210 protein-coding genes and 3 tRNA genes (2 of these 213 cut by a window edge) are annotated in these 226,914 nt (G+C 67.5%); 65 read left to right on the top strand and 148 right to left on the bottom strand.

The features are described 5' to 3' along the window. The 6 genes from MKD50_RS08215 to MKD50_RS08190 all read left to right on the top strand — a co-directional run. Positions 1 to 794, top strand: the 3' portion of a protein-coding gene (locus tag MKD50_RS08215; RefSeq protein ID WP_252666825.1) for an enoyl-CoA hydratase/isomerase family protein. Its footprint begins 22 nt before the window's first position; only the last 794 of its 816 coding nucleotides appear in the window; its start codon lies beyond the left edge, outside the window; its stop codon occupies positions 792 to 794. Positions 795 to 919: 125 nt separating this feature from the next. Then, positions 920 to 2,281 carry an MFS transporter gene (locus MKD50_RS08210; protein WP_252666824.1) on the top strand — a complete coding sequence of 454 codons (1,362 nt, stop codon included), beginning with the start codon at positions 920 to 922 and terminating at the stop codon, positions 2,279 to 2,281. A gap of 348 nt (positions 2,282 to 2,629) precedes the next feature. After that, positions 2,630 to 3,091, top strand: coding sequence for a copper resistance protein CopQ (locus tag MKD50_RS08205; protein WP_252666823.1), 462 nt, complete (start codon positions 2,630 to 2,632; stop codon positions 3,089 to 3,091). Positions 3,092 to 3,318: 227 nt separating this feature from the next. Continuing rightward, on the top strand, positions 3,319 to 4,428 hold the full coding sequence (locus MKD50_RS08200) for an alkene reductase (protein WP_252666822.1): 1,110 nt from the start codon (positions 3,319 to 3,321) through the stop codon (positions 4,426 to 4,428). A 23-nt stretch (positions 4,429 to 4,451) separates the two neighbouring features. Then, positions 4,452 to 5,612, top strand: coding sequence for an MFS transporter (locus MKD50_RS08195; RefSeq protein ID WP_115703323.1), 1,161 nt, complete (start codon positions 4,452 to 4,454; stop codon positions 5,610 to 5,612). A 121-nt stretch (positions 5,613 to 5,733) separates the two neighbouring features. Beyond that, positions 5,734 to 6,672: a LysR family transcriptional regulator gene (locus MKD50_RS08190; protein ID WP_252666821.1), complete on the top strand. Its 939-nt coding sequence runs from the start codon at positions 5,734 to 5,736 to the stop codon at positions 6,670 to 6,672. On the opposite strand, the gene MKD50_RS08185 is transcribed toward MKD50_RS08190, so the two are convergent. Both MKD50_RS08185 and MKD50_RS08180 read right to left on the bottom strand, forming a co-directional pair. After that, positions 6,665 to 6,979 (bottom strand): NIPSNAP family protein, encoded by a 315-nt coding sequence (locus MKD50_RS08185; RefSeq protein ID WP_252666820.1) that lies wholly within the window; start codon positions 6,977 to 6,979, stop codon positions 6,665 to 6,667. The two genes, MKD50_RS08190 and MKD50_RS08185, sit on opposite strands and share 8 nt — an antisense overlap. Positions 6,980 to 7,034: 55 nt before the next feature. Then, complete coding sequence (locus MKD50_RS08180) at positions 7,035 to 8,198, bottom strand: iron-containing alcohol dehydrogenase (RefSeq protein ID WP_252666819.1); 1,164 nt, start codon at positions 8,196 to 8,198, stop codon at positions 7,035 to 7,037. 267 nt (positions 8,199 to 8,465) lie between these two features. On the opposite strand from MKD50_RS08180, the gene MKD50_RS08175 reads away from it, so the two are divergent. Both MKD50_RS08175 and MKD50_RS08170 read left to right on the top strand, forming a co-directional pair. Beyond that, positions 8,466 to 9,773, top strand: a complete 1,308-nt coding sequence (locus MKD50_RS08175) for an MFS transporter (RefSeq protein WP_252666818.1) — start codon at positions 8,466 to 8,468, stop codon at positions 9,771 to 9,773. A 57-nt stretch (positions 9,774 to 9,830) separates the two neighbouring features. Further along, complete coding sequence (locus MKD50_RS08170; protein WP_252666817.1) at positions 9,831 to 10,619, top strand: SDR family oxidoreductase; 789 nt, start codon at positions 9,831 to 9,833, stop codon at positions 10,617 to 10,619. 179 nt (positions 10,620 to 10,798) lie between these two features. Here the strand turns inward: MKD50_RS08170 and guaA are convergent, their stop codons facing one another. The 3 genes from guaA to guaB all read right to left on the bottom strand — a co-directional run bounded on the left by guaA (position 10,799) and on the right by guaB (position 14,646). Further along, positions 10,799 to 12,418: a glutamine-hydrolyzing GMP synthase gene (guaA, locus tag MKD50_RS08165; RefSeq protein WP_252666816.1), complete on the bottom strand. Its 1,620-nt coding sequence runs from the start codon at positions 12,416 to 12,418 to the stop codon at positions 10,799 to 10,801. Beyond that, positions 12,393 to 13,004, bottom strand: a complete 612-nt coding sequence (locus MKD50_RS08160) for a hypothetical protein (RefSeq protein WP_115703334.1) — start codon at positions 13,002 to 13,004, stop codon at positions 12,393 to 12,395. Before MKD50_RS08160 ends, guaA begins: the two co-directional genes overlap by 26 nt. A 178-nt stretch (positions 13,005 to 13,182) precedes the next feature. Beyond that, positions 13,183 to 14,646, bottom strand: a complete 1,464-nt coding sequence (gene guaB / locus MKD50_RS08155; RefSeq protein ID WP_115703336.1) for an IMP dehydrogenase — start codon at positions 14,644 to 14,646, stop codon at positions 13,183 to 13,185. A gap of 122 nt (positions 14,647 to 14,768) precedes the next feature. Between guaB and MKD50_RS08150 the strand changes: the two genes are divergently transcribed. Next, positions 14,769 to 15,728 (top strand): DMT family transporter, encoded by a 960-nt coding sequence (locus MKD50_RS08150; RefSeq protein WP_115703338.1) that lies wholly within the window; start codon positions 14,769 to 14,771, stop codon positions 15,726 to 15,728. A gap of 188 nt (positions 15,729 to 15,916) precedes the next feature. Beyond that, the gene (locus tag MKD50_RS08145) at positions 15,917 to 16,447 is read left to right on the top strand and encodes a DUF4124 domain-containing protein (RefSeq protein ID WP_252666815.1); all 531 of its coding nucleotides are present in this window, start codon (positions 15,917 to 15,919) and stop codon (positions 16,445 to 16,447) included. Between the two features lie 54 nt (positions 16,448 to 16,501). Here the strand turns inward: MKD50_RS08145 and MKD50_RS08140 are convergent, their stop codons facing one another. Both MKD50_RS08140 and MKD50_RS08135 read right to left on the bottom strand, forming a co-directional pair. Further along, positions 16,502 to 16,849, bottom strand: a complete 348-nt coding sequence (locus MKD50_RS08140) for an RnfH family protein (protein ID WP_115703342.1) — start codon at positions 16,847 to 16,849, stop codon at positions 16,502 to 16,504. After that, entirely contained in the window at positions 16,836 to 17,273 is a 438-nt protein-coding gene (locus MKD50_RS08135) for a type II toxin-antitoxin system RatA family toxin (RefSeq protein ID WP_012352934.1), read from the bottom strand. Before MKD50_RS08135 ends, MKD50_RS08140 begins: the two co-directional genes overlap by 14 nt. A 179-nt stretch (positions 17,274 to 17,452) precedes the next feature. On the opposite strand from MKD50_RS08135, the gene smpB reads away from it, so the two are divergent. Next, the gene (smpB, locus tag MKD50_RS08130; protein WP_062800102.1) at positions 17,453 to 17,905 is read left to right on the top strand and encodes an SsrA-binding protein SmpB; all 453 of its coding nucleotides are present in this window, start codon (positions 17,453 to 17,455) and stop codon (positions 17,903 to 17,905) included. A gap of 65 nt (positions 17,906 to 17,970) precedes the next feature. On the opposite strand, the gene MKD50_RS08125 is transcribed toward smpB, so the two are convergent. From MKD50_RS08125 to ppsA, 3 genes are all read right to left on the bottom strand, one after another. Further along, positions 17,971 to 18,903, bottom strand: coding sequence for an SPFH domain-containing protein (locus MKD50_RS08125; protein WP_018005678.1), 933 nt, complete (start codon positions 18,901 to 18,903; stop codon positions 17,971 to 17,973). Between the two features lie 108 nt (positions 18,904 to 19,011). Continuing rightward, a complete protein-coding gene (locus MKD50_RS08120) occupies positions 19,012 to 19,446 on the bottom strand; it encodes an NfeD family protein (RefSeq protein ID WP_115703346.1) in 435 nt (144 codons plus the stop codon). A gap of 152 nt (positions 19,447 to 19,598) precedes the next feature. Continuing rightward, on the bottom strand, positions 19,599 to 21,983 hold the full coding sequence (gene ppsA, locus MKD50_RS08115) for a phosphoenolpyruvate synthase (protein WP_252666814.1): 2,385 nt from the start codon (positions 21,981 to 21,983) through the stop codon (positions 19,599 to 19,601). Positions 21,984 to 22,389: 406 nt separating this feature from the next. Between ppsA and ppsR the strand changes: the two genes are divergently transcribed. Beyond that, a complete protein-coding gene (gene ppsR, locus MKD50_RS08110) occupies positions 22,390 to 23,193 on the top strand; it encodes a posphoenolpyruvate synthetase regulatory kinase/phosphorylase PpsR (protein ID WP_010809585.1) in 804 nt (267 codons plus the stop codon). A 32-nt stretch (positions 23,194 to 23,225) separates the two neighbouring features. Here ppsR and MKD50_RS08105 read toward each other — a convergent pair whose 3' ends face one another. From MKD50_RS08105 to rpsB, 16 genes are all read right to left on the bottom strand, one after another. After that, entirely contained in the window at positions 23,226 to 24,002 is a 777-nt protein-coding gene (locus MKD50_RS08105) for a TrmH family RNA methyltransferase (protein ID WP_115703349.1), read from the bottom strand. Beyond that, a complete protein-coding gene (gene rnhB / locus MKD50_RS08100; RefSeq protein ID WP_252666813.1) occupies positions 23,999 to 24,769 on the bottom strand; it encodes a ribonuclease HII in 771 nt (256 codons plus the stop codon). The genes MKD50_RS08105 and rnhB overlap by 4 nt, the downstream gene beginning before the upstream one ends. Further along, a complete protein-coding gene (gene lpxB, locus MKD50_RS08095; protein WP_252666812.1) occupies positions 24,769 to 25,986 on the bottom strand; it encodes a lipid-A-disaccharide synthase in 1,218 nt (405 codons plus the stop codon). The genes rnhB and lpxB overlap by 1 nt, the downstream gene beginning before the upstream one ends. 12 nt (positions 25,987 to 25,998) lie before the next feature. Continuing rightward, complete coding sequence (gene lpxA, locus MKD50_RS08090) at positions 25,999 to 26,802, bottom strand: acyl-ACP--UDP-N-acetylglucosamine O-acyltransferase (RefSeq protein WP_252666811.1); 804 nt, start codon at positions 26,800 to 26,802, stop codon at positions 25,999 to 26,001. 133 nt (positions 26,803 to 26,935) lie between these two features. Further along, positions 26,936 to 27,385: a 3-hydroxyacyl-ACP dehydratase FabZ gene (fabZ, locus tag MKD50_RS08085; protein WP_010809590.1), complete on the bottom strand. Its 450-nt coding sequence runs from the start codon at positions 27,383 to 27,385 to the stop codon at positions 26,936 to 26,938. Positions 27,386 to 27,397: 12 nt separating this feature from the next. After that, the gene (gene lpxD, locus MKD50_RS08080) at positions 27,398 to 28,489 is read right to left on the bottom strand and encodes a UDP-3-O-(3-hydroxymyristoyl)glucosamine N-acyltransferase (RefSeq protein ID WP_252666810.1); all 1,092 of its coding nucleotides are present in this window, start codon (positions 28,487 to 28,489) and stop codon (positions 27,398 to 27,400) included. Between the two features lie 58 nt (positions 28,490 to 28,547). Then, positions 28,548 to 29,075, bottom strand: a complete 528-nt coding sequence (locus tag MKD50_RS08075; protein ID WP_115703359.1) for an OmpH/Skp family outer membrane protein — start codon at positions 29,073 to 29,075, stop codon at positions 28,548 to 28,550. Positions 29,076 to 29,097: 22 nt separating this feature from the next. After that, complete coding sequence (gene bamA / locus MKD50_RS08070; RefSeq protein WP_172582515.1) at positions 29,098 to 31,431, bottom strand: outer membrane protein assembly factor BamA; 2,334 nt, start codon at positions 31,429 to 31,431, stop codon at positions 29,098 to 29,100. Between the two features lie 99 nt (positions 31,432 to 31,530). Next, positions 31,531 to 32,934, bottom strand: coding sequence for an RIP metalloprotease RseP (gene rseP / locus MKD50_RS08065; RefSeq protein ID WP_252666809.1), 1,404 nt, complete (start codon positions 32,932 to 32,934; stop codon positions 31,531 to 31,533). Between the two features lie 104 nt (positions 32,935 to 33,038). Then, the gene (ispC, locus tag MKD50_RS08060) at positions 33,039 to 34,220 is read right to left on the bottom strand and encodes a 1-deoxy-D-xylulose-5-phosphate reductoisomerase (RefSeq protein WP_115703364.1); all 1,182 of its coding nucleotides are present in this window, start codon (positions 34,218 to 34,220) and stop codon (positions 33,039 to 33,041) included. Positions 34,221 to 34,231: 11 nt separating this feature from the next. Further along, positions 34,232 to 35,053: a phosphatidate cytidylyltransferase gene (locus tag MKD50_RS08055; RefSeq protein WP_252666808.1), complete on the bottom strand. Its 822-nt coding sequence runs from the start codon at positions 35,051 to 35,053 to the stop codon at positions 34,232 to 34,234. A gap of 36 nt (positions 35,054 to 35,089) precedes the next feature. Next, positions 35,090 to 35,860: an undecaprenyl pyrophosphate synthase gene (gene uppS, locus MKD50_RS08050; RefSeq protein ID WP_092308646.1), complete on the bottom strand. Its 771-nt coding sequence runs from the start codon at positions 35,858 to 35,860 to the stop codon at positions 35,090 to 35,092. Positions 35,861 to 35,906: 46 nt separating this feature from the next. After that, the gene (gene frr, locus MKD50_RS08045) at positions 35,907 to 36,467 is read right to left on the bottom strand and encodes a ribosome recycling factor (RefSeq protein WP_115703368.1); all 561 of its coding nucleotides are present in this window, start codon (positions 36,465 to 36,467) and stop codon (positions 35,907 to 35,909) included. Positions 36,468 to 36,608: 141 nt separating this feature from the next. Further along, the gene (gene pyrH, locus MKD50_RS08040) at positions 36,609 to 37,319 is read right to left on the bottom strand and encodes a UMP kinase (protein ID WP_012352952.1); all 711 of its coding nucleotides are present in this window, start codon (positions 37,317 to 37,319) and stop codon (positions 36,609 to 36,611) included. A 299-nt stretch (positions 37,320 to 37,618) separates the two neighbouring features. Next, on the bottom strand, positions 37,619 to 38,497 hold the full coding sequence (tsf, locus tag MKD50_RS08035) for a translation elongation factor Ts (RefSeq protein ID WP_115703370.1): 879 nt from the start codon (positions 38,495 to 38,497) through the stop codon (positions 37,619 to 37,621). Positions 38,498 to 38,781: 284 nt separating this feature from the next. Continuing rightward, positions 38,782 to 39,525, bottom strand: a complete 744-nt coding sequence (gene rpsB / locus MKD50_RS08030) for a 30S ribosomal protein S2 (RefSeq protein WP_012352954.1) — start codon at positions 39,523 to 39,525, stop codon at positions 38,782 to 38,784. 335 nt (positions 39,526 to 39,860) lie between these two features. Here rpsB and map point away from each other — a divergent pair, with 335 nt between their 5' ends. The 3 genes from map to MKD50_RS08015 all read left to right on the top strand — a co-directional run bounded on the left by map (position 39,861) and on the right by MKD50_RS08015 (position 45,161). Further along, positions 39,861 to 40,679 carry a type I methionyl aminopeptidase gene (gene map / locus MKD50_RS08025; protein ID WP_115703372.1) on the top strand — a complete coding sequence of 273 codons (819 nt, stop codon included), beginning with the start codon at positions 39,861 to 39,863 and terminating at the stop codon, positions 40,677 to 40,679. 77 nt (positions 40,680 to 40,756) lie between these two features. Further along, positions 40,757 to 43,339, top strand: coding sequence for a [protein-PII] uridylyltransferase (locus tag MKD50_RS08020; RefSeq protein ID WP_115703373.1), 2,583 nt, complete (start codon positions 40,757 to 40,759; stop codon positions 43,337 to 43,339). A gap of 22 nt (positions 43,340 to 43,361) precedes the next feature. Beyond that, a complete protein-coding gene (locus MKD50_RS08015) occupies positions 43,362 to 45,161 on the top strand; it encodes a pseudouridine synthase (protein ID WP_252666807.1) in 1,800 nt (599 codons plus the stop codon). A 230-nt stretch (positions 45,162 to 45,391) separates the two neighbouring features. Here the strand turns inward: MKD50_RS08015 and def are convergent, their stop codons facing one another. From def to smc, 4 genes are read right to left on the bottom strand one after another with little or no spacing between them, the layout of a single operon-like run. Next, positions 45,392 to 45,925 carry a peptide deformylase gene (def, locus tag MKD50_RS08010; RefSeq protein WP_252666806.1) on the bottom strand — a complete coding sequence of 178 codons (534 nt, stop codon included), beginning with the start codon at positions 45,923 to 45,925 and terminating at the stop codon, positions 45,392 to 45,394. A 14-nt stretch (positions 45,926 to 45,939) separates the two neighbouring features. Then, positions 45,940 to 48,069, bottom strand: coding sequence for an NAD-dependent DNA ligase LigA (ligA, locus tag MKD50_RS08005; RefSeq protein WP_252666805.1), 2,130 nt, complete (start codon positions 48,067 to 48,069; stop codon positions 45,940 to 45,942). A gap of 12 nt (positions 48,070 to 48,081) precedes the next feature. Beyond that, positions 48,082 to 49,428 (bottom strand): cell division protein ZipA C-terminal FtsZ-binding domain-containing protein, encoded by a 1,347-nt coding sequence (locus tag MKD50_RS08000; protein WP_252666804.1) that lies wholly within the window; start codon positions 49,426 to 49,428, stop codon positions 48,082 to 48,084. Then, complete coding sequence (smc, locus tag MKD50_RS07995) at positions 49,425 to 52,940, bottom strand: chromosome segregation protein SMC (RefSeq protein ID WP_240072199.1); 3,516 nt, start codon at positions 52,938 to 52,940, stop codon at positions 49,425 to 49,427. Before smc ends, MKD50_RS08000 begins: the two co-directional genes overlap by 4 nt. Before the next feature lie 451 nt (positions 52,941 to 53,391). On the opposite strand from smc, the gene MKD50_RS07990 reads away from it, so the two are divergent. After that, complete coding sequence (locus tag MKD50_RS07990; RefSeq protein WP_252666803.1) at positions 53,392 to 54,219, top strand: ferritin family protein; 828 nt, start codon at positions 53,392 to 53,394, stop codon at positions 54,217 to 54,219. A 12-nt stretch (positions 54,220 to 54,231) separates the two neighbouring features. Here MKD50_RS07990 and MKD50_RS07985 read toward each other — a convergent pair whose 3' ends face one another. Continuing rightward, positions 54,232 to 55,200, bottom strand: a complete 969-nt coding sequence (locus MKD50_RS07985; RefSeq protein WP_240072200.1) for a DMT family transporter — start codon at positions 55,198 to 55,200, stop codon at positions 54,232 to 54,234. Between the two features lie 206 nt (positions 55,201 to 55,406). On the opposite strand from MKD50_RS07985, the gene dapC reads away from it, so the two are divergent. The 10 genes from dapC to MKD50_RS07935 all read left to right on the top strand — a co-directional run bounded on the left by dapC (position 55,407) and on the right by MKD50_RS07935 (position 65,046). Then, positions 55,407 to 56,621 carry a succinyldiaminopimelate transaminase gene (gene dapC / locus MKD50_RS07980; RefSeq protein WP_252666802.1) on the top strand — a complete coding sequence of 405 codons (1,215 nt, stop codon included), beginning with the start codon at positions 55,407 to 55,409 and terminating at the stop codon, positions 56,619 to 56,621. Between the two features lie 203 nt (positions 56,622 to 56,824). Beyond that, positions 56,825 to 57,652, top strand: a complete 828-nt coding sequence (gene dapD, locus MKD50_RS07975; protein WP_012352965.1) for a 2,3,4,5-tetrahydropyridine-2,6-dicarboxylate N-succinyltransferase — start codon at positions 56,825 to 56,827, stop codon at positions 57,650 to 57,652. Between the two features lie 89 nt (positions 57,653 to 57,741). Continuing rightward, positions 57,742 to 58,125, top strand: a complete 384-nt coding sequence (locus MKD50_RS07970) for a hypothetical protein (RefSeq protein ID WP_115703385.1) — start codon at positions 57,742 to 57,744, stop codon at positions 58,123 to 58,125. Positions 58,126 to 58,224: 99 nt separating this feature from the next. Next, positions 58,225 to 58,572, top strand: a complete 348-nt coding sequence (locus MKD50_RS07965) for an ArsC family reductase (protein WP_115703386.1) — start codon at positions 58,225 to 58,227, stop codon at positions 58,570 to 58,572. Positions 58,573 to 58,591: 19 nt separating this feature from the next. After that, positions 58,592 to 59,743, top strand: a complete 1,152-nt coding sequence (dapE, locus tag MKD50_RS07960) for a succinyl-diaminopimelate desuccinylase (protein WP_115703388.1) — start codon at positions 58,592 to 58,594, stop codon at positions 59,741 to 59,743. Positions 59,744 to 59,766: 23 nt separating this feature from the next. Next, positions 59,767 to 60,660 (top strand): 50S ribosomal protein L3 N(5)-glutamine methyltransferase, encoded by an 894-nt coding sequence (gene prmB, locus MKD50_RS07955; protein ID WP_252666801.1) that lies wholly within the window; start codon positions 59,767 to 59,769, stop codon positions 60,658 to 60,660. 169 nt (positions 60,661 to 60,829) lie between these two features. Further along, entirely contained in the window at positions 60,830 to 62,101 is a 1,272-nt protein-coding gene (locus tag MKD50_RS07950) for an MFS transporter (protein ID WP_252666800.1), read from the top strand. A 197-nt stretch (positions 62,102 to 62,298) separates the two neighbouring features. After that, positions 62,299 to 63,303: a tripartite tricarboxylate transporter substrate binding protein gene (locus tag MKD50_RS07945; RefSeq protein WP_252666799.1), complete on the top strand. Its 1,005-nt coding sequence runs from the start codon at positions 62,299 to 62,301 to the stop codon at positions 63,301 to 63,303. A 30-nt stretch (positions 63,304 to 63,333) separates the two neighbouring features. After that, on the top strand, positions 63,334 to 64,884 hold the full coding sequence (locus tag MKD50_RS07940; protein WP_252666798.1) for a class I adenylate-forming enzyme family protein: 1,551 nt from the start codon (positions 63,334 to 63,336) through the stop codon (positions 64,882 to 64,884). Between the two features lie 85 nt (positions 64,885 to 64,969). Beyond that, positions 64,970 to 65,046, top strand: a tRNA-Val gene (locus tag MKD50_RS07935). 63 nt (positions 65,047 to 65,109) lie between these two features. Here the strand turns inward: MKD50_RS07935 and MKD50_RS07930 are convergent. The 3 genes from MKD50_RS07930 to MKD50_RS07920 are packed head-to-tail and all read right to left on the bottom strand — an operon-like array spanning position 65,110 to position 68,306. Further along, entirely contained in the window at positions 65,110 to 66,261 is a 1,152-nt protein-coding gene (locus MKD50_RS07930; protein WP_252666797.1) for a CaiB/BaiF CoA transferase family protein, read from the bottom strand. 13 nt (positions 66,262 to 66,274) lie between these two features. Continuing rightward, the gene (locus tag MKD50_RS07925; RefSeq protein ID WP_252666796.1) at positions 66,275 to 67,288 is read right to left on the bottom strand and encodes an NADPH:quinone oxidoreductase family protein; all 1,014 of its coding nucleotides are present in this window, start codon (positions 67,286 to 67,288) and stop codon (positions 66,275 to 66,277) included. Between the two features lie 10 nt (positions 67,289 to 67,298). After that, positions 67,299 to 68,306, bottom strand: coding sequence for a tripartite tricarboxylate transporter substrate binding protein (locus MKD50_RS07920; protein WP_240072206.1), 1,008 nt, complete (start codon positions 68,304 to 68,306; stop codon positions 67,299 to 67,301). A 182-nt stretch (positions 68,307 to 68,488) separates the two neighbouring features. On the opposite strand from MKD50_RS07920, the gene MKD50_RS07915 reads away from it, so the two are divergent. Then, complete coding sequence (locus MKD50_RS07915; protein WP_115703577.1) at positions 68,489 to 69,388, top strand: LysR family transcriptional regulator; 900 nt, start codon at positions 68,489 to 68,491, stop codon at positions 69,386 to 69,388. 13 nt (positions 69,389 to 69,401) lie between these two features. On the opposite strand, the gene MKD50_RS07910 is transcribed toward MKD50_RS07915, so the two are convergent. The 16 genes from MKD50_RS07910 to MKD50_RS07835 form a co-directional block, all read right to left on the bottom strand. Further along, positions 69,402 to 70,364, bottom strand: coding sequence for a phosphatidate cytidylyltransferase (locus tag MKD50_RS07910; protein ID WP_252666795.1), 963 nt, complete (start codon positions 70,362 to 70,364; stop codon positions 69,402 to 69,404). Then, positions 70,361 to 70,987 carry a lysophospholipid acyltransferase family protein gene (locus MKD50_RS07905; protein WP_252666794.1) on the bottom strand — a complete coding sequence of 209 codons (627 nt, stop codon included), beginning with the start codon at positions 70,985 to 70,987 and terminating at the stop codon, positions 70,361 to 70,363. Before MKD50_RS07905 ends, MKD50_RS07910 begins: the two co-directional genes overlap by 4 nt. 6 nt (positions 70,988 to 70,993) lie before the next feature. Then, positions 70,994 to 71,437: a hypothetical protein gene (locus MKD50_RS07900; protein WP_252666793.1), complete on the bottom strand. Its 444-nt coding sequence runs from the start codon at positions 71,435 to 71,437 to the stop codon at positions 70,994 to 70,996. Then, a complete protein-coding gene (locus MKD50_RS07895; RefSeq protein WP_252666792.1) occupies positions 71,427 to 72,803 on the bottom strand; it encodes a phosphatase PAP2/dual specificity phosphatase family protein in 1,377 nt (458 codons plus the stop codon). The genes MKD50_RS07900 and MKD50_RS07895 overlap by 11 nt, the downstream gene beginning before the upstream one ends. Continuing rightward, positions 72,800 to 74,569 (bottom strand): bifunctional alpha/beta hydrolase/class I SAM-dependent methyltransferase, encoded by a 1,770-nt coding sequence (locus MKD50_RS07890; protein ID WP_252666791.1) that lies wholly within the window; start codon positions 74,567 to 74,569, stop codon positions 72,800 to 72,802. Before MKD50_RS07890 ends, MKD50_RS07895 begins: the two co-directional genes overlap by 4 nt. A gap of 4 nt (positions 74,570 to 74,573) precedes the next feature. After that, entirely contained in the window at positions 74,574 to 75,200 is a 627-nt protein-coding gene (locus MKD50_RS07885) for a CDP-alcohol phosphatidyltransferase family protein (RefSeq protein ID WP_115703404.1), read from the bottom strand. 196 nt (positions 75,201 to 75,396) lie between these two features. Continuing rightward, positions 75,397 to 76,467 (bottom strand): M14 family metallopeptidase, encoded by a 1,071-nt coding sequence (locus MKD50_RS07880; RefSeq protein WP_252666790.1) that lies wholly within the window; start codon positions 76,465 to 76,467, stop codon positions 75,397 to 75,399. A 63-nt stretch (positions 76,468 to 76,530) separates the two neighbouring features. Further along, positions 76,531 to 77,295, bottom strand: coding sequence for a hypothetical protein (locus MKD50_RS07875; protein WP_115703407.1), 765 nt, complete (start codon positions 77,293 to 77,295; stop codon positions 76,531 to 76,533). An 83-nt stretch (positions 77,296 to 77,378) separates the two neighbouring features. Further along, complete coding sequence (locus MKD50_RS07870; protein WP_115703408.1) at positions 77,379 to 78,197, bottom strand: M55 family metallopeptidase; 819 nt, start codon at positions 78,195 to 78,197, stop codon at positions 77,379 to 77,381. Next, positions 78,197 to 79,243, bottom strand: a complete 1,047-nt coding sequence (locus tag MKD50_RS07865) for a P1 family peptidase (RefSeq protein WP_252666789.1) — start codon at positions 79,241 to 79,243, stop codon at positions 78,197 to 78,199. The genes MKD50_RS07870 and MKD50_RS07865 overlap by 1 nt, the downstream gene beginning before the upstream one ends. Before the next feature lie 2 nt (positions 79,244 to 79,245). After that, a complete protein-coding gene (gene gsiD, locus MKD50_RS07860) occupies positions 79,246 to 80,160 on the bottom strand; it encodes a glutathione ABC transporter permease GsiD (RefSeq protein ID WP_115703412.1) in 915 nt (304 codons plus the stop codon). A gap of 7 nt (positions 80,161 to 80,167) precedes the next feature. Continuing rightward, positions 80,168 to 81,088, bottom strand: a complete 921-nt coding sequence (gene gsiC, locus MKD50_RS07855; protein WP_012352988.1) for a glutathione ABC transporter permease GsiC — start codon at positions 81,086 to 81,088, stop codon at positions 80,168 to 80,170. Between the two features lie 307 nt (positions 81,089 to 81,395). Next, positions 81,396 to 82,952, bottom strand: a complete 1,557-nt coding sequence (gene gsiB / locus MKD50_RS07850; RefSeq protein ID WP_115703414.1) for a glutathione ABC transporter substrate-binding protein GsiB — start codon at positions 82,950 to 82,952, stop codon at positions 81,396 to 81,398. Between the two features lie 28 nt (positions 82,953 to 82,980). Further along, a complete protein-coding gene (locus MKD50_RS07845; RefSeq protein ID WP_252666788.1) occupies positions 82,981 to 84,891 on the bottom strand; it encodes a dipeptide ABC transporter ATP-binding protein in 1,911 nt (636 codons plus the stop codon). A 42-nt stretch (positions 84,892 to 84,933) separates the two neighbouring features. Beyond that, a complete protein-coding gene (locus MKD50_RS07840) occupies positions 84,934 to 85,899 on the bottom strand; it encodes an isoaspartyl peptidase/L-asparaginase family protein (protein WP_252666787.1) in 966 nt (321 codons plus the stop codon). A gap of 16 nt (positions 85,900 to 85,915) precedes the next feature. After that, entirely contained in the window at positions 85,916 to 86,878 is a 963-nt protein-coding gene (locus tag MKD50_RS07835) for a MurR/RpiR family transcriptional regulator (protein WP_252666786.1), read from the bottom strand. Between the two features lie 301 nt (positions 86,879 to 87,179). Between MKD50_RS07835 and MKD50_RS07830 the strand changes: the two genes are divergently transcribed. After that, the gene (locus MKD50_RS07830) at positions 87,180 to 89,111 is read left to right on the top strand and encodes an ATP-binding cassette domain-containing protein (protein ID WP_252666785.1); all 1,932 of its coding nucleotides are present in this window, start codon (positions 87,180 to 87,182) and stop codon (positions 89,109 to 89,111) included. A gap of 96 nt (positions 89,112 to 89,207) precedes the next feature. Here MKD50_RS07830 and MKD50_RS07825 read toward each other — a convergent pair whose 3' ends face one another. The 4 genes from MKD50_RS07825 to alr form a co-directional block, all read right to left on the bottom strand. Beyond that, positions 89,208 to 89,693, bottom strand: a complete 486-nt coding sequence (locus MKD50_RS07825) for a disulfide bond formation protein B (RefSeq protein ID WP_252666886.1) — start codon at positions 89,691 to 89,693, stop codon at positions 89,208 to 89,210. Positions 89,694 to 89,837: 144 nt separating this feature from the next. After that, positions 89,838 to 90,401, bottom strand: coding sequence for a GNAT family N-acetyltransferase (locus tag MKD50_RS07820; protein ID WP_252666784.1), 564 nt, complete (start codon positions 90,399 to 90,401; stop codon positions 89,838 to 89,840). A 3-nt stretch (positions 90,402 to 90,404) separates the two neighbouring features. Next, positions 90,405 to 91,766, bottom strand: coding sequence for a DNA repair protein RadA (radA, locus tag MKD50_RS07815; RefSeq protein WP_240072218.1), 1,362 nt, complete (start codon positions 91,764 to 91,766; stop codon positions 90,405 to 90,407). Between the two features lie 145 nt (positions 91,767 to 91,911). Further along, on the bottom strand, positions 91,912 to 93,033 hold the full coding sequence (alr, locus tag MKD50_RS07810) for an alanine racemase (protein WP_240072219.1): 1,122 nt from the start codon (positions 93,031 to 93,033) through the stop codon (positions 91,912 to 91,914). Between the two features lie 563 nt (positions 93,034 to 93,596). Here alr and lplT point away from each other — a divergent pair. Continuing rightward, a complete protein-coding gene (gene lplT / locus MKD50_RS07805; protein WP_115703430.1) occupies positions 93,597 to 94,916 on the top strand; it encodes a lysophospholipid transporter LplT in 1,320 nt (439 codons plus the stop codon). Positions 94,917 to 94,958: 42 nt separating this feature from the next. Here the strand turns inward: lplT and MKD50_RS07800 are convergent, their stop codons facing one another. From MKD50_RS07800 to tsaB, 4 genes are read right to left on the bottom strand one after another with little or no spacing between them, the layout of a single operon-like run. Further along, positions 94,959 to 96,092: a DUF1853 family protein gene (locus MKD50_RS07800; RefSeq protein ID WP_115703431.1), complete on the bottom strand. Its 1,134-nt coding sequence runs from the start codon at positions 96,090 to 96,092 to the stop codon at positions 94,959 to 94,961. Continuing rightward, positions 96,067 to 96,915: a uracil-DNA glycosylase gene (locus MKD50_RS07795; protein WP_252666783.1), complete on the bottom strand. Its 849-nt coding sequence runs from the start codon at positions 96,913 to 96,915 to the stop codon at positions 96,067 to 96,069. Before MKD50_RS07795 ends, MKD50_RS07800 begins: the two co-directional genes overlap by 26 nt. After that, entirely contained in the window at positions 96,912 to 97,472 is a 561-nt protein-coding gene (rimI, locus tag MKD50_RS07790; RefSeq protein ID WP_115703433.1) for a ribosomal protein S18-alanine N-acetyltransferase, read from the bottom strand. Before rimI ends, MKD50_RS07795 begins: the two co-directional genes overlap by 4 nt. Then, complete coding sequence (gene tsaB, locus MKD50_RS07785; protein WP_252666782.1) at positions 97,469 to 98,224, bottom strand: tRNA (adenosine(37)-N6)-threonylcarbamoyltransferase complex dimerization subunit type 1 TsaB; 756 nt, start codon at positions 98,222 to 98,224, stop codon at positions 97,469 to 97,471. The genes rimI and tsaB overlap by 4 nt, the downstream gene beginning before the upstream one ends. 128 nt (positions 98,225 to 98,352) lie before the next feature. Between tsaB and MKD50_RS07780 the strand changes: the two genes are divergently transcribed. After that, positions 98,353 to 98,622 (top strand): acyl-CoA-binding protein, encoded by a 270-nt coding sequence (locus MKD50_RS07780; protein WP_012353003.1) that lies wholly within the window; start codon positions 98,353 to 98,355, stop codon positions 98,620 to 98,622. Positions 98,623 to 98,641: 19 nt separating this feature from the next. On the opposite strand, the gene MKD50_RS07775 is transcribed toward MKD50_RS07780, so the two are convergent. After that, on the bottom strand, positions 98,642 to 100,123 hold the full coding sequence (locus MKD50_RS07775) for a DHA2 family efflux MFS transporter permease subunit (protein ID WP_252666781.1): 1,482 nt from the start codon (positions 100,121 to 100,123) through the stop codon (positions 98,642 to 98,644). Beyond that, entirely contained in the window at positions 100,120 to 100,590 is a 471-nt protein-coding gene (locus MKD50_RS07770) for an SRPBCC family protein (RefSeq protein ID WP_172582517.1), read from the bottom strand. The genes MKD50_RS07775 and MKD50_RS07770 overlap by 4 nt, the downstream gene beginning before the upstream one ends. A gap of 241 nt (positions 100,591 to 100,831) precedes the next feature. On the opposite strand from MKD50_RS07770, the gene MKD50_RS07765 reads away from it, so the two are divergent. The 7 genes from MKD50_RS07765 to MKD50_RS07735 all read left to right on the top strand — a co-directional run bounded on the left by MKD50_RS07765 (position 100,832) and on the right by MKD50_RS07735 (position 106,002). Continuing rightward, positions 100,832 to 101,239, top strand: coding sequence for a VOC family protein (locus MKD50_RS07765; RefSeq protein ID WP_240072222.1), 408 nt, complete (start codon positions 100,832 to 100,834; stop codon positions 101,237 to 101,239). A gap of 166 nt (positions 101,240 to 101,405) precedes the next feature. Then, positions 101,406 to 101,654 carry an AbrB/MazE/SpoVT family DNA-binding domain-containing protein gene (locus MKD50_RS07760; protein ID WP_025584520.1) on the top strand — a complete coding sequence of 83 codons (249 nt, stop codon included), beginning with the start codon at positions 101,406 to 101,408 and terminating at the stop codon, positions 101,652 to 101,654. Then, positions 101,648 to 101,968, top strand: coding sequence for a type II toxin-antitoxin system PemK/MazF family toxin (locus MKD50_RS07755; RefSeq protein WP_115703438.1), 321 nt, complete (start codon positions 101,648 to 101,650; stop codon positions 101,966 to 101,968). Before MKD50_RS07760 ends, MKD50_RS07755 begins: the two co-directional genes overlap by 7 nt. 203 nt (positions 101,969 to 102,171) lie before the next feature. Then, a complete protein-coding gene (locus MKD50_RS07750) occupies positions 102,172 to 102,981 on the top strand; it encodes a MetQ/NlpA family ABC transporter substrate-binding protein (RefSeq protein ID WP_115703440.1) in 810 nt (269 codons plus the stop codon). A gap of 116 nt (positions 102,982 to 103,097) precedes the next feature. Continuing rightward, positions 103,098 to 103,184: transfer RNA gene (locus MKD50_RS07745), tRNA-Leu, on the top strand. Positions 103,185 to 103,493: 309 nt separating this feature from the next. Beyond that, entirely contained in the window at positions 103,494 to 105,050 is a 1,557-nt protein-coding gene (locus MKD50_RS07740) for a serine hydrolase (RefSeq protein WP_252666780.1), read from the top strand. Positions 105,051 to 105,123: 73 nt separating this feature from the next. Continuing rightward, entirely contained in the window at positions 105,124 to 106,002 is an 879-nt protein-coding gene (locus MKD50_RS07735) for a metal-dependent hydrolase (protein WP_371925300.1), read from the top strand. Between the two features lie 9 nt (positions 106,003 to 106,011). Here the strand turns inward: MKD50_RS07735 and MKD50_RS07730 are convergent, their stop codons facing one another. Beyond that, positions 106,012 to 107,115 carry a mandelate racemase/muconate lactonizing enzyme family protein gene (locus MKD50_RS07730; protein WP_115703445.1) on the bottom strand — a complete coding sequence of 368 codons (1,104 nt, stop codon included), beginning with the start codon at positions 107,113 to 107,115 and terminating at the stop codon, positions 106,012 to 106,014. A 381-nt stretch (positions 107,116 to 107,496) separates the two neighbouring features. Between MKD50_RS07730 and MKD50_RS07720 the strand changes: the two genes are divergently transcribed. Beyond that, entirely contained in the window at positions 107,497 to 107,916 is a 420-nt protein-coding gene (locus MKD50_RS07720) for a DUF1801 domain-containing protein (protein ID WP_240072226.1), read from the top strand. 12 nt (positions 107,917 to 107,928) lie between these two features. On the opposite strand, the gene MKD50_RS07715 is transcribed toward MKD50_RS07720, so the two are convergent. Both MKD50_RS07715 and MKD50_RS07710 read right to left on the bottom strand, forming a co-directional pair. Continuing rightward, positions 107,929 to 108,915 carry a Bug family tripartite tricarboxylate transporter substrate binding protein gene (locus MKD50_RS07715; RefSeq protein ID WP_252666779.1) on the bottom strand — a complete coding sequence of 329 codons (987 nt, stop codon included), beginning with the start codon at positions 108,913 to 108,915 and terminating at the stop codon, positions 107,929 to 107,931. A gap of 65 nt (positions 108,916 to 108,980) precedes the next feature. Next, complete coding sequence (locus tag MKD50_RS07710; RefSeq protein WP_115703451.1) at positions 108,981 to 109,937, bottom strand: LysR family transcriptional regulator; 957 nt, start codon at positions 109,935 to 109,937, stop codon at positions 108,981 to 108,983. Positions 109,938 to 110,172: 235 nt separating this feature from the next. Between MKD50_RS07710 and MKD50_RS07705 the strand changes: the two genes are divergently transcribed. Both MKD50_RS07705 and MKD50_RS07700 read left to right on the top strand, forming a co-directional pair. Further along, positions 110,173 to 111,936 carry an ABC transporter ATP-binding protein/permease gene (locus MKD50_RS07705; RefSeq protein ID WP_252666778.1) on the top strand — a complete coding sequence of 588 codons (1,764 nt, stop codon included), beginning with the start codon at positions 110,173 to 110,175 and terminating at the stop codon, positions 111,934 to 111,936. Positions 111,937 to 112,021: 85 nt separating this feature from the next. Continuing rightward, positions 112,022 to 112,540, top strand: coding sequence for a hypothetical protein (locus tag MKD50_RS07700; protein WP_115703455.1), 519 nt, complete (start codon positions 112,022 to 112,024; stop codon positions 112,538 to 112,540). 39 nt (positions 112,541 to 112,579) lie between these two features. Here MKD50_RS07700 and MKD50_RS07695 read toward each other — a convergent pair whose 3' ends face one another. From MKD50_RS07695 to MKD50_RS07670, 6 genes are all read right to left on the bottom strand, one after another. Next, positions 112,580 to 113,056, bottom strand: coding sequence for a ferritin-like domain-containing protein (locus MKD50_RS07695; protein WP_115703457.1), 477 nt, complete (start codon positions 113,054 to 113,056; stop codon positions 112,580 to 112,582). A gap of 82 nt (positions 113,057 to 113,138) precedes the next feature. After that, a complete protein-coding gene (locus MKD50_RS07690; RefSeq protein ID WP_252666777.1) occupies positions 113,139 to 113,570 on the bottom strand; it encodes a universal stress protein in 432 nt (143 codons plus the stop codon). Between the two features lie 179 nt (positions 113,571 to 113,749). After that, complete coding sequence (phbB, locus tag MKD50_RS07685) at positions 113,750 to 114,493, bottom strand: acetoacetyl-CoA reductase (RefSeq protein ID WP_115703461.1); 744 nt, start codon at positions 114,491 to 114,493, stop codon at positions 113,750 to 113,752. Between the two features lie 278 nt (positions 114,494 to 114,771). Continuing rightward, on the bottom strand, positions 114,772 to 115,329 hold the full coding sequence (gene phaP3 / locus MKD50_RS07680; RefSeq protein ID WP_115703463.1) for a TIGR01841 family phasin PhaP3: 558 nt from the start codon (positions 115,327 to 115,329) through the stop codon (positions 114,772 to 114,774). 345 nt (positions 115,330 to 115,674) lie between these two features. Next, complete coding sequence (gene aceB, locus MKD50_RS07675; RefSeq protein WP_115703464.1) at positions 115,675 to 117,261, bottom strand: malate synthase A; 1,587 nt, start codon at positions 117,259 to 117,261, stop codon at positions 115,675 to 115,677. Positions 117,262 to 117,312: 51 nt separating this feature from the next. Next, complete coding sequence (locus MKD50_RS07670; protein WP_115703466.1) at positions 117,313 to 118,014, bottom strand: haloacid dehalogenase type II; 702 nt, start codon at positions 118,012 to 118,014, stop codon at positions 117,313 to 117,315. A gap of 330 nt (positions 118,015 to 118,344) precedes the next feature. Here MKD50_RS07670 and MKD50_RS07665 point away from each other — a divergent pair, with 330 nt between their 5' ends. Both MKD50_RS07665 and MKD50_RS07660 read left to right on the top strand, forming a co-directional pair. Then, complete coding sequence (locus MKD50_RS07665) at positions 118,345 to 119,295, top strand: LysR family transcriptional regulator (protein WP_252666776.1); 951 nt, start codon at positions 118,345 to 118,347, stop codon at positions 119,293 to 119,295. A 155-nt stretch (positions 119,296 to 119,450) separates the two neighbouring features. Then, positions 119,451 to 119,885 carry a universal stress protein gene (locus MKD50_RS07660; protein ID WP_010810522.1) on the top strand — a complete coding sequence of 145 codons (435 nt, stop codon included), beginning with the start codon at positions 119,451 to 119,453 and terminating at the stop codon, positions 119,883 to 119,885. 79 nt (positions 119,886 to 119,964) lie between these two features. On the opposite strand, the gene loiP is transcribed toward MKD50_RS07660, so the two are convergent. The 32 genes from loiP to MKD50_RS07500 all read right to left on the bottom strand — a co-directional run bounded on the left by loiP (position 119,965) and on the right by MKD50_RS07500 (position 156,379). Further along, on the bottom strand, positions 119,965 to 120,726 hold the full coding sequence (gene loiP / locus MKD50_RS07655) for a metalloprotease LoiP (RefSeq protein ID WP_252666775.1): 762 nt from the start codon (positions 120,724 to 120,726) through the stop codon (positions 119,965 to 119,967). A gap of 652 nt (positions 120,727 to 121,378) precedes the next feature. Beyond that, the gene (gene aceA, locus MKD50_RS07650) at positions 121,379 to 122,674 is read right to left on the bottom strand and encodes an isocitrate lyase (protein WP_252666774.1); all 1,296 of its coding nucleotides are present in this window, start codon (positions 122,672 to 122,674) and stop codon (positions 121,379 to 121,381) included. A 546-nt stretch (positions 122,675 to 123,220) separates the two neighbouring features. Continuing rightward, positions 123,221 to 123,637 carry a gamma-glutamylcyclotransferase family protein gene (locus tag MKD50_RS07645; protein ID WP_115703473.1) on the bottom strand — a complete coding sequence of 139 codons (417 nt, stop codon included), beginning with the start codon at positions 123,635 to 123,637 and terminating at the stop codon, positions 123,221 to 123,223. 2 nt (positions 123,638 to 123,639) lie between these two features. After that, entirely contained in the window at positions 123,640 to 124,137 is a 498-nt protein-coding gene (gene rraA / locus MKD50_RS07640; RefSeq protein WP_240072228.1) for a ribonuclease E activity regulator RraA, read from the bottom strand. A gap of 48 nt (positions 124,138 to 124,185) precedes the next feature. Continuing rightward, complete coding sequence (locus tag MKD50_RS07635; RefSeq protein WP_371925299.1) at positions 124,186 to 125,925, bottom strand: thiamine pyrophosphate-binding protein; 1,740 nt, start codon at positions 125,923 to 125,925, stop codon at positions 124,186 to 124,188. Between the two features lie 47 nt (positions 125,926 to 125,972). Continuing rightward, positions 125,973 to 127,235 carry an MFS transporter gene (locus MKD50_RS07630; RefSeq protein WP_252666773.1) on the bottom strand — a complete coding sequence of 421 codons (1,263 nt, stop codon included), beginning with the start codon at positions 127,233 to 127,235 and terminating at the stop codon, positions 125,973 to 125,975. Positions 127,236 to 127,387: 152 nt separating this feature from the next. Beyond that, entirely contained in the window at positions 127,388 to 128,212 is an 825-nt protein-coding gene (locus tag MKD50_RS07625; RefSeq protein ID WP_252666772.1) for a LytR/AlgR family response regulator transcription factor, read from the bottom strand. Positions 128,213 to 128,322: 110 nt separating this feature from the next. Further along, entirely contained in the window at positions 128,323 to 129,498 is a 1,176-nt protein-coding gene (locus MKD50_RS07620; RefSeq protein ID WP_115703483.1) for a sensor histidine kinase, read from the bottom strand. Positions 129,499 to 129,558: 60 nt separating this feature from the next. Continuing rightward, positions 129,559 to 129,954 carry a DUF962 domain-containing protein gene (locus tag MKD50_RS07615; protein ID WP_252666771.1) on the bottom strand — a complete coding sequence of 132 codons (396 nt, stop codon included), beginning with the start codon at positions 129,952 to 129,954 and terminating at the stop codon, positions 129,559 to 129,561. Positions 129,955 to 130,202: 248 nt separating this feature from the next. Further along, complete coding sequence (locus MKD50_RS07610; RefSeq protein ID WP_111517800.1) at positions 130,203 to 131,147, bottom strand: CysB family HTH-type transcriptional regulator; 945 nt, start codon at positions 131,145 to 131,147, stop codon at positions 130,203 to 130,205. Beyond that, a complete protein-coding gene (locus MKD50_RS07605) occupies positions 131,144 to 132,256 on the bottom strand; it encodes a sulfate/molybdate ABC transporter ATP-binding protein (RefSeq protein WP_115703487.1) in 1,113 nt (370 codons plus the stop codon). Before MKD50_RS07605 ends, MKD50_RS07610 begins: the two co-directional genes overlap by 4 nt. Beyond that, a complete protein-coding gene (gene cysW, locus MKD50_RS07600) occupies positions 132,253 to 133,194 on the bottom strand; it encodes a sulfate ABC transporter permease subunit CysW (RefSeq protein ID WP_252666770.1) in 942 nt (313 codons plus the stop codon). Before cysW ends, MKD50_RS07605 begins: the two co-directional genes overlap by 4 nt. Position 133,195: 1 nt before the next feature. Next, positions 133,196 to 134,158 (bottom strand): sulfate ABC transporter permease subunit CysT, encoded by a 963-nt coding sequence (gene cysT, locus MKD50_RS07595; protein WP_115703491.1) that lies wholly within the window; start codon positions 134,156 to 134,158, stop codon positions 133,196 to 133,198. Positions 134,159 to 134,315: 157 nt separating this feature from the next. Then, on the bottom strand, positions 134,316 to 134,987 hold the full coding sequence (locus MKD50_RS07590) for an RBBP9/YdeN family alpha/beta hydrolase (RefSeq protein WP_252666769.1): 672 nt from the start codon (positions 134,985 to 134,987) through the stop codon (positions 134,316 to 134,318). Further along, a complete protein-coding gene (locus tag MKD50_RS07585; protein ID WP_252666768.1) occupies positions 134,984 to 135,856 on the bottom strand; it encodes an EAL domain-containing protein in 873 nt (290 codons plus the stop codon). Before MKD50_RS07585 ends, MKD50_RS07590 begins: the two co-directional genes overlap by 4 nt. A gap of 190 nt (positions 135,857 to 136,046) precedes the next feature. Then, positions 136,047 to 136,964 (bottom strand): ATP-binding cassette domain-containing protein, encoded by a 918-nt coding sequence (locus MKD50_RS07580; protein WP_252666767.1) that lies wholly within the window; start codon positions 136,962 to 136,964, stop codon positions 136,047 to 136,049. Between the two features lie 36 nt (positions 136,965 to 137,000). After that, positions 137,001 to 137,804 carry an aliphatic sulfonate ABC transporter permease SsuC gene (gene ssuC / locus MKD50_RS07575; RefSeq protein ID WP_252666766.1) on the bottom strand — a complete coding sequence of 268 codons (804 nt, stop codon included), beginning with the start codon at positions 137,802 to 137,804 and terminating at the stop codon, positions 137,001 to 137,003. Positions 137,805 to 137,817: 13 nt separating this feature from the next. After that, positions 137,818 to 138,990 carry an FMNH2-dependent alkanesulfonate monooxygenase gene (gene ssuD / locus MKD50_RS07570; protein WP_252666765.1) on the bottom strand — a complete coding sequence of 391 codons (1,173 nt, stop codon included), beginning with the start codon at positions 138,988 to 138,990 and terminating at the stop codon, positions 137,818 to 137,820. A gap of 28 nt (positions 138,991 to 139,018) precedes the next feature. Beyond that, a complete protein-coding gene (locus tag MKD50_RS07565; protein WP_252666764.1) occupies positions 139,019 to 140,047 on the bottom strand; it encodes a sulfonate ABC transporter substrate-binding protein in 1,029 nt (342 codons plus the stop codon). Between the two features lie 158 nt (positions 140,048 to 140,205). Continuing rightward, on the bottom strand, positions 140,206 to 140,829 hold the full coding sequence (gene ssuE / locus MKD50_RS07560; RefSeq protein WP_252666763.1) for an NADPH-dependent FMN reductase: 624 nt from the start codon (positions 140,827 to 140,829) through the stop codon (positions 140,206 to 140,208). Between the two features lie 75 nt (positions 140,830 to 140,904). Beyond that, the gene (locus tag MKD50_RS07555) at positions 140,905 to 141,909 is read right to left on the bottom strand and encodes a sulfate ABC transporter substrate-binding protein (RefSeq protein ID WP_115703506.1); all 1,005 of its coding nucleotides are present in this window, start codon (positions 141,907 to 141,909) and stop codon (positions 140,905 to 140,907) included. A gap of 399 nt (positions 141,910 to 142,308) precedes the next feature. Further along, complete coding sequence (locus MKD50_RS07550) at positions 142,309 to 142,851, bottom strand: ferritin-like domain-containing protein (protein ID WP_092308920.1); 543 nt, start codon at positions 142,849 to 142,851, stop codon at positions 142,309 to 142,311. A gap of 267 nt (positions 142,852 to 143,118) precedes the next feature. After that, positions 143,119 to 145,707 (bottom strand): ATP-dependent chaperone ClpB, encoded by a 2,589-nt coding sequence (gene clpB / locus MKD50_RS07545; protein ID WP_115703508.1) that lies wholly within the window; start codon positions 145,705 to 145,707, stop codon positions 143,119 to 143,121. 228 nt (positions 145,708 to 145,935) lie between these two features. Continuing rightward, positions 145,936 to 146,817, bottom strand: coding sequence for a MaoC/PaaZ C-terminal domain-containing protein (locus MKD50_RS07540; protein ID WP_252666762.1), 882 nt, complete (start codon positions 146,815 to 146,817; stop codon positions 145,936 to 145,938). Beyond that, positions 146,817 to 148,961, bottom strand: coding sequence for a D-(-)-3-hydroxybutyrate oligomer hydrolase (locus MKD50_RS07535; protein ID WP_252666761.1), 2,145 nt, complete (start codon positions 148,959 to 148,961; stop codon positions 146,817 to 146,819). The genes MKD50_RS07540 and MKD50_RS07535 overlap by 1 nt, the downstream gene beginning before the upstream one ends. Positions 148,962 to 149,094: 133 nt before the next feature. Next, complete coding sequence (locus MKD50_RS07530) at positions 149,095 to 150,648, bottom strand: acyl-CoA synthetase (protein ID WP_115703514.1); 1,554 nt, start codon at positions 150,646 to 150,648, stop codon at positions 149,095 to 149,097. 14 nt (positions 150,649 to 150,662) lie between these two features. Next, positions 150,663 to 151,739 (bottom strand): branched-chain amino acid ABC transporter permease, encoded by a 1,077-nt coding sequence (locus MKD50_RS07525; protein ID WP_115703516.1) that lies wholly within the window; start codon positions 151,737 to 151,739, stop codon positions 150,663 to 150,665. 10 nt (positions 151,740 to 151,749) lie between these two features. Beyond that, on the bottom strand, positions 151,750 to 152,778 hold the full coding sequence (locus MKD50_RS07520; protein WP_240072245.1) for a branched-chain amino acid ABC transporter permease: 1,029 nt from the start codon (positions 152,776 to 152,778) through the stop codon (positions 151,750 to 151,752). 49 nt (positions 152,779 to 152,827) lie between these two features. Then, a complete protein-coding gene (locus MKD50_RS07515) occupies positions 152,828 to 153,568 on the bottom strand; it encodes an ABC transporter ATP-binding protein (protein ID WP_116312706.1) in 741 nt (246 codons plus the stop codon). Then, positions 153,561 to 154,322 carry an ABC transporter ATP-binding protein gene (locus tag MKD50_RS07510; RefSeq protein WP_252666883.1) on the bottom strand — a complete coding sequence of 254 codons (762 nt, stop codon included), beginning with the start codon at positions 154,320 to 154,322 and terminating at the stop codon, positions 153,561 to 153,563. Before MKD50_RS07510 ends, MKD50_RS07515 begins: the two co-directional genes overlap by 8 nt. A gap of 92 nt (positions 154,323 to 154,414) precedes the next feature. Beyond that, on the bottom strand, positions 154,415 to 155,602 hold the full coding sequence (locus tag MKD50_RS07505) for a substrate-binding domain-containing protein (RefSeq protein WP_252666760.1): 1,188 nt from the start codon (positions 155,600 to 155,602) through the stop codon (positions 154,415 to 154,417). A 117-nt stretch (positions 155,603 to 155,719) separates the two neighbouring features. Further along, a complete protein-coding gene (locus MKD50_RS07500; protein ID WP_115680462.1) occupies positions 155,720 to 156,379 on the bottom strand; it encodes a TetR/AcrR family transcriptional regulator in 660 nt (219 codons plus the stop codon). A 262-nt stretch (positions 156,380 to 156,641) separates the two neighbouring features. Here MKD50_RS07500 and MKD50_RS07495 point away from each other — a divergent pair, with 262 nt between their 5' ends. Then, positions 156,642 to 157,517, top strand: coding sequence for an alpha/beta fold hydrolase (locus MKD50_RS07495; protein WP_252666759.1), 876 nt, complete (start codon positions 156,642 to 156,644; stop codon positions 157,515 to 157,517). Here the strand turns inward: MKD50_RS07495 and crcB are convergent. From crcB to MKD50_RS07460, 7 genes are all read right to left on the bottom strand, one after another. Then, positions 157,499 to 157,879 carry a fluoride efflux transporter CrcB gene (crcB, locus tag MKD50_RS07490; RefSeq protein ID WP_240072250.1) on the bottom strand — a complete coding sequence of 127 codons (381 nt, stop codon included), beginning with the start codon at positions 157,877 to 157,879 and terminating at the stop codon, positions 157,499 to 157,501. The genes MKD50_RS07495 and crcB overlap by 19 nt on opposite strands. Further along, positions 157,879 to 158,364, bottom strand: a complete 486-nt coding sequence (gene moaE / locus MKD50_RS07485) for a molybdopterin synthase catalytic subunit MoaE (protein WP_252666758.1) — start codon at positions 158,362 to 158,364, stop codon at positions 157,879 to 157,881. Before moaE ends, crcB begins: the two co-directional genes overlap by 1 nt. 1 nt (position 158,365) lies before the next feature. Next, positions 158,366 to 158,623, bottom strand: coding sequence for a molybdopterin converting factor subunit 1 (moaD, locus tag MKD50_RS07480; RefSeq protein ID WP_111517778.1), 258 nt, complete (start codon positions 158,621 to 158,623; stop codon positions 158,366 to 158,368). 31 nt (positions 158,624 to 158,654) lie between these two features. Further along, positions 158,655 to 159,893 (bottom strand): molybdopterin molybdotransferase MoeA, encoded by a 1,239-nt coding sequence (locus tag MKD50_RS07475; protein WP_252666757.1) that lies wholly within the window; start codon positions 159,891 to 159,893, stop codon positions 158,655 to 158,657. A gap of 170 nt (positions 159,894 to 160,063) precedes the next feature. Continuing rightward, positions 160,064 to 161,509: a threonine synthase gene (gene thrC, locus MKD50_RS07470; protein WP_115703531.1), complete on the bottom strand. Its 1,446-nt coding sequence runs from the start codon at positions 161,507 to 161,509 to the stop codon at positions 160,064 to 160,066. 32 nt (positions 161,510 to 161,541) lie between these two features. Continuing rightward, entirely contained in the window at positions 161,542 to 162,852 is a 1,311-nt protein-coding gene (locus tag MKD50_RS07465) for a homoserine dehydrogenase (protein ID WP_252666756.1), read from the bottom strand. A gap of 50 nt (positions 162,853 to 162,902) precedes the next feature. Then, entirely contained in the window at positions 162,903 to 164,138 is a 1,236-nt protein-coding gene (locus tag MKD50_RS07460) for a pyridoxal phosphate-dependent aminotransferase (protein ID WP_062802206.1), read from the bottom strand. Between the two features lie 314 nt (positions 164,139 to 164,452). Here MKD50_RS07460 and MKD50_RS07455 point away from each other — a divergent pair, with 314 nt between their 5' ends. The 5 genes from MKD50_RS07455 to MKD50_RS07435 all read left to right on the top strand — a co-directional run bounded on the left by MKD50_RS07455 (position 164,453) and on the right by MKD50_RS07435 (position 168,837). Continuing rightward, the gene (locus tag MKD50_RS07455; RefSeq protein ID WP_115703535.1) at positions 164,453 to 164,836 is read left to right on the top strand and encodes an Mth938-like domain-containing protein; all 384 of its coding nucleotides are present in this window, start codon (positions 164,453 to 164,455) and stop codon (positions 164,834 to 164,836) included. 145 nt (positions 164,837 to 164,981) lie between these two features. Then, the gene (locus tag MKD50_RS07450) at positions 164,982 to 165,446 is read left to right on the top strand and encodes a peroxiredoxin (protein WP_252666755.1); all 465 of its coding nucleotides are present in this window, start codon (positions 164,982 to 164,984) and stop codon (positions 165,444 to 165,446) included. A gap of 422 nt (positions 165,447 to 165,868) precedes the next feature. Further along, positions 165,869 to 167,572 carry a PhoH family protein gene (locus tag MKD50_RS07445; RefSeq protein ID WP_252666754.1) on the top strand — a complete coding sequence of 568 codons (1,704 nt, stop codon included), beginning with the start codon at positions 165,869 to 165,871 and terminating at the stop codon, positions 167,570 to 167,572. Between the two features lie 129 nt (positions 167,573 to 167,701). Continuing rightward, positions 167,702 to 168,109, top strand: coding sequence for a hypothetical protein (locus MKD50_RS07440; RefSeq protein WP_115703537.1), 408 nt, complete (start codon positions 167,702 to 167,704; stop codon positions 168,107 to 168,109). A gap of 47 nt (positions 168,110 to 168,156) precedes the next feature. Further along, positions 168,157 to 168,837 (top strand): C40 family peptidase, encoded by a 681-nt coding sequence (locus tag MKD50_RS07435; protein ID WP_252666753.1) that lies wholly within the window; start codon positions 168,157 to 168,159, stop codon positions 168,835 to 168,837. A gap of 69 nt (positions 168,838 to 168,906) precedes the next feature. Here the strand turns inward: MKD50_RS07435 and MKD50_RS07430 are convergent, their stop codons facing one another. The 8 genes from MKD50_RS07430 to MKD50_RS07395 all read right to left on the bottom strand — a co-directional run bounded on the left by MKD50_RS07430 (position 168,907) and on the right by MKD50_RS07395 (position 174,942). After that, entirely contained in the window at positions 168,907 to 169,914 is a 1,008-nt protein-coding gene (locus tag MKD50_RS07430) for an inorganic phosphate transporter (protein ID WP_012353079.1), read from the bottom strand. 13 nt (positions 169,915 to 169,927) lie between these two features. After that, positions 169,928 to 170,554 carry a DUF47 domain-containing protein gene (locus MKD50_RS07425; RefSeq protein WP_010809517.1) on the bottom strand — a complete coding sequence of 209 codons (627 nt, stop codon included), beginning with the start codon at positions 170,552 to 170,554 and terminating at the stop codon, positions 169,928 to 169,930. Between the two features lie 190 nt (positions 170,555 to 170,744). Further along, positions 170,745 to 172,136: a replicative DNA helicase gene (locus MKD50_RS07420; RefSeq protein WP_018007703.1), complete on the bottom strand. Its 1,392-nt coding sequence runs from the start codon at positions 172,134 to 172,136 to the stop codon at positions 170,745 to 170,747. A gap of 164 nt (positions 172,137 to 172,300) precedes the next feature. Next, a complete protein-coding gene (rplI, locus tag MKD50_RS07415) occupies positions 172,301 to 172,753 on the bottom strand; it encodes a 50S ribosomal protein L9 (protein ID WP_240072256.1) in 453 nt (150 codons plus the stop codon). A gap of 31 nt (positions 172,754 to 172,784) precedes the next feature. After that, positions 172,785 to 173,063, bottom strand: coding sequence for a 30S ribosomal protein S18 (rpsR, locus tag MKD50_RS07410; RefSeq protein ID WP_006163606.1), 279 nt, complete (start codon positions 173,061 to 173,063; stop codon positions 172,785 to 172,787). 3 nt (positions 173,064 to 173,066) lie between these two features. Then, positions 173,067 to 173,366, bottom strand: a complete 300-nt coding sequence (gene priB / locus MKD50_RS07405) for a primosomal replication protein N (RefSeq protein ID WP_012353082.1) — start codon at positions 173,364 to 173,366, stop codon at positions 173,067 to 173,069. A gap of 89 nt (positions 173,367 to 173,455) precedes the next feature. Then, on the bottom strand, positions 173,456 to 173,830 hold the full coding sequence (gene rpsF / locus MKD50_RS07400; RefSeq protein WP_010809513.1) for a 30S ribosomal protein S6: 375 nt from the start codon (positions 173,828 to 173,830) through the stop codon (positions 173,456 to 173,458). 119 nt (positions 173,831 to 173,949) lie between these two features. Beyond that, positions 173,950 to 174,942, bottom strand: a complete 993-nt coding sequence (locus MKD50_RS07395; RefSeq protein WP_252666752.1) for an asparaginase — start codon at positions 174,940 to 174,942, stop codon at positions 173,950 to 173,952. Here MKD50_RS07395 and MKD50_RS07390 point away from each other — a divergent pair. The 3 genes from MKD50_RS07390 (at position 174,941) to MKD50_RS07380 (ending at position 176,136) form a co-directional block, all read left to right on the top strand. Next, positions 174,941 to 175,210: a hypothetical protein gene (locus tag MKD50_RS07390; RefSeq protein ID WP_252666751.1), complete on the top strand. Its 270-nt coding sequence runs from the start codon at positions 174,941 to 174,943 to the stop codon at positions 175,208 to 175,210. The genes MKD50_RS07395 and MKD50_RS07390 overlap by 2 nt on opposite strands. Continuing rightward, positions 175,198 to 175,851, top strand: a complete 654-nt coding sequence (gene lexA / locus MKD50_RS07385; protein ID WP_115703541.1) for a transcriptional repressor LexA — start codon at positions 175,198 to 175,200, stop codon at positions 175,849 to 175,851. Before MKD50_RS07390 ends, lexA begins: the two co-directional genes overlap by 13 nt. Before the next feature lie 114 nt (positions 175,852 to 175,965). Further along, on the top strand, positions 175,966 to 176,136 hold the full coding sequence (locus MKD50_RS07380; RefSeq protein WP_012353085.1) for a hypothetical protein: 171 nt from the start codon (positions 175,966 to 175,968) through the stop codon (positions 176,134 to 176,136). Positions 176,137 to 176,181: 45 nt separating this feature from the next. On the opposite strand, the gene MKD50_RS07375 is transcribed toward MKD50_RS07380, so the two are convergent. Continuing rightward, positions 176,182 to 176,526: a hypothetical protein gene (locus tag MKD50_RS07375; protein ID WP_231942128.1), complete on the bottom strand. Its 345-nt coding sequence runs from the start codon at positions 176,524 to 176,526 to the stop codon at positions 176,182 to 176,184. A 650-nt stretch (positions 176,527 to 177,176) separates the two neighbouring features. On the opposite strand from MKD50_RS07375, the gene dusA reads away from it, so the two are divergent. Then, complete coding sequence (gene dusA, locus MKD50_RS07370; RefSeq protein ID WP_252666750.1) at positions 177,177 to 178,190, top strand: tRNA dihydrouridine(20/20a) synthase DusA; 1,014 nt, start codon at positions 177,177 to 177,179, stop codon at positions 178,188 to 178,190. A gap of 479 nt (positions 178,191 to 178,669) precedes the next feature. Here the strand turns inward: dusA and MKD50_RS07365 are convergent, their stop codons facing one another. After that, positions 178,670 to 178,825, bottom strand: a complete 156-nt coding sequence (locus MKD50_RS07365; RefSeq protein WP_252666749.1) for a hypothetical protein — start codon at positions 178,823 to 178,825, stop codon at positions 178,670 to 178,672. A 357-nt stretch (positions 178,826 to 179,182) separates the two neighbouring features. On the opposite strand from MKD50_RS07365, the gene MKD50_RS07360 reads away from it, so the two are divergent. Both MKD50_RS07360 and MKD50_RS07355 read left to right on the top strand, forming a co-directional pair. After that, a complete protein-coding gene (locus MKD50_RS07360; protein ID WP_252666748.1) occupies positions 179,183 to 179,461 on the top strand; it encodes a hypothetical protein in 279 nt (92 codons plus the stop codon). 102 nt (positions 179,462 to 179,563) lie between these two features. Further along, positions 179,564 to 179,639, top strand: a tRNA-His gene (locus MKD50_RS07355). Between the two features lie 80 nt (positions 179,640 to 179,719). Here the strand turns inward: MKD50_RS07355 and MKD50_RS07350 are convergent. From MKD50_RS07350 to MKD50_RS07340, 3 genes are all read right to left on the bottom strand, one after another. Continuing rightward, positions 179,720 to 180,280 carry an NADPH-dependent FMN reductase gene (locus MKD50_RS07350; protein WP_252666747.1) on the bottom strand — a complete coding sequence of 187 codons (561 nt, stop codon included), beginning with the start codon at positions 180,278 to 180,280 and terminating at the stop codon, positions 179,720 to 179,722. A 127-nt stretch (positions 180,281 to 180,407) separates the two neighbouring features. Next, entirely contained in the window at positions 180,408 to 181,496 is a 1,089-nt protein-coding gene (locus tag MKD50_RS07345; protein ID WP_252666746.1) for an enoyl-CoA hydratase/isomerase family protein, read from the bottom strand. A gap of 105 nt (positions 181,497 to 181,601) precedes the next feature. Continuing rightward, positions 181,602 to 183,182 (bottom strand): methyl-accepting chemotaxis protein, encoded by a 1,581-nt coding sequence (locus tag MKD50_RS07340; RefSeq protein ID WP_252666745.1) that lies wholly within the window; start codon positions 183,180 to 183,182, stop codon positions 181,602 to 181,604. A 242-nt stretch (positions 183,183 to 183,424) separates the two neighbouring features. Between MKD50_RS07340 and MKD50_RS07335 the strand changes: the two genes are divergently transcribed. Continuing rightward, positions 183,425 to 184,288: a sterol desaturase family protein gene (locus MKD50_RS07335; RefSeq protein ID WP_240074647.1), complete on the top strand. Its 864-nt coding sequence runs from the start codon at positions 183,425 to 183,427 to the stop codon at positions 184,286 to 184,288. Positions 184,289 to 184,341: 53 nt separating this feature from the next. Here MKD50_RS07335 and typA read toward each other — a convergent pair whose 3' ends face one another. Then, complete coding sequence (typA, locus tag MKD50_RS07330) at positions 184,342 to 186,162, bottom strand: translational GTPase TypA (RefSeq protein WP_115703553.1); 1,821 nt, start codon at positions 186,160 to 186,162, stop codon at positions 184,342 to 184,344. 213 nt (positions 186,163 to 186,375) lie between these two features. On the opposite strand from typA, the gene MKD50_RS07325 reads away from it, so the two are divergent. The 9 genes from MKD50_RS07325 (at position 186,376) to MKD50_RS07285 (ending at position 195,864) form a co-directional block, all read left to right on the top strand. Then, a complete protein-coding gene (locus MKD50_RS07325; protein WP_252666744.1) occupies positions 186,376 to 186,867 on the top strand; it encodes a MarR family winged helix-turn-helix transcriptional regulator in 492 nt (163 codons plus the stop codon). Positions 186,868 to 186,955: 88 nt separating this feature from the next. Next, positions 186,956 to 188,500: an efflux transporter outer membrane subunit gene (locus tag MKD50_RS07320; RefSeq protein WP_252666743.1), complete on the top strand. Its 1,545-nt coding sequence runs from the start codon at positions 186,956 to 186,958 to the stop codon at positions 188,498 to 188,500. Positions 188,501 to 188,544: 44 nt separating this feature from the next. Beyond that, the gene (locus tag MKD50_RS07315; protein ID WP_252666742.1) at positions 188,545 to 189,795 is read left to right on the top strand and encodes an HlyD family secretion protein; all 1,251 of its coding nucleotides are present in this window, start codon (positions 188,545 to 188,547) and stop codon (positions 189,793 to 189,795) included. Between the two features lie 2 nt (positions 189,796 to 189,797). Further along, complete coding sequence (locus MKD50_RS07310; RefSeq protein WP_371925297.1) at positions 189,798 to 191,411, top strand: DHA2 family efflux MFS transporter permease subunit; 1,614 nt, start codon at positions 189,798 to 189,800, stop codon at positions 191,409 to 191,411. A 181-nt stretch (positions 191,412 to 191,592) separates the two neighbouring features. Further along, positions 191,593 to 192,381 (top strand): IclR family transcriptional regulator, encoded by a 789-nt coding sequence (locus tag MKD50_RS07305; RefSeq protein ID WP_240072264.1) that lies wholly within the window; start codon positions 191,593 to 191,595, stop codon positions 192,379 to 192,381. 21 nt (positions 192,382 to 192,402) lie between these two features. After that, positions 192,403 to 193,185, top strand: a complete 783-nt coding sequence (gene pepE / locus MKD50_RS07300) for a dipeptidase PepE (RefSeq protein WP_252666741.1) — start codon at positions 192,403 to 192,405, stop codon at positions 193,183 to 193,185. Beyond that, complete coding sequence (locus MKD50_RS07295) at positions 193,163 to 194,086, top strand: DUF1177 domain-containing protein (protein WP_115703588.1); 924 nt, start codon at positions 193,163 to 193,165, stop codon at positions 194,084 to 194,086. The genes pepE and MKD50_RS07295 overlap by 23 nt, the downstream gene beginning before the upstream one ends. Then, the gene (locus MKD50_RS07290; protein ID WP_252666740.1) at positions 194,083 to 194,790 is read left to right on the top strand and encodes an AroM family protein; all 708 of its coding nucleotides are present in this window, start codon (positions 194,083 to 194,085) and stop codon (positions 194,788 to 194,790) included. The genes MKD50_RS07295 and MKD50_RS07290 overlap by 4 nt, the downstream gene beginning before the upstream one ends. A gap of 81 nt (positions 194,791 to 194,871) precedes the next feature. Beyond that, positions 194,872 to 195,864, top strand: coding sequence for a Bug family tripartite tricarboxylate transporter substrate binding protein (locus MKD50_RS07285; protein ID WP_252666881.1), 993 nt, complete (start codon positions 194,872 to 194,874; stop codon positions 195,862 to 195,864). 45 nt (positions 195,865 to 195,909) lie between these two features. On the opposite strand, the gene truB is transcribed toward MKD50_RS07285, so the two are convergent. The 8 genes from truB to MKD50_RS07245 all read right to left on the bottom strand — a co-directional run bounded on the left by truB (position 195,910) and on the right by MKD50_RS07245 (position 206,667). Further along, complete coding sequence (gene truB, locus MKD50_RS07280) at positions 195,910 to 196,857, bottom strand: tRNA pseudouridine(55) synthase TruB (RefSeq protein ID WP_252666739.1); 948 nt, start codon at positions 196,855 to 196,857, stop codon at positions 195,910 to 195,912. An 82-nt stretch (positions 196,858 to 196,939) separates the two neighbouring features. Next, positions 196,940 to 197,311 carry a 30S ribosome-binding factor RbfA gene (gene rbfA, locus MKD50_RS07275; RefSeq protein ID WP_116356737.1) on the bottom strand — a complete coding sequence of 124 codons (372 nt, stop codon included), beginning with the start codon at positions 197,309 to 197,311 and terminating at the stop codon, positions 196,940 to 196,942. Positions 197,312 to 197,371: 60 nt separating this feature from the next. Continuing rightward, entirely contained in the window at positions 197,372 to 200,263 is a 2,892-nt protein-coding gene (gene infB, locus MKD50_RS07270; RefSeq protein ID WP_252666738.1) for a translation initiation factor IF-2, read from the bottom strand. 89 nt (positions 200,264 to 200,352) lie between these two features. Then, on the bottom strand, positions 200,353 to 201,828 hold the full coding sequence (nusA, locus tag MKD50_RS07265; protein ID WP_115703598.1) for a transcription termination factor NusA: 1,476 nt from the start codon (positions 201,826 to 201,828) through the stop codon (positions 200,353 to 200,355). Beyond that, positions 201,825 to 202,313, bottom strand: coding sequence for a ribosome maturation factor RimP (rimP, locus tag MKD50_RS07260; RefSeq protein ID WP_252666737.1), 489 nt, complete (start codon positions 202,311 to 202,313; stop codon positions 201,825 to 201,827). Before rimP ends, nusA begins: the two co-directional genes overlap by 4 nt. Before the next feature lie 302 nt (positions 202,314 to 202,615). Next, complete coding sequence (gene rluB, locus MKD50_RS07255) at positions 202,616 to 204,469, bottom strand: 23S rRNA pseudouridine(2605) synthase RluB (protein ID WP_252666736.1); 1,854 nt, start codon at positions 204,467 to 204,469, stop codon at positions 202,616 to 202,618. Between the two features lie 5 nt (positions 204,470 to 204,474). Next, positions 204,475 to 205,323, bottom strand: a complete 849-nt coding sequence (gene scpB, locus MKD50_RS07250; RefSeq protein WP_252666735.1) for an SMC-Scp complex subunit ScpB — start codon at positions 205,321 to 205,323, stop codon at positions 204,475 to 204,477. Between the two features lie 585 nt (positions 205,324 to 205,908). Next, positions 205,909 to 206,667 carry a sulfite exporter TauE/SafE family protein gene (locus MKD50_RS07245; RefSeq protein WP_252666734.1) on the bottom strand — a complete coding sequence of 253 codons (759 nt, stop codon included), beginning with the start codon at positions 206,665 to 206,667 and terminating at the stop codon, positions 205,909 to 205,911. 77 nt (positions 206,668 to 206,744) lie between these two features. Here MKD50_RS07245 and fnr point away from each other — a divergent pair, with 77 nt between their 5' ends. Continuing rightward, on the top strand, positions 206,745 to 207,470 hold the full coding sequence (fnr, locus tag MKD50_RS07240) for a fumarate/nitrate reduction transcriptional regulator Fnr (protein WP_115703605.1): 726 nt from the start codon (positions 206,745 to 206,747) through the stop codon (positions 207,468 to 207,470). 56 nt (positions 207,471 to 207,526) lie between these two features. Here the strand turns inward: fnr and MKD50_RS07235 are convergent, their stop codons facing one another. The 18 genes from MKD50_RS07235 to ugpB form a co-directional block, all read right to left on the bottom strand. Next, complete coding sequence (locus MKD50_RS07235) at positions 207,527 to 207,772, bottom strand: hypothetical protein (protein ID WP_012353116.1); 246 nt, start codon at positions 207,770 to 207,772, stop codon at positions 207,527 to 207,529. Then, entirely contained in the window at positions 207,769 to 207,978 is a 210-nt protein-coding gene (locus MKD50_RS07230; RefSeq protein ID WP_115703607.1) for a hypothetical protein, read from the bottom strand. The genes MKD50_RS07235 and MKD50_RS07230 overlap by 4 nt, the downstream gene beginning before the upstream one ends. Positions 207,979 to 208,020: 42 nt before the next feature. Further along, a complete protein-coding gene (ccoG, locus tag MKD50_RS07225; RefSeq protein WP_252666733.1) occupies positions 208,021 to 209,493 on the bottom strand; it encodes a cytochrome c oxidase accessory protein CcoG in 1,473 nt (490 codons plus the stop codon). 49 nt (positions 209,494 to 209,542) lie between these two features. Then, the gene (gene ccoP, locus MKD50_RS07220; RefSeq protein WP_252666732.1) at positions 209,543 to 210,460 is read right to left on the bottom strand and encodes a cytochrome-c oxidase, cbb3-type subunit III; all 918 of its coding nucleotides are present in this window, start codon (positions 210,458 to 210,460) and stop codon (positions 209,543 to 209,545) included. 2 nt (positions 210,461 to 210,462) lie between these two features. Continuing rightward, entirely contained in the window at positions 210,463 to 210,627 is a 165-nt protein-coding gene (locus tag MKD50_RS07215; RefSeq protein ID WP_010809472.1) for a cbb3-type cytochrome oxidase subunit 3, read from the bottom strand. 3 nt (positions 210,628 to 210,630) lie between these two features. Next, positions 210,631 to 211,290 (bottom strand): cytochrome-c oxidase, cbb3-type subunit II, encoded by a 660-nt coding sequence (gene ccoO / locus MKD50_RS07210; protein ID WP_115703613.1) that lies wholly within the window; start codon positions 211,288 to 211,290, stop codon positions 210,631 to 210,633. Between the two features lie 18 nt (positions 211,291 to 211,308). Continuing rightward, a complete protein-coding gene (gene ccoN / locus MKD50_RS07205) occupies positions 211,309 to 212,757 on the bottom strand; it encodes a cytochrome-c oxidase, cbb3-type subunit I (protein WP_115703615.1) in 1,449 nt (482 codons plus the stop codon). 151 nt (positions 212,758 to 212,908) lie between these two features. After that, on the bottom strand, positions 212,909 to 213,055 hold the full coding sequence (gene ccoS / locus MKD50_RS07200; protein WP_010809469.1) for a cbb3-type cytochrome oxidase assembly protein CcoS: 147 nt from the start codon (positions 213,053 to 213,055) through the stop codon (positions 212,909 to 212,911). Between the two features lie 2 nt (positions 213,056 to 213,057). Continuing rightward, entirely contained in the window at positions 213,058 to 215,625 is a 2,568-nt protein-coding gene (locus tag MKD50_RS07195; RefSeq protein ID WP_252666731.1) for a heavy metal translocating P-type ATPase, read from the bottom strand. A gap of 104 nt (positions 215,626 to 215,729) precedes the next feature. After that, a complete protein-coding gene (gene zapE / locus MKD50_RS07190; RefSeq protein ID WP_115703619.1) occupies positions 215,730 to 216,827 on the bottom strand; it encodes a cell division protein ZapE in 1,098 nt (365 codons plus the stop codon). Positions 216,828 to 216,915: 88 nt separating this feature from the next. After that, a complete protein-coding gene (gene lpdA, locus MKD50_RS07185; protein ID WP_115703621.1) occupies positions 216,916 to 218,340 on the bottom strand; it encodes a dihydrolipoyl dehydrogenase in 1,425 nt (474 codons plus the stop codon). Positions 218,341 to 218,442: 102 nt separating this feature from the next. Continuing rightward, the gene (odhB, locus tag MKD50_RS07180; protein ID WP_116295514.1) at positions 218,443 to 219,693 is read right to left on the bottom strand and encodes a 2-oxoglutarate dehydrogenase complex dihydrolipoyllysine-residue succinyltransferase; all 1,251 of its coding nucleotides are present in this window, start codon (positions 219,691 to 219,693) and stop codon (positions 218,443 to 218,445) included. A gap of 88 nt (positions 219,694 to 219,781) precedes the next feature. Continuing rightward, positions 219,782 to 222,634, bottom strand: coding sequence for a 2-oxoglutarate dehydrogenase E1 component (locus MKD50_RS07175; RefSeq protein WP_115703625.1), 2,853 nt, complete (start codon positions 222,632 to 222,634; stop codon positions 219,782 to 219,784). A 327-nt stretch (positions 222,635 to 222,961) separates the two neighbouring features. Further along, a complete protein-coding gene (gene ugpQ, locus MKD50_RS07170) occupies positions 222,962 to 223,708 on the bottom strand; it encodes a glycerophosphodiester phosphodiesterase (RefSeq protein ID WP_252666730.1) in 747 nt (248 codons plus the stop codon). A 1-nt stretch (position 223,709) separates the two neighbouring features. Further along, positions 223,710 to 224,810: a sn-glycerol-3-phosphate import ATP-binding protein UgpC gene (locus tag MKD50_RS07165; protein ID WP_115703629.1), complete on the bottom strand. Its 1,101-nt coding sequence runs from the start codon at positions 224,808 to 224,810 to the stop codon at positions 223,710 to 223,712. 10 nt (positions 224,811 to 224,820) lie between these two features. Further along, positions 224,821 to 225,669, bottom strand: a complete 849-nt coding sequence (gene ugpE, locus MKD50_RS07160; RefSeq protein ID WP_092309164.1) for a sn-glycerol-3-phosphate ABC transporter permease UgpE — start codon at positions 225,667 to 225,669, stop codon at positions 224,821 to 224,823. A 12-nt stretch (positions 225,670 to 225,681) separates the two neighbouring features. Next, positions 225,682 to 226,563 carry a sn-glycerol-3-phosphate ABC transporter permease UgpA gene (gene ugpA, locus MKD50_RS07155; protein ID WP_062800547.1) on the bottom strand — a complete coding sequence of 294 codons (882 nt, stop codon included), beginning with the start codon at positions 226,561 to 226,563 and terminating at the stop codon, positions 225,682 to 225,684. A gap of 149 nt (positions 226,564 to 226,712) precedes the next feature. Beyond that, positions 226,713 to 226,914, bottom strand: partial view of a sn-glycerol-3-phosphate ABC transporter substrate-binding protein UgpB gene (gene ugpB, locus MKD50_RS07150; protein WP_115703631.1) — the end only. The gene runs 1,115 nt beyond the window's last position; 202 of the gene's 1,317 nt are visible here — the last part of the coding sequence; its start codon lies beyond the right edge, outside the window; it ends in the stop codon at positions 226,713 to 226,715.

Genomic DNA, 226,914 nt, shown 5'->3' with positions numbered 1-226,914 from the left:
CCCATCCCGACCAGCAGCGCCTGCAGGACCTCGATGGCTTTTCCGTGGAGATCGACCCGGCCCGCGAGCGCGCGGACATCATCCTGCACCGCCCGCCCTACAACGTGATCGCGATGGCGGCCCGCGACCAGTTGCGTGCCGTGTTCGAGGCGCTGGACGCCGATGAGCGCGTGCGTGTCATCGTGCTGCGTGCGCAGGGCAAGCATTTCTCCAGCGGTGGCGACATCCGCGGCTTCCTGGAAGCGTCGCCGGAACATGTGTCGAACCTGGCGTGGAACGTGGCGGCGCCGGCGCGCTGCAGCAAGCCGGTGATCGCGGCCAACCGGGGCTACTGCTTCGGCGTGGGCTTCGAACTGTCGCTGGCGTGCGACTTCCGCATCGCCACCGCCTCCACGGAATACGCGCTGCCCGAGCAGAAGCTCGGCCAGATTCCGGGATCCGGCGGCTCGGCGCGCTTGCAGAAGATGGTGGGCGTGGGCCGCACCAAGGACATCGTCATGCGCTCGCGCCGCATTCCCGGGCGCCAGGCCTACGAGTGGGGCATCGCCGTGGATTGCGTCGCTGACGCCGAGCTGGAAGCCGCCACCGATGCGCTGGTCGACGAGCTGCGCGCCTTCTCCCCGCTGGCCCAGCGCACCGCCAAGAAGCTGCTTAACGACACCGAGGATGCACCGCTGTCGATCGCCATCGAACTCGAAGGGCATTGCTACAGCCGCCTGCGCAGCTCGGACGACTTCCGCGAGGGCGTGGAAGCGTTCCACGCCAAGCGCAATCCCGATTTCCGCGGCAGCTGAGCGCAGGCGCGGGCGGGGCTGACCCGCCTGCCGAGCCCGAGAGACGGACGCATACGGACGCATCGACGATGCCCCCCGGTGGGCATCGCGGAAAGCCGTTCATTTAAAAATATATGGAGACAACGATGGAAGTGCTGGCAAATGACAAGGTGCCGACCAGCGGCGCACAGAGCGCGGCACCCGCGGCCGCGAACAACCGGCAGGTGCTGGGCGCGGTGACGGCTTCGTGCATGGGATGGGCGCTCGACCTGTTCGACCTGTTTATCCTGCTGTTCGTGGCGCCCGTGATCGGCAAGCTGTTCTTCCCGTCCGAGCACGCGATGCTGTCGCTGGCGGCGGTGTACGCGTCGTTCGCAGTGACGCTGCTGATGCGCCCGCTCGGCTCCGCCATCTTCGGGGCCTACGCGGACCGGCACGGGCGCAAGGGTGCCATGGTGGTGGCGGTGACCGGCGTCGGCCTGTCGACGGCGGCGTTCGGGCTGCTGCCGACGGTCGCCCAGATCGGCCTGTTCGCGCCGGCGCTGTTTATCCTGCTGCGGCTGGTGCAGGGCGTGTTCGTCGGCGGCGTGGTCGCTTCGACGCATACCATCGGCACGGAATCGGTGCCGCCGTCGTGGCGCGGCGCGGTGTCCGGACTGGTGGGCGGCGGCGGCGCGGGCATCGGCGCGCTGCTGGCGTCGATCACGTACCTGGCGATGACGGCGCTGTTCCCCGGCGACGCCTTCGAGGTCTGGGGATGGCGCTGCATGTTCTTCGCCGGCATCGTCAGCTCGGTGCTGGGGCTGGTCATCTTCAACTCGCTGGAAGAGTCGCCGCTGTGGAAGCAGCTGCAGGCGGCAAAGGCCGCCAGCGGCCACGCCAAGCCGCAGGCGCATCCGCTGCGCACGCTGTTCTCGCGCGAGTATCGTGGCATCCTGCTGGTCAACATCCTGCTGACCGTGGGCGCGGGCAGCGCCTACTACCTGACTTCGGGCTACCTTCCCACCTTCCTCAAGGTCGTGGTCAAGGCATCCCCCGGCGAATCCTCGGCCATCCTGATGCTGAGCAGCCTCGGGGTAATCGTGGCATCGGTGGCAGCAGGGCATTTCAGCACGCTGGTCGGGCGCAAGCGGGCCTTCCTGCTGATCGGGGCGCTCAGCCTGGTGCTGATGCCCCTGCTCTACCAGTGGATGCCGGCCGCGCCAACCGCCACTTTGCGCGGCGTCTACGCGGTAGCGCTCAGCATGCTTGGGTGCGCGGGCTTTGCGCCGATCCTCATTTTCCTGAACGAGCGATTTCCCACCAGCATCCGCGCCTCCGGCACGGGCTTGTCGTGGAATATCGGCTTCGCCATCGGCGGGATGATGCCGACGCTGGCATCGCTTGCCGCCGGCACGCCCGCCGACCTGCCGGTGATCCTTGGTGTATTCCTCGCGGCCGTCACGCTGGTCTATCTGGTGGGCGCTACGATCGTGCCGGAGACGCTGGGCCGTCTTGTCGAAAAGTAAGGGGCACTGCTGAGCTGCGGGGTGGCGGCCGGACTTCGTTTAGGCGCCGGCCCTCTCCCCCGGCCCCTCGCCCGCGGGCGGGAGAGGGGAGCAAAACCGGCCCGCAAGACCTGCAGGGTCTCAAGTCCGACCCATTCCGTCTTGGACAGACATACCGCCCCTACCTAGACTCCAGTCACCCCCGGGCAATGCCCGGATTCTTAACAGTAAAACCCGGCAATCTTTTTTTTGACCCGCTTATCTATCTACCAGTAGATAGCATCACTTAAAAGCTGCCATCCCGATGACAGACTGGCCCTGCGACCAAACCAAGGTTGCCCGGCCGATCGGACTAAACAGGAGCGCATCATGCAAGCAAAGACCATCCTCACGGCTATCACATTGGCCGCCGCCCTGACCGCCGGCGTGGCCCACGCAGCCGCCCAGCCGGAAACCCCCGGCAGCGCATTCCGCGTGAACACGCCTCGTGACGCCTACACCGACGGCGCCCGCATCAGCAACCGGGACGGCTACACCGATGGCGCCAGGATCACCAATCGGGATGGCTACATTGCCACCCGCAAGGTCGACCCCTATCTGGACGGTGCGCGCGGCAATGACCGTCGCAACCCGTTCTACGACGGCGCCAACGCAGCCGATTCTCATCCCGACCTGCAAGTGGTTGCCAGACTCGACCGTACCGGTGTCTCGGCCAGTCCTGAGCGCCAGGCAGACCCGTACCTGGATGGCGCACGCGGCAACAGCCCGCGCGATCCCTATTCAGAAGGCGCTCGCGGCGCCAATGGGTCCGGTGAGCACTTCTCGGCATAAGCACCGGGCCATCGCGGCACCTGGCCTGATCCGGGCGGCGGCCTCGGATGCCACCCTGCCTTGCCGGCACGACAGGTCCTTACATTTGATATGAAATCAAAAGTATTTGACCCATACACGGCTTAATCAACAAATATAAACCGCGCAAACTGCGGTCCATCGACGAACTTCCCGAGCCCGCGGCCACTACCCCGGTGGCCGCACCCCTCCCTGATCAAGGTCCAAAAATGAGTCTACTGTTCAAGCCCTTTACCATGGGCGAGCGCCAGCTCGCTAACCGGATCGCCATGGCGCCGCTGACCCGTTCCCGCAATCCGGACGGGGTGCCCAACGACCTCAACGCGGTCTACTACAGCCAACGCGCTGACGCCGGCCTGATCGTGACCGAGGGCACGGTGATATCGCCCAGCGCCCAGGGCTTCCTGTTCAACCCTGGCCTGTACACACCACAACAGGTCGAGGGCTGGCGCAAGGTCACTGACGCCGTCCACGCCAAGGGCGGCACGATCTTCACCCAACTCTGGCATGTCGGCCGCGTGAGCCATGTGTCGATCCAGCCCGGTGGCATTCAGCCGGTCAGTGCCACCGGCCAGACCGCAAAGAACACCAAGGCCTGGGGTTACACCGCCGACGGCACGCCGGGTGCGGTCGATGTGTCCGCGCCCCGCGCACTGGCGACCGGCGAGGTCTATGGCGTGATCGCCGATTTTGCCGAGGCTGCCGCCAACGCCATGGAGGCCGGCTTTGACGGCATCGAGCTGCACGGCGCCAATGGTTACCTGATCGAGCAGTTCCTGAACCCGACGGTAAACGATCGCACCGATGAATTCCGCGGCGACACCGTGGAAAGCCGCACGCGTTTCGCCCTGGCAGCCATCGATGCGGTCGCGGCGCGGATCGGCGCGCAACGCACGGCCATCCGTTTGTCGCCTTATGGCGGCCTCGGCGACATGGCCGCCTACCCTGAGCTCGAGGAAACGTATCTCCATCTCGCCGATGAACTCTCCAGGCGCAATATCGCTTACGTCCACCTGATGGATCAGAGCACGCGCGGCAGTTCGGCCACGCCTAGTGACTTCCTTGCAAAGTTCCGCAGCCAATTCACGGGGGTGCTGATCCTTGCCGGAGGCATGACGCGCGCACGCGCCGAGGACCTCATCGCCGATGGCCTGATCGACATTGCGGCATTCGGCGAGCCGTTCATCGCCAACCCCGACCTGGTCGCACGCCTCGCGAACGACTGGCCCCTGGCCATGTCCGATCGCGCGCTCCACTATGGCGGCGGCGCCGAAGGCTACACCGACTATCCCGCCTACGACGGCAAGGCCGCGGCGTAAGGCACCTGCCAGGATCTGCCACGATGAAATCCAATACCGCACTGCTTGCGCTCGCCATCGGCGCCTTCGGCATCGGCACCACCGAATTCGCCCCGATGGGATTGCTCCCCGTGATCGCCGAAGGCGTCGACGTCAGCATCCCCACCGCGGGGATGCTGATTACCGCGTACGCGGTTGGGGTGATGGTCGGCGCGCCGGTGATGACTCTGCTGTTCAGCCGCTTCGGCAAGCGCGCCGCACTGATGGCGCTGATGGCCATCTTCACCGTTGGCAACCTGCTGTCGGCGCTGGCGCCGGGATACGCCACGCTGCTGGCGTCGCGCCTGGTCACCAGCCTCAACCATGGCGCCTTCTTCGGCCTCGGCGCCGTGGTGGCCGCGAGCGTGGTGCCGAAAGAAAAGCAGGCCAGCGCCGTGGCAACGATGTTCATGGGACTGACCATCGCCAACATCGGCGGCGTGCCGGCGGCAACCTGGATCGGGCAGCAGGTCGGCTGGCGCCTGGCGTTCGCCGGGACCGCGGTGCTTGGGCTGGTTGCCATTGCCGCGCTGTGGCTGGCGCTGCCGCAGGGCGAGCGCGGCACCCCGCCCAATGTGCGCCGGGAACTGGCCGTGCTCACCCGCCCGCCGGTGTTGCTGGCGATGGCGACAACGGTGCTGGGCGCGGGCGCCATGTTCACGCTCTACACCTATATCGCGCCGGTGCTTGCCGATCTCACCGGCGCATCCGACGCCTTCGTCACCCTCTCGCTCGTGCTGATCGGCATTGGCTTCACGGTCGGCAATCACGTGGGGGGACGGCTCGCGGACTGGTCGCTCGATGGCGCGACGAAGATCGTCCTGTCGGCGCTCGCCGTCATCATGCTGGTGCTCCCCTTCGCCCTCTCCCACCACGTCACCGCGGCCCTTGGACTACTGGCATGGGGCGCTGCGACCTTCGCCGTCGTCCCGCCGGTGCAGATGCGGGTGATGGAAGCCGCGGCGGAAGCACCGGGACTCGCCTCGTCGATCAACGTCGGCGCGTTCAACCTCGGCAATGCCCTGGGCGCCGCACTCGGTGGCGGGGTCATCAGCCTGGACCTCGGCTACAGCGCAGTGCCAGTCGCCGGCGGCCTGCTGGCTGCGGCGGGATTCCTGGTGGTGTGGCTCAGCCGGGCAGACAGGCGCGCCCTGGTCACGTCGTGAGTGCTGTGTCGGCGCCCAGGCGGCGGCAGGAGAAGTGAGAAGTGAGAAGTGAGATGTCGCAGACGAGCGCCGTCCAACGCCGCAAAAAGCTAAAGTGTCGGCTTTCGGTCCTGTCGTTGCCATGAAGCCGCTGGCTGTTCCTTCCCTCGCCAACATTGCATCGCGCCTTCGCCTCAAGCAGTTGAGGCTGTTGATCGCGCTGGAGAACCATGGCTCGCTGCACAAGGCGGCCGAGGAAATCGCCATCTCGCAACCTGGCGCGACCAAGGTGCTGCGCGAGATCGAGGACATCCTCGGCATGCCGCTGTTCGAGCGGCAGCCGAAAGGACTGGTCGCCAATGATCTCGGGCGCTGCGTCACGCGCTATGCGCGCCTGATCTACAGCGACCTGGAACACCTGCATGCCGAGGTCACTGCCCTGACGCAGGGACACGGCGGCCACCTTGCGGTCGGCGTCATCATGGGCGCGGTGCCGCTGCTGACACGGGCGCTGACCGACCTGCGCCAACGTCAGCCGCATCTTTCGATCGAGATCGTGGAGGGGACCAGCACCAGCCTGCTGGCCCTGATCGACGAGGGGCGCGTCGATCTTGCCATCTGCCGCAGCGGCGGCAGCCGGCGTCCGGAGGCTTACGACTGCGTGCCGCTCGAATCCGAGCCGCTTGCGGTGGTGGCCGCGCGCGCGCATCCCCTCGCCCGCAGGAAGACGCTGAGCTTGCGCGACCTCGGGGAGGCGTCATGGGTAGCCTACCCTGTCAACACGCCGATGCGGTTCGCGCTCGAGCGCGCGCTCGCCGATGCCGGCATCGACGTGCCACGCTATCCGATCGAGACCGCATCGACGTTTGCGGCCCTCACCCTGTTGCAGGCGAACGCCGAGCTGGTCGCGGTGATCCCGCGCGAAGTGGCGGCGTTTGGCGAGCAGTTCGGACTGGTGGCGCGCCTGCCGGTCGCGATCCCGGTCATCGAGGAGCCCTACGGCGTGGTGACCCGCGCCGGCGCGCACCTGTCACCCGGTGCAAGGCTGCTTGCCGAGGCGCTGCAGCAACATCTCATCTGATCGGCGAGAACGCCGCCGGCATCAGCAGCTTCGACTCCATCTTCTCGAGCATCGGGAAGGCCTTGGGAATGAATTTCTCGAGCCAGTCGCGATCTTCATAGAGTGCCGCACGCCGCTTGATGCGATCGTCCAGGCTTTCGTAGGCCCAGATATGAACCACCTGGTTGAGTTCGCCGATCTCCGTGTACCACCAGCCGACGAGCGTGGCATAGCGGGAAATCACCGGCAGGCCTTCCTTTTCGAAGTGCTGCAGGTATTCCTTCATCTTGCCGATCTGGACCGTATAGGTCCGCATTTCATAAAACATGGAGACTCCTGTTTGCTGGGATGATGGATGGGATGACCCGGCCGCCGCGGGCCGCTCAAAGGTTGCCGGCATGCGCGGCGAGGATGATCCGCTCGATATCGCCCGCCGTGGTCAGGCGCGGGTTGACCAGGACGTTGCCGCTGCGCATCGAATCGGCGACCATCTGCGGCAGGTGGTCAAGGTCGACACCGAGCTCGCGGATGTTCGAAGGAATGCCGAGCGCGCGGTTGAGCTCGACGATCTGCGCCACCAGGCGGCGCGCCGCGGTTTCGGCATCGACGCCCGCCACCTCGGCACCGAGCGCGTCGGCAATGTCGCGATAGCGCTCCGGGCAGGCGGGCCCGTTGAACGCGATCACGTAGGGGAGCAGCGCCGCATTGGCGATGCCATGGGCGATGTTGAACACGCCGCCCATCGTGTGCGAGATCGCATGGACGTTGCCCAGTTTCGACTGCGAGAAGGCGACGCCGGCCAGGAACGACCCCAGTAGCATGTCTTCCCTGGCTGCGAGGTCCGAACCGACGTAGTAGGCCTTGCGCAGGCTGCGCCCGATCAAGCGCACCGCGCCCAGTGCCAGCGCCTGGCTGACCGGATTCGCCTGCTTCGATACATAGGATTCGATCGCATGGGTGAGCGCGTCCATGCCGGTCGCGGCGGTGATGGCCGGCGGCAGCTTCAGCGTCAGCTCGGCGTCCAGGATCGCCAGTTGCGGAAACAGCCGCGGACTGATGATCACGGTCTTGAACAGCGTCTCCTTGTTCGTGAAGACCGTCGACGCGGTGCACTCGCTGCCCGTGCCTGACGTCGTCGGAATCGCGAAGATCGGCAGCGGCACGTTGGGAATCCTGTCGTAGCCTTCGTAATCCAGGATGGTGCCCGCGTTGGTCGCCATCGCGGCGACACCCTTGGCGGTATCGATGCTGCTGCCGCCGCCGACGCCGATCACCGCGGTGCAATCGTGGTCCTTCAGGAAGGCCACGGCGCGCTCCAGCACGGTGGTGCTGGGATTTGCCTCGACGCCCGAGAAGACGTCATAGGCCACGTCAGCGGTGCTGAGGGAGGCAAAGAATCCTTCCAGCACACCACTCTTGATCAGGCCTTCGTCGGTCACCACCAGCAGCTTGCCGCGGAACAAGGGCTTGAGCAGCTCGCCGGCCCGGTTGGCCAGGCCGTTGCCGAACTTCAGCGTGGTCGGGAAAAAATATTGGAATGGAACCATGGGGCATTCTCCGTTCGATGTCTCCGAGCCCCGAACAGTACAAAGCCCCCCGCCAATCCCGGTAATGAAAAGAATGGATTGGCCGATAACGGTCCCTTATGCGGTTACCCGTGCGGTTACCCGTGCTGCCAGCCAGCGCTGGCCAGCGCCATCCTGCCGGTTATCACGCAATCACGAAGAGTCATTAGGCAAGGCCTGGCGGCGGCCCTACAGTGCCCGGCGGCAATGAAGCAACACGCCGCACCATCACAACGAAGCGAGACAACCATGCCGTCCTTACCCTCCCCTGCCCTGTCGTCGCCATCGGTCAGCGAGGCCGTGCGCCCCACCAGCGTGCGCTGGCGCATCTTCCTGATCATGCTGCTGCTGACAGCGATCAACTACATCGACCGGGCCTCGCTATCGGTCGCGCTGCCGTTGATCGCGCCGGAATTCAATTTGTCTCCGGCGCTCGAAGGCCTGATGCTGAGCGCGTTCTTCTGGTCGTACGCACTGATGCAGATCCCCGCCGGCGTGCTGCTGGACCGGTACCATACGCGCGGCATCATCGCCACGGCGACGGTTGCCTGGGGTGCCTTCCAGGCGCTCGGTGCCGCCTCCCACAACTGGATCGTGCTGCTGCTCACGCGCATGGGCCTCGGCGTGTCCGAGTCGCCGATCATGCCGGCCGGCGCCAAGCTGATCGGCACCTGGCTGACCCCGCACGAGCGCGGCCGCGGCGCCGTGCTCGTCGACGGCGGCGCCCCGCTTGGCAGCGCCCTGGGCGCGATCCTGATCTCCGGGTTGATCGCCTGGTTCGGCTCGTGGCGCATCGCTTTCGTGATCGCCGGCGTCGGTACGATGCTGGCGGGCGTGCTGGCATGGCGCTACATCCGCAACCATCCGTCGGACCACCCCGGCGTCAACGCTGCCGAGCTGGAGCACATCACGCGCGGCAACGCGCGCGCCAGCGCCGCCGCCGCGCGCGTGCCGCTGCGCGAACTGGTGCGGGACCGCTCGGTGCTGGCGATGTTCGCCGGCTACAGCTGCATCCTCGCGGTCTTCTATGGCTTGCTTACGTGGATGCCGAGCTACCTGCACAAGGCGCACGGCTTCAACATCGCCGCCATGGGCGGGGCCACCTTCATCATCTTCATGTCGGGCTTCGTCGGCGAGCTCATCGGCGGCTATATCGGCGACCGGTGGAAGGCGTCGGGCGCATCGCCCAATGTCGTCATGCGCACGATGTTCAGCGGCTCGTCACTGGTAGCTGCGGCCTGCATCCTCGCGGCGGCCTACATCTCCGACTCCGGCACGGTCGTCCTGCTGCTGTGCGTGGCGATGTTCTTCATCCGCTTCTGCGGCATGTACTGGAGCCTGCCGGCCATCGTCGGCGGCCCGGAACGCAGCGGCGTGCTGGGCGGCACCATGAACTTCTGCGGCAACATGGCCGGCGTGGTGGTGCCGATCCTGATCGGCGTGATCGTCCAGTGGTCGGGCTCTTACTTCCTGGCGCTGCTGTTCTTCGTCGTCATGGCGGTGCTGATCGCCGTGTTCTCGAGCCTGATCGACTACCGCCCGCGTGCGCACGGCTAGCCGGCACCGGCGCCTGGCAACGGATATTCGCCACCCCTGCAAAAGGAGAGCAACGAAATGGATCTGGGACTGCATGGCAAGCGCGCGCTGGTCTGCGGCGCAAGCAAGGGACTCGGTTTTGCCTGTGCCGACGCACTGGCCGCCGAGGGTGTGGATGTGGTGATCGTGGCGCGCAACGCCGATGCACTGGAGCAAGCCGCCAGCGACATCCGTGCGCGCCACGGCCACCGCGTGGTCGCGGTGGCCGCCGACATCACCAGGCCCGAGGGCCGCGCCGCCGCGCTGGACGCGGTGGCTGGGCTGGGCGATCTCGACATCCTGGTCAACAACGCCGGCGGCCCGCCGCCGGGCAACTTCCGCGACTGGGACCGCGACACATGGATGGCCGCGCTCAACGCCAATATGCTGACGCCGATCGACCTGATCAAGGCCACCGTCGACAGCATGATCGCGCGCAAGTGGGGCCGCATCATCAACATCACCAGCGGCGCGGTCAAGGCACCGATCGACGTGCTGGGCCTCTCCAACGGCGCGCGCTCCGGCCTGACGGGCTTTGTGGCGGGACTGGCGCGCGAGATCGCCCGGCACGGGGTCACGGTGAACAACATGCTGCCAGGGCCGTTCCGTACCGACCGCCTCGGCAAGACCATCGAAGGCGCGGCCCGGCAGGCCGGGCTGACCGCGCAGGCCATGGCAGAACGCCGCGCCGCCGAGAATCCCACCCGCCGTTTCGGCGATCCCGCCGAGTTCGGCGCCACCTGCGCTTTCCTGTGCAGCCGCCAGGCCGCCTACATCACCGCGCAGAATATCCTGCTCGATGGCGGCGCCTACCCTGGCACATTCTGAAACCCCGCGCGGGAATCGGCAGACGGCTGGCGGCCCGGCCTCCAGGTTCTACCGCCACTCACCGCCAACCTGTTCCGCTGGCCGGTGATGATCATCGATAGGTGCCGCAACGCATCGTTGACAATCAACACGTTACGGCAACCTTTCGATAGCTGGCGATAGCCCCGAAAGACGTCTTTTCACTCCCACTCGATCGTCGCCGGCGGCTTCCCCGACACGTCATACACGACCCGGTTCAAACCCCGGACTTCGTTGATGATGCGGTTGGAGCAACGGCCCAGCAGCGCATACGGCAGGTGCGCCCAGTGCGCGGTCATGAAGTCGGTGGTCTGCACCGCGCGCAGCGCGACCACGTAGTCGTAGGTGCGGCCGTCGCCCATCACGCCGACGGACTTGACCGGCAGGAACACGGCGAAGGCCTGGCTGGTGAGGTCGTACCAGCTCTTGCCGACCTGGTCGGGTCCGCACAGGCCGGCGGCGGCGTCGTGTTCGGTGGCGATGGTCTTGCGCAGTTCTTCGATGAAGATGGCATCGGCGCGGCGCAGCAGGTCGGCGTAGTCGCGCTTGACTTCGCCGAGGATGCGCACGCCCAGGCCCGGGCCCGGGAACGGGTGGCGGTAGACCATTTCGGGCGGCAGGCCGAGCGCCACGCCCAGTTCGCGCACTTCGTCCTTGAACAGGTCGCGCAGCGGCTCCAGCAGCTTCAGGCCCAGCGTCTCCGGCAGGCCGCCCACGTTGTGGTGGCTCTTGATGGTGGTGGCCTTCTTGGTCTTGGTGCCGCCCGACTCCACCACGTCCGGGTAGATGGTGCCCTGCGCCAGCCACTTGGCGTTGGTCAGCTTGCGCGCCTCGGCCTGGAACACCTCGACGAACTCGCGGCCGATGATCTTGCGCTTCTGCTCGGGGTCGGTGACGCCGGCCAGGTGGCCGAGGAACTGGTCGGAGGCGTCGACATGGACCACCTTGGCGTGCAGCCGGCCGACGAACATTTCCATCACCAGCTTGCCTTCGTCCTGGCGCAGCAGGCCGTGGTCGACGAACACGCAGGTCAGCTGGTCGCCAATGGCGCGATGGATCAGCGCCGCGGCCACCGACGAATCGACGCCGCCGGACAGGCCCAGGATGACCTCTTCATCGCCGACCTGCTCGCGGATCCTGGCGACTGCTTCCTCGATATGGTCGCGCATGACCCAGTCAGGCTTGCAGCCGGCGATCTGCAGCACGAAGCGCTCCAGCATCTGGCGGCCCTTGACCGTGTGCGTGACCTCGGGGTGGAACTGCACGGCGTAGTAGTGGCGCGCCTCGTCGGCCATGCCGGCGATCGGGCAGCTCGGCGTGGAGGCCATCAGCTTGAAGCCGGGCGGCAGGCCCGTGACCTTGTCGCCATGGCTCATCCACACCTTGAGCATGCCGTGGCCTTCCGGCGTGCGGAAGTCCTCGATGTCCTTGAGCAGCCCGGTATGGCCATGGGCGCGCATCTCGGCGTAGCCGAACTCACGATGATCGCTCCACTCGACCTTGCCGCCCAGCTGCACCGCCATGGTCTGCATGCCGTAGCAGATGCCCAGCACCGGCACGCCCAGGTCCCACACCGCCTGCGGCGCGCGCAGCTGGTGGTCTTCATAGGTGCTGGCGTGGCTGCCGGACAGGATGATCGCCTTGGGGGCGAATTCGCGCACGAACGCGTCGCTGACGTCGTTCGGGTGGATTTCGCAATAGACGTGCGCCTCGCGGACGCGGCGGGCGATCAGCTGCGTGACCTGCGAGCCGAAATCAAGAATGAGGATTTTGTCGTGCATGATGGGCCGATGGCGTGTCTTCCGGGATGGGCTCGGTCACGACTTCCGTGCCGGGGCCATAGCCCGGCGGCGGCGTGATGACCGGCTCGCGCCGGTATTCTGGGGTATTCGTGGGGCGCGCCGCGGGGGCAACGCCGGGTTCCTTCCTGCTTTCCTGTTCCTGCAGCGCGCGTTCCATCTTCCGTTGCTGTTCGCGCACGCGCACGCGCTTGGCCGCCGGGATCTGCACCACGGCAAAGACCAGCAGCACCACCGCCATGGTCGGCAGCCAGATCTTGCCGGCGCCTTCCAGCGGCAGCTCCAGGAACACCATCCAGCCGATGATGAGTACCGCGCTGGCGAGGTTCACGTAGCCTGCGGTGCGCGCCACCGGCACCGTCAGCTGGCCATTGAAGGCGGCCTGCCACAGCAGCACCGACAGCCCCACCAGCGCCACGCCCAGCAGCTGCCCGAACAGCGCCGGCTGCGGCTGCGGCAACTGCAGCGCCGCGTACAGCGTGGTGAACGGGGACATCAGCAGCAGGATGCCCAGCAGCAGGTCCACCAGGGCATCGAAAAACAGCACGGCTCGCAGCAACACCTTCATTGGCGCTCCTCGTCTTGGCCCCGGCCGGTGGTGCGGCGGGCATCAGGACAACGCCTGCGTGGCGCGCGGCCAGGTTCGGATGGGATGGCGGGTCGGGCGCGGGCACGCGCCGGCGCGCCCTCGCCCCGATGCCGGCGGCCGCGCACCGCCTGCAGGGACGGTGCGCGGCCGCGGGCCATCAGTCGATATGGTAGTTCGGCGCTTCCTTGGTGATCTGCACGTCGTGCACGTGCGATTCACGCATGCCGGCCGCCGTGATCTGGACGAACTGGGCGCTCTCGTGCCAGTCGGCAATCGACTTGCTGCCGCAATAGCCCATCGAGGCGCGAACCCCGCCGGTCAGCTGGTGGATGATGGCCATCACCGAACCCTTGTACGGCACGCGCCCTTCGATGCCTTCGGGCACCAGCTTGTCGACGTTGGCGGTGTTGTCTTCCTGGAAGTAGCGGTCGGCCGCGCCGTCCTTCATCGCGCCCACCGAACCCATGCCGCGGTAGCTCTTGAACGAGCGGCCCTGGAACAGGAAGGTCTCGCCCGGCGCTTCCTCGGTGCCCGAGAACATGCCGCCCATCATCACGGTGTGCGCGCCGGCCGCGAGGGCCTTGGCCACATCGCCGGAATAGCGCACGCCACCGTCGGCGATCAGCGGCACGCCGGTGCCCTTGAGCGCTTCGGCCACGTTGGAGACGGCGGTGATCTGGGGCACGCCCACGCCGGCAACGATACGCGTGGTGCAGATCGAGCCCGGGCCGATGCCGACCTTGACGCCGTCGGCGCCATGCTCGACCAGCGCGCGCGCGGCGTCGCCGGTGGCGATGTTGCCGCCAACCACCTGCACCTGCGGGAAGTTCTGCTTGACCCAGCGCACGCGGTCCAGCACGCCCTGGCTATGGCCGTGCGCCGTATCGACCACAATCACGTCGACACCGGCCTTGACCAGCAGTTCGACGCGCTCGTCGTTGTCCGGGCCCACGCCGACCGCGGCGCCGACGCGCAGCTGGCCATGGTCGTCCTTGCTGGCGAGCGGGTTGTCCACCGCCTTCTGGATGTCCTTCACCGTGATCAGGCCGCGCAGCTCGAAGGCCTGGTTCACCACCAACACGCGCTCGAGGCGGTGCCGGTTCATCAGCCGCTTGGCTTCTTCAAGCGGCGCGCCCTCGGCCACCGTCACCAGCTTGTCGCGCGGCGTCATCTTGGCGCGCACCGGCGCGTCGAGTTCTTCCTCGAAGCGCAGGTCGCGGTTGGTGATGATGCCGACCACGGCCTTGCCCTCGACCACCGGGAACCCGGAAATCCCATGCTGCTGCGACAGCGCGATCACATCGCGGATCTTCATGTCCGGCGAAATGGTGATCGGATCACGCAGCACGCCCGATTCGTAGCGCTTGACGCGCGCGACTTCGCGGGCCTGGTCGGCGGGCTTCAGGTTCTTGTGGATGATGCCGATGCCGCCGGCCTGCGCCATGGAAATCGCCAGGCGCGCTTCAGTCACGGTGTCCATCGCCGCGGACACCAGCGGGATGTTCAGTTCGATGGAGCGGGTCAGGCGGGTGCGGAGGGAAACATCCCGGGGAAGGACGGCCGAATAGGCCGGGACGAGCAGCACGTCATCGAATGTGAGTGCTTTCTGGACAAGACGCATAGCAATTCCTCTAGGCGCAAAACCGAATTATACAGGAATGCGCGATTTGCTGATGCCCGCCAGCGGCCCTTCCGAGGTGCCGTCTGCTATGCTCGTTGTCTTTTTATCCGGCACGGCGAAGTATGGGAATCGGCGTATTGTGCGGGCTGCTGGCTGGCGCGTTCTGGGGCATGGTCTTCATCGCCCCCAAGCTGCTGCCCGCGTTTTCGCCGTGGGAGCTGGCCATCGGCCGCTACCTGGCCTACGGACTGGTGGCCTGCGTGGCGGCGCTGCCGCTGCTGCGGCGCATCGCGCGCAAGCTGACCCGCGCCGACTGCGTGGCGCTGCTGCGCCAGGCGTTTACCGGCAACCTGCTCTACTACGTGCTGCTGGCCTTCGGCGTGCAGCTGGCCGGGGTCGGCCCGACCTCGCTGATCATCGGCATCCTGCCGATCTCGGTCACCATCATGGGCCGGCGCGACCACGGCGCGGTGCCGCTGGCGCGGCTGCTGTGGCCGCTGCTGGTGGTGGCCGCGGGCATAGCCTGCATCAATATCGACCTGTTCGGCGCAGGCCAGAGCGCCCATGCGGTGGCGGCCGGCGCGGTGGCGCGGCCGGTGTGGCAGAAGCTGGCCGGCGTCGGCTGCGCTGCCGGCGCGCTGGTCTGCTGGACCCTCTACGCGGTCGACAACGCGCGCTACCTGCAGCGCCACCCGCATTACAGCGGCAATGAATGGTCGGCGCTGTACGGGCTGTCGACCGGCGCGGTGTCCGCGGTGCTGGCGCTGGCCGGCTGGATTATCGCCGGCGACACCCTGAGCGCCGCCGACAGCGGCCGCGACTGGCAATGGTTCTGGATGGTCAACGCCGCGGTGGCGCTGGGCGCTTCGCTGATCGGCAACAACCTGTGGAATATTGCCAGCCGGCGCCTGCCGCTGACGCTGTCGGGCCAGATGATCGTGTTCGAAACGCTGTTCGCGCTGGCCTATGGCTTTGTCTTCGACCAGCGCTGGCCGCGCCCGCTGGAAATCGCCGCGATCGTGTTGCTGATGATCGGCGTGGCCTGGTCGGTGCGCTTGCACGCCACCGACAAGTCTGCGTAGACTAGCGAACCATGGCGCGGGGGTCACACGCGCCACCTAAAAATACAACGCACACCCAGGGTCAAACCGGCGCTACGCATTGCCTTTGCATGCAGGGCGCCAGGCTGTCGCCGCGGTGGTCCGCCGCGGCATCGCCACGCATGCAGCCGGCGGCCCATGCTTCCAGAGCCACTTTGAGACGTCCCGCCATGCAACGATCGTCCGCGCCGTGCCTGCTTGCCGCTGCCCTTGCCGCCGTTCTGGCCGCGCCCGCGCCGGCCCTCGCCTACTGGCAGTGGCGCGATGCCAACGGCCACATGGTCTACAGCGACGTGCCGCCGTCCACGGCCGCGGCGAGGGTCCTGCGCGCACCGGGCCGCCATGCCGGCGACTTGCAACCGGTCCAGGCAAGCCAGCCTGCCGACGCCGCCACACCTGCACCGGCTCCGGCTCCGGCCAAGGCATCGTCGGCCAAGCCCGCCGCGCCGACGCCCGAAGAAGCGTTCCAGAAGCGCCGCGAAGCCAGCCTGAAAGCCGCCGCCGAAGAAGCCCGCAGGGAAACCGAGGCGGCCGAGCGCGCCGCGCGCTGCGCGCAACTGCGCAACTACGCCACCGGACTGCAACAGGGCATGCGCGCCGCGGTCGCCGGCCCGGATGGTTCGCTGCAGCACCTGAACAGCGAGCAGCGCCAGGCTGAAATCCTCAAGACCAGCGCCAACCTGGAAAAGCACTGCAACTGAAGGCATGAAAAACGGGCCCGCCCGGGCCCGTTTGCATTGGCGGCAATGCGCGGCTCAGCTATTGCCGCGCAACCATTTCTGACCTTCGCGCGTGCCGCCGGCGCGCTGCTTCTGGACCCGCTTGCGGCGCGCCTGCTTCGGATCCGCGGTCAACGGCCGGTACACCTCGACGCGATCGCCGTCGCGCACCACCGTCTCCGGGGTCTTGAGCTTGCCGAAGATGCCCACGCGCATGGTGGCCGGATCGACTTCCGGGCACGCCTGCTGCAGCCCGGAGCCGACGATCGCCGCGGCAATCGTGGTGCCGGCGGGCACGTCGATGGCCTTCAGGAACACGCCATCCGGACGCGCGTAGCAGACCGCGATATGCACCGTGCCGGCGCTGCGTTCAGCTAGTGCCATAGACCACCTCGGCGCGCTTGACGAAGGCATCGACAAAGGTATTGGCGATCATGCTGAAGACCGGGCCGATGAGCTTCTCCAGCAGCAGGCTGGAAAACTCGTAGTGCAGGTGGAACTCGATCTTGCACGCGTCTTCGCGCAGCGGCGTGAAACGCCATGAGCCGTTGAAGGTCTTGAACGGCCCGTCGGCAAAGGTCATGTCGATACGCGTCGGGCGCTCCTGGGTATTGCGCGTATGGAAGAACTGCTGGATGCCCTTGAAGTGGATATGGATCTTGGCGTCGAGCCTGGTCTCGGTCTGCTCGAACACCTCCACGCCGCCGCACCATGGCAGGAACTTGGGATAGTCCTCCACGCGGGTGACCAGGTCGTACATTTGCGCGGCGGAGTAACCGAGCAGGACGGATTTATGGACGTCTGCCATGTAAGGGGAAATCTGGCTTGCGGCCCTGCCGCGCGCGCTGCGCGGCAGGCATGCGCCTGTGCCGGGGGCTGGTTTGCTAGAATCCCGATTTTAGCCGACCCGCGCGCCCCGCGGCATCCCGCCATGCGGCGCTGCAGCGAACCGGCCAGCATCCACCCTACCGCACCCTACCCGCACGCATGACCATTGCAGACAACAAGAAGGCCTTCTTCGACTATTTCATCGAGGAACGATACGAGGCCGGAATCGTGCTGGAAGGCTGGGAGGTCAAGGCGATCCGCGCCGGGCGGGTGCAGATCAAGGAAGGCTACGTAGTCGTGCGCGACGCCGAGATGTTCCTGATCGGCGCCCATATCAGCCCGCTGCAAAGCGCCTCCACCCACGTCAAGCCCGATCCGGTACGCACCCGCAAGCTGCTGCTCAAGGCCGACGAAATCAAGAAGCTGATCGGCAAGGTCGAGCAGCGCGGCTACACGCTGGTGCCGCTGAACCTGCATTACACGCGTGGCCGCGTGAAATGCGAGATCGGCCTGGCCAAGGGCAAGAAGCAGTTCGACAAGCGCGAGACCGAAAAGCAGCGCGACTGGCAGCGCGAGAAGGCCCGCATCATGAAGGGCGACAACAAGGACTGAACCGCCGCGCCGCACGCCCTTCGTTCAGCCGCCCTTCATTCAGCCGCCCTTCATTCAGCCCTGCCTCAAGCGGCCTTCTGCTGCCCCTTCACGATCTGCAAGGCCGTGGCGATCATGCTGCTCATGTCGCCCATATTGCCCGGCACGATCAGCGTATTGCCCTGCTTGGCCAGGTTGCCGAACGCGGCCACGTATTCCTCGGCCACCTTCAGGTTGACCGCGTCCATGCCACCCTCGGTGCGGATCGCATTGCCGATCTTCTGGATTGCCTGCGCATTGGCCTCGGCCACCGCCAGGATCGCGCTGGCCTCGCCCTGGGCCTTGTTGATCGCCGCCTGGCGCTCGCCCTCCGACTTCTGGATCGCCGCCTCGCGCGCGCCGGTGGCCAGGTTGATCTGCTCCTGGCGCTTGCCTTCGGAGGCCGCGATCAGCGCGCGCTTTTCGCGCTCGGCGGTGATCTGCGCCTGCATCGCATGCAGGATCTCCTTGGGCGGGGTCAGGTCCTTGATCTCGTAGCGCAGCACCTTCACGCCCCAGTTGGAGGCGGCCTCGTCCAGCGCATTGACCACGCTGTGGTTGATGAACTCGCGCTCCTCGAAAGTCTTGTCCAGCTCCAGCTTGCCGATCACCGAGCGCAGCGTGGTCTGCGACAGCTGCGTGATCGCGACCACGAAATTGCTCGAGCCATACGACGCCTTCATCGGGTCAGTGACCTGGAAGTACAGCACGCCGTCGACCTGCAACTGCGTGTTGTCCTTGGTGATGCAGACCTGGCTGGGCACGTCCAGCGGAATTTCCTTGAGCACATGCTTGTAGGCGACGCGGTCGACGAACGGCACCACGATCGACAGCCCCGGTGTCAGGGTCGCGTGATAGCGCCCCAGCCGCTCCAGCACCCAGGCATGCTGCTGCGGCACGATCTTGATGCCCTTGGCAATCAGCACGATAACGGCGATAAGGATGATCAGCGGCAGCAAACCAAGCTGAAAAGCAAGCATGTAACGACCCTCCAGGCAGAACACATCGGTACGGCGCCGCCGGTCGGCGGCAGGCGGAACACACCGCGGCCGCGGCCGCGATGCGCAAAGGATTCGGAAGACAAAGCTTCAGCGGGGCGACACCACCAGCGTGCTGCCGCGCACTGCGACGATGCGGTAGCGCCCCGGCGCGAGGGCGCGCTCGGGGGGACAATCGGGCGCCAGCTCGACGGTCCAGTCGGCGCCGCGATACGGCACGCGCGCGCGCCGGTTGGCATCCCACGCCGGCACGTCGAGCTCCTGGCCGATATCGAGGTTGACGTTGGGATCGGCCGCGGCATTGCCGCGCCTCAACTTGCCGAAGCGGGTGCGGCGCAAACCGGCGATCAGCACCGCCGCCACCAACGCCCCGACCAGGGCCTGCGCCGCCGGCGATGCGCCGAGCAAGGCGGCCACCCCGGCGGCAGCCAGGCCCACCGCCACCATCAGCAGATAAAAGGTGCCTGTGTTCAGCTCGACGATCACCAGCAGCACTGCCGCCACGAACCAGATGTAGTACGCCATCCAAGCTCCCGTTCGACAAGGATTTCCCGAAAAAGTAAAAAACCCCGCAGCGCCATACAGCGTCTGCGGGGCTTTGCAACACCTGACGCAGGGCCGGTGCCTCCGCCGGCTACCCGAAGGGGCCGGCAGTCGTTATTGTGACGTCAAATGCCTCAGGAAGCCAGCTGTTGCCAGGTCTCGACCACCGAGTCCGGGTTCAGCGAGATCGACTTGATGCCTTCCTTGGCCAGCCATGCGGCAAAGTCCGGATGGTCCGAAGGACCCTGGCCGCAGATGCCGACGTACTTGTCCAGGCGGATGCACGCCGAGATCGCGCGCGACAGCATGAAGCACACCGCCGGGTCGCGCTCGTCGAAGTCCTTGGCCAGCAGCTCCATGCCCGAGTCGCGGTCCAGGCCCAGCGTCAGCTGGGTCAGGTCGTTCGAGCCGATCGAGAAGCCGTCGAAGAATTGCAGGAATTCTTCGGCCAGGATCGCGTTGGACGGCACTTCGCACATCATGATGATGCGCAGGCCGTTCTCGCCGCGCCTCAGGCCATGCTTGGCCAGCAGCTCGATCACCTTCTCGGCCTGGCCGAGCGTGCGTACGAACGGCACCATGATCTCGACGTTGGTCAGGCCCATTTCGTCGCGCACGCGCTTCATGGCCTTGCATTCCATCTCGAAGGCTTCGGCGAAGTCTTCGGCGATGTAGCGCGAGGCGCCGCGGAAGCCCAGCATCGGGTTTTCTTCATCCGGCTCGTAGCGCGAGCCGCCGATCAGCTTCTTGTACTCGTTGGACTTGAAGTCCGACAGGCGCACGATCACGGGCTTCGGGTAGAAGGCCGCGCCGATGGTGGCGATGCCCTCGGCCAGCTTGTCGACATAGAACGCGCGCGGGCTGGCGTGGCCGCGGGCCACGCTCTCGACGGCCTTCTTCAGGTCGGCGTCGACCTGCGGGTAGTCGAGGATGGCCTTCGGGTGGACGCCGATATTGTTGTTGATGATGAATTCCAGGCGGGCCAGGCCGACGCCGTTGTTCGGGATCTGCGCGAAGTCGAACGCCAGCTGCGGGTTGCCGACGTTCATCATCAGCTTGACGTCGATTTCCGGCATCTCGCCGCGCTGGACCTCGGTCACTTCGGTTTCGAGCAGGCCGTCGTAGATGCGGCCTTCGTCGCCCTCGGCGCACGACACCGTCACCAGCGTGCCGTCCTTGAGCACGTCGGTGGCATCGCCGCAGCCGACCACCGCCGGCACGCCCAGTTCACGCGCGATGATGGCGGCGTGGCAGGTACGGCCGCCACGGTTGGTGACGATGGCCGAGGCGCGCTTCATCACCGGCTCCCAGTTCGGGTCGGTCATGTCGGCCACCAGCACGTCGCCGGGCTGCACGCGTTCCATCTCGGACGGGTCGTTGATCACGCGCACCGGGCCGGTGCCGATCTTCTGGCCGATGGCGCGGCCGCTGGTCAGCACCGGGGCGGTGCCCTTGAGCTTGAAGCGCTGCTCGGCCTTGCCGGCCGACTGGCTCTTCACCGTCTCCGGGCGGGCCTGCAGGATGTAGATCTTGCCGTCCTTGCCGTCCTTGCCCCACTCGATGTCCATCGGGCGGCCATAGTGCTTTTCGATGATCATCGCGTAGCGGGCCAGCTCGGTCACGTCTTCGTCGGTGATCGAGTAGCGGTTGCGCAGTTCGGCGGGCACGTCGACGGTCTTCACGCGGCCGGCTTCGCCCGGCTTGGTGAACTCCATCTTGATCAGCTTGGAGCCGATCGAGCGGCGGATGATCGGGTACTTGCCGGCCTGCAGCGTCGGCTTGAACACGTAGAACTCGTCCGGGTTGACCGCGCCCTGCACCACCGTTTCGCCCAGGCCGTAGCTGGAGGTGATGAAGACCACGTCGGGGAAGCCGGATTCGGTGTCGATGGTGAACATCACGCCGGAAGCGGCCAGGTCCGAACGGACCATGCGCTGGATGCCGGCGGACAGCGCCACCACGTCGTGGGCAAAGCCCTTGTGCACGCGATAGGAGATGGCGCGGTCGTTGTACAGCGAGGCGAACACGTGCTTGATCTTGTCGAGCACGTCGTCGATGCCGCTGACGTTCAGGTAGGACTCCTGCTGGCCGGCGAACGAGGCGTCGGGCAGGTCTTCGGCCGTGGCCGACGAACGCACCGCGAACGAGGCCTCGGCGCCTTCGCGCTCGGCCACGCGGGCATAGAACTCGCGGATTTCCTGCTCCAGGCGCGGCTGGAACGGCGCCGTGGCGACCCAGTCGCGGATCTCGGCGCCGGCCTCGGCCAGGGCCTTGACGTCGTCGACGTTCAGGGTCTTCAGGCGCTGCGAGATGCGCTCGGTCAGGTTGTTGTGGGCAAGGAAGTCGCGGAAGGCGAGCGCGGTGGTGGCAAAGCCGCCCGGAACCCGGACGCCGGCTTCCGCCAGCTGGGAGATCATCTCGCCCAGCGACGAATTCTTGCCGCCGACGATTTCCACGTCAGCCATGCGCAACTGCTCGAACGGCAGCACATAGGCGCCGTTATCTGCCTGGTTAGTCATGAGAGCCTCAAAACAAAGTAGAAAACTGGTTGCGCATGCCCGGTATGTTGTTGATGTTCTGTTCCCGGACGGATCGCTTGGCTAAGCAACCCCGAACTGGCGCTGCGGACCTGGCGCTACGGCTCTCATCGCGTAGCGCGCATTGTCGACAATTCCGGGCGCGGTTTGTGGCGTGCGCATGTTGCGCAGCCGGCCACCCTATGGAATTGCTTAGCGAAAAGATCGCCGCTATTCTACCGTGCTGCGCCGCACTTTTCTGCGGAAGATTCAATCTATTTATTCCACCCTCCCCATGTCCCAGCCAGAAGCGCCCGGAACGGCGACACCCGGGTCCCAGCCTGGAACGCAAGCCGCACCCCCTGCGGCGCCCACGCCTCAGGCGGCCGAGCGCCCCGCGGTGCGCACCGTGTTTATCGTCTCGGATGGCACCGGCATCACCGCCGAGACCTTCAGCCATTCCATCCTGGCCCAGTTCGAAATGCGCTTCCGCAAGGTGCGCATGCCCTTCGTCGATACCCCGGAAAAGGCACATATCGCCGTCGGCAAGATCAACGAGGCGTTCCACAACGAGGGCGTGCCGCCGATCGTCTTCACCACGCTGGTCAACCAGGAGGCGAACAAGGCGCTGCGCCGCGCCAAGGCGATGATCCTCGACATGTTCCAGACCTTTATCGAGCCGCTCGAAAAGGAACTGGGCCTGAAGTCGACCCATGCGATTGGCCGCTTCCACCAGAATGCGGACACCGAGGCCTACAAGAACCGGATCGAGGCGATCAACTTCTCGCTGGCGCATGATGACGGCCAGTCACACAAGAACCTCGAAGAAGCCGATGTGATCCTGGTGGGCGTGTCGCGCAGCGGCAAGACCCCGACCAGCCTCTACCTGGCGATGCAGTACGGGCTGAAGGCGGCCAACTATCCGCTGATTCCCGACGACTTCGAGCGCGGCCGGCTGCCGTCGGCGCTGTATGCGTTCAAGCCGAAGATCTTCGGCCTGTCGATCGACCCGCAGCGCCTGACCGAGATCCGCAACGAACGCCGCCCGGGCAGCAAGTACGCCGCGCTGGAAAACTGCCGCTACGAGGTCAACGAGGCCGAGGCGATGATGCGACGCGAAGGCATCAAGTGGCTGTCGTCGACGCACAAGTCGATCGAAGAGATCGCGACCACGATCCTGCAGGAGATCAAGGTCGATCGCGACAATTACTGAAGCAAGCAAAAAGCGGCCGCCCTGCCGCTTTTTTATCGCCGCTGCCGCACCGCCTCGAACAGGCAGATCGCGGTGGCGGCCGCCACGTTCAGCGATTCCAGTCCGCCCGGCTGGGGAATGCCGACCTTGCGCTTGACGTGCTGCATCCACGCGTCGCTGACGCCCGCGCCTTCATTGCCGACCACCCAGGCCACCGGCGCGCGCAGGTCGGTATCGAACACCGCGGCGTCGGCATGCGAGGACGTGGCCAGCAGCGGCAGCGCCAGCCGCGGCGCCAGCGACTCCACGGTGCAGTGCTCGACGATATTCAGGTGGAAGTTGGCGCCCATGCTGGCGCGCAGCGTCTTCACCGACCAGGCGAACGCGCATCCCGTCGCCAGGAATGCATGGCGGATCCCCGCCGCGGCAGCGCTGCGCAGAATCGAGCCGACATTGCCGGCATCCTGCACGCCGTCGAGGATGATGCAGTCTTCCTCGATCCGCGCCGGCAGGTGGCCGGCAGGCGTCTCGATCACCAGCATCAGGTCGATGCCGTTGACCACGCCGGAAATCTGCGTGAACAGCGTATCGGCCAGCACTACCAGCCGCTCCGCATCGACGCGCGCCAGCAATGGCGCGACCTCGGCATGGTCGTAGTGGCGCTCGGACACCACGCAGGTGACGGGCTGGCCCAGTGCGTCCACATAGGCCTGGGCCAGGTGCACGCCGTCGAGCAGCGACTGCCCGGCCTTGCGGCGCTGGTGGGTGGAGGTGGCCAGCGCCTTCAGGTGCTTGAACAGCGCGTTGTCGCGCGAGGTGACGTGCTTCACGGTGCGTCGGTCTGCAGGGTGCCCGGGGGCGCGGCCTGGATGGGGGTGGTGAACGCGCTGGCTTCGTCGCTGACCCCGATGCCTTCGATGACCTCGGCAACCGCAGTCACCGCGGTGGCAAACATCGGACGCAGTGCCAGCGCCTCGCGCACTGGCGCAAACGAGCGGCGGTGATACGGCGTGGCGCCAAATTCGGCCAGGGCGGCCAGGTGCTGCGGCGTGCCATAGCCGACATGCGAATCAAAGCCGTACTGCGGATAGCGCTGGTGCAGCGCCATCAGTTCGCGGTCGCGCGCCACCTTGGCCAGGATCGAAGCCGCCGAGATCGCCTTGACCAGCGCATCGCCCTTGACGATGGCTTCGACCGGGTACGCCACCTGCGGGCAGCGGTTGCCGTCGACCTGCACCAGGTCCGGCACCACGCCGCTGGCAGCCAGGCCCTGCACGGCACGCTGCATCGCCAGCATGCTGGCGTGCAGGATGTTGATGGTATCGATTTCCTCGACCGTGGCGAAGGCGATATGCCAGCCCAGCGCGCGTTCGCAGATCTTTTCGTACAGCGCTTCGCGCTTGGCCGCGGTCAGGATCTTGGAATCGGCCAGGCCGCGGATCGGGCGTTTCGGGTCGAGCACCACCGCGGCGGCATAGACCGGCCCCGCCAAGGGCCCGCGGCCCGCCTCGTCGACGCCGCACAGGCGCTGGATGGCGCCGGCGGCCGGCGCCAGGTCCAGTCCCAGCTGCGGTGATGCAGCATTGCGCCGTGCCATCAGACGGTCCCCCGGCTGCGCATCAGGTCGACCACGACATCGGCCGCCAGTTGCGCGGTGTTGCACTTGAGCGTCTCGTGCATGCGGGTGAAATGCTCGTACAGGAAGGCGGTATTGCCCTCGTCGTTGAGCTGCAGCAGGGTCTCGCGCGCCAGCGCCTCGGGCGTGGCGTCGTCCTGCAGCAACTCGGGCACGACAAAGCGCCCTGAAAGGATATTAGGCAATCCCACGTAGGGCAGATAACCCTGGCGCTTCATGATCTGCGCGGTCAGCCAGGGCACCTTGTACGAGATCACCATCGGCTTCTTGTACAGGGCGGCCTCGAGCGTGGCGGTGCCGCTCGCCAGCAGCACTACGTCCGCCGCTTCCATGGCCTGGTGCGACTTGCCGTCGACAATGGTAAGACACAGCTCCGGATGCTGGTGGTGCAGGTCTTCAACGATGGCGCGCAGCGGCGCGCTCGCCACCGGCAGCACGAACGCCAGCTTCGGGTCCATGCGCTGCATGCGAGCCATCGCCGCGAAAAAGGTGGCGCCGAGGTTGCGCACCTCGGACTGGCGGCTGCCCGGCAGCACCGCCACCACGCGGTGCCCGGGCGGCAGCTTCAGCGCCGCGCGCGCGCCGGCCACGTCAGGCACCATCGGGATCACGTCGGCGAGCGGATGGCCCACGTAGGTGGCCGGTATGCCGGCCCTGGCGTAGATCTCGGGCTCGAACGGGAACAGGCACAGGATGTGGTCGACCGCGCGCGCGATGGTGCGGATGCGCCCGCCGCGCCAGGCCCAGATCGACGGGCTGACGAAATGCACCACCGGGATGCCGGCGCGGCGCAGCGGCACTTCCAGGCCGAAATTGAAGTCCGGGGCATCGACCCCGATAAAGCACAGCGGCGGCTCCGCCAGCAGCCAGTCGCGCACCGCGCGCCGCGTCGCGAGAATCTCGCGCAGCGATCCCAGCACCTCGACATAGCCATTGACCGACAGCGTTTCCATCGGCCAGCGCGAGACGAAGCCCTGCGCCATCATGCGCTTGCCGCCGATGCCGGCGTAGTCGACCGCTGCGCCGGTCTCGGCCAGGCGGGCCTGCAGCCCGCCCATCATCAGCGAAGCCAGCAGGTCGCCCGAGGCCTCGCCGGCCACCATGGCGATGGTGCCGCGCTTGCCCGCGGCGCTACCGTTGCCCGCGGGCAGGTCCTTCCGAATCGCGGCGTCAGCCATGTGGGACCGGTCTCAGCGCACGATGCCGCGCTGGGTGGCGGCAAGGAAGTCGACAAAGGCCCGCAGCGGCGCCGCGGTGCCGGCATCCACCTGGGCCAGCAGTGCGGCAATCTCGTTGCGGGCCTCGTCGAAGCTGAGGTCGGACTTGTAAAGCAGCTTGTAGGCCTGCCGCAGCGCGGCGATCTGGCCGGCGTCGAAGCCGCGGCGGCGCAGCCCTTCGACATTGATGCCGTGCGGCGTGGCCTTGTTGCCGCTCTTGTCGCTGGCCGCGATCACGAACGGCGGCACGTCCTGCACCAGCGCCGAGGCGCCGCCCAGCATCGCATGGGCGCCGATGCGCACGAACTGATGCACGCCGCTCATGCCGCCCAGGATGGCCCAGTCACCAACCTCGACGTGGCCGGCGATCTGCGCGTTGCTGGAAAACACGGTGTGGTTGCCGACCATGCAGTCATGGGCGATATGGACATAGGCCATGATCCAGTTGTCGTTGCCGATGCTGGTCAGGCCGCGGTCCTGCACCGTGCCGGTGTGGATCGTGGTGAATTCGCGGATGGTGTTGCGGTCGCCGATCTCGAGCCGGGTCGGCTCGTTGCGGTACTTCATGTCCTGCGGCACGCCGCCGACCGAGGCATAGGGGCCGATGTTATTGCCCGCGCCGATCGTGGTATGGCCCTCGACCGTCGTATGCGAGCCGATCCGGGTGCCGCTGCCGATCCGCACGTTGGGACCGACGATGGAGAACGGGCCGACGCTCACGTCGGCGGCCAGCTCTGCCTTCGGGTCGACCAGTGCGGTGGGGTGGATTTGCGTCATGCGTACTGTCCTGTGATGGGTCTGGTGAAGGATGGGCCAATGCGCCTGGCAAAGGTTCCCGTCCGGGCCGTGCGCCCCGCGAAGCGGGAGCGCGGCAGTCAGCCCGCGGCGGCGCCGCGGGCCGCGGGCGGCCTCACTCGGCCTGCTTCACGGTGCACATCAGCTCCGCCTCGCAGGCCACCTTGTCGTCGACCGTGGCGAACGCCTTGAACTTCCAGATGCCGCGGATATAGCGCTCGACCGTCACGTTCATGTGCAGCTGGTCGCCCGGGTACACCACCTGCTTGAAGCGGGCGCCGTCGATGCCGACGAAGTAGTACAGCGCGCCTTCCTTGCGCTCCATGTCGGCGCCGAAGGTCAGCAGGCCGGCCGACTGCGCCAGCGCTTCCAGGATCATCACGCCCGGCATCACCGGCTGCTCGGGGAAATGGCCCTGGAAGTACGGCTCGTTGATGGTGACGTTCTTCAGGGTCTTGATCCGCTTCTGCGCCTCGAACTCCAGCACGCGGTCGACCAGCAGGAACGGGTACCGGTGCGGCAGCAGCTTGAGGATCTTGCGGATATCGATTTCGGCCGCGCTCATGATGATTTCTCTTTAGTCTTGTGAGGGTTGGGACCCGGCGGCCTGGCCGCGCAGGCGGCGTTCCAGCGCCACCACCCGTTCGCGCAGCTTGCTCAGGCCGCGCACGATGGCTGCGTTGCGTTCCCACTCGCCGTGCGGCAGGAACGGGAACACGCTGGTGAAATGGCCGCCGGGCTTGGTAATGGATTTGGTGATCGAGGTGCCGCCCGATACCGTGGTGCGGTCGGCAATGGTCAGGTGGCCGGCAAAGTTGGCCGCGCCGCCGATCACGCAGAAGCGGCCGATGCGCGTGCTGCCCGACACCGCGGCGCAGCCGGCGATGACCGTATGCGCGCCGACCCGCACGTTGTGCGCGATCTGGACCTGGTTGTCGATCTTGCAGCCGTCCTCGATCACGGTATCGGCCATGGCGCCGCGGTCGATCGCGGTATTGGCGCCGACCTCGACATCCTGGCCCAGCACCGCGCGTCCGGTCTGCGGGATCTTCACGTATTCGACGCCGGTCGCGCTGATGTCCGGCGCGAAGCCGAAGCCGTCGGCACCGATCACCACACCGCTGTGCAGGATGGCGCGGGCGCCGACCACGCAGTGGTGGTAGACCGATACATTGGCGTAGAGCAGTGAATCGTCGCCGATTTCCGCGTGCGCGCCGACATAGCCGTTGGCCAGGATGCGCACGCGCTCGCCCAGGCGCGCGCCGGCTTCGATGACCACGTTGGGGCCGATGTAGCACGAGGCCGGCACCACCGCGTCGGGCGCCACGGTGGCGCGCGGGTCGATGCCGGTGCGCGCATCGGTATTGGCGGCGCGGTCGAAACGCTGCGCCACGCGGGCAAAGCATACGTAGGGATTGCGCGCCACCAGCCAGTTGCGGCCGTCGGCCTTGCCTTCGGCGCGCACGCGCTCGAGGTCGGCGGCCGAGACGATCACGGCGCCGGCCTTGGCATCCAGCGCCTGCTGCAGGTAGAGCGGATTGGACAGGAACGAGAGCTCGCCCGGTCCGGCCTGGTCCAGGGGGGCCAGGCCGGTGATCGCCAGGTCGGGGTCACCCACAACCTGCGCGCCGTTCTCGGTGGCGAGCTGACCCAGTGTGGGTGTCTGCATGGCGGTACTTCCTGATGAAAGAACGAACGAAGGAACGAACGATGAAGCGGCGAGCGGCTTACCTGCCGCCGGCGTTCAGCACCTTCATCACGTCGTCGGTGATATCGATGCGCGGATTCACGTACACCGCTTCCTGCACGATCAGGTCGTACTTGCGCTGTTCCGCGAGCTGGCGGATCACGCGGTTGGCGCGCTCCAGCACCTGGGCCAGTTCCTCGTTGCGGCGCTGGTTCAGGTCCTCGCGGAATTCGCGCTGCTTGCGCTGGAACTCGCGGTCCAGGTCAGCCACTTCGCGCTGGCGGCGCTGGCGGTCGGAATCGGCCAGCACGGCCGTGTCCTTGTCCAGCTTGTCGGCCATGCCCTTGATCTTCTGGGCCATGTCCTGCAGCTCGCGGTCGCGCTTGGAGAACTCCTGCTCCAGCTTGACCTGGGCCGCCTTGGCCGGCTGCGAATCGCGCAGGATGCGCTCGGAGTTGACCGCGGCGATGCGCGCTTCCTGGGCCGAGGCCGGCAGCGCGGCACACAGCGCCGCGGTGGCGAGCGCGGCGGCGCCCAGGGACTTGACCAGTTTGGATGTTGTAGTCATGAAAACAGATCCTTTTTCAGAATCAGAATGCCGTGCCGATCTGGAACTGGAAGCGCTGGACCTTGTCGTTGGTGTCGCGCCTGAGCGGGAAGCCCATGCTGAGCTTCAGCGGCCCGATCGGCGACAGCCACGACATGCCGAAGCCGGTCGAGTACTTCAGCTCGCTGAAGCTCAGCGGCTCGCCTTCCTGATAGACGTTACCGAAGTCGAAGAAGGTGAACAGGCGCAGCGTGCGGTCCACGCCCGAGCCCGGCAGCGGGAAGATGAACTCGATGTTGCCGATCATCTTGGAGGCGCCGCCCACCGGGTTGCCGTTCTGGTCCTTCGGGCCCAGCGTGCTGGTCTGGTAGCCGCGCACCGAGCCGATACCACCGGCGTAGAAGTACTTGAACACCGGGAACGGCGTGTTGCCATAGCCATGACCGTAGGCGACTTCGCCGTTCAGTGCCAGCGTGAAGGCCTTCGAGATCGGGTAGAAGTACTGCTGCTGCACGCTGGCGCGGTAGTACTGCGTATCGCCGCCCGGCAGGCCGACTTCGAGGTTGGCCTGGGTGTACGGGCCCTTGGTCGGGACCAGTGCGCTGTCGCGGCGGTCGCGCGCCCAGCCGATCGTGAACGGGAAGTTGTTGATGCCGTCGCCGGAGTTCTTGCCGATCTGGTTCAGCCAGTTCGTGTACTGGGTCGGCGTGTTGACCGAGGTGTACACCTGGGTGCGTTCGTAGCCGATGCCGAAGAACACGGTATCGACTTCCGAGAACGGCACGCCGAACTTGAAGCCGCCGCCGGCCGAGACGATCTTGTAGTCCTGGTCGCCGGTGTAGTACAGCGGGCGCGAGGTACGGTAGTAGATATCGGTCGAGCGGCTGATGCCGTCCACCGTGAAGTACGGGTCGTACTGCGTCAGCGCAATGGTGCGGAACGACTTGGCGGTGTTCACGTCCAGGCCCAGGCTGGTACCCGAGCCGAACACGTTGTCCTGGCGCAGGCCGGCCTGCAGCACCAGCTTGTCGGTCGACGAGAAGCCCACGCCCAGGCTGATCTGGCCGGTCGGCTTTTCGGTCACGTTGACGTTCACATCGACCTGGTCGGGCGCGCCGGGCACGTCCTCGGTGGTGATGTTGGTGTCGGTGAAGTAGCCGGTTCGGTTGATGCGCGCCTGCGACTGCTGCAGCTTTTCGCTGTCGAACCACGAGCTTTCCATCTGGCGCATCTCGCGCCGCACCACTTCGTCGCGGGTCTTGCTGTTGCCGACCACGTTGACGCGGCGCACGTAGACGCGGCGGCCCGGATCGACCATCAGCGTCAGCGCGACTTCGCGCTTTTCCTTGTCGATCTGCGGTTGCGGGTTGATGGTGGTGAACGCGTAGCCATAGGTGCCGAGCAGGTCGGTAATGGCCTTGGTGCTCTGCGTCAGCTTCTCGGACGAGAAAATATCGCCCTTCTTCAGCTGCAGCAGCTTTTCCATTTCCTCCTGCTTGCCCAGCAGCTCGCCGGCCAGGCGCACGTCGGAAACCTTGTACTGCTCGCCTTCCTTGATGTTCAGCGTCAGGAAGATGTCTTTCTTGTCGGGCGTGATCGAGACCTGGGTCGATTCGATGGCGAATTCCAGGTAGCCGCGGTTCAGGTAGTACGAGCGCAGCGCTTCCAGATCGGCGGTCAGCTTCTGCTTCGAGTACAGGTCGTTCTTGGTGTACCACGACAGCCAGTTCGGCGTGGACAGCTGCATCTCGTCGCGCAGCGTGCTTTCCTTGAAGGCCTTGTTGCCGACGATATTGATCTGGCGGATCTTGGCGACCGGACCCTCGTCGACATTGAACACCACCGAGACGCGGTTGCGGTCCACCGGCGTGATGGTGGTCTGCACGTCGGCGGCATAGTAGCCGCGCGCGACGTACTGGCGCTTGAGCTCCTGCTCGGCCTTGTCGATCAGCGCCTTGTCGTAATAGCGGGCCTCGGCCACGCCGACCGCGCGCAGCGAGCGGCGCAGCGTGTCCTTGTCGAATTCCTTGATGCCGACGAACTCGAGCTGCGAGATCGCGGGGCGTTCCTCGACCTGCACCACCAGCACGCCTTCCTCGGCGCGGATCTGCACGTCCTTGAAGAAGCCGGTATTGTAGAGGGCACGGATGGCATCGGCGCCCTTGTCATCGGTAAAGGTTTCACCGACGCGCACCGGCAGGTAGCCAAACACAGTACCCGGTTCGACGCGTTGCAGTCCCTCAACGCGGATGTCCCTGACGACGAACGGATCGGCAGCCCAGCCCGCCGGGCTCCAGGCTGCAATAACGGCACTCGCCAGCAAACCCAGCGAAATGCGCTTATGTCTGATCAATGTTGATCCCCTCTTTGATTCCATCCAGGATTGCGCTCCGATGCCTCATTGGACTGCGCCTGGCAAATGGCGTCCCCGGCGACGGTGTCCGACGACACCACCACCCCTTGCCGACACACGTTTCTAGCCGTTCGCCAGAAACATTCGGCTGACGTCATTGAACAAAGCGAGCGAAGTCAGGAGCAAGATGCAGGCGATGCCAACCTTCTGCAGCATTGCCTGCCAGTGGTCTGGGACGGGCCGGCCAGTCAAAAATTCCACGCAATAATACAGCAAATGCCCCCCATCCAGAACCGGAATGGGTAACAAATTGAGTACGCCAAGACTAACGCTGACCAGCGCCAGGAAGCTGACAAAGGCTTGTATGCCGAGGTTTGCGGCACGTCCGGCGTAGTCCGCGACGGTCAGCGGACCGCTCAGGTTCTGCAGCGAAGCCTGCCCCACCAGCATCTTGCCCAGCAGCTTGAGCGACAGCGCGCTGGTGTCCCAGACTTGCCCCGCCGCGCGTGCCAACGCCTGGTCCGGCCGGTAGCGCACGGTCTCCATCTGCACCGCCTGGCTGAGCGCCGCGCCCAGCTTGCCCGCTGGCGCCGGCGCGGCGCCGCTGGCATCCGGGGCGCCATCGCGCGCCGCGGCGGTGTCGAGCGTGACCGGCACGTCCAGGCGCTGGCCGTCGCGCTCGATGCCCAGCGTTACGGCCTGGCCCGGCTGGCTGCGCACCGCCTTGATCAGCGCGCTGGCCTGCGTCAGCGGGCTGCCCTGCCAGGCTACGATGCGGTCGCCCTTGCGCAGCCCGGCGCGTTCAGCGGCCGAATCCGGCAGCACCTCGGTGATCGTCACCGGCCCGCCCTTCAGGTTCAGGCCGAGCGTGGCCAGCGGGTCCTGCTCGGGATTGCCGCCGGTATTGGGCAGGCGCGGCAGCGTGACGTCGCGCTCGGCACCGTCGGCGCCGCGCACGCGCAGCACCGCGCGCGCATCGCCGAAGCCTTCGGCAAACACCGCCATGCGCAGCTCGTTCCAGGAGCGGACCGGCTCGGTGTGGCCGTTGGCGGTCAGCGCCAGTACCCGGTCGCCCTCGCGCACGCCGGCCTGCGCAGCCATGGTGCCGGCCGCGGGCGCCGCCACCACCGGCACGGGCTCGCGCATGCCACCGGCGAACAGCGCGAAATACAGCACGATCGCCAGCGCGAAGTTGGCCAGCGGGCCGGCCGCGACGATGGCGAAGCGCTTGCCCACCGGCTGGCGGTTAAAGGCGCGCGGCAGGTCGGCGGGGTCGATGGGAGTGTCGCGCGCGGGATCGAGCTCGCGCTCGTCGAGCATCTTGACGTAGCCGCCCAGCGGGATCGCCGCCACGGTCCATTCGGTGCGGTCGCGGCTTTTCGAGATCCAGCGCAGCAGTGGCCGCCCGAAGCCGATGGAAAAACGCAGCACCTTCACGCCGCAGGCGCGCGCGGCCAGGTAGTGGCCCATTTCGTGCACGTAAATCAGCACGCACAGGGCAACGATAAAAGCGAGTACGGTTTGCATGGTGGCGGGACGTCGGTAAGGTCGCTGGGCCGGCCTGCGCAGTCCCCGGTGGACCGGCCGGCGCAGCCGCTATTGTCGCAGATGCGGCAGACCGGCCCGCCGCATCAGCGGGCCGCGGCCCGCGCGGCGACGCCGGCCCTGGCCGCCTCGCGCGCCAGGGCGTCGGCCGAGAGCACGGCCTCGAGCGTATCGGCGGGCCCGTTCGGCGCTGCCTCAAGCACCTGGCGCACGATGCCGGCGATATCGGTAAAGCGCACCTGGCCGGCGAGGAATGCCTCGACCGCCACTTCATTGGCCGCATTGAGCACCGCCGGCGCCACCCCCGCCGCGCGCAGCGCGTCGAAAGCCAACCCCAGGCACGGGAACCGCGCCAGGTCCGGCTTCTCGAAATGCAGGCCGCCGGCAAGGGTCAGGTCGAGCGGGGTCACGCCCGCGTCGATGCGTTCCGGATAGGCCAGGCCGTAGGCGATCGGCGTGCGCATGTCGGGGTTGCCCAGCTGCGCCAGCACCGAGCCATCGGCGTAGGCCACCATCGAATGCACGATGCTCTGCGGGTGGATCAGCACCTCGATGCGCTCGGCCGGAGCGCCGAACAGCCAGTGCGCCTCGATCACCTCGAGGCCCTTGTTCATCATGGTGGCGGAGTCGACCGAGATCTTGCGGCCCATGACCCAATTGGGATGGGCGCAGGCCTGGTCGGGCGAGATATCGTGCAGCGTGGCCGGGTCGCGCGTGCGGAACGGCCCGCCCGACGCGGTCAGCAGCACCTTGGCCACGCCGCGGCCGTAGCGCGGGTCGTCGGCCGGCAGGCACTGGAAGATGGCGTTGTGCTCGCTGTCGATCGGCAGCAGCGTGGCGCCGTGCTCGCGCACCGCGTCCATGAAGATGCGCCCCGACATCACCAGGGCTTCCTTGTTGGCCAGCAGCACGCGCTTGCCCGCGCGCGCCGCCGCCAGCGTCGGGCGCAGACCCGCCGCGCCGACGATGGCGGCCATCACCGCATCGGCCTGCGCATCGGCGGCGATGGATTCCAGCGCGGCTTCGCCGTAGCCAACCTCGGTCGGCACGCCGGCAGCGCGCAGCAGCGTTTCCAGCTCGCGCGCCGCTTCGGCCGTTCCGACCACGGCGCGCGCCGGGCGGAACTCGATGCACTGGTCGGCCAGCTTGCGCACCTGCCGATGGGCGCTGAGCGCATGCGCCGCGTAACGGCCGGGATGGCGCCGGATCACGTCGAGCGTGCTTTCTCCGATGGAGCCGGTGGCGCCCAGGATGGTGATGCGATGCATAGCAGACGGCTTCAGAGAAAAATCAGCATCAGGGCGGCCAGCGGGAACACCGGCAGCAAGGCGTCGATGCGGTCCAGCACGCCGCCATGGCCGGGCAGCAGCCGGCTGCTGTCCTTCTTGCCGACCTGGCGCTTGAGCAGGGATTCGAACAGGTCGCCCACCACGCTGGCCGCGACCAGCAGCGTGGTCAGCGCGGCGACGAAGCCCAACCCGCCGCGGTCACCCATCACCGAGAACCAGGTCGGGGCAAAGGCATGGGTGGCGGCCAGCGCGAGGCCGATCGCCAGCGCCAGCACCCAGCCGCCGATGGCGCCCTCCCACGACTTGCCCGGGCTGATGCCGGGCGCCAGCTTGCGCCGGCCGATCGCCTTGCCGGTGAAATACGCGCCGATATCGGCGGCCCATACCAGCACCGCGGCGGTCAGCAGCACGCCGATGCCGGCACCGCGCAGGATCATGGTGGCATGGGCAAACGCGGGCAGCATCACCAGCCCGAGCAGCGCGCCCAGCGCGGTGAAGGCCGGAGTGGCGGTGCGCACCCCGCGCGCCAGCAGCAGCACGGCCACGCCCCAGCACACCACCGCAGCCTCGAGCAGCCAGGTGGTGGCGTGGCGCAACGGCAGGTCATGCCAGGTGATGGTGGCGATCAGGCAGGCCAGCGCATAGACATAGGGCCACGGGCCGCGCAGGCCGATCAGGCGGCCGAATTCCCAGCCGGCCAGCAGCACGATCACGCCAAGCAGTCCCGCCAGGCCCGCCGGCGGCGCCAGGAACAGGATCGGCAGGATCAGCAGCAACAGGCACAGGGCGGTGATGACGCGGGTGAGGAGCATGCGCTGCAGTCCCGTGAAAAGTTGGAGTGGCCGGGCTCAGGCCGTACCGGAAAGACCGGGCGCGACCAGCTGCGCGCTGGTGCGGCCGAAGCGGCGTTCGCGCTGGCGGTACGAGGCAAAGGCCTTGTCGAGTTCCGCGGCGTCGAAATCCGGCCAGTAGACGTCGGTGAAGTACAGCTCGGAATAGGCGAGCTGCCACAGCAGGAAATTGCTGATGCGCTGTTCGCCGCCGGTGCGGATGAACAGGTCCGGCTCCGGCGCGTAAGCCATGGCCAAATGCGGCGCCAGCAGCGATTCGTCGATGGTTTCGGGATCGAGCATGGGCGAGCGCGCCAGCATCTTGCGCATGGCCTGCAGCAGGTCCCAGCGCCCGCCGTAGTTGGCGGCGATGGTGACGGTCAGGCCGGTATTGCCGGCGGTGCGCGCCTCGGCATCCTTGATCAGCCGCTGGATGCGCGGGCTGAAGCGGCCCAGGTCGCCCACCACCCGCAGCCGGATGTTGTTGGCGTGCATCTTCACCACTTCGCGCCGCAGCGACATCATGAACAGCCGCATCAGGAACGAGACCTCATCGGCCGGACGGCGCCAGTTCTCGGAACTGAACGCGAACAGCGTCAGGTATTGCACGCCCCGTGCGGCGCAGGCTTCCACCACCGCGCGCACGGCGTCGAGCCCGCGGCTGTGCCCCGCCACGCGCGGCAGATGCCGCTGGGTTGCCCAGCGGCCGTTGCCGTCCATGATGATGGCAACATGCCTGGGCACGTAGGAAGTATCGGGTACGGCAAGCGTCGAGCTGATGTGCTGCATGGGCGTGAGACGGTCGCTGACAGACCCGGCAAGGCCGGGACGGGCGTCAGACCGTCATGATCTCCTTCTCTTTTTCGGCGACCATCTTGTCGATCTCGGCCACGTACTTGTCGGTCAGTTTCTGCACCTCGTCCTGGCCGCGGCGCTCGTCGTCCTCGGAAATGGTCTTGTCCTTGACCAGCTTCTTGAACTGCTCGTTGGCATCGCGGCGCAGGTTGCGCACCGCCACCTTGGCACCCTCGGCCTCGCCCTTCACGACCTTGGTCAGCTCCTTGCGGCGCTCTTCGGTCAGTGCAGGCATCGGCACACGGATCACTTCACCCATGGTGGCCGGATTCAGGCCCAGGTCGCAATCGCGGATGGCCTTCTCGACCGCGCCCACCATTTTCTTTTCCCACGGCTGCACCGTGATGGTACGGGCATCGGCCAGGCCGATCGCCGCCACCTGGCTGATGGGCACCATCGAGCCGTAGTAATCCACCTGAACGTGGTCGAGCAGGCCGGTATGGGCACGGCCGGTGCGGATCTTAGCCAGATCGGCCTTGAAGGCTTCGATCGACTTCTGCATTTTCTGCTCGGCGCTCTTCTTTGTGTCGGCGACGCTCATTTTTACCTCCGGAAATCAGCCAACCAAGATCCCCTCTGGTGGGGATCGAAAATGAATCATTCTACTCTTTGCCCGGCCGGATACCAGCGCCGCGGCGCGGCATCCGTTACCGGACTCACAGATGCGGCTCAGAGCTGAGCATCACACATGTACCAGCGTACCCTCATCCTCGCCCAGGATGACGCGCTTGAGCGCGCCCGGCTTCACGATCGAGAACACCTTGATCGGCAGCTTCTGGTCGCGGCACAGCGCGAACGCGGTGGCGTCCATCACCTGCAGGTTGCGCGAGATGGCCTCGTCGAAGCTGATGGTGGTGTAGCGCGTGGCGCTCGGATCCTTCTTCGGGTCGGCGGTGTAGACGCCGTCGACCTTGGTCGCCTTCAGCACGATCTCGGCGCCGATCTCGGAGCCGCGCAGCGCGGCCGCGGTGTCGGTGGTGAAGAACGGATTGCCGGTGCCGGCCGCGAAGATCACCACCTTGCCCTCTTCCAGCTGGCGGATCGCGCGCGGACGGATATAGGGCTCGACCACCTGGTCCATGCGCAGCGCCGACTGCACGCGGCCCTCGATATTGGCGTGGCGCATCGCGTCCTGCAGCGCCAGCGCGTTCATCATGGTAGCCAGCATGCCCATGTAATCGGCAGTGGCACGGTCCATGCCGGCAGCACCGCCGGCGACGCCGCGGAAGATATTGCCGCCGCCGATCACCACCGCCACCTGCACGCCGAGCTTCACGATCTCGGCAATGTCGTTCACCATCGCCTCGATGGTGGAGCGGTTGATGCCGAAGGCATCGTCGCCCATCAGGGCTTCACCGGACAGTTTCAGAAGGACGCGCTTGTAGGCTGGCATGTTCACCCTCGGAAGGAGCAGTTCGCTCGGTTGAGACGGCTCGGTCGAGACGACTCGGTTGAGACACTGGGACGTATGTTTTGGCACCGGCGGCACGGATCATCGTGCCGCCGGCAGGAGGAAAGCCGGTTTTCGGGGTGCCCCGGCCGGAACCGGACCACCGCGGAAACAGACTGCTGCAGTGCAACTGCCGGCCGCGCCGTGCCGCACTACTTATGCAGAGGGGCACCTTGCGGCGCCCCTGCGGCATTATAGGCGCCCGCGCCGGCCCTGACGGCCAGCCCGGTGCGCCCCGGACATCAGCCCTTCTGGGCAGCGGCCACCTGGGCGGCCACTTCAGCGGCGAAGTCGTCCTGCTTCTTCTCGATGCCTTCGCCCACCACGTACAGGGTGAAGCCCTTCACGGTCGTGTTGGCGGCCTTCAGCATCTGCTCGACGGTCTGCTTGTCGTTCTTCACGAACGGCTGGTTGAACAGCGAGACTTCCTTCAGGTACTTCTGCACCGAACCCTCGACCATCTTGGCGACGATCTCGGCCGGCTTGCCCGATTCGGCGGCCTTCTGCTCGGCGATGCTGCGCTCCTTGGCGATCAGGTCCGCGGGGACCTGCTCGGCCGACAGCGACACCGGCTTCATCGCGGCCACGTGCATGGCGACGTCCTTGGCGGCGGCTTCGTCGCCGTCGAACTCGACCATCACGCCGATGCGGGTGCCATGCAGGTACGAGACCAGCTTGCCGCCGTTGGCATAGCGCACGAAGCGGCGGATCGTCATGTTCTCGCCGATCTTGCCGATCAGGGCAGCGCGGGTGGCTTCGACGCTGACGCCGTCGATTTCCAGCGCCGACAGCGCAGCCACGTCGGCCGGGTTCTGCTTGGCGATCAGTTCAGCCACCTTGGCCGAGAAGGCCAGGAAGTCGTCGTTCTTGGAGACGAAATCGGTCTCGCAGTTCAGCTCGACCAGCACGCCGGTGGTGCCGTCGATGAACGATGCCACCACGCCTTCGGCGGTCACGCGCGAGGCGGCCTTGCTGGCCTTGTTGCCCAGCTTGACGCGCAGCAACTCTTCGGCCTTGTTCAGGTCGCCGTCGGCCTCGGTCAGGGCCTTCTTGCACTCCATCATCGGCGCGTCGGTCTTCGCGCGCAGTTCTGCAACCATGCTTGCGGTAATTGCCGCCATTTGTCACTCCTTGAATGGTTCGCGCCGGCTGCCGGCAGTCGCCCGCGGCACCCGGTCGGTGGGTCTTCAGCGCACCCGCGGCAGATCTTGCCTGCGGCGGATGACAACAATTCAAATTCGAAAAAAGGGGGCGCCAGATGTGCCCCCTTTTTTGCCCTGCTGCCGAAGTACCCCGGCTTGCGCCCTGCGCGCTGCCCGGCGTGCCGGGCGGCAGGCGATGCCTGCCTTGTCGTATGTTGACGTGCGCGCTATCGGGTTCCTTTCAGCAGCGGGCCGGGAGGCTATCAGCCTTCCTGCACTTCGACGAATTCGTCGTCGCCGCGGGCGGCTTCAACGACTTCCTGCACGGCATTGGCACGGCCTTCCAGGATGGCGTCAGCCACGCCGCGCACGTACAGGGCCACGGCCTTGCTCGAGTCGTCGTTGCCCGGGATCACGTAATCGATGCCTTCCGGCGAGTGGTTGGTATCGACCACGCCGATCACGGGGATGCCCAGCTTGTTGGCTTCGGTCACGGCAATCTTGTGGTAGCCGACGTCGACCACGAAGATCGCGTCAGGCACGCCGCCCATTTCCTTGATGCCGCCGATCGACTTTTCCAGCTTGATCATCTCGCGCTCGAACATCAGCGCTTCCTTCTTGCTCATGGTTTCCAGCGCGCCGGCTTCCTTGGCGGCTTCCATGTCCTTCAGGCGCTTGATCGAGGTCTTGACCGTCTTGAAGTTGGTCAGCATGCCGCCGAGCCAGCGGGCGTCGACGTAGGGCATGCCGGCACGGCCAGCTTCTTCAGCCAGGATTTCGCGCGACTGGCGCTTGGTGCCCACGAAAAGGATGGTGCCGCGATTGGCCGCCAGCTGACGCACGTACTTCATGGCGTCCTGGAACATCGGCAGCGTCTTTTCGAGGTTGATGATGTGGATCTTGTTGCGATGACCGAAGATGAAGGGGGCCATCTTCGGGTTCCAGAAGCGGGTCTGGTGGCCGAAGTGGCAACCGGCTTCCAGCATTTCGCGCATGGTCACGGACATGTAATTCTCCAAAGGGTTAGGTCTGAAGCCCGCCCCGACATTCCTGAAAAGGAACACCCCGGATAGGCGGGCCAGCGATTTCAAGCGGCAGGAAGGACCCTGCCAAAAACCAAACCGGCCGGCGCAATTGCTGCGGCGCAACCAGATCAGCCCGCTATTGTAGCAACAAAAGTGCCGCCCGCTCAAGCCGCCCCGACTTCTGCCGCCGCTGGCGCCCGCTTCCAGGCGGCCCGGAACAGGCTGCGATCCGGCCTCGATGGTGCGATAATCCCACTTTGATCCTTCATTTCCGGCGTGGCCAATGGCTCCGCCATCACATTTTCTGGCGACGCAGCATGAGCATTTACCTGAACACCGCCGAAGACATCGCCCACATGCGCGTGGCTTGCCGCCTTGCCTCCGAAGTCCTCGACTACATCACGCCCTTCGTGCAGCCTGGCGTCACCACCGGCGAACTGGACCGCCTGTGCCACGCCTATATGCGCGACGTGCAGGGCACCGTGCCGGCGCCGCTGAATTATGCGCCGCCGGGCTACCCGCCCTTCCCCGGCGCGATCTGCACCTCGGTCAACGACGTGATCTGCCACGGCATTCCCGGCGAGCGCGTGCTCAAGAGCGGCGACGCGGTCAATCTCGACATCACCGTCATCACCAAGGACGGGTACTACGGCGACACCAGCCGCATGTTCATCGCCGGCGAGGGCACGATCCTGGCCAAGCGCCTGGCGCAGGTGACCTACGAGTGCATGTGGAAGGGCATCGCGCAAGTGCGCCATGGCGCGCGCCTGGGCGATATCGGCCACGCCATCCAGGTGCACGCCGAAGCCGCCGGCTACAGCGTGGTGCGCGAGTACTGCGGCCACGGCATCGGCAAGAACTTCCACGAAGACCCGCAGATCCTGCACTACGGCCGTCCCGGCACCGGCGCCGAGATCAAGGCCGGCATGATCTTCACGGTGGAGCCGATGATCAACGCCGGCAAGCGCGATATCCGCACCATGCCCGACCAGTGGACCGTGAAGACCCGCGACCGCAGCCTGTCGGCGCAGTGGGAGCACACGGTGCTGGTCACCGAGACCGGCTACGAGGTGCTGACGGTGTCCGCCGGCACCCCGGCGCCGCCGGCCTTCATTACCGATTCCGTGGCGGCCTGAAGCCGCGCAGAAGCCAGGGCGCCTGACCGGGCGCCCTTCTTTTTCCAGCCGTGCCGACGAACCCTTCCGCCCTCTCCATGGACACCACGCCGGAACTGCTGCTGGCCGCGCGCGTGCGCGACCAGCTCAAAGCCGACAAGCAGGCGCTGTTTGCGGACTTCAACGCCAGCGCCAATGCCGGCACGCTGACCACGCGGCTGCGCCGCGCCGTCGACGCCGCGCTGAGCGAGGCCTGGCACGGACTGGAAATGCCGCGGGACGCGGCGCTGGTGGCGGTGGGCGGCTACGGCCGCGGCGAACTGTTCCCGTACTCCGACGTCGACGTGCTGCTGTTGCTGCCCGCCGAGCCCGACCGGGATACCGCCGGCAAGCTGGAGCGCTTTATCGGCCTGTGCTGGGACCTGGGGCTCGAGATCGGCTCGGCCGTGCGCACCGTCGATGACTGCATCCGCGAGTCGCGCCAGGACGTCACCATCCAGACCTCGCTGCTCGAGGCGCGCCTGCTGACCGGCAACCGCAAGCTGTTCGAGGCGCTGCGCAGCCGCTACCAGGCCGACCTGGATCCGGCGGCGTTCTTCCAGGCCAAGCTGCTGGAAATGCGCCAGCGCCACGCCAAGTACCAGGACACGCCCTACGCGCTCGAACCCAACTGCAAGGAAAGCCCGGGCGGCCTGCGCGACCTGCAGGTGATCCTGTGGATGACCAAGGCCGCGGGCCTGGGCGACAGCTGGAAGGAGTTGTTCGAGAAGGGCCTGCTGACGCAACGCGAAGCGCAGGAGCTGGCCCGCAACGAGCGCCTGCTCAAGACCATCCGCGCGCGCCTGCACCTGGTCGCCGGGCGCCGCCAGGACGTGCTGGTGTTCGACCTGCAGACGGCGCTGGCGGAGGCCTTCGGCTACCGCCAGAACGCCCACAAGCGCGCCAGCGAGCAGCTGATGCGCCGCTACTACTGGGCCGCCAAGGCGGTGACCCAGCTCAACAGCGTGCTGCTGCTCAATATCGAGGCGATGCTGTTCCCGAGCGAGTCGCAGGTGACGCGCGTGCTCAACGAGCGCTTCGTCGAACGCCAGGGCATGCTCGAAATCACCAGCGACGACGTCTACGAGCGCGACCCGCACGCCATCCTCGAGACCTTCCTGCTGTACGAGCGCACCCCCGGCGTGAAGGGGCTGGCGCCGCGCACGCTGCGCGGGCTGTACAACGCGCGCACGGTGATGGACGCGCGCTGGCGCAACGATCCCGAGAACCGCCGGCTGTTCCTGGCCATCGTGCAGGAGCCGCAGGGCATCACTCACGCGCTGCGGCTGATGAACCAGACCAGCGTGCTGGGCCGCTACCTGATCAACTTCCGGCGCATCGTCGGACAGATGCAGCACGACCTGTTCCACGTCTACACCGTGGACCAGCACATCCTGATGGTGGTGCGCAACATGCGCCGCTTCGCCATCGTCGAGCACACCCACGAGTTCCCGTTCTGCAGCCAGCTGATGGCCAGCTTCGACAAGCCCTGGGTGCTGTGGGTGGCGGCGCTGTTCCACGACATCGCCAAGGGCCGCGGCGGCGACCATTCCCGGCTCGGCACTGTCGATGCGCGCCGCTTCTGCAGGCAGCACGGCATTGCGCGCGAGGACGCCGACCTGATCTGCTGGCTGGTCGAGCACCACCTGACCATGAGCCACGTCGCGCAGAAGCAGGACCTGACCGATCCGGACGTGGTCCACGCCTTCGCCGAAGTGGTCGGCAGCGAACGCTACCTGACCGCGCTCTACCTGCTGACCGTGGCCGATATCCGCGGCACCAGCCCCAAGGTGTGGAATGCGTGGAAGGGCAAGCTGCTGGAAGACCTGTACCACATCACCCTGCGCGTGCTGGGCGGCGCGCGGGTGGACTCGCATTCGCTGTGGTCGCAGCGCAAGCAAGACACCATCTCGGAGCTGCGCCTGAAGGCTTTCGACCCGGCGCTGGGCAAGTCGCTGTGGGCGCAACTGGACGTGGCCTTCTTCCTGCGCCACGATTCGCACGACATCGCCTGGCTGACGCGCCACCTGTACAACAAGGTCGACAGCCCCGTGCCGGTGGTCAAGGCGCGCGTGTCGCCCGCCGGCGAAGGCCTGCAGGTGGCGGTCTACATCAAGGATCAGCCCGACCTGTTCGCGCGCATCTGCGGCTATTTCGAGCGCAAGGCGTTCTCGATCCAGGACGCCAAGATCCACACCACGCGCCACGGCTACGCACTCGATACGTTCCAGGTCACCGACCCCGGCATGGCCGGCGATGGCGGCAATTACCGCGACATCATCGCGCTGGTCGAGCACGAGCTGTGCGAGCGGCTGCGCCTGCAGGGCGCGCTGCCCGAGCCCACGCAGGGGCGGCTGTCGCGCCAGTCGCGCAGCTTCCCGATCAAGCCGCGCGTCGACCTGCGCCCGGACGAGCGCGGCCAGTATTACCTGCTGTCGCTGTCCGCCAACGACCGCACCGGCCTGCTGTACGCCATCGCCCGCGTACTGGCACGGCATCGCGTGTCCGTGCACACGGCACGCATCAACACTTTGGGCGAACGCGTCGAAGACGTGTTCCTGGTAGACGGCAGCCGCCTGGCCGCCGACAACCGATTGCAGATTCAGCTTGAACAGGACTTGCTCGCCGCCCTCGCCATCTGAGGCGGGCGGGCATCATCAACCTATGACCGACAGCAATTCGCCGAAGCGCAAGACGCTAGGCATCAAGGCCGCCAGCGATACCGGCACGGCCGCGCGCAAGGGCGGCACCCGCCCCGTGCGCGTGTCCGACCTGAACCGCAAGCGCGTGCAGGCCGTCTCCGAGGGTATCAAGCGCGCCCAGCAGCGCGCCGGCAAGACCGGTGCCGGCGGGACCCAGGGCGAAGCGCCGGCGCAGCCGCGCCAGCCGCGCGCGCCCCGCCCTGCCGACGCCGAACGCCAGGCGCGTCCGCGCCGCTTCGAAGGCGGCGAGTCGCGACCGCCGCGACGCTTTGGCGACGACGACAACCGTCCGCGCCGCACCGGCGACGAGCGCGGCGAAGCGCGCCCGCGCCGCTTCGAAGGTGGCGAGTCGCGACCGCCGCGCCGCTTCGGCGATGACGACAACCGTCCGCGCCGTTTCGAAGGCAGCGAATCGCGCCCGCCGCGCCGCTTCGGCGACGAAGACAACCGCCCGCGCCGCACCGGCGGCGACCGCGGCGAAGCGCGCCCGCGCCGTTTCGAAGGCAGCGAATCGCGCCCGCCGCGCCGCTTCGGCGACGACGACAACCGCCCACGCCGCACCAGCGGCGACCGCGGCGAAGCGCGCCCGCGCGGCTTCGACAGCAACGAGTCGCGCCCGCCGCGACGCTTTGGCGACGACGATAATCGCCCGCGCCGCACTGGCGCCGACCGCGGCGAAGCGCGCCCGCGCCGCTTCGAAGGTGGCGAGTCGCGCCCGCCGCGCCGCTTCGGCGACGACGACAACCGTCCGCGCCGCTTCGAAGGCGCCGATTCGCGCCCGCGCCGCCATGGCGACGACGAGCGCCGCGCGCGGCCCGCGCCGTCAGGCGAGCGCCGCCGCGAAGGCACGGCACCGGCACGCCGCTTCAGCGACGCCGCCGACCGCATCCGCACCGCCGGCCCCGCACGCTCGGAACGCCCGGAACGCGCACCAGCGCCGGCTTCGCGCCGCGAAGCGCCCGCGGCGCCGCGCGACGAATCCAGCCACGACGACGGCCTGGTACGCCTGTCCAAGCGCATGTCCGAACTCGGCCTGTGCTCGCGCCGCGAGGCCGACGAATGGATCCCGCGCGGCTGGGTGCTGGTCGACGGCAAGCCCGTGACCGAACTCGGCAGCCGCATCCGCCCCGACGCCGAGATCGAGATCCTGCAGGAAGCCCGCTCCGAGCAAGGCGAGCGCGTCACCGTGCTGCTGAACAAGCCGGTGGGCTACGTTTCGGGCCAGGCCGAGGACGGCTACGAGCCCGCCGCGGCGCTGTTTGCCCCCGAGAACCAGTGGGAAGGCGATCCCACGCGCAAGCGCTTTGCGCCGTGGCAGCGCAAGAACCTGGCGCCGGCCGGCCGCCTCGATATCGACTCCACCGGCCTGCTGGTGCTGACGCAGGACGGCCGCGTCGCGCGCGCGCTGATCGGCGAGGATTCGACCGTCGAGAAGGAATACCTGGTGCGCGTGGTCTGGCACTCGCCGCACGGGCCGGTCGAGCGCAACATCAGCGCGGAATTCCCGGCCGATGACCTGGAACTGCTGCGCCACGGCCTGTCGCTGGACGGCGTGCCGCTCAGGCCGGCCAAGGTCAGCTGGCAGAACGAAGAGCAGCTGCGCTTCGTGCTGCGCGAGGGCCGCAAGCGCCAGATCCGCCGCATGTGCGAACAGGTGGGGCTGCAGGTGGTGGGCCTCAAGCGCGTGCGCATGGGACGCGTGGTGCTGGGCGACCTGCCGCCGGGCAAGTGGCGGTTCCTGGGGCAGTTCGAGAAGTTCTGATAAAAAAAGCGGCCGTGATGGCCGCTTTTGCTTTGAGGGGTCTTGGCAAATCGCCACCGCCTCATCCCTGTACCGATTGGGTACTCCCTCTCCCGCTTGCGGGAGAGGGTTGGGGTGAGGGCCGGTATGTCGACGAAGTGACAGGCGTCGGTATGCCAGCGCCCGCCCTCTCCCCCGGCCCCTCTCCCGCGCGCGGGAGAGGGGAGCAAACCAGCGGCGCTCCTTGCCCTTCAATCGTCGCTGCTCGCCGGCAAATCCGGAAACAGAACCTCGGTAAACCCGAAGTTCGAAAAATCCCTGATCCGCATCGGATAGAGAATCCCCTGCAGATGGTCGCACTCATGCTGCACCACGCGCGCATGGAAGCCCTCGGCCACGCGTTCGATGCGGTTGCCCATCAGGTCGTAGCCGCTGTACTTCAGCCGCACGTGCCGCGGCACTACGCCGCGCAGGCCCGGCACCGACAGGCAGCCTTCCCAGCCGTCCTCCATCTCGTCGGACTGCATTTCCAGCACCGGGTTGATCAGCACGGTCTTGGGCACGGTGGGCGCGTCCGGATAGCGCGGATTGCGATCGAAGCCGAAGATCACTACCTGCAGGTCCACGCCGATCTGCGGCGCGGCCAGGCCCGCGCCGTTGGCGTGGTCCATGGTGTCGAACATATCTTCGATCAGCGTGCGCAGCTCCGGCGTGTTGAAGCGTTCCACCGGCCCCGCCACCTGCAGCAGGCGCGGATCGCCCATCTTGAGAATCTCGCGGATCATGGTTGTGTTCCCGGTTATTGCCCGGCCGGCGCGGCGCCGGCTTGCGCCAGCAGCGCCAGCATGCCGGCCTCGTCCAGCACCGGCACGCCCAGCGCTTCGGCCTTGTCCAGCTTGCTGCCAGCCTCGGCGCCAGCGACCACGTAGTCGGTCTTCTTCGACACCGACCCCGCCACCTTGGCGCCGGCGGCTTCCAGCAGCTCCTTGGCGTCTTCGCGCGACAGCGTCGGCAGCGTGCCGGTCAGGACAAAGGTCTTGCCCGACAGCGGCGCCGGCGCCTTTGCCACCGGCTCGCTTTCCGGCCAGTGTACGCCGGCGGCGCGCAGTTGCTCGATGACCTCGACGTTGTGCGGCTCGGCGAGGAAGTTGGCGATCGACTGCGCCACCACCGGGCCGACATCGTTGACCTCGAGCAGCGCCGCTTCGTCGGCCGCCAACAGCGCATCCAGCTTGCCGAAGTGCCGGGCCAGGTCCTTCGCAGTGGCTTCGCCGACGTGGCGGATGCCGAGTGCGAAGATAAAGCGGTTCATGGTGGTCGCGCGCGACTTGTCGATCGCCGCGACCAGGTTGGCGGCCGACTTGTCCGCCATACGCTCCAGCGCTGCCAGCTTGGCCACGCCGAGCTTGTACAGATCGGCCGGCGTGCGCACGATGCCCTGGTCGACCAGTTGCTCGACCAGCTTGTCGCCCAGGCCTTCGATATCCATGGCGCGCCGCTGCGCGAAATGCAGCAGCGACTGCTTGCGCTGCGCCGCGCAGATCAGGCCGCCGGTGCAGCGCGCAATGGCCTCGTCCTCGAGCTTCTCGATATGCGAGCCGCACACCGGGCAGGCGGTCGGCATCACGAAGGCACGGGCATCGGCCGGGCGCCGCTCGGTCACCACGGCGACGACTTCCGGGATCACGTCGCCGGCGCGGCGCACGATCACGGTGTCGCCGACATGCACGTCCTTGCGGCGGATCTCGTCCTCGTTGTGCAGCGTGGCGTTGGTTACGGTCACGCCGCCGACAAACACCGGCTTGAGCCGCGCCACCGGCGTAATCGCGCCGGTGCGCCCGACCTGCACCTCGATGTCCTCGACGATGGTGGTCATTTCCTGCGCCGGGAACTTGTGCGCCAGCGCAAAGCGCGGCGCGCGCGAGACAAAGCCCAGGCGCTCCTGCTCGGCCAGCGCGTTGACCTTGTAGACCACGCCGTCGATGTCGTAGGGCAGCTCGTCGCGGCGCGTGCCGATATCGCGGTAGAAATCGAGCAGCCCCTGCGCGCCCTTCACCACCGCACGGTCCTTGCACACCGGCAAACCCAGCGCGGCAAAGCCGTCGAGCATGGCGCTGTGGGTCGGCGGCCGCTCCACGCCCTGCAGCTCGCCCAGCCCGTAGGCGAAGAACGACAGCGGACGCCGCGCGGTGATGCGCGGATCGAGCTGGCGCAGGCTGCCGGCGGCGGCATTGCGCGGGTTGACGAAGGTCTTCTCGCCGGCCTCGGCCTGGCGCGCGTTGAGCTTGTCGAAGTCGCGGCGGAACATGAAGACCTCGCCGCGCACTTCCAGCACCGCGGGCGCCTGTCCGCGCAGCCTGAGCGGGATCGCCTTGATGGTGCGCACGTTGACGGTGACGTCCTCGCCGGTCTCGCCATCGCCGCGCGTGGCGGCCTGCACCAGGCGGCCGTCTTCATAGCGCAGCGACATGGCCAGGCCGTCGAACTTCAGCTCGCAGGCGTACTCGACCGCGTCGGCGGCGCTGAACAAGTCGGCCTCGCCCGCCGGGGGCGCGCTGCGGCCCAGACCCTGCGCGCAGCGGCGGTCGAAGTTGAGCACGTCTTCGTCGGCGAAGGCGTTGTTGAGTGACAGCATCGGCACGCGGTGCCGCACCGAGTCGAACGCCGCCAGCGGCTCGCCGCCCACGCGCTGGGTGGGCGAGTCCGGCGTCTGCAGCTCGGGATGCTCGAGCTCCAGCGCCAGCAGTTCGCTGAACAGCGCGTCGTATTCCGCGTCCGGAACGGTGGGCGCATCCAGCACGTAATACTGGTAGTTGTGGCGGTCCAGCTCTTCGCGCAGCCAGGCCATGCGGCTGGCCGCGGCGTCGGCCGGCAAGGCGGCGGCGGGCGCGGAGGCCTCTGCCTGCGCGCCGCGGTGTTTTGCGGTCATGGCAGGCTCCGGCTAGTTGCTGAACAGGCGCAGCGCCACCGGCGAACCGGCCGGCATGCCGCGCGCTTCCAGCTTCTGGTACAGCGCTTCGAGCTGGCTGAAGATGGCGACGAACGAGGCTTCGGTCAACGGCCGCATATTGTCGTCGACCAGTTGCGCGCCCATGCGCTGCGCCAGCGTATGGCCGTATTCGCACACGGTCTTGAACGGCCTGGCGGCCTGGTCGGCCACCGGCACGTCGAGCAGCAGCGTGATCTGGCGGCCGGCCTTGACGGTGAGGTCGTCGCGCAGGAAGTTGGTGTCGCCGAACTGCAGCGTGAACAGCGGGCGCTGCACGCCCTCGGCATTGGCCTGGTAGCGGATAAAGCGGGTGCCATCGCGCGACAGCACCAGCCCGTCCTGCGTCGCCACGTTCTGCACATAGGCGGCCGACCACGGCGCGCCGTCGGAGATCACGTTGACGCCCAACTGCACGTCGCAAGCGGCGCCAAAGGCGTCGAGCTCGCGCGCGTTGGCGACGGTCTCGCCCATGTCGGGCAGGTCAGCCGAGGCGTCGAGCGACTCGGCCAGCGACTCCACCGCGGTGATGAATTCAGAGAATTCCAGCGCGTTGAGCGGGCCGCCACGGTTGGCCAGCTGTACACCGACCTGCAGGTCTTCGTACTGATGGCCGGCGGTGACGGGCTCCCAGGCGTTGGCTTCGGCGCGCAAGCCTTCGATATGGACCGGCTTGGTGCCGGCGCGGCGCAGCCGGCCGGTCAGGGGCAGGATGCGGTCGCCGGAGGCCTTGCGTTCGAGATGCAGCGGCACGATGCAGTCGATCAGCGGATCGACGACTGCGGGCGCGGGCTGGCCGTCCGGTACCGCAGCGACCGGAGCCGGTGCAGGCGCAGGCTCCTGCGCAGGCGCAGGCGTGGGTGCGGGAACTGGCGCCGGGGCCGGGGCCACGGCGATAGCAGCATCCGCCTCGTCCTCCGAAGCGCGCGACGCCGCGGCCCCGACCGCGACTTCCTCGGCGACGGCTTCGTCGGCATCGGCGCTGCTGGCCGCCGCGGCCGCGGCCGCAGCGACGTGGTTGTTGCCGGCCACGGCGGCGCCGGCGCCGGCCGGTGCCTGCGTCAGCGTGGGCTCGCGCCGCGGCGGCTGCTCGGCGGCGGCTTCGTGCAGGCGTGCGGCGGTTTCCGGCGCGGTGCTCTGGCCAACCACCGGCTCGCGCATCGGCGGCAGGTCGTCTTCGGGCCGCAGCTCGCGCGGGCGGCGCGCCTTGCGGATCTGCCACTGGTTGTAGCCGAACACCAGCACCACGAAAACCAGGCCCGCGACGATCAGCGCGGTCTGCAGGTCCATATTGAGCTTCATGCTGCCTCCGCCATCGACACGGCTGCATCCATATCCACGGCCACGATCCGCGAAACGCCTTGCTCCTGCATGGTCACGCCAATAAGTTGATGAGCCATTTCCATGGCGATCTTGTTATGTGAGATGAAAACGAATTGAGTCTTGTCCGACATGCGCGCCACCATATTGGCGTAGCGCTCGGTGTTGGCATCGTCCAGCGGCGCGTCGACCTCGTCCAGCAGGCAGAACGGCGCCGGGTTGAGCTGGAACATCGCAAACACCAGCGCAATCGCGGTCAGCGCCTTCTCGCCGCCCGACAGCAGGTGGATGGTCGAGTTCTTCTTGCCCGGCGGCTGCGCCATCACCTGCACGCCGGCATCGAGGATTTCCTCGCCGGTCATGATCAGGCGCGCCTGGCCGCCGCCGAACAGCGACGGGAACAGCTCGCCGAAATGGTGGTTGACCTGATCGAAGGTGCCCTGCAGCAGCGCGCGGGTTTCCTGGTCGATCTTGGCGATCGCGTCCTCGAGCGTGCCGATGGCGTCGTTCAGGTCGGCCGACTGCGCGTCGAGGAAGGTCTTGCGCTCGCGCGCCGCGGCCAGTTCGTCGAGCGCGGCCATATTGACCGGGCCGAGCGCGTTGATGGCGTTGTTGATGCGCGTGACTTCGCCCTGCAGGTACGACGGCTTCAGGTCGCCGGTGAGCTTGTGCGCCAGCCCGGCCTCGTCGACCTGCGCCGTGACCAGCTGCTCGCTGAACTGTTCCTGGTTCAGGCGCGCAGCCTGTTCCTTGAGCTGCAGTTCGGTGATGCGGTCGCGCAGCGGCTGCAGGCTGCGCTCGGCGGCCAGGCGCTGCTCGTCGTGCTGGCGCAGCTGCGCCGACAGCGCATCGAGCTCGGTGCGCGCGACGGTGAGCCTGGCTTCCTTCTCGGCGCGCAGTTCCAGCGCGTCCTGCAGGCCGGTATGCGCGGTCTGCTCGTTGATGGTCTCGAGCTCGGCGCGGGCGTTCTCCAGCGATTCGGCGATGCGCTCGGCCTGGTCGGCCGCCACCTGGATATTGCGGCGCAGTTCGTCGATGCGGCTGGCCAGGTTGCGCTCGGCAAAGAGCGCTTCCTGCGCGGCGCGCTCGAAGTCGCGCAGCTGGTGGCGCGCGCCGGAGAGCTTGCTGTCCAGCGCCTCGAAGGCCATCTGCTGGTCTTCGTGCGAGGCCTGCATCTCGGCCAGCGCGGCGTCGTGCTGCTCGAAGCTGGCCTCGGATTCGGCGCGGATCGCGCGTTGTTCTTCGATCTGCGCGTGGATTTCTTCCAGCTCCTCGCGGATCTGGCCGCTGCGGGCGGAGTAGCGCTCCATCGCCTGCGACAGCTTGAGCACGTCCATCTGCAACGCATGCACGCGGCGCGTGGCCTGCTCGGCGCGCGTGCGGGCCTCGCCCAGCGCCTGGCTGGCCTGCGTGTACGCAGCCTCGGCGCGCACCGCCTGGGTCTTGGCCTCGTCCGACAGCAGCGCCTGCGCGCGCGCCTGCTTTTGCAGGTTTTCGATTTCCTGCTCGCGCGCCAGCATGCCGGCCTGCTCGGAATCGGCGGCATAGATCTGGATCGCATTGCGGCCGACCAGGTGGCCCTCGGCCACCACGAACGTCGCGCCTTCGGGCAGCGTACCGCGCGCGGCCAGCGCCTGCGCCATGTCGGTGGCGACGAAGATATCGGCCAGCCAGTCCTGCATTACCGCGCGGATGCCCGGCTCGGTGATCTGTACCAGCGACATCAGCGGACGCAGTCCCGCCGGCGTTTCGAGCGGGCGGGCCGCGGCCGGGGGCGAGTAGAACGCGAGCTTGGCCGGCGGCGCGTCGGTCAGGAAGGCCTTGACCCAGTCCAGGTTGGAAATTTCCAGCGCGTTCAGCTTTTCGCGCAGCACGGATTCCAGCGCGTTTTCCCAGCCCGGCTCGATATGGACCTTCTTCCACAGGCGCGGCAGCTCGGCCAGCTCGTGCTTCGCCAGCCAGGGCTGTACCTTGCCGTCGGTCTGCACGTTCTCCTGCAGCTGGCGCAGCGCATGCAGGCGCGCTTCCAGCGAGGCGATCGCGGCGGCCTCGCCATGCACGCGCGCCTGCGCGGCGCGGCGCTCTTCATCGAGGCGCGGCACGCTTGCTTCGGCATCGGCCAGCACGGCCTGGGCTTCCTCGACCAGCGCCTCCTGCTCGGCCAGTTCGGCGCGGCCCTGTTCCAGCCGGGTTTCGTCCGGACGGTCCAGGCCCTTTTCCTCGGCCGACAGGCGTTCGCGGCGCTGTTCCAGCTGCTGCAGCATCTGGTCGGCGCTGCGCTGCTGCGCGGCTTCCAGCTTCAACGCCTGCTCGGCCTGCATGATGCCGGCGCGCTGCTCGTTGAGCAGCTGCTGGGCATCGCGCCATTGCGCTTCCAGCGTCGGCAGCTCGTCGTTCTTGTGCGCGACAGCCTCCTGTGCCTCGACCGTGCGGCCTTCGGCCACGGCCAGGTTTTCCTCGGCCTGCGCCAGTTCGTCGGTGGCCTGCTCGGCCTTGCCCTGCCATTGCTCGCGCTGCGCGGTCAGCGCCGCAATCTGGGCCTGCACGCGGTTGCGCGACTCGACCACGTAGCGGATCTCGGCCTCGAGCTTGCTGACCTCGGCATTGGCCTCGTACAGCGCGCCCTGCGCGGCGTGCATGCCATCCGATGCGGCATAGTGCGCGGCGCGCATGGTTTCCAGCTCGGCCTCGACATGGCGCAGCTGCGCGGTCTGCGCTTCCAGGTCGATCTGGGCCTGCTCGATGGCGCGCTGGTGGCGCTCCTGCTCCTGCTGCGCCTCGCGCTTGCGCAGCAGCCACAGCAGGTGCTGTTTCTCTTCGCCGTCGGCCTGCAGCGTCTTGAAGCGCTGCGCCACTTCGGCCTGGCCTTCGAGCTTTTCGAGGTTGCTGCCGAGCTCGCGCAGGATGTCTTCGACCCGGGTCAGGTTTTCGCGGGTGTCGGACAGCCGGTTCTCGGTCTCGCGGCGGCGCTCCTTGTACTTGGACACACCCGCCGCCTCTTCCAGGAAGATGCGCATGTCATCGGGCTTGGCCTCGATGATGCGCGAGATCATGCCCTGGCCGATGATGGCGTAGGCGCGCGGGCCCAGGCCCGTACCCAGGAAGATGTCCTGGATGTCGCGCCGGCGCACCGGCTGGTTGTTGATGTAGTAGGACGAGGTGCCGTCGCGGGTCAGCACGCGCTTGACCGCGACTTCGGCGTACTGGCTCCATTGGCCCGCGGCGCGGCCTTCGGCGTTGTCGAACACCAGTTCGACGCTGGCCCGGCCAGCCTGCTTGCGCGCGGTCGAGCCGTTGAAGATGACGTCCTGCATGGATTCGCCACGCAGCTCTGAGGCGCGTGACTCGCCCAGCACCCAGCGCACCGCATCGATGATGTTGGATTTGCCGCAGCCGTTGGGACCGACGATGCCGACCAGTTGGCCCGGCACCTGGAAATTGGTGGGATCGACGAATGACTTGAAGCCCGCCAGTTTGATCGAGGATAGTCGCACGGTTTCTCGTGTGGTATCGGCCACTCCGGCTGGAAAGCGGGGGCGGCCTGGTATCGGGTATCGGGGCTATTGCACGGTTCGGAAAAGCCGGGCTGCGCGGGAGCCGGCGCGGCGTGACGCCAGCACCTCAAAACACCCCTCCAGCCCGAGAATTGGGGCTAATCATACCATCGCAGATGCCTTCGCCGGCCCGTTTGGGGTGCTCCCGGGGGCGGTGCCGGGTGGCGAAATTCCTTTGACTTTCCGACCCTTACATGCGGTTTCGCAAGCACTTTAGGAAGCCGGGCGTGGGTAGCCGGCCACGCTTGACGCGCGACGCGCGGGAAACTAATTAGGGTAAATGCTAGTCTCTGCTCTGTCGGCGTGATGCCGGATGCGCTCCTGCCTCACGCACCATGAACGCCCCCCGCAGCACCTTTCGCCCCCTTTAGGCGAACCAGGAGGACAGAGCATGAGTGAACCGTCAGTGGCCGCCCGGCCGTGGTCTGTCAGCGACATCCGCTACGAGGCGATCGACGTCGCGCGCGTGCGCGGCGACCGCGACCTGTTCTACCTGCTGGTGTCGGCCTCGTTTATCGAGAGCGGATCCGACACCTATGCCGGCAACCTGGCCACCTATTACGCCCGCGTGCCCGAAGCCGCCGGCTGGCTGTCCCAGCACTGGGAAGCCGAGGAACTGCAGCATGGCATGGCGCTGCGGCGCTATGTCGAGCATGTCTGGCCGGAATTCGACTGGGAGCGCGGCTATGCGCGCTTCTTCGACGAGTACAGCCAGACCTGCTCGATCGAGCAGTTCGAGCCCACCCAGGCGCTCGAGATGGCGGCCCGCTGCGTGGTCGAAACCGGCACGGCGGCCTACTACCGGGCGCTCGAGCAGGCCAGCGACGAACCGGTGCTGCGCGACCTGACGCGGCGCATCTCCAACGACGAGGTGCGGCACTACAAGCACTTCCTCCACTTTTTCAACCGCTTCGCCGAGGCCGAGCGCCTGGGCCGGCTGCGCGTGCTGGGTGCGGTGGCGCGCCGGCTGCTGGAGATCAAGAACGAGGACGCGGCGATCGCGCTGCGCAACGTGCTGCGCATGGAACGCGGGGTCGAGTTGGTGCCCGAGGCGGAGGTGCGCGCGCTCAATACGCGCGTGTCAGGCGTGATCCGCCGCAACATCCCGATCGAGATGACCATCAAGATGCTGCTGCGGCCGCTTCAGCTTCACCGCGGCGTGGAGCGCGCGGTGCGCGCGCCGCTGGTGGCGATGGTGTCGCGGGTGATCCTGCACTGAGTTGCGCCGGAGCTAGTGGCAGGCCGCGGCCTCGGCGCCTGCGGCCGGCGCGGGCGCGGCGCGGCTGCGGTGCACCAGCCCGGACAAGGCGCCGGCGGCGATGATGCACAGCCCGCCCGCGGCCTCCTTCCAGCTCAGCACCTCGGTCGCCAGCCACCATGACGACACCGCGGCGATGACGATCTCGAACAGCATCAGCAGCGACACCCGGTTGGCCGGCAGCCGCTGCAGCCCGTACTGCACCACCGAGTTGCTGACCACCAGCACCGCCGCCAGCCCCAGCACCAGCATCGCCGCGCTGGCCTGCGCCCCCGGCACGAGCGCCACCGCGGGGCCGTCGAGCAGCAGCGCGGCCGGCACGCCGACCACGGTGCAGCCCAGGTAGACCACCACCGTGCGCACGCGGGCGTCGGTGTCCGGAAAGCGCTGCCCGGCGCGGCGCGACAGCACGTTGTTGACGGCAAAGCCCATGCCGCCGATCAGGCCCGACCATTCCGCGGCGGAGCCCGGCAGCGGCACGCCGACCTCGGGCGTCCACAGCATCAGCCCGGCGCCGAACAGCGCCAGCCCCACCAGCGCCAGACCGGCCGCCGACAGGCGCTCGCCCAGGAACAGCCGTGCGAACAGCGCGGTCCAGACCGGCGTCAGGTAGAACAGCAGCAGCACCCGCATCACATGCCCATTGACGCTGCCCCAGACGAAACCGGCGTTGGTCACGCCCGCCGCCAGGCCGATCGCGACGAACAGCCAGTGCGGACGCAGCCCGCCCAGATGGCGGCGGAACGCCAGCAGCGACAGCACCGCCGCGACCGCGCTGACCAGCGCCGCGGCATGCATGCCGCCCAGGCCCCAGCCGGCCAGCACGCGGTACGGGAACCAGGCGATGCCCCACACCGAGGCGCCGATCAGGATGGAAAGCGATGCCTTGACCGCATGGCGGTCGGCCGGCGCCAGCGGCGCCGAAACTGAATTTGTGCTCATAAAGGGAATCGGTGCGAGGCGAGCCGGACCGCCTGCCATGCGCGGCGGGCAGCGTCCGGACGGCGCCGGCGGCATCACCGTGGCGTGATGCCCGCCATCCGTGGCCGCCCAACCTCGCCAAAGACCGCCTGGCGGGCCGGGCCGGCGCACGGAAACCCGCGCCGTTCCTCTATAATGCGTCGTTTTAACCGGCCCCGACTGACACTGTGAATCCGCGCCTCGACCTGCTCCAGCCCTACCCGTTCGAGAAACTGCGGGTGCTCTTTGCACAAGTAAAGGCTGCCGACAAGCCGGCCATCAGCTTCGGCATCGGTGAACCCAAGCATCCGACGCCTGCGTTCATCAAGCAAGCGCTGGCAGAGTCGCTTGCGGGGCTGGCGAATTATCCCACAACGGCCGGTTCCGATGCACTACGGCAGTGCATCGCGGACTGGCTGGAGCGCCGCTACGGCCTGCCCAAGGTCAATGCCGCCACCGAAGTGCTGCCCGTGACCGGCTCGCGCGAGGCGCTGTTCGCCTTTGCCCAGACCGTGGTCGACGGCACCCGGCCGGGCGCACTGGTGCTGTGCCCCAACCCGTTCTACCAGATCTACGAAGGCGCGGCGCTGCTGGCCGGCGCCACCCCGGTGTTCGCCAACAGCGATCCGGCGCGCAATTTCGCCCCGGCCTTCGACCGCACCGCCGACGAGGTCTGGCAGCAGGTGCAGCTGCTCTTTGTCTGCACCCCCGGCAACCCGACCGGCGCGGTGCTGTCGTTGGAAGACTGGCAGCAGCTGTTCGCGCTGTCCGACCGCTACGGCTTCGTGATTGCCTCCGACGAGTGCTATTCCGAGATCTATTTCGACGAAGGCCGCGCGCCGCTGGGCGCGCTCGAGGCCGCGCACAAACTGGGCCGTGCGGATGGCGCCAATCGTTTCGAGCGCCTGGTGGTGTTCTCGAGCCTGTCCAAGCGCTCCAACGTGCCGGGCCTGCGCTCGGGCTTCGTCGCCGGCGACGCCGCGCTGCTGAAGCAGTTCCTGCTCTACCGCACCTACCACGGCGGCGCCATGAACCCGGCGGTGCAGAGCGCCAGCATCGCCGCGTGGAACGATGAAGCGCATGTGCGCGAGAACCGCGCCGCCTACGTGCGCAAGTTCAGCGAAGTCACGCCGATGCTGGCGCAAGTCCTCGACGTGGCGCTGCCCGATGCCGGCTTCTACCTGTGGGCCGACGTCTCGCGCACCGGCCTGTCCGATACCGAATTCGCCGCGCGCCTGCTGGCCGAGCAGAACGTGACCGTGCTGCCGGGCAGCTACCTGGCGCGCGAGGCCGACGGCATCAACCCAGGCGCCAACCGCGTGCGCATGGCGTTGGTGGCGACGCCGGAGGAATGCGTGGAGGGGGCGCGGCGGATCGTGGAATTCTGCAAAGCGCTGGGCTGAGGCCTGATTGTCCAATTGTGTTCTCCCTCTCCCCTCAAGGGGAGAGGGTCGGGGTGAGGGGTGGTTTAGCAAGGCACCACGCCCGTAGAACCGCCCACCCTCACCCCCTGCCCCTCTCCCGCAAGCGGGAGAGGGGAGCAAACAAAGAGGTCGAGGCTGAGACTCGACGACCGAACATCAACATCAACCCTGAGAATCCAACCATGACGCAAGCTCTGCAAGCCCTGATCGACCAGGCCTGGGAAGACCGCACCAGCCTGTCGCCGAAGTCCGCCCCCAACGACATCCGCGAGGCCGTTGCCAACGTCATCGGCCAGCTCGATGCCGGCACGCTGCGCGTGGCCGAGAAGCAAGGCAAGGACTGGATCGTCAACCAGTGGGTCAAGAAGGCCGTGCTGCTGTCGTTCCGCCTGGAAGACAACGCGCCGATGAGCGCCGGCGGCTTCGCCCAGTTCTACGACAAGGTGCCGACCAAGTTCGCCAACTGGAGCGGCGACGACTTCGCCAAGGCGGGCTTCCGCGTGGTGCCGCCCGCCGTAGCCCGCCGCGGTTCGTTCATTGCGAAGAACGCCGTGCTGATGCCGTCGTACGTCAACATCGGCGCCTATGTCGATGAAGGCACCATGGTCGACACCTGGGCCACGGTCGGTTCGTGCGCGCAGATCGGCAAGAACGTGCACCTGTCGGGCGGCGTGGGCATCGGCGGCGTGCTGGAGCCGCTGCAGGCCAACCCGGTGATCATCGAAGACAACTGCTTTATCGGCGCGCGTTCGGAAGTCGTCGAAGGCGTGATCGTCGAGGAAAACTCGGTGATCTCGATGGGCGTGTACCTGGGCCAGTCGACCAAGATCTACGACCGCGAAACCGGCGAGATCCACTATGGCCGCGTGCCGGCCGGCTCGGTGGTGGTGGCGGGCAACCTGCCGTCCAAGGACGGCAAGTACAGCCTGTACTGCGCCGTGATCGTGAAGAAGGTCGACGCGCAGACCCGCGCCAAGACCAGCCTGAACGACCTGCTGCGCGGCGACTGAGCGCCGCTCGCGGCCCGCATGGGCTGCGACGCCCCGGGGCCCGGCTCCGGGGCTGATTTACCGTCGTCACCCGCCTGGCCAGGCTGAACATGCCCTCCCTCCGCAAGCGACTCATGGCCCTGGATCCCACCACCGTCAGTACCGTGCTTTCCCTGCTGCCCACCATTCTCGAGCAGGCCAACAAGACCCTCGAGAAGCTGAAGAAGAACAAGCGCAAGGACGGCACGCCCGAAGGCGCGGTGGCCGACGCGCGCGATCCCGCGGCCCGCATCGCCGAACTGGAAGCCGCGCTGGTGCAGCAGGCCGAGGCAGTCAAGCTGCTGGCCGAGCAGCATGCCATCACCGTCGACGCGCTGCGCAGGGAAGCCGCCCGGCTGGACCGGCGCCTGCGCCTGATGACGGCGGTGGCGATGGGCGGCGTGGCGCTGGGCCTGGGCAGCCTGGTGATCGCGCTGAACCTGCTGTTCCGCTGAACCCATTCCTCGTTCCCGCGCAGGCGGGAACCCAGTGACTTCAAACGACGCTGGATTCCCGCCTGCGCGGGAATGACAGTGAAAGTAACGAGACTTGCCATGACCGTCCTGCTCTACGGCATTCCCAACTGCGATACCGTCAAGAAGGCCCGCACCTGGCTGGATGCCAACGGCGTCGCCTACACCTTCCACGACTTCAAGAAGCAGGGCGTGGACGCGGCCATGCTGCGTGGCTGGCTGCGGCACGTGCCGCTGGCCACGCTGCTCAACCGCAAGGGCACCACCTGGCGCGCGCTGTCCGATGCCGACAAGGCCCGCGCCGAAGACGAAGCCGGCGCGATCGCGCTGATGCAGCAAAGCCCGTCGCTGATCAAGCGCCCGGTGCTGGCCCACGATGGCAAGGTGATGGTCGGCTTCTCCGCCGACCAGTACGCCAGCCAGTTCTGATTTCCGATTCCGCCGTCCGATGAACCCCACCCTCGCCCTTACCGAAGATCTGATCCGCCGCCGCTCCGTCACGCCCGCCGACGAAGGCTGCCAGGCCATCCTGGAAACCCGCCTGAAGGCGCTTGGCTTCGACTGCGAAGCGCTGGTCAGCGGGCCCGACGACTTCCGCGTGACCAACCTGTGGGCGGTCAAGCGCGGCACCCAGGGCAAGGACGGCAAGCTGCTGGTGTTCGCCGGCCATACCGACGTGGTGCCGACCGGCCCGCTGGAGCAATGGCATTCGGACCCGTTCGCGCCGACCCACCGCGACGGCAAGCTGTACGGCCGCGGCGCCGCCGACATGAAGACCTCGATCGCCGGCTTCGTGGTGGCGGTGGAGGAGTTCGTCAAGGCGCATCCTGCGCATGCCGGCTCGATCGGCTTCCTGATCACCAGCGACGAGGAAGGCCCGGCGCACGACGGCACCATCAAGGTAGTCGAGGCGCTGTCGGCGCGCGGCGAACGCCTGGACTACTGCGTGATCGGCGAGCCGACCTCGGTCAACGCGCTCGGCGACATGGTCAAGAACGGCCGCCGCGGCTCGCTCTCGGGCAAGCTCACGGTGAAGGGCATCCAGTGCCATATCGCCTACCCGCACCTGGGCCGCAACCCGATCCATGACGCCGCCCCGGCGCTGGCCGAACTGGCCGCCGAAGTATGGGATGCGGGCAACGAGTACTTCCCGCCCACCAGCTGGCAGATGTCGAACATCCACGGCGGCACCGGCGCCACCAACGTGATCCCGGGCCACGTCACCATCGACTTCAATTTCCGCTTCTCGACGGCGAGCACGCCCGAGGGCCTGAAGGCGCGCGTGCATGCCATCCTGGACCGCCACAGCCTCGACTACGCGCTCGACTGGACCCTGGGCGGCGAGCCCTTCCTGACGCCGCGCGGCGAACTGTCCGAGGCGCTGGCGTCGGCGATCAAGGCCGAGACCGGCTTCGACACCGAGCTCTCGACCACCGGCGGCACCTCCGACGGCCGCTTTATCGCCAAGATCTGCCCGCAGGTGATCGAGTTCGGCCCGCCCAACGCCAGCATCCACAAGATCGACGAGCACGTCGAAGTGCGCTTTATCGAGCCGCTGAAGAACGTGTACCGTGGCGTGCTGGAACGCCTGATCGCCTGATTTTTTTCAAAGACAACTCATCCATGGCAACGCCCTCTCCCCTGCGCACCGTGCGCGACCTGCTGCGCCTGGCCGTGTCGCGCTTTACCGCCGCGCGCCTGTCCTTCGGCCACGGCAGCGCCAACGCCTATGACGAGGCGGCCTACCTGGTGCTGCATACGCTCAACCTGCCGCTCGATACGCTCGATCCCTTCCTCGATGCGCGGCTGCTGCCCGAGGAAGTCGAGGCCGTGCTCAAGGTGATCGACCGCCGCGTCAACGAGCGCGTGCCGGCTGCCTACATCACGCACGAGGCCTATATGCACGGCCTGCGTTTCTACGTCGATTCGCGCGTGATCGTGCCGCGCAGCTTTATCGGCGAACTGCTGCAGGAAGGGCTGGAACCCTGGGTCGGCGAAAGCGACGGCATCGGCCCGGTGCTGGAGCTGTGCACCGGCTCCGGCTGCCTGCCGATCGTGGCCGCGCATGTCTGGCCGAACGCAAAGATCGATGCGGTCGACATCTCGCCCGACGCGCTCGCCGTGGCGCACCGCAATGTGGCCGACTACAAGATGGAAGACCGCATCCGGCTGTACCAGGGCGACCTGTACGCGCCGCTGCCGCACGGCGCCACCTACGACGTGATCCTGACCAACCCGCCCTACGTCAACGAAACCTCGATGCAGGCGCTGCCGCCCGAATACCTGGCCGAGCCGCGCATCGCGCTGGCCGGCGGCGACGACGGCATGGACGTGGTGCGGCGGATCATCGCCGGGGCCAAGGCGCGCCTGAATCCGGGCGGCGTGCTGGTGGTGGAGATCGGCAACGAGCATGCCAATGTGGAAGCGGCGTTCCCCGAACTGGAAATCGTGTGGCTGCCCGTCAGCGCCGGGGATGAGCAGGTGTTCCTGCTGACGTACGACGCCCTGCCCGGCTGATGCGGTAAATCCCGCGCCGGTTTGCTCCCCTCGCCCGCTTGCGGGAGAGGGAGCACCCAATCGCCAGCGCAGCTCCCCGCCCGCGCAATCTGGGCGAACACCGGCCAACCGTTGATCCGGCAACGCGCGCAGGCCCTACACTCGCTGCAGAGACAGCGCCACTGACGCCGTGACCCCCAGCAATATCCCCCCTTCCGGATCGCCTCCAGGCGCCGCCGCCCTGCCCGCGCGCAGCCCGGCCGCGTATGCCGTGCGCGGCATTGCCATCCTGACCTTTGCGTTCGCGCTCAGCCAGTTCTTCCGCTCGTGCCTGGCGGTGATGGCGCCGGAGCTGCAGCACGATTTCGGCTTGTCGCCGGCAGGCTTCGGCGCGCTGTCGTCGTCGTTCTTCCTGGCCTTCGCCGTGGCGCAGATTCCGGTCGGCATCGCCTTCGACCGCTATGGCGTGGGCCGTCCGACCGCGCTGCTGCTGGCGGTGGGCGCGCTGTCGTCGATCCTGTTCGTGCTGGCGCCCAACGGCGGCGCGGCCACGCTGGCGCAGGTAGGGCTGGGGCTGGCGTGCGCGCCGGTGTTCATGGGGCTGCTGCATTTCGCCTCGGAGCAGTTGTCCGAGCGCGACTACACCCGCGTGGTCAGCCGCTCCAACGCCACCGGCATGATCGGCTCGCTGTGCGCGACCGCGCCGCTGGGCTGGGCCATCTCGGTGGCGGGCTGGCGGCCGTCGATGGCGGTGTCGGCGCTGGGCATGGTGGCGGCCTGCTATGGCGTGTGGCGCTGCGTGCGCGACCAGGGCCATGCCGAGGCCCGCAGCGCGTCGTGGCCGGCGATGCTGTCGGAAAGCCTGCAGCTGCTGAAGCTGGCGCCGCTGTGGACGCTGATTCCGCTGTGCGTGGCAATGGCCGCCGGCACCGCCTTCCGCAATGCCTGGAGCGGGCCCTACCTGGCCGACGTATTCAGCCTGGGCTCGGCGCCGCGCGGCGTGGCGCTGACGCTGCTGAGCCTGGCAGGCTTCCTGACCGCCTTCGTGCTGCCGGTGCTGGTGCGGCGCAGCACGCTCAAGGCCACCATCGCCGGCTGGTCGTGCCTTGCCATGGCCGGGGGCGTGGTGCTGTCGCTGTGGCCGGACCGCGGCATCGGCCATGGGGTGGCGATGATGGCGCTGCTGTCGACCATCGGCATGCTGCATCCGCTGGTGATGGCGCAGGGCCGCGGGCTGATCCCGCCGTCGCAGCGCGGGCGCGGGTTGGGGCTGCTCAATACCTTCGTGTTCCTGGGCTCGGCACTGACCTCATGGGCCTTCGGTCTGATTGCCAATGCCGGCCATGTGCGCGGCTGGCCGCTGCCGTCCACCTATGCGGCCATCTTCCTGTCGGCGGCGGTGCTGATCGTCGCCGCGCTGGTGCCCTACTGGTTCAGCCCGCCGCATCCGACCAGCCATTAGCGGGAACCGGGGGGGCCAGCCCCGATTCGCCGGCACCGATTTCCCAGTACCGCTTCGCCTGCAAAAAGCCAGACTTATCGATTTAAGAATTCCGCTGGCGGCCTGACGCCATTACCGTTGGTGACACCCGCTACCCGCCCCGATCCGGCGCAGGGACCCCGGCTGCATGCGCGGCCGGCACAACGAGGAGACAACCGATGGCACCCACTCCGCGCCCCGCCCAGGGCCGCCGCGCATGGCTGGCCGCCATGCTGGCCACCGCAGCCGCAGCCGCAGCCGCCCTGCCCGCCGGCGCCGCCGCCGAGACCTGGCCGGCGCGCCCGATCCAGCTGCTGATTCCCTATCCACCCGGCGGCAGCGCCGACCTGCTGGCGCGCCCCGTCGCCGCGAAGCTGCAGGAACGGCTGGGCCAGCCGGTGGTGCTGGAGTACCGGCCGGGCGCCGGCGGCACCATCGCCAGCCAGACGCTGGCGCGCGCCAAACCCGACGGCTACACGCTGATCATGGTGCTGGCCGCGCATGCCATCAATGCCAGCCTGTATCCCAAACTGCCGTACGACACGCGCAAGGATTTCGCGCCGGTGTCGCTGGTGGCCAACCTGCCGATGATCCTGGCCGGCAGTGCGTCGCTGCGCGCGAACAACGTGCAGGAGCTGATCGCTGAGGCGAGGGCTAATCCGGGCAAGCTGACCTTTGCCTCGGCCGGCAACGGCAACACCGGCCACCTCGCGGGCGAGTTGTTCGATTCCGTGGCCGGCATCAAGATGACCCACGTGCCGTACAAGGGCAGCGCGCAGGTGGTGACGGCGATGCTGTCGGGCGAAGTCCAGCTGACCTTCGACAGCATCTCGACCACGCTGCCGCACGTGAAGAGCGGCAAGCTGCGCGCGCTCGCCGTCACCGGCAGCCAGCGCGCCGCGGTCGCGCCCGAGGTGCCGACGCTGGCCGAGGCCGGCGTGCCCGGCATCAGCATCACCGGCTGGTACGCGATGCTGGCACCGGCCGGCACGCCGCAGCCGGTGATCGACCGGCTCAGCACCGAGATCGCCACCGTGCTGCGCCAGTCCGAGCTCAAGGCCACGCTGGCGGCCAACGGCTATGAACCGGTGGGCTCGACGCCCGCCGCGCTGCGCACCCATATCGACGCCGAGATCAACCGCTGGAGCAAGGTGGTGAAGGACTCCGGCGCGCAGATCCAGTAAGGCTTGCCGCATCCACCCACACTGCCCGACATGACCCAGCCGACTCCGCTCCAACGTCCCTTCACCACCATGTCCGTGCTCGTGCGCGAGCACGCCGCGCAGCGCCCGGCGCAACCCGCGCTGATGCATGGCGAGCGCGTGCTCGACTACGCCGGGCTCGACGCCGCCATGGACCGCATTGCCGCGGCGCTGGCGCGCGATGGCGTGCGGCCCGGCGCAGCCATCGCCATCTGCGCCGCCTCGTCGATCGAATACGCCGCGGTGTACCTGGGCGCGGTGCGCGCCGGCGTGGTGGTCGCGCCGCTGGCGCCGTCGTCCACGCCCGACAGCCTGGCGGGCATGATTGCCGACGCGGGCGCACGCATCGTGTTCACCGACGCCAGCGTCGCCGACGCGCTGGCGCCCGTGCGCGCCAGGCTGGCCGGCACGCCCGTGGTCGCGCTCGACGGCAGCGACGCGGGGCGGCCGTACGCGGACTGGCTGGCGCCCGCCGGCACGCCCGTGACGGAGCCCGAGATCCGCCCGGAGCTGCCGCTCAACATCATCTATTCGTCCGGCACCACCGGCGCGCCCAAGGGCATCGTGCAATCGCACGGCATGCGCTGGGCGCATGTGTCGCGCGGTGCCGCCACCGGCTATGGCACGCACGCGGTCACGCTGCTGTCGACGCCGCTGTACTCCAACACCACGCTGGCCAGCTTCTTCCCCACCATCGGCCTGGGCGGCACGGCCATCCTGATGGCCAAGTTCGATGCGGGCCAGTACCTGGCGCTGGCGCAGCGGCATCGCGTCACCCACACCATGCTGGTGCCGGTGCAATACCAGCGCCTGCTGGCGCATCCGGCGTTCGACCAGCACGATCTGTCCGCCTTCCGGCACAAGTTCTGCACCAGCGCGCCGTGCAGCCCCGCGCTGAAGGCCGAGATCCTGCGGCGCTGGCCCGGCGCGCTGACCGAGCTCTACGGCATGACCGAAGGCGGCGGCGGCTGCCTGCTGTTCGCCGACCAGTTCCCGCACAAGCTGCACACGGTCGGCCGCCCCGCCACCGGCGCCGACGTGCGCATCATCGACGAATCCGGCCGCGAGCTGCCGCCCGGCAGCACCGGCGAAGTGGTGGGCCGCTCGGCGGCGATGATGAACGGCTACCACAACCAGCCCGAAAAGACGGCGGAGACCGAATGGCATGATGCGCAGGGGCAGCGCTTTATCCGCACCGGCGATATCGGCCGCTTCGACGAAGACGGCTTCCTGGTGCTGCTGGACCGCAAGAAGGACATGATCATCTCGGGCGGCTTCAACATCTACCCGAGCGACCTCGAGGCGGTGGTGCGCGAGCACCCGGCGGTGTCCGAAGTCTCGGTGGTCGGCGTGCCGTCGGAGCGCTGGGGCGAGACCCCGGTGGCCTTTGTCGCCCTGCGTGCCGGCGTCGGCGCCAGCGCGCAGGAGGTGCTGGCGTGGGCCAATGAACGGCTGGGCAAGACCCAGCGGCTGGCCGCGATCCACGAGGTGGAGCGCCTGCCGCGCAGCGCCATCGGCAAGGTGCTGAAGCGCGAACTGCGCGACCGCGTCGCGGCAGCGTAAGGCGCCCTGCCAGGCACCCACGCAAAAAGTCGCGCGGGGGTGCTTGCGCAATCGCAAAGGGCTCTCTATAATTCGCGCCTTCGCTAGGCTCGTAGCTCAGCTGGTTAGAGCACCACCTTGACATGGTGGGGGTCGTTGGTTCGAGTCCAATCGAGCCTACCAACGCACAAGGGAACACGGACGGTACGCATCGCGCACCGTCCGTTTTTCTTTTGCGGATCCGCTTCAGGCGCCGATGCCGAACTCGGCCAGCACCGCCCCGGTATGCTGGCCAAGCACCGGCGCATTCCCTGCCGGCCCCTCTCGTCCAGCCATGCCCGGCAGGTTGGCCCACGGCACCTCGCCTATCCCTGCCAGCGGCAGCCGGCCGAACACGCCCGCCTGCGCGCACTGCGCGCTCTGCAGCAGGTCGCGCGCATGGCCGACGCGCGCGAACAGCACATCGTGCTCGGTCAGCAGGGCCTCCCAGTGCGCCAGCGGCTGTGCGGCCAGCGCCTGCGCCACGCGCCGGCCGAGTTCCGCCGCGCGCGGCAGCCGGCCGGCGCTGCTGTGCAGCGTGGCATCGGCAAGCCAGTCATCGAACCCCAGCAGCGTGGCCAGCCGCAGGAACATCGCGTCGTTGAGCATGCTCAGGTACAGCGCGCCATCGGCCGCCTCGAACAGCCCGGTGGGCGCGTTGGCCGCCACCAGGCCGGCGTCGGGGAACATGGCATCGTCCACCATCAGGTAGGACTGCAGCGCGGCGCTGGTCTCGAGCAGCGACAGCCGCACATGCCGGCCGCGGCCGCTGCGCGCGGCCTTGTACAACGCCGCCGACGCCTGCTGCGATGCGTACAGCCCGGTGGCCAGATCGACCATGAAGAAGGCGATGCGGCGCGGCTGGCCGGCGCCATCGCGGTTCAGGTGCATCAGGCCGCTGTAGGCCTGCATGGTGGTATCCACCGCGGGCCGGTTTGCCAGCGGCCCCGCATGGCCGTAGCCCGAGATCGAGACATAGACCAGCGCCGGGTTGTGCGCGGCCAGGGCCTCGTAGCCCACGCCCATGCGCTCGGCCACGCCCGGGCGGAAGTTCTGGATCACCACGTCGGCGCGCTGCGCCAGCCGGCCGATGGCCACGCGGCCGTCGCCGCTGCGCGCGTCCAGCACCACGCTTTCCTTACCAGCGTTGCAGGCGACCGCGATCGCGGTCTGGCCGGCGCGGATGCGCCCCATCTGCCGCGACCAGTCGCCGCCCGGCGGCTCGACCTTGATCACGCGCGCGCCCTGCTGGCGCAGGATCAGCCCGCAGTACGGGCCGGCAATGCCCTGGCTCAGGTCGAGCACGGTCAGGCCGTCGAACATGGCGTCGTCCTCGCTCGCCACGGTTGCATCGTGCATAAGTTGGCTCCGTTCAGATATCCAGCATGACCTTGCCGATGGCACGGCGCGACATGACGGTGTCGACCGCGTCGAGCCAGTCGCCCAGCGCAAAGTGCTGCAGCACCGGCGGTGCCAGCCGGCCGCTGGCAGCCGCCTGCATGATCTCGCCGACCATGGCCTGCACCCGCGGCGCAAAGCGCCGGCGCTCGTCGGTCAGGCCCCAGCCGATGTAGTAGCCGTAGTTGAAGCCGACCAGCGTCAGGTTCTTCACCAGCAGCAGGTTGGCTGGCACCGACGGGATGCGGCCGCTGGCATAGCCGATCGACAGCAGCCGCGCGCCCGGCGCCGCGCAGCGCAGCGAGGCATCGAACAGATCGCCGCCGACCGGGTCGAATACCACGTCGGCGCCGCCGGCCGGGCACAGCGCCTTGACCGATGCCGCCAGCGTCTCGGCATCGGCAGGCAGTGCATGCGCAGCGCCGTTGGCGAGTGCGGCTTCGCGCTTGGCCGCGGTGCTGGCGGTGGCGATCACGCGCGCGCCCATCAGCTTGCCCACCTGCACCGCCGCCGTGCCCAGCGCGCCGCTGGCGCCGTGGGCCAGCATGGTGTCGCCTGGCTGCAGCGCCGCGCGCCAGGCCAGCGCGGCCCACACCGTGCCGCAGGTGATCGGCAGCGCGGCGGCGTGCGCGAGCGCGAGCCCATCCGGCACCGGATATACCGTGTCCGCGCTCGTCACGACTTCTTCGGCAAGGCCGCCCCAGTCCAGCGCCGCCGCCACGCGTTGCCCCACGTGCAGCCGCGTCACGTCCGGCGCGAGCTCCAGGACCTCGCCAGCCGCTTCGGTGCCGGGCGTGAACGGCAACGGCGGCTTGCGCTGGTACTTGCCCGACACGAACAGGCTGAGCGCAAAGCCGACGCCCGCATGCCGCACGCGGATGCGCACCTGCCCCGGCCCGAGCGGCTGGCGCGGCAGGCGCTGCAGCTCCAATTCGCTCCAGTGGCACCAGCGCGAGCAGACCAGTCCCAGATAGTCGTTGTCTTGCATGGTCAATCCCTTACTCCAGCGTGATGCCGACATCGCGGATGATGCGGCTCCATTTGTCGCGGTCGTTCTTCATCACCGTGGCGAAGGCCTCCGGCGTGCCGCCCACCGGCACCAGGTTCAGGTCCTGCATCTTCCTGGCGACCTCCGGCAGGCGCACGATGCGCGCGACCTCGCGCGACAGCGCGTCGACCCGCGCCCTGGGCACGCCAGCCGGGAACAGCAGGCCCATCCACGCATCCGGCTCGAAGCCCTGGTAGCCGGCCTCGCGGAAGGTCGGCACCCTGGGCAGCAAGGCCGAGCGCTCGGCGCCGGCAAGCGCCACCGGCACCAGCTTGCCGCCCTGCAGCAGCGGCATCGCCGTGCCCACGGCAATAAAGCCCAGCTTCACATGCCCCGCGGCCAGGTCGGTGGCAAGCGGCGCGCCGCCCTTGTAGGCCACATGCTCCATCTGCAGGCCGGCCTCGCGCTTGAACAGCTCGCCCAGGATATGCCCGGTGGTGCCGGCGCCGTAGGAACCATACGGGTACTTGCCGGGATTGGCCTTGAGCAGCGCCACCACCTCCGGCAGCGTGCGCGCGGGAAAGTCCGGCGACACCGCCAGCATGGTGGACGAGATCGCCACCTCGCTGACCGGCGTGAAATCCGCGATCGGGTCATAGCCGATGCCGCGGTACAGCGACGGGTTCTGCACGTGCGCGGTGAAAGTCAGCAGCGCGGTGTAGCCGTCCCGGGGCGCCCTGGCGACATACTTGGTGCCGGTGGTGGTGCCCGCGCCGGGCTTGTTGTCGACGATCACGGGCTGGCCCCAGCTTTTGGTCAGTTCCTGGCCGATCAGTCGCGCCACGGCATCGTTGACGTTGCCCGCCACCGACGGCACCACGATGGTCAGCGGCCGCGACGGATACGGTTCGGCAGGGGCGGGATCGGCGGCCGCGGCTGCGGCCGGCATCAAGGTGGGAACGGTGGCCAGCAATATGGCGGCCATGGCTGCGCGCAGCCATGCGAAACGGTATGGCATCGATGGGTCTCCTGTCTGGCTCCCTTCTGAGTGCCCGCCGCAGTGTCCACTGCAGTGCGATGCGCGAGGGATGCCACGCAGTCTAGGCCAGCGCCCGGGCCGGCGTGATTCCCGCGCGGCGCGAGCCAAGTCCTGCCAGGCATGGCGCTACAATGGCCCGCACCCCCAGCGCCATCCCGCCCATGCGATTCGAGGATCTAGAAGCCTTCCTGGTCGTGATCGACCAGGGCAACCTGCACCGCGCCGCCGAGTCCCTGGGCATGACCCAGTCCGGGCTGTCCAAGACGCTGGCGCGGCTGGAAGGCGAAGCCGGCATGCCGTTGTTCGAGCGCACCCCGCGCGGCCTGGTGCCGACCGGCGCGGGCCGCACCCTGGCCGCGCATGCGCGCCGGATCTCGCTGGCCGCCGGCGACATGCGCAACGAACTGGCCGAGCAGCGCGCCGCGCGCGCGGGCACGGTGCGCCTGGGCGCCATCCCCTACCTGCTGCCGTCGCTGCTGTCGCCGCTGCTGGCGCGCTTCTTCCTGAGCCGGCCGCTGGCGACGTTCTCGATCGAGACCCACCTGAGCGCGCGCCTGCTCGCGATGCTGCAGAACGGCGAAGCCGACCTGATCCTGGCGGCGCGCCCCGCCAGCGTGCCGGCAGGCGTGGCCTGGCTGCCGCTCGGGCCGCTCAGCATGCAGATCGTGTGCCGCAGCGCCCACCCGCGCCGCGACGGCTTCCGCACGCTGGCCGACCTCGCCGGCGAACGCTGGGTGGTGCCGGCCAGCTCGCTGTACCTGCGCCAGTGGCTGGAACAACGGTTTACCGCGGTCGGGCTGCCGCCGCCGCGCGTGGCGGTGGAAAGCACGGCATCGCCGGTCGCCTTCGGCGAACTGCTGCGGCACTCCGACCTGCTCGGCATCATGCCGCCGCGCATGCTGCGCCAGGCCGAGGGCCACGGACTGGCCGCGATCGACGCTCCGGGCACGTCCTGGCAGCACGAGCTGGCCGTGCTGTGGCGCGCGGACGGCTACCTGTCGCCGATCTGCCAGGACTTCCGCGATGCCGTGGTGGCGTGGTGCGAAGAGATGGCGTTGTGAGGCCCCGATCGGCTCAGGGCACCCACCAGTAGCGCGTGACGTGGAAGAACACCGGCGCGGCGAACACCACCGAGTCGAGCCGGTCGAGCATGCCGCCGTGGCCCTGGATCATGTGGCCCCAGTCCTTGATGCCGCGGTCGCGCTTGATCGCCGACATCACCAGGCCGCCGAGGAAGCCCATCAGCGCGATCACCAGCGCGATCGCGCCGGCCTGCCACGGCGAGAACGGCGTGATCCACCACAGCGCGGCGCCCAGCGCGGTGGCGCTGGCGACCCCGCCGACAAAGCCCTCGACGGTCTTGGACGGCGACAGCTGCGGCGCGATCTTGCGCTTGCCGCACAGCTTGCCCCACACGTACTGCAGCACGTCGCTGCCCTGCACCACGATCACCAGGAAGGCGATCAGCAGCAGGTTGCGGCCATCGAAGCCCGGGATCGGCAGCGTCAGCAGCGCCGGCACGTGCGAAATGCAGAACACGCACACCATCACCGCCCACTGCACCCCGGCGCAGCGCTCCAGGAAGCGCGTGGTCTCGGACGACAGCGCCGCCAGGATCGGCAGCACCAGGAAGGCATAGACCGGGATCAGGATAGAGAACATGCCGTACCAGCCGATATAGACCAGCACGTACTGCAGCGGCAGGAACACGAAGAACGCGGCGACGATGGCGTGATGGTCGCCGCGCCGCGTGGTGATGATGGTGACGAACTCGCGCAGCGCGAAGAACGAGAGCAGGTAGAACAGCACGATCACCGCGGTGCGGCCCAGTGCAAAGGCCACGCCCATGATGCCGATCATCCACCACCAGGCCCCGACGCGCTGCGCCAGGTTGTCGATCACCGCGTGCTGGCCGCCGCCCGCGACGCGCCAGCGCAGCAGCGCGGTCACGGTGGAGGCCAGCAGCAGCACGCCGAACAGTCCGCCGAACAGCAGCCAGGTCTCGGGGCTCCAGTGCAAAGTGGGCATGGCGGTCATTCCAGCTCCGGGGCAAGCGCGAGCAGGCCGTCGCGGCAGCGCGCAAGGAAGGCTTCCTTGCTGTCCTCGGCGGCCAGCAGCACCGGCTGGCCAAAGGTGACGGTGCACAGCAGCGGCACTGGCACGACTTCGCCCTTGGGCATCACGCGGTTGAGGTTGTCGATCCACACCGGCACGAACTCCACCCCGGCACAGGCCCGCGCCAGATGGTAGATGCCGCTCTTGAACGGCAGCAGGCGCGCGTCGGTGGTGTTGCGCGTGCCTTCGGGAAACAAGATCAGCGAGTCGCCCGCCGCCAGCCCGGCCTGCATCAGCGCCACCGGGTCGCTGCCGGGCTCGCTGCGGGTGCGGTCGATCAGCAGCGCGCGGAACACGTCGCGGCCGATAAAGCGGCGCAGCGGCGATTTCTCCCAGTAATCGGCGCCCGCGACCGGCCGCGTCACCGTGCGCAGGTCGGGCGGCAGGCAGCCCCAGATCAGCACGAAATCGCCGTGGCTGCTGTGGTTGGCAAAGTAGACGCGCTGCACCGCGGCCGGGATGCAGCCCTGCCAGTTGGCGCGCATGCCCGTCAGCAGCCGGGCAAAGACGATGATGGCGCGCGCGGTCGCGCGGGCAAGCCACATGGTTGTTTACCTCAGGATCAGCGATAGCAAGGCCAGCAGCAGCTGGCACACGGTCATCACGGCGCTGGCGCGCACCAGGCGCAGCGCGCCGCGGGCGCGTTCGGGCAACGGGCGCGCGGCACGCGCGGCGGTCATCCAGCCCAGTTCAAGCAGCGCGACATCGAGCCTGGCCAGCTCGGGCTGGTCCGGCGCGCCGGTCGCGAGCGCACCGAACAGGCGCTGGTCGATCGCGACGCGCAGCAGCAGCCACAGCTGCGGCAGCGCCAGCAGCAACGCCAGCGCCGCCGGCCAGCGCGACATCGAGGTGCCCGCGCCCAGCCCAGCGGCCAGCATGGCGAACGCCAGTCCGGCCGCGCCGATCCACGCGGCACCCGCCAGCGCGCCCGTCACCGCGTGCGCAATCCAGGCGTCGGTGTCTTGCACGACATCAGTGTCCCGGTCAGCGGCCATCGCCAGGCTCCTGGGTAGCGGCACGATCCAGGCAACGCCGCAGCGCTTCGGCATGTTCGGGCCCGAGCACCACCGCCGGCCGGTGCTGGCGCAGCGCCGCCAGCGCGGCGCCGGCGTCGCGCAGCCCCTGCCGCCGCGCCAGCCACGCCGCCGCCACCAGCGCGCTGCGAGAATAGCCCAGCGCACAGCTGACCAGCACGCGGCGTCCCTGCCGCTGCCAGGCGTCGAGCTGCGCCACCGCCTGCGCGAGCTGCTGCGGCGTCGGCACGGTCAGGTCCAGCACGGGTACGCAGCGATACGCCAGGCCGGGTGCCGTGGCCGCGCGCGGCAGCTCGGCGCTGAGGTCGAGCACGGCATCGGCGCCGAGCGCGCGCAGCTCGGACCGCGTCGGGAAGCGGCCCACCCAGACACCCGGCGCGATCGCACTGGCCTGCGGCGTGCGCCGCGTCCACGAGCGTGAATTGATAAAGGCGCCCAGCAGGTAAGGCGCCAGTACCCAGCGCGCGCCCGGCGCCATGATGCCGTCGCCATCCTTCTGGAACCACGCCGGCGCCGCCAGCGCGTAGATGCGCGCCACGCAGGCCAGCGCCAGCGCGGCCCACAGCAGCAGGAACGCCAGCGTCACCGATGCGCCCACGGCCAGCACCGCGCACAGCAGCGCCACCAGCGCCCCCACGCCGTAGCGGCGCGACAGTTGCCGCGTGCGTGCATCGGGCACGCCGGCGGCGGCCGCTGGCAGCTGCATCGGCAACAGGTAGACGCACAGCCAGCCCACCAGCGCGCCGGTGGGCACGTCGATCAGGTGATGCTGCCAGGTGGTCAGCACCGACAGCGCGATCAGCGCAAACCAGCCGTGCAGCAGCCAGCGCCAGCCGCCGCGCAGGTGCGCCGCGAAGGCGACCCACAGGATCACCAGCAGGCTGATATGCAGCGACGGCGCCTGGTTGAACGGCAGGTCGAAGCCGCCCAGCAGCGTGAACAGCTGGCCCGGCAGGCCGTCGGCAGCGGGCCGCGCGAAGCTGAAGCGCAGCGGGAAGGCGATAAAGCACGCCACCGACACCAGCTGCGCCAGCACCAGCCGCTTCACATGCGTGACCAGCGCCGCGCGGCTGCGCCACAGGAAGAACGAGATGCCATACAGCAGGTCGATCGACCAGTACGGCACGATGGTCCAGGGCAGGAACGGAATGCCCCGCTCCCATTCGAAGTAAAACGACGGCACCTCGGCGCGCTGGCTCGCCAGCCAGTTGGCGAAGCCATAGCTGGAGAAGAAGAACGCGCCGGCCAGCGCCAGCAGCAGGCACGCCAGGCCCCACGGCCGTCGGGGATGCGCGGCGGCGCCGGCCTGCGTCGGCATCGTGCTCATGCGCCGCGCCTGCGCGCCAGGCTGACGGTGAAGATGCCCCACGGGTCGATGCGCTGCGTGATCTTGTCGAAGCCGGCGGTCCGCACCAGTTCATCCATCTCGGCCTGCGAGCGGCGCCGCATCACCCAGGCGGCGCCGGCGCGATGGCTGGTCAGCGCGCGCGCGATGAATTCCAGCTGCGGATGCCAGGGCTGGCCGGTGTAGATCAGGTAGCCGCCCGGCGGCACCGCGCGCGCCAGGCCGTCGAGCGAGCGCCGCACCATGGCGTTGTCGGCAAACAGCTCGTACAGGCCGGACACCACCGCCAGCGTCGGTGGCGGCGCCAGCGCGGCCAGGCTGTCGCCGTCAAAGGCATCGCCCTGCTCGAAGCGGGCCACGTGCTGCAGGCCCTTGGCAGCGATCAGCGCACGGCCCTGCTCCACGTTCAGCGCGCTGTAGTCGCGCAGCACGATCGACTCGACCGCGGCCGCGCCGCCCTCCAGCGCGCCCAGTGCTTCGAGCACGTAGCGCCCGTGCCCGGCGGCGATATCGACCATGCGCACCGGCATGCCGGCCGCGCGCAGGCGCCGCACGGCCTCGGCGATCAGCGCCTCGGCGTGGACCTTGCGCTGGCGGATGCCGCGCCAGCCGATCGCGTCGAGGTATTGCCGGTCGGCCAGCCGGCCCAGCGCGCCGCGGCCGGACGGCGTGTTGCGGTAAACGTAGTCGAGCGTGGAGCCGGAGTCGAAGCCGGTCTCATGGCCCAGCCGCACCCCGTCCGACAGCATCCCGCCCAGCTTCAGGTTGGCCCGCGCCGCGCGCCAGTACCAGGCGGCCAGCGCGCCCGGCGCCGACGCCAGCCGGTCCGCCTCCTCGCGGAACGGGCCGATCTGGTCGGCGTCGAGCAGCGAGCGCGGCGCCGACGGCGCGTCGAATTCGCGCAGGATAAAGCGGCGCGCGGCATCGACCGCCAGCTTGCGGTCGCGCTCGCCGAGGGTGTCGTGGTAGAAGCCGTCCAGCACGATGCGTTCCTTGGTGCGCGAGCCCAGGCGCTCGTAGAAGCGGTCCTGCGGCCCGCGGTGCACGACCCAGTCGGCGCCGGAGATCAGCAGCTGTGTCGGCACCGTGATCGCGGCCGCATCGGCAACGATGCGCTCGGCGGTCTGGTACAGGTCGAGCAGGATATTGACCGCGATCGGGCGCGTGATCAGCGGATCGCTGTCATAGCTGGCGATGCGCTCGGGATCGTGGGTCAGGAATTTTGCCTTGACGTAGCTGTTGACGAAGAACTTGCCGCGCAGGCGCTGCATCAGCTTCAGGCCCGGCCGCGCGAACGGCACGTAGAGCTTGACCTTGAACGCCGGCGACGCCAGCACCAGCGCGCGGATCGGCGGCGCGTAGTCGTGCACCCAGGTCGCGGCCAGCACCGCGCCCACGCTCTGCGCGACCACCGCGGTGCGTTCCAGCGGGATGCCATGGACCTCGGCGATATGCGCGGTGAAGGTCTGGATGTCGCGCACCGAATCCGCCAGGCTGGGGCTGTAGCCGCGCTCGCCGGGCGAATTGCCATGGCCGCGCGCATCCCAGGCAAAGATGTCGTAGCCGGGCAGGTTGAGCTCGTCGGCGAGGTGGGCGACCCGGCCGGAATGCTCGTGGCCGCGGTGGAACAGCACCACGGCGCCACGCGCCGGGTGCTCTACTGCCGGCCAGTGGCGATAGAACAGCGCCTGGCCGTCGTGGGTCTCGAATTGCCGCTGCAGCGGCTGGCGGGAAGACGGTCGGTCCATCGCGCTACTCCGCAAGGCGCGAGTGGGCTTCGGCGATGCCGCGGCGCACCCGGTTGGCCATCGTGAACAACGACAACAGCGACAGCAGCAGCCACAGCCAGCTGGCGGCCGCGCCGAAGCCCAGCCCAAGCCCGGCCCACAGCGCGATCGCGCCGACCGCGAAGGCGCGGTCGCTCTTGCCGAGCGGGCCATCGTAGCGCCGGCTGGCGCCGGCCAGCGGCCCGATCAGTCCGGCCGCTTCGACCAGCAGCGCCAGCAGCGCGAAGGTGCCCACCTGCCCGAGGCTGAAACCGGGCAGCGCGGCCAGCGGCAGGATCAGCGCCAGGTCCGAGACCATGTCGCCCAGCTCGTTCAGGTAGGCGCCCAGCACGCTTTGCTGGCCATGCTCGCGCGCCAGCATGCCGTCGATGGCATTGAGCGCCATGCGTGCGAACAACCACAGCGGAAACAGCAGGAACAGCGCCGGAGTCTCGGCCACCTGCATGCCCAGCGTGGCCAGTACGCCGACCGCGAGCGATCCGGCGGCCGCTGCCAGCGTGACCTGGTTGGCGGTCACGCCGCGCTGCGCCAGGTCTTGCACCAGGGGACGCAGCCAGGCCTGGAACCTGGGTTTCAGTTCGTAGAGCGTCATCGCGCCGGCCTCCCTGCCGAGCTGATGCCGGCAGCGCACCGCGCGGCGGCCGCTCCCGTCTTGTTCTTGGTCTTGGTCTGGCTCCTGGCCTGGCCACGGCATACCCAGGCCAGGACATGGCGGCAGTGCCTGGCTCGGCACTCTACCGCCAAGCCCGGACAATACCAGATGGCGCCTGCGGCCTGAACCCCACTCGCTAGGCCGACGCGATCGTGCTGCGCACGGCGTCGCTCACTTGCGCCACCACGCCGTCGCGCCAGTCGTCGGCATCGCCGTAGAAGGCGCGCCACATCGCCTGGCGCACCAGCGCGCGCTGGTTCTCGTCGGCCTCGGGATGCCGGTGCAGCCAGTGGTCGCCGCGCAGCGCGTCGAGCACCTCGCCCACCGGCAGCGTGCCGAACTCCAGCGCGATGCCGGCGTAGTCCACCGCCGGCAGGGTCTGCGGCACGGCGTGCCAGGCCAGCCCGGTCAGGTTGGCCGAGGTCGACGAGCCATCGTAGATCGAGGTCACGCGCTCGCCCCAGATGGCGCGCGTGCGCGTGATCGATTCAGGCGTGTCCGGGCCCATGTGGATCGGTTCGCCGTAGCCCCACGGGCCCAGGCCGGTATGGACGTCGATCCAGCGCAGCGCCGCGCGGCCGGCGCCGAAGCGCGCCAGGATGCGGCACAGCGTGTAGTTGCTCCAGGTGGCCTTGTCGCCGCCGTAGAACATGCCGCCCGGATCCTGGTACTGGCCGCTGCTGACCGCGGCCTGGTACCACGCCATGCCGCGCTCGGCCACCGCCTTCATCAGCCGCGCCTGGTCGGCCTCCGACGGCGGCCATTGCGCCGGCAGCAGCAGCGGCGCGATTTCGGCATAGGCGGCGTTATGCGGCAGCGGCTGCGAAAAATCCATGAAGTTGCGGTTCAGGTCGACGTTGTCCTCGTTGACCCGGCGCAGGTGCGAGAAGCCATAGGGATTGACCGCGTGCACCAGCAGCAGGCAGGCCTCGGCGGCGGCGCAATCGGCAAGCAGCGCGGCGTCGTGCAGCAGCGCCGCCTGCGCCCCGGAGCCGGCAAAGCCTTCGGCACCGTGCGTGCCGGAGGTCACCATGATGCAGAGCCGGGCCTCGGGCGCGCCGGCCAGCGCGACGTCGATTGCCAGATCTTCGCCGGCGCTGCCGCGCCGGGTAGGATGCGGGAATTGCGCCAGGGCGCCGCCGGCGGCGCGGGCGGCGTCCAGGAAGGTCTGGCGCGCTTCGGCGTAGCTGCGAGAAAAATGGCTCATGGCGTCACCCGCGGATGCGATGCAGGCATTAGACGCCAATTCGGCGAGTCTCGCCAGTCGCGGCTAGAACAGCGAACCGGACTGGAATCTGCCCGCCGCGGCGGGCGGCTCGGCCTCGGGCCCCCAGATGCCGGACGAGGTGAACGCCTGCGGATGCATCGCGATCCCGGCCGCGGCCAGCTGCGCCGCGGTCAGCACCAGGTGCCGCGCCAGCCAGTCATGCAGGCTGCGCAGGAAGCGGATGTTGTCGACGCTGGTGGATGCCGCGATCAGCCGCTCCAGCTTCACGTGCGCGGTATAGACGTCGAGCAGGTTGGTCGCGCGCAGGCGTGGCGGCGTCGACGGGCTGCGCTCGATCGCCAGGATGCGGCGCGCCTGCGCCGGGGCGATGTCGCCGCTGCGCTGGTATTGCGCGTAGATGTCCTCCAGCGCCGGGAAGCGCACCGTGGGCTGCACGCGCGGCACCGCGGCCACCTTTTCCATGCGCAGCACCAGGTAGCGGATCGCCGCGGCGCGTTCGGCCGCACGGGCCTGCGCGGGGTCGCGCCGGCGCGGGCCCGCTGGCAGCGCCGGCAAGGCCGTGCGCGGCACCACGTCGCGCTCGGTGTAGTCGGGCACTTGCCGCAGCAGGGCCGGCTGCGCCAGCGCGGCGCGCGCGCAGTCCTCGCCGAACGGGTATTCGTGCCCGGCGGCGTCGCGCAGGATATAAGCCTGGCCTTCCGGAAAGCCGTGATGGCGGCGGCTGGCGCCGCGCGCGTGGCAGCGTGTGGCGGGATCGACGAAATCCTTGCGTACCGGGATCCAGCCGCCGTCGTGTGCCTGGGTCATGCGTTGTATCTGGGCTGCCTGTTGCTCGACCCGCCATTGTCGCCGATCTGCGGGACGTGGCGGGCCCGCCGCGCTGCTCGGGCCTACTTGAGCATGAACGACATCGCCGACAGGCAGTTCAGCATGCGCACCGCGGCCTGCACCGAATCGGCCTGGAACGACAGCGTCACGCCGTCGCGCCGCTCCAGCGTCGGCCACTGGCAGAACAGGTCGGCGTGCGCCGGCGTCTGCGTCTGCAGCGTGCAGGCCACCGGCGCGGCGATGCGCAGGCATTGCGCCTGCGCGCGTTCACGCACCGCGGCCGCTGCCGCCGCGGCAATGGCCGCGCGCGCCGCCGCCGGCGACAGCGAAGCGCCGCTGCCGAAGCCGCCCGCGGCCTTGGTCTCGACAAAGCGCACCCACGGCATCAGCGCGTGGGTTTCCTGCACGAACACGTCGTCGCCGCTGGCCATCAGCACCGGCGCGCCGAACTCGCCGGCGAGCGCCGCGTACAAGCCGGCCTCGCCGAGCTCCTTGCCGTTGAGCCAGACCCGCGCAAAGGCGCTGCTGTTGATGGTGTGCGCGAGCACGCCCCGGCTCTGCGCGCGGCCGTGGTAGCCGATCATCAGCACGCCGTCGACGCCGCCCTCGACCCCCGCCATCATGCCCAGGTAGCGCGGCTTGCCCAGCACCACCCGCGCGCGCGGATCGAGCTGGTCGGGCAGCAGGTTGCGGAAGCCGCCGTGCGAATCGTTGACCAGCACTTCGGCCGCGCCGCCGGCAAAGGCGCCTTCGATGGCCGCATTGGCCTCGCCGGTCATCCAGGCGCGGGCGCGTTCGTATTCGCCATTGCCGGCACGGGTCTGCTCGGCGTGGAAGACGCCGGCGACGCCTTCGATATCGGTGGAAACAAGGATCTTCATCAGCAGCTCTGGCGCAGTTCGGGCATCACGTCGAGCAGCGCGGCGCGGCCGTGGCCGTCGCGGCCCTGCACCGGCACGGCATGCCACAGGGCATGCAGGATGGCTTGCTCGACGCTGTCCGCGGCGGCACGGAACAGCGGATCGAGCAGGGTTTCATGCAGCAGCGCTAGCGCCGGCATCGGCCGAGCGGCGTCGTCGGGCACGGTGTAGGCCGTCGAGAACGCCAGCGCGATATCGCCCGAGCCATGCCCGAACACCGAACCGGTGCGTGCCAGCCCGGCGCCGGCGCGCAACGACAGCCGGCGCAGCTGGCGCGCGTCCAGCGGGGCATCGGTGGCCACGATCATGATGATCGAACCCTTCTCCGGTTGCGCCGCGCCGTCCGGCAGCGCCAGCCGGCGTGCCAGCTCCGGCCCGACCAGCCGGCCGGCCACGGTCAGCGACTCCGGCGTGCCGAAATTGGCCAGCACCAGCGCGCCGACGCAATGGCCACCCGCCACGCGCGAAGCCGAGCCGATGCCGCCCTTGACGCCGAACGCCGACATGCCGCGGCCGGCGCCCACGGCGCCCTGCGCGAATCCGGCTGCCGCGCCGGCCAGCGCTGCATCGTAGTGCGAGCCGGCCACCGCCATGCGCTGGATATCGTTCAGGTAGCCGTCATTGCACTCGAACACCAGCGGATTGACCGTGGGCAGCGCGCGGCCGATTTCCGGGTTGGCCGCCACCGCCGCACGGATCTGCGCCTGCACCACGGCACCGACGGCAAAGGTATTGGTCAGCGACACCGGTGTCTCGAGCACGCCAAGCTCGTCCACCTGCACGAGCCCCACGCTCTTGCCGAAGCCATTGAGCACGGTGGCCGCGGCGGGCACCTTGTCGCGGTATGGATCGCCGCCATGCGGGCGGATCACGGTCACGCCGGTCTGCACGCCGCCCTCGGCCAGCGTGCAGTGGCCGACGGTGACGCCGGCCACGTCGGCAATGCTGTCCAGTGGCCCGGCGGGAAGGCTGCCGACGTGCGGCACGCCCAGGGTGGAAGCAGTCATCTTCAGCGGCGGTCGATCTTGGGATCGAGCGCGTCGCGCAGCCCGTCGCCCAGCAGGTTGAAGGCCAGCACGGTCAGGAAGATCGCCAGGCTGGGGAAGATCGCCACGTGCGGCGCCGTGACCATGTCGGCGCGCGCTTCGTTGAGCATCGCGCCCCATTCCGGCGTGGGCGGCTGCGCGCCCAGGCCCAGGAACGACAGGCTGGCCGCGGTGATGATCGAGGTACCGATCCGCATCGAGAAATACACCACGATCGACGACACCGTGCCCGGCAGGATATGGCGCATCAGGATGGTCCAGTCCGACGCGCCGATGCTGCGCGCGGCCTCGACATAGGTCAGCCGCTTGAGCATCAGGGTATTGCCGCGCACCAGCCGCGCGAACGCCGGGATGCTGAAGATGGCGACGGCGAAGATCACGTTGGTCATGCCGTTGCCGAGGATGGCGACGATGCCGATCGCCAGCAGGATGCCCGGGAAGGCGAACAGCACGTCGGAGATGCGCATCACGATGCGATCCCACCAGCCTTCGTAGTAGCCGGCCAGCAGGCCCAGCACGGTGCCGACCACCGCGCCGATGATCACCGACAAGAAACCCGCCGCCAGCGAGATGCGGGTGCCGGCCAGGATGCGGCTGAAGATATCGCGCCCCAGCGAATCGACGCCCATCCAGTGCGCGGCCGACGGGCCGGCGTTGAGCGCGTCGTAGTCGAAGAAATTCTCGGGGTCGTAAGGCACGATGTGCGGCGCCACGATGGCGATCGCCACCAGCACCAGCACGAACGCGCCGGCGCCCAGCGCCAGGTGCTGCTTGCGGAATTTGCGCCAGAACTCGGTCCAGGGCGTACGCACGGCCTCCGGCGCGGCGGTGGTAGCGGATGCCGCTGGCGCTGCGGCGGGCGTGGAAAGCTCAGTCATGCCGGCCTCACTTGTAGCGGATGGTGGGATTGATCACGGTGTAGAGCATGTCCACTACCAGGTTGATCAGGATGAATTCGAGCGAGAACAGCAGCACCTCGGCCTGGATCACGGGGTAGTCGCGCATCTCGACGGCGTCGACCAGCAGGCGTCCCAGCCCCGGCCAGTTGAACACCTTCTCGACCACGATCGAGCCGCCCAGCAGGAAGCCGAACTGCAGGCCCATCATGGTCACCACCGGGATCATGGCGTTGCGCAGGCCGTGCTTGGCCACCACCAGGGTCTCGCGCACGCCCTTGGCGCGGGCGGTGCGGATAAAGTCTTCCTGCAGCACCTCGACGAACGAGGCGCGGGTAAAGCGCGCCATCACCGCCGCCACCGCCGCGCCCAGCGTGACCGAGGGCAACACGTAGTGCTGCCAGGTGTCTGCGCCGATCGACGGCAGCCAGCCCAGCTGCACCGAGAACACCTCCATCAGCAGCATGCCCAGCGCGAAGGCCGGGAAGGAAATCCCGGAAACCGCCAGCGTCATGCCGAAGCGGTCCGGCCAGCGGTTGCGCCACACTGCCGAGCCGATGCCGATGGCCATGCCGAACACCACCGCCCACGCCATCGACGCCACCGTCAGCAGCAGCGTCGGCATGAAGCGGTCGCCGATCTCCTCGCTGACCGGGCGCTTGGTGCGCAGGGAATGGCCGAACTCGCCGCGCAGCGCGTTCGAGAAGAAATTGACGAACTGCTCGTGCAGGGGCCGGTCCAGGCCCAGGTCCTTGCGCACCAGTTCGACCGTGGCCGAGTCCGCCTCCGGACCCGCCGCCAGGCGCGCCGGATCGCCCGGCAGCAGGTGGACGAACAGGAACACCAGCACCGCCACGATCAGCAGCGTGGGGATCACGCCCAGCACGCGTTTGAGGAAGTAATTCAGCATCACACACCATGAAGAAAGGCCGCGGGCCGCCCGCCTGCGAACCCCGCGTCGCGAGGCAGGCGGCCGCTCTCGGCTTACTGCTCTACTGCTTGCTGCCCGATGGATGGGATGGCACGCTTGCGCCAATCAGGCAGCATCGCTACTGCAAGCGCCTGCCCTCTCCCCCGCCCTTCTCTTAGAGGGAGAGGGGAGAAATCACTCGGGACTCAAGATCCACCGGCTGTATGCTCCCCTCTCCCGCTTGCGGGAGAGGGGCCGGGGGAGAGGGCGAGAGCGTCAACGAAGTCGCCCTCCTTCGTTTCACACCTCACTGCTTGATATCGATCTCATCAAAATTGAACGACCCGTCAGGCATCACATACGCGCCGCTCATGCGCTTGCTGCGCGCGAACAGCACCTTCTCGGTCACCAGGAAGGCCCACGGCGCGTCCTTCCAGATGCGTTCCTGCGCGTCCTTGTACAGGCGCGCCTTCTCGCCGCGGTCGGTGGTGCGCAGCGCGCCGGCGATATCGGCGTCGACCTGCTCGTTCTTGTAGTAGGCGGTGTTCAGCAGCTTGGGCGGCATCGATTCCGAAGCCAGCAGCGGTCGCAGCGCCCAGTCGGATTCACCGGTCGACGACGACCAGCCCACGTAGTAGATGCGCACGCCGGCGTCCTCGGGCTTCGGTACGCTCTCGACCTTCTCCACGCGCTGGCCAGCCTCCAGTGCCTGCACCTGCGCCTTGATGCCTACCTGCTGCAGCTGCTGCTGCACGAACTGGATCACCTTCTGCGCGGTGGTGTGGTTGTAGGCCGACCACAGCGTGGTCTCGAAGCCGTTGGGGTAGCCGGCCTCCTTCAGCAGCGCGCGCGCCTTGGCCGGATCGTACGGCCACGGGCCCAGCTTCTCGGCATAGTCCACACCGTGCGGCACCACGCCCTCGGCCGGCACCGCGTAGCCGGCAAAGGCGACCTTGGCCAGTGCCTCCTTGTTGATGGCGTAGTTGATGGCCTGGCGCACCTTGGGGTCGTTGAACGGCTTGACCATGGTGTTCATGGTCAGGTAGCGCTGGATGATCGATGGCGCGGCGATCAGATCCACCTTGGCGCTGCTCTTCAGCACCGCGGCCTGCTCGAACGGGATGCTGAAGGCAAAGTCCGCCTCGCCGGTCTGCATGATGGCGGCGCGGGTGTTGTTATCGACCACCGGCTTCCAGGTGATGGTGTCGATCTTCGGGTAGCCGGTCTTCCAGAAGCCGGCGAACTTCTTGCCCTTCAGGTGGTCGGGCTGCTTCCACTCGACGAACTCGAACGGACCGGTGCCAACCGGATGGAAGGCAATGTCCTTGCCGTACTTCTGCAGCGCGGCCGGCGAGATCATCACCGCCGACGGATGCGCCAGCACGTTGATGAACGGCGAGAACGGCTCCTTCAGCGTGACCTTGACGGTGTTGGCATCGACCACGTCGGTCCTGGCCACGCGGTTGAACAGCGTGTAGCGCTTGAGCTTGTTGGCCGGATTGGTGACGCGGTCCAGGTTGGCCTTGACGGCGGCCGCATCGAAGCTGGTACCGTCGTGGAACTTGATGCCCTTCTTCAGCTTGATGGTGTAGGACAGGCCGTCCTTGCTGACGTCAAAGCTGTCGGCCAGGACGTTGACCAGCTTCATGTCCTTGTCCAGTCCGAACAGGCCCTGGTAGAAGGTCTTGCCGACTGCCTGCGACAGCGTATCGTTGGAATCGTACGGGTCCAGCGTGGTGAACGTCGAGGCAACCGCCATTACCGCGTCCTTGGCGGCAAAGGCAGACACCGGCGCCAGCGCGCCCACCGCGCCAGCCATAAGCAGCCCGGCCAGCAGCCTGGGCGAAACCATCCGTGCAGACATCTCGATTCTCCTTGGATTGACTTCCGTTTCAGTAGGCGCCGCCAACGGCGTGCCGCGCAACAAAATGACCGGGCGCACCGCTGCCCGCGACCGGCACCAGCGGCTGCACCACCGGCTCGTCGCCGACCGCGCGGATCGGGCTGGGGATCTCGTCGTTGAGCGGCTCGCGCCGCAGGTGACGCCGCGCCGGATCGGCGATCGGCACCGCCGACATCAGCTTCTTCGTGTACGGGTGCTGCGGGTTCTCGAAGATCGCGCGGCGCGGGCCGATCTCGACGATCTGGCCCAGGTACATCACCGCGACGCGGTGGCTGACGCGCTCCACCACCGCCATGTCGTGCGAGATGAACAGGAAGGCGATGCCGAGTTCGCGCTGCAGGTCCAGCATCAGGTCGACGATCTGCGCCTGGATCGACACGTCCAGTGCCGACACCGATTCATCCGCCACCACCACCTTGGGGTTCAGCGCCAGCGCGCGCGCAATGCAGATACGCTGGCGCTGGCCGCCGGAAAACTCGTGCGGATAGCGCGCCGCGTGCGACGGGTCCAGCCCCACCTTGTCGAGCAGCCAGGCCACGCGCTGCTCGGCCTCCTTGCCGCTGGCGACCTTGTGCACCAGCAGCGGCTCCATGATCGAATAGCCGACCGGCACGCGCGGATCGAGCGAGGCGAACGGGTCCTGGAAGATGAACTGGATATTGCGGCGCAGGGTCTGCAGCGCCGGCCCTTCCATCTTGCTGATGTTCTGGCCGTTGAACTCGATGGTGCCGCTCTGGCTTTCCACCAGGCGCAGCAGCGAGCGGCCGGTGGTGGACTTGCCGCAGCCGGACTCCCCAACCAGCGCCAGCGTCTCGCCGGGATAGAGGTCGAAGCTGACCTGTTCCACCGCATGCACGCGCCGCGTGACGCGGCCGAACAGGCCGCCGGGCACGTCGAAGCGCGTGACCAGATCCTGCACCCGCAGGATCGGCGCCACGCCGGGCGCCACCGTATCCTGCGGCGCGGCCGCCTCGGGGCTGGCGCTGTCCAGGCGCAGCAGCTGGAACTTGGCCGGCAGGTCGGTGCCGCGCATCGCGCCCAGGCGCGGCACTGCCGACAGCAGCGCGCGCGTGTACGGATTCGCCGGCGCGCGGAACACATCGTCCGAGGTGCCCTCTTCCACCTTCTCGCCCCGGTACATCACCAGCACGCGGTCGGCCACCTCGGCCACCACGCCCATATCGTGGGTGATGAAGACCACGCCCATGTGCATCTCGGCCTGCAGGCCGCGGATCAGCTGCAGGATCTCGGCCTGGATGGTCACGTCCAGCGCCGTGGTGGGCTCGTCGGCGATCAGCAGCGCGGGCTTGCACGACAGCGCCATCGCGATCATCACGCGCTGGCGCATGCCGCCGGACAGCTGGTGCGGATAGCGCTCGAGCACGCGGCGCGCTTCCGGGATGCGCACCAGCTCCAGCATGCGCAGCGCCTCGGCCCGTGCCGCGGCGCGGCTCTTGCCCTGGTGCAGGCGGATCGATTCCGCGATCTGCTCGCCCACCGGGAACACCGGATTGAGCGAGGTCATCGGCTCCTGGAAGATCATCGCCACGTCGGCGCCGCGCACGCTGCGCAGCGTGGCGTTGTCCGCACGCGCGAGGTCGATCACCTCGCCGCCGCGCCGGCGCAGCGCCATGCTGCCCGCCGCGATCTTGCCGCCGCCATGCTCGACCAGCCGCATCAGCGCCAGCGACGTCACCGACTTGCCCGAGCCCGACTCGCCCACCACCGCCAGCGTCTCGCCGCGATCGACATGGAAGGACAGGTTGCGCACGGCCTCGACAGTGCGCTCTGAGGTGGCGAAGCGCACGGTCAGTCCGTTCACCGAGACAACGCGCTCGGGCGGCAGTGCGATGCCGGATGCGGATACGGAAGCGTGCGCTTGCGCGGGGGTAGTGGCCACTGGAACTCCTTCTGTTGCTGCCTGATGCCGTGGTGCTGCGCGTCAGCCGTAGATCGAAACGTTGACCGCTTCGCCGACCCTGGCGAAACCGCGGTACATGCCTTCGGTGTTGAATGGCAGCGTGACATTGCCGGCGCGGTCGACCGCGATCAGGCCGCCGCGGCCCTGGATGGCCTGCAGTTTTTCCATCACCACGCGACGGGCCGATTCCTCGAGCGACAGGCCGGCGTAGCGCATCTGCGCGGACACGTCGTACGCGGCCACGGTGCGGATAAACATTTCGCCGGTGCCCGTTGCGGAGACCGCCGCCACGTCGTCGGCATAGCAGCCCGCGCCGATCACCGGCGTATCGCCGACGCGGCCGACCTGCTTGTTGGTCACGCCGCCGGTGGAAGTGGCTGCGGCCAGGTTGCCGCCGCTGTCGCGGGCCACCGCGCCGACGGTACCGAACTTGTTGTCGGGATCGATCGGCTCTGGCTTGGCTTGCGCCGCGAGCGCGGCGGCATCGTGGTCCAGCAGCGCCATGCCGGCATTGCCGCGCGCGCGCTGCCATTGCTCGTGGCGCGCCTGCGTGAAGTAGTAGTCGGGCGCCACCAGCTCCAGGCCCTGTGCCTGCGCGAACGCCTCGGCACCGGCGCCGGCAAACAGCACGTGTTCGCTGTGCTCCAGCACCGCGCGCGCGGCCAGCACCGGATTGCGCAGGCGCGTGACGCACGCCACCGCGCCGGCATCGAGCGTGGTGCCATCCATCACCGCGGCGTCCAGCTCATAGGTGCCGGCATGGGTCAGCACGGCGCCCTTGCCCGCGTTGAACAGCGGGCACTCTTCCAGCAGGCGCACGGCCTCGGTGACGGCGTCGAGGGCGCTGCCGCCATCGGCCAGGATGCGCTGGCCGGCTTGCAGCACATGTTGCAGCGCTCCGATGTATTCGCGTTCGCGGACCGCATCCATCGCCGCGCGGGTGATGGTGCCGGCGCCGCCGTGGATGGCAATGACAGCTGCTTGCATAAGGAGGCTCAGAGACTCAGGACTTGCGGGTGTTGGACGACTGCGCGCGGCGCGCGCCGGTCTTGGCTTCGGTGGGTTGCACTGGCATCGGCGCGGACCGGCGCGCGGGCTCGGCAGCGGGCGTGCCATACAGCCACGGCAGCAGGAATTCGGTCATTTCGGCGGCGGCCTTGACCGGGCGTTCGGCCCGGTGCGCCACCGCGCCGCACAGCGCCTCGATCAGCGCCAGCACGGTGGCATCGGAGTTGGCCGAGAGCCGGTTGCCGGCCTGCGCATACAGCGCGATATCGGCCAGCGGCGCCAGCGGCGAGGTCGGGCCGTCGGTCAGCGCCAGGACCTGGCCGCCGTGCGCCTTGACGCGCTGGGCCAGTTCGATGGAATCGGTCACATAGCGCGGGAAGGCGATCACGATCAGCAGGTCGCTCGGCTGCAGCTTGAACAGCTGCCGCGCCGCGTGCGAGGCGCCACCCGCGCCCGCCACCGACGTGACCATGCGGCAATGCATTTCCAGCCCGTGCTGCAGCAGCCCGGCAAGGAAGCCGCTGGCGCCGAAGCCCGCCACGTAGACGCGCTGCGCGGCGAGGATCGCCGCCACCGCGCGCTCGCACGCCTGCGCATCGATGCCGCGCCGCGTGGCTTCGGCATTGGCGGCCGCGTCCTCGAGCGAGGCGGCGAACACTTCGGCCACGGTGGCGGGCCGTTCCAGCTCGCTGCGCAGCCGCTCCACCGGCGCCAGCGTGGCTTCGAAACCGCGCACCAGCTCGGCCCGGAACTGCGGATAGCCATCGAAGCCGAGTGCGCGGGCAAAGCGGTTGGCCGTTGCTACCGATACCTCCACCGCCGCGGCGAATTCGTCGATGCGCATGGTCGCTGCGCGAAACAGGTTGGCCAGCACGTATTCCGCCATGCGGCGGTGCGCCGGCGTCAGCGACGGCAGGCTGCGTGCAATGCGGTCCGAGATCGAGTGGCCAATGGGCATGGTGGAACGGTTGATCGACAGCGCCTCAGGGTGCGCGTCGTTGTGAAAATGAATTTACACGCAACCGACTTCCAAGAAAATAGAGTTTTGCCAGACCAAGGGTAATCCCTAGATCTACCGTCTTTCGCGGCACTTTCACGGTGCATGCATTGACGCGCTTCGGCCCGCTTTGGGGCACCCCCTGCACCGGCACGGCGTGCACCGCACCGGAAACGCTACAATGCGGGCCAGCGCCACAGCGCCGGCCGCGGCCCGCGTTCACGGCGCTTTTTCTGTTTTTCACTCAGGCATTTCCCCTCTCGTGATCCGAATCGACCAGCTAGTCCTTCAGCGCGGCACCAAGGTGCTGTTCGACCACACCAGCGTGACGCTCAACCCGGGCGAGCGCGTGGGCCTCGTCGGCGCCAACGGCAGCGGCAAGTCGACGCTGTTCGCGCTGCTGCGCGGCGAGCTGCATCCGGACGGGGGCGATGTCAGCGTGCCGGCGCAGTGGCGCGTCGCCCACGTGGCGCAGGAAACGCCGGCGGTCAGCCGCACCGCGGTCGACTACGTGATCGACGGCGACACCCGCCTGCGCGAGATCGAGGCCGCCATTGCCGCGGCCCAGGCGAGCGGCGACGGCAGCGCGGAAGGCGAAGCCCATGCCGCCTATGCCGACGCCGACGGGTACACCGCCCCCGCGCGTGCCGAGGCACTCCTGCTGGGCCTGGGCTTCACGCTGGCGCAAGTGTCGCAACCGGTGGCGTCGTTCTCGGGTGGCTGGCGCATGCGCCTGAACCTGGCGCAGGCGCTGATGTGCCCGTCGGACCTGCTGCTGCTCGACGAACCGACCAACCACCTGGACCTCGACGCCATCGTCTGGCTGGAAGACTGGCTGGCGCGCTATCCCGGCACGCTGGTGATGATTTCGCACGACCGCGAATTCCTCGACGCGATCTGCAACGTCACGGTGCATATCGAGAACCAGCAGCTGCGCCGCTACGGCGGCAACTACACGCTGTTCGAGACCCTGCGGCTGCAGCAGATGGCGCAGCAGCAGGCCGCCTACGTGCGCCAGCAGAAGGAAATCGCGCACCTGGAATCGTTCATCACCCGCTTCAAGGCCAAGGCGACCAAGGCGCGCCAGGCGCAGAGCCGGGTCAAGGCGCTGGAAAAGATGGAGCGGCTGGCGCCGGTGCACGTCGCCGCCGGCTTCGCCTTCGAGTTCCGCGAGCCCGACGCCGCGCCCAACCCGATGATGGTGCTCGACGGCGTCGATTGCGGCTACGCCGAAGCCGATCCGCCCGTCACCATCCTGCACAACCTGGCACTGTCGATCCAGAACGGCCAGCGCATCGGCCTGCTGGGCGCGAACGGCCAGGGCAAGTCGACGCTGGTCAAGACCCTGGCCGGCACCCAGGATCCGCTCACGGGCAACCTGCGCCTGGGCAAGGGCCTGCAGATCGGCTACTTCGCCCAGCACCAGCTGGAAACGCTGCGCGACCACGACTCTGCGCTGCAGCACCTTGCGCGCCTGGCGCCCGACGTGCGCGAGCAGGAACTGCGCGACTTCCTCGGCAGCTTCAACTTCCGCGGCGACATGGCGACCACGCCGATCGAGCCCTTCTCCGGCGGCGAAAAGGCCCGGCTGGCGCTGGCCCTGATCGTCTGGCAGAAGCCCAACCTGCTGCTGCTGGATGAACCGACCAACCACCTCGACCTCGATACCCGCGAGGCGCTGACCATGGCGCTGGCGCAGTTCGAAGGCACGCTGATCCTGGTCTCGCACGACCGGCACCTGCTGCGCGCCACCGCCGACCAGTTCATGCTGGTGGCCGACGGCACCATCCGGCCGTTCGACGGCGACCTCGACGACTACCGCGACTGGCTGCTGCAGCAGGCCGCGGCCAAGCGCAATGCCGCCACCGCCGCGCACGTGGCAGAGAATGGCGGCGACGCCGCCACGATCAACCGCAAGGACCAGCGCCGCGCCGAGGCCGACGAGCGCCAGCGCCTGTCGGCACTGCGCAAGCCGCTGACCAAGGAGTTGGAAAAGGTCGAGAAGCGGATGGCGGTGCTGCAGACTGCCCGGGAGGAGATCGACCGGTTCATGGCCGACGAAGCCAGCTATGCCGAGGCCAACAAGACGAAGCTGATGGAAATGCTCAAGCGCCAGGGCGAGGTCAACGGCGAACTGGAGACGCTTGAAGAAAAGTGGCTGGAGCTGCAGGAGCAGATCGAGCAGATTGCCTGACCGGATTGGGGTTCGAGTCCCCTCCCTTGCACCACCGCAAAACAGAAACGGCGCCGATGGCGCCGTTTCTCTTTATATCGTTCTCTTATCCCGAGCTCAGCGGAAATTCTTCTCCCTGCGGATCAGCCCCACCGCCAGCGTCAGCGTCAGCACGAACAGCCAGATCAGCGACCATGCCGGCACCGACAGTCCCAGCACCGGCGGCAGCGGCGCGGTGCACAGGCCGTCGGAGTAGAACAGCTGCGGCAGCACCTTGGCGGTGGGCAGCGCATTGACCCAGTTCTCGAGCGGATCGATGCCGCACGAGGCCTTGGGATTGAGCAGCAGCGACACATGGTAGACCGCGACCGCGATGCCGGCGATGCCGGACAGCATGCCCAGGCCCTGCCACAGCGAGCGCGTGTTCTGCGCCACCGCGGCCAGCAGCGAGAACAGGCCGATGCCGATGAAGGCGAAGCGCTGCATCACGCAGAGCGGACAAGGCTGGTAGCCCTTTTCGAATTGCAGGTAGAGCGCGACGCCGACCAGGGCGAAGGAGACGATGGCAATCAGCAGGAAATAGGCGCGGGAATTGGCTTGCATCATTGGAACTCAGGTGATCCGGTAATCGTTGCCGTCAGTGCGAGGGCGCGGCTGTGCTGCGCATTATTACCGATTTTGCGGCGCCTGCAGCCGGCGCCACATGCGCGCCGGCCTGCTGCCCCCTGACGGCTCGACACATCGGCATCATGCGCCCGCTGCCTGCCACGCCGCGCGCGGCAAGCGGTACAGGCAATGGGGCCGCAACGGGTGGTTCGCCGGCAAGGCGGGATGATCGAAACCCACCGCGTCCTCGCGCATGCCGAGGCGCTCCATCACCGCGCGCGAGCGGGCATTGGCAAGCGTGGTGAAGGCGACGATTTCCTCCAGACCGAGGCGACCGAAGCCGTAGGCGAGCGCGCCACGCGCGGCCTCGGTGGCGTAGCCCTGGCCCCAGGCGTGGCGCACCAGCCGCCAGGCAATCTCCACGCACGGCGCGAACGGCAGCGTGGCGGCCGGCTCGTGCAGTCCGACAAAGCCCAGGAAGGTGTCGTCCGCCATGCGTTCGACGACCCAGACGCCCCACCCCTGCTGCGCGATCAGGCCGCGGCAGCGCCCGGCCATCGCATCGCTTTCGGCGCGCGTCAGCGGCGCCGGGAAATAGCGCATCACCTGCGCATCGGCATTGAGGGCGGCAAACGGCGCATAGTCTTCATCGCGCCACTGGCGCAGCCGCAAACGGCCGGTCTCGAAAGCGATTCCGGTGTCCATGGCTCAGTCCAGGTGGCGCACGCGGTCGATGGCCTGCTCGATGCGCTCCACCGCGATCACTTCGAGCCCGTCGATCTTTTGCTTGGGCGCATTGGCCTTGGGGATCACGGCCAGCGTAAAGCCCAGCTTGGCCGCTTCCTTCAGGCGCTCCTGCCCGCGCGGGCTGGGGCGGATCTCGCCGGCCAGGCCCACTTCGCCAAACACCACCAGCCCGCGCGGCAGCGGCTTGTTGCGCATCGACGAGTGGATCGACAGCAGCACCGCCAGGTCCGCGGCGGGTTCGGTAATCTTCACGCCGCCCACCGCGTTCAGGAACACATCCTGGTCAAAGCAGGCGATGCCGGCGTGCCGGTGCAGCACCGCCAGCAGCAAGGCCAGCCGGTTCTGCTCCAGCCCTACTGCCAGCCGGCGCGGGTTGGGCACATGCGCGGTATCGACCAGCGCCTGGATTTCCACCAGCAGCGGCCGCGTGCCTTCCTGCGTCACCAGCACGCACGAGCCCGGCACGGTCTCTTCATGCTGCGACAGGAACAGCGCCGACGGATTGCTGATGCCGCGCAGGCCGCGCTCGGTCATGGCGAACACACCCAGCTCGTTGACCGCGCCGAAGCGGTTCTTGAAGGCGCGGATCAGCCGGTGCGAGGAATGGGTATCGCCTTCGAAATACAGCACCGTATCGACGATATGCTCGAGCACGCGCGGGCCCGCCAGGCTGCCCTCCTTGGTCACGTGGCCGACCAGGATGATGGTGGTGCCGCTGCTCTTGGCGATGCGCGTGAGCTGCGCCGCGCATTCGCGCACCTGCGCCACCGATCCCGGCGCCGAGGTCAGGGCCTCGGAATACAGCGTCTGGATCGAATCGATCACCGCGACCTCGGGCTTTTCCAGTTCCAGCGTGGCCTGGATCTTCTCCAGCTGGATTTCGGCGAGCAGCCCCAGCGACGGGCTTTCCACGCCCAGGCGCTGCGCGCGCAGCGCGATCTGCGCGCCGGATTCCTCGCCACTGACATAGAGCACGCGGCGCTGCCCGGCCAGGTTGGCGAGCGCCTGCAGCAACAGCGTCGACTTGCCGATACCCGGATCGCCGCCGATCAGCACCACCCCGCCCGACACCAGGCCGCCGCCCAGCACCCGGTCGAATTCGTCGATGCCGCTGGAAAAGCGCGGCACGTCGGCGGCCTCGATCTCGGCCAGCTTGCGCACCGTGGCCGATGCCGCGAGCGGCTGGAAGCGCTTGTTCGCGGCGGATTCCGCCACGGTCTCCACCAGCGTGTTCCACTGCTGGCAATGCGGGCACTGGCCGGCCCAGCGCGGCGTGGTGCCGCCGCATTCGGTACAGGTATAGACAGTCTTGCTCTTGGCCAACGGAGGTCCTTGCAGAAAGAATCGAGCCGGGCCTGAAGCGGCCCGGCTTGCGGAGGTGGCGTCGTGGGCGCAGCGGCCAGAGGCCGCGCGCGCGTGCGGAGCGTAACCTTGCGGCGCTGCGCCCGCACCCGCTTATCGGAGCAAATCAGACCACCGCGGGCGCAGTGCTGTCCGATGCGGTGATGGTGGCCACCGTGGTCGGCACGCGCGGCGCCAGCGCGCACATCAGCTCGTAGCCGACCGTGCCGCTGGCCTGCGCCACTTCGTCGATCGGCAGGCCCTGGCCCCACAGCGTGACCGGGCTGCCGACGCGGGCCTTCGGGCACGGCGTCAGGTCGACGCACAGCATGTCCATCGACACGCGCCCGACCAGCTCGGTGCGCACGCCGTCGACCAGCACCGGCGCGCGCTGCTCGCCCCAGCCCGACGCATGGCGCGGATAGCCGTCGGCATAGCCGCACGCGACCACGCCGATGCGCATCGGCCGCTCCGCGGTGAAGAGCGAACCATAGCCGACGGTATCGCCCGGCTGCAGGTCCTGCACCGAGATCAGCTCGCTCTGCAGCGACATCGCCGGCTGCAGCCCGGTGCCTGCGATATCGGCATCGCGGCCGGTGGGCGAGGCGCCGTACAGGATGATGCCGGGACGCACCCAGGCGCGGTGCGCCTGCGGATGCCACAGCACCGCGGCGGAATTCGACAGGCTGGCCTCGCCCGGCAGGTTGGCGGTGGCGGCGTCGAAGGCCTCGACCTGGTGGGCGATGCCGCGCGGGCCGTCGGCATCGGAAAAATGCGTCATATGGACGATGCTGCCCACGCACGGCATGGCCCGCGCGCGCTCCCAGGCGGCGCGGTATTCCGCCGGATGGAAGCCGAGCCGGTTCATGCCGGTGTTGAGCTTGAGCTGGATCGCCAGCGGGCCCCTGGGGCGCGCGCTTTCCAGCATGCGCAGCTGCTCGTCGCAGTGGATCGCGGTAGTCAGCCGGTATTGCTCGATCAGGGCAATGTCCTGCGGCTGGAAGAAGCCCTCCAGCAGCAGGATCGGGCCCTGCCAGCCCAGGTCGCGCAGCAGCACGGCCTCATTCAGGTCCAGCAGGCCGAAGCCGTCGGCACCACGCAGTGCAGCAAAGACGCGGCGGATGCCATGGCCGTAGGCATTGGCCTTGACCACCGCCCAGACGCGCGCATCGGGCGCCTTGCGGCGGATCACATCGAGATTGTTGGCCAGGGCGGGCTGGTGGATGACGGCTTGGATCGGTCTTGGCATTGGAAGTCACATCAGGGTAGCGGACAAAGCCGGCAGCGGCGCGAGCGGCACACGGCGCGGGCTGGAGGGACGGCTCTGTCTCAGTATCGATGGCGCAAACGTCACCTGTCGGTGTGCCGCAGCACGTTGCGGCGACGGATATGCGGGATGCCCGCAATAGGCACGCCCAGGTATCCCCGTCACCATATCTCGCCGGGCGCACACCAGATCAAGGAAAGACCCGGTCCGGCGGGCCGCGGTGGCAGCCGTTATTTGAACACATTCGGATGCTGTTGCCGGGGGGCGGCGGGGAATCGGCAAGGCAATTTGCTGTCAAAAAGAGCCGTTGCCGGGGTTCGGGAATGTCATGTTTTCGTGATATAAAGCCGGACGCTCCGGCCATGTTCTAAAAGCGAAGCATTATGTCAATGACTGTCAGGCAGGCCTCACGGCGCCGCAGCGCAGCACCTACGACACAATTCGACACGGCCGCGGCACAAGGTTCCCTGCAAACCATGGCCCCTGCGGCCGGCACCAGCCTGGCCCCCGTGAATGGAGCGCGCGATGGAGAGAAAGTCGACAGCATGAAGAAGGGTTTTTACACCATCATGGCCGCGCAGTTTTTTTCCTCGCTGGCCGACAATGCCTTACTGATCGCCGCCATCGCCCTTCTCACCGAATTGCACTCCCCGCAGTGGATGACCCCGCTGCTCAAGCTGTTCTTCGTTCTCTCCTACGTCATTCTTGCCGCCTTCGTCGGCGCCTTCGCCGACTCGATGCCCAAGGGGCGGGTGATGCTCATCACCAACGCCATCAAGGTGGTCGGCTGCGCCATCATGATGTTCGGGCTGCATCCGCTCTTGGCCTACGGCGTAGTCGGCTTCGGCGCGGCGGCGTATTCGCCCGCCAAGTACGGCATCCTGACCGAGTTGCTGCCCCCCGAAAAACTGGTGCTGGCCAACGGCTGGATCGAGGGCCTGACGGTGGGTTCGATCATCCTCGGCACGGTGGTGGGCGGTGCGCTGATTTCCGTGCATGTCTCCGGCCTTCTGCTGCGTCTGGACGTGCCCCTGATCAATACGGGCATCGACACGCCGGCCGAGGCCGCGATGGTGGTGATCATGCTGTTCTACGTGATCGCTTCGATCTTCAACCTGTTCATCCCCGATACCGGCGCGCGCTATCCGGCGCAGGAAAAGAACCCGATCAAGCTGATCGCCGAGTTCGGCGACTGCTTCCTGGCGCTGTGGCGCGACAAGCTCGGCCAGATCTCGCTGGCAGTGACCACGCTGTTCTGGGGCGTGGGCGCGACGCTGCAGTTCATCGTGCTGAAATGGGCCGAGAAGTCGCTGGGACTGAACCTGTCCCAGGGCGCACTGCTGCAGGCCGTGGTGGCGGTGGGCGTGGCGGTCGGCGCGATCCTGGCGGCGGCGCGCATCCCGCTGCGCAAATCGCTGTCGGTGCTGCCGTTCGGCGTGGCGATGGGCGCCACGGTGATGCTGATGGCGTTCTACACCAAGGACGCGATGCCGCAGGTCACGCTCGACGTGCTCGGCCTGCACATGCCGCTGTACATGGCCATCGCCTACGTGTTCCTGATGCTGGTGGGCGCGATGTCGGGCTATTTCGTGGTGCCGATGAACGCGCTGCTGCAGCACCGTGGCCACGTGCTGCTGTCGGCCGGGCACTCGATCGCGGTGCAGAACTTCAATGAGAACGTCTCGGTGCTGCTGATGCTGTGCCTGTACGCGCTGCTGATCAAGCTCAACGTGCCGATCGGCGTGGTCATCATCGCGCTGGGGCTGTTTATCTGCGTGACCATGGCGCTGGTGCTCAAGCTGCACAAGTACAACGTACGCACCTTCAACTCGCTGGCGATGATCGGCGAGGACAAGCACCACTAGCACCCTCGCGGCGCGGCCGCGGCGGCGGCCGGCCAGCCCGCGTCAGGTGGCGTCCTGACCGGCTTGCGGGCCCGCCCGCGGCGGCTCTTCGGTGCGCGCCAGCGCTCGCTCCTGCCACCCCGGCGGCACCACGAACCCGCGCGAGCATTCGCGCCACCAGCCTGGCGCCTGCGGCCCGGCCGGTTCCAGCTCGCACAGCATCACCGGCGACTCGCGGCGCCAGCCGTGGTCATGGCGCGGGTCGGCAAAGCGCTGCGCCAGCAGCGCGTGCAGCGTGCCGGCGTCCGCCGTGCCGGCTTCCGGCACCAGCGCTCCCGACAACCACCCGGTACGCGGCAGGCGGCACCAGCGCAGGCCCGGACGCGCACTGGCGCGCGCGGCCCAGGCATCGAGCGTGGACCACCAGCCGTGCAAGTGGTCTGGCGCAATGCCAAGCGTCTCCAGCCCGGCCGGCACCTGGCCGTCGCGATAGAACAGCCAGCCCAGCAGGTAGACTTCGCTGCGGTCCACGGTATGGCCGAGCGCGGCCCGCGCCTCGGGCGTATGCCCCAACGGCAGCTGCCGGTGCACGATATGGCCGAGCTTGTCGCCAAGGCGGTCGACCAGGTTCGGGCCGACGAAATCCTGCGCCCGCGGCGGCTGGTGGCCGCCCGCCGCCATCAGGTAGAACTTGGCCGCCATCTCCCAGTGGACCACCGCGCCCGAGTCAAGCTCGCGCCAGACAAAATCCAGCTCGCCCAGCGTGCGCACGCCGTGCCGCCCCGCGTGCCGCACCGGCACGTTAGCGGCCAGCAGCGACAGCCCCTGCATATGGCGCAAGGCGAAATGCAGCAGCCGTTCGGCATGCCGCCCCAGGCGCAGGCTGCGGTTGGCAGGGTCGTGCTCGGCATCGGCGCAGAGCGCGGCATGGCCGTCGGCCAGTTCGTCGATGGTGGGGGGCAGCGCGGCGGGATCCGCGCCTTCGAGCCAGCGTTGCCAGGCCTCGCGGGTGCCGGCCGGCCAGCGCGCCAGCGCGGCCCCTGGTACGGCGTCCAGCAGCGGCGGCGACAGCGTGGTCCAGGCCAGGTCGCGCGCGCGTGCCGACGCGGCGCGGCGCCACAGCGGCGCTTGCGACGGCCCATCGCCGTCGCCGCCGCGGGTCAGCGAGAGGTCAGGCCCCAGCTCCCGCACGGTCATGGACCTCCCGGGCCAGGCACAGGTCTTCCCAGGCGCGCGCCTTGTCCGTCAGCGTGCGCAGCAGGTAGGCGGGATGGTAGGTCACCACCACGGGGATGCCCTCATAGGCATGCACGGTGCCGCGCAGCTTGCCGATCGGCGTGGTAGTGCGCAGCAGCGATTGCGCCGCGAAGCGGCCCAGCACCACGATCACGCGGGGCCTGACCAGCGCAATCTGCCGGCGCAGGAAGGGCTCGCACTGCGCCACCTCCTCCGGTTCCGGATTGCGGTTGCCGGGCGGGCGGCACTTGAGCACGTTGGCGATGAACACATTGCGCCCGCGCGCCAGCCCGAGCGCACCGAGCATGTTGTCGAGCAGCTTGCCGGCCTGGCCGACGAAGGGCTCGTCCTGCAAGTCTTCATTCTCGCCGGGGGCTTCGCCCACCAGCATCCAATCCGCCTGGCGCGCGCCCACGCCGAACACCGTATTGGTACGGGTCTGGCACAGGCCGCAGGCGGTGCAGCCCGCCACCGCGGCTTCCAGCGCCGGCCAATCCATCGCGGCGATGGCCGCTTCGCGGTCCGCTTGTGCATCAGCGGGCGCCGGCCCGGCAGGAGCCAGCGCTGGCGCAGCGCGCTCAAGGGCTGGCGGCGCCCCCGGTGCGGCCCGCGGCGCCTCAAGCTGCGCAACCGCTGCAGCCAGCGGGGCAGCGGTCGCTGCCACGGGCGGCTCGGCTGCGGGCATCGCGGCAGGCTGCGCCTCTGCCTGCGGCGTCCGGGACGCGCGCGGTACCCATTCGGTCGGAATGCCCAGCACCTCGAGGAACTGCGCACGGCGGCTCATGCCTGGCCCTCCGTGCCTTCGTTGGCGGCAGCCTGTGCCGGCCAGGCCCGGCGCAGCACCAGCGCGTCTTCGCGCTTGCCGCCGGGTGCCGGGTAATAGCCCTTGCGGCGTCCGATCTCGGCAAACCCGGCGGCCTGGTACAGCGCGATCGCCCCGGTATTGGAGGGCCGCACCTCCAGCAGCATGGTGTGGATGCGGTGCGCGTGCGAGGTCGCCAGCACCACCGCGAGCATCAGGCGGCCGAGCCCCTGGCGCTGGCGCTGCGGCTCGACCGTGATGTTGAGCAGGTGCATTTCATCGACCACCGGCATCAGCACGGCGTAGGCCACCAGCGTGCCCGCCGGATCGCGCAGCGTCAGCCCGAGATGCCCGGACTTGACCGAGTTCTCGAAGTTGCCGCGCGTCCACGGATGGCTGTAGGCGCGCGCCTCGATGCCCGCCACCGCCTGCAGGTCCAGCGCGCTCATGCGGCCCAGCGACCAGCCCTCGGGCAGCGCCGGCATGGCCGGCACCTCGGGCCAGTCGTGGCGGTCTGCGAGGGGATACGCGGCGCTCACGTTGCGCTCCCCGGCTGGGCCGCCGCGCGCGCCGCCGCAACGGCCTCGCGCTCGGCGATGGTCTGCGCAACCTTGTCGCGCAGGTAGACCGGCATGGCCTGGTCGGCGTCGATGGCCTCGCCGCGCGCCAGCGCGCGCAGCGCGAGGGCAACCATCGGCTGCGCATGCGGCATCGCCTCGGGCAGCACGCGCGCGGCGCGGCCGAGGCCCGCCAGGCGTTCGCCAAACACCTTGGATGCGTTGCCCGCCAGCCAGAATTCGCCGGCGGGCAAGGCCACGGTTTCCGGCGCGCCGACCTGCATCGGCGTGAGTTCCGCCCACTCTTGCGCGACCGCGTTCCAGCCGAAGGCCGCCGCATAGGCCTGGTCCATGCGCGCGTCCAGCGCCACCAGCACCGCGGTGCCGTCCGGCAGCGCCGGCGTGGCGGCGCGGGTGCGTTCGGCGCAGGCCATCAGCGTGTTGACCGGCACCACCGGCAGCCCGGCGCCGAACGCCAGCCCCTGTGCCACGCCGCAGGCGGTGCGCAGGCCGGTGAACGAGCCGGGTCCGGCGCCAAAGGCGATGGCCGCGCAATCGGCCAGCGCAATGCCGGCTTCGGACAGCAATTCCCCGGCGGCCGGCAGCACGCGCGCCGACGAGCGTGCGCCGGTGTGCTCATGGCGCACCAGGCACTCGACGCCGGCGCCTGCCGCGCGTCCGAGCGCGACCGAGCACCACTCCGTAGAAGTTTCAACAGCAAGAATCCAGGACATGGCGCGATTGTAGCCGTTGGGCCAGGAATCGAGGGCTTCTTCGGTTTTATACGGACGGCGCGGCCGCGCGGGGCGGCTATCATCGGGCTGCATTTTCGCAATCCAGACAGTCCACACGGAGGAACCCCATGAGCGACCTGCAGGCACGCTTCGAACAGGCCCAGATCGACGTCAAGCAACTGAGCGAGCGCCCCAGCAATATGTCCCTGCTGCGCCTGTACGCGCTGTTCAAGCAAGGCAGCGAGGGCGATGCGCACGGCGACAAGCCCGGCATGACCGATTTCGTCGGCCGCTACAAGTTTGAGGCGTGGGAAGCGCTGCGCGGCACCGCGCGCGAACAGGCGATGGAGCAGTACATCGCGCTGGTGGAAGAACTGCGCAGCGGCGCCGCCAGCTGAACGGTCCGGTCCGGCGGCGTCAGGCCGTTGGCGCCGGGCGCGGCCGGATGCGCCAGGCCGCCAGCATCGCGCTGGCGATCACCACGCCCACCGCGAGGAAGGTTTCATCGAAGGCGCGGATGCGCGCCGCCTGAAGCGCGCTGTCGCCGGCCTGGCCCAGCAGTGCGCCATGCTCGGCCAGGCGCCACTGCAGCCCCACCCCCGCCAGGCTCACGCCGATGGCGCCGCCCAGTTGCCGCAGGAAGTTGATGCAGCTCGAACCCTGCGCGATCAGCGTGAAGTCCACGCCGCGCATCGCACCCAGCGTCAGCGATGGCAGGATGCAGCCCAGGCCGATCCGCCCCAGCACCGCCAGCGCCACCAGCACCAGGTAGGGGGTCGCGCGCGAGCCCAGCGCCATCAGCAGGAAAGACAACGACAGCAGCGCCAGCCCGAACGACACCTGCACATGCGGCGGGATCCGGTGCGTGAAGCGCCCCGCCGCCGCAATCGTCAGCGCCAGCATCACGCCCGCCGGGAACAGCACCAGCCCGGCGCGCGACGGCGTGTATTCCAGCGCCATCTGCATATAGACCGGCAACAGGTAGGTCGAGCCGAACAGGCCCGCGCCATAGATGAAGGCCACCACCGCCCCGGCCGCGAATTGCCGGTAGCTGTACAGCCGCATATTCATCAGCGGGTACGCCGCGCGCAGCTGCCACATCACGAAGGCCGCCAGCATCAGCACGCCGAAGCACGACAGCGCCAGGCCCGCGGCGACGCTCTCGCGCATCTCGACCACGCCGTTGAGCAGGCTGACCGTAGCGATGCCGGCCAGGCCCAGCCCGCGCCAGTCCAGCGGCTGGCGCTCGCCCATCATGATCGAGTCCACCGCCATGAAGCGGCGCGCCATCAGCACCGCCAGCAGCGTCAGCGGCACCACCACGAAGAAGATCGAGCGCCAGCCGAAGGCCTCGACCAGGAAGCCGCCCAGGCTGGGTCCCAGCGCCGGCGCCAGCACCACGCCGAAGCCGAACATGCTGATCGCCTTGCCCTGCTCGCGCTCTTCAAAGACGCGCAGGATCAGGATATTGGGCAGCGGCTGCATGATGCCCGCGGCGATGCCCTCGGCCACGCGCATCGCGATCATCACGCCGTAGGTGGGCGAGAAACCGCCCACCAGTCCGCCCGCGCCCAGCAGCAGCGACGCGCCCAGGAAGGTGCGCCGCAGCCCGTAGCGATTCAGCAGCCAGGGGGTCAGCAGCATCGACAGCGTCATCGCGATCATGAAGCTGGCCGCGACCCATTGCGCGCGCTCCTGCCCCAGCACGAAATGCCGGCTCAGGTCTGGAATGGCCACATTGACGATGGTGGACGAGACGATCGACGAGATCGTGCCCAGCATCAGCGTCGCCAGCACCAGCCAGCGCAGCCGTTCGCCATAGCGCTCGCGCAGCGACTGCCGGGTCGGCAGATCCGACCGCTGGCCGGAACCTTCCGGCGTGGCGGGGCCCTCGCTCACCCCAGCCGCCCGGTGTCGGCGATCTCGCGGATCTTGCGGACGGTGTCGATGTCTGCCGCGTGGTAAGCGGACTTGACGATCTCGGCGTAGCGGTCGTCGCCGCTGGCATCGACGGCCGGCATGGTGGTGTCGTAGATAAAGCGCAACAGCAGAGCGCCCGGACCCGGGGTCTCGATCGCCATGGTCAGCGTGCCGCCGGCATGCTCTGCCGTGGCCGCGGTCTCATAGCGCACCAGACGGCGCGGCTCGTAAACCACGTGATCTTCGATCGAGGCCGTGCCGAAATGCAGCACGCGGTCGATCCAGTTGTCGCCGCGGCCCACCACTTCGGCGCGGTCCAGGCCCAGCACGAAAAGCTCGGGAGATTCGGCGCGCAGCACCAGGCCCTGCCACACCTGCTCGGCCGTCAGCGGTTCCAGCTGCGGGTTGCCCGGATCATTGATCTCCACCAAGTGCTCAAAACGCAACTTCACTCTCCCGTTTGCGATAAGTCGATATTATGAAGTCTCCGCGTATTCGCGAGACCTTTTTGTCTGCGCACTGCAACATGGGCCGACCCGGCTCTCTTGAATATCGGCCAGACTCGCACCGGCTGGAGCTCCTCACATGAATGCCGTGCCCGGCTGAAACATCACTCCTGACAGCAGCTGTCAGGAGGCCCGGCGCACAATGCGGCCGCTTTCAAACGGAACGCTGCAGGAGGCTGTGATGGAGTTGCTGATCAATATCGATGTCGACGACCTGGCGCGCGGCATCGACTTCTACGCGCAGGGGCTGGGACTGCGGCTGGGCCGCACGCTGTTCGAAGGCTCCGTCGCCGAAATGCTGGGCGGCAATGCCCCGATCTACCTGCTCGCCAAGCCTGCGGGCACGCGCCCGACCACGCGCGCCGCGACCCGGCGCGACTATCGCCGCCACTGGACTCCGGTTCACCTCGATTTCGTCGTCGCCGACCTCGAGCAGGCCATTGAACGCGCGCTCGAGGCCGGCGCCGAGATCGAGGACTGGCCCCAGGAATTCGCCTGGGGCCGGCAGGCCACGCTGTCCGATCCGTTCGGGCACGGGCTGTGTTTTATCGAGTGGAAGGGCCAGGGCTACGGAGCGGTCGCCAACTGATCCGGGCGTACCGCGTGGCGCGGGCGTTTTTGGACCATTCGCCTGTTGCCGGCTGCGCCGGGATGTCACATTTCCATGCAGCGTCGTGCCTGCCTGTTTCCTTGATGCCCGCGGTGTAATAACATTGTGCTGACGCCAGTGCTGGCTACACCATGAGCAACAGGACATGAAGGCAACGATCCGCAAGATGGGCAACTCGCAAGGTGTCCTGATTCCCAAGGCAATCCTGGCACAGCTGGGTCTGGAGAATGAAGTGGAAATGGAAATCGTGAATGACACGCTGGTGCTGCGCCGGCCGCGGCAGGCACCGCGGCAAGGCTGGGCCGAAGCCAGCCGGCAGATCGCCGCGGACGGCGACGACACCCTGGTGCTGGGCGAGCTGCCCAACGCCGACGACGCGGAGCTGAAATGGTAGCGCGCGGCGATGTCTGGCTGGTCGCGCTCGATCCCACCGTCGGCAGCGAGATCGAGAAGACGCGCCCCTGCGTCATCCTGTCGCCGCCCGAGATGCACGACTACCTGCGCACGGTAATGGTCGCGCCGATGACCACCGGCAGCCGGCCGGCACCGTTTCGCATACCGGTGACGTTCCAGCGCAAGACCGGCCTGATTCTGCTGGACCAGCTGCGCACCGTCGACAAGTCGCGGCTGGTGAAGCGCGCGGGCGGCCTGAGTGACCGGACCGTGTCAGACACCTTGCGGACCTTGCGCGAAGTGTTTGCGGACTGAGCCGCGGCGCCGGGGCATTAAATGCCGGCACGCGGGCGCCGACTGGCTCCATAAGCTTATGAAAAAGAAATAGACGCCAGAATCGTCCGCGCCGCGCGATCCGGACGCAATTGCGTTAATCTGTGCCCTCGCTTCGGACAGGCGATCCCTGCCCTGCGATTGCCTCTCACTCGCCACATCACAACAAGATTTTCATCACTCCTATGCGCACGTCTTTCATCAAGCGTCTGGCGGCAGCTGTGTCCGCCGTGGGTTTTATCGCCGCCGGCACTGCCTCGGCCCAGGAACAGACCATCCGTGTCGGTACGGTCAGCGGGCCGGACGCCGAAGTCTGGCAAGTGGTACAGAAAGTGGCCAAGCGCAATGGCCTGAACGTGAAGGTGGTCGAGTTCAACGACTACGTGCAGCCCAACGCCGCCCTCGACGCAGGCGACCTGGACGCCAACAGCTTCCAGCACCAGCCGTACCTGGACAGCCAGGTGAAGCAGCGTGGCTACAAGATGCAGAGCGTGGGCTACACCTATATCTCGCCGCTGGGCATCTACTCGAAGAACCTGAAATCGCCCAAGGACCTGCCGCAGGGCGCCAAGGTGGCGGTGCCCAACGACCCCTCCAATGAAAACCGCGCGCTGCTATTGCTGCAGGCGCAAGGCGTGATCAAGCTGAAGGCCGGCGCCGGCACCAACGGTTCCAACGCCACGCCGCTGGACGTGGCCGAGAACCCCAAGAAGCTTAAGATCGTAGAGTTGGACGCGGCCCAGCTGGCGCGTGCGCTGCCCGATGTCGGCGCCGCCGTGATCAACACCAACTACGCGCTTGCCGCCGGCCTGCAGCCGACCAGGAACGCCATCGCGCTGGAAGACATCCACAGCCCGTACGCCAACATCATCGTGGTGCGCACCCAGGACAAGGACAAGCCGTGGGTCAAGAAGCTGGTGGCCGCGTACCAGTCGGAAGACGTGCGCCAGTTCATGAAGGCGCAGTACAAGGGCGCGATGGTGCCGTCGTTCTGATTACCGGCGGTCGCCCCGACCGCTGCTGAGCGCGGTCGTCAAAGTTTTTTCACACGGCGCCCGCGCAAGGGCTTGCAAATTCCGCCGCCTTCGGTAGAATTCGCGGCTCACCACCTGCCCAGGTGGCGGAATTGGTAGACGCACTAGGTTCAGGTCCTAGCGGTGGCAACACTGTGGAGGTTCGAGTCCTCTCCTGGGCACCACAATTTAAAAAAGGTCTGCGCATGCAGACCTTTTTTCTTTTCCGCCCAGGAAGAAAAGCGCTTGAGCGCTTTTCGCGAGGACGAGAAGGGCTGCGCTTGCAAGCGCAGCCGGGGTCGCGCATGCGTGACCGAGTCCTCTCCTGGGCACCAGAGTTTCAGGCAAAGGCCCGCACGACAGTGCGGGCCTTTTGCTTTGGCAGCGTCGAAACCTCTCTCTCCTTCGCCTCCGGGCTACCGATCGCATACAGTAGTTCCATCCACAGGCCACGGCCCAGCCACGCCTGTTCCGCTTCATAACGGAGAACTACCGTGGGCAAACTGCAAGAGCGTCGCCGTTTCCTGGGAGCCGCGCTGGGCGGCCTGCTGGTCCCGGCGCTGCCAGCGTGCGGCGGCGGCGACGACGAGCCGCCCAAGCCCACGCCACCCGAGCCGGTTCCTCCGGCGCAGATTACCCAGGCCATCGCGCAACTGGACCAGTTGGTTGCGGACCTGATGGCGAGTTCACGCGTACCCGGGATGGCGGTCGCGGTGGTGCGCGGCAACCAGACTGTTTACGCCAAGGGCTTTGGGCGCCGGCTGGTGACCGATCCCGCGCCGGTCGATGCCGACACCGTGTTCCAGCTGGCCTCGGTGTCGAAGTCCATCGGCGCCACGGTGGTCGCGCGCCAGGTCGGGCGCGGCGGCATCAGCTGGGATACGCCGGTGCGCACGCACCTGCCCTGGTTCACGCTGGCCGATGCCGAGGTGTCGGCGGCCGTCACCATCGGCGATCTCTACGCCCACCGCTCCGGCCTGCCGGACCACGCCGGCGACCGTCTCGAGGACATGGGCTACGACCGCCAGCAAGTGCTGACGCGCCTGCGCTTCATGCCGCTGCATCCGTTCCGCGCGGTCTACGCGTACACCAACTTCGGCATGACCGCCGCCGCCGAAGCGGTTGCCGTCGCCGCCGGCACCGACTGGGCCACGCTGTCGGAACAGGCGCTGTACCAGCCCCTGGGCATGACGCGCACCAGCTCTCGCTTTGCCGACTATGCCGCGCGCGACAACCGCGCGCTCGGCCACGTGCGGGTCAACGGCAACTGGGTGCAGGGATCGACGCGGATGCCCGATGCGCAATCGGCGGCGGGCGGCGTCAGTGCGTCGGTCAACGACATGGCGAAATGGCTGACGATGCTGCTCGCCAAGGGCGAGTTCGGCGGGCAGCGGGTGGTCGATGCCGCCGCGCTGGCGCCCGCGATAAGTCCGCAAATGCAGAGCAACCCGCCCGCCGGCGAGCGCCCTGCCGGCTACTATGGCTATGGCTTCAATGTCGGCACCACCGAACTGGGCCTGACCTCGCTCAACCACTCCGGCGCCTTCGCCCTTGGCGTCGCCACCAGCTTCATGGCGGTACCAGAACTAAACCTGGCCATCGTGACGCTGACCAACGCGCAGCCCATCGGCGTGCCGGAAACCCTGAGCGCCCAGTTCTTCGACCTGGCGCAATTCGGCGCCATCCGCCGCGACTGGGGCAAGCTCTACGGCGATGCGCTGGCACCGCTGCTGGAGCCGGAAGGCCGGCTGGTGGGACAGCCGCGCCCGGCCAATCCGCTGCCGGCGCGTGCGCTGTCGGCCTACACCGGCACCTACCGCAACGACTACTATGGTCCGCTGCAGGTCGCCGACCAGGGCGGCACGCTGGTGATGACGCTGGGCGCGACGCCGCTGGTGCTGCCGCTGAGCCACTGGGACGGCGATATCTTCACCTTCACGCTCGCCAATGAAAACGCCATGCCGGGCACGATCTCGCAGGCCGCGTTTTCCAGCGACCGCGTCTGGCTGGAGTTCTACGACCATGAGGGCCTCGGCATGTTTGTGCGCTAGCCCGCTGCGTTGCATATGGATCCGGTATCGGTCCGGCATCGATCCGGCATCGATCCACTCACGGAGGAAGGACATGCTCAGACACCTTGCGAGGATGCGCGCCGCCGTCATCACGCTCACCGCCCTGCTCGGCGCCTGTGCCGCGCCCACGCCGCCGGCGGACGCCCCGCGCCCGGTAACGCCCGGCCAGCCCACCGCGGGCAAGGCCGAAGTGCTGTGGCTGGGCCAGGCCGCCACGCGCATCACCACGCCGGGCGGCAAGGTCATCGTGATCGACCCATGGCTGACCAACAATCCGAAGACCCCGCCCGGCTTCAAACAGCTGCCCGCGCTCGGCAAGGTCGACCTGATCCTGGTCACGCATGCCCACAATGACCACCTGGGCGATACCCCCGCGCTGGCCCGGCTGAGCAACGCACCGGTGTACAACGGCGGCGGCCTGGGCCGAGCGCTGGTCAGCCTGGGCCTGGTGCCGGAGGCACAGGTGCAGCGCTTCGGCAAGAGTGGCACGGTCATGCCGTTTGGCCCGGCGGGCCCGAAGATCACGGCGGTGCATGCGGAACACTCGTCCGAACTGGCGCTGAAGAACCCGGCCACCGGCAAGGACGAAACCCACTACGGCGGCGAGCCGGTGGGCTACATCATCGAACTGGAGAACGGCTTCCGCATCTGGCACATGGGCGATACCGGGCTGTTCGGCGACATGCGCCTGATCGGCGAGATTTACAAGCCGGATCTGGTGCTGATCCCGATCGGCGGGTATTCGACCATGGGACCGCAGGATGCCGCGATCGCCGTGCGCGACCTGATCCGGCCGCGCTTCGCGATCCCGATCCACTACCAGACCTCGGCGCAAGCGAGCGGCACGCCAGAGGAGTTCAGGGCGGCGCTGGGCGCTGGTGCCGCGGCAAGCGTGATCGTGCCGCAGCCGGGAGAGAAGGTTGACTTCTGAGCGGCGGCGTCAGCCGACGCGGTAGCGCCGGATCACGTCGGGATCCGGGTCGATGCCCAGGCCAGGGCCCGCGGGTAGCGCGATCATGCCGTCGCGCGGCACCACGGCATCGCCAAGCACTTGCGCGGCCATGTCGAAGTACCGCCATTCGATCATGGCGCTGGCATCGCCCAGCGCCGCGGTGGCATGCATGGCGGCCAGCAGCCCGGGGCCGTCGTAGAAGGTATGGACCATCACCTGCGCGTTGCGCGCCCTGGCCAGGGCAAAGACATCGCGCAGGGCGCTGATGCCGCCCATCTTGGCCGGGCTGGGCTGCACCACATCGACGGCGCCAATGCCAAGCAGATGCTCGAATTCCATCAGCGTGGTCGCATTCTCGCCGGCGGCGACCGGAATCGCGCATTGCCGGCGCAGCGCCGCGAGTCCGGCGTAGTTCTCGGGCGGCCACAGCGGCTCTTCCAGCCACCTTAGCGACAAGGGCTGCAGGGCGCGGGCCATGTCGATGGCCTGATGCAACGTCCACGGGCAATTCGTATCCAGCGTGATCTCGATATCCGGGCCCGCGGCCGCGCGCGCTGCGCGGATCACGGCCAGGTCGACTTCATGCAGCTTCAGGCTGCGGTAGCCATCGGCGATGGCGCGCCTGACGTTGACCGAGATCGCTTCGGCATCGGCATAGCGGATCAGGCTGGCGTAGGCCGGCAACTGCTCGCGCCGCGCTCCGCCTAGCAGGCGGTAAACGGGCAGCCCGGCCGCCTTGCCGCAGAGGTCCCACAGCGCGATATCGAGCGCCGACAGCCCGTAGAACAAGGGCCCGCTGCGCCCGAACACATGGAAGCTGCGCTGCAGGTCGAGGCCGATCGCATCGATCTGGCTCGCCTCACGGCCGATGCAGGCCGGCGCCAGCATCTGCTCGATCGCCGCCCTGGCCGCCGGAACGCCGACAAAGCCGAAGGTTTCGCCCCAGCCGACCAGGCCGTCATCGGTGCTCACCTTGAGCAGCAGCGAATCGGCGGCCTGCATGCCCGCCCCGCCCCAGACCCCCGCGGCCGAAACGCCGCCGACCGTGAACGGAATGCGCAGGGCGATGGCTTCGATGCTGGCGATCTTCATGGCGCGCTCCTTCCGGCCGCGGCCGGTCCGGCGACGCCGGTGCCCATGCCGCAGGTCTTCAATATAGGCCAGAAGCCGGGCCCGGCATGAGCGCTCGCCGCCGCCGCGCGTTGCGGCCTCCCTGTGGAATCCAACAGGATTTAGGCTTGCACCGGCGCATCGCCATCGCCTTTCGGAATCTGCGGATTGCCGCCTGCCAGCAGCACCGGCTTGCCAGTGGCGGGCGGGTGGCGACCTTCTGCGCGGGCTTGCGCGCCCCCCTGCCGGGGTCCGGGACGTGCTGTTGACCATGGCTGAACTCCCTGGCCGACGTTGCTCGGCGAGACCGCACTGAGCGGCTATGATAAGCCGGTCAGCCAGAACCTCGAGGAACGAGCATCGATGCAACCATCTGAACAGATCGACCAGTTGATCGCGAGCCTGGCCGACTGGCGCGGCCAGACCCTGGCCAGCCTGCGCAAGGCCATCCTCGCCGCCGACAGCGGCATCGTCGAGGAATGGAAATGGATGGGCAGCCCGGTATGGTCGCGCGACGGCATGATCGCCGTCGCCAACGCCCACAAGGCCAAGGTGAAGATTACCTTTACCAACGGCGCCAGCCTGCCCGACCCGGCCCATCTCTTCAACGCCGGCCTGGACGGCAATAAATGGCGCGCGATCGACCTCGCCGAGGGCGACAAGATCGACGCACGCGCGCTCAAGGCCCTGGTCCGCGCCGCGATCACGTTCAACCAGGGCAAGGCGAAGAAAAAAGCGCCGGCGCGCACCCCGGCAAAGGCCAGCCAGCAAGACGACGCGTGAAGCGCCGGAGGTTCAGCTTCCCTCGATCTTGAAGCCGATGTCCTTGATGAACTGTCCCCAGCGTGCATGGTCGGCGCGGATCTGCGTGGCGAACGCATCCGGCGTGACCGCCTGCGGCGGCAGCACGCCCACGCCCGCCAGCCGCTTCTGGTAAGCGGGATCGGCCAGCACCTTGCGCACTGCGGCGGAGACCGCCTCCACCGTCTCGCGGGGCATGGCCTTGGGGCCAAACAGCGCGAAATAGCCGCTCAGCTGCTCCATCTCGGTGTAGCCCAGCTCGCGGAACGTGGGCGCGCCGGGCGCGAGTTCCGAGCGCTCCGGGATGGTGGTGGCCAGCACCTTGGTCTTGCCGGCCTGGTACAGCGGCACGCCGGTGGTCAGGCCGTCGATCATCAGCGGCACCACGCCGCCCACCAGATCCTGCGTGGCGGGCGCGGAACCCTTGTACAGCACCGGTTCGAGATTGGTGCCGGCGAGCCGGTTGAACAGCAGCGGGCCGAAGTGCGACGACGTACCCGGACCGTACGAGGCCGAGTGGATCGGCTTGCCCGGATTCGCCTTGGCGTAGGCGACCAGCTCCTTCAGCGTGTTGTACGGCGCGTCCTTGTTGGCGGCCATCAGCACCGGCGCGCGGCCGAGTTCGGCGAGCGCGGTCAGGTCGGTCAAGGGATCGTAGGGCACGCGGTTGATATGCGCGCCCGAGGTAGCCGAAGAGCCCAGCGTCACCAGCAAGGTCTGGCCATCGTTCTTCGCGCGGATCACGTCCTGCGTGGCCGGAATGGTGGCGCCGCCGGGCTTGTTCTCCACCACCACCGACTGCCCGGTCGCGCGCGCGAGGTAGTCGGCGAACAGGCGCGCCACCACGTCGGTGCCGCCGCCCGGCGGATAGGCCACCACCAGCCGGATGGCGCGCGCGGGCCACTGCTGGGCCAGCGCGTGCGGCACCACGCCGGCTGCCATCGCGAGCGCCGCGGTGTTCAGGAACTGTCGACGATCCATAGATGAAGTCTCCGCGTTATCGTTGTGCGCCGCACCGGCGGCGGGTCTTTCATCTTAGTGAGTGTTCAGGCCGGGGACAGGCCCGGGTTTCCACCATGCGCGGCGCCGGCTGTGGCGCGCGGCGGCCCGAACCGTTCCGCATAGATGCCCGCCACCCAGTCGACAAACACCCGCACGCGCGGCGCCAGCTGGCGGTGGAACGGGTACAGCGCCGACACCGGCAAGTCCGGGCATGGCCAGGCTTCCAGCACCGGCACCAGCCGCCCGGCGCGCACGTGGTCTTCGACGCGGAAGCGCGGCACCTGGATCAGGCCGCAGCCGGCCAGCGCCGCGCTGGTATAGCACTCGGCATCGCTGACTGAAACCCAGCCGCTGGCCCGGAACGCGCGCACCTCGCCATCGACGGTCAGCGTGAACGGGTAGCGGCTGTCATGGTTGCGGGAAAAGAAGCCCACGCCGACATGTTCGGCCAGCTCCGACGGATGCCGCGGCGTGCCGTGCGCCGCCAGGTACGCGGGACTGGCGCACAGCACCTCGGGCATCTCCGCCAGGCGCCGCGCCACCAGCGACGAATCGCGCGGACGGCCGGCGCGCACCACGCAATCGATGCCCTCGCCGATCAGGTCGACCAGGCGGTCGCCGCTGCTGATGACCAGGTCGATATGCGGATAACGCGCGCGGAACTCGCCGATGCGCGGCAGGATGACCAGCGTGGCATGGGTGCCATGCAGGTCCAGTCGCAGCGTGCCGCGCGGGTCGGCCACCTGAGTGCTGAGCGAGGTCTCGGCGTCTTCCAGCGCCTGCAGCACGCGCTTGCCGCGCTCATAAAAGGCTTGCCCGTCCAGCGTCGGGCGCACCTGCCGCGTGGTGCGCTCCAGCAGCCGGGCGCCGACGCGCGCCTCGAGCTCCTTGATCGCGTGGGTCGCCGTGGCGCGCGGCATGTCCAGCGCGCTGGCGGCGCGGGTGAAAGAACCCAGTTCCACGATCCGGGTGAAGAGTTGCAGCGCGTCGAAGCGGTCCATGCGGGGGCGGCCTGTGATGGGGAAACGATCACCCGGGATTGGAATCAGCTTCGACGCCTGCGTCAAGCCACCGCCAGTGGCGCCTGGCGCCCGCGCGGGCCGGGCTCGCGCAAAAGCGCCGGGCATCGATTTTGCTGGCCTATATTTCAATAGTCATTTTCCGCCGCGGTCCGCGCCCGGAGCCGTGCCGCCATGTGACGATAATGAAATCCGCTCAGCACCCCGGAGGTGGATTATGAGCGCCGTGCCCGAGCCGGAGGTGGCCGACAGCACTACGCCCCCCGGCAAACGCCCCGCCACGTCGACCCGGCACGTCTGGACCCGCTATTGGGTGATCGCCAAACCCTACTGGGCCTCGCAGGAGCGATGGAAGGCGGCCGGCCTGCTGCTGGTGCTGATCCTGCTGCTGCTGGGCCAGACCCAGGCCGAGGTGCTGATCAACGAGCAGACCGGCGAATTCACCTCGGCGCTGGCGGCGCGCGACGCCGACCGTTTCTGGGCCTCGATCCGCAGCTGCCTGTATATCCTGATCGTCGCCATTCCCGTCTACGCGGTCTATTACTACATCCGCAACCTGCTAGGCCTGCACTGGCGGCGCTGGATGACCCACCATTACCTGGACGGATATTTCAAGAACCGCATTTTCTACAAGCTCAATGCGGACGCCGGCATCGACAACCCCGACCAGCGCATCTCCGAGGACATCAACACCTTTACCCGGCAGTCGCTGTTCTTCCTGTCGATCGGCATCGGCGCGCTGCTGCAGCTGATTGCGTTCAGCGCGGTGCTGTGGATCATCTCCAGGGAACTGGTCTATTTCCTGGTGGTGTACGCCATCGCCGGAACCTTTGTCTCGATCGTCTGCTTCGGGCGGGTGCTGATCGGCCTGAACTTCTACCAGCTCAAGCGCGAGGCCGATTTCCGCTTCAGCCTGATCCGCGTGCGCGAGAACGCCGAGTCGATCGCGTTCTATCGCGGCGAGCCGCAGGAGTCTTCCCATGTCCGCGGGCGCTTCGGCAAGGCGTTCCAGAATTTCGAGCGGCTCATCCGCTGGCAGCTCGGGCTGAACATGTTCCAATATGGCTATGGCTTCCTTACCATCCTGCTGCCCAGCGCGATCGTGGCCTCGCGCGTGCTGGACGGCGAGCTCGAGGTCGGCAGCGCGATCCGCGCCGCGGGCGCCTTCGCCGCCGTGCTGAATGCGCTGACGGTGATCGTCGACAACTTTGAAGACCTGAGCCGGTTCGTGGCCGGGCTCGATCGCCTGGACACGTTCTCCAGTACCCTGACCGGGAAAAGGACGACCGCAGCACGGGCTGCCTCCACCATCGAGTCCCGCCAGGACTCGCGGCTCGCGCTGGAACATGTCACGCTGCAGACGCCCAACCAGGAGCGCACGCTGGTCACCGACCTGAGCGTGTCGATCAATCCCGGCGAGGGACTGCTGATCGTCGGCGCCAGCGGCGGCGGCAAGAGTTCGCTGATGCGCGCGATCGCGGGCCTGTGGAACAGCGGCACCGGGCGCATCGTGCGGCCGGCGCCGCAGCACATGCTGTTCCTGCCGCAGCATCCGTACATGGTGGTCGGCAGCCTGCGCAGCCAGCTGCTCTATCCCAACCATGTCGGCCGGCAGGTCGCAGACGGCGAGCTGCTGCAATTGCTGGATACCGTCAACCTGCGCGACATCGCCGGCCGCTTCGGCGGACTCGACACCGAAGTGGACTGGAGCAAGGTGCTGTCGCTGGGCGAGCAGCAGCGGCTGACCATCGCGCGCGTGCTGCTGGCCAGGCCGCGCTATGTGATGCTGGACGAGGCCACCAGCGCCCTCGACATCAGCAACGAAGAGGCCTTGTACCAGTTGCTGGCCGGCTTGCAGGCGACGCTGGTGAGTGTCAGCCACCGGCCCACGCTGCTGAAGTATCACCACCAGGTGCTGGAACTGCCGGGCGACGGCACCTGGCGGCTGCATCCGGCAAAGGATTACCGATTCGGCTGGTAACGCGCGGCGCAACCTCAGCACGCGTCCGGATGCGTTGCGCTATGCTGAACGGATCCCCATCCGCAGTGCTTACCGGAGACCCACCATGCGCCATCGCCTGTCTGTCTGGCTGGCCGCCACCGCGGCAACCCTGCTGTGTGCCTGCGCAACGCTGCAGCCCGTGCAGACCGCGCAGAAAATGATCGGCAGCCCGCAGAGCGCCGTGCGCGATACCTTCGGCGCGCCTTCCGAAACCTATCCGCTCGCCAACGGCACCAGCCGCTGGATCTATTCCAAGCAGCCGCTCGGCTTCGAGGTGTATGCCGCGGACTTCGACGCCGGCGGCAAGCTGACCAGCTTCCGCCAGATGCTGACCGAGAAGGAAATCTACGCCGCCCGCCCGGGCGTGTGGACCAAGCAGGACGTGGCCGAGCACTTCGGCCTGCCGCGCGAGCCGGTCGAGTACTACCCGATGATGAAGCGCGAGGCGTGGTCGTACCGGCTCTACGCCGGCGCGTATCAGCCGGCGCATTTCAGCGCGTACTTCGACGAGCGCGGCGTGCTGGACCGCACCATGATCATCGTCGACGCGATCGGCGGGGATGCGCGCGACGGCAGCAAGTGAGCGGGCCGGCAGCAGGCGGTCGTGCCACGGATGCCGGCCTTATCCCTGGTCGGCGCCTCTGGCAGGATCGGGGATCATGGGCGCGCCGGGCTTGCGCAGCATCTTCTCGACCTCGCCGGCGTGCAGTTCCTCGAGCTGGATCAGCTGCCGCGCATACTCTTCCAGCGCGACGGAGCGGCCCTCGACCAGGCTGAGCAGTTCCCGGTACAGCGCCAGCGCCTCCCGCTCCGTGGCCAGCGACTCGCGCAGGATCGCGCCGATATCCTGGGTGTGGGCGTCCAGCAGCTCGCCGATGCCAAGCGAGGGATAGGCGCCGAGGGTGGTGATCCATTCGCCGGCCTGCTGCGCATGCAGCAGCGACTCGTTGGCCTGCTCGCGCAGCCACGACACGATCGGGATGCGCCCGAAGCCGAAGATCAGGAACGAATAGTGCGTGTAGCGCACCACGCCGGCGAGCTCGGCCTCGAGGATCCGGTTGAGAACGCCGACCACCTTTTCCTGTTCGATATCCGCCATGGCAGCACCTCCGTGCAATGGAGTCCGACGGCAGGCCGCATCGGGGGCCTGCGCGCCCACGCCCACGCCAACGCCCGCGCCTTCAGCGGTAGACCAGCACGGGAACCCGGCAGTGGGTCAGCACCTTCTGCGTCTCACTGCCGACCAGCAAGGCGTCCAGGCCCCTGCGGCCGTGCGACGCCATGAAGATCACATCACACTCGTGCCTTGCCGCGGCCTCGATGATGCCCTTGTAGGGAACCGTTGCCGTCATGTCGGTGGCGCACGGCACGCCCGCCGCGCTGGCGGCGGCGACCACCTCTTCCAGCCGCGCCCGGGCCCGTTCGGCTTCCTGCTCTTCGAAGGCCTTGCGCCTGGGATGGCCGGCATCGCCCGATGCCAGGTAGGGATACTCCTCCATGCACGTATAGGCAGTCAGCCTGGCGCCATCGGCCTTGACAAAGCTGATCGCGGCCTCCATCGCCATCCTTGAAAGTTCCGAGCCATCGGTGGCCAGCAAGATGTGCTTGAACACGATTCCCCTCCCCATGGGTTGGTTCGCGGCGGCGGTGAGCCGGTCCGCCGGTCAAGCTTCAGTATGGACAAGAATCCGGCTTGCGGCGGAACGCAACGATGGCCGGCGGCCGGCGCCTGGCCATCGCTGGCGGCAGGAGCGGGCCCGGGCCGGTGCCGAGGTCCCCGCCCCCGGCCTCCTTACTGCATGTGCTGCCCGCCGTTGATGGCGATATTGGAGCCGGTCACATAGGCCGCGTCCTCGGAGCACAGGTAGGCAATCAGTGCCGCCACTTCCTCCGGCTTGCCGACGCGGCCCACCGGAATCTGCGGCAGGATCTTGGTCTCCATGATCTCCCTGGGCACGGCGTTGACCATCTTGGTGGCCAGGTAGCCCGGCGAGACCGTGTTGACCGTCACGCCCTTGCGCGCCACTTCCAGCGCCAGCGACTTGGTAAAGCCGTGCATGCCGGCCTTGGCCGCGGCATAGTTGGTCTGGCCGAACGCGCCCTTGGAGCCGTTTACCGACGAGATATTGATAATGCGGCCCCAGCCGCGCTCGACCATGCCTTCGCACAGCGGCTTGGTGAGGTTGAACACCGAATCGAGATTGGTCCGCATCACCGCATCCCAGTTCGGCTTGTCCATCTTCTTGAAAGCCATGTCGCGCGTAATGCCGGCATTGTTCACCAGGATGTCGACCTGGCCGACGTCGGCCAGGATGCGCGCGGCGCAGGCCTGGCAGGCGTCATAGTCGGATACGTCGACCTCATAGGCGCGCATCTCGCGGCCGCTGGCCGCCATCGTGGCCAGCCAGTCCCCGGCGTTGGCATTGCCGGGCGAGTGCGTCACCACCACGGCATGGCCGGCGTCATGCAGCCGGATGCTGATGGCTTCGCCGAGTCCACCCATGCCACCTGTTACCAATGCGATTCTCTTCGTCATACTGATTGCTTCGTTGTCGTGAGTTGAAAGACCCCTGCCGTGCAGGAAGGGACATTCCCCCGGTAGTCCCCGAGCAAGTTCCCGCTACCGTTGCGCAGGCAAAGCGCGGCCATGCCGGGCCGGACCGTGCCGGTCCCGGTGCGCATGGATGGGGCGGGAAGATATGGTGTCGCGGTGCCGCGGCCCGGGAACGCGGGGGTTCCCGGGCCTGCATGCCTGCGATCTGTGTGCAGCGCGCGGTCCGGCCTGGCCGGGCCAGCGCTGTGTTCGCTGTGCTGTTACGCCTTGGCGGCGCGCGGCGTAGCGTTCGCGGCCGAGGCCGACGCGGCTGCGGCAGTCTTGGCAAAATTGGCCTTGGCGACTTCGGCAGTCTGCTTGGCGGCGTCCTGGAACGACTGATAGGTGTTGTTGGCCGCGGCAACACCCGACTGCAGCAACGCGGTCAGCGCTTCCGAACCGGCCGGCGCGTTCTTCACGAAAGTGTCAACGAAAACCTGGACGTTGCGGTTGTGCTGTTCGTACTGGGCCTCGACGGCCTTGCTCAGCTCCGCCTGGGTGTTCGAGGCGATTTCATAGACATGGCGTGCATACGCCACCGCCTTCTCCGCAGCCGGCTGGGCCAGGTTGCCCTGGGCCGCGAACACTTCGCGCAAATCCTTGCCGGCCAGTACCGCTTCGACATTGACCTGGCCTTCGGCGAGCGAGGTCCTGAGAGCCTGCAGGTTCAGCTCGGTCAGCTTCTGGAAACCTTCAAACGCCGTGTTCGTCAGCGCGAACAAATGGCTCACATTGGACTTCTGCGCCGCAGCAAATTGTTCGGGCGTAAAAGGTGACATGCAGATCTCCTATGGGTGAATCGGACGGAATGGCACACCGGCATTGGGAACGGGCCGCGGCACCAGCTTCGAGACCGGGCCGCGCCTCCAATCGTGCAGCGCACCATCGAACCCGCATCCTAGAGTGTTTCCTCTAATCCAGGCGCTAGGGATAAACCCATAAAGTCTTCAAGATAGGACATATTAAGTGCAGTAACAGACACTATTGTTACAACTAATTACGCTGTAATGCTGCACCGCAAGACAGGTCTAAAGCCGGCTTAACAGGGGGCCGACAAACTAAAAACAAAAAAACCGCAGCCGAAGCTGCGGTTTCCGTGAACCGGGCAAAGTGCCTGGTCGCGCTCAGACTTCCTCGTACAGCGGCAGCGTGAGGAATTCGGCAAAGTCCTCCGAGGTCGACATCTGCTCGAAGATCTCGGCAGCGCGGTCATAGGTGCTGGTGTCGCCACCGACCAGTTCCTTCACCTTGGCCAGTTCTTCCGGGATCAGCTTGCGCACCAGCTCGGCCGTGACCTTGGTGCCGTCTTCCAGCTTGCCCTTGGGCGAGCGGATCCACTGCCACACCTGCGAGCGCGAGATCTCGGCAGTGGCGGCGTCTTCCATCAGGTTGTGGATCGGCACGCAGCCGTTGCCGGCCAGCCAGGCGCCCAGGTAGTGGATGCCGACGTTGATGTTCATGCGCAGGCCGTGCTCGGTGATCGGCGTTTCCGGCTTGAAGTCGAGCAGGTCTGCGCCCTTCACCTGCACGTCCGGACGCTGCTTCTCGAACTGGTTCGGCTTGTCGCCCAGCACTGCCACGAATTCCTTCATGGCCGGCTCGACCAGGCCCGGGTGCGCCACCCAGCCGCCGTCGTAGCCGTCGGTGGCATCGCGGCGCTTGTCGCTGATGATGCCTTCCATGGCAATGGCGTTCTTCTCCGGATCGTTCTTGATCGGGATCAGCGCGCTCATGCCGCCGATGGCGGGGGCGCCGCGCGAGTGGCAGGTCTTGAGCAGCAGCAGCGCGTAGGCGCGCATGAACGGCGCGGTCATGGTGACCTTGGCGCGGTCGGCCAGGCAGAAGTCCTTGTCGTTCTTGAACTTCTTGATGCACGAGAAGATGTAGTCCCAGCGGCCGGCGTTCAGGCCGGCGCTGTGCTCGCGCAGCTCATACAGGATCTCTTCCATCTCGAACGCGGCGAGGATGGTCTCGATCAGCACGGTGGCCTTGATGGTGCCTTGCGGCAGGCCGATCTCGTTCTGCGCCATCACGAAGATATCGTTCCACAGGCGCGCTTCCAGATGGCTTTCCATCTTGGGCAGGTAGAAGAACGGGCCGGCGCCGCGGGCGATCTGTTCCTTGGCGTTGTGGAACAGGAACAGCGCAAAGTCGAAGACACCGCCCGAGACGCGCTTGCCGTCGATGGTGACGTGCTTCTCGTCCAGGTGCCAGCCGCGCGGACGCACCTGCAGCGTGGCGATCTTGTCGTTCAGCTTGTATTGCTTGCCCTTCGATTCCAGGGTCAGCGTGCGGCGCACGGCGGCCTTCAGGTTGACCTGGCCCTGCAGCTGGTTGTGCCAGTTGGGGGTGTTGGAATCCTCGAAGTCGGTCATGTAGCTGTCAGCGCCCGAGTTGAAGGCGTTGATCACCATCTTGGCTTCGACCGGGCCGGTGATTTCCACGCGGCGGCATTCCAGCGCCTTGGGCACCGGCGCGACCTTCCAGTCGCCTTCGCGGATGCTCTTGGTTTCGGGCAGGAAGTCAGGCACCTCGCCGGCGTCCAGGCGCTTGGCGCGCGCGACGCGCGCGGCCAGCAGTTCCTGACGGCGCGGCTCGAAGGCGCGGTGCAGCTTGTCTACCAGGGCCAGGGCTTCCGGCGTGAGGATATCTTCGTAGGCCGGCAGGATTTCGCCGGTAATCTTCATGCCCGCGGGCAGCGTGATAGCCATCAGTGTTCTCCTGTTAAACGATAGCGATAGCGTTGGTTGTTGGGCGCCCTGCTATGCCGTCACGCCATGGGCGCGGACGAATTCGAGCAGGTCGTTCATGTCGTGCCCGGTGCCGGCGGGGGCGACGTCGAGCCGCTCCGCCGGATGGCCGGCACGGTTGATCCAGAAAGTGGTGTAGCCAAACCAGGTGGCGCCGCAGGCGTCCCAGCCGTTGGACGAGACGAACAGCATCTCCTGCGCGTCCAGCCCGAAGGCCAGCGGCCCCAGCGCATAGGCGGCCGGCGCGGTCTTGTACTGGCGCACCGCATCGACCGACAGCACGTGGTCGAACAGCCCGTGCATGCCGGCGCTCTTGACCGAGATGTCGAGCATCTCGGCGTTGCCGTTGGACAGGATGCCCAGCGGCAGCCCCGCCTTGCGCAGTCGCTTCAGTGCGCCGAGGTTCTCCGGGAACGCCGACAGGCACGCGTACTCCTTGAGCAACTGCGCTTCAGTCGCTTCATCCAGCATCAAGCCCAGGCGCTCGGCGGCGTAGCGCAGCGCGTCTACGGTGATGGCCCAGAACGGCTTGTAGTGCGCGCCGTCGTGCCCGGCCATGGTGCGGATGCGGGTGTAGTCGATCTGGCGGTCGCGCCAAAGCAGCGCCAGCGCCTCGCCGCGGCCCGGGAACAACTGCTCCGCGCGCGCGGTAACGGAATACACGTCGAACAGCGTGCCATAGGCATCGAAGACGACGGCGCGGATCTTGTTCATAGGGGCCTGGACAACCTGCAACGGTACGGGGCGACTTTAAGGGGCGAGTCAGGGGCCGACTCAGGGGGCCGACTCAGTGAGCGGTGGCCAGACCACAGCTGCGTGGCTCTGTACACCATTGAATGCATCGAATTGTAGGGAGACGCTGCAGTGCGGCAAAGTGGGCGTCGGTCACTTGATCTTTTACTTTTACACAACTAATCTTGGCTGACTAAAACAAAACTCCGCACCAAATCCTCTTCACTGGTGACCAAAGACCTGCCTTGGCACCCTTTGCGTGGCCAGCGCGGCACCCCGCGGGACCTTCCGTGCAACTCAGGCGAAACATTCGTGGACCATTTCAAACAACTGGAGACCTTTGTATCCGTCGCCTCGCGCGGCAGCCTGTCCGCCGCCGCCGCGGCCGAGGGCGTGGCGCCCGCGATCATTGGCAGGCGCATCGATGCCCTGGAAGAGCGGCTGGGCGTCAAGCTGCTGGTGCGGACCACGCGCAAGATCAGCCTGACCTTCGAGGGCTCGGCGTTCCTGGAGGATTGCCAGCGCATCCTGAACGACCTGCACAACGCCGAGGCCAGCGTCTCGGCCGGCGGCGTCAAGGCCAGCGGCCACCTGCGCGTGACCGCGCCGGCCGGCTACGGGCGCAAGCACGTGGCGCCACTGGTGCCGCTATTCATCGAGTCGCACCCGGACGTGTCGATCACGCTGGACCTGTCTGACCGCGTAGTCGACCTGGTCAACGAAGGCTTCGACTGCGCCATCCGCCTGGGCGACCTGCCCGATTCCAGCCTGGTGTCGATCCGGCTTGCCGAAACCCGCCGCGTGGTGGTGGCCGCGCCGGAATACCTGGCGCGCGCCGGGCGCCCCCACACGCCCGAGGACCTGCAGCGCCATAACTGCCTCGCCTTTGGCGCCAGCGCCAACATGCAGCGCGGCTGGGTGTTCCAGGAAGAGGGCCGCGCGGTGACCGTGAAGGTGGGCGGCACCATGGAATGCAGCGACGGCGCAGTGCTGCACGAGTGGTGCCTGCAAGGCCACGGGTTGGCCTGGCGCTCGTGGTGGGAAGTCGGCAGCGAGATCGCCAGCGGACGGCTGATGACGGTACTGGACGAGTTCCAGGCGCCGCCGATCGGCATCCATGCGGTGTTCCCGCAGCGCAAGCACCTGCCGCTGCGGGTGCGGCTGTTTATCGACCACCTCAAGAACACCTACGGCAATCCGTCCTACTGGCGGCGCGCCGAGCAGGCTTGCGCGCTGCCCGTGGCGGAAGTGCTGGCGGACTAGGCACAATGCCAGGGCGAGCTTGCGGCCGTTCGGATGCCATTGACATTACGCAATGACCTTCTCGGCACACTGACTACAATGCATTCAAGACAGGCGCTGCCCCGCGACGCGGGTCGCCGCCCTGCCCCGACCCCTAGTCAGCAAAGGAGCCCCGCATGTTCCAACATATCCTGCTTCCCACCGACGGCTCGGAACTCTCCAAGAAAGCCATCAACGGCGGACTGGAGCTCGCCAAGGCCATCGGCGCGCGCATCACGGCCTATGTCTGCCTGGAGGAATACCCGTACACGCCGTTCAGCGAAATCGTGGTCGAGGCCCCGCAGGCGTTTAAGGACCGCATCGAGAACCAGGCCAAGCTGTATCTGAAAGAGGTCGAGAACCTGGCCACCGCGGCCGGCGTGACCTTCGACGCGGACATGTCGACCTTTGCCGTGCCCTACCTCGGCATCATCGACGCCGCCGAGCGCCATGGCTGCGACGTGATCTTCATGGCCTCGCACGGCCGCCGCGGGCTGTCGGGCCTGCTGCTCGGCAGCGAGACGCAGAAGGTACTGACGCATACCGACATTCCGGTGATCGTCTACCGCTGAACCAGGGCGCAGCGCGCCAAAGCAAAACCGCCCGCACCAGCATGACCGGTGCGGGCGTTTTTTTGCTTGCGCTGGCGGCTTACGAAGCCTTGCTGATGCGCTGCTCGATGTGCTTGGCGCGGTCATCCGAGCCCGGGTGTGACGAGAACATGCTGGACTTGCCGCCGTCGAGCTTGGCCAGCTTCTGGAACGCCGTGACCAGGCCCTTGGTGCTGGCCTTGTTCTTGGTCAGCAGGTCGAACGAATAGTCGTCGGCCGCGGTTTCCTGCGACTGCGAGAACTGCGCGTTGATCAGCTTCTCGCCCAGCTCGCCCAGCTGCGATTGCGACAGCGCCGCCACCGCGCCATTGCCGGCCGACGCCGCCGCGCCGCGCGCCGCGGTGGCGGTGTAGGCCACCTGCATGGCCTTCTTGGTGTGGCCTAGCGCTACGTGGCCCAGTTCGTGGCCCAGCACGCCGCGCACTTCGTCGTCGGTCATCATGTCCATCAGGCCGCTGTAGACACGCACGCAGCCGTTGGCCATGGCCCAGGCGTTGACGTCCTTGGTCAGGTAGACCTTGGCATTGACGTTGGGCACGTCGCTGTTCTTCAGCCCGCTCATGATCTTGACCAGGCGCTTGTTGTAGGTGCTGTTGGCAGCGGCGATCTTGTTGCTCTTGTCCGATTCCGCGCAGGCCTGGTCCGACAGGCTCTTGACGTCGGCGTCCGACAGCGTGGCGGCCTTGGCCAGCGAGGTGCCGGCGCTGAGCATGCCGTCGACATTGGTGGGCATGCCGCCGGAACAGCCGGCCAGCAGTGCCGCCGCGATGGCGCAGGAAGCGAGCGTGAAAGTTGCTTTCATGATGTTGTTCTGGGTGAAGTGGCTCGGAGAGTGCCGATAAAGGCTCCGGCACTTTAAGCGATCTGCCCGCGCCATGGAATCACCCAAATGCTGCAAGCCGCCAGAAATGACAATTTATTGCATTTGGACAATCTCTCAGATCGAAGGGCGCAAAAATGGCGGCGGCCCAGGGGCCGTTTGGAGCGATCCCCAGCGAGACTGCGTGGTCGGGCGGCAGATGGTCGCTCAATGCTGGGTGGCTCATCCGCACCGCAACAAACCTTTACAAATCCGTGCGTGAAATCCCGGATCGGTGCCCTAGCCTGTTCCCATGCTTTCGAGGGAGACGGCCATGCCTTCGTCACGGGACACATCCAAATTGCGTCGGCCTGGGCGCCGCACGATGAACTGGCACGACGTCGCCCTGATCGCGCTCGGATGGATTGGTCTATGTCTCGGCGTGGGGTGGACACTCTCCAAGGCCGCTGGCACCTTCGAATGAGTCGCCGGTACGGGCTCCCGCGTGCGGCCTGGGTACGGCAGTCGCATTGGGAATAAAAAAATCGCGCCGTCCCTGAGAGAGAACGGCGCGTCGCCTAAAAGAGAGAGCGTGATGGTCGCACGCCCTCCCGATCCCGCCGGACCCACGAGCCGGCGGGAGTGACCAGGAGAGTCAGGCCACTTTCTTGTCCTCGAAGAACTGCTCGTCTTCGGTCGAACCCTTCAGCGCGGTCGTCGACGACTGCCCGCCTTCGATGGTCTGGGTCACGGCGTCGAAGTAGCCGGTGCCGACTTCGCGCTGGTGCTTGACCGCGGTGAAGCCCTTCTCGGCGGCCTTGAACTCCGCTTCCTGCAGCTCCACGAACGCGCTCATCTGGTTGCGGGCGTAGCCGTAGGCCAGGTTGAACATCGAATAGTTGAGCGAGTGGAAGCCGGCCAGCGTGATGAACTGGAACTTGTAGCCCATCGCGCCCAGTTCGCGCTGGAACCGGGCGATGGTGGCGTCGTCCAGGTTCTTCTTCCAGTTGAACGACGGCGAGCAGTTGTAGGCCAGCATCTTGCCCGGGAAGCGGGCGTGCACAGCCTCGGCAAACTTCTTGGCGAATTCGAGGTCCGGCTTGCCGGTTTCACACCACACCAGGTCGGCCACCTCGGCGGAGGCCAGCGCGCGCGAGATCGACTGCTCCAGGCCATTGCGCACGCGGTAGAAGCCTTCCACGGTGCGCTCGCCGGTGCAGAACGGCTTGTCGTTGTCGTCGATGTCGGAGGTCAGCAGGTCGGCGGCCTCGGCGTCGGTGCGGGCGATCACCAGGGTCGGCACGCCCGAGACGTCGGCGGCCAGGCGCGCGGCGCTCAGCTTGGCGACGGCTTCGCGGGTCGGCACCAGCACCTTGCCGCCCATGTGGCCGCACTTCTTCACCGAAGCGAGCTGGTCCTCGAAGTGCACGCCGGCGGCGCCTGCCTCGATCATCGCCTTCATCAGCTCGAAGGCGTTCAGCACGCCGCCGAAGCCCGCTTCCGCGTCGGCGACGATCGGGGCGAAGAAATCCGTGTCGCCCGAGCCTTCGCTCCACTGGATCTGGTCGGCGCGCTGGAAGGTGTTGTTGATGCGCTTGACCACCTGCGGCACCGAGTTGGCCGGATACAGCGACTGGTCGGGATACATCTCGCCCGCCAGGTTGGCGTCGCCGGCGACTTGCCAGCCAGACAGGTAGATCGCCTTCAGGCCGGCCTTGACCTGCTGCATGGCCTGGTTGCCGGTCAGCGCGCCGAGCGAGTTGACGAACGGCTCGGTATGCAGCAAGTGCCACAGCTTTTCGGCACCCCGGCGCGCCAGGGTGTGCTCGACCTGAACCGAACCACGCAGGCGCACCACGTCTTCGGCGCTGAAATTACGCTTGATACCCTTCCAGCGCGGATTGGTGTCCCAGTCTTTCTGCACGGCCTGGATCTGCTCTTGGCGGTTCATGTCACTCTCCTGAACGTGATTGGGGATGGCTGAGGATCTCGTGCTCGCCTGACTCGGGCTGCGTCGCGGCGCCCCTGCGTTGACTGCTGTTTTCGTGCCCGATGTCTGTGTCTTATATAAGAGTGTAGAGAACGCTACCGCGTTGCAACAACCCCGAACCCTGCACCGACCCAAGCTTTATTTTTCTTTAAAATCATTGGCTTGCAGATAATCTTTCACGATACGGGACAGAATCTTTCATCATGAGAAATGGCGTTGTGCCACGCAACCGCGGATTTTTGCGGGCCAAAACCTTTTTCCACATTGTGAAAAATCCTCGGATGTGGCGCAAGCTGCTAGTGGACGCGACTTGCCCGCAGCGCCGTGGGAGCCGGCGCGCCTTCGATATGGCTGCGGGGCGCGTGGGCCGAGCCCGACCCAGATCGCCGACGGCTGCGGAGCATGCATCGCCGTCGGTTCCATCGTTCGATGTCATGGACCGGCCATGCTACGCAAAAGCAAACGGCGCCGCGAATGGGCGCCGCCTGTTTGAAACGCGTACGGGATTCAGGCCGCTGCCGTATCGCGGGCGCGGCGATAGGTTACCCAGTCTCCGCTGTCGATGCGCGGCAGCGCGGCGGCCGTGGCGTCGGCCACCGGGTACAGCAGGCAGGCGACAGGCTGGCCCTTGTGCTGCACCGCCTGTTCCTCGCGCACGAACAGCGTGGCCTGTCCTGGATAGACCTCCTCGATCTCGTCCAGCACCGGCAGCAGGGCGTCGGCAATCTCGTAGATATCGCCGACCACCGGTCCGCCGCCGGCATCCAGCACCAGGCCGGGATAAGTGCCGAAGTCATAAAGCCTGCCGGCCACCGTACCCGTGCCCAGCAGCGTGGGCATGGCAATGCCGTGGCGCCGCGCCGCGGCGTTCAGGTCGTTGACCTCGCCGGCGCGCAGCGTGCCATAGACGAAGACGCGCGGCATGCTCAGCGCTCCAGCGGTGCGTCGGCGACCAGGATCCCGTCGACATCGACATAGATCCAGTTGCCCGGGCGCACCACCGCGCCCGGCATCTGCACCGTGACCTCGCTCTCGCCCACGTTGCGCTTCTGGCTCTTCTGCGGATGCGCGGCCAGCGCGCGGATGCCGATGTCGCACACGTCCAGCTCCGCGGTATCGCGGATGCAGCCGTTGACGACGATGCCGACCCAGCCGTTCTTCTCGGCCAGCAAGCCCAGGTTGCCACCCACCAGCGCGCAGCGCAACGAGCCGCCGCCGTCGACCACCAGCACGCGCCCGCGGCCCGGCGACTCCAGCGTGGCGCGCACCAGCGAGTTGTCTTCGAACACCTTGAGCGTCGCGGCCGGACCGGCAAACGCCGGCTGCTTGCCGAAGGCGCGGAACACCGGCGCCATGACGCGCAGCGTGCCGTCGGCAAGGCGGTCTTCATGCGCGTCGCACAGGTCGGTGGTGACGGGCTTCATCTCGGGTCTCCTGGTCGGTAAGAAAAAATACTGTCTCGCCGCGCAGCGTCATGGCTTCTGGCTGGCCAGCGCCTGCGCCCGGATCGCGCTCAGCGTGGTGCGGGGCGTGATCACGTCCGGGTCCACCTGGATTTCGATCAGCGTCGACACCGGCGCGGCCAGCGCCTCGCGCAATGCCGGCGCAAACGCCCCGGTGGCGGTCACGGTAACGCCGCGTGCCCCATAGGCGCGCGCCAGCGCGGCAAAATCGGGATTGAGCAGCTCGGTGCCGGACACATGGGTCGGGTATTCGCGTTCCTGGTGCATGCGGATAGTGCCGTACATGCCGTTGTTGACGACGATGATGATCACCGGCGCCTGGTATTGCATCGACGTAGCAAGTTCCTGGCCATTCATCAGGAAGCAGCCGTCGCCCGCCAGTGCCACCACCGTGCGCTGCGGGAAAGCGATCTTGGCACCGACCGCGGCCGGCACGCCATAGCCCATCGCGCCGCTGGTCGGCGCCAGCTGGCCGCGCCCGCCGCTGGTGAACGGGCGATAGTGGAAATAGCGGTGCAGCCAGCCGGCATAGTTGCCGGCGCCGTTGGTCACCACCGCATCGGCCGGCAGCATCTGGTCCAGCGTGCGGATGACTTCGGCCATGTCGACGCCCTGCCCCGTGAACGGCGGCGGTTGCAGGTAGCGCTCGTAATCGGCGTGGGCGGCTTCGGTCCAGGCCTGCCAGCGTGGCGCGGCCGGCGGCTGCAGGCCGGCCAGGCGCGTGGCGATGGCCGGCATCGCGGCCTGGATCATCAGGTCGGCCTGGTACACGCTGCCCAGCTCTTCGGCGCCGGCATGCACATGGACCAGCTTCTGGGTCGGCCGCGGCGCCGCGATCAGCGCGTAGCCGCCGGTGGTCATCTCGCCCAGCCGCGGGCCGATCGCGAGCACCAGGTCGGCATTGCGGATGCGCTCGGCCAGCGCGGGATTGATGCCGATGCCGACATCGCCGGCGTAGTTGGGATGACGGTTGTCGAACAGGTCCTGGCCGCGGAAGGCGCAGCCTACCGGCAGCGCGAAGCGCTCGGCAAAGGCCTGCAGGTCGGCGCACGCCTGCGGAGTCCAGCCGCTGCCGCCGGCCAGCACGAACGGGCGCTCGGCGGCGCCGAGCATCTCGGCCAGCCGTGCCAGCTCGCCCTCGCCGGGCCAGGCCATGACGCGCTGGTAGGCCTGCAACTGCGGCACCGCGGCGGTTTGCGCCAGCATGTCTTCGGGCAGCGCCAGCACCACCGGGCCGGGCCGGCCCGAGGTGGCGGTCTGGTAGGCGCGCGCGATGTATTCGGGGATGCGTTCGACCCGGTCGATCTGCGCCACCCACTTGGCCATCTGGCCGAACATGCGGCGGTAGTCGATTTCCTGGAAGGCCTCGCGGTCCATGAAATCGGTGCCGACCTGGCCGATGAACAGGATCATCGGGGTCGAGTCCTGGAACGCGGTATGCACGCCAATGCTGGCATTGGTGGCACCGGGCCCGCGCGTGCAGAACGCCAGCCCGGGGCGCCCGGTCAGCTTGCCATAGGCCTCGGCCATCACCGCGGCCCCGCCCTCCTGGCGGCAGACGATGAAGCGCAGTCGGTCACGGCGGCGGTGGAAGCCGTCGAGCACCGCCAGGTAGCTCTCGCCCGGCACGCCGAAGGCCAGCTCGGCCCCGTGCGCCAGCAGCGCATCGACCAGGATATGGCCGCCCGGCAGCGGCGTGCAGCGATCGGTGTCTTCAGGCTGGGTGGCGTTGGCCGGCGTCATTGGCATGGAAACGTTCCTCAGGCAAGCGGATTCGGATAGCGGCGGGGGCCGGGCTAGGCGGCCTCCGCCCGTGTCGCGGCCTGGCTGCGCGAGCGGTTGCCGTTGCCCACGGTCACCGCGGTGAAGATCGACAGCAGCTGGAAGCCGCCGATCATGAAGAAGACCCAGGCCGGCAGCTTGGCGTCCATCAGCGCGCCGAAGAACAGCGGGCCGCAGGCCAGGCCGATATCCAGCCCCGAGTAGACCACGCCGTAGACGCGCCCGGTGGCGCCGGCCGGGGCTGCCGCGCGCACCAGCAGGTCGCGCGAGGGCCCGGCGGTACCGGCGCCAAAGCCGATCACACCCATCAGCACCGGCACCAGCAGCGCCGGCACCAGGTTCAGCCCCACCAGCACCGCCATCAGCCCCGACACGGTGAAGCTGACCGCGATCAGGCGGTCATGGTTGCTGGTGCGGCTGGCGGCAAAGCCGCCGACGATCATGCCGCCGGCGCTGCACAGCATGTAGACGGTGTACGACGCGGTCGCCAGCGTGAACGGCATGCCGTACAGGTAGGTCAGCGCGGTGGGCGCGAAGCTCTGGATGCCCGCGGCGGAGAAGGTGGTCAGCAGGAAGAAGCCCCAGCACACCCACACCTGCGGCAGGCGCAGGAAGCCCAGCACGCTCGCGCCCGCTGCCGCGGCCCTGGCGGCGGGCCGGCCCACGGCGCCCTGCACTTCGCGCGGGTCCAACACGTGGCGCAGCGCCACCAGCACCGCCAGCACGATCAGGGCCACCGCCGAGGCCGCCGCCAGCGCCACGCGCCAGCTGGCCAGGTTGGCGATCGCCACCAGGAACAGGGGCGCCGCCGCCCAGCCCAGGTTGCCGGAAATGCCGTGCACCGAGAACGCGTGCCCCAGCCGCGGCTGCGACACATGCTTGTTCAGCAGCGTGAAGTCGGCCGGGTGGAACACGCCATTGCCCAGGCCCGCCACCGCCGCGCCCAACAGCAGTCCGGCATAGCCGCCGCTGGCCGACAGCAGCAAGGCGGCGGCGCCCAGGCAGGCCAGCCCGCCGAACAGCACCGGCCGCGCGCCGAAGCGATCCACCACGAAGCCCGACGCGGTCTGCACCACGGCCGAGACCGCAAAAAACACCGTCATCAGCAGGCCCAGCTCGGCATAGCTGAGCCCGAACTCGGCCTTGATCCACGGGAACAGCGGCGCCAGCAGCAGGTGGTAGAAGTGCGAGACCCCATGCGCCAGCCCCACCAGCCCGATCACCTGGGCGTCGTGGCGAAGGGAATTGGGCGTGGGTTCGAGGGCGGCGGTGGGCATGGCGCGGGCGGTCGGAAGGACGATGCGGTGGGCTGGGCGGCGGGCAAAAAATACCGGCCGAAGCCCGCATCATAGAGGAAACCCCTGCCTGCCGCTGGCAGGGTGGCGGCCACGCCGCCCTGCGCCGGCCGATCCGTGCGCCGCGCGGGCCTTCACATCTGCTTGAACAGGTGCGCGTACTGGCGCGCCACCGGCAGCAACTCCGGCCGGTCGCGCAGCCGCAGCGACAGCCGGCCCAGCGACTGGTTGACCGCGCTGGCGACGCAACTGATGTTGACCACGGTGCCGCGATGCACCTGCCAGAAGCGCTCGGGATCGAGCTGCTGGGTCAGCTCGCGCAGGCTGGTGCGGATCAGCGCCTCGCCTGCACCGGAGACCACGTTGACGTACTTGTCGGTAGCTTCCAGGTAGATCACTTCATCGACCGGGATGATGCGCACCTCCTGCCCCACCAGCGCCTTGATAAAGCGCAGGTACTGGCGCTGCGGCGCGCCGGCCGCGCCCGGCGCGGCATGCTCGAGCGATTCCAGGCGCGCCAGCAACTGGCCGAGCCGGTCGGTGTCGGCCACCGCAGCCTCGTCATCGTCGTCTTCCGCTTCCGTCGAATCGGACAGCCGGGCCTTCAGGCGCTGCACGGTCGCCTCCAGCCGTTCGCGCTGCACCGGCTTGAGCACGTAGTCGACCGCGGCGCGCTCGAAGGCCTCCAGCGCAAACTGGTCGTAGGCGGTGACGAACACCACCAGCGGCGGGATATCGAACTCGATCAGTTCGCGCGCCACGTCCATGCCGCTCATGCCCGGCATTCGGATATCGAGGAAGGCCACGCGCGGCTGGTGCTCGCGCGCCGCCGCCAGCGCGGCCACGCCGTCGTGGACCACGGACACGACCCGCGCCTCGGGCCACAGGGCCGCCAGTTCGGATTCCAGCACGCGGGCGAGCAGCGCTTCGTCGTCGGCTATCAGAAGGGTCGGGGTCATGGGGGCGTGGGGGGCGTTGGCGTTGGCAGCTTCATGGCGCTGCAGGCGCGCCGACACGGGCGAAACCTGCTGCGCTTGTTGTTTTCAGGTGAAACGACAGCGAGTGCGCGTCAGAGCCGTGGCATGGCCGGGGCGGATACCGGCATGCCCTCCGGCATGGCGGTGACGGTCTGGGTCAAGGTGGGCGCCTCGGCCGGGCGCTCCAGCGGCAAGGTCAGCCGCACCACCACGCCGCGCGGCGTATTCTCTTCCATCTGCATGGTCGCCGCCGCGCCGAAGATACGCGCCAGGCGCTCGCGCACATGGGTGATGCCCAGTCCCGAGCCCTTGCCCGAGGCATGGCCGAACCCGACCCCGGTATCGGCGATCACCACCTGCACCGCGTTGTCGCCGGCCGCACGCGCCGACAGCCGGATATGACCGCCGATCATGCAGGGTTCGATGCCGTGCGTGACCGCGTTTTCCACCAGCGGCTGGATCAGCATCGGCGGGATCTCGACCTTCGCCAGTTCGCGCGGCAGGTCGATGTCGTACGAGAGCCGCTGGCCGAAGCGCATGGCCTGGATCTCGAGGTAGCTGCGCAGCAGCTCGAACTCCTGCCGCAGCGTGCATTGCTCGGCGCGGGTATGCGCCAGCGACATGCGCAGGAAGCCGATCAGCCGCTGCAGCAGCTGCCGCGCCGCCGGCGGATCGGTGGCAATCAGCCCGTCGAGGTTGGCCAGCGAGTTGAACAGGAAGTGCGGCTCGATCTGCGCCTGCAGCGCCATCAGTTGCGCTCGCACCAGCTGCTTTTCGGCTTCCTCGCGCTGCAGCGCGTCCAGTGCCGCCTGCCGCTCCAGCGACGCCAGCTTCTCGCGCGACCAGTAGAAGTAGATCATCGACGCCGCCGCCAGCATGCCCACCACCAGGCACATGCGCAGCATGCCGCCGGCCTCGTCGGCCGACTTGGGCGGCAGGTCCAGCACCACGCGCGTGGCCCAGCTGCCGAACACCACGCCGGCGGGCACGGCCGCGGCGGCAAGCAGCAGGAAGGGCCAGCGCCGGGGCCGGTCGTTCCACCAGATCACCACGCGCGGGATGTCGATCAGCACCCAGATCGACAGGCCGATCAGCTGGCTGTAGACGAAGTTGTGCCACAGCGAGCCGCCGGTCTGGAAGCCGTAATTCAGGCTGATGGCAATCACCGAGTTCATGCACAGCACGAACAGCAGGTCTCGCCCGAGGATATTCAGGCGGGAGGGGATGGCGGTGCAGGCGTGTGAGGAGCAGCGGTCCATGGCGTTCATGTTAGCGCGGCTTTCGCCATGCGCAATACAGCGGGTGATGTGACGGCGACATGGGGTGCGTCAGCCACCCTGCCCGGTGGCGTCGCCAGACCGCGCCGGCACCGCGCCGCGGCCCGCCAGCGCGCGCCACCATTGCCCGGACACCACATAGCGCGGAAAGGTGATCCACTGCTCGGCCAGGATGCGTCCTGCGATGTCGGCCGGTCCGGCAAACGGCTCCGGCGCATGGGCCTCGAGCCGGTGGCCGCGGCCTTGCAGCGCCATCGACATGCCCATGCACACCAGCCCCAGCGCGAGCGCCGGCAGGTTCAGGCGCAGCAGGCCATAGAGGCCCAGCACCGTGCCGGCCATGAACATTGGCACCGCCACGATATGCAGCAGCAGGTTGCGGGGATGCTGGTGGTTGCGGGCATAGCCGCGCCACTGCCAGCGCAGCAGCGGTTCGTCGTCGCGCATGATCGTCTCTCTCTCCCTTGCCCGGTCCTTGCCGACCGGCGGCCGTGCGCAAACTTTGTTGCGCTGCGGTACATGTGCGGCGCTTGCCGGACTGGCAGCGCGGGCACGTGCAGGGAATGTACCCCGCGGCGGGGGTTGGAAGAAAGTCTGTTGCGACGAACGGCGGGCACGGGGTGCGAATGGCACCGGGCAGGTGCGGACGGCGCATCCGCAGGCCCGCGCCCAGGTGCTGCCGGCGCCGCGCCGGATCAGGCGGCCAGGGCCTGGCGGTCCTGCTCGGACAGCGCGCTGCTCACGGTGTCGCGCGACAGGTGCGGCGCGAACATGTTGATGAAGGCGTGCGCATAGCCGCGCAGGTAGGCGCCGCGGCGCACCGCCACGCTGGTGGTATTGGGCGCGAACAGGTGGTCTGCCGAAATCCGCACCAGGCCGGAATCCTTGCGTTCGTCATAGGCCATCGAGGCGATGATGCCCACGCCCAGGTCGAGTTCGGCATAGGTCTTGATCACGTCCGCATCCAGGGCCGTCAGCACGATCTCGGGCTGCAGCCCGGCCTCGGCAAAGGCGCTGTCGATCTTGCGCCGGCCGGTGAAGCCGGCGTCGTAGGTGATCAGCTGGAAGTTGGCGACGTCTTCGAGGGTCGGTTCCGGCAGGCGCGTGAGCGGATGGTCCGGCGACACCACCAGCACGTGCTGCCAGCTGTAGGCCTCGAACGAGGTCAGCCCGGCCTCGGTCGCCAGCGCCTCGGTGGCGATGCCGATATCGGCCTGCCCCGTCAGCAGCAGCTCGACGATATGCGTAGGCGACGCTTCCTGCAGTGCCAGCGTCACATGCGGGTATTCGCGGCGAAAGGCCTGCACCACGCGCGGCAGGGCATAGCGCGCCTGCGTGTGGGTGGTGGCGACGGTGAGCCGGCCGGTGTGGCGGCCGGCGTATTCGTCGCCAGCCTGGCGCAGGTTCTCGGCCTCGAGCAGCAGGCGCTCGACGATGCGCACGATCTCGCGGCCGGGCTCGGTCAGCCCGGTCAGGCGCTTGCCGTAGCGCTCGAAGATTTCCACGCCCAGCTCTTCCTCCAGCTCGCGGATCTGGCGCGACACGCCGGGCTGCGAGGTATAGAGCGCGTTGGCGACCTCGGTCAGGTTGAACTGGCGGCGCACCGCCTCGCGGATCGAACGGAGTTGCTGGAAGTTCATCGTGCGGCCTCTTGTTGCTGGATGGGGGCGGTGCCGTTGGCTTGCGTGAACACGCGCAGCTGGCGCGGGCGCACGGCGAGCAGCTCGCCCTCGCGGAAGCCCGCATGGCGGAAACGCTCGAGCGGCAGCGCCACCTCGATCACGTCCTGGTTGTCTTCGCGCTCGAGCTCGAGCTGCGCCACCGGGCCCAGCGTCAGCGCGCGGCGCAGCGTCACGGCAATGCCGTCGGCGCCGGGTGCATAGCGCTCCAGGTCCAGGTCGTGCGGACGGACATAGGCGACTGCATCGCCGGCGGTCTCGTGGCCGCTGCCGACCACCGGCAGCACCGCCTCGCCGGTATGCAGCAGGCCGCCGCTCTCGCCCACTTCGAGCCGGCCGTGGAACAGGTTCACGTTGCCGAGGAAGCCGAACACGAACGGCGTGGCGGGATGGTTGTAGACCGCCTCGGGCGAGCCGTGCTGCTCGACGCGGCCGCGGTTCATCAGCACCACCTGGTCGGCCACTTCCAGCGCTTCTTCCTGGTCGTGCGTGACGAACACGCTGGTCACGTGCAGCTCGTCGTGCAGGCGCCGCAGCCAGCGGCGCAGCTCCTTGCGCACCTTGGCGTCGAGCGCGCCGAAGGGCTCGTCCAGCAGCAGCACGCGCGGCTCCACCGCCAGCGCGCGCGCCAGCGCGATGCGCTGGCGCTGGCCGCCCGACAGCTGCGCCGGGTAGCGGTCGGCGAGCCAGTCGAGCTGGACCAGCTCGAGCAGCGCATGCACCTTCTCGCGGATCTGCGCTTCGCTGGGGCGCTCGGCGCGCGGCTTCACGCGCAGGCCGAAGGCGACGTTCTCGAACACGCTCATATGCTTGAACAGCGCGTAATGCTGGAACACGAAGCCCACCTGGCGCTGGCGCACGTGCTGGTCCGAGGCATCGCGCCCGGCCAGCACGATCTGGCCGGCGTCGGCGCGCTCCAGGCCGGCGATGATGCGCAGCAGCGTGGTCTTGCCGCAGCCCGAAGGCCCCAGCAGCGCGGTCAGCTCGCCCTCGTCGAAATCGAGCGAGACATTGTCCAGCGCGACGAAATCGCCAAAGCGCTTCTCTACGTTCTTGACCTGGATGCTCATGATGCTTGTCCTTGCACTGAAGCCGGCAGCGTTGCCAGCGGCCGCTCGGGCGCGGCCTCTTCGGTTTCCTTGCGGGCGCGGAATTCCACCAGCGTCTTGATGCCGAGGGTCACCAGCGCCAGCAATGTCAGCAGCGACGCCACCGCGAACGCGGCCGCGAAGTTGTATTCGTTGTAGAGAATCTCCACGTGCAGCGGCATGGTGTTGGTCAGCCCGCGGATATGGCCCGACACCACCGACACCGCGCCGAACTCGCCCATCGCGCGCGCATTGCACAGGATCACGCCGTACAGCAGGCCCCAGCGGATATTGGGCAGCGTGATATGGCGAAAGGTCTGCCAGCCCGACGCGCCCAGCACGATCGCGGCCTCTTCCTCTTCGCTGCCCTGCGCCTGCATCAGCGGGATCAGCTCGCGCGCCACGAAAGGGAATGTCACGAAGATGGTGGCCAGCACGATGCCCGGCACCGCGAACATGATCTTGATGTCGTGCGCTTGCAGCCACGGGCCCAGCCAGCCCTGCGCGCCGAACAGCAGCACGTAGACCAGGCCGGAGATCACCGGCGACACCGAGAACGGCAGGTCGATCAGCGTGATCAGCAGGTTCTTGCCGCGGAAGTCGAACTTGGCGATGGCCCACGCCGCCGCCACGCCGAACACCACGTTCAGCGGCACCGCGATCGCCGCCACCGTCAGCGTGAGCTGGATCGCGGCCAGCGCGTCGGGCTCGACCAGCGCTTCCCAGTAGGTCTGCACGCCCTTGCGCAAGGCTTCATAGAACACCGACGCCAGCGGCACGAACAGGAACAGCGTCAGGAACAGCACCGCCACCGCGATCAGCATGTAGCGCACCCATGGCGCCTCGCCGGTGGCGTCGAAGCGGTGATGGCCCCTGGCGCTGCCCTGCCCGCCGAGGCGTCCCGAGATTGCTCCAGCCATCTCAGAACTCCTTGCCCGTGGCGGGCGCTTCTGCAGCCAGCGCGGCGCGCGCACCGGACTGGTGGCGGCGCGTCCACGCCTGCAGCAGGTTGATCAGCAGCAGCAGCGCGAACGAGATCACCAGCATCACCACCGCCACCGCGGTGGCGCCGGCGTAGTCGTACTGCTCCAGCTTGGAATAGATCATTAGCGGCGCGATCTCGGACACCATCGGCATGTTGCCCGAGATAAACACCACCGAGCCATACTCGCCGGTGGCGCGCGCGAAGGACAGTGCAAACCCGGTCAGCAGCGCCGGCAGGATCGCCGGCAGGATCACGCGGCGGAAGGTTTGCAGCCGGTTGGCGCCCAGGCTGGCCGCGGCTTCTTCCAGTTCCTGTTCGACGTCCTCGAGCACCGGCTGCACCGTGCGCACCACGAACGGCAGGCCGATAAAGGTCAGCGCCACCACCACGCCCAGCGGCGTAAAAGCGACCTTGATGCCGAGCGGCTCCAGGTAGCGGCCGATCCAGCCGTTGCCGGCGAACAGCGCGGTCAGCGCGATGCCGGCCACCGCGGTCGGCAACGCGAACGGCAGGTCGACCAGCGCATCGATCAGGCGCTTACCGAAAAAGCGGTAGCGCACCAGCACCCACGCCACGATCAGCCCGAACACGGTATTGACGATGGCCGCGATCAGCGACGCGCCGAAGCTCAGCTGCAGCGATGCCACCACGCGCGGCGCCGTGATCGCGCTCCAGAACGCGTCCCACGTCATCGTGAAGGTCTTCAGGAACGTGGCCGACAGCGGCACCAGCACGATCAGCGTCAGATAGAACAGCGTGAACCCGAGCGACAGGCCGAAGCCCGGCAGCACGGTGAAGCGCTGCCTGGACGGGTTGCGCGGCGCGCGCGCGGCGCCAGACTCGGGCGCGCGAGGCGCCGCCGGCGGCGGCGTGTCCGCCAGGGAGATGGATGGAGGCATGTCGTCTCGTCTGTGAGCGGTGCGCTGCCAGGCCCGATGGCCAGGTCCGGCACGCCGTTCTTTATGACGCCGGCGCATATTGCGCCGGCCTACGAGACAGATTCTGCAGACCCGCCTTTATAAAAAGAACGAATCTTTATGAATTTTCTTAGACGGTTTAGATATAAGGGACCGTGGAGGCAACTTCGACCCCGGCCTCCCAGGGGGTGATTGAAGCACTCGGAGCGCTGGCGTCGCCGGCCTGTGCAATACGCTGCACCAAGGTATCGAGCAGTGCGAGGCCTTCCGGCCACTCGCCCAGGCCCGAGTCGGCGTTGATATGGCCGAGATGGCCCACGTCGACCAGTTCGCTGCCCCACAGCGTGCCCCAAGAGAACGCGGTGCGCTGTGACATCCACGGGTCGTTGCGGCTGGCCGCGAGGATGGTCGGGAATGGCAGCCGGTAGGCGGGCAGCAAGGCCGCCACGCCAAACTTGTCCGGATCGGCCGGCGCCACCAGCAAGGCGCCGGCGATGCCGACCGGGTCCAGCGCCGCCTGGCGCAGCGTGGCCAGGCAGCCGAAGCTGTGCGCCACCAGCACGGCGCCGCGTGCGGCTACGCGCCGGGCCCGCATCACGCCTTCGGAAACGCGCTCGGCCCACAGCGGCAGGCTCGGCCGCGACCAGTCATGCTGCTCCACCCGCTGCCAGTCCGGAAACTGTTGCTCCCAGCGGCTCTGCCAGTGTCCCGGGCCGCTGCCGTGCAGGCCGGGCACCGTCAGCACCTGCAGATGGCGGGGAATTTCCAGCCGCGTGGCACGGCCGGGTGCGGTCCTGTCCGATGGCGTCATACCGGCTCCTCGTTCAGTGCATGCAACGTCGCGGCATGGGATGCCGCGCCCGATCGATCCGCCGCGCGCAGCGCGGCCGCATTCACCAGCCCGCCGGCAAAGGCGCCCTGCCCCAGGCCGATGCCGGCCGCCTGCAGGCGCTCGATGCTCTCGGCGTCCTGCAAGCGCCGCCCGATCAGCGTGACGCCGGCGCTGGCTGCGCTGGCGCGCAGGCCGGACAGCTGGCGGTCGGTCCAGGTGCGGCGCATGTCGAGCTTGAGCCAGTCCGGCAGCGCATGTGCCATCAGCGCACCCGCCTCGGCCGGGTCCGAGGCTTGCAGGCTCACCGCGAAGCCGTTGCGCCGGTAGTTGCCGACCACATGCAGCAGCAACGCCAGATCATCATTGGCGCTGGCCGGCACCTGGATCACGAAGCGTTCCAGCGGCAACCCCAGCGACTGCAGCGCGCGCCGGAAGGCCGCGCCGTGGTCGTCGGCCACCGCGGCCAGCAGTCGGTTGTGCACGTTCAGCACCAGCTTGTGCTCGCCGTCCGCGGCAAAGTAGTTGATGGCGTGCAACAGGCGCGACAGCCGGTCCAGCGACACCAGGGTGTGATCGTCCGCCGCCATCGCGAACAGCTTCCATGCCGCCAGGCCGACGCCGTCCTCGGCATAGGTATGGATCGCGCCTTCATGCGCCACCACCTGCCGGTCGGCCAGCGTCACCAGCGGCTCGAACGCGCTGGTCAGCGAGCAGTTGAAGAACTGGCCCTGCACCTGCCCGCGCGCATCGCGCCACAGTTGCCGGTCCGCCAGCGGCTGGCGCGGCAGCGATTCGAGATAGCGTTGGAGCGCAGACGCTGCGTCCGTGGGTTCATGCACGCCTGGCATGGTGATCCTTGGCTTGACCGGGCCATTCGGGCTCGCGGTCTGATGAGTGATGGGTGATGGGCAAGCGCGACGCCAGCGGCTGCCTGCCTGCTCATGATAGAAGCTCGGCGCGCGCGAGCGTATGAAGATTAAGGACTGTCGATATGCGCAGCCCGGCACTACGGCGCAACCCTGGCCGGGCGCGCTGCCGTCAGGCCGCCCAGCTCACATTCAGTGGCGCCGGAGCCGCGGGCGCGGCTGCCTGCGCACCGGCTTGCGCGGCCGTCGGCGGCGACGGCCGCATCACCCGCTGCAGCACCTCGGCTTCCAGTTGCGCAAAGCCCGCGGCGCCGCGTTCGCGCGGACGCGCCAGCGCCACGCGCGAGTCCATGGCGATGCGGCCGTCCTCGATCAGCACGATGCGGTCGGCCAGCGCCACCGCTTCGGAGACATCGTGCGTGACCAGCAGCGCGGTGAAGCCCAGCCGGCGCCACAGCGCTTCGATCAGCGCCTGCATTTCGATGCGCGTCAGCGCATCCAGCGCGCCCAGCGGTTCGTCGAGCAGCAACAGCTGCGGGTGATGCACCAGCGCGCGCGCCAGCGCCACGCGCTGGCGCTGGCCGCCGGACAGCCGAGCCGGCCACGCCTGCGCACGGTCGGCCAGCCCGACCTGCGCCAGCACCTGCGCCGCCTCGGCGCGGCGTGCGCGCGGCAGGCCCAGCGCCACGTTGTCCAGCACGCGCTTCCACGGCAGCAGCCGCGCGTCCTGGAACATCACGCGCACGTCCGCCGACGGCGCGCGGCCCGTGGCAGCGGCCTCGCCGTCGATGGCGATGCTGCCGCCGTCGGCCGCCTCGAGCCCGGCCACCAGCCGCAGCAAGGTGCTCTTGCCGCAGCCGCTGCGGCCGACGATGGCCAGGAACTCGCCCGGCGCAACCTCCAGCGCCACGTCGTGCAGCACGGTGCGGCCGTCGTAGCGCTTGACTACCTGGTTCACGCGCAGCGCCACGCCGCCGGCCGCCTTGGCAGGCACCGCGCGTGCCACGTCCGACACAGCGGACGCCTCGCGCCGCGCCAGGCCCGCTTCCAGCTCGGCCAGGGCCGCCTGTTCCACCGGATACATCTGCATCTCGATCTCCTTGCCTTGATTGGTTGCCGGCGCCGCTCAGGCCGCCGCGTAGCCCGGGTGCCAGCGCAGCCAGTAGCGCTCGAGCCCGCGCGACAGCCAGTCGGCCAGCTTGCCCAGCAGCGCATAGAGCAGGATGCCGACCAGCACCACGTCGGTTTGCAGGAACTCGCGCGCATTCATGGTCATGTAGCCGATGCCCGCTTGCGCGGAGATGGTTTCCGCCACGATCAGCACCACCCACATCAGCCCCAGCGCGAAACGCATGCCCACCAGGATGCCCGGCAGCGCGCCGGGCAGGATCACCTCGCGATACAGCCGCCAGCCGGACAGGCCGTAGCTGCGCGCCATCTCCACCAGCCCCGCGTCGACCGAGCGGATGCCGTGGTAGGTGTTCAGGTACACCGGGAAAAACACGCCCAGCGACACCAGGAACAGCTTGGCGCTCTCGTCGATGCCGAACCACAGGATCACCAGCGGGATCAGTGCCAGCGCCGGGATGTTGCGCACCATCTGCAGCGTGCTGTCGAGCAGCGTGGCGGCGGTGCGGAAGGTGCCCGTCAGCAGGCCCAGCAGCAGGCCCAGCCCGCCGCCGATGGCAAACCCCAGCAGCGCGCGCCAGGTGCTGACGCCGACGTGCCGCCACAGCTCGCCCGAGCGCGCCAGCTCCCACGCGGCCTGCACCACGGCCAGCGGGGCCGGCAGCACGCGGCTGGACAGCCAGCCGTTCTGCGAGGCCAGCTGCCACGCGACGATCAGCAGCATCGGCACGATCCACGGCGCGGCCGCGCGCCACAATGCCTGCGGCGCCTGGCGCGGCGGTGGCAATAGCGGAGTCGTCATGGTTGCGCCTCCTTCAGCTTTGCGCGGCGCGCGGCACGATGCCGGTCGCCATGACTTCACCGAACGGGCCGGACAGCACCTTGCCCGGCAGCGTGTCAAACTTCGCCCGCACCGCGCGCGGCAGCAGCGGGAACACCAGTTCGGCGAAACGGTAGGCTTCTTCCAGGTGCGGATAGCCGGACAGCACGAAGGTGTCGATGCCCAGCTCGGCGTATTCGCGCAGGCGCTCGGCCACGGTACGCGGGTCGCCCACCAGCGCGGTGCCGGCGCCGCCACGCACCAGCCCGACGCCGGCCCACAGGTTGGGGCTGATCTCCAGCGCCTCGCGCGTGCGGCGGGTGCCGCCCGCGTGCAGTGCGGCCATGCGGCGCTGGCCTTCGGAATCCATGTTGGCGAACACGGCCTGCGCGCGCGCCACGGTGTCGTCGTCGAGCCGACTGATCAGGTCCTCGGCCGCGGCCCATGCCGCCGCATCGGTTTCGCGCACGATCACATGCAGGCGGATGCCGAACTTCACCGTGCGGCCGTGGCGGGCGGCGTGGCGGCGCACGTCGTCCAGCTTCTGCGCCACCGCCGCGGGCGGCTCGCCCCAGGTCAGGTAGGTATCGACCTGCTCGCCGGCCAGCGCATGCGCCGGTGCCGACGAGCCGCCGAAATAAACCGGCGGATGCGGCCGCTGCAGCGGCGGGTAGAGCACGGTGGCGCCCTTCACGCTCAGGTGCCTGCCCTGGTAATCGACCTTGTCGCCGTCATGGCTGGCGGCCAGCACCTGGCGCCAGATGCGCAGGAATTCGGCCGAGGCCTCGTAACGCGCGGTGTGGTCGAGGAACAGGCCGTCGCCCTCCAGTTCGGCGCGATCGCCACCGGTGACGAGGTTGATCAGCAAGCGGCCACTGGAGATGCGGTCGAAGGTCGCGGCCATGCGCGCGGCCAGGGTCGGTGCCATCAGCCCGGGGCGCACCGCGACCAGGAATTTCAGGCGCTGCGTCACCGCGGCCAGCGCCGATGCCACCACCCACGGGTCTTCGCATGAGCGGCCCGTCGGGATCAGCACGCCTTCATAGCCCAGCGTGTCGGCGGCCACGGCGACCTGCCTGAGGTAGTCGAAACCGACCGCGCGCGCGCCTTCGGAGGTGCCCAGGTAGCGGCTGTCGCCATGGGTGGGGATGAACCAGAAAACTTGCATGTGGTGCTCCTGTTCTGCCTGGCCGGTGTTATCGCCCGGCCTGCTGCTGTGGTGCGGCCCAGCGCGCTTCTGACACCTTGACCGGTTTGGGGATCAGCTTCAGCGCATGGAAGGCGTCGGCAATGCGTTGCTGCTCGGTCAGCACCCCGGCGCTGACCGGGCGCGCGCCGTACGAGAAGCGCGACACCGCAAGCGCGAGCACATCGGCCGGCAGCCCGGTTTCACCGGTGAGCACCGTGGTGGCCTCCTTCGGGTGCTGTTGCGCCCAGGTGCCCAACGTGGCCAGTTCATCCAGGATCAGGCTGAGGATCTCCGGCCGGGCCTGGGCATAGGGGCGCGACGCCAGGTAGAACTGGTGGTTGCTGACCAGGTTCTTGCCATCCGCACCGCGGCCATCGGCCAGCACGCGCGCGCCCAGCTGCTTCTCGGCGGCGGCCAGGAACGGGTCCCAGATCACCCACGCATCCACCGCGCCGCGCTCGAAGGCGGCGCGCGCATCGGCCGGCGGCAGATAGACCGGCTGGATCTCGCTGTAGGGAATGCCGGCCTGCTCCAGCTGGCGCACCAGCAGGTAATGCACGTTGGAGCCCTTGTTCAGCGCCACGCGCTTGCCGCGCAGGTCGGCCACCGAGCGCAGCGCCGAGCCCCTGGGCACGACGATGGCCTCGGCCACCGGTGCCGGCGGCTCGTTGCCGACATAGGCCAGCTGCGCCCCCGCGGCCTGCGCAAAGATCGGCGGCGCCTCGCCGACGGTGCCGAAGTCGATGGCGCCGACATTGAGGCCCTCAAGCAGCTGCGGCCCCGCCGGAAACTCGGTCCACCGGACGCTGATGCCTTGCGGCGCCAGGCGCTTCTCCAGCGTGCCGCGCGCCTTCAGCAGCGTCAGCGTGCCGTACTTCTGGTAGCCGATGCGCAGCACCTTGGGATCGATATGGTTCGACTGCGCCTCGGCGCGGCCGGGCAGCAGCCCGTAGGCCAGGCCAGTGGCAAGCACCAGCGCGGCGGTTAAGAGTCGGCGGCGCTGGCTTGCCGTGCGCAGCGGCTTGGTCGTTGTCATGTGAAGTCCTCCATGGCCCGCGCCGATGTGCTGCGGGCCAGATCGATGTCCGGGATGGTTGCGGCAGCACGCCGCCCTGCCGGCCCCGCGTGACGGGTGGCATCGCGTCGCTGCCGTCGCGCCGGGCTGGCCGGCGCCACTACAGTCAAGCCATCAGTTCAGGCGGAACATCGCTCGGCCACCGAGATCGCGGCGGCGTGCCAGACGTAGGCGCCGGGCACCACGTCGAGCGGCACCTCGATGCGGGCATGCGCCAGCGCATCGCGCACGCGCAGCACGCCTTCGTCCAGCCGCGCGGTCAGCGCGGCATCGAAGCGCGCCTGGCGCGCGCCGGCGGCATCGACCGCTTCGATCTGCTGGTCCACGGCAAAGATGCCGGGCAGGATCTGGCGCGAGCCAAGTGCGGCCAGCACCGGCCGCAGCGCATAGTCGATCGCCAGCGCATGCGCCAGGCTGCCGCCCGTGGCGATCGGCAGCACGATCTTCTCGCGCAGCCCGGACTGCGGCAGCAGATCCAGGAAGGCCTTGAGCAGGCCGCTGTAGGCGGCCTTGTAGACCGGCGTGGCCAGTACCACCACCTGCGCCTCCGCCACCGCACGCGTGGCGGCATCGATGACCGGGTCGTCGGCGCGCGCGGCCAGCAGCGGACCGGCGGGAAGGTCGCGCAGGTCTAGGTGGCGGGTGCGTTCACCGGCAGCCTCGAGCGCCGTGCGCAGATGCGCCAGCACGAGACCAGAGCGGGACTGGGCCGACGGGCTGCCGGAGAGCGTCAGGATGGACATCGGGCTTCCTTGTTCGGATGGACCGGTCGACGCCGCGGCCGCCCCATGCGGCCCCGGCGCGCCGGTCCAGGGGTCTTATTTCTTGCCGGGCTGGTAGATCTGATCGAACGAGCCGCCGTCGGCGAAGTGGGCCTTCTGCGCCTTCTGCCAGCCGCCGAACACCTCGTCGATGGTGAACAGCTTCACCTTGGGGAAATTGGCGGCGTACTTGGCCGCGGCCTTCTGCGAGATCGGGCGGTAGTAGTTCTTGGCCGCGATCTCCTGCCCTTCCTCGGTGTACAGGAACTGCAGGTAGGCCTCGGCCGCCTTGCGCGTGCCCTTCTTGTCGACCACCTTGTCGACCACGGCCACCGGCGGCTCGGCCAGGATCGACACCGACGGCGCGACGATGTCGAACTTGTCCGGGCCCAACTCCTTGATCGCCAGGATCGCTTCGTTCTCCCACGCGATCAGCACATCGCCCAGGCCGCGCTCGACAAAGGTAGTAGTCGCGCCGCGCGCGCCCGAATCCAGCACGGGCACATGCTTGAGCAGTTCGCCGACGAAGTCGCGCGCCTTGGCCTCGTTGCCACCCGGCTGGCGCAACGCATAGCCCCACGCCGCCAGGTAGTTCCAGCGCGCGCCGCCCGAGGTCTTGGGGTTGGGCGTGATCACCTGCACGCCGGGCTTGACCAGATCGCCCCAGTCCTTGATGCCCTTGGGATTGCCCTTGCGCACCAGGAACACGATGGTCGAGGTGTACGGCGCGGCGTTGTGCGGCAGGCGCTTCTGCCAGTCCGGCTTGATCAGGCCCTTCTCGGCGATGGCGTCGATGTCGTAGCCCAGCGCCAGCGTGACCACGTCGGCGTCGAGCCCGTCGATCACCGAGCGCGCCTGCTTGCCCGAGCCGCCGTGCGACTGGCGCACGTTCACGGCGTCGCCGCCCTGGGCCTTCCAGGCCTTGGCGAAGGCGGCGTTGACATCGACATACAGCTCGCGCGTCGGATCGTAGGAAACGTTCAGCAGGTTGGCAGCGCTCGCGGTCTGCGCCGCGCCGATTGCTGCCAGGACGGCCAGGCCGATGGCCAGTTTGCGGATCATCTTGTGTTGCTCCCGTCAGTGTCGTGATTGGCGCCGTGCGCCTGTTTGCGTGGCCCGCCTGGCGAGGCGGGCTGGTGTCAGGAGCAAGACTACCGACGGGGCATGCCGAACGGAACGAAGGGTTTCGCCGATCCTTCGCCGTTTTCTGCATAAGATTCGGCGGAAATATGGGCATACCCGCGAAGGGTATTAGCCGGCGCAGGGGCCGCTCGCCCAGGTGGCTCAACCGGCACGCCCAAAAGAAAACGCCCGCACCGGCAAACCGGTGCGGGCGAAGTTTCCATTCTGGAAACGGGTAGACAAGTCATGAAGAGCGCCCCCGCATCTCCATGACAGAGCAGATCTTATCGGGACGGCCGCGGTCGCGGCTTGACCAATATCAAGTGCCCGGCAATCGCATCAGCCGCCGCCCTGCCGGCTCAGCAGGTCCGCCATCTCGTCGGCATGCTCCTCTTCCACGGCCAGGATCGATTCCATCAGCCGGCGCGATGTCGGGTCGCGCTCGCCCAAAAACTGGATGATCTCCCGGTAGCTGTCGATGGCAATGCGCTCGGCTACCAGGTCTTCCTTGATCATGTCGGTCAGCGAGGTGCCGGCCACATACTCCGCATGCGAGCGGCTGGTCAGCCCGTCCGGGGCAAAGTCAGGCTCGCCGCCCAGTTGCACGATGCGCTCGGCAATCTGGTCGGCATGGCCCTGCTCTTCATTCGAATGCGCCAGGAATTCATCGGCCACGCTCTTCGAGTTGGGCCCCTTGGCCATGAAGTAGTGGCGACGATAGCGCAACACGCAGACCAGCTCGGTCGCCAGCGCGTCGTTCAGCAGCTTCAGTACGGTGTCGCGGTCGGCCGCGTAGCCCGCGGTCACCGCGCCTTCGTCGATGTGCTGACGCGCACGCTCGCGCAGGGTCTTGACGTCTGTGAGGAAAGGCTTGTCGTTCATAAAGGGCTCCTGGAAGTGGGGCTGCGTGGGCGCAGCGCCTTGTGCGGAAACTCAACCCTTTTGTAACGCGAAAAGCGTGCCACTTCGCATCACCCTGCAATCCCTTGGCTGCCGTAGCGCCGTCTCCAAAGCCGAGTGAAATATTTGCACGGGTGCGGACCGCATTACACGGCGACTAAAATGAAAAAATCCCTGCGCTCGTGCGCAGGGATTGTGCATGGCAACGCTTGTCCAGGCCTCCCCGTGTGCGGGGAGGCCCAAGCCGCCTCAGTCCAGCTTCCGCCCGAACGTGAATTCCCCGTCGACGTAATCCACCGGCACCACATCCTTGGCGGCAAATTTGCCTTCGAGGATGGCCCGCGCCACCGGGTTCTCGATCTGCTGCTGGATCGCTCGCTTGAGCGGACGGGCGCCGAACACCGGGTCGTAGCCCGCGCTGGCGATCTTCTCCAGCGCATGGTCGGTAACCTCCAGCGTCATGTCCATGCGGGCCAGGCGGGCCTGCAGGCGCTGCAGCTGGATGCGCGCGATCGACTCGATGTTCTTCTGGTCGAGCGCGTGGAACACCACGACTTCATCGATCCGGTTCAGGAACTCCGGCCGGAAATGCGTGCGCACTTCCTGCCAGACCGCGCCCTTGATCGCTTCCTGCGGCTCGCCGCTCATCGCCTGGATGATCTGCGAACCGAGGTTGGAGGTCATCACGATCACCGTGTTCTTGAAGTCCACCGTGCGGCCCTGGCCATCGGTCAGGCGGCCATCGTCCAGCACCTGCAGCAGCACGTTGAAGACGTCCGGGTGGGCCTTCTCGACTTCGTCGAGCAGCACCACGCTGTACGGCTTGCGGCGCACGGCCTCGGTCAGGTAGCCGCCTTCCTCGTAGCCCACGTATCCCGGCGGCGCGCCGATCAGGCGGCTGACGCTGTGCTTCTCCATGAACTCGCTCATGTCGATGCGGATCAGGTGTTCTTCCGAATCGAACATGAACTCGGCCAGCGCCTTGCACAGCTCGGTCTTGCCGACCCCGGTCGGGCCCAGGAACAGGAACGAGCCATAGGGCTTGTTCTCGTCGGCCAGCCCGGCACGCGAACGGCGGATGGCATCGGACACCAGTCGCACGGCCTCGTCCTGGCCGACCACGCGCCCATGAAGGCGGTCTTCCATCTTCAGCAGCTTCTCGCGCTCGCCCTGCATCATCTTCGATACCGGGATGCCGGTCGCGCGGCTCACCACTTCGGCGATTTCCTCGGCGCCCACCTGCGTGCGCAGCAGCTTGTTGGGCTGCTTCTGCTCGCTGGCCTCGGCATCGGTCGCGGCCTTGAGCTTGCCTTCCAGGCCCGGCAGCTTGCCGTACTGCAGCTCGGCAACCTTGTCGAGCTTGCCTTCGCGCTGCAGCCTGGAGATCTCGAGCTTGACCTTCTCGATCTCTTCCTTCAGCGCGGCCGTGCCCTGCGCGGCGCCCTTCTCGGCCTTCCAGATTTCGTCGAGGTCGGCGTACTCCTTCTCCAGGCGCGTGATTTCCTGCTCGATCAGCTCCAGGCGCTTGAGCGAGGCTTCGTCGGTCTCTTTCTTGACCGCTTCGCGCTCGATCTTCAGCTGGATGGTGCGGCGCTCGAGCTTGTCCATCGACTCCGGCTTGGAATCGATTTCCATCTTGATGCGCGCGGCGGCCTCGTCGATCAGGTCGATGGCCTTGTCGGGCAGGAAGCGGTCGGTGATATAGCGATGCGACAACTCCGCCGCGGCGACGATGGCCGGGTCGGTGATCTCGACCCCGTGGTGCAGCTCATACTTCTCCTGCAGGCCGCGCAGGATGGCGATGGTGGCTTCCACGGTCGGCTCGTCGACCAGCACCTTCTGGAAGCGGCGCTCCAGCGCGGCATCCTTCTCGATGTACTTGCGGTATTCGTCCAGCGTGGTCGCGCCGATGCAGTGCAGCTCGCCGCGCGCCAGCGCCGGCTTGAGCATGTTGCCCGCGTCGATCGCGCCCTCTGCCTTGCCCGCGCCCACCATGGTATGGATCTCGTCGATGAAGACGATGGTCTGGCCTTCGTCCTTGGCGACGTCGTTCAGCACGGCCTTGAGCCGTTCCTCGAACTCGCCGCGGTACTTGGCGCCGGCCAGCAGCCCGGCCATGTCAAGCACCAGCACGCGCTTGTTCTTCAGGCTCTCGGGCACCTCGCCATTGACGATGCGCTGCGCCAGCCCTTCGACGATGGCGGTCTTGCCCACGCCCGGCTCGCCGATCAGCACCGGATTGTTCTTGGTGCGGCGCTGCAGGATCTGGATCGCGCGGCGGATCTCGTCGTCGCGGCCGATCACGGGATCGAGCTTGCCGATGCGGGCGCGCTCGGTCAGGTCGATGGTGTATTTCTTCAGGGCCTCGCGCTGGCCCTCGGCCTCGGCGCTGTTGACAGATTCGCCGCCGCGCACGGCCTGGATGGCCGATTCCAGCGACTTGCGGTTCAGCCCGTTCTCGCGAGCGATGCGCCCGGCGTCACCCTTGTCGTCGGACACGGCAAGCAGGAACAGCTCGCTGGCGATGAACTGGTCGCCGCGCTTGAGCGCTTCTTTCTCGGTGGCGTTGAGCAGGTTGCCCAGGTCGCGGCTGATCTGGACCTCATTGGTGCCCTGCACTTGCGGCAGGCGCTTGATGGCAGCGTCCAGCGCCGTCTGCAGTCCCTGCACGTTGACTCCCGCGCGCGAAAGCAGTGCCTTGGCAGCGCCGTCGTCCTGCGACAGCAGCGCGCGCAGCACGTGCTGCGGGTCGATGTATTGGTTGTCGTTGGCCAGCGCCAGGCTTTGCGCTTCAGCCAGCGCTTCCTGGAACCGGGTGGTCAGCTTGTCAAGACGCATAAGGATTCCCTCTCTCGGATAGGTCGTGTCCTGATGCGGGGGTGCTGGCGCCGGCGGCGGTTTGCCGGCGCGCCCGTATGCCCTGCCGGACACTCGATGTCATACCGAAAGATAAGGCTTTGCCGTGACATTTCAAGGCCGCATTCCGCACGGGCTCGCGCGCTCCGGCGTTGCGCGGCGCGGGCGCGCTGTGGCGCCGGCATGTGATGCCAGCGATACGCGCCCCGGCTACGCGGCGCGGTCTGCGGCCTTGTCGGCGAGGTTGCGGACCAGCACCAGCGACTCGCCCTGCACCACCACCCGGCCGTCCGCGCCGGTGACCACGCTGGCCAGGTTGACCAGATCCTTGTCCGCGCGCAGCCGCACGATGCGCACCCGCGCCGTCAGCGGCTCGTCCAGCCAGGCCGGCGCCGCCAGCCGCAGCGACTGCTTCATCCAGCCGGTGCCGCGCCCGGGCAGCCGGGTGCCGAGCAGGTCCGAGAACATGCCGGCCAGCAATGGCAGCGGCACCAGCGGGCCGGCGAAGCCCCGGGCGCGGGCAAAGCCTGCATCGGCGTGGAACGGGTTGTCGTCTTCAGTGAGCGCGATGTACTCGTCCAGGTCCGCCGCGGTGAAGGCCCGCACCGCGCCCGCCTGCTGACCCGGACGCAACCCGTACAGGGCTGCGTCGCCAGCCTCCGCGGCAGGGTCCGGTGCGGGTGGCTGCCCGGCCAGCGCGCCGGGACTCGCGCCCGCAAGCCAGCGCGACTCGCCGACGGCCGTCACCCGCGGCGCGTCGCCGGACCCGGCCGCACAGCTCACCGTGGTGGCGTAGGCAGCAAGCCCGGCGGACGCCGGCTGCGCAGAGAGCGCAAACTGCACCGCATCGCCAGCGAACGCCGGTGCCGGAAACATCAGCGTCTGCACGACCGGCAAAGCCGGCCCTGGCAATTGCCGCGCGCTATGCGCGCACAGCAGCGAGAACAGCAACATGCCGTGCGCCACCGTGGCACCGAAATGCGTGCCACGGGCGAAGGCCGGATCGCAGTGGATCGGGTTGTCGTCGCGCGACAGCGCGGCGAAGCGGTCGAAATCGCGCTGCGACAGCACGCGCGGCGGGTGGTCGTGCATCAGTCGGGCACCTGTACGGTATTGGCGTTGACGGTGATGGCATTGCCGGGTGCCGGCGTGGCGGCGAACGGCGGCACGTTGGACGGCAGCAGCGCGGGCGCCGGGGTGTTGAGGGTGCCGCCGCGCGGCGTGGTCCGCACCACCTGCGACGGCGGCAGCGCCCTGCCCGTGGTCAGGTTGTCGTAGACCGCGTCCAGGGCCCGGTTCAGGTAGACGTGCAGCGGCACATAGCGGTTGCTGTAGCCCGGCACCACGCCGATGAAGGCATCGAAGTGCTGCGCGTTCTCGACCTCCACGTAGGACAGCTTGCTGGTCACGCCCTCCTGCTGGCGGTTCAGGCCCAGGTAGGGGCGCGAGGTATGGTTGACCGGCAGCAGCGCGTCGCTGCGCCCATGCACGATCAGCGCCGGCTTGCCGCGCAGGTTGCCGTTGCGCAGCGTCAGCGCCTGGCCGGCCTGCAATGCAAGCGCCGCGGCATCTGAGCCGCTCAGCAAGCTGCGCAGACAGCTGGCGCCGTCGTAGTTGAGGTCGGCGCGCTGGGTCGAGGCGGACACGGACGGCAGGTTCAGGTAGGGCCCGTGCTGCGGATCGCGGTCGTTGATCAGCTGGACCGGCGCCTGCGGCGGAATGCCGTTGCCGGTGGCGTACATCGACGCCAGCGCGGCCGGTGCGATCGCGGCGGGCTTCAGGTCGGTCAGCGTGGCGGCAAAGCTGTAGCCGCACAGCCGGTCGGTCACGCTGGCCTGCGCATAGGCGTTGGCATAGGTGACCGAGATCGCGGCCGCCACGTCGAACGCGGCCAGCGACGGGTGCAGGTCGTCCGATTCTGCTTCCCAGCCGGCCGCACGCAGCGCCTGCAGCGCGCTGGCGCTCTGCTGGTCGGTGTTGGCGCCGGTGACCAGCCCTTTCTCGGCCAGCGTCTGGCAGCGCGCGGCGAAGAACGGCGCCATGGTCGGGTTGGTGTAGAACGGCGCCTGGGCCAGCGCGGTGGCGCGCCCGGCGCAGTGCTGCAGCAGGTTGGCGGTGGTGGTGTAGTCGTACAGCGTCAGCCCCGAGGCCGCTACCTGCGCCGCGCCGCGCCGCACCACGATGCCAGTGTTGGGCGGCATGTTGAGGTTGGGCTCGGCCACCGCCACGCCGTCGATCAGGCCGCCGGCATCCTGCTCCGCGGCCGCCACGGCGGCGCCGCCGCCATTGGACACGCTCGATGCGATCACCAGCACCTTGTCCTGGTCCAGCGTGCGCTGGCGCGTGCCGTTGGCCGACACGGCGCCGACGCGGTCATTGATGGCCCACAGCGCAAACTCGACCGCCTGCAGCGTGAACTTGCCCCAGTCCTTCTCGGGATTGCGCTGCGAATGCGCGTGCTTGAACGCCAGCCGGTGCGGGTTGGCGGCGGTGAATTCCGCCAGCGAGGTGGCGCCGGCCGGCGCGGCGAAGTGCGCGTTGTTGCCGGCGGCCGCGCGCGTGGTGCGGGTGCCGTCGATCAGCGCCACCGTGTCGGTATCGAGGTCATGCGGGGCGGCGCCGGTGCCCTTGTCGGTATAGGCCACCGCGCAACCACGCTTCAGGCCCCATTCGCCGGTGCCGATGGCCCCATAGACGCCGCGCGAGCCCGACGAGGTCGCGGTAATCAGGCATGGCGTGGCGGGGTTGAACGAGGCCGGTATCTGCACCAGCATGGTCACGTTCTGCCGGCCCGAGCCGTCGTCGGAGTAGGCCACATACTCCACGCCCACGACCTTGCCCTCCGACGCGGTGATATTGCCCTGTGCATCGACGTTGGGCCCATAGAGCGAGCCGTAGCCGCCGCCGGCACTGGTGTCGACAATGGCGCGATAGTTGGTATAGATCGCATAGCGCCGCAGTTCCGCCGCGGTGGGCGCGGCCGGGTTGAGCGGCAGTGGCGCCGTGCTGCTGGCCAGGCCGTCCTTGCCCAGGCCTGCGGTCAGCAGGTCGTCGGTGGCGCCGTCGTAGCTGCTGATGGTGACCGCGCCGATATAGGCGGGCTTGGTATTGGGCTTGCCGCCATTGCCGTTGTCGCCGTCGCCCGAGCCGCATGCGGCCAGCATCGATGCGGCCGCCGCCAGCGCCGTGAGCCTGAGGCCGCGGTGCCGCCGCGGGGAATGCTGCGTGGATTGCATGTCAACCTCCTTCTGTCGCCCCGTGCCGGGGCCGTCGAGACATACGTCGATGGAAGACTGCGAAAGACTGCAAGGACTGCGACCGCGAACAACGGGAACAACATCAAACCTCGGGGACTGGGGTGTGCGCGCCTCAGTCGCTGTTGCCGGCAAGGTCCGCACGCAGCTTGTGCTTTTCCACCTTGCCGGACGGCGTGCGCGGCAGCGCGTCGAGAAAGCGCACCTGGCGCGGCACCTTGTAGCCGGCCAGGTGCGCCTTGCAATGGGCGATCACGGCATCCGCGTCCAGCGCGGCACCCGGGCGCAGCACCACCAGCGCCATGCCGACCTCGCCCCAGCGCGGGTCCGGCGTGCCGATCACCGCGGCCTCGGCCACGCCCGGCAACTGGAACAGCACGTTCTCGACCTCGGCCGGATAGACGTTCTCGCCGCCCGAGATAAACATGTCCTTGGCGCGGTCGACGATGTAGTAGTCGCCGTCCTCATCGCAATAGGCGATGTCGCCGGAATGCAGCCAGCCGTCGCGCAGCGCCTGCGCGGTGGCCTCGGGCAGCTTCCAGTAGCCCGGCGTCACGCCCGGCCCCTTGATCAGCAGTTCGCCGCGCTCGCCGGGGCCTACGTCCACGCCGAGCGGATCGACGATGCGGGTCAGCATCGATCCCACCGGCTTGCCGATGCTGCCGAGCTTGCGGCGCGCGGTGTCCTCGTCGCAAACGAAGACCGTGGGGCCGGTCTCGGTCATGCCAAAGCCGAAGCGGATGGTCACGCCCTTGGCCAGGTAGGCTTCCAGCAGTGGCCGCGGCACCGGCGAGCCGCCCGCCGCCATATTGCGCACGCCGGACAGGTCTGCCTGCGCAAAGCGTGGGTGCTGGCTCATGAACAGGTACACCGCCGGCACCGCAAAGAACATGGTGATGCCCGCGCCGCTGCCGCGGTCGAGCCGGGCCAGCACGGCCTGCGGCTCGAACTGCCGCATGATGTGCACCGTGCCGCCGGCGTGCAGCACCGGGTTGGCATACAGGTTCAGGCCGCCGGTATGGAAGAACGGCAGCACGTTGAGGAACACGTCGTCACGCGTGATCTGGTTGGCCAGCATCGCGTTGACGGCGTTGAAGAACACCATGCCGTAGGTCTGGATCACGCCCTTGGGCTTGCCGGTGGTGCCGGAGGTGTAGAGCAGGTGCCAGATTTCGCTCTCGTCACGGCACGGCATCTCGATGATGCGGCCGGACGCGGCATCGAGCACGGCCTCGTATTCGGTCCAGCCGCCGGGCACGTCGGCGGCTTCATCATCGGCCAGGTGCAGCACCGCGCGCAGCGGCATCGCGCGGGCCAGTTCCGCCGCCACGCCCAGGAAGCCGTCGCCGGCCACCAGCACTTGCGGCGTGCAGTCCTGCAGGATCGGCAGCAGTTCGGCCGCGGGCAGGCGCCAGTTCAGGCACACCATCACCATGCCGGCCTTGGCGCAGCCATACAGCATCTCGAGATAGTCCGAGCTGTTGTGCGCCAGCACCGCCACGCGCGTGCCCGGCGCCAGGCGCAGATGGTCGCGCAGGTATTCGGCAAAGCGGCTGGCGCGCTCGTCGACATGGCGGTAGGTCACGTGGCGACCGCTCTCCACGTCCACCAGCGCGACCTTGTCGGGGAAATGCTGCGCGTTCCGGTGCAGCCAGTCGATCACGTACATGGGCTAGCCTCCGCTCAGCTGGCGATGTCCTGGACCGGGCCGCTACCGCGCAGCCGGCCCACCACGCCCTGCGGGAAATAATAGACGCTCAGCACGAACAGCAGGCCCAGCCATAGCAGCCAGCGGTCGGGATGCAGCAGCGCCGACAGCAGCGGCAGCGCGTTGGTGCCGTCGCTGGCCAGCTTCATCACGTCCTGCAGGTAGGTCTGCGCCAGCAGGAACAGCACGGTGCCGATCACCGCGCCGTAGAGCGTGCCCATGCCGCCGATCACCACGATCAGCAGGATATCGACCATGATCTCGAACGACAGCGAAGTGTCGGGCCCGTTGTAGCGCAACCAGATTGCCATCAGCACGCCCGCCAGTGTGGCGAACATGGCGGACAGCACCGTCGACACCGTGCGGTAGACCACGGTGCGGTAGCCGATCGCCTCGGCGCGGAAGTCGTTCTCGCGGATTGCCTGCAGCACCCGGCCGAACGGCGAATTGACGATGCGCAGCAGCGCCAGGAACAGCACCAGCGCGCCGGCGAATACCAGGTAGTAGCTGAGCAGCTTGCCGCTCAGCGGCACGCCCAGCCATTCGGCGTCGCCCAGCGTAAAGCCGGGGCGCAGCACCTCCGGCACCTTGAAGGTCAGCCCGTCCTCGCCCCCGGTCCACTCCGACAACTGCGAGACCAGCGTGGCGAAGGCGGTGGCCACCGCCAGCGTGATCATGGCGAAGAAGATCGCCCGCACCCGCAGCGAGAACAGCCCGATCAGGAAGGCCAGCAGCGCCGATACCGCCAGCGCGCCGGCGGTGCCGGCCAGCAATGCGCCCCAGCCCGGCTCCATGCGTGACATGGCGATGGCCACGCCATAGCCGCCGATGCCGAAGAACATGGTGTGGGCAAACGAGACGATGCCGGTATAGCCCAGCAGCAGATCGTAGCTGGCCACCAGCACCACGAAGATGCAGATCTTGGCCGCCATGTTGAGCGCGCGCGCGCCGGGGAACGCAAACGGCGCGCATGCCAGCGCAATCAGGATCAGCAGCAGCAGCGCCGCCAGCACGCGGCTGCGCGGCAGGTCGCCGGAGAGAAGTCGGATCATGTCGTTCTCCTCAGCGCCGCGCCACCGGGAACAGCCCTTGCGGGCGCCACAGCAGGATCAGCATCATCAGCAGGATGTTGGAGAACAGCGCAACCTTTGGGAACAGGAAACCGGTGTAGTTGGCCATCAGCCCCACCAGCAGTGCCCCGACAAAGCAGCCGGTGGTTGAGCCCAGTCCGCCGATGATGATCACGATGAAGATCAGTACATTGACCTGCGCCCCGATCGCCGCCGTGATGTTCTGCTGGTACAGCCCCCACAGCACGCCGCCCAGACCCGCCAGCGCGGCGCCAGCGACGAACACGCCGACGAACAGCCGGCGCACCCGGTACCCCAGCGCCTCGACCATCTCGCGGTTCTCCACCCCGGCGCGGATCAGCAGGCCGATGCGGGTGCGGTTGAGCAGCAGCAGCATGGCGATGAAGATCACCAGCCCCAGCGCCATCGCGATCAGCCGGTACTTCTCGATCGCCGAGTCGCCCAGCAGCACCGCGCCGCGGAAGGTGGTGGGCACCTGCAGCGCGATGGTTTCCGGCCCCCAGATCGCCTTGATCAGCTGCTCGGCCACGATCATGCCGCCCATCGTGATCAGGATCTGCTTCAGGTGCTGCCCGTAGACCGGACGCACCACCACGCGTTCGAAGAAGAGCCCGACCGCGCCGGCTGCCACCATCGCCGCGGCGATCGCCAGGGCAAACACCGACAGGTTCAGCGCCAGGCTGTCGGCCTCGGCCCAGCCCGCCAGCGGCAGCAGCACCGAGGCCGCGACATAGGCGCCCAACGCGATAAAGGCGCCATGGCCGAAGTTGAGCACGTCCATCAGGCCGAACACCAGCGTCAGGCCGGACGACACCACGAAGATGATCATCCCCATCGCCAGGCCGGCAATGGTCAGCGTGAGCCAGGTCGACGGGCTGCCGACCAGCGGAAAGGCCAGCAGCATCAGCAAGGGCGCGAGCGCCAGCGGGGTCCAGTCGAGGCGGACGCCGGGCGGTGCGGCCGGAGTTGCGGCCGGCAAGGTGGTTGATGAAGTCGTCATGTGCTTGTTCGTGCTGATTGTGTGCTCCGGCCTGCGCAAGCGCAAAGGCCTACTGGTGCGCCGCCAGCGACAACCCCAGCAGCCGCTGCTGCAGCGCCTCGTCCTCCGCCAGCGCCGCCATCGTGCCGCTATGCACCGTGCGGCCATCGTCCATCACCACCACCGTATCGCCCACCGATTTCGCCATATGGAAGTTCTGCTCCACCAGCAGGATCGACACCTCGGTCTGCTTCAGCTCGCGGAATACATGGATCATGTTCTGGATGATCGCCGGCGCCAGTCCCTTGGTAGGCTCGTCGACAATCAGCAGCTGGCGCGGCTCGATGATGGCGCGCGCCACCGACAGCATCTGCTTCTGCCCGCCCGAGAGCACGCCGGCGCGCTGGTGCCAGAACGTCTTCAGCGCGGGAAACATGCGGAATACCCAGTCCAGCCGGCGTTCGTCGATGGCGCCGGTGCGGGCGGCGAGGCGCATGTTCTCGGCCACGGTCAGGTCGGAGAACACGCTCATGTTCTCGGGCACGTAGGCAATGCCGGCCTGCGCGATCGCCGGCGTGCTGTGGCGCGTGATGTCGGCGCCATTGAAGCTGACGGTGCCGGCGCTGGCCTGCCACAGGCCCATGATGGTGCGCAGCGTGGTGGTCTTGCCGGCGCCGTTGCGCCCCAGCAGCATGGTCACGCCGCCGCGCGGCACCGCGAAGCTGACGCCATGCAGGATGTGATACGGGCCGATATGGGTCTGCACGTCACGCAGTTGCAGGATCGGCTGCGCCGCGGTCGCCTCAGCCATGGCTGCCCTCCTCTTCCGGCAGGCCCAGGTAGGCCTGCTGCACCACCGGCGACGCAATCACCTCGGCCGGATCGCCATCGGCCACCAGCGTGCCGTTGTGCAGCACGATGATGCGGTCGGCCAGCGAGCGCACCACGTCCATCTTGTGCTCGACCAGCAGCACGGTCTTGCTGCGGTCCTGGCGGATCTCGCGGATCAGGTCCAGGATCACCGGCACTTCGTCGACGCTCATGCCCGCGGTGGGCTCGTCGAACATGAACACGCGCGGCTGCAGCGCGAGCAGGATGCCGACCTCCAGCTTGCGCTGGTCGCCGTGCGGCAGCGATGCCACCGTCAGCTGGCGCTTGCCGGCCAGCGCCACGCGTTCCAGGATGGCCATGGCCTGCGCCTGCAGGTTGCGGTGGCGCGACCACATCGAGAACAAATCGATGCCGCGCTGCTGCCGCGCCTGCACCGCCAGGCGCACGTTCTCCAGCACCGACAGCTGCGGGAACAGGCTGGTCAGCTGGAACGCGCGGCCGATGCCGCGCCGGGTCTTCTGCGACACAGGCAGGCGCGTCACGTCCTCGCCGTCGAGCAGGATCTGCCCGGCAGTGGGCGGCAGCTGTCCCGAGATCAGGTTGAAGTACGTGGTTTTGCCGGCGCCGTTGGGGCCCACGATGCAGGTCAGCTCGCCGGGCCGGAACGCGCACGACACCGCATTCACGGCCACATGCCCGCCAAAGCGGATGGTGAGCCCGCGCGTTTCCAGCAACGGCCGCAAGTCGGACGCCGCCGCGCCAGCGAGCTGGCCCGCCGGCTGCGAAGGCGCCGGCGCGGTCCTGGCGAAAGAGGCTGGCGCGTCCATCAGCGGTGGTTGCGCACGGGCACGTTCATTTCCTCGGGCCTGATCTCGCGCACCAGCTCCGGCACGCCCCAGGCAAAGGCCGGGTCCACCTTGATCTTGAAGTGGTACATCGACTGCATCGCCTGGTGGTCTTCCTTGCGGAAGGTCATCCTGCCCTTGGGCGTGTCGAACGACATGCCTTCCATCGCCGCGATCAGCTTCTCGGTGCCGGTTTCGCCATGCGTCTTCTTCAGGGCTTCGACCAGCGCGATGCCCGCGCTCATGCCGCCGGCGGTGAAGAAATCCGGCGGCGCCTTGAACTTGCTGTAGTGGTTGGACACCAGCCACTCGTTGGCCTTGTTTTTGGGGATGCCGAAGTAGTAATAGGTAGCCCCTTCCATGCCGGGGAAGTTCTTGTAGCTGGCCATCGCGGGCAGGATGTTGCCGCCGGTGGCGATCTCGATGCCGTAGCGTTTCGGGTCCAGGTCGGCGATCTTGAACGGGTTGCCGGCGCCGGCCCAGATGATGAAGATCACCTTGCGGCCGGGCTTGTCCTTGAGCGAATCGAACAGCCGCTGCGCGCCGGCGGTGAAGTCCGTGGTGCTGGTCGGCAGGTATTCCTCATGGACGATCTTTGCGTTCTTCAACGCGCCCTTGAAGGCCTTCACGCCATCGCGTCCGAAGGCATAGTCCTGCGCCAGCGTGGCGATCTGCACGCCCGCCTTGTCCAGCGCCACCGCATTCGAAATCGCGTCCTGCGACGAATTGCGGCCGGTGCGGAAGATATAGCGGTTCCACTTGTCGCCGGTGATGGAGTCGGCCACGGCGGGCTCGACCAGCAGCACCTTCTTGTATTCCTCGGCCACCGGCAGCATCGCCAGCGCCGTGCCGGACGAAGTCGGGCCCACCGCGATGTCGGCGCGATCGTCGCTGTAGGCCGCGGCCAGCTGGGCCTTGGCCACGTCCGGCTTGCCCTGGGTGTCTTTCTCGATCACCACCAGCTTGTTGCCGTTGACGGTCATGGTGCCGTTGGTGGCGTATTCCAGGCCCATCATCAGGCCGGTCTGGGTCTGCTTGGCATAGGCCTCGAGCGCGCCGGTCTTGTCGTAGACGTGGGCGATGCGAATATCCTTGGCCAGCGCGGCGCCGGCGCCGAGCAGCGCGGCGGCCAGGGCCAGGGCGCGTAAGGCGTGGGGGTTGCGATGCATTGCGGTCTCCTCGGTTCGGTCTCGTTTGTGTTTGTAGGGATGAAACCTGCTGCAACTGCGTGGCATGCCGGCTGGCGGCGCATGCGGGCCGGTACTGCGCAATCGGGCCTATCGCGCCTATCGCGTCTGGCGCGGCTGCAGGCCGTGCGCGATCAGGTCGAACGCGGTGTCGACCACCTTCTCCATCGACGGCGGACGCTTCCAGCGCGCATAGCGCATGCCGAGGAAATTGCTGATGCCGATGAGGCACCAGGCGCGCACCTCGGCATCGCCGGGCACGATCTCGCCCTGCTCTTCGGCGCGGGTCAGGCGCCGGCTGTAGAGCTCGGCGAATACCTGGAAATAGCTGCTGTAGATGGTCTCGTCCACCGAGTAAGAATCCAGCACGATCCGGTACAGGTTCTTGTGGCGCGAAACGAAGGACAGGAACGCCTTCAGCCCCAGGCGCTCGGCCTCCATCTGGGTTTCGGCCGCGGCCACGTGCTTGCGCAGGTGCGCGCGCACCAGTTCGAGCATGTGCGCGACCAGCGCGCGGAAGATGTCTTCCTTGTCCTTGAAATACAGGTAGAAGGTGCCCATCGCCACCTTGGCTTCCTGCGTGATCTCGGAGATCGACGCGGCGTAGTAGCCCTTCTCGCCAAACACTTTCTCGGCGGCGCGCAGCAGCGCCTCGCGTGTCTTCTGCCCGCGCGCGGTCTTGGGCGGGCCCATGCCGCCGGCCGGGCCGGTGGCGTCGACGTCGGCTATGCCGGTGTCGCCAGTCTGGGTGGTGGACATCTTGTCTCCGGTGGCGCTGCGCGCCTTGTCATGGAAATGCCGACCGCTGCCTGTACTGCCAGTGCCGGCAGATTGTCGGCAGGCGCCTCCTCGCCCCTGCCATCGCCCCGCCGTCGCCTGGAACCGACATTCAGGCAAAACCTGATATCTGATTCATGTTTCATCGTATAAATTGCAAAGCGTGGATGTCAATAGAGGGGCACCCTCACCCCGGGCGGCATGCCGGGCATCCTTTACCCCTCCAGCCTGCCGAGACACGCCGTTGGACGCTTCCGATCCGGTACCCGCCAGCCCCGCCGCGCCGCCCTATGCGCTCCATCCGGCGCGCGGCGACCTGCCCGGCTGGCGCGAGGCCGGCCAAGGGCGGCCGTTGCTGCTGCTGCACGGCTGGTCGGTCAACGGCGCGGCCTTTGACGGACAGCGCGCGCTGGCGCTGGCCGGCTTCCGCGTGATCGCGCCCGACCATGCCGGGCATGGCCTGTCGCGGCAGCGCGCGGGCGCGACCGTCGCGGCGCTCGCGTGCGACGTGGCCGCGCTGGTCGCGCACCTCGGACTGGCTGACGTGGTGGTGGCGGGCTGGTCGATGGGCGCGATGGTGGCCTGGGCCCTGCTGCGCGACCAGCCGCAACTGCCGCTCGCGGCGGTGGGCAGCATCGACATGACGCCCCGCATGGTCACCGAGCAGGGCTGGCCGCATGGGCTGCACGGCCATTACGAGTTGACCCATGCCCGGCAGATGGCAGAGCGCGTCCGCGCCGATTGGCCCCGGTTGGCGCCGTCGGTGGCATCAGGCTTGTGGGCGGCAGGGCGGCGCCCGGAGGCGGCGGCGACGCAGCGCGTCGCGCACATGGCGCAGCAGTGCAATGCCGCGGCGCTGGCCAGCTTGTGGGAAGACATGGCGCGGCAGGATTTCCGCGACACGCTGCGCGCGGCGCGGCTGCCACTGTTCCATCTGTATGGGGAGTCCAGCCGCCTGTATGCGCCGGCAGTGGGCATTGCCACGCGGGCCCTGCAGCCAGCGGCGGGGTTCAGCGTGGTGCCCGGCGCGGGCCACAGCCCGCATATGGAGCAGGCGTCCGCCTTCAACGCAGCGCTGCTGGCCCTGATCCGGGACGCCGATCAGGCCAGCATGCGGTAGGTCCAGAGCCCCAGCGCGGTCAGCAGCAAAGAGCCGCCGAGATGCAGCAGCAGGTGCATCGCGGCCCAGCCGTAGTCACCGGCCATCAGGTTGGCCACGACCTCGCTCGAGAACGTCGAGAACGTGGTCAGCCCGCCGAGGAAGCCGGTAATGGCCAGCAGGCGCCATTCCGGTGGCAGGCCGGCATGGGTGTCGAAAAAGCCGACCGCCAGCCCGATCAGATAGCCGCCGAGCAGGTTGGCCGCCAGCGTACCGTACGGCATCGCGGGATTGATGGCATTCCAGAGCACCGCGAAGCCCCAGCGCAGCCATGCCCCCGCCGCGGCGCCGACACCGACGGCGACAAATCCCAACGGCCCCATCAGGACTGGTCCTGGCCGCTGGCGTTGATCGACTGGATGCCCCAGCGCTTCAGCGCGTCTTCATCGGTCACCCGTGCATCGACCCAGCGCGCGCCCTCCGGCGTTTCTTCCTTCTTCCAGAACGGCGCTTCGGACTTGAGGTAGTCCATGATGAATTCGCACGCGGCGAAGGCATTGCCGCGATGCTTCGATGCCACCGCGACCAGCACGATCTGGTCCAGCGGCAGCAGCGGGCCGACACGATGGATGACGGTGACGCCCAGCAGCTCCCAGCGCGCGCATGCCGCCGCCTCGATCTGCGCCAGCGCCTTCTCGGTCATGCCCGGGTAGTGCTCCAGCTCCATCGCGCTGACGGCGCTGCCCTCGCTGACGTCGCGCACGGTGCCGATAAAGCTGGCCACGGCGCCGACCTGCGGGTTATCGGCGCGCAGTGCCGCGACTTCGGCGCCGAGGTCGAAATCCTCACGCTGCACCCTGACGCTCATCTCAGCCTCCGGTCACGGGCGGGAAAAACGCGACTTCGCAGCCGTCGGCGAGCGCGGTATCGGCGCGGGCCACGGCGTGGTCGACGGCCATGCGCAGCGCGCGGCCCTCGGCTAGGGTCTCGGCCCAGGCGCCGCCGCGCTGGCGCAGCCACTGGCGCAGCGCGCCGACGGTGCGCACCTCGGGCGGCACGTCGGCGCGCTCGGCGGACACGCCCAGCTGCTCGCGCACGCTGGCAAAGAATCGGAGTTCGATGATCATCGCTGCCTTCTGCATCGGGTCATGCCGGCCGCTACGCGAGCAGGCCGTCAAACGGAATGAACTGCACGGTGTCGCCGCGCGCGATCGCCTGGTTGGGCGGATTGTCGATCAGGCCATCGCCCCAGACGGTGGAGGTGAGCACGCCGGAGCTCTGGTTGGGGAACAGGTCCAGCCCGCCCTCGGCGTTCAGGCGCGCGCGCAGGAATTCGTTGCGGCGGTCGCCCTTGTTCAGCTCGAAATCGGCGCGCAGCGGCAGGCGCCGCGGCGTCACGTCAACCACGCCCTGCAGGCGCAGGATGAACGGGCGCACGAACAGCAGGAAGGTCACGAAGCTGGATACGGGGTTGCCCGGCAGCCCCAGGAAAAATGCCGGCTCGCTGCCGTTGCCGACCTGTCCGAACGCCAGCGGCTTGCCCGGCTTGATCGCGATCTGCCACATATCGAGCCGCCCTTCGGCCTCGACCGCGGGCTTGATATGGTCTTCCTCGCCGACCGAGACGCCGCCCGAGGTAATGATCAGGTCATGGCCCTGCGCCGCGCGGCGCAGCGTCTCGCGCGTGGCGGCCAGCGTATCGGGCACGATGCCGAAGTCGCTGACCTCGCAGCCCAGGTTTTCCAGCAGGCCGCGCAGCGTGAAGCGGTTGGAGTTGTAGATCGCGCCCGGCTTGAGCGCTTCGCCCGGCATCGCCAGTTCATCGCCGGTAAAGAACACCGCGACGCGCACGCGGCGCACCACGTCGAGCTTCGCCTGGCCGACCGACGCGGCCAGCCCCAGCGCCTGCGGCGTCAGCCGCGTGCCGGCCGGCAGGATCACGCTGCCGGCTTCAATATCCTCGCCGGCGCGTCGCACCCATTCGCCGGACTGTGGCACGTGGTTGACGATCACGTCGTCGCCTTCGGCCGTGCATTGCTCCTGCATCACCACGGCATCGGCGCCGGGCGGGATCAGCCCGCCGGTGAAGATGCGCGCCGCAGTGCCTGGCTCCAGCGCGGTGCCGACATGGCCGGCGGGAATCCGTTGCGACACGCGCAGCCGGGTGCCGGCGGCCGGCACCTCGGCGGCGCGCAAGGCGTAGCCGTCCATCGAGGTATTGTCGGCCGGCGGCACGCGCAGCGTGCTCGTCACCGGCGCGGCCAGCACGCGGCCGTTGGCGGCCAGCGTATCGATCGACTCGGCCTGCGCCAGCGGCCGGGCGGCGCCAAGCAGCGCGTCGAGCGCCTGGGCCATGGTCAGCATCGGGGGACGGGAAGGTGCTGCGGCTTGGGTCATGGTGCGATGTGCAAATAGGTTGGCCCACGAAAAACGGCCCGCGCATTGCCGGGACCCGCGCGCGGGCTGGCAATCCGGGGACCGTGGATCGGGCCCGCAGCCTGATTGTAGCGAGTTGGCCCGGACCCGGCATGCGGCGGCGCCGCAGCCACGTCCGCAGCTCCCCGCGCTTACAGGCCGGTGTGGCGGGCGATATAGGCCTTCACCTGCGCTGCGTCGGCCGGCATCACCTCGAAGCGCTGCGGCAGGCTCTCGATGCCCTCGAACTTCGCCGGGCGCTCCGGTTCGCGGCCGAGCGCTTCGCGGATGGTGTCGGCAAACTTGGCCGGCAGCGCGGTTTCCAGCACCACCATCGGCACGCCCGCGCTGAGATGCTCGCGCGCCACCTTGATGCCGTCGGCGGTATGGGTATCGATGGTGATGCCATAGCGCGACGACAGGTCGCGGATGGTCGCCAGCCGGTCCTCGTGCGTGCTGCGTCCCGAGACGAAGCCAAACTGGCGGATGCGGTCGAATTCCGGCGTGCCGGCCAGGTCGAAGCCGCCTTTCTCTTCCACGTCGCGGAACAGCGCGGCCAGCTTGCCGGCATCCTGGCCCAGCAGGTCGAACACGAAGCGCTCGAAGTTCGAGGCCTTGGAGATGTCCATGCTCGGGCTGGAGGTGTGATACGTCTCCGCCGACTTGCGCACGCGGTAGGCGCCGGTGCGGAAGAACTCGTCGAGCACGTCGTTCTCGTTGGTGGCGACCACCAGCTTGTCGATGGGCAGGCCCATCATGCGCGCGATATGGCCGGCGCAGACATTGCCGAAGTTGCCCGACGGCACGCAGAACGAAACCTTCTGGCCCGGGCCGTCGGTCGCGAGCAGCCAGCCCTTGAAGTAGTACACCACCTGGGCCACCACGCGCGCCCAGTTGATCGAGTTGACCGTGCCGATCTTCTGGCGCGCCTTGAACTCGTGGTCGTTGGAAACGGCCTTGACGATGTCCTGGGCATCGTCGAACACGCCTTCGATGGCGAGGTTGAAGATGTTCGGGTCCTGCAGGCTGAACATCTGCGCGGTCTGGAACGCGCTCATCTTGCGGTGCGGGCTCAGCATGAACACACGGATGCCGCGCTTGCCGCGCATCGCGTATTCGGCGGCGCTGCCGGTGTCGCCCGAGGTCGCGCCCAGGATGTTCAGCTCCTGCCCGGCGCGCGCCAGCGCGTACTCGAACAGGTTGCCGAGCAGCTGCATCGCCATGTCCTTGAAGGCCAGCGTCGGCCCGTTGGACAGGCCCAGCAATTGCAGCTTGGTACCGCCTTCCTCGCCCAGTGTACGCAGCGGCGTGATGTCGGCGGTGTTATCGCCCTCGCGCGCGTTGCAGTACACCTCGGCGGTATAGGTCTTGCGCGTCAGCGCGCGCAGGTCCTCGGCGGGAATGTCATCGCAGAACTTGCGCAGGACCTCGTAAGCCAGGTCGGCATACGGCAGCTTGCGCCAGGCCTCCAGCTCGTCGGCCGTGACTTGCGGATACTGCTTGGGAAGGTACAGGCCGCCATCCGGGGCCAGGCCGCCGAGCAGGATCTCGGAGAACGATTGCGGCATGTCATGGCCGCGGGTCGACTGGTATTTCATGTGGCTCTGCAGTGGCTATGCGGTGGCTGCGCTTAGTTCAGTTCTTCCATGCGCAGGCGCGTCACGTCGGACAGCACGGTCGACAGCGCCTCGATCTTGGCGATGGCGGCGTTGACGTGCTTCTCGCGCGTGATGTGCGTCAGGATGATGATGTCCGTCTGCGGCTCGCCTTCGCGCGATTCCTTCTGCAGCATGGCATCGATCGAGATGCCGCCCTCGGCCAGGATGCGGGTGATCTCGGCCAGCACGCCGGTCTCGTCGGCCACGCGCATGCGCAGGTAGTACGAGCTGTTGATCTCTTCGATCGGCAGCACCGGTACGCTCGACAGTTCGTCCGGCTGGAACGCCAGGTGCGGCACGCGGTGCTCGGGGTCGGCGGTGTGCAGGCGGGTCACGTCGACCAGGTCGGCGATCACGGCCGAGGCGGTCGGCTCGGCGCCGGCACCCTTGCCGTAGTACAGCGTCGCGCCCACGGCGTCGCCCTGCACCAGCACGGCGTTCATCGCGCCTTCCACGTTGGCGATCAGGCGCGCGGCCGGCACCAGCGTCGGATGCACGCGCAGTTCCACGCCATCGTCGCGGCGGCGCGTGATGCCCAGCAGCTTGATGCGGTAGCCCAGTTCCTCGGCGTACTTGATGTCGGTGGCGGACAGCTTCGTGATGCCTTCCACGTGCGCGCGGTCGAATTGCACCGGCATGCCGAAGGCGATCGCGCTCATCAGCGTGACCTTGTGCGCGGCGTCGACTCCCTCGATGTCGAAGGTCGGGTCGGCCTCAGCGTAGCCCAGTTGCTGCGCTTCCTTCAGGACCACGTCGAAATCCAGGCCCTTGTCGCGCATCTCGGACAGGATGAAGTTGGTGGTGCCGTTGATGATGCCGGCGATCCACTGGATGCGGTTGGCGGTCAGGCCTTCGCGCAGCGCCTTGATGATGGGGATGCCGCCGGCCACCGCGGCCTCGAACGCGACGATCACGCCCTTCTTGCGCGCGGCCTCGAAGATCTCGTTGCCGTGCACGGCCAGCAGCGCCTTGTTGGCGGTGACCACGTGCTTGCCGTTCTCGATCGCCTTGAGCACCAGCTCGCGCGCAATGCCGTAGCCGCCGATCAGTTCGATGACGATGTCAATGTCGGGGCGGTTGACCACCGCGTTGGCATCGCTGACGACTTCCACTTCCCCGTTGGTCAGTTCGCGCGCGCGTTCGGTGTTGAGATCGGCCACCACGGCAATCTCGATGCCGCGGCCGGCGCGGCGACGAATTTCTTCCTGGTTGCGCTTGAGCACGTTGAACGTGCCGCTACCGACGGTACCGATGCCGAGCAGGCCAACTTTGATGGGGTTCATGGACAAATCTTCTGAGTTGCTAAGGATGGGTTGCGGCGCGGCCGGCCGGATCAGGCCGCTGCCTTGCCGTGGCGTTTTCGGTAGGCCTCGAGGAAGCGCGCGATGCGGCCGATGGCCTCGCGCAAGTCTTCCTCGTGCGGCAGGAACACGATGCGGAAATGGTCGGGCCGGGCCCAGTTGAAACCGGAGCCCTGCACCAGCAGCACCTTGGACTCCTGCAGCAGTTCATAGATGAACTCCTGGTCGTCCTGCACCGGGTACATCGACAGGTCCAGCTTCGGGAACAGGTACAGCGCCGCCTTGGGCTTGACGCAGGTCACGCCCGGAATCGCGGTGATCAGTTCGTAGGCCAGGTCGCGCTGACGGCGCAGGCGCCCGCCTTCGGCGACCAGGTCGTTGATGCTCTGGTAGCCGCCCAGCGCGGTCTGGATCGCCCACTGGCCCGGCACGTTGGCGCACAGGCGCATCGACGACAGCATGTTCAGGCCTTCGATATAGTCGATGGCCGGGCGCTTGTCGCCCGACACCACCATCCAGCCGGCGCGGTAGCCGCACGAGCGGTAGTTCTTCGACAGGCCGTTGAAGGTTACCGTCAGCACGTCGGTGGACAGCGAGGCGATCGAGGTATGGGTGTTGCCGTCGTACAGGACTTTGTCGTAGATCTCGTCGGCAAAGATGATCAGGCCGTGCTCGCGCGCGATCGCGACAATCTCGAGCAGCAGCTCATCCGAATACAGCGCCCCGGTGGGGTTGTTCGGGTTGATGATGACGATGGCCTTGGTATGCGGCGTGATGCGCGCGCGGATATCGGCCGGATCGGGCATCCACTCGTTGGACTCGTCGCAGATGTAGTGCACCGGCGTGCCGCCCGACAGGCTGACCGCGGCGGTCCACAGCGGGTAGTCCGGCGCCGGCACCAGCACTTCGTCGCCGGTATTGAGCAGCGCGTTGACGGCCATCACGATCAGCTCGGAGGCGCCGTTGCCCACATAGATATCGTCCAGGCCGACGCCTTCGATATTTTTTTGCTGGGTATAGTGCATGATCGCCTTGCGCGCGGCGAAAATGCCCTTGGAATCGGAATAACCTGCCGAATTCGGCAGGTTTCGCATCATGTCCTGCTGAATTTCCTCCGGCGCATCGAAGCCGAACACCGCCAGGTTGCCGATATTCAGCTTGATGATCTTGTGCCCTTCTTCCTCCATCTGCTTGGCCTTTTCCAGCACCGGCCCGCGGATGTCGTAGCAAACGTTATTGAGTTTGTTGGATTTCTGGATGGGTTTCACGGCGATGTCGGGCAAGCGTGGCGTGCCGCAGCGGCGGCACCGGACTGAGAATCGGGGCGGTCTGACAGAATCTGAAAGAATGCGGAGGCGCCGTCCGCTGCGATGCAACGCAAACGTGGCAGACAGGAAGGCAAAAGCTATAATTTATCGGATTATGACAGACTTCGGCAGGGATTCTTGCATTGCAGCGTGCGCCGTCCGCGCGCACCGCGGCCGCCTGCCCGCTGTCGTCCATTCACTGCCCGCCCGGCCCGCCGGCCTTCCGCTCCGCGGACCCGCCCGCGAGCCCCGCCAGCCACCGCCGAGATCCCCAAGTGAAACTCCACGCCGACCAGCCCCAGTCGCTCAACACCGTCACGGCCTACGGGCCCGGGTATATCGAAATCAACCTGGTGCGCCATACCAGCTCGGTGCTGGTCATGCCGGAGGGCGACGTGCGGCCCTGGCCGGTCGACCGCTTCGAAGACCTGGAGCCCGCGCATTTCGAGCAGCTGTCCGAACTGGGGCCTGAAGTGGTGCTGCTCGGGACCGGCTCGCGGCTGCGCTTTCCGCACCCGCGCCTGACCGCATCGCTGGCGCGCCGCCATGTCGGCGTCGACGCCATGGACATGCAGGCCGCTTGCCGCACCTACAACATCCTGATGGCCGAGGGCCGCAAGGTGGCGGCGGTGCTGCTGCTCGAGCCCGAGGCCACCTGACGCGGCCCCTGCGGCGAAAGTTGAGCAGTCGCCACGCTTGAAGTCCGCGCGAGGCGCCCCAATCTGCTCGCGCTGAGGCGGCAGCCCCTCTCCCGATTCCAACGATCTCACCGATCCCCTGCCCCTCCCCCAAGGAGCCACAAGCATGACCGTCAGTCTCAACAAGGCCATCCCCGACTTCAGCGCGCCGATGACCGGCGACGCCACCTTCCGCCTGGCCGACTACCGCGGCAAGACGGTGGTGCTGTACTTCTACCCGAAGGACAACACGCCGGGCTGCACCACGGAGGCGATGAACTTCCGCGACCAATATGAGGATTTCGAGAAGGCCGGCGTGCAGGTATTCGGCATCTCGCGCGACAGCCTGCGCTCGCATGAAAACTTCAAGGCCAAGCTGGAACTGCCGTTCGAACTGATCTCCGATGCCGACGACAATGTGTGCACATTGTTCGATGTCATCAAGATGAAAAAGCTGTATGGCAAGGAGCACCGCGGCATCGAGCGCAGCACCTTCGTCATCGACGGCAAGGGCATCCTGCGACACGAGCTGCGCGGCATCAAGGTACCCAACCACGTCGACGAAGTGCTGCAGATCGTGCGCGGCCTCTGAAGCATCGCCGCAGGTTTGCGTTGCCCGTAACGGCTCCGATCCGGACGCGCCGAGGCAAACGTTGGCGAACCCAATTGCCAAACCCAAAGCCTTCAGATACATTGGCCCGTAATGAGTTCAGATTCCGGATGCCACGCTGTTTCGACTCCCCGGCCCAGGCGCTTCCTGCCACAGGCCGGTAGCGGACCTGCCATGTCGGCAGTCCGCCCAAGAGCCGCCAACCCTGTTCCGCAGGCATGGCGGCTTTTTTGTTTGCAGCCACGTCTGTCCTCATGGTTGTCCGCGCCGGGCGCCTCGCGCATGCATGCCCCGGCCCGGGTCCGCCACGCTGCTCCGAAGCCGTCGCACGCTGACGAGATCGCGCGGCGCCGCGGACCGGACATCCCCGCCCCCTTCTTGTCCCCCTGAAAGGAAAGCCAAGCATGCCGCTGCCTACCATGCCCGCCAAGCCTGCCCAATTGCTGGACCCGAGCGAGTTTGCTCCGGTTTCCGCGGTGCCTAAGGCCAAAGCCGCCACACAGGGCAAGAAACCTGTGCCGGCGCTCGAGCGCGTGGCATTGCTGGAAACCGGCGACACGCAGGTGCCTGAAGTCAAGGCCCGCGCCGCCGGCGGCACCCGCGCCCGCAGCGCCGAGACGCCCGCCGTATCGACGCCGGCCGTCACCGCCGCGCCGGTGAGCCTGGTCAAGCCGTCGACCGGCACCACGCGCCGCGCGCGCAAGGCCGAAGGCCCGAGCAAGCTGTTCGTGCTCGACACCAACGTGCTGATGCACGACCCGGCCTCGCTGTTCCGCTTCGAAGAGCACGACATCTACCTGCCGATGATGACGCTCGAGGAGCTGGACAACCACAAGAAGGGCATGAGCGAAGTCGCGCGCAACGCGCGCATGGTCAGCCGCACCCTCGATTCGCTGGTGGGCGGCACCGACGGCGTGCTCGACGAGGGCCTGTCGCTGGCCAGCCTGGGCAACCGCGATGCGCAGGGCAAGCTGTTCTTCCAGACACGCCTGAACGACATCAAGCTGCCCGAAGGCCTGCCGCAGGGGAAGGCGGACAACCAGATCCTGGGCGTGGTCAGCGCGCTGCAGCAGCAGTATCCCGAGCGCCAGGTGGTGCTGGTGTCGAAAGACATCAACATGCGCATCAAGGCGCGCGCGCTGGGCCTGCCGGCCGAAGACTACTTCAACGACCAGGTCCTCGAGGACAAGGACCTGCTCTACGCGGGCGTGATGCAGCTGCCCGGCGACTTCTGGGCCAAGCACGGCAAGGGCGTCGAAAGCTGGCAGGATCCCAAGTCCGGCGCCATGTTCTACCGGCTCACCGGCCCGCTGGTGCCGTCGTTCCTGGTCAACCAGTTCGTCTACCTCGAGCCCGTGGATGGCAGCCTGCCGCTGTATGCGCAGGTCAAGGAGATCAATGGCAAGACCGCGCTGCTGCAGACCCTGAAGGATTACACGCACCACAAGAACAACGTGTGGAGCGTAACCGCGCGCAACCGCGAGCAGAACTTCGCGCTCAACCTGCTGATGAACCCGGACATCGACTTCGTCACGCTGCTGGGCCAGGCCGGTACCGGCAAGACGCTGCTGGCGCTGGCGGCCGGGCTTGAGCAGGTGCTGGACCAGAAGCTCTACAACGAAATCATCGTCACCCGCGCGACCGTGCCGGTGGGCGAGGACATCGGCTTCCTGCCCGGCACCGAGGAAGAGAAGATGCAGCCGTGGATGGGCGCGTTCGACGACAACCTCGAAGTCCTGCAGAAGAGCGACGACAGCGCCGGCGACTGGGGCCGCGCCGCAACGCAGGAGCTGATCCGCTCGCGCATCAAGGTCAAGAGCATGAACTTCATGCGCGGCCGCACCTTCGTCAACAAGTTCGTCATCATCGACGAGGCGCAGAACCTGACGCCCAAGCAGATGAAGACGCTGGTGACGCGCGCCGGCCCCGGCACCAAGATCATCTGCCTGGGCAACATCGCGCAGATCGACACGCCGTACCTGACCGAGGGCTCGTCGGGCCTGACCTATGTGGTCGACCGCTTCAAGGGCTGGAGCCATAGCGGCCATATCACGCTGGCACGCGGCGAACGCTCGCGCCTGGCCGACCACGCCGGCGACGTGCTCTGACGCGGACCGCGGGCCCGGGCACCCTTCCATGAGAAAGGGGCCCGGGCCCGCTGTCGTGAGCGGCAAGCGCAATGCGGCTATGATGTCCGCACGTCCGCTTGTTGTCCCGCATCCCCACTGGAGGCGTCGATGAACCCACAGCATCTCCGCCTGGCCGCGCTGATCGGCGCCGCCATGTTCCTGACCAGCCCGCCTCAGGCGCGCGCGGCGGCTGACGACCTGGTGATACGCACCATGGGTCCGGTCAGCTATGTCTGCGGCGGCGTCGCCGAAGACGAGCGCCAGGCGCTAAGCGAGCGCGAGAAGGATTTCAATATCGGCATCCTGTTCACGCAGGGCACGGCGGGCGAGTTCCTGTCCGATGTCGCGGTCAAGCTGGTGCGCGACGAACAGGAGGTCGCAAGCTTCCGCGCCGCCGGGCCCCGCTGCCTGATACGTGCGCCCGAAGGCAGCTACAATATCGAGGCCAGTTACAAGGGCCAGGCCAAGTCGATCAAGGTCAGCACCGGTACGCGCAACGCCCAGCTACGCTGGTAGCGGCAAGGCTTCCGGTGCGCCGGCAGGCCGGCGACCGGAATCCAGCGATGCCATTGCGCCGTACCCGTAGTTCTTCCCGTCCTTCCACACTGTCCGGCCCGCTTGCCCGGGCCGGCCTGCCACTGCTCTGCGCCGCCGCGCTGCTGCTGGCAGCGTGCGCCAGCTCCCCACCCTCTCGCCATGGCAGCTTGCCGCGTACGCCCGGCAAGCCCATGACCGATCCCAGCGCCGGGCTGGAGGAAATCTCGATCCAGGCGATGTCGCTGGTCGGCACCCCGTACCGCTACGGTGGCAATACGCCCGATGCCGGCTTCGATTGCAGCGGCCTGGTGCGCTACGTGGTCGCGCGCGCGGCCAATGTCAACTTGCCGCGCACCACCGAGGCCATGGGCACGCGCGGCAGCTCGCTCGACCGCAGCGAAGTCGCGTCGGGGGACCTGGTGTTCTTCAACACCACCGGACGCGCCAACTCGCACGTTGGCATCTACGTCGGCCAGAACCGCTTTGTCCATGCACCATCGTCCGGCGGCACCGTGCGGCTGGAGGACATGGGCAAGCCCTACTGGGCCTCGCGCTACAACGGCGCGCGGCGCGTGGTGGCCGGTGCGGTCAACCTGCCGCCGGCACCGGCGACACCGGTGCCCGCGCCCGCCCCGGCGCCCCTGGTGCCGGAACCTGCCCCGCTGCCCGACGACGACGATCCCATCGCCGCCTTCGCCGACCGCTGAGAGGCTGGCGTTGGCAAATAAAAAAGCCAGGCATGTGCCTGGCTTTTTGCATGAGCGGCCGATCCCGCGTTACAGGATATGGCGGCCGATCCACCATGCAATCGCCGCCATGAAGGCCGAGGCCGGAATCGTCAGCACCCAGGCCCACACGATATTGCCGGCCACGCCCCAGCGCACCGCCGACATCTTCTGCGACGAGCCGACCCCGACGATGGCGCCGGTGATGGTATGCGTGGTCGACACCGGCACGCCCAGCGCCGAGGCAAAGAACAGCGTCAGCGCACCGCCGGTCTCGGCGCAGAAGCCGCCCACGGGCTTGAGCTTGGTGATCTTCTGGCCCATGGTGCGCACGATGCGCCAGCCGCCGAACAGCGTGCCCATGCCGATCGCGACGTAGCAGCTGACGATTACCCAGGTCGGCGGCGGATCGCCGGCGAGCACGTGGCCGCTGGCGATCAGCAGCATCCAGATGATGCCGATGGTCTTCTGCGCATCATTGCCGCCATGGCCCAGGCTGTACAGCGAAGCCGAGACCAGCTGCAGCCGCCGGAACCAGCGGTCGACGCGCGATGGCGGCGTGCGGAAGAAGGTCCAGCCGACGATGACCATCATCAGCGAGCCCAGCAGGAAGCCGAGGAACGGCGACACCAGGATGAACGCCACCGTCTTCAACAGCCCGCTGGCCACCAGCGCGCCGGTGCCCGCCTTGGCCACCGCGGCACCGACCAGTCCGCCGATCAGCGCGTGCGACGACGACGACGGAATGCCGTAGTACCAGGTGATGACGTTCCACGCGATCGCCCCGACCAGCGCGCCGAAGATGACATAGTGGTCGACCACCCCGCCCTGGATGGTGCCGGTGCCGACCGTGGCGGCCACCTTCAGGTGGAAGACGAAGATCGCGACGACGTTGCACATCGCCGCCATCGCCACCGCATGGTGCGGCTTGAGCACGCCCGTGGACACCACCGTCGCGATCGAGTTGGCCGCGTCGTGGAAGCCGTTCATGAAGTCGAACAGCAATGCCAGCGCCACCAGCAAGGCGATCACCCACAGGCTCATTTGTATGGTCTGCATGCCGATTGCCGCCTCAGGCGTTTTCCAGGACGATGCCTTCGATGATGTTGGCGACGTCCTCGCACTTGTCGGTGATCGTCTCGAGCTGCTCGTAGATCGCCTTCAGCTTGATCAGGCGCTTGACGTCGGTCTCGTCGCGGAACAGCTTGGACATCGCCGAGCGCATCACGCGGTCGGCCTCGGATTCCAGCTGGTCGATCTGCTGCGCGGTCTTCAGGATGGTGCTGGCGTTGCCCATGTCCTCGAGCAGGCCCACCGCGATCTTGACCTGGTCGCAGCACTGCACGCAGATCGCGGCCAGGCGCAGCGCCTCGTCGGTCAGGTTGGTCACGTCATACAGCGAGATGGTCTCGGCCACGTCTTCCATCAGGTCCAGGATGTCGTCCATGGTCGTGATGAGCTTGTGGATCTCGTCGCGGTCCAGCGGCGTGATGAAGGTCTTGTGCAGCAGGTCGATGGTGTCGTGCGTGATGCGGTCGGCCTTCTTTTCGGTGGCCTGGACGCGCCGGGCATGGGCCTCGGCGTTGGGCAGGTCGTTGACCAGGGCCTGCAGTTCATGGGCGGCGGTCACCGCGCAGTCGGCGTGCTGGTTGAAATATTCGAAGAACTTGCCCTCGGTGGGCATGAATCGGCCGAACATGGAATGTTCCTTGTGGCAGCGTGGTATCGCTGCGGATGGTGTTGCGGGATTAAGCGGACGCGAGCATGACCGCCGCGGATGGCGGCTGTCATCAAAGCGCAATATTTTACAGGGTTAGCGGGACATTGCCCGCGTATTTGGCACAAACGAGACGGGCAGGCACGGCAAATGGCCGACCCGCTTGACTTCGTCAGGTGTCGTTGTCGAAGAAGGCCGGGCCGCCGCTGAAGTTGTCGAACTTCGTGAACTGGCCCAGGAAGGTCAGGCGCACGGTGCCGATCGGGCCGTTACGCTGCTTGCCGATGATGATTTCGGCGGTGCCCTTGTCCTGCGAGTCGGCGTTATAGACTTCGTCGCGGTAGATGAACAGGATCACGTCGGCATCCTGTTCGATAGCGCCCGATTCGCGCAGGTCGGACATCACCGGGCGCTTGTTGGGACGCTGTTCCAGGCTTCGGTTCAGCTGCGACAGCGCGATCACCGGGCAATTCAGCTCCTTCGCCAGGCCCTTCAGGGAACGCGAGATTTCTGAAATCTCCGTGGCGCGGTTCTCGCCGCCGCCGGAGCCCGACATCAGCTGCAGGTAGTCGATGATGATCAGGCCCAGCTGCCCGCACTGGCGCGCCAGGCGCCGCGAACGCGCGCGCAGTTCCATCGGGTTCAGCGCCGGCGTTTCGTCGATAAACAGCTGGGTGTCGTTCATGCGCTGGATCGCGTGCGTCAGCCGCGGCCAGTCCTCGTCGAGCAGGCGCCCGGTGCGCAGCCGGTGCTGGTCGAGGCGGCCGACCGAGCCGAGCATACGCATGGCCAGCTGCGTGCCCGCCATTTCCATCGAGAACACCGCCACCGGCAGGCCCTGCTCCACCGCCACGTGCTCGCCGATGTTCAGCGAGAACGCAGTCTTGCCCATCGACGGGCGGCCAGCAACGATGATCAGGTCGCCCGGCTGCATGCCGCTGGTCATCTTGTCCAGGTCGATGAAGCCGGTCGGCACGCCGGTGACGTCGGTGGTCGAATCGCGGTGATACAGCTCGTCGATGCGCTCCACCACCTGGGTCAGCAGCGGCTGGATTTCCTGGAAGCCCTTCTGCCCGCGCGAGCCCTCTTCGGCAATCGCAAAGACCTTGGATTCGGCCTCGTCGAGCAGCTCGCGCACCTCGCGCCCCTTGGGCGCGAATGCGGCCGAGGCAATATCGTCGGCCACCGTCACCAGCTTGCGCAGCACCGAGCGCTCGCGCACGATTTCCGCGTAGCGGCGGATATTGGCCGCGCTGGGGGTATTCTGCGCCAGCGAATTCAGGTACGCCAGCCCGCCCACCTCTTCGGCCTTGCCGGCCACCTGCAGCATCTCGTAGACCGTGATCACGTCGGCGGGCTTGGTGGCCGAGATCAACCGGGCGATGCTCTGGAAGATCATCCGGTGGTCGAACCGGTAGAAGTCCGCCTCGGAAAGGAAGTCTGCGATGCGGTCCCAGGCGGCATTGTCCAGCAGCAGGCCACCGAGCACCGATTGCTCGGCTTCGATGGAGTGCGGCGGGACCTTGAGGTTATCGAGTTGGGGGTCGGCGACGGGCGCGTTCATGGGGAGGGATTATAACGGCGAGCGGACACACTTCGCCGTACATTTGGCGACGGCGCCGTCCAAGGCAGGCGGGAAACAAAAAAGGCAGGAGCCGGGGCTCCTGCCTTTTTTGCAATGCTTGCGGGCTTAGGCCGGCGCGGTGCGCCGGTCGAGGCGGCGCGTCCTTAGACGCTCTCGCCCACCACCGACACGGTCACGTCGACCACGACGTCCGTGTGCAGCGCAACGCTGACCGGGTGGTCGCCAACCGTCTTCAGCGGACCGTTCGGCAGGCGAACCTGCGACTTTTCCAGCTTGTAGCCTTGGCCGGCCAGGGCTTCAGCGATGTCGGCGTTGGTCACCGAACCGAACAGGCGGCCGTCCACACCCGACTTCTGGGTGATCTGGACGTTCAGGCCGTTCAGCTTCTCGCCTTCGGCTTGCGCGGCGGCCAGCTTCTCGGCAGCGGCCTTTTCCAGCTCGGCGCGCTTGACCTCGAATTCGGCGATCGCGCTTTGCGTGGCGCGGCGGGCCTTCTTGCCCGGGATCAGGAAGTTACGGGCGTAACCGTCCTTCACCTTGACGATGTCACCCAGGTTGCCCAGGTTGACGACTTTTTCCAGCAGAATGATTTGCATCGTGTTCTCTCCTTACGGACCTAGGGCCTGATCAGTTCTTGTGCAGGTCGGTGTACGGCATCAGCGCGAGGAAACGCGCGCGCTTGATGGCCGTATCGAGTTGACGCTGATAGTGAGCCTTGGTACCGGTCAGGCGGGCCGGCGTGATCTTGCCGTTGTCGCCGATGAAGTCCTTCAGGGTGTCCAGATCCTTGTAGTCGATCTGTTCGACGCCAGCCACGGTGAAGCGGCAGAAGCGCTTGCGCTTGAACAGCGGGTTCTGTTGCTGGAAGCGCTTCTTGTTCTTGTTGTCACGTTTGACGAATGCCATGATTCAATCCTTTTCGAATGCTTTACATCCAGTGATGTGAAAGACGAGAGCCTTGCTGTTGCGGTGCTTGCGGGCCAGGAATCCTTCGCAGTCGAGCAGCGTGCCGAGCGGTAACCGCTCCAGACGCTGGCCGACCTGGCCGATTCCCATCGCAGCGATTGCAAACTCGACCTGCCGCGGCGTCTGTGCCTCGACGGCCTCGCCGCTGTACTGCAGGATGCAGTTCACGACGGGGACCCCGGCCGGGGTATAGCGCAGGGCATCGCGTTCCGCCAGGGTGGCGGCAAGCCGAAGCTGGTTCAACGCGGGGCCTCTTGCTGGTTGCAATCGTTGCGGTTTGCGCTGATGCCCTGGCCGACGCTGTCAGCCACGGCGCGCACCGCAGTCCGCACTCAGGCGGCCTGGCCTTCGGTGGTCGTTTGCGCGGCCTTGCGGGCTTCTTCGCGCTGCACTTCCTTCATCATCGGCGAAGGTGCGGTCTCGGCCTTCTTGGTCTGCACGATCAGGTGGCGCAGGACGGCGTCGTTGAACTTGAACGCATGTTCCAGTTCCGCCAGGGTTTCCTTGCCGCATTCGATGTTCAGGCAAACGTAGTGAGCCTTGGCCAGCTTCTGGATCATGTAAGCCATCTGGCGACGGCCCCAGTCTTCCACGCGGTGAACGTTGCCGTTCTGCGAGGTCACGAGCTGCTTGTAGCGCTCGATCATGGCCGGCACTTGTTCGCTCTGGTCCGGGTGGACGATGAAGACGATTTCGTAATGACGCATTGACGCTCCTTTTGGGATTAGCCACCCGGGCGTCACGAGTCCGGTGTGGCAAGGTTGAATAGCCTTAAATTATAGCCCGCCCCGCACCAGCAACGCAAGCCGCTGATTTCACGGACAAATCAGGCACCGGCAAAGACCGCCTGCAGCCGCGCCGGGTCGCGCGCCAGCCCGGCATCCGCCGCCAGGGCCAGCATCAGCAACACGCGCGCCTTGTAGGGGTTGAGGTCAGCCGCGGACACGAACAGACCGTCGGCAGGGGTGGGTTGCGGCGGGATCGCCACATGCCCCGCACCGGTACGCGAACTGCGCACCACCGCCACCCCGGCTGCGGCGGCGTCGGCAAGGGCCTCTGCCAGCACCTCATGGATCGAACCATTGCCGGTCGCGGCGACGACCAGCCCGGCGGCGCCGGCCTGCACCAGCGCATCCACCACCGCCCTCCCCGGCTGAGCGTAGCTGGCCACGATCTCTACCACCGGCCACCCTGCCGGCATCGGGCCGATGGGGGCAGCCGCGCGGGGCGCCCGGGCAAAGCGCACGTAGTCGTCCTGCACGAACCCCAGCGGCCCGCACGGAGAGACAAAGGCATCGACCGCCGACGTATGCATCTTGGCCACGTCGCGTGCCGCGTGGATCTGCTGGTTCAGCACCACCAGCACACCCTTGCCGCGCGCATCCGGATAAGCGGCGACGCGCACCGCATCGAGCAGGTTGAGCGGCCCGTCCGCCGACAGCGACGTCGACGGACGCATCGCCGCAGTCAGCACCACGGGCACCGGGCACGATTGCGTAAGGTGCAGCGCCATCGCGGTTTCTTCCAGCGTGTCGGTGCCGTGCGTGATTACGATGCCCGCAACGTCAGGCTGCGCCGACCAGTGCTCGACCCGCGCCGCAAGTGTTTGCCACAGCGCGAAGGTCATGTCCTTGCTGTCGACCTGCGCCACCTGCTCGGCCTCGATGCGGGCCACCGACTGCAACGGCGGCACCGCAGCCAGCAATGAGGACACCGGCACGGTCGCCGCCTGGTAGCGAGCGCTGCTGGCGGCGCTGCCGGCCGCGCCAGCGATGGTACCGCCAGTGGCCAATACGACGATGCGAGGCAATTGGGTCATGGGAGCGCGCAAGGATCTTGTTCTGGACAAAGGAAAGGCGATTGTAGCGGGCGCACGCGCCCTGCCGCAGCCGCAATCAGAGGCATTGGCCGACGTCCATGCGATACGCCTCAAAATTCTGCTTGCACTGACGCCGATACTGTATAAAATCACAGCATACTGTTTAAACATACAGTGCCCGGCCCGCCGGATGCTGGATAACGAAGCAGAACTCCCGTTATCCAGCCCGGCGGCCCTGCACGGAACGGCGATCCCATGGCGACCCTGACACCCCGGCAGCAGCAGATTTTCGATCTGATCCGCAACACGATCCGCCGTACCGGCTTCCCCCCTACCCGCGCCGAAATTGCAGCGGAGTTCGGTTTCTCCTCGCCCAATGCCGCGGAAGAACACCTGCGGGCGCTGGCCCGCAAAGGCGTGATCGAACTGACGCCGGGCGCGTCGCGTGGCATCCGACTGAAGGTCTCGCGCAGCGATTCGGAATTGCCGGACCAGTTCTCGTTGCCGATGGCTGGCGTGATGCAGCTGACGCTGCCGCTGGTGGGCCGCGTCGCAGCCGGCAGCCCCATCCTGGCCGCCGAGCATATCGATCGCCAGTACCAGGTCGATGCCTCGGTCTTCGATGAGCGACCGGATTACCTGCTGCGCGTGCGCGGGCTGAGCATGCGCGACGCCGGCATCCTCGACGGCGATCTGCTCGCCGTGCGCCGCGCCAGCGAGGCCGCCAACGGCAAGATCGTGGTGGCGCGACTGGGCGACGACGTCACCGTCAAGCGCCTGCAGCGGCGCGGTGGCCATATCGAACTGATTGCCGAGAACCCGGACTTCACCAACATCATCGTCGAACCCGGTGAAGAGTTCTCGCTGGAAGGCATCGCCGTCGGGCTGATCCGCTCTTCCGGCTTCTAGCCGGGCACCATCGCAGGCACGCGCCCTGCGCGGGCCCACCCGCTTCCATTGCTTTGCAGACGCCGCCCGGCTTGCCGGGTGTTGACCCCGCTTTGCCCAAAAAGAGGTGCCACCATGCCGCAAATCCACCACGTCGCCGCCCGCCGTCCGGTCAAGCCCGTGCCGTTTCGCCAGAGCAAGGGCGTACGCGTCTACCAGGGCACGCAGCGCCGCACCATGGTCGGCAGCATGGCGGCCATTTGCCGCATGCTGGAACTTGAAACCACCGAAAAGCTGGCCGCCTGACTGATATCGGCAGACCCTTGCCGTGTCTCCGGGCCTCTGCCCCGCTCAGCTACGCGCGCAGGCCTTGGCTTCGGCCTCCAGTTCCGTCGGCGTCAGCTGGGGAAACCAGGTATCGGTCTTGCGCAATTCCAGCGCAGTGCCATCGGCCTGTGCCGTCAGAGAGATCAGGTAGGCGTATTGATATTCACCGCTTGCCGCGCTCTGGCCGATACGGATCTCGGTCTGGTTTTTCGCCGGCAACTGGACCAGCGTAGCCTCATCGCCCAGATTGTTGCGCAGGCATTTCGCGACCTCGGCCATCTTGACCGGCGTAAACAGCCGCATCGGCGGGCGAGCGCGGACATCCTTCTCCGAAGTGCCAGTGGCACACCCTGCCACCATGGTTGCCATCGCTGCGCCAATCAGTACCGTTCGAACCAACATACCGCCCCCGGGGAATGCAAAACGGCGCCCTTGAGAGGCACCGTTCTGGAGAATGCTTGGGGTGGCTGGATGGGACTCGATCCCACTACTGACCCCATTGAAATCAACGCTTTCGGCTTCGCATTGTTCCGCACTAGCGCTGAAATTTTCACAGTCTTCGTACGGGTCTTGCGGGCGCCAGGTGCGGATTTTACCCTGCGCGCGGGCCAGGCGCTATCTCGATTTTTGCGCCATTAGCCAGCAGCGGCGTTCGGCACGGCAAGGCGCTCACCGGCGCTTGCACTCGATCTTCTCTTCATTCCCCGTAGCGCTTCCAATACTCACATCGGAATGCCTTCGGCATCGACCCGCGAACATGCCGAGCTTCATATCCAGCCACTGGCGGGTGGCGTGCGCCTGCGCGCGGAGCACAGCAGTCCAGCGAATTTTGCCGGCCAGCCGCTATGGCTCCGCTTAGATCGTGGCGCAGCAGACCTCGGTGCGGTAGCCTATACTCACGTCTTCTCGCTGGCCCGCCCCCGCTTGGCCCCTGCAGGGGTGCAGTGACCTGCCCATGCCCCCGCGCCATTCTCAGGGGCCTGCTGCCGCGGCCGACCCGCACCCAATTGCCGTATCCCATGAACGTAAATCCCCGCCGCATTTCGGTTGCGCCGATGATGGACTGGACCGACCGTCATTGCCGCATGTTCCATCGCCAGCTCAGCCGCCACACCTGGCTGTATACCGAGATGGTGACCACCGGCGCGCTGCTGCATGGCGACGTGCCGCGCCACCTCGACTTCGATGCGGCCGAGCATCCGGTCGCGCTGCAGTTGGGCGGCAGCGAGCCGGCCGACCTCGCCATGGCGGCGAAGCTGGGCCAGCAGTGGGGCTATGCGGAAATCAACCTGAACTGCGGCTGCCCGTCCGAGCGCGTGCAGCGCGGCGCCTTCGGTGCCTGCCTGATGGCGGAGCCGCAACTGGTGGCGGACTGCGTGAAGGCGATGCGCGATGCGGTGGAGATTCCGGTAACCGTGAAGCATCGCATCGGCATCGACAAGATCGAGCACTACGATTTTGTTCGCGATTTTGTCGGCAAGGTGGCGCAGGCGGGTTGCAGCACGTTCATCGTACACGCGCGCAATGCGATCCTGAAGGGCCTGAGCCCGAAGGAAAACCGCGAGATTCCGCCGCTGCGATATGAGGTGGCGTACCAGCTCAAGCGCGAATTCCCGGAGCTCGAGATCCTGATCAACGGCGGCATCGTGAGCCATGACGAAATCGCCGCTCATCTGGAGCACGTCGATGGCGTCATGATCGGACGCGAGGCGTATCACCAGCCGTATATCCTCGCGGAAATGGACGCGCGCTTCTATGGCGACACCAGCGCGCCGGTGCCGTCGCGGCTCGAGGTCGAACTGGCGATGCAGCGTTATATCGGCGACTGCGTTGAGCAAGGCGGATACATGGGTGCCGTGACACGGCACATGCTCGGCCTGCATCGTGGCATCGCCGGCGGACGTGGCTGGCGCCGCGTGTTGTCAGATGCGAGGCGCATGCATGCGGCGCGCACGCGGACCGACGTGGATGCGCTGTTCGAAGAGGCGCGCACGCATTTGCGTCCGCACGCGCAAGAGCCGCTGGCCGCGTAAGCGCGCACGGCCGCGTGCCGTGCCGAGGCCGCGTTCTAACTTCGAATGGTGAAAATATGCATGGCGGCGCGCGGGTTCCGCGCGCCGCACATGAGATGCCGGATCGCCCGGAAACCGGCGTCCGGAAAGGGATTCCCCTAATTCGCTGAGGCAGGGCACTTTCTTACACTGTGCCTGCCCTCGAATACAGGGCTTTCTTCAACTGATTATTAGCCCGCTCCGGCGGGCTTTTTTTCGTTGGCGATCTCGCGCTTGCGGCATCGCTCTTCGTTTACCCGAATGGTGCATTGCCCGCACGGCAGTTACAGTGCAACGGCCTTCAGGGCATTTGAGATCGCTAAAGTTAAGAGTCCGCGCTGCGGACTCTTTTTTTGCGCGCTCAACCGGTACCACCTGGACGAACCGATTCGACCAGCCTCCCGGACAAGCGTTCCATCGCTCACGCAAAAATTGATTCCGCTGGAGGCGCGTCGCCGGGGCTAGCGCGTATGGCTGATACCGATGTCCAGCGTGCCGTAAGTCGTGATGCTCGATTCCCTGCCGTCGGCACCGCCACCCGCAGCGCATCCGCCCAGCAAGGCCGCCAGTGCCGCCACCGCAAGAATCCTCGCCGTCCATCTACACTTGTTCTGCATGGCCTGTTCCCTGCATCGATCACGTCGGTTGGGCTCGCGCGTGGCCGGGAGGTTCCATCGCAGGCATGGTGCGGCATGGAAACGTTAGGTGCGGGAAGGAAAGCGGGGAAGGAAAAAGAGGCAGGCGGCCCCTGGGGCGGGCCGCCTGACGGGAAGGTCGAGGGGGGGTCAATGTCCCTCGGAATCGAGTATCGCTTCGGGCACGTGCCGCATGAACCCTGCAGAGGTAGGGGCTGTCCGCAGCATATTTGCCTGGCGGGCGTGGTCGGAAGTCATCCAGCACCCGTGATACGATTTCCGCACGCTCCTCAGGCGAGATCGGCACCGTATGCGGGCCGTGCCTGCAGGGGAGACAGCATGGACGAAGACAACGTGGAAAAGGAAGCGCCGTTCGGCGTGGTCTATGAAGACTTCAGGGTGATCTGGGTGGCCGAGCAACTCCAGGATGGCAAATGGACCGCGCGCTACTGCTGGCACCCCGGCACCTCTGAAGCCGCGGGCAAGGCGTTGCAGGAAGCCGTGCTGAATGGCAAGTCGCGCCGGCTGCTGGGCCAGTTCGATACCGAAGCCGAAACCATCGCCGCGATCAAGCAGGCGGTGCTGCTCGAGGCCAAGTGGAGCCCATCCCGACCCTGACGATGTCCCTCAAATTTTTTTGTGCGGGATACTAGCCATCTCGAAAAACTGTTTGTATAATCTTGTTTTTCGTCGATCAGCGCCTCGCTGATGACCTCTACGGTGGCTGTAGCTCAGTTGGTAGAGTCCAGGATTGTGATTCCTGTCGTCGTGGGTTCGAGTCCCATCAGCCACCCCAGAATTCCCTGCAAACGGCGCCTGATTCAGGCGCCGTTTTGCTTTTCGGTCACGGCGCTCGGAAGCTGAGGCTGCACGCCCTCAGCGCGGCGCGTTCCGTTCGATCCACGCCGCAAACGTAGTCAAGAACTTGCCAAGGAAGCCCTTGGTCGATTCGTTGGCAATACCCCCCTGCTCGTCGAACAGCTTGTCGACCCCGCCGATATACGCCTCCGGCTGCTGCAGGATGGGGATATTCAGGAACACCAGCGACTGGCGCAGATGGTGGTTGGCACCGAAGCCGCCGATGGCGCCCGGCGATGCGCTGATGATGGCGCCGGGCTTGCTGTCCCAGACGCTGCTGCCATAGGGGCGCGAACCCACGTCGATGGCGTTCTTCAACGGCGCCGGCACCGAGCGGTTGTATTCCGGGGTCACGAACAGCACGGCGTCGGCGCGGCGGATGCGGTCGCGGAACGCGGTCCAGGCCTGGGTCGGCTTGTCGTCGAGGTCCTGGTTGTACAGCTCCAGGCCGCCGATCTCGACGATTTCCGGCCTGAGCTGCGCCGGCGCCAGCGCGATCAGCGCCTTGGCCAGCTTGCGGTTGTATGACTCCTTGCGCAGGCTTCCCACCAGTACAACGACATCACGAGGATCACTCATTGCGGCTCCTTTGACGGTGTGGACGGATTGGCACAGGCGGCGTCCGCGCGCGGCATCGTCGTGCGCGGGCACCAGACCCTGCCCTCACTCTACCCGAGTCGGCGCCGGCGCGTCCCGTGCAACGATGTCAGGCAGGCTTGCCCAGTGCCGCCAGCGGGTGCTCCTCCTGGCGCCATGGGCTGTCGAAGAACGACAGCGCCTTCTCGCGGCTGACTTCGTCGAGCCGCGCGTATTGCCAGCGCGGCTTGTGGTCCTTGTCCACCGCCAGCGCGCGGATGCCTTCGACGCCGTCGCCCTTGCGGAACACGTAGTACATCATGTCCAGCTCCATGCGCAGCTCGTCTTCCAGCGACATGTTGCGCGCGCGGCGGATCTGCTCCAGCGTCACGCACAGCATCAGCGGCGAACGGCTGCGCAGCATGGCGGCGGTCTGCGCGGCCCAGTCGCCGGAGGCATCGCTGACCGCGGCAAGGATGTCCAGCGCGGTGTTGCCGGCAAACAGCTGCTCGATCTGCGCCGACAGGCCGGCCAGCGTGCTTTGCGCCGGCACGCAATCAGCGCGATGCGGGGCGGTGAAGGTTTCGATATGCGCCAGCACCGCATCGCCGCTGGCGAACTGCTGCGCGCGCAGCGAATCGACCAGTTCCGCGAGGCGGTTGACGGGCAGGTAGGCATCGGCCAGGCCGGCGTACAAGGCGTCGGCGGCGTGGATCACGGCGCCGGTCAGGCCCAGGTATTCGCCGATGCGTCCCGGCGTGCGCGCCAGGAACCAGCCGCCGCCCACATCCGGGAACAGGCCGATATTGGTTTCGGGCATGGCCATCCTGGTGCGATCGGTGACCAGCCGCAGGCGCGCGCCCTGCGAGATGCCCATGCCGCCGCCCATCACAACGCCGTCCATCAGGGCGATATAGGGCTTGGCGTAACGGTGGATCAGGAAATTGAGCGCGTATTCCTCAACGAAAAACTGGTCGAGCAGCGGATCGCCCGCATGCGCGGCCTGATGGAAGTAGCGGATGTCGCCGCCGGCGCAGAACGCCTTGCCACCGGCACCGGCCACCACCACGGCAGCCACCTCGGGCGCGGCGGCCCAGTCCTGCAGCGCCTGCGTGATGGCGCGGATCATGTCGAGCGACAGCGCGTTGAGCGCCTGCGGGCGGTTCAGCGTCAGGTATCCGATGCCACCGCGGACCTCGGTCGTGACGAATTCAGTCATGTCGTACTCCTCCAATGCAACTGGCAATTTTACGCCAGTCACCTTGGCAGGCGCACGCGCGTGAGCAGCTTGCGGCGCATGCGGGCAGGCATGCGCCCCGCCCGCTCAGACCAGCCGGAACGTCGCCACCAGCGAGGTAAGCCGCTGCGCCTGCTCTTCCAGCGATGCCGCGGCGGCCGCGGCCTGCTCCACCAGCGCCGCGTTCTGCTGCGTCATGCTGTCCATCTGCGACACCGCCACGTTAACCTGCTCGATGCCGTTGGACTGCTCGTCCGAGGCCGCGCTGATATCGCCGATGATGGCGCTGACGCGCTGCACCGCATCGACGATGTCCTGCATCGCGCGCCCGGCATCATCGACGAGGCCCGAGCCTTCCCGCACATTGGCCACCGACGCACCGATCAGCGCGCGGATTTCCTTGGAAGCGCTGGCGCAGCGCTGCGCCAGGTCGCGTACGTCGCCCGCCACCACGGCAAAGCCGCGGCCATGCTCGCCGGCACGCGCGGCTTCTACCGCGGCGTTCAGCGCCAGGATGTTGGTCTGGAACGCGATCTTCTCGATCACGTCGATGATGTCGACGATCTTGCCAGAGCTGGCGTCGATCGACTGCATGGTATTGACCACGCGCAGCACCGCATCGCTGCCGCGCCCGGCCAGGGTGGCGGCATCGCTGGCGAGCGCGCGCGCCTCGCGCGCGCTGTCGGCATTCTGGCGCACGGTGCTGGTCAGCTCCTCCATGCTGGAAGCGGTCTCCTCCAGCGACGCCGCCTGCTGCTCGGTGCGCTGCGACAGGTCGGCATTGCCGCTGGCAATCTGCTTGCTGGCCGCGGCGATCGAGTCGGCACCGCCGCGCACATCACCCACCATCGTCACCAGGCTGGCCTGCATCCGCCCCAGCATGCCGAGCATGCGCGCGGTCTCGCTGCGCGCCGCTTCGTCGGCCAGCGCTGCGCCGGCCCGCACTTCGCCACCGGAAGCGGCAACGCTCAGGTCGCCACCGGCAATCTTTTCGAAGCGCGCAATCGCCGTATCCAGCGGCTGCACGATCGAACGGCGCAGGCGCCATGCCACCACGGTGCTGAACACCAGTCCCGCTGCCAGCACGCACACGGACAGCATGAACAGGTTGCGGTAGCGCTGCTGCGAGGCCTCGTAGACCTGCTTCGCGCTGGCCACCTGCAGCTTGTTCAGCTCGGTGTTGACGGCGGTGAAGGCGATATCGAGCTGCGGAATGGTTTGCAGCACCGCCTTCATCACGCCATCGCGATCGCCGGCATGCAGCGCGGCGATCATGGGCGCGACACCCTGCCTGAACAGCGCTTCGCGCTTGGCGGTAACGTCTTCGACCACCTTCGCTTCGTCGGCCGAACGCGGCAGCGCGAGATAGGCCTTCCAGGCCCGCTCCGAATCGCGCGCAAAGCCTTCCGCGGTCGCGGCGCGTGCCTTGGCGTCGGCCGGATCGGCGGCAAAGGTGGCCTGGTCCAGCAGCACGCGCACCAGCAACTGGTTCGAACGCGCCTCGGCCAGATGGACCGCGGCCGACAGCTGCTGCTCGTAGATCTGGTGCGTGGCCTCGTTGCTGCGCGACATGCCAAGCCAGCCGACGGCACCGACAATCAGCAACAACAAATTAGTAACGATAGTGAGAAACCACAATCTGGCGCCGATGGTCGTGTTCCTGAACATGGATGAGGCTCCGGGAGGAATGAGGAAACTGAATGAAGGCGGCGCGCCGCGCCGCTGCCCTGTCCAACTACGGCGCCGGCGCCGCATCCTTTACCCGTATTGATGGCCTTCACACGCGTGACAGAAATGCGTGGCAGTACATCATCGTCATCAAGTGGCGGAAGCGGCCCACCCGACACACAGCGCCACCGTTTGGAGGAAGCCCTCGTGGCAATTTCATGGCGAACAGGCACACTGCCGGGATGAACACCGCATCGCTCGATCCCGGACTCGTGCTGCTGGCCTTCGCGCCGGTCTTCGTGCTGACCATCGGCGCCGAAGCGTGGTACTGGGCGCGCCGCGACCCAGCCGTCTACAGCCTGCGCGATACGCTCTCCAACGCCGCGCTGGCGCTGATGCACCAGGCCTCGGACGCGTTCTTCCTCTGGCTGATGGTCCGCACCGTCTATACGTGGTGCTACCAGCACGGCCTGCAGGCCATGCCGCAGACGCTGTGGTCATTCGCGCTCCTGCTGTTGCTGCAGGACTTCCTCTACTACTGGTTCCATCGCGCCAGCCATCGCGTGCGCTGGCTGTGGGCCTCGCACGTAACGCATCATTCGTCGGAGGGCATGAATTTCTCGACCGCGTTCCGGCAGAGCCTGACGTATCCGCTGTCCGGCATGTGGCTGTTCTGGATCCCGCTGGCGTATATTGGCTTCCCGCCGGAGTGGGTGATCCTGGCCGTGGGCCTGAACCTGGGCTTCCAGTTCTTTGTTCACACACGGCTGGGGCAACGCTGGCCGCTGGTCGAGCGGCTGCTGAACACGCCGTCGGTCCACCGCGTGCACCACGCGAAGAACCCGCAGTACCTCGACCGCAACTATGCCGGCGTGCTGACGGTCTGGGACCGCCTGTTCGGCACCTTCGTCCCCGAGCGCGAGGCGCCGGTCTATGGCATTACGCGCCAGGTGCGCAGCCATGATCCGCTGACGCTGACCTTCCACGAATGGCGCGACATGTTTGCCGATGCATGGCGTGAGCGCGACCTGCGCTACCTGTGGAAGCCGCCGGAATGGCGCAGCCCGCGCGCCGCCGTGCCGGCGACGCTGCCGGACCCGCAATAAAAAACCGCGCCTGGCAGGCGCGGTTTTTTGTGACCAGCTTCAACGCTCAGGCGTTACGCGCCTTCGCGGGATGCACGCTTGCGTTCGTGCTCCTTCAGGTGGCGCTTGCGCAGGCGAATGCTCTTGGGCGTCAGCTCGACCAGCTCGTCGTCGGCGATGAATTCCACCGCGTATTCCAGCGACATCTGGATCGGCGGCACCAGGCGCACGGCTTCGTCGGTACCCGAGGCGCGCACGTTGGTCAGTTGCTTGCCCTTGATCGGGTTCACGACCAGGTCGTTGTCGCGGCTGTGGATGCCGATGATCATGCCTTCGTACAGCGCATCGCCCGGCTTGACGAACATGCGGCCGCGGTCCTGCAGCTTCCACAGTGCGTAGGCCACGGCGTCGCCGTCGTCCTGCGAGATCAGCACGCCGTTGTGGCGCTCGCCCAGGCCGCCTTCGCGCACCGGTGCGTAGTCGTCGAAGATATGGCTGATCAGGCCGGTGCCGCGCGTCAGCGTCAGGAACTCGCCCTGGAAGCCGATCAGGCCGCGGGCCGGGATGCGGTACTCGAGGCGGGTGCGGCCCTTGCCATCCGACGCCATGTCGAGCAGTTCGCCCTTGCGGCGGCCCAGCTCTTCCATGATGCCGCCCTGGTGGCTGTCTTCGACGTCGACGGTCAGCAACTCATACGGCTCGCACTTGACGCCGTCGATTTCCTTGAACACCACGCGCGGACGCGACACGGCCAGCTCGTAGCCCTCGCGGCGCATGTTTTCCAGCAGGATGGTCAGGTGCAGTTCGCCGCGGCCCGACACTTCGAAGATGGTGTCGTCGCCGGTATCGGCCACGCGCAGCGCCACGTTGGACTTCAGTTCGCGGTCCAGGCGCTCGCGCAGCTGGCGGCTGGTGACGAACTTGCCTTCGCGGCCGGCCAGCGGCGAGGTGTTCACGCAGAAGTTCATGGTCAGCGTCGGCTCGTCCACCTTCAGCATCGGCAGCGCGTCCTGGGCCTCGGGCGCACACACGGTGCAGCCGATGCCCAGTTCTTCGATGCCGTTGATCAGCACGATGTCGCCGGCTTCGGCTTCCTGCACGATTTCGCGCTCCAGGCCCTGGAACTTCAGCACCTGGTTGATGCGACCCTTGATCGGGTTGCCTTCCGGGCCAAACTTGACCACCACGTCCTGCAGCGGACGGGCACGGCCACGCGAGATGCGGCCCACGCCGATCTTGCCGACGTAGCTGGAGTAGTCCAGCGAGATGATCTGCAGCTGCAGCGGACCGTCGCGGTCGTCGTCACGCACCGGCACCTTGTCGAGCACGGTCTCGAACAGCGGCTTCATGTCGCCGTCGCGCACGTCTTCGGTCAGGCCGGCGTAGCCGTTCAGGCCCGAGGCGTAGATCACCGGAAAGTCGAGCTGCTCGTCGGTCGCGCCCAGCTTGTCGAACAGGTCGAAGGTCTGGTTGATGACCCAGTCCGGTCGCGCGCCCGGGCGGTCGATCTTGTTGATCACCACGATCGGCTTCAGGCCCAGCGCCAGCGCCTTGCGCGTGACGAAGCGGGTCTGCGGCATCGGGCCCTCGACCGCGTCGACCAGCAGCAGCACGCCGTCGACCATCGACAGCACGCGCTCCACTTCACCGCCGAAGTCGGCGTGGCCCGGGGTGTCGACGATATTGATATGGGTGCCGTTGTATTCGACGGCACAGTTCTTCGCGAGAATCGTGATCCCGCGTTCCTTTTCCAGGTCGTTCGAGTCCATCACCCGTTCGGCGACTTGCTGGTTGTCGCGGAAGGTGCCTGCCTGGCGCAGGAGCTGGTCGACCAGGGTGGTCTTGCCATGATCGACGTGGGCGATGATGGCGATATTTCGGATGGCGCGGGTCATTGCTGCGTCTCGCTAAGAACGGGGCCCTCGCAAGGAGGGCCGGAGAATCTGAGGTAACCCAACATTCTAGCATGTTGCGGCGCAAGAAGCGTTGACCGGAACCGCCTCTGGCATCGGGAAAATATTTGCGGATTTCGCAATGACCAATTTCCTTTCTTGCGGATCGTTAAACGTGAACATATATTTGCCTCAGCAAAGATTGCAAAGGCAAAGATGTCACGAGCACCCGCTTCCGTCCCGCCCGCCCCGCCCACCCCTCCAGCCGGCGCGTTCGATCCCGCCCAGTACCAGATGTGCGACAGCGTCGGCTACCTGATGCAGCGCGCCAAGAACATGCTGGCGCACGGCGTCGAGCAGGAGGTCAGCAGCCTGGACATCACCCACGCCCAGGCCAGCTGTCTGATGATGCTGGCCACCGGCCGCGCCTCGACCGTCACTGATCTGGGCCGCGAACTGAACACCGACATGGGCTCGGTCACGCGGCTGCTCAGCCGCATGGAAAAGCGCGGCCTGATCGAGCGCCGCCGCCGCGACGCCGACCGCCGCGTGGTCGACCTGTCGGTGACGCCGCAAGGCCAGGAACTGGTGCGGCAATTGCCGGCGATCTTCTGCAAGGTCCTGGCGCATCACTTTCGCGGTTTCTCCGAGGCCGAAATCCAGCTGCTGCGCAGCATGCTGCGGCGGGTCATCGACAACACCGGGTAGCAACGCCAGTTAGCCCGCGTCGGCCGGCCCGGCCGGACACCGTCAGCAGCCCGTAGAAAACGTATGGCTCCGGCCACGGAGCAACACCATGAAACCAGCTCTTTCCTTCCGATTTACCCAGGCTGCCAGCTCCCGCAAGCTGGCGCGCCAAGCCGGCACGCTGGCGCTAACCGCGATCGCGGCCGCGGCGCTGGCAGGCTGTGCGGCGCTTGGCAATTCACACAGCACACAGACCATGGCCGATCCGGCCGCGATGGCCACCTCGCAAACCCTGCCCGGCGAACACGGGCAATGGCCTACGCAGGACTGGGTCGCCCAGTTCAAGGATCCGCAGCTAAGCACGCTGGTCGATGAGGCGGTCAAGGACAGCCCCAGCCTGCAGGCCGCATTCGCGCGGGTGGAAGCCTCGCGCGCCATGGCCGAAGCCACCCGCAGCGCGCTCTATCCGCATGTGGAGTTCGAAGGCAGCCTGATCCGGCAGCGCTTGTCCGAAACCGACCTGTTCGAAGGCACGCCGCTGGCGGGCTCGTGGCAGAACCAGTCGCGCCTGCAGGTGGGGCTGTCCTATGACTTCGACTTCTGGGGCAAGAACCGCGACGCGCTCGAGGCCGCGCTCTCCGACGACCGCGCCGCCGAAGCCGAAAGCCAGGCCTCGCGCCTGATCCTGGCCACCTCGATCGCGCGCAACTACGCGCGCCTGGCGGCGCTCTACGCTCAGCGCGACGTAGCCGAGCGCGCCATTGCCCAGCGCCGTGACCTGACCGAGCTGTCGCGCCAGCGCCTGGCGGCCGGCCTGGACACCCAGGTGGAAACCACGCAGGCGCGCGGCACCGTGGCCGCCTCGCAGACCGACCTTCAGCGCGTGGACGAGGAAATCGCGCTGGCACGCAACCAGCTGGCGGCACTGCTGGGCAAGGGCCCGGACCGCGGCCTGCAGATCCAGCGCCCGGTGCTGCTGGCGCAGGCCACGCCGACGCTGCCCGACAACCTGACCATCGGCCTGCTGGGCCGCCGCCCGGACCTGGTCGCGGCGCGCTGGCGCGTCGAGGCCGCGTCGAAGGACATCAACGTCGCCCGGAAGGAATTCCTGCCCGACGTCAGCCTGAGCGCCTTTGCCGGCCTGGCCGCACTGGATCCTTCGAACCTGCTGATGGGCATCAGCCGCACCTTCGGCATCGGTCCGACCGTGCGCCTGCCGATCTTCGAGGGCGGCAGGCTGCGCGCCAACCTGAAGGGCAAGTACGCCGGCTACGACATCGCGGTGGCCAACTACAACCAGGCGCTGGTCGATGCCCTGCGCGAGACCGCCGACACCATGACCAGCATCCGCAGCGTCGACAAGCAGATCCAGACCCAGCGCGAAGCGCTGGACCTGGCCGAGCATGCCTACGCGCTGGCCACCATGCGCTACAAGGCCGGGCTGGGCACGCAGCTGACCGTGCTGAACGCGGAAAGCAACGTGCTGCAGCAGCGCCGCCTGGCGACTGACCTGCAGGCGCGGCGGCTGGACCTGCAGATGGGCCTGATGAAGGCGCTCGGCGGCGGCTACCAGGAGCCTGCCGAAGGCCACGAGAGCGTCGCCCACGACCAGGCGCCGCAACCGCACCACACCCAGGCGGGCGCCCGCGGCTGAGCCGCGCACCCGGTGAACGCAGACAAGATTATCCAGAAGACATCATGAGCAACAACCAGCAAGCGGCCGGCACCAACACCCCCCAGCAAGCCACGGCCACCCCACCCAACGGCAAGCGCAAGCGCATGCTGCTGTCGCTGAGCGCGGCGATCGCGGTCGCCGGCATCGGCTACGGCGTGTACTGGGGGCTGTATGCACGCCATTTCGAAAGCACCGACGACGCCTATGTCGCCGGCAACGTGGTCCAGGTCACGCCGCTCGTGGCCGGCACGGTGGTATCGATCGCCGCCGACGACACCCAGCTGGTGACCGCTGGCCAGCCGCTGATCCAGCTCGACCGCGCCGACACGCAGGTGGCACTGGAACAGGCCGAGGCCCAGCTGGCCCAGGCCGTGCGCGAAGTACGCACGCTGTACGTCAACAACGGCTCGCTCGCCGCCAACGTGGCACTGCGCGAGGCCGACGTGGCCAAGGCCCGCGACGACCTGCGCCGGCGCCAGGCCATTGCCGGCTCGGGCGCGGTGTCGAATGAAGAGATCTCGCACGCGCAAGCCGCGCTCAAGGGCGCCGAATCGGCGCTGCTGGCCGCGCGCGAGCAGCTGGCATCGAACAAGGTGCTGACCGACCAGACCACGGTCGAGAACCACCCCAACGTGCAGCGCGCCGCCGCCAACCTGCGCTCGGCCTACCTGTCGTTCGCGCGCTCGGCGCTGCCAGCGCCGGTGACCGGCTACGTCGCCAAGCGTTCGGTGCAGGTCGGCCAGCGCGTCGCCGCCGGCGCGCCGCTGATGGCGGTGGTGCCGCTGGACCAGGTCTGGGTCGACGCCAACTTCAAGGAAGTGCAGATCACGCATATGCGCATCGGCCAGCCCGTGACGCTGGAAGCCGACGTCTATGGCTCCAGGGTCGAATATCGCGGCAAGGTCGCCGGCTTCTCGGCCGGCACCGGCTCGGCGTTTTCGCTGCTGCCGGCGCAGAACGCCACCGGCAACTGGATCAAGGTGGTGCAGCGCCTGCCGGTGCGCATCGCGCTGGACCCGCAGCAGCTCAAGGACCATCCGCTGCGCGTGGGCCTGTCGATGACGGTCAAGGTCGACGTGCGCCGCGAGGAAGGCGCCGCCATGGCCGCCGCCGCGCCGGCCAGGCCGATGCAGACCGACGTCTATGACAAGGTGGCGCAGGATGCCGACCAGCTGATCGCGCGCATCATCACCGCCAACAACGGCGGCCGCGGCACCGGCCTGTCCTCGGCCAGCGCCGCTCACGCCAACGCCGCCAAGCCCGCCAATACCTGATCATGGCAGCCTCCCCTTCCGCCGCACCGGCCGCGCCGCCGGGCGCCGCTCCCGTGCCGGCGCGGGCCATGCCGCAGCAGCCGCAGCCGCTGACCGGCGGCAGGCTGGTACTCGGCACCATCGCGCTGTCGCTGGCCACGTTCATGAACGTGCTGGACTCGTCGATCGCCAACGTGTCGATCCCGGCGATCTCCGGCGATCTGGGCGTGGCGCCGAACCAGGGCACCTGGGTCATCACCTCGTTCGCGGTGGCCAATGCGATCTCGGTGCCGCTAACGGGCTGGCTGACCACGCGCTTCGGCGCGGTGCGGCTGTTCATCACCTCGATCCTGCTGTTCGTGCTGGCGTCGTGGCTGTGCGGCGTCGCGCCCAACCTCGAGACGCTGCTGGCCGCGCGCGTGCTGCAGGGGGCCGTGGCAGGCCCGATGATCCCGCTGTCGCAGTCCTTGCTGCTGTCGAGCTACCCGCCGCAGAAGAGCACCATGGCGCTGGCGCTATGGGGCATGACCACGCTGGTGGCGCCGATCATGGGCCCGCTGCTGGGCGGCTGGATCTCCGACAACATGACCTGGCCGTGGATCTTCTACATCAACGTGCCGGTGGGCATCATCACCGCCTACGCCACCTGGGCCATCTACAAGGACCGCGAGACGCCCACCAAGGTGCTGCCGATCGACCGCATCGGCCTGGCGCTGCTGGTGATCTGGGTCGGCTCGATGCAGCTGATGCTGGACAAGGGCAAGGAGCTGGACTGGTTCCACTCGACCGAGATCGTGGTGCTGACGCTGGTGGCGATCGTCGGCTTCCTGTTCTTCCTCGCCTGGGAAACCTATGAGAAGCATCCCATTGTCGACATCAGCCTGTTCAAGGGCCGCAACTTCAGTTCCGGCGTGGTCGCGATCTCGGTGGCGTACGGGCTGTTCTTCGGCAACCTGGTGATCCTGCCGCTGTGGCTGCAGACCATCGTCGGCTATACCGCGACCGACGCGGGCATCGTGATGGCGCCGGTCGGCATCTTCGCGATCCTGCTGTCGCCGGTGATCGGGCGCAATCTGCCGAAGATGGATGCGCGCTGGGTGGCGACCGCGGCCTTCATCACCTTCGGCATCGTCAGCCTGATGCGCTCGGGCTTCACCACGCAGGTCGATACCTGGGCGCTGATGGTGCCCACCCTGATCCAGGGCGCGGCCATGGCGATGTTCTTCATCCCTCTGACTTCGATCATCCTGTCGGGCCAGCCGCCGGAGAGGATCCCCGCCGCCTCGGGCCTGTCGAATTTCGTGCGGATTACCTTCGGCGGCATCGGCGCGTCGGTTTCGACCACCGTCTGGGAGAACCGCTCGGCGTTGCACCACGCGCAGCTGGTCGAGCAGGTCAACCCGTACAACCCGGCCTACCACGACCAGCTCAACCACCTGATGCAGATGGGCATGAGCCAGGCGCAGGCGGTTGGCGTGATCGAGCGCAATATCACCCAGCAGGCGGCCATGCTCGGCGCCAACGACATCTTCTGGATCTCGGGGATGCTGTTCTTCGTGCTGATCGGCTTTGTCTGGCTGACGCGACCGGCCAAGGGTGGCGGTGGCGGCTCCGCGGACGCAATGGCGGCGCATTGAGCGCCCGCTTCGGCGATGCATGGAATGGCCCCGGTTCGGGGCCATTTTTTTTGCCCGTATCCGGCAAGGGAAATCTCCCCTTGTGCTCCGGCCCCCATCCCCCTATGATGCGCTAACCGAATTATGGAACCTTGGTTCCAAAAAACGGAACCAAAGCAATGAACGTAGGTGGAGAGGCGAAGTGAGCATTCTTGAAGGCGTGGAAAGCGTGCTGGAGCTGTTCGGGCACGGCCGCCACGAGATCACGTTCAACGATGTGCTGGATGAACTGGGGCTGGCCAAGAGCTCGGCGTCGCGCCTGCTCGCCCAGATGGTGCGCTACCGGCTGCTGGAGCTGCAGCCGTCGACGCGCCGCTATCGCCCGGGCGCACTGGTGATCCGCGCGGCGCAGGCGGCCACGCAGGCGCACCCCTTTGACGACCAGTGCCGCGAGATCCTCGCCGCCTTGTCGGATTCGACCGGCTTCACGGCCTACCTGTCGATGCTCGATGGCACCGACACCGTGGTGCTGCAGCGCCTGAACGGCAGCAACCCGGTGCAGGTGCTGTCGCCGCCGGGCGCGCGCCGGCCGGCCTTCACCACGGCCATGGGCCGCGTGCTGCTGTCGCGCCTGCCCGAAACCGAATTCAGCGCGCGCTATGGCGCCAGCGGCGCCCGCAAGCTGCCCGACGCACCGGCCGGATGTCCCGCCACCGTAGCCGAGCTGCGCGAGCGCGTGGCTACGGCCCGCGCCGAGCGCAGCGCCATCGCCGTCAACGAAGGCATGCCGGGCATCGGCGCCGTTGCCACCACACTGGCCGATCCGCTCTCCGGCGACGTGCGCGGGCTATGCCTGTCCTTCACCGCGATGCAGGTCAGCCAGACCCAGGCGCGCGCGCTGCGCGAAACCCTGGTGCAGGCGGTGGCGCCGCTGGGGCAGCGCCTCGGCGATCCGCTCTGGCTCCATCCCGGCGACACCGCCGCCAACTAGTCATTCCGGCAGCTCAAACCCATGGAACTCCTGTTACTCAGCAACTCCTCCAGCGACGCGGGCTACCTCGTCCATGCCCACGAGGCGATCCGCGAACTGGCCGGCGGCCGCACCCGCGCCTGCTTCCTGCCGTTCGCCGGCGTCACGCGCGACTGGGACAGCTACGAAGCGCTGGTGCGCGACGCACTGGCCCCGGCTGGCATCGCCGCGCAATCGCCGCACCGGCTCTCCGATGCCGACTGCGTGCGGGCGGTGGCAGCGGCCGAACTGATCGTCATCGGCGGCGGCAACACCTTCCGTCTGCTGCAATGCCTGCGCGAGCGCGGCCTGCTGCCCGTGATCGCGCGCCAGGTGGCCGCGGGCGCCGCACGCTATATCGGCTGGAGCGCCGGCACCAATGTCGCCTGCCCGACCATCCGCACCACCAACGACATGCCGGTTGCCGACCCCGGCGGCCTCGACGCGCTCGGGCTGGTGCCGTTCCAGATCAACCCCCACTACTTCAACCTGGTGGTGCCCGGCTTCCGCGGCGAAACGCGCGACCAGCGGCTGGCCGAGTTCACGGTGCTGCAGCCGCAGACGCCGGTGCTGGGCTTGCCTGAAGGCAACTGGGTGCGCGTCGCGGGCGATCGCATGGAGATGGGCGGCGCGCATCGCGCCCGCTGGTTCCTTGGCCAGCAAATCGTGGACGTCGCCCCCGGGGGCATTGTCAGTGCCGGCCTGTGCCGCTGCCACCTGACCCATCGCCATTCCGTAACGCAAGCAAGGAACCCCAAGCAAGATGTCCATCAAGCAGGTGATTGAATCGATCGAGCTGCTGTCCGCAGCCAATGTCGACGGCGCAGCCGTTGCCACTTTGCTGCGCGCCCGCGGCATCCGCGACGTCACGGTGACGCGCGTGGAAGAGCACGGCCTTTACACCGACTTCCTCGCCTGCACGCTGCCCGGCCGCAATCCCGATGCGCCCGCGCTGGGCGTGGTCGGCCGCCTCGGCGGCGTCGGCGCGCGCCCTGCCGTGACCGGCCTGGTGTCGGATGCCGACGGCGCCATCGTCGCCGTCGCCACCGCGCTCAAGCTGGCCGACATGGCCGCCAGCGGCGATGTGCTGGCCGGCCCGGTGCGGATCCATACCCACATCTGCCCGCACGCCGCCACGCGGCCGCACCAGCCGGTGCCGATGATGAAATCGCCCTTCGCGATGCGCACGATGATGTCGCACGAGGTGCATCCCGACATGGCGGCGATCCTGTCGGTCGACACCACGCGCGGCAACCGCTTTGTCAACCGCCGCGGCGTGGCACTGACGCCGGTGGCCAGGCAAGGCTGGCTGCTGCGCCTGCCGGAGCGGATGCTGGACCTGATGGGCTGGGTCAGCGGCGAACTGCCGACGGTACTGCCGCTGACCACCCAGGACATCACCCCGTATGAGAATGGCCTGTGGCATGTCAATTCGATCATGCAGCCAGCCATCGTCACCGCGGCGCCGGTGGTGGGCGTGGCACTGACCGCGCAGACCACCGTGCCCGGATGCGCCACCGGCGTCACCAACGCCTTCGACATCGATGTGGCGACGCGCTTCTGCATCGAGGTCGCCAAGCAGTTCGGCGAGGGCCAATGCGCCTTCTACGATGCCGAGGAATGGGCCGAACTGCAGCGGCGCTACGGCTCGCTCGCCCACCTGCAGACCGTAGGGATCCAAGCATGACAGCAGACTCCCCACGCCTGCCGCGCGTGGCCTTCGTCACCATCGGGCAGTCGCCGCGGACCGACGTGGTGCCGCAGATGATGGCCGACCTGGGCCTGCCGGCCGAGGTCGCAGAGTTCGGCATCCTCGACGCGCTGGGCGCGGACGAAATCGCCGCGCTGGCGCCCGCCGCCGGCGAGTACCGCTTCGCCAGCCGCCTGCGCGATGGCACCCAGGCGGTGATGGGCAAGCCGGTGGCCGAGGCCATGCTGGCGCGGCTGCTGACCTCGCTCGACGATGGCCGCTTCAACGCGCTGGTGCCGCTGTGCACCGGCACCGCGCTGCCGCCGATGCAGACCCTGGTGCTGGAACCGCAACAGGTGGTGGACCACCTGACCGTTGCGCTGGCGCAGGGCTGCAAGCGTCTGGGCATCGTGCTGCCGCTGGAGGCGCAGGTGAGCGGCTTTCACCTGATCCAGCCGGTGCCCTGCGAACTGCGCGTCACGCACGCATCGCCCTATACCGATATTGCCGATAGCGCGACCGGCCGCTTCGCGCAGGCGGGCGCGGCGCTGCGCGGCTGCGACCTGGTGGTGATGCACTGCATGGGCTACACCGAAGCCATGCGCGCCACGGTGGCACGCCATGCGGGGGCTCCGGTGCTGCTGTCGAACCGCATGGTGGCACGGCTGCTGGGACAGGTACTGGGCGGCGCGGCCGCTTGATGCCGCGCACGCCACCAACGCATTCCGGGTAAGGGCAAGCCCGCTGACAGATTGCCCATGACACTGCTGGAGCTGGAAGGCATGGAAAAGGTAGGAAAGTGGAGGAAGCCGCTGGCAAGCGGCATGATGTGGATCGGCCTGGCCGCCGCGATGGCCCCGGCCGCGCAGGCGCAGGAATGGAAGCCGGCAAAGCCGGTGCGCCTGCTGGTGGGCTTTGCCCCCGGCGGCTCGGCCGACCTGCTGGCGCGGCTGGTGCAGGCGCCGCTGTCGGAAAGCCTGGGCGTGCCGGTGGTGGTGGAAAACGTGCCCGGCGCGGGCGGCAATATCGCCGCCGACAAGCTGGCCAAGGCGCCGGCCGACGGTTACACCATCGGCATGGGCGCCGCGGGCGCGATGGCGGTGACCCACGTGCTCAATCCCAAGGGCACGCCGTACAAGGCGGATGACTTCACCCCCATCGCCATGCTGGCGACGCAGCCCAACGTCGTGATCGTCAACCCGGCCCTGCCGGTCAAGACCATGGCCGACTTTGCCGCGTACGTCAAAAAGACGCCGCAGGTCACCTATGGCACCGCTGGTGTCGGCACCTCGAACCACCTGATCGCCGAGACCATGCTGCACCGCCTCGGCATCGACATGGTCCATGCGCCGTACAAGGGCGCAACCCCGGTGATCACCGACCTGATGGGCGGCCATATCGCCATGACGGTCGATAACATCACCACCGCCGCGGCGCTCGCCAAGAGCGGCAAGGTCAAGGCGCTGGCGGTCACGGGCAGCAAGCGCTCGCCGTTGCTGCCGGAGGTGCCGACGCTGGCGGAGAGCGGCCTGAAGGACTTCAACATGCCGACCTGGCAAGGCATCTTCGGGCCAAAGGACCTGCCGAAGGCGATCGTGGCCCGCTACAACCAGGCCCTGGTCAAGGCGCTGGCAAATCCGGAAGTCAGGAAGAAGATGGCCGAATTCGGCTCCGAGCCCGTGGGCGACACGCCCGAGCACTTTGCCGGGTTCCTCGCGCAGGACCGCAAGATGTGGGCTGAGGTGATCAAGACGGCCAAGGTCACGCTGGAGTAATGGCTGTCGGGCGGCGGCTACGTTGGTGCCACCCCCCTCCGCACATCACAGCTTGACCAGCCGCTCCGGTCGCAACGCGCCTTCGCGCATGCGTGCCACACCCAGCAGCCGCGCCGGCTCGCCGGCGTAGACCCGCGCCAGGCATTGCTCGGCCAGCACGGTGCCGGCCGGCAGGTCGCGCTGGGCGATGCGCTGGCCCTGCAGGAAGCGCTCCGCCGCCGCCGCATCCAGCTGCACCGGCACGCATTTCTGCAGCAGGGCGTCGACCGGCGCCAGCATGGCCGGGCGCTGCGCATCATCCTGTGCTTCGATCTGGGCCAGCGTCATCGCGCCGTCGAGGGTCAGGTCGCCCACGGCGATACGGCGCAGTCCGGTCAGGTGCGCGCCGCAACCCAGCGCTTCGCCGATGTCCTCGGCCAGCGTGCGGATATAGGTGCCCTTGCTGCACGTCACCCGCATCGTGAACGACGGGGCCTCGGGCAAGGCGCAGTCCAGCAATGCAATCGAACGGATCGTGACGCGGCGCGCCGCGCGCTCCACGGTCTGGCCGGCGCGCGCGTATTCGTACAGCGGACGGCCGTCCTTCTTCAGCGCCGAATGCATCGGCGGCACCTGATCGATCTCGCCGACGAAGCGCGCCAGCACCTGCTCCACCGCGGCGCGGTCACAGGTGACCGCGCGCACGTCGAGCAGCTCGCCTTCGGCGTCGCCGGTGCTGGAGCGCGCGCCCATCCGCACTTCGGCGTCATAAGTCTTGTCTGCTTCCAGCAGGTCCTGCGAAAACTTGGTGGCTTCGCCGAAGCACAGCGGCAGCAGCCCCGTGGCGAGCGGATCCAGCGTGCCGGTATGGCCGGCCTTGGCCGCGCGCAACAGGCGCTTGGCGCGCACCAGCGCGTCGTTGGACGACAGCCCCAGCGGCTTGTCGAGCAGCAGCACACCATGAACCTCGCGGCGCGGCAGGCGCGGCGGACGGTTGGCGTTGGAATCGGTCATCGGGAACAAGCGGGAGGCGGCGATGCGGAACGCGCGGCGACCGCGCCGGGATAGCCCATGCCCGTCGGCATGGGCGCCGGCATCAGTCTTCGTCTTTCGAACGCGTGGCGTTCGCTTCGTTGATCAGCCGGGACATCTCGATCGCGTGTTCGACCGAGGTATCGTGATGGAAATGCAGCGTCGGCACCGTATGGATGTGCAGGCGCTTGAACAGCAGCGAGTGCAGGTAGCCGGCCTTCTCGTTGAGGATGGCTTCGGCTGCGGCCGCTTCGGCGCCCAGCACGGTGAAGTACACCTTGGCGTGGGCGTAGTCGGGGGTCAGCGTGACGGACTGCAGCGTGACCAGGCCGAGGCGCGGGTCGCGCAGTTCGCGCTGGATCATCTCGGCCAGGTCCTTCTGGATCTGGTCGGAGATGCGGAGATTGCGGGAGGAGATATTGCCTTTCTTGGCCATGCAATACAGTCTGGTCGAGATGACAACGGCAGGCCGAAGCCTGCCGTTGCTTGCGACGCCTTACAGCGTGCGCGCCACCTCTGTGATTTCGTACACCTCGAGCTGGTCGCCTTCCTGAACATCGTTGAAGTTCTTGATCGACAGACCGCACTCGAAGCCTTGCTTGACTTCCTTGACGTCGTCCTTGAAGCGCTTGAGCGAATCCAGCTCGCCGTCGTGGATGACCACGTTGTTGCGCAGCACGCGCACCAGCGAATTGCGCTTGACCACGCCGTCGGTGACCATACAGCCGGCCACCGCGCCGACCTTCGGCACGCGGAACACCTGGCGCACCTCGACCGTGCCGGTGGTGGTTTCGCGCTTCTCCGGCGCCAGCATGCCCGACATCGCCGCCTTGATCTCGTCTACCGCATCGTAAATGATGTTGTAGTAGCGGATATCGATGCCGTTGTGCTCGGCCAACTTGCGCGCGCCCGCATCGGCACGCACGTTGAAGCCGATGATGACCGCCTTCGAGGCCGTCGCCAGGTTGACGTCGGATTCGGAGATGCCACCCACGCCGCCGTGCACGATCTGCACCCGCACTTCGGCGGTAGACAGCTTCTGCAGCGACTGCACCAGCGCTTCCTGCGAGCCCTGCACGTCGGCCTTGACGATCAGCGGCAGCGTCTGGACTTCGCCTTCGGCCATCTGCTCCAGCATGTTCTCGAGCTTGGCGGCCTGTTGCTTGGCCAGCTTCACGTCGCGGAACTTGCCCTGGCGGAACAGCGCGATTTCGCGCGCCTTGCGCTCGTCCGGCAGCACCAGCACTTCCTCGCCGGCGGCGGGCACTTCCGACAGACCCTGGATTTCCACCGGGATCGACGGGCCGGCTTCCTTGGTGGCCTTGCCGTTCTCGTCCAGCATGGCGCGCACGCGACCGTAGGCGCTGCCAGCCAGCACCACATCGCCACGCTTGAGCGTGCCGCTGCTGACCAGGATGGTGGCGATCGGGCCCTTGCCCTTGTCGAGCTGGGCTTCCACCACCAGGCCCTTGGCCGGGGCGTCCACCGGTGCCTTCAGTTCCAGCACTTCGGCCTGCAGCGACACCTGCTCCAGCAGGTCTTCGACACCGGCGCCGGTCTTGGCGGACACCGGTACGAACGGCGAATCGCCGCCGTATTCTTCCGGCACCACCTGCTCGGCCACCAGTTCCTGCTTGACGCGGTCCGGGTTGGCTTCGGGCTTGTCGACCTTGTTGATCGCCACCACGATCGGCACGCCGGCAGCCTTGGCGTGCGCGATTGCTTCCTTGGTCTGCGGCATCACGCCGTCGTCGGCCGCGACCACCAGGATCACGATGTCGGTGGCCTTGGCACCGCGGGCACGCATGGCCGTGAAGGCCTCGTGACCCGGGGTATCCAGGAAGGTGATCACGCCGCGGTCGGTTTCCACATGGTAGGCACCGATATGCTGCGTAATGCCGCCGGCTTCGCCCGCGGCCACCTTGGTGCGGCGGATGTAGTCCAGCAGCGAGGTCTTGCCGTGGTCGACGTGACCCATCACGGTCACCACCGGCGGACGCGGCAGCAGTTCGGCGTCCTCGTGCTCTTCGCCGTCGACCACCAGCAGCGCTTCCGGATCGTCCAGCTTGGCGGCGTACGCCTTGTGGCCCATTTCTTCCACCACGATCATGGCGGTTTCCTGGTCCAGCACCTGGTTGATGGTCACCATCTGGCCGAGCTTCATCATCTGCTTGATGACCTCGGATGCCTTCACCGCCATCTTGTGGGCCAGGTCGGCCACCGAGATGGTTTCCGGCACGTGCACTTCGCGCACCACCGGTTCGGTCGGCGCCTGGAAGTTGCTGCGGCCGTCGTCATGCTGCTGCTGGCGGCCGCCACGGCCGCGCGGGCCACCGCGCCAGCCGCCCACGCCGCCCGACGAATCGCCGCGCGTCTTCAGGCCGCTGCCCTTCTTGCGGCTGCCTTCGTCCTGCCACGTCGACGAAGTGCCGGTCTTGACGACCTTGCCCTTCTTGTCAGTGGTGGTGGCGGCGGTGGCGGTCACCGGCTTTTTCTCGCCCGGCTTGGCTTCGGTGCCGGCCGGCTTGACCGGCTTGTGCAGCGTACCGGTCTGCTCGGCCTTCTTTTCCTCGGCCTTGCGCTCGGACGGCGCCTTCAGCACGCGCGCCGGCGCGTTCAGCATCTGCTGGATCGCACGAGCCTCGGCTTCGGCAGCCTCGCGGCGCTTGCGCGCGGCGACTTCCTGCTCGGCGCGGGCCTTGTCGGCGGCAGCCTTGGCCTCGTCGGCGGCCTTCTGCGCCTCGGCGCGTTCGGCGGTGACGCGCGCCTTCTCGTCCTCGGCCTTCTTGCGCGAGGCGTCTTCGTTGGCTTCGGTCACGGCGCGCGACGCGGCAGCCTCTTCCTCGGCCTTGCGGGCAGCGAGTTCGGCCTGGCGGCGCTGTTCGGCCTCGAGTGCCTCCTGACGCGCGCGACGCTCGGCTTCCTCGCGCTCGGCGGCCTCGCGGGCGGCCTTGGCCTCGGCTTCCTGGCGCGCCAGCTGTTCGGCCTGGCGGCGCTCTTCCGCTTCGCGGCGCGCCTCCTCGGCGGCGTCGACGACCTGGGCCTGGGCCTCGGCACCATCGGCCTGCGGTTCCGGCGCAGCGTCGTCGCGCTTGATCAGCACGCGCTTCTTGCGCACTTCCACCTGGACCGTGCGGGTCTTGCCGGTGGCGTCCGACTGGCGGATCTCGGAGGTTTCGCGCTTGGTCAGTGTGATCTTCTTGCGGGCGCTGTCGTCGGCCTGGCCGTGCGAGCGCTTCAGATAGTCCAGCAGCCTGGTCTTATCCGATTCCGTGATGATGTCTTCTGGCGTCGCTTTGCCCACCCCAGCCGCCTGCAATTGTTCCAGCAGGGCAGCTGCGCTGCGACTCAGTTCTGCGGCCAGTTGGGCAACTGTTGTGCTTGCCATTCAAACCCTTTCAATGCTTGGTTTCTACGTCGGGACAAATTGTTGCGGAAAGCGCGCCCTGCCCGGTTTCAGCGGCCAGGGCGTGTCCCTCAGTTGAACCAATGTTCCCGTGCTTTCATGATCAGCGACTTGGCTTCTTCCTCGCTGACACCGGTCATCTCGACCAGCTCGTCCACGGCCAGTTCGGCCAGGTCGTCACGCGTATGGATATCGCCTTCGGCCAGCTTGCCGATCAGTTCCGGGTTGAGGCCGTCGAGCGAGCGCAGGTCCTGCGACACCTCTTCCACCTTTTCTTCCCGGGCCAGTTCCATCGTCAGGAGCGCATCACGCGCGCGATTGCGCAGCTCGTTGACGGTGTCTTCGTCAAAGGCCTCGATCTCCATCATTTCACTGATGGGGACATAAGCCACTTCTTCCAGCGTGGAGAAGCCTTCCTCGATCAGGATGTCCGCGACTTCCTCATCCACGTCCAGCTTGGACATGAACAGCTTGCGCACGACATCGCTCTCTTCGGCCTGCTTCTGCGCCGATTCTTCCTGCGTCATGATGTTGATCTGCCAGCCGGTCAGCTCGGACGCCAGGCGCACGTTCTGACCGCTGCGGCCGATGGCGACGGCGAGGTTCTCCTCGTCGACCACCACGTCCATGCTGTGCTTCTCTTCATCGACCACGATCGACTGCACCTGCGCAGGTGCCAGCGCGCCGATCACGAACTGCGCCGGGTCTTCCGACCACAGCACGATATCCACGGCCTCGCCGCCGATCTCGTTGCGCACCGCGGTGACGCGCGTGCCGCGCACGCCCACGCAGGTGCCGATCGGGTCGATACGCTTGTCGTGCGCCACCACCGCGATCTTGGCGCGCACGCCCGGGTCGCGGGCAGCCGCCTTGATTTCCAGCAGGCCCTGTTCCATTTCCGGCACTTCGTTCTCGAAGAGCTTGATCAGGAAGTCAGGGGCGGTGCGCGACAGCTCGATCTGCGGGCCGCGCGCGGCGCGGTCCACATTCAGGATATAGGCGCGCACACGGTCGCCGGTGCGCAGGTTTTCCTTGGGGATGATCTGGTCGCGCGCCAGCAGCGCCTCGACGCGGCCGGACTCGACGATCAGGCCCTTCTTGTCGGCGCGCTTGACCGTACCGGTCATGATCTTTTCGCCGCGATCGAGGTAGTCGTTCAGGATCTGCTCGCGCTCGGCATCGCGGATGCGCTGCAGGATCACCTGCTTGGCGGCCTGCGCGCCGATGCGGCCAAACTCGACCGATTCGATCTGCTGCTCGATATAGTCGCCCAGCTCGATGCCGGCGTTTTCCTCGCGGGCCTCGAACAGCAGGATCTGCTTGTCCGGCTCCTGCAGGCCCAGTTCGTCGGGAACGACCAGCCAGCGGCGGAAGGTTTCATGCTCGCCCGACTCGCGATCGATCGCGACACGGATATCCACGTCTTCCTCGAAACGCTTCTTGGTGGCCGAGGCGAGCGCCGCCTCCAGGGCACCGAATACCACATCCTTGTCGACGTTCTTCTCACGCGCAAGCGCATCGACGAGCAACAGAACTTCGCGGCTCATTGCTTGTTCCCTTTTCTTTGATTTCCTTTGAAGTCGATCACCGGCACCAGGCGTGCCTTGTCGACATCGGATACGGCAAATTCCAGCAGCGCCAGGCCATCCTTGCCCTCGAACTCCAGGCCGATCTTCTCTTCGCCCGCGGCGCCGGTGGGCTCGCGCAGGATGCCGGTGAAGTTCTTCTGTCCGTTGACTGGCAGGCGCAGCGTCACGCGCGCCTCCGCGCCGGCAAAGCGGATGAAGTCGGCCAGCTTCTTCAGCGGCCGGTCCAGTCCGGGCGACGAGACCTCGAGGCGTTCATAGTCGACGTTCTCGACCGTAAACACGTGGGTGAGCTGGCGGCTCACCTTTTCGCAATCCTCGATGGCAATGCCGGTTTCAGGCTGATCGATATAGACACGCAGCAATCCGGCCGGGGCACGCTCGAGCTCGACCAGCTCATATCCCATGCCGCTTAGGGTGGTTTCGATCAAATCTGCCAGATGCACTGTTATCCCGAGTAATGGCCATCAACACCGTGGCAGGCAAACCCGCCGGTGCCGTCCGGGACGACCCTGCTGCAGCGCTGCCTGTCCGCCACCCCTTCCGCCCAGGCGGAAACACCGAAAAACGGGCGAACCAAAAAAAAATGGGCGCAATGCCCATCATTCGCCCATCCTCGGACGAGGATGGCTTTTTGAATAGACTTGAATTATACGCGGATTATGTCGAAAAGGCAAAAGCCAGACATTACCGCGGACCGCACGCGGCGCCGGCAGGCGTTCCGCCCACCGTGCGCCGCATACAGCGCTTAACGATTGCCGCCGCGGTTGCCCCCGCGATTGCCGCCGCCGCCACGCGGCGAACGGTTGCCGCCGGACTTCGCTGCCTTCGGCATCACGTTGCCATTGGCTTCGCCACCGCGGCGAGTCTTGCCCTGCCCTTGGCCGGCCTGTCCCCTCGCCCCGCCCATGCCGCCCATGCCCGCGCCGGCGCCACGCCCCTGGCGCGCACCGGCGCCGCGGCCACCGCCGAGGTTGGCGGCGTGCGAAGTCAGCAGCGTCGGCCCATGGCTGATATAGCCCATCGACGTCTTCATCGGATCGGGCTGGCTGCTGCGGCCGCCGCCACCGCGGGCGCCGCCCTGCTCGAAGCGCGGCAGGCCGTCCATGCCGGTATGCATCGGCATGCCGGCAATCGCCGCCTCGGTGCGCTGCTTGCGCCCGCCCACCTTGGTGGCGCCCTTGGGCGCCTGCTCGCCCTTGCCGGGCACCTTCAGGCCGACGCTGGTCATCAGCGTCTTGACGTCGTTCGCCTCGACTTCCTGCCAGCGGCCGCGCTTGAGGCCGCGCGGCAGCAGGAACTGGCCGTAGCGGGTGCGGATCAGGCGCGACACGGTCAGGCCGACCGCCTCGAACATGCGGCGAACTTCGCGGTTGCGGCCTTCGGTCAGTGCCACGTGGTACCAATGGTTGGCGCCTTCGCCGCCACCGTCGGCAATGCGCAGGAAATTGGCCTCGCCGTCATCGAGCTTGATACCGTGCAGCAGGCGCTGGCGGTCGGCTTCGGCCAGTTCCCCCAGCGTGCGCACCGCGTATTCACGCTCGACGCCGTAGCGCGGATGCATGAACCGGTTGGCAATGTCGCCCGAGGTGGTGAAGATCAGCAGGCCTTCGGTGTTGAAGTCCAGGCGGCCCACCGCAACCCACTTGCCGGTCTTGATGCGCGGCAGGTTGTCGAACACGGTCGGACGGCCTTCCGGATCCGACTGGCTGACGATTTCGCCGGCAGGCTTGTGATACAGCAGCACACGCGGCGGCTTGGACGACACCTTGCGGTGGATCAGCTTGCCGTTCACGCGGACCTGGTCGGCCGGCAGGATGCGCTGGCCGATATGGGCCGGCAGCCCGTTGACCGAGACGCGGCCCTGCAGGATCAACTCTTCCATCTCGCGGCGCGAGCCGAGGCCGCCTTCGGCCAGCACCTTGTGCAGCTTGGGCGCGTCGTCATCTGCGGACAGCTCGCGCACGGGCTTGGCCTTGGTGCGCGGGATGACGGTGTCTTCACTGTCGTACTGTTCGGAAATGACGAAGCGGAACAGGTCTTCGCTGCCCGCCGCGGACTTGTCGGCGCCGGCCTGGCCCTTGCGCGGTGCCTGCGGCTTGCCGCCATCCTTGCGCCGGCCCTGCTGGCGCACGGTGTCGGCGGACGTCGCGGGCTTGCCGCTGCGCGGGGCCTGCTTGCGCTTGCGACCTGGCTGCTCCGGCTTGTCGGCGCCTTCAGCCCGGGCCGCGCGGTCGATCTTGTCCGCCTTGCTGCCGCCCTGACTGCCCTGCCCGCCTTCCCCCTGGCCCGTCTTGCGCTTGCCGCGGCCGCGCTGGGCGCCACGCCCGGCACCTGCTGGGCCCGCGCTTGCCGCGGCACCCGCCTCGCCGGCATCGCCCTGGCCGGCCGCGCCGGCGCCTTCGGCGCCCTCGGCGCGGTCCTGCGCGGCCTGGCGGCGCGATGCCACCAGGTTCCTCAGACCGCGGCGCAGCCCCTTGCGGCGGGGCGCGGCGTCGCTGCCCGTTCCGGGTTCTGCGGCGCTGGTGTCGGCGGATGCGCCCGCATTACGGGCGTCTTGCTCAACGGAATCAGACAAGATATTCACTATCGGATGTTGCATGTTGTTCAGTTCGGCACGCGCTCGTCGTGCTCGCTCGGGTGCGGCGGGGTGCCGTCGTCCGGCAGTTGGTCCCGCGCCCCGTCCGGATCGGATGCGGCCGGTTCGGTGGCATCGCCCACATCCGCCACCGCCTCGGCAGCCGCCGGCAGCGGCTGCGCCTCAAAGCCATCGGCGCCGTCTTCGGGCGCGGCCGGTTCCTCTTCGCCCGCCGGCGCCGGCTCCGCCGCCGATGTGTCGGCCGGCTCGGCAAAGGCCTCCTCGTCGGCGCTGGCCGGCTTGTTAGCCGCCAGGTCCTCGAAATTGATCGCCTGCTGCTCCAGCAAGGCGGCCTGCGCCTGCGCCTGGGCATCCTCCAGCGGCGGCAGTTCGTCCAGCGTGCGCAGCCCGAGGTCGTCCAGGAACGCCTTGGTGGTGGCATACAACGCCGGACGGCCCGGCACGTCGCGATGGCCGATCACCTCGATCCAGCTGCGGTCCTCAAGCTTCTTGATCACTTCCGTGCTGACCGTCACGCCGCGGATTTCCTCGATATCGCCACGCGTCACCGGCTGGCGGTAGGCGATGATCGCCAGCGTCTCCATCACCGCGCGCGAGTATTTTGGCGGTTTTTCCGGATTCAGGCGGTCGAGGTATTCCCGCATTTCGGGCCGGCTCTGGAACCGCCAGCCGCTTGCCAGCGCCACCAGTTCCACGCCGCGCGGGCGCCAGTCCTGGCGCAGTTCGTCCAGCAGCACGCGGATGGTGTCTGCGCCGACGTCATCGTCGAACAGGCGGCGCAGATCGTTGACGCGCAACGGTTCCTGCGCGCAGATCAGCGCCGTCTCGAGGACGATCTTCGCCTCTTGGGTATTCATGTTGATGGTGTGCAGCCTGTCTTTGCACCTGCTCCCGGACGGATCCGGGGCACCGGAGATTTTGGATACAGCGGTGCCAGAGCCACCGCCATCTCATTGCGCAGCGGGCCGGATACCTGCCGTACCCAGGCCGTGCACTTCCCTATCTTTGCATCGAGTTGCCGGGGCTTCCGGCAGGAGATCGTCCGCATGCCGTCATGGACCGGCCAGCGAACCTCTTGCGTCGCTCGTCCGCACAAGCGGACATCGCGGTCGGCGAACTGAACGCCTCGGACGCAAGAAAATACGGGTATCGGGAGCAAGGCCGGCATCTACCACGCCGCAGCGCCAACCGGACTTTTGAACCAGATCTTTTGAACCGAATGGGACCGCGGGGACTGGCGCTCATCGAAAGCCTTCCGCTTCCCGCGTCCCGAGCGTCTTCGGATAGGAAGACCGCCAGGCGCTGTTCGCCGCTGCTTACCGCAGCCTGTCTGACTCCGCGCGATACCGCAATGCTGGCGATTGTATGGCATTCCCGCCTCCGCCTGCAACCATCATCCTGCTTGCGCGGGGTGCCGGCGCCGCAGGATGCCGCGTGTGGCATCAAAACACCAGGCAAAAGCCCTGTTCCGCCAGCGAATGTGGCAGCAGCACCGCTCGCGCAATGCCAAGCCCGCCGAACGCCATCACGGCAAGACCAGCGCCCAGGCGCACGCCCGGTCGCCGCGACCACAGCCTGAGATAACCGGACAGCCCGGACAGCACCAGCAGGTTCGGCAGCGTGCCCAGCCCGAACACGCCCATCACCAGCGCGCCCGAGCCGGCATTTCCTGCCAGCAGCGCCAGCGTCAGCGCGCCGTAGACCATGCCGCACGGTACCAGCCCCCAGGCCAGGCCAACGCCATAACGCCGGGCCAGCCCGCCACGCGCCCGCACGAAGGCCGGCATCGCGCCAGCGAGCCCGCCAAGCCGGCCAGCCACCGCCGTGCCGGCGCGCGCCGCCAGCCGCTCCAGCCAGTTCACGGTAAAGGTACTGCCGCGCAGCAAGCGCCACCCCGACCACAGCAGCATCAGACTGCCTGCACCGAACAGCCAGCGCTGCACCGGCAGGTAATCCTGCCTCCAGGCGGTGGCGCCGGCGGCGCCCAGCGCGGCACCGAGCAGCATATAGGTGCTGATCCTGCCAAAGTGCATTACCAATAACTCGCCAAGCCAGGCAGTCCGGCTGCGCACCAGCGCGATCGGCGCTGCCTTGCGGCGCCGCTGCTCCACGGCCAGCGCCACCCCGCCGCACATTGCGGCGCAGTGCACGCCGCCCAGCAGAGCGAGCAGGAAAACGCTGATCAATACTCCAAATGTCAATTCTGTCTCCCTGCCGCATCACATCGCACGGTAAAATGTCCATATCGTGCCCCGCTGCCATTTCTAGCAGGTTCCAATTGCTCACCTCCATCCCCATTACCGAGATGTCGCCCCGCTGCTCCACCTGTGCGATGGGACAGCTGTGCCTTCCGGTTGGCATGTCGCAGCAAGACCTTGCCAAGATCGACACGCTGGTGCAGGAACGCATCCGCGTGCACAAGGGGGAAACCCTTTACCGCATGGGCGACCCGCTCACCGCGGTCTACGCCATCCGCTTCGGTACGCTCAAGACACATGTCACCACCGAAGACGGACGCTCGCAGATTACCGGGTTCCACCTGCCCGGTGAAATCGTCGGCCTCGACGGCCTGGGCGAGATGCAACATGCATCCGATGCGGCCGCGCTCGAAGATACCGAGGTATGCGTGGTCCGCATGAACGATCTGCAGACGCTGTCGGCCGACCTGCCGTCGCTGCAGCAGCAGTTCCTGCGCCTGATGGGCAAGGAAATCACGCACGACCAGCTGATGCTGGTCACACTCGGCTCGATGCGCGCCGAGGAACGCCTGGCCGCCTTCCTGATGAATTTGTCGGAGCGGCTGTCGGCGCGCGGTTATTCGGCGTCCGAGTTCGTGATGCGCATGAGCCGCGAAGAGATCGGCAGCTACCTCGGGCTGAAGCTCGAGACCGTCAGCCGCCTGTTCTCGCGCTTTGCCGAGGCCGGGCTGATCCAGATCCGCCAGCGGCATGTCAAGCTGATCGACATCGACGGCATCAAGCAACTCTACAGCCGTAGCTGCTGAGCCACCGCTGGCGTTGCCGCGCCAGCTGCAGGCGCCGGCAACGCGGTGGTCCTTCACTATTCCAGTTCGTCCGTATCCGCCAGCCGTGTCGGCATGGTGTACAGCGTCAGGCCGCTGGACAACGCACAGAACACCCACGCCAGCAGGAAGCCGACGGTATAGACCGACTCGCGCGACGATTCGATCGGATGGCCGAAGAATTTCAGGTCGCCCGGGTCGACGACGGAAAAAACCGTCGCCGTCGCCAGGCCCGCCATCAAGAAGCCCGGCCACAGCACCCACATCAGCCAGCGCAACCTCATGGCTGCCTCGCTGCCGCGGCCCTGGGCGGCACAACTTCCATCTTTTCCACCACCAGCCCATGCCGCGTCGCGCCCTGCACCGGCATGTCGGGATGCGCCGATGCCAGCCAGATCGTCACGCCGCACCCCACCATGGCCACCAGCGGACCGGCCATCAGCAGCCACGGCCACGGCTCCTTCCACCACGGATTGCCTTGCTGACTCATCTTGCCCCCTTCGTCTGGCGACTACGTCAGAGTCGCCTAGCTTCACAAATCGCGCGGCACGATAAAACTGGTGGATTGCCGGATTTCGGCATGCCCCTGCTCCGTGCCTTCGCTCGTTACCGTTACGTTGATCTTGTGCGTGCCCTGCCTGGCGGCCTCGATCGGCACGCGGATGCGGATCGGCAGTAGCCGGTTGGAGGTCGGCGCCAGCGATTCGGCCTGCTTGTCGTATTCGACCGTCAGGTCCTTCAGTTCATCGCTGTCGGCGCGCACGCGGATCTGCATCGCCGCTTCGGTGGTGTTGATCAACTGCAGCCGATAGACGTTTTCGATCCAGCGCCCTTCGACCTCCCGGCCCAGCGCACCGCGGTCGCGGATGATATCGACCTTCAGCGGCGTGCGCAGCATGATCGACGCCATGAAGCCGGCCAGCAGCGCCGCCCAGATCACCGAGTAGATGATCACGCGCGGGCGCAGCAAGCGCTTGCGCGATGCCCCGGCGGACAAGCCCTTGCGCATGGCGTTTTCCGAGGTGTACCGGATCAGCCCGCGCGGGTAGTCCATCTTGTCCATGACCTGGTTGCAGGCGTCGATGCAGGCGCCGCAGCCGATGCACTCGTACTGCAGGCCATCGCGGATGTCGATGCCGGTCGGACACACCTGCACGCAGATGCTGCAGTTGACGCAATCGCCCAGCCCGGCCTGGTGATGGTCGGTCTTGCGCGAGCGGCTGCCGCGCGGCTCGCCGCGGCCGACGTCATAGGTCACGACATAGGTATCGCGGTCCACCATCACGCTCTGGAAACGCGCGTAGGGACACATGTACTTGCACACCTGCTCGCGCATGAAGCCTGCGTTGCCCCACGTGGCGAAAGCATAGAACAGCATCCAGAACGCCTGCCAGGGCCCCAGCGACAGCGCCAGAACCTCGCCGCCCAGTTCGCGGATCGGCGCAAAGTAGCCGATGAACGTGAAGCCGGTCCAGAGTGCGATCAGTACCCAAAGGAAATGCTTGGTCACCTTGAGGCGGAGTTTGCGCAGGCTCCACGGATCCCCATCAAGGCGGATACGGGCGATGCGGTCGCCTTCGACGCGCCGCTCGATCCACATGAAGATCTCGGTATAGACCGTCTGCGGGCACGCGTAGCCGCAGAACAGCCGCCCCGCGATCGCCGTGAACAGGAACAGCGCCAGTGCCGAGATGACCAGCAGCACGGCCAGGTAGATGACGTCCTGCGGCCACAGCACCAGCCCGAAGATATAGAACTTGCGCTCACCAAGGTCGAACAGCACGGCCTGGCGTCCATTCCATTGGAGCCAGGGCGTGCCGTAGTAGATCAGCTGGGTCAGGATCACCAGCCAGACCCGCCAGCTGGAGAACGCGCCCTTCACCGAGCGGGGATAGATTTTGCGGCGGACCTCGTAAAGGGTTTCTTCCGAGGTCTCGCCCGGCGCCGCGGCCGACCGTTGCAGGTCGGCCGCCCGGGCCACTTCTTCGGTACCGGGCGCATTCATGGGCGAGTTCTCCCGCGAGCCTCGAGCGCTCGCTCACATGAGTCGTCGATCATTTCCCGGCTCCGCCTCCCGTATTGGACAATCCATACACATAGGCCGTCAGCATGCGGATGCGTTCGGGCGTCAGGATTTCCTCGTGTGCCGGCATATGGTTGTTGTGCCCCTTCAGGATGGCCTCGACGATGCTGGCTTCCGAGCTGCCATAGAGCCAGACGTTGTCCGACAGGTTCGGCGCACCGAGGGCCTGGTTGCCCTTGCCGCCGGCGCCATGGCATGCCGCGCAGGTGGTCTTGAACGCGCCTTCGCCACGCGACACACGGATCGGGTCCGACGAAAGCCCGGACAGCGAACGCACATACTGGGCCACGTCGCCCGCCTGCTTGGCATCGAGGGCAGCGCCAAACGGCGGCATCACGCCGTTGCGGCCCTTGGTGATGGTCTGGCTGATGGTTTCGGGCTCGCCGCCGTACAACCAGTCGTTATCGGTCAGGTTGGGGAAGCCCCGGCTGCCGCGCGCATCCGAGCCATGGCACTGCGCACAGTAGTTCAGGAACAGGCGCTGGCCGATCTCGCGCGCCTGCGGGTCCGCGGCCACCTGCTTGACGTCCATCTTCAGGTACTTGCCGTAGATCTCGTTCTGCATGCGTTCCTGCGCCGCCCGGTGCGCGGCCAGTTCGCCCTGCGTGGAGAACTTCAGCACGCCGGCGTACGAGCCCAGGCCGGGATACAGCACGAGGTAAGCGAGGCCGAAAATGCAGGCCAGCAGGAACATCCACATCCACCAGCGCGGCAGCGGGTTGTTCAGTTCACGCAGGTCGCCGTCCCAGACATGGCCCGTATCTGCCGTGCCACCGGGGGTCTTGGTGATCTTGCGTTGCGAAAACAGCAGCCATACGCACCAGACGATGCCGATGAGCGCGATGGCGGCAATGTAGTAACTCCAGAAATCGGAAATGAAATCGCTCATGGCTAGGTGTTCCGGCTCGATGTTGTCGTAGTTTCGTCAGGCAGCGCGAACGGCAGCATGGCGGATTCGCGGTTGGCGGCCTGGCGGCCGGCGGACCAGGCCCACCAGCAGATACCGAGGAAGACGACCATCGACACGACGGTCGCGATGGCGGTGATCATGGCCATGGCTTACTCCTTCGGCGCCGCTGCGGCGGCATCGACGCGCACGTTGCGGCGGTTGGTGCCGAGGCCCTGCAGGTAGGCAACCAGCGCGTCTTCCTCGGTCTTGCCTTTCAGCTCTTCCGGCGCCTTTGCGATTTCGGCGTCGGTGTACGGCACGCCCAGCTTGACCAGCGCGCGCATGCGCGCCTGGACATCATTGGTGGGCAACTCGGCCTTCTCCAGCCAGGGGTACGACGGCATCACGGATTCCGGCACCACGTCGCGCGGGTTGCGCAGGTGGATGCGCTGCCAGTCGTCGGAGTAGCGTCCGCCCACGCGTGCCAGATCGGGGCCGGTACGCTTGGAGCCCCACAGGAACGGATGGTCATAGACCGATTCGCCGGCGGTGGAGTAATGGCCGTAGCGCTCGGTCTCGGCCTGCAGCGTGCGCACCTGCTGCGAGTGGCAGCCGACGCAGCCTTCGCGGATATAGATATCACGCCCCATCAGCCGCAGCGGCGAATACGGCGTGATGCCCGGATCCGGCTCGGTGGTGGAGTGCTGGAAGAACAGCGGCACGATCTGGACCAGACCTGCGATGCTGACCACGAGGATCGTGCAGATGATCAGCCAGCCGATGTTCTTCTCCAGCGTTTCGTGGGAAAAGAAGCGTTGTTTGTCGGACATCTTTCTATCCTGGATTGATCAGTGGGCAGAGGCGGCGATGCTGGCCGGAATCGGCGCATCCACGGCGGGCTTGCCGGCTATGGTCTTGGCGATGTTGTAAGCCATCAGCAGCATGCCGGACAGGAAGCACATGCCACCCAGCAGGCGAATCAGATAGAACGGGTACTTGGCCTTGACCGCTTCGACGAAGGCGTAGGTCAACGTGCCGTCCGGCTGCGTGGCGCGCCACATCAGGCCTTCCATCACGCCCGCGATCCACATCGAGGCGATATACAGCACCACGCCGATGGTCGCGATCCAGAAGTGCCATTCGATCAGGCGCACGCTGTACATCTGCTTCTCGCCGAACAGCCGCGGGATCAGGTAGTAGAGCGAACCGATGGAGATCATCGCGACCCAGCCCAGCGCGCCGGAGTGCACGTGGCCGATGGTCCAGTCGGTGTAGTGCGACAGCGCGTTGACGGTCTTGATCGACATCATCGAGCCTTCGAACGTGGACATGCCGTAGAACGACAGCGCCACCACCAGGAACTTCAGGATCGGGTCGGTGCGCAGCTTGTGCCAGGCGCCCGACAGGGTCATGATGCCGTTGATCATGCCGCCCCAGGAGGGCGCCAGCAGGATCAGCGAGAACACCATGCCCAGCGACTGCGCCCAGTCGGGCAGCGCGGTGTACTGCAGATGGTGCGGGCCGGCCCACATGTAGGTGAAGTTCAGCGCCCAGAAGTGGACGATGGACAGGCGGTAGGAAAAGATCGGGCGCTCGGCCTGCTTGGGAATGAAGTAGTACATCATCCCCAGGAAGCTGGTGGTCAGGAAGAAGCCGACCGCGTTATGGCCGTACCACCACTGGATCATCGCGTCCTGCACGCCGGCATAGGCCGAGTAGGACTTCCACAGCGACACCGGCATCTCGATGTTGTTGACGATGTGGAGCAGCGCGATGGTCAGGATGTAGGCGCCGAAGAACCAGTTGGCGACGTAGATATGCCGGGTCTTGCGCTTGACGATGGTGCCGAAGAACACGATGGCATAGGCCACCCAGACCGCGGTGATCAGCAAGTCGATGGGCCATTCGAGTTCGGCGTATTCCTTCGAGCTGGTGATGCCCAGCGGCAGCGTGATGGCGGCGGCGACGATGACCAGTTGCCAGCCCCAGAACGTGAACGCGGCCAGCGGGCCGCAGAACAGGCGCGCCTGGCAGGTGCGCTGGACCACGTAGTAGGAGGTGGCAAACAGCGCGCTGCCGCCGAAGGCGAAGATCACCGCATTGGTATGCAGCGGACGCAGCCGGCCGAACGACAGCCACGGTGTATTGAAATTGAGTTCGGGCCAGATCAGCTGTGCTGCCAACAGCACGCCGACGGCCATGCCGACGATCCCCCAGACTACCGTCATGACAGCGAACTGTCTTACGACGCCGTAATTGAAGGTGTCGACGCGTGAAGACGCGGCAGTGACATCCATTCAGACCCCCAAAGCTTAGAGAAAATAAAAAACCTACTGACAGTGTGACTTTAGAAAAACCATGCCACCGGTGCGTTGATCTTTATCAAGCCGCTCCCGGCACGTCTTGAACCTGTGCGCGCAACGCGGGTCCGAGGCCCGGGCTGCGGGCTCACGGCTTGTCGTTGTCCAGCAGGATCGATTCGGCAGGCCGGTCCAGGTCGTCGTACTGCCCGGCATGAAGCGCCCACCACAGCGCGCCCGCGATGACCACCACGAGCACCAGGCTCATCGGCACCAGCAGGTAAAGCGTTTCCATCGTCAGGCTCCGTTCTGCCGCGGCTTGCCGGCACGCAGCAGGCGCCAGGCATTGGCGACCACCAGCAGCGACGACAGCGACATGCCGATGCCAGCCATCCAGGCCGTCACCAGCCCCGTTGCCGCCAGCGGAATGGCGACCACGTTGTAGAAAAAGGCCCAGCCCAGGTTCTGGCGCACCACCCGGCGGGTCTGGCGCGACACGGCCAGCGCGGTTGCGATCTCGGCCACGCCGCCGTGCGTCAGCACCGCGTCCGCGCCGGCCTGTGCCAGCGGCGCGCCGCTGCCGATGGCGATCGACACCTGCGCCTGCGCCAGCACCGGTGCGTCGTTGATGCCGTCGCCGACTGCCAGCACCACGGCCCCGCCCTGCTGCAACCGCGCCACGTAGATGCGCTTGCCTTCGGGCGTGACCTCGCCCGCAGCGCGGTCGATGCCGAAGTGACCGGCCCACCAGTGCACCGCGGCCATGTTGTCGCCCGACACAAGATGGCAGCGCACCCCCAATTCGCGCAGGCGCGCCAGCAGCATCGGCGTTTCCTGGCGCTCGACGTCGGCCAGGACGAAGCGCGCCAGCGGGCCGGTCTCGGCGCCGAGCCAGATCACGGTGGCGCCGGGATGCATCAGGTTGTCAGCAGCGGCCGGATCAGTTTGACCAGCGCCGCCGAGCGCAAAGACAAAATCGGCACGGCCGAGGCGCAGGCGGCGGCCCGCTACCACCGCCTCGAGGCCGTGGCCGGGCACGTTGCGCATGTCGCTGGCCGGCAGCGACTGGCCGGCGGAATCCGGCGCCGCCGCCACCAGCGCGCGTGCGATCGGATGCTCGCCACCGCGCTCCATCGCCGCGGCCAGGGCCAGGCATCGGGCAGAATCGGTGTCTCCCAGCGGCTCGACCGCCGCCACGGCAAAGCGGCCCTCGGTCAGCGTGCCGGTCTTGTCGAGCACCACGTCGGTGACGCGGGCCAGCGTTTCCAGCGCGTGGCCGCGCGCCAGCAGCACGCCACGGCGCGACAGCGCCGCGCCGGCCGCGGCCAGTGCCGCGGGCGTGGCCAGCGACAAGGCGCACGGGCAGCTCACCACCAGCACCGCGATCGTCACCAGCAAGGCCCGCGACGGATCGATCCAGAGGCCCCAGACCATGCCGGTCAGTGCCGCCAGCAACAGCAGCGTCGCCACGAACCAGCCCGCGACGCGGTCGGCCAGCGTCGCCAGGCGCGGCTTCTCGGCCAGCGCGCGGTCCAGCACCGCGACGATCTCGGCCAGGCGGGTGCCGGCGCCGACGCGCGTCACCCGCAGTTCCAGCGGGCTGGCCGTATTGAAGCTGCCGGCCAGCACAGTGTCGCCGGCGGCGCGGCGCACCGGGCGGCTTTCGCCGGTCAGCATGGATTCATCGAGTTCACTGGTGCCTGAGGTGACTGCGCCATCCGCCGGGACGATCTCCCCCGCCTTGACGCGGATCAGGTCGCCCGCGCGCAGGCGCGCCACCGGGATGCGCTCGCCCGCCGCGCCGGCCGCAACCAGCCGCTCGCACGTGGCGGGTAACTGGCGCGCCAGCATTTCGGCACCGCTGCGCGAGGCCTGGCGCACCCGCAATTCCAGGTAACGGGCCAGCAGCAGGAAGGCGACGAACATCGTCACGGAATCGAAATAGACCTCGCCCACGCCGCGCACCGTGGCCAGCGCACTGGCGGCAAAGCCCGCGGCGACGCCGATCGCCACCGGCACGTCCATGCCCATATGGCGCTGGCGCAGGCTGCGCCAGGCGCCGGCAAAGATTGGCGAGGCGGCATAGCACACCACCGGCAAGGTCAGCGCGAAGCTGGCCCAGCGCATCAGCTGCAGCTGGCCGGGATCGATGGTGGCCTCGTGGGTGTAGATCGGCCACGCGTACATCATCACCTGCATCATGCCGAGCATGGCCACTGCCATGCGCATCAGCAGGCCGCGGCGCGCGCGGCGGTCCTGCTGGTCGGTGCGCGAGACTTCGAAGGGCCAGGCCATGTAGCCGATGCCGGCCAGCGCGGCCAGCAGCCCCGACACCGTCTGGGCGCCGTCGCGCCAGCGCACCACTACGCGCCGCGTGGCGACGTTGGCCACTGCGGACTCGACGCCCGGCTGGCGGCTGAGATGCTGTTCGATCAGCCAGGCGCAGGCGGCGCAGCGGATGTTCTCGGGAGCCAGCGTGATCTCGGCGCGGCCGCCGTCGAGCGGGCGGACAAACTGCGCGCGCAGTTCCGGGGCATCGTAGGCGTCCCAGATCGGCTCGGCTTCGCGCCGGGCTTCGTCGTCGATGGGCCGGGCGAAACGGGCTTCGTTGCCGTACAGGTGGGCAAAGCCGGCGGCATGGAGGGTCTGCGCCAGGGCCTGGCAACCGCCGCAGCAGAAAACCCGGCGGCTTCCGTCCAGGTCGGCGGCGAGCGGCGCGGCATCGGTGACCGGCAATCCGCAATGGAAGCAGGCCAGCGATGCGGCGGCGGCGCGCGCGGCCGTGCCGGCGCCATCGTGCCCGCCGGGCGGCGGGAATGGCGCCAGCAAGCTGGCGGAAGGACTGGTGGCTGGGGGCGGCGACATGGGAAGCTTTTTTTACCCAGTCGAGGATATAGACCGCCCCCCATTTCCAACTTGATATAGATCAAGGCGGCCCGGCTATCGTTGCGCCGGGCATGAAACACCACTCAGGTAAGCGTCGTATCCATGGCGCGGCGCTCGGATTCCAGGTACTCGCGCGACTGCATCTCGATGATGCGGGACACGGTGCGATGGAATTCGTTGGCCATCTGGCCTTCTGTATAGAGTTCGTCGGCAGGCACTTCCGCCGACATCAGCAGCTTGACCTTGTGGTCGTAGAAGACGTCGATCAGCCAGGTAAAGCGGCGTGCCTCGGACGACATGCGCGGCGTCATGCGTGGCACGTCGGACAGGATCACCGTATGAAATTGCGAGGCCAGTTCCAGGTAGTCATTCTGCGAACGCGGGCCGCCGCAGAGCGTGGCGAAGTCGAACCAGACCACCCCGTTGGCCTTGCGCAGCGAGCGCAGTTCGCGGTGCTCGATATGCAGCAGCGGAGACTCGTCGGCCACGCCGGCAATGGAAGTGAACGCATCCCGCAGCGCCGAGTTGGCCTTGGCGTCCAGCGGGGTGTGGTAGGCCTGCACCTGTTCCAGCGCGCGCTTGCGGTAGTCGATGCCGGCATCGACATTGAGCACGTCCATCTTCTGCTGGATCAGCGCGATGGCCGGCAGCACGCGGTCGCGGTGCAAGCCATCTGTGTATAGCAGGTCGGGCCGGTAGTTGGAGGTCATCACGAACTGCACGCCGTTGTCGAACAGCTGCTGCAGCAGGCGATGCAGGATCATCGCGTCGGCGACGTCGCTGACATGGAATTCATCGAAGCAGATCAGGCGGAAACGGCGCGCAATGCGCCTGGCCAGTTCGTCGAGGGGGTCGGGACGGCCACGCAGTTCTTCCAGCTGGCGGTGCACCTCGCGCATGAATTCATGGAAATGCAGCCGCGTCTTGCGTACCACCGGCACGCAGGTATAGAAGCTGTCCATCAGGAACGACTTGCCGCGCCCCACCCCGCCCCACATATAGACCCCCTGCGGCACATCGGGGCGCACCAGCAGCTTCTTCAGCGCGTTGTTGCGGCGCCCCTTGTAGGCGACCCATTCGTCGTAGCACTGCTGCAGCCGGGCCACGGCGCGCAGCTGGGCCTCGTCGGACTGGTAGCCGCGCTCCTTCAGTTCCTTCTCGTAGTACTCGGTGACGTTCATGCTCGGGGCTCACGCGGCACGGGCCGCAAGTGAAAACGGCGCGCCGCAGAACGGCGCGCCGGTACTCAGGCAGCGGCGGACATGCGCCTTACATATTAAGCTGACGCTTGTCGACGGCCAGCGCGGCTTCGCGCATGACTTCCGACATCGACGGGTGCGGATGGCAGACGCGGCCGATATCTTCGCTGGCGGCCTTGAACTCCATCGCCACCACGGCTTCGGCGATCAGGTCCGAGGCGTTGGCGGCAACGATGTGCACGCCCAGGATCTCGTCGGTCTTGGCGTCAGCCAGCATCTTGACGAAGCCGTCGGCGTGGCCCATGCCCAGCGCACGGCCGTTGGCCATGAACGGGAACTGGCCGGCCTTGAACTCGCGGCCTTCGGCCTTGAGCTGGGCTTCGGTCTTGCCGACCCATGCGATTTCCGGGAAGGTGTAGATCACCCACGGAACGCAGTTGTAGTCGATATGCGGCTTCTGGCCGGCGATGCGCTCGGCCACGGCCACGCCCTCATCCTCGGCCTTGTGCGCCAGCATCGGGCCGCGCACCACGTCGCCAATGGCCCACAGGCCCGGCACCTTGGTGGCGCAATGGTCGTCCACCTCGATAAAGCCGCGCTGATCGACCGCCAGGCCGACTGCGTCCAGGCCCAGGTTGTCGGTATTCGGCACGCGTCCGACCGACACGATCAGGCGATCGACTTCCAGCGTCTGGGCCGCGCCATCCTTGTCGGTGTACTTGACCGTCACGCCCTTCTTGCCCGAAGTGACTTCGTCCACCTTCACGCCGAGGCTGAACTTCAGGCCCTGCTTGGTCAGCTGCTTCTGCGCTTCCTTCGCCACGCCTTCGTCGGCGGCGCCCAGGAAGGCGGGCAGCGCTTCCAGCACGGTCACGTCCGAACCCAGGCGGCGCCACACCGAACCCAGCTCCAGGCCGATCACGCCGGCGCCGATCACGCCCAGCTTCTTCGGCACCGACGGGAACTTGAGCGCGCCTTCGTTATCGCTGACGAGGTCGTTGTCGACGGTGATGCCGGGCAGGTGGCGGGCCTTCGAACCGGTGGCGATGATGACCTGCTTGGCGGTCACGACTTCGCCGGCGATCTCGACCTGGAAGCCCTCGGCGCTCTTGCCGACGAACTTGCCGTAGCCCTTGAGCAGCGTCACCTTGTTCTTGCGGAACAGGAACTCGATGCCCTTGGTCATCTTGCCGACGATATCGTCCTTGCGCTTGAGCATCTTGGCCACGTCGACCTTGACGTCGCCCACGGTGATGCCGTGGTCGCCCAGGTGGTGCTGGACGTTCTCGAACTCTTCCGAGGAAGCCAGCAGCGCCTTGGAGGGAATGCAGCCCACGTTCAGGCAGGTGCCGCCCAGGCGCGCTTCGCCCTTGGGATCGTCATACGCATTGCCTTCGCAGCAGGCCACGTTCAGGCCCAGCTGGCCGGCACGGATGGCGGCGATATAGCCGCCGGGGCCGGCGCCGATCACCAGCACGTCGAATTGTTTGCTCATGGAAATTCCTTGTTGGGCGCCGGCGGCAACTTGTGCCGGCGCGCCGTGATCACGGTAGCGCGCTCCCCGCGCACGCCAGCGCGTGCGCGGAGGGACCGGCTGTTACAGGTCCAGCAGCAGGCGCGCCGGATCTTCCAGTGCGTCCTTCATGGCGACCAGGCCCAGCACGGCTTCGCGGCCGTCGATGATGCGGTGGTCGTAGGACATCGCCAGGTAGTTCATCGGGCGGATCACGATCTGGCCGTCTTCCACCACCGGGCGGTCCTTGGTGGCGTGCACGCCCAGGATGGCCGACTGCGGCGGGTTGATGATCGGGGTCGACAGCATCGAGCCGAACACGCCGCCGTTGGAGATCGAGAAGGTGCCGCCGCTCAGTTCTTCCAGCGACAGCTTGCCGTCACGGGCCTTGACGCCGAACTCGGCGATCTTCTTCTCGATGTCGGCCAGGCTCATCTGGTCGGCGTTGCGCAGGATCGGCACCACCAGGCCACGCGGCGAACCGACGGCGATACCGATGTCGAAGTAGCCGTGGTAGACGATGTCGTTGCCGTCGATCGAGGCGTTGATCAGCGGGAACTTCTTCAGTGCGTGGACCGCGGCCTTGACGAAGAACGACATGAAGCCCAGCTTCACGCCGTGTTCCTTCTCGAAGCGGTCCTTGTACTTGTTGCGCAGGTCCATCACCGGCTTCATGTTCACTTCATTGAAGGTGGTGAGGATGGCGTTGGTGGCTTGCGACTGCAGCAGGCGCTCGGCGATACGGGCACGCAGGCGGCTCATCGGCACGCGCTCTTCCGGGCGGTCGCCCAGGGCGGCGAAGTCGACCGGGGCCGAAACCTGCTGCAGGGCCGGCTTGGCGGCCGGGGCCGGAGCGGCCTTGGCGGCGGGGGCCGGCGCGGCGGCCGCGCCCAGCACGTCGCCCTTGGTGATGCGGCCGTCCTTGCCGGTGCCGGCAACCTGGCCAGCCGACAGGCCGGCTTCGGCCATCAGCTTGGCGGCCGACGGCATCGCCACGGCGCCGGCGGCAGCCGGAGCGGCGGCAGCGGCCGGGGCCGGGGCGGCGGCAGCCGGAGCCGGTGCAGCGGCAGCCGGGGCGGCGGCGCCAGCGGTGGCTTCGGTGTCGATCTTGGCGATGATTTCATCGGCCACGACGGTGTCGCCATCGTTCTTGACGATGATCGACAGCACGCCGGCCGACGGGGCCGGTACTTCCAGCACGACCTTGTCGGTTTCGATTTCGATCAGGATCTCGTCCTGGGCAACGGCTTCGCCTGGCTTCTTCTTCCAGTTGAGCATGGTCGCTTCGGCGACCGATTCGGAGAGTTGCGGAACCTTGACGTCAACGATAGCCATGGTGGTGAATTCCTCGTGTTATGCGTGTTGTCGTGATGCTGGCGATGCCACGGCGGCGCCTGCGCGCGCCGCCGTGGCTGCCGACTGATTACTTGGTCAGAACAAAGCCCTTGAGCTTGCCGAAGGCCGCGTCCAGCAGCGCCTTCTGTTGCTCGTTGTGCTTTGCGTAGTAGCCCACCGCCGGCGAAGCCGAAGCGGGGCGACCGGCATAACCGAGCTTCTGGCCGTCCGTCATGTTTTCCATGATGTAGTGCTGCACGAAGAACCAGGCGCCCTGGTTCTGCGGCTCGTCCTGGCACCACAGGATTTCGTTGGCGTTCGGGTACTTCTTCAGTTCCGCGGCCAGCGCCTTGTGCGGGAACGGGTACAGCTGTTCCAGGCGGATGATCGCGGTGTCGCTGGCCTCGCGTTCCTTGCGCGTGTTGACCAGGTCGTAGTAGACCTTGCCCGAACACATGATGACGCGCTTGACCTTGCCGGCGTTCAGCTCTTCCTGGTCGGCGATGACGGTCTCGAAGTGGCCCTTGGCCAGGTCCGACAGCGGCGAAACGGCGTCCTTGTTACGCAGCAGCGACTTCGGCGTCATGATCACCAGCGGCTTGCGGAACAGGCGGATCATCTGGCGGCGCAGCAGGTGGAAGATCTGGGCCGGCGTGGTCGGCTGGCAGACCTGCATGTTGTGGTCCGCGCAAAGCTGCAGAAAACGCTCGATACGGGCCGAGCTGTGTTCCGGACCCTGGCCTTCGTAGCCGTGCGGCAGCATCAGCGTCAGGCCCGAGGCACGGCCCCACTTCACTTCACCGGACGAGATGAACTGGTCGATCACCACCTGGGCGCCGTTGACGAAGTCGCCGAACTGGGCTTCCCAGATCACCAGCGCGTTCGGTTCGGCCGCAGAGTAGCCGTATTCGAAGCCGAGCACGGCTTCTTCGGACAGCACCGAGTCGATCACCGTGAACGGTGCCTGGTTTTCCGACACGTTCTGCAGCGGCACGTAGCTGCCGGCATCCCAGCGCTCGCGCGCCTGGTCGTGCAGCACGGCGTGGCGGTGGGTGAAGGTGCCACGGCCGGCGTCCTGGCCGGTGATACGCACCGGATAGCCCGACGACACCAGCGAGGCAAAAGCCAGGTGCTCGCCCATGCCCCAGTCCAGCGGCTGGTCGCCACGGCCCATGTTGGCGCGGTCCTTGACGACCTTCTCGACCAGCGGGTGCAGCTTCAGCGTCTCGGGCGTGGTGGTGATGCGTTCAGCCAGGCGCTTCAGTTCGGTCACCGGCACCGCGGTGTCGGCGGCATCGGTCCACTTGCGGTTCAGGAACGGCATCCAGTCGACGGCGAACTTGTTCTTGAAGTTCGACAGGACGGGGTCGGCGGTGTGCTTGCCGGCGTCCATCGCGGCGCGGTATTCCTTGACCTTCTCGTCGCCGAATTCGGCCGGCACCAGCTTCTGCGCGGCCAGCTTGTCGGCGTACAGCTTGCGCGTGCCGGGGTGCTGGGCGATCTTCTTGTACATCAGCGGCTGCGTTACCGCCGGGGTGTCCTGCTCGTTATGGCCCAGCTTGCGGAAGCAGATGATGTCGACCACGACATCCTTGTTGAACTCCATGCGGAAGTCCACGGCCAGCTGCATGGCGTACACCACGGCTTCGGGATCGTCGCCGTTCACGTGCAGCACCGGCGCCTCGATCATCTTGACCACGTCCGTGCAGTACAGCGTCGAACGCGCGTCGCGCGGGTCCGAGGTAGTGAAGCCGATCTGGTTGTTGATGACGATGTGCATCGAGCCGCCCGTGCCGTAGCCGCGGGTCTGCGCGAGGTTCAGCGTCTCCATCACCACGCCCTGGCCGGCAAAGGCCGCGTCGCCGTGCACCTGCACCGGCAGCACTTCCTTGTGGCCGACTTCGCCGCGGCGTTCCTGGCGGGCCTTGGCCGAGCCTTCGACCACCGGGTTGACGATTTCCAGGTGCGACGGGTTGAACGCCAGCGACAGGTGGACCGGGCCGCCTTCGGTCGAGACGTCGCTCGAGAAGCCCTTGTGGTACTTGACGTCGCCAGCCGGCAGGTCGTCGACGTGCTTGCCTTCGAACTCGGCGAACAGGTCGGCGGGCATCTTGCCCAGGGTGTTGACCAGCACGTTCAGGCGGCCGCGGTGGGCCATGCCGATCACGATTTCCTGCACGCCCTTGCTGCCGGCGTGCTGGATCAGCTCGTCCATGGCGGCGATGAAGCTCTCGCCGCCTTCCAGGGAGAAGCGCTTCTGGCCGACATACTTGGTGTGCAGGAAGCGCTCCAGGCCTTCGGCCGCGGTCAGGCGGTCAAGGATGTGCTTCTTCTTTTCCAGCGTGAACACCGGCTTGGAACGCGTGGTTTCCAGGCGCTCCTGCCACCAGCGCTTCTGCGCCTGGTCGCTCACATACATGAATTCGAAGCCGATGGTGCCGCAGTAGGTTTCGCGCAGGTTGTTGAGCAGCTCGCGCAGGCTCATCGACTCCTTGCCGAAGTAGGTATTGCTGGCATTGAAGACGATGTCGAGATCGGCTTCGGAAAAACCGTAGAAGGCCGGGTCCAGATCCGGCAGGGGCGGACGCTCCTGGCGCTTGAGCGGGTCCAGGTCGGCCCAGTGCGAACCGATGTTGCGGTAGGCGGCAATCAGCTGCGTGGCAGCGACGCGCTTGCGGCCCATGTCGGAATCGGCCGATGCAACGATGGTGCGGATGGGGCCTTGCTTGGCGCGCTCGGCGAACGAGGCAACGATAGGAGCGTGGGCGATATCCCGGCCGTTCGAGCCGTCGACGGCGGGAACGTTCTGCATCGCGTCGAAGTACGCGCGCCAATTATCGGGAACCGAGGCGGGATTCTGGAGATAGGCTTCGTACAGTTCTTCGACATAGGGGGCGTTACCGCCGAAGAGGTACGAATTGCTCTGATACTGCTGCATCATGGGACGCTCACTTTTCTCCGGGTCTGCCGGAGTTCAGCGGGTTATTCAACCTTCCGCGACACGGCTTGACCGGTTAGCGGATCGCAAACAACTCTTGGGAGCCAAAGGAGGCACTTACGCAAACGGCACCACCGGGTGCCGCATGTGATGGCCGCCTTACTAGGCCCGAAAGGGCAAGTTGTGCGGGGAAGGACCTTAAGTCTTCACGGCGGTAAGGATAGCACGTATTGCGTTTGATCAATGTGGACTTTTCGCGATACGAAACACAGCGGCGCGACAATTCCAACCGCATTCAGCGAATTCGCAACAGCCGCACAACAATTTGAATCAGGGGACGATCTGGTCGACCGCGTCGGTGATCACCCCATCGAGCCCCCATTCCAGCAACTGCGCCGCCCGCGCCGGATCGTTGACGGTGTAGGCGAGCACGCGCAGGCCGGCCGCATGTGCGGCGGCAATCACGGCGGCATCCAGCTCGCGGTGGTTTGCATCGAGCGCGACGCAACCGAGCCGGCGCACCCGTTCCAGCCAGTCGCCGGGCAGCTGGTCCAGCAGCAGCGCGCGCGGCAGGTCGGGCGCGGCGCGCGCCGCGGCGGCAAGGGCTTCTTCCGAAAACGAGGACAGCAGCGGCGGTACTTCGGCGCCGGCCCACAGCGACTGGGCGTCGATGGCCACCGCGGCGCCGGTGCGTGCATCGGTGCCGGGCACCGGCTTGATCTCGATATTGACCAGGAAGCCGTTGGCGCGGGTGTAGCGCGCGATCGCCGCCAGCGTCGGCACCGGCTCGCCCGCAAAGGCCGGGCCATGCCAGCTGCCGGCGTCGAGCAGCGCCAGTTCGCCCAGCGTCAGCGCATCCACCCTGCCGTGGCCGCTGGTGGTGCGCTCCAGCGTGGCGTCGTGCATCAGCACCGGCTTGCCGTCGGCCGACAGCTTCACATCGAACTCGAACATGCGGTAGCCAAGGCCCGCGCCGTGTCGGAACGCCGCCAGCGTGTTCTCCGGCGCCAGCTTGCCGGCGCCGCGGTGCGCGATATGACTGGGATAGCGCCAGGCGTTGTCGGTTGTGGTGGTCATGTCAGGCCTCGATGCGCTTGCCGGTGTCCGGCGCAAAGAAATGCAAGTGCTCGGCCGACGAGGTCACCGGCAGGCGATCGCCGGCGCGCACGCGCGCATGGCTGTCCAGCCGCACCACCACCGCCTGCCCGCCGAGCGAGCCGTAGGCGAAGGAGTCCGCGCCCAGCGCCTCGACCACCCGCACATCGACCTCGGCGATCGCCTCATGCGCAGCGCACGGCTCGATATGCTCCGGGCGCAGCCCCAGCAGCGCCTGTTCCGGCAGGTGCAGCCCCATCGGCAGGTGACCCAGCGTGGCATTGGCGGCTTCGCCCTCCTTCGCCACCACGCGCATCTGCGCGCCAGCGTCGCCGCCGGCATTGCGCGCCACCGGGATCAAGTTCATCGGCGGCGAGCCGATAAAGCCGGCCACGAAGGTGCTGGCCGGCCGTGCGTAGACTTCCAGCGGCGTACCGATCTGCTCGACCCGTCCGGCATTGAGCACCATCATGCGGTCGGCCAGCGTCATCGCCTCGACTTGGTCGTGGGTCACATAGAGGCTGGTGGTGCCCAGGCGCCGGTGCAATTCCTTCAGTTCCAGCCGCATCTGCACGCGCAGCTTGGCGTCGAGGTTGGAGAGCGGCTCGTCGAACAGGAATACCGCCGGCTCACGCACGATGGCACGACCCATGGCGACGCGCTGGCGCTGCCCGCCCGAGAGCTGGCGCGGCTTGCGCTCGAGCAGCGGCGCGAGCTCGAGAATGCCGGCGGCGTGGTTGACGCGCTGCGCGATCTCGGCCTTGCCCATGCCGCGGATCTTGAGGCCGTAGGCCATGTTGTCGTACACGCTCATATGCGGATAGAGCGCGTAGTTCTGGAACACCATGGCGATGTCGCGCTCGGCCGGCTCCAGCTGGTTGACCACCTTGTCGCCGATATCGATCTCGCCGCCGGTGATGGTTTCCAGCCCGGCCACCATGCGCAGCAGCGTGGATTTGCCGCAGCCCGAGGGCCCGACGATGACGATGAACTCCCCGTCGGCGATCTCCATGTCGATGCCATGCACGACCTGGGCGCCGCCGGCGTAGGTTTTCTGAACGTTGCGTAGTGACAGTTTTGCCATTGTGTTCCGCTTATTTCTCGGTTTCGACCAGGCCCTTGACGAACCACTTCTGCATCAGCACCACCACCACCGCGGGCGGGATCATGGCCAGCATCACCGTGGCCATCACCAGGTTCCAGTCGGTGGCGGCGTCGCCCGAGCGCGAGATCATCTGCGTCACGCCCACCACCACCGGCGTCATCGACTTCTGCGTGGTGATCAGCAGCGGCCACAGGTACTGGTTCCAGCCGTAGATGAACTGGATCACGAACAGCGCGGCGATGCTGGTGCGCGACAGCGGCAGCACCACGTCCCAGAAAAAGCGCAGCGGCCCGGCACCGTCGATGCGCGCCGCTTCCGCGAGTTCATCGGGAATCGTCAGGAAGAACTGGCGGAACAGGAAGGTCGCGGTCGCCGACGCGATGATCGGAATCGTCAGCCCGAAGTAGCTGTCGAGCAGCCCGAGGTCCGACACCACCTTGTAGGTCGGCAGGATGCGCACCTCCACCGGCAGCATCAGCGTGATGAAGATCAGCCAGAAGAAGGTCTTGCGCAGCGGGAACTTGAAATAGACGATGGCAAAGGCCGAGATGATCGAGATCGCGATCTTGCCCAGCGCGATGCCGAGCGCCATGATCAGGCTGTTCTTCATCATGGTCGAGACCGGCGACGCGGCCTCGCCCACGCCCTGGAACAGCACGGTGCGATAGTTGTCGATCAGGTGGCTGCCGGGGATCAGCGTCATCGGCGCGTCGAGCACCTCTTCGGCGGTCAGCGTCGAGGCGACGAAGGTCAGGTACACCGGGAACACCACGATGACAATGCCGAGGATCAGCACCGCGTGGGTCAGGAAATCAAGAAAGGGACGACGTTCTACCATGGGCTGTCTCCGTCAGTACTGGACCTTGCGTTCCACGTAGCGGAACTGCACCACGGTCAGCGCGATCACGATCACCATCAGCACCACCGACTGCGCTGCCGAGCCGCCGATGTCCATGCCGCGGAAGCCGTCATGGAAGACCTTGTAGACCAGCGTGTTGGTCGAGTTGAACGGCCCGCCGTGCGTGACCGCATCGATGATGGCGAAAGTGTCGAAGAACGCGTAGACCACGTTGATCACCATCAGGAAGAAGGTGGTCGGCGACAGCAGCGGGAACACGATCGACCAGAAGCGGCGCCATGGGCCCGCGCCGTCGATGGCGGCGGCCTCGATCAGCGAGCGCGGGATGCTCTGCAGCCCGGCCAGGAAGAACAGGAAGTTGTAGCTGATCTGCTTCCAGGCCGCGGCCAGCACCACCAGCAGCAGCGCCTGGTTGCCATTGAGCAGAAAGTTCCATTCGACGCCGAGCTTGCGCAGTGCAAACGACACCACGCCCAGGGTCGGGTTGAACATGAACATCCACAGCACGCCCGCCACCGCCGGCGCCACCGCATACGGCCAGATCAGCAGGGTCTTGTAGCCCACCGCGCCGCGGATCACGCGGTCTGCAAAATAGGCCAGCGCCAGCGCGGTGGTCAGCCCCACCACGGTCACGCCCACGGCAAAGATGGCGGTGACCTGGAACGACTCGACATAGAGCGGGTCGTTCCACAGCATGCGGAAGTTGTCCAGGCCGACGAACTCCAGGTTGATGCCGAAGGCATCCTGCTGCAGCATCGACTGGTACAAGGCCTGCCCGGCGGGCAGGAAAAAGAAGATCAGCGTGATCGCGATCTGCGGCAATACCAGCAGATACGGCAGCCACGGCGAACGGAACACGACGCGTTTTTCCATGAACGGATTCCGGCGGATGCCGCGGATGGCGGCATCGGACTAGATATGAAGCGGCGGCCGGCACCGATCGGTGCCGCCCACAAAGCAAGCGGGCGGAGGTTTCGCCGCCGCCCGCCTGTCACGTCAGCCTGCTGGCAAGGCCCGGCGCCTTATTCGCGCGCGGTCTTCTGGAAGCGCTCCAGCAAGTCGTTGCCGCGTGCCACCGCCGAGTCCAGCGCCGCCTTGGGCTCCTTCTTGCCGGCCCAGACGGCTTCCAGCTCCTCGTCGACCACGGTACGGATCTGCACCATATTGCCCAGGCGCACGCCGCGCGACTTGTCGGTGGTCTTGACCACCATCTGCTGCACCGAG

Source organism: Cupriavidus mimosae, from assembly GCF_023952485.1.
Classification (GTDB): domain Bacteria; phylum Pseudomonadota; class Gammaproteobacteria; order Burkholderiales; family Burkholderiaceae; genus Cupriavidus; species Cupriavidus taiwanensis_C.
The sequence above is the reverse complement of the archived record's forward strand: the minus strand, read 5'-3'. Positions and strand labels throughout refer to the sequence as shown.

Coding starts and splice junctions, on each gene's coding strand:
- MKD50_RS08210 (WP_252666824.1), top strand. CDS start 920: ATGGAAGTGCTGGCAAATGACAAGGTGCCGACCAGCGGCGCACAGAGC.
- MKD50_RS08205 (WP_252666823.1), top strand. CDS start 2,630: ATGCAAGCAAAGACCATCCTCACGGCTATCACATTGGCCGCCGCCCTG.
- MKD50_RS08200 (WP_252666822.1), top strand. CDS start 3,319: ATGAGTCTACTGTTCAAGCCCTTTACCATGGGCGAGCGCCAGCTCGCT.
- MKD50_RS08195 (WP_115703323.1), top strand. CDS start 4,452: ATGAAATCCAATACCGCACTGCTTGCGCTCGCCATCGGCGCCTTCGGC.
- MKD50_RS08190 (WP_252666821.1), top strand. CDS start 5,734: ATGAAGCCGCTGGCTGTTCCTTCCCTCGCCAACATTGCATCGCGCCTT.
- MKD50_RS08185 (WP_252666820.1), bottom strand. CDS start 6,979: ATGTTTTATGAAATGCGGACCTATACGGTCCAGATCGGCAAGATGAAG.
- MKD50_RS08180 (WP_252666819.1), bottom strand. CDS start 8,198: ATGGTTCCATTCCAATATTTTTTCCCGACCACGCTGAAGTTCGGCAAC.
- MKD50_RS08175 (WP_252666818.1), top strand. CDS start 8,466: ATGCCGTCCTTACCCTCCCCTGCCCTGTCGTCGCCATCGGTCAGCGAG.
- MKD50_RS08170 (WP_252666817.1), top strand. CDS start 9,831: ATGGATCTGGGACTGCATGGCAAGCGCGCGCTGGTCTGCGGCGCAAGC.
- guaA (WP_252666816.1), bottom strand. CDS start 12,418: ATGCACGACAAAATCCTCATTCTTGATTTCGGCTCGCAGGTCACGCAG.
- MKD50_RS08160 (WP_115703334.1), bottom strand. CDS start 13,004: ATGAAGGTGTTGCTGCGAGCCGTGCTGTTTTTCGATGCCCTGGTGGAC.
- guaB (WP_115703336.1), bottom strand. CDS start 14,646: ATGCGTCTTGTCCAGAAAGCACTCACATTCGATGACGTGCTGCTCGTC.
- MKD50_RS08150 (WP_115703338.1), top strand. CDS start 14,769: ATGGGAATCGGCGTATTGTGCGGGCTGCTGGCTGGCGCGTTCTGGGGC.
- MKD50_RS08145 (WP_252666815.1), top strand. CDS start 15,917: ATGCAACGATCGTCCGCGCCGTGCCTGCTTGCCGCTGCCCTTGCCGCC.
- MKD50_RS08140 (WP_115703342.1), bottom strand. CDS start 16,849: ATGGCACTAGCTGAACGCAGCGCCGGCACGGTGCATATCGCGGTCTGC.
- MKD50_RS08135 (WP_012352934.1), bottom strand. CDS start 17,273: ATGGCAGACGTCCATAAATCCGTCCTGCTCGGTTACTCCGCCGCGCAA.
- smpB (WP_062800102.1), top strand. CDS start 17,453: ATGACCATTGCAGACAACAAGAAGGCCTTCTTCGACTATTTCATCGAG.
- MKD50_RS08125 (WP_018005678.1), bottom strand. CDS start 18,903: ATGCTTGCTTTTCAGCTTGGTTTGCTGCCGCTGATCATCCTTATCGCC.
- MKD50_RS08120 (WP_115703346.1), bottom strand. CDS start 19,446: ATGGCGTACTACATCTGGTTCGTGGCGGCAGTGCTGCTGGTGATCGTC.
- ppsA (WP_252666814.1), bottom strand. CDS start 21,983: ATGACTAACCAGGCAGATAACGGCGCCTATGTGCTGCCGTTCGAGCAG.
- rnhB (WP_252666813.1), bottom strand. CDS start 24,769: ATGGCACGGCGCAATGCTGCATCACCGCAGCTGGGACTGGACCTGGCG.
- lpxB (WP_252666812.1), bottom strand. CDS start 25,986: ATGGCTGACGCCGCGATTCGGAAGGACCTGCCCGCGGGCAACGGTAGC.
- lpxA (WP_252666811.1), bottom strand. CDS start 26,802: ATGACGCAAATCCACCCCACCGCACTGGTCGACCCGAAGGCAGAGCTG.
- fabZ (WP_010809590.1), bottom strand. CDS start 27,385: ATGAGCGCGGCCGAAATCGATATCCGCAAGATCCTCAAGCTGCTGCCG.
- lpxD (WP_252666810.1), bottom strand. CDS start 28,489: ATGCAGACACCCACACTGGGTCAGCTCGCCACCGAGAACGGCGCGCAG.
- MKD50_RS08075 (WP_115703359.1), bottom strand. CDS start 29,075: ATGACTACAACATCCAAACTGGTCAAGTCCCTGGGCGCCGCCGCGCTC.
- bamA (WP_172582515.1), bottom strand. CDS start 31,431: ATGGAATCAAAGAGGGGATCAACATTGATCAGACATAAGCGCATTTCG.
- rseP (WP_252666809.1), bottom strand. CDS start 32,934: ATGCAAACCGTACTCGCTTTTATCGTTGCCCTGTGCGTGCTGATTTAC.
- ispC (WP_115703364.1), bottom strand. CDS start 34,220: ATGCATCGCATCACCATCCTGGGCGCCACCGGCTCCATCGGAGAAAGC.
- MKD50_RS08055 (WP_252666808.1), bottom strand. CDS start 35,053: ATGCTCCTCACCCGCGTCATCACCGCCCTGTGCCTGTTGCTGCTGATC.
- uppS (WP_092308646.1), bottom strand. CDS start 35,860: ATGCAGCACATCAGCTCGACGCTTGCCGTACCCGATACTTCCTACGTG.
- frr (WP_115703368.1), bottom strand. CDS start 36,467: ATGAGCGTCGCCGACACAAAGAAGAGCGCCGAGCAGAAAATGCAGAAG.
- pyrH (WP_012352952.1), bottom strand. CDS start 37,319: ATGCCAGCCTACAAGCGCGTCCTTCTGAAACTGTCCGGTGAAGCCCTG.
- tsf (WP_115703370.1), bottom strand. CDS start 38,497: ATGGCGGCAATTACCGCAAGCATGGTTGCAGAACTGCGCGCGAAGACC.
- rpsB (WP_012352954.1), bottom strand. CDS start 39,525: ATGTCCGTGACCATGCGCGAAATGCTGGAAGCCGGTTGCCACTTCGGC.
- map (WP_115703372.1), top strand. CDS start 39,861: ATGAGCATTTACCTGAACACCGCCGAAGACATCGCCCACATGCGCGTG.
- MKD50_RS08020 (WP_115703373.1), top strand. CDS start 40,757: ATGGACACCACGCCGGAACTGCTGCTGGCCGCGCGCGTGCGCGACCAG.
- MKD50_RS08015 (WP_252666807.1), top strand. CDS start 43,362: ATGACCGACAGCAATTCGCCGAAGCGCAAGACGCTAGGCATCAAGGCC.
- def (WP_252666806.1), bottom strand. CDS start 45,925: ATGATCCGCGAGATTCTCAAGATGGGCGATCCGCGCCTGCTGCAGGTG.
- ligA (WP_252666805.1), bottom strand. CDS start 48,069: ATGACCGCAAAACACCGCGGCGCGCAGGCAGAGGCCTCCGCGCCCGCC.
- MKD50_RS08000 (WP_252666804.1), bottom strand. CDS start 49,428: ATGAAGCTCAATATGGACCTGCAGACCGCGCTGATCGTCGCGGGCCTG.
- MKD50_RS07990 (WP_252666803.1), top strand. CDS start 53,392: ATGAGTGAACCGTCAGTGGCCGCCCGGCCGTGGTCTGTCAGCGACATC.
- MKD50_RS07985 (WP_240072200.1), bottom strand. CDS start 55,200: ATGAGCACAAATTCAGTTTCGGCGCCGCTGGCGCCGGCCGACCGCCAT.
- dapD (WP_012352965.1), top strand. CDS start 56,825: ATGACGCAAGCTCTGCAAGCCCTGATCGACCAGGCCTGGGAAGACCGC.
- MKD50_RS07970 (WP_115703385.1), top strand. CDS start 57,742: ATGCCCTCCCTCCGCAAGCGACTCATGGCCCTGGATCCCACCACCGTC.
- MKD50_RS07965 (WP_115703386.1), top strand. CDS start 58,225: ATGACCGTCCTGCTCTACGGCATTCCCAACTGCGATACCGTCAAGAAG.
- dapE (WP_115703388.1), top strand. CDS start 58,592: ATGAACCCCACCCTCGCCCTTACCGAAGATCTGATCCGCCGCCGCTCC.
- prmB (WP_252666801.1), top strand. CDS start 59,767: ATGGCAACGCCCTCTCCCCTGCGCACCGTGCGCGACCTGCTGCGCCTG.
- MKD50_RS07945 (WP_252666799.1), top strand. CDS start 62,299: ATGGCACCCACTCCGCGCCCCGCCCAGGGCCGCCGCGCATGGCTGGCC.
- MKD50_RS07940 (WP_252666798.1), top strand. CDS start 63,334: ATGACCCAGCCGACTCCGCTCCAACGTCCCTTCACCACCATGTCCGTG.
- MKD50_RS07930 (WP_252666797.1), bottom strand. CDS start 66,261: ATGCACGATGCAACCGTGGCGAGCGAGGACGACGCCATGTTCGACGGC.
- MKD50_RS07925 (WP_252666796.1), bottom strand. CDS start 67,288: ATGCAAGACAACGACTATCTGGGACTGGTCTGCTCGCGCTGGTGCCAC.
- MKD50_RS07920 (WP_240072206.1), bottom strand. CDS start 68,306: ATGCCATACCGTTTCGCATGGCTGCGCGCAGCCATGGCCGCCATATTG.
- MKD50_RS07915 (WP_115703577.1), top strand. CDS start 68,489: ATGCGATTCGAGGATCTAGAAGCCTTCCTGGTCGTGATCGACCAGGGC.
- MKD50_RS07910 (WP_252666795.1), bottom strand. CDS start 70,364: ATGACCGCCATGCCCACTTTGCACTGGAGCCCCGAGACCTGGCTGCTG.
- MKD50_RS07905 (WP_252666794.1), bottom strand. CDS start 70,987: ATGTGGCTTGCCCGCGCGACCGCGCGCGCCATCATCGTCTTTGCCCGG.
- MKD50_RS07900 (WP_252666793.1), bottom strand. CDS start 71,437: ATGGCCGCTGACCGGGACACTGATGTCGTGCAAGACACCGACGCCTGG.
- MKD50_RS07895 (WP_252666792.1), bottom strand. CDS start 72,803: ATGAGCACGATGCCGACGCAGGCCGGCGCCGCCGCGCATCCCCGACGG.
- MKD50_RS07890 (WP_252666791.1), bottom strand. CDS start 74,569: ATGGACCGACCGTCTTCCCGCCAGCCGCTGCAGCGGCAATTCGAGACC.
- MKD50_RS07885 (WP_115703404.1), bottom strand. CDS start 75,200: ATGACGCTCTACGAACTGAAACCCAGGTTCCAGGCCTGGCTGCGTCCC.
- MKD50_RS07880 (WP_252666790.1), bottom strand. CDS start 76,467: ATGAGCCATTTTTCTCGCAGCTACGCCGAAGCGCGCCAGACCTTCCTG.
- MKD50_RS07875 (WP_115703407.1), bottom strand. CDS start 77,295: ATGACCCAGGCACACGACGGCGGCTGGATCCCGGTACGCAAGGATTTC.
- MKD50_RS07870 (WP_115703408.1), bottom strand. CDS start 78,197: ATGAAGATCCTTGTTTCCACCGATATCGAAGGCGTCGCCGGCGTCTTC.
- MKD50_RS07865 (WP_252666789.1), bottom strand. CDS start 79,243: ATGACTGCTTCCACCCTGGGCGTGCCGCACGTCGGCAGCCTTCCCGCC.
- gsiD (WP_115703412.1), bottom strand. CDS start 80,160: ATGACTGAGCTTTCCACGCCCGCCGCAGCGCCAGCGGCATCCGCTACC.
- gsiC (WP_012352988.1), bottom strand. CDS start 81,088: ATGCTGAATTACTTCCTCAAACGCGTGCTGGGCGTGATCCCCACGCTG.
- gsiB (WP_115703414.1), bottom strand. CDS start 82,952: ATGTCTGCACGGATGGTTTCGCCCAGGCTGCTGGCCGGGCTGCTTATG.
- MKD50_RS07840 (WP_252666787.1), bottom strand. CDS start 85,899: ATGCAAGCAGCTGTCATTGCCATCCACGGCGGCGCCGGCACCATCACC.
- MKD50_RS07835 (WP_252666786.1), bottom strand. CDS start 86,878: ATGCCCATTGGCCACTCGATCTCGGACCGCATTGCACGCAGCCTGCCG.
- MKD50_RS07825 (WP_252666886.1), bottom strand. CDS start 89,693: ATGCAAGCCAATTCCCGCGCCTATTTCCTGCTGATTGCCATCGTCTCC.
- MKD50_RS07820 (WP_252666784.1), bottom strand. CDS start 90,401: ATGGACACCGGAATCGCTTTCGAGACCGGCCGTTTGCGGCTGCGCCAG.
- alr (WP_240072219.1), bottom strand. CDS start 93,033: ATGCCAAGACCGATCCAAGCCGTCATCCACCAGCCCGCCCTGGCCAAC.
- lplT (WP_115703430.1), top strand. CDS start 93,597: ATGAAGAAGGGTTTTTACACCATCATGGCCGCGCAGTTTTTTTCCTCG.
- MKD50_RS07800 (WP_115703431.1), bottom strand. CDS start 96,092: ATGACCGTGCGGGAGCTGGGGCCTGACCTCTCGCTGACCCGCGGCGGC.
- MKD50_RS07795 (WP_252666783.1), bottom strand. CDS start 96,915: ATGAGCCGCCGTGCGCAGTTCCTCGAGGTGCTGGGCATTCCGACCGAA.
- tsaB (WP_252666782.1), bottom strand. CDS start 98,224: ATGTCCTGGATTCTTGCTGTTGAAACTTCTACGGAGTGGTGCTCGGTC.
- MKD50_RS07780 (WP_012353003.1), top strand. CDS start 98,353: ATGAGCGACCTGCAGGCACGCTTCGAACAGGCCCAGATCGACGTCAAG.
- MKD50_RS07765 (WP_240072222.1), top strand. CDS start 100,832: ATGGAGTTGCTGATCAATATCGATGTCGACGACCTGGCGCGCGGCATC.
- MKD50_RS07760 (WP_025584520.1), top strand. CDS start 101,406: ATGAAGGCAACGATCCGCAAGATGGGCAACTCGCAAGGTGTCCTGATT.
- MKD50_RS07755 (WP_115703438.1), top strand. CDS start 101,648: ATGGTAGCGCGCGGCGATGTCTGGCTGGTCGCGCTCGATCCCACCGTC.
- MKD50_RS07750 (WP_115703440.1), top strand. CDS start 102,172: ATGCGCACGTCTTTCATCAAGCGTCTGGCGGCAGCTGTGTCCGCCGTG.
- MKD50_RS07735 (WP_371925300.1), top strand. CDS start 105,124: ATGCTCAGACACCTTGCGAGGATGCGCGCCGCCGTCATCACGCTCACC.
- MKD50_RS07730 (WP_115703445.1), bottom strand. CDS start 107,115: ATGAAGATCGCCAGCATCGAAGCCATCGCCCTGCGCATTCCGTTCACG.
- MKD50_RS07720 (WP_240072226.1), top strand. CDS start 107,497: ATGCAACCATCTGAACAGATCGACCAGTTGATCGCGAGCCTGGCCGAC.
- MKD50_RS07715 (WP_252666779.1), bottom strand. CDS start 108,915: ATGGATCGTCGACAGTTCCTGAACACCGCGGCGCTCGCGATGGCAGCC.
- MKD50_RS07710 (WP_115703451.1), bottom strand. CDS start 109,937: ATGGACCGCTTCGACGCGCTGCAACTCTTCACCCGGATCGTGGAACTG.
- MKD50_RS07705 (WP_252666778.1), top strand. CDS start 110,173: ATGAGCGCCGTGCCCGAGCCGGAGGTGGCCGACAGCACTACGCCCCCC.
- MKD50_RS07700 (WP_115703455.1), top strand. CDS start 112,022: ATGCGCCATCGCCTGTCTGTCTGGCTGGCCGCCACCGCGGCAACCCTG.
- MKD50_RS07695 (WP_115703457.1), bottom strand. CDS start 113,056: ATGGCGGATATCGAACAGGAAAAGGTGGTCGGCGTTCTCAACCGGATC.
- phbB (WP_115703461.1), bottom strand. CDS start 114,493: ATGACGAAGAGAATCGCATTGGTAACAGGTGGCATGGGTGGACTCGGC.
- phaP3 (WP_115703463.1), bottom strand. CDS start 115,329: ATGTCACCTTTTACGCCCGAACAATTTGCTGCGGCGCAGAAGTCCAAT.
- aceB (WP_115703464.1), bottom strand. CDS start 117,261: ATGGCTATCACGCTGCCCGCGGGCATGAAGATTACCGGCGAAATCCTG.
- MKD50_RS07670 (WP_115703466.1), bottom strand. CDS start 118,014: ATGAACAAGATCCGCGCCGTCGTCTTCGATGCCTATGGCACGCTGTTC.
- MKD50_RS07660 (WP_010810522.1), top strand. CDS start 119,451: ATGTTCCAACATATCCTGCTTCCCACCGACGGCTCGGAACTCTCCAAG.
- loiP (WP_252666775.1), bottom strand. CDS start 120,726: ATGAAAGCAACTTTCACGCTCGCTTCCTGCGCCATCGCGGCGGCACTG.
- aceA (WP_252666774.1), bottom strand. CDS start 122,674: ATGAACCGCCAAGAGCAGATCCAGGCCGTGCAGAAAGACTGGGACACC.
- MKD50_RS07645 (WP_115703473.1), bottom strand. CDS start 123,637: ATGCCGCGCGTCTTCGTCTATGGCACGCTGCGCGCCGGCGAGGTCAAC.
- rraA (WP_240072228.1), bottom strand. CDS start 124,137: ATGAAGCCCGTCACCACCGACCTGTGCGACGCGCATGAAGACCGCCTT.
- MKD50_RS07635 (WP_371925299.1), bottom strand. CDS start 125,925: ATGCCAATGACGCCGGCCAACGCCACCCAGCCTGAAGACACCGATCGC.
- MKD50_RS07630 (WP_252666773.1), bottom strand. CDS start 127,235: ATGCCCACCGCCGCCCTCGAACCCACGCCCAATTCCCTTCGCCACGAC.
- MKD50_RS07625 (WP_252666772.1), bottom strand. CDS start 128,212: ATGACCCCGACCCTTCTGATAGCCGACGACGAAGCGCTGCTCGCCCGC.
- MKD50_RS07620 (WP_115703483.1), bottom strand. CDS start 129,498: ATGAACGCCATGGACCGCTGCTCCTCACACGCCTGCACCGCCATCCCC.
- MKD50_RS07615 (WP_252666771.1), bottom strand. CDS start 129,954: ATGCGCGACGACGAACCGCTGCTGCGCTGGCAGTGGCGCGGCTATGCC.
- MKD50_RS07610 (WP_111517800.1), bottom strand. CDS start 131,147: ATGAACTTCCAGCAACTCCGTTCGATCCGCGAGGCGGTGCGCCGCCAG.
- MKD50_RS07605 (WP_115703487.1), bottom strand. CDS start 132,256: ATGAGCATCCAGGTCAAGAACGTAGAGAAGCGCTTTGGCGATTTCGTC.
- cysW (WP_252666770.1), bottom strand. CDS start 133,194: ATGGCTGGAGCAATCTCGGGACGCCTCGGCGGGCAGGGCAGCGCCAGG.
- cysT (WP_115703491.1), bottom strand. CDS start 134,158: ATGCCTCCATCCATCTCCCTGGCGGACACGCCGCCGCCGGCGGCGCCT.
- MKD50_RS07590 (WP_252666769.1), bottom strand. CDS start 134,987: ATGACGCCATCGGACAGGACCGCACCCGGCCGTGCCACGCGGCTGGAA.
- MKD50_RS07585 (WP_252666768.1), bottom strand. CDS start 135,856: ATGCCAGGCGTGCATGAACCCACGGACGCAGCGTCTGCGCTCCAACGC.
- MKD50_RS07580 (WP_252666767.1), bottom strand. CDS start 136,964: ATGCAGATGTATCCGGTGGAACAGGCGGCCCTGGCCGAGCTGGAAGCG.
- ssuC (WP_252666766.1), bottom strand. CDS start 137,804: ATGACGACTCCGCTATTGCCACCGCCGCGCCAGGCGCCGCAGGCATTG.
- ssuD (WP_252666765.1), bottom strand. CDS start 138,990: ATGCAAGTTTTCTGGTTCATCCCCACCCATGGCGACAGCCGCTACCTG.
- MKD50_RS07565 (WP_252666764.1), bottom strand. CDS start 140,047: ATGACAACGACCAAGCCGCTGCGCACGGCAAGCCAGCGCCGCCGACTC.
- ssuE (WP_252666763.1), bottom strand. CDS start 140,829: ATGTCCATCCTGACGCTCTCCGGCAGCCCGTCGGCCCAGTCCCGCTCT.
- MKD50_RS07555 (WP_115703506.1), bottom strand. CDS start 141,909: ATGATCCGCAAACTGGCCATCGGCCTGGCCGTCCTGGCAGCAATCGGC.
- MKD50_RS07550 (WP_092308920.1), bottom strand. CDS start 142,851: ATGAACGACAAGCCTTTCCTCACAGACGTCAAGACCCTGCGCGAGCGT.
- clpB (WP_115703508.1), bottom strand. CDS start 145,707: ATGCGTCTTGACAAGCTGACCACCCGGTTCCAGGAAGCGCTGGCTGAA.
- MKD50_RS07540 (WP_252666762.1), bottom strand. CDS start 146,817: ATGCACGACCACCCGCCGCGCGTGCTGTCGCAGCGCGATTTCGACCGC.
- MKD50_RS07535 (WP_252666761.1), bottom strand. CDS start 148,961: ATGCAATCCACGCAGCATTCCCCGCGGCGGCACCGCGGCCTCAGGCTC.
- MKD50_RS07530 (WP_115703514.1), bottom strand. CDS start 150,648: ATGTACGTGATCGACTGGCTGCACCGGAACGCGCAGCATTTCCCCGAC.
- MKD50_RS07525 (WP_115703516.1), bottom strand. CDS start 151,739: ATGATCCGACTTCTCTCCGGCGACCTGCCGCGCAGCCGCGTGCTGGCG.
- MKD50_RS07520 (WP_240072245.1), bottom strand. CDS start 152,778: ATGACGACTTCATCAACCACCTTGCCGGCCGCAACTCCGGCCGCACCG.
- MKD50_RS07515 (WP_116312706.1), bottom strand. CDS start 153,568: ATGGCTGAGGCGACCGCGGCGCAGCCGATCCTGCAACTGCGTGACGTG.
- MKD50_RS07505 (WP_252666760.1), bottom strand. CDS start 155,602: ATGCATCGCAACCCCCACGCCTTACGCGCCCTGGCCCTGGCCGCCGCG.
- MKD50_RS07500 (WP_115680462.1), bottom strand. CDS start 156,379: ATGTCCACCACCCAGACTGGCGACACCGGCATAGCCGACGTCGACGCC.
- crcB (WP_240072250.1), bottom strand. CDS start 157,879: ATGGGGCCGTTGGGATTTGTCGCCGTCGGTGTCGGCGCCGCGGCGGGG.
- moaE (WP_252666758.1), bottom strand. CDS start 158,364: ATGAGCGTCAGGGTGCAGCGTGAGGATTTCGACCTCGGCGCCGAAGTC.
- moaD (WP_111517778.1), bottom strand. CDS start 158,623: ATGATCATCGAACTCCGATTCTTTGCCAGCGTGCGCGAGCAGCTGGGC.
- MKD50_RS07475 (WP_252666757.1), bottom strand. CDS start 159,893: ATGACCCAAGCCGCAGCACCTTCCCGTCCCCCGATGCTGACCATGGCC.
- thrC (WP_115703531.1), bottom strand. CDS start 161,509: ATGAAATACCAGTCGACCCGCGGCCATGACATGCCGCAATCGTTCTCC.
- MKD50_RS07465 (WP_252666756.1), bottom strand. CDS start 162,852: ATGAACCCCATCAAAGTTGGCCTGCTCGGCATCGGTACCGTCGGTAGC.
- MKD50_RS07450 (WP_252666755.1), top strand. CDS start 164,982: ATGACCGTCAGTCTCAACAAGGCCATCCCCGACTTCAGCGCGCCGATG.
- MKD50_RS07445 (WP_252666754.1), top strand. CDS start 165,869: ATGCCGCTGCCTACCATGCCCGCCAAGCCTGCCCAATTGCTGGACCCG.
- MKD50_RS07440 (WP_115703537.1), top strand. CDS start 167,702: ATGAACCCACAGCATCTCCGCCTGGCCGCGCTGATCGGCGCCGCCATG.
- MKD50_RS07435 (WP_252666753.1), top strand. CDS start 168,157: ATGCCATTGCGCCGTACCCGTAGTTCTTCCCGTCCTTCCACACTGTCC.
- MKD50_RS07430 (WP_012353079.1), bottom strand. CDS start 169,914: ATGCAGACCATACAAATGAGCCTGTGGGTGATCGCCTTGCTGGTGGCG.
- MKD50_RS07425 (WP_010809517.1), bottom strand. CDS start 170,554: ATGTTCGGCCGATTCATGCCCACCGAGGGCAAGTTCTTCGAATATTTC.
- MKD50_RS07420 (WP_018007703.1), bottom strand. CDS start 172,136: ATGAACGCGCCCGTCGCCGACCCCCAACTCGATAACCTCAAGGTCCCG.
- rplI (WP_240072256.1), bottom strand. CDS start 172,753: ATGCAAATCATTCTGCTGGAAAAAGTCGTCAACCTGGGCAACCTGGGT.
- rpsR (WP_006163606.1), bottom strand. CDS start 173,063: ATGGCATTCGTCAAACGTGACAACAAGAACAAGAAGCGCTTCCAGCAA.
- rpsF (WP_010809513.1), bottom strand. CDS start 173,830: ATGCGTCATTACGAAATCGTCTTCATCGTCCACCCGGACCAGAGCGAA.
- MKD50_RS07390 (WP_252666751.1), top strand. CDS start 174,941: ATGGGAGCGCGCAAGGATCTTGTTCTGGACAAAGGAAAGGCGATTGTA.
- MKD50_RS07395 (WP_252666752.1), bottom strand. CDS start 174,942: ATGACCCAATTGCCTCGCATCGTCGTATTGGCCACTGGCGGTACCATC.
- lexA (WP_115703541.1), top strand. CDS start 175,198: ATGGCGACCCTGACACCCCGGCAGCAGCAGATTTTCGATCTGATCCGC.
- MKD50_RS07380 (WP_012353085.1), top strand. CDS start 175,966: ATGCCGCAAATCCACCACGTCGCCGCCCGCCGTCCGGTCAAGCCCGTG.
- MKD50_RS07375 (WP_231942128.1), bottom strand. CDS start 176,526: ATGGCAACCATGGTGGCAGGGTGTGCCACTGGCACTTCGGAGAAGGAT.
- dusA (WP_252666750.1), top strand. CDS start 177,177: ATGAACGTAAATCCCCGCCGCATTTCGGTTGCGCCGATGATGGACTGG.
- MKD50_RS07365 (WP_252666749.1), bottom strand. CDS start 178,825: ATGCAGAACAAGTGTAGATGGACGGCGAGGATTCTTGCGGTGGCGGCA.
- MKD50_RS07360 (WP_252666748.1), top strand. CDS start 179,183: ATGGACGAAGACAACGTGGAAAAGGAAGCGCCGTTCGGCGTGGTCTAT.
- MKD50_RS07350 (WP_252666747.1), bottom strand. CDS start 180,280: ATGAGTGATCCTCGTGATGTCGTTGTACTGGTGGGAAGCCTGCGCAAG.
- MKD50_RS07345 (WP_252666746.1), bottom strand. CDS start 181,496: ATGACTGAATTCGTCACGACCGAGGTCCGCGGTGGCATCGGATACCTG.
- MKD50_RS07340 (WP_252666745.1), bottom strand. CDS start 183,182: ATGTTCAGGAACACGACCATCGGCGCCAGATTGTGGTTTCTCACTATC.
- MKD50_RS07335 (WP_240074647.1), top strand. CDS start 183,425: ATGAACACCGCATCGCTCGATCCCGGACTCGTGCTGCTGGCCTTCGCG.
- typA (WP_115703553.1), bottom strand. CDS start 186,162: ATGACCCGCGCCATCCGAAATATCGCCATCATCGCCCACGTCGATCAT.
- MKD50_RS07325 (WP_252666744.1), top strand. CDS start 186,376: ATGTCACGAGCACCCGCTTCCGTCCCGCCCGCCCCGCCCACCCCTCCA.
- MKD50_RS07320 (WP_252666743.1), top strand. CDS start 186,956: ATGAAACCAGCTCTTTCCTTCCGATTTACCCAGGCTGCCAGCTCCCGC.
- MKD50_RS07315 (WP_252666742.1), top strand. CDS start 188,545: ATGAGCAACAACCAGCAAGCGGCCGGCACCAACACCCCCCAGCAAGCC.
- MKD50_RS07310 (WP_371925297.1), top strand. CDS start 189,798: ATGGCAGCCTCCCCTTCCGCCGCACCGGCCGCGCCGCCGGGCGCCGCT.
- pepE (WP_252666741.1), top strand. CDS start 192,403: ATGGAACTCCTGTTACTCAGCAACTCCTCCAGCGACGCGGGCTACCTC.
- MKD50_RS07295 (WP_115703588.1), top strand. CDS start 193,163: ATGTCCATCAAGCAGGTGATTGAATCGATCGAGCTGCTGTCCGCAGCC.
- MKD50_RS07290 (WP_252666740.1), top strand. CDS start 194,083: ATGACAGCAGACTCCCCACGCCTGCCGCGCGTGGCCTTCGTCACCATC.
- MKD50_RS07285 (WP_252666881.1), top strand. CDS start 194,872: ATGGAAAAGGTAGGAAAGTGGAGGAAGCCGCTGGCAAGCGGCATGATG.
- truB (WP_252666739.1), bottom strand. CDS start 196,857: ATGACCGATTCCAACGCCAACCGTCCGCCGCGCCTGCCGCGCCGCGAG.
- rbfA (WP_116356737.1), bottom strand. CDS start 197,311: ATGGCCAAGAAAGGCAATATCTCCTCCCGCAATCTCCGCATCTCCGAC.
- infB (WP_252666738.1), bottom strand. CDS start 200,263: ATGGCAAGCACAACAGTTGCCCAACTGGCCGCAGAACTGAGTCGCAGC.
- nusA (WP_115703598.1), bottom strand. CDS start 201,828: ATGAGCCGCGAAGTTCTGTTGCTCGTCGATGCGCTTGCGCGTGAGAAG.
- rluB (WP_252666736.1), bottom strand. CDS start 204,469: ATGCAACATCCGATAGTGAATATCTTGTCTGATTCCGTTGAGCAAGAC.
- scpB (WP_252666735.1), bottom strand. CDS start 205,323: ATGAATACCCAAGAGGCGAAGATCGTCCTCGAGACGGCGCTGATCTGC.
- MKD50_RS07235 (WP_012353116.1), bottom strand. CDS start 207,772: ATGAGGTTGCGCTGGCTGATGTGGGTGCTGTGGCCGGGCTTCTTGATG.
- MKD50_RS07230 (WP_115703607.1), bottom strand. CDS start 207,978: ATGAGTCAGCAAGGCAATCCGTGGTGGAAGGAGCCGTGGCCGTGGCTG.
- ccoG (WP_252666733.1), bottom strand. CDS start 209,493: ATGAATGCGCCCGGTACCGAAGAAGTGGCCCGGGCGGCCGACCTGCAA.
- ccoP (WP_252666732.1), bottom strand. CDS start 210,460: ATGAGCGATTTCATTTCCGATTTCTGGAGTTACTACATTGCCGCCATC.
- MKD50_RS07215 (WP_010809472.1), bottom strand. CDS start 210,627: ATGGCCATGATCACCGCCATCGCGACCGTCGTGTCGATGGTCGTCTTC.
- ccoO (WP_115703613.1), bottom strand. CDS start 211,290: ATGTCCGACAAACAACGCTTCTTTTCCCACGAAACGCTGGAGAAGAAC.
- ccoN (WP_115703615.1), bottom strand. CDS start 212,757: ATGGATGTCACTGCCGCGTCTTCACGCGTCGACACCTTCAATTACGGC.
- ccoS (WP_010809469.1), bottom strand. CDS start 213,055: ATGGAAACGCTTTACCTGCTGGTGCCGATGAGCCTGGTGCTCGTGGTG.
- MKD50_RS07195 (WP_252666731.1), bottom strand. CDS start 215,625: ATGTCGCCGCCCCCAGCCACCAGTCCTTCCGCCAGCTTGCTGGCGCCA.
- zapE (WP_115703619.1), bottom strand. CDS start 216,827: ATGAACGTCACCGAGTACTACGAGAAGGAACTGAAGGAGCGCGGCTAC.
- lpdA (WP_115703621.1), bottom strand. CDS start 218,340: ATGAGCAAACAATTCGACGTGCTGGTGATCGGCGCCGGCCCCGGCGGC.
- odhB (WP_116295514.1), bottom strand. CDS start 219,693: ATGGCTATCGTTGACGTCAAGGTTCCGCAACTCTCCGAATCGGTCGCC.
- MKD50_RS07175 (WP_115703625.1), bottom strand. CDS start 222,634: ATGATGCAGCAGTATCAGAGCAATTCGTACCTCTTCGGCGGTAACGCC.
- ugpQ (WP_252666730.1), bottom strand. CDS start 223,708: ATGACCACCACAACCGACAACGCCTGGCGCTATCCCAGTCATATCGCG.
- MKD50_RS07165 (WP_115703629.1), bottom strand. CDS start 224,810: ATGGCAAAACTGTCACTACGCAACGTTCAGAAAACCTACGCCGGCGGC.
- ugpE (WP_092309164.1), bottom strand. CDS start 225,669: ATGGTAGAACGTCGTCCCTTTCTTGATTTCCTGACCCACGCGGTGCTG.
- ugpA (WP_062800547.1), bottom strand. CDS start 226,563: ATGGAAAAACGCGTCGTGTTCCGTTCGCCGTGGCTGCCGTATCTGCTG.